The following is a 229,975-nucleotide window of genomic DNA, read 5'->3' as shown; positions in this document are numbered from 1 at the left end:
CACCACCATCATGGTCATGCCGCTCTTCGCCAGTTCCTTCATCACGGCAAGAACCTCGCCGACGAGCTCGGGATCGAGCGCGCTGGTCGGTTCATCAAAGAGCATTAGCATCGGCTTCATCGCCAGCGCACGCGCGATGGCGACGCGCTGCTGCTGGCCGCCGGAGAGTTGTGCGGGATACCAGTCCGCCTTCGCGGTCAATCCGACGCGGCGCAGCAGTTCGAGCGCTTCCCTGCGCACCTCATCGGGTTTGCGTCCCTGCACCTGGACCGGGCCTTCGGTGATGTTCTCCAGCGCCGTCTTGTGCGGAAACAAACTGAAGCGCTGGAACACCATACCGGTCTTCAGCCTCTGCCGCCCGATCTCGCGCTCGCTGAGACGGTGCAGCCGTCCGCTTTGCTCGCGCACCCCGAGCAATTCGCCGTCGAGCCAGATGCCGCCGGCATCGATCGTGGCCAGCTGATTGATGCAGCGGAGCAGCGTGGTCTTGCCGGAGCCGGAGGCGCCGATCAGGCACATCACCTCGCCGGGCCAGACGTCGAGCGAGACGCTTCTGAGAGCCTGGAATTCGCCAAAATTCTTGGCGACGGAGCGGATCGCGACGAGGGGCTTTGTCATCGCGCAAGCCGCAATGTGCCGCGCGCAAAACGGCGTTCGAGCAGCATCTGGAGCGGGGTCAGGATCGAGACCACGAGCAGGTACCAGAGCCCGGCGACGATCAAGAGCTCGATCACGCGGGAATTGGCGTAGTAGATGTTTTCGGCGTTGTGCAGCAGTTCCGGATACTGGATGACGCTCGCGAGCGAGGTCGCCTTCACCATGCCGATGAACTCGTTGCCGAGCGGCGGGATCACCACGCGCATCGCCTGCGGCAGCACGATCCGGCGCAACGCGCGCAACCGTCCCATGCCGATCGCCTGCGCCGCTTCATACTGCCCGATGTCGACCGACAACATGCCGGCGCGCATCACCTCGGAGGTATAGGCGCCCTGGTTGATGCCGAGCCCGAGCAGAGCGGCAAGGAACGGCGTCATGACGTCGACGGCGCGCGCGCTCCACAAGCCGGGAATGCCGATGATCGGGAACACAAGCGCGAGGTTGAACCAGAGCAGCAGCTGCAGGATCAGCGGCGTGCCGCGGAACAGCCAGGTGTAGCCGGCGGCGACCGTCTTCAGCACCGGATTGGGCGACAGCCGCATGATCGCGACGATGATGCCAAGGACGATGCCGAGCGTCATCGCCAGCACCGCCATCACCATGGTGTTGACGATGCCTTCGAGAATGACTTTTGCGGTCAGGAAGCGGCTGACATAGGACCATTCGATCTGGCCGTTCGCAAACGCGCGCGCAATGGCCGCGAGCACGAGAATGATGAGCGCGGCGCTGAGCCAGCGAAACCAGTGCGGCTCGCGCGCGATCCTCATCCCCGACAGATCAGGGAAACCTTCCGCGAGTGCCGGCGCCGGCTTCATTGCGGCGCCGCGTTGAGCATGGGCTGGGCCACAGCGTTCGCACCTAAGCCCCATTTGTCGAGAACCGCCTTGTAGGAGCCATCGGCGATCATGGCGGTGAGCTTCTCGGTCACGACCTCGCGCAGGGCGGCATCGTCCTTGCGGAACATGATGCCTTGATAGCCTTTGGCGAAGGGCTCGCCGACGACGCGGTATTTGCCGGGCTCCTGCGTTTGCGCGTAAGGCAGCGTCTCGCTGCCCTGCACGGCGGCATCGATGCGGCCTTGCTTGAGCTGGTTGCGGACGTCGATCGAGTTCTCGCCGGGGACATACTGGATGGCAGGCTTGCCGGCCGGCTCGCAATTCTGCTTGCTCCACTTCTCGATCTCGACCGGGAAGCTGGTGCTGCGCGTGGTGCCGACCTTCTTGCCGCAGAGATCGGTCGCGTCTTTGGCTCCATTGTCCGCCACGACGAAGAATTGCGGGCCGGTCTGGAGGTAATCGACGAAATCGGCGGTCTCGCGCCGCGAGGCCCGATCCGAGATGCCGGAGATGATGAAATCGGCGCGCTTGGTCTGCAGCGAAGGGATCAGCTCGGCGAACGGCGTCTCGCTCCAGACGATCTTGAGGCCGCCGAGCCGCTTGGCGAGCTCGTTGGCAAGATCGATGTCGAGCCCGACCAGCTCATTGGTCGCGGGATCGCGATACTCCATCGGCGCATAGGTGGAGTTGACCGTGAGCTTCAGCGTGCCCGCCTGCTTGATCTCCGCGGGAAGCTCGGCCGCCTGTGCCGACGTCGCGGCAGCCAGGGTTGCAAGGGCGAGGAAATGCGAAAGGCGTGTCATGTCAGCTCCTTTGCCAACGCCGCAACCGGCCGTTTGAAATCAATCCGCATCGAGAACGGCCGGCTCGATGACGCCTGCACGTTCAGTGATCACCCTGTATTGCTCCGGCCGCCGGTGGGCGGCGAAGTTGAACATCTTGTCCTTGCCCTGGCGACACAGGTCGAGATCGATGTCGGCGACGATCACTTCATCTGCGAGCGTCTGCGCCTGCGCGACGATGCGCCCATTCGGATCGACGATGCAGGAGCCGCCGATCAGTCCGGAGCCGTCCTCCTCGCCCGCCTTCGCCACCGAGATCGCCCAGGTCGCGTTCATGTAGGCGTTGGCCTGCGTCACCAATGTCGAGTGGAAGGTGCGCAGGGCGCCGTCTTCGGTGGTGCCGCCATTGGGATCGTAGGCAGCCGAATTGTAGCCGATACAGACAAGCTCGACGCCTTGCAGGCCGAGCACGCGCCAGGATTCCGGCCAGCGGCGATCGTTGCAGATCATCATGCCCATGATGGCGTGGGCCCAGGCCGAGCCGGCGCGGAAGGCGGGAAAGCCGAGATCGCCATATTCGAAATAGCGTTTCTCGAGTTGCTGGTAACGTGCGCCCGGCCGCGGCTCCACCGAACCCGGCAGGTGAACCTTGCGATAGCGGCCCAAGATCTCACCGTCGCGATCGACCAGGATGGCGCAATTGTAGCGGCGGCCGTCAGCGGTCTGCTCGGCATAACCGACATAGAAGCCGACGCGCAGCGCCCGCGCACGATCGAACAGTTTAGCCACCGCAGGGTTCGGCATTCCGCGCTCGAAATAACGGTCGAGCGCCTCACCCTCGAGCAGCCAACGCGGGAAGAAGGTGGTGAAGGCAAGCTCGGGGAACACCACGAGGCTGGCGCCGCGGCCGGCCGCCTCCTCCAGCAGTGCAAGCATCCGCGACAACGTATGCTCGCGCGTATCGGCTTTTTGCGTCGGCCCCATTTGAGCGGCGGCGGCGCGAAGGACACGAACCAAGTTTGCCTCCAATCTGTGCGCAATGCTGCCTCAATGGGCGAATGAACCCTTTGATGCGACGTGCAAATCCGCTGCCATTACGGGCGAGCGGGGCTGCAAAATCAATTCGTTCTGCTATGATGTTTTGGCCCTGAGTATAATCGGCAGTGATATGAACCTGCGTCAGCTCGAAATCCTGCGCGCCGTCATCCGCCATCGCACGACGGTCGCGGCGGCGGACGAACTGGCCCTCTCGCAGCCCGCGGTCAGCAATGCGCTGAAGACGATGGAGGCGCAGGCGGGCTTCGCGCTGTTCGAGCGGGTCAACAACCGGCTGTTTCCGACCGCGGAAGCGATGGCGCTGTACAAGGAGAGCGAGGCGATCTTCGCGCTGCACGCAAAACTCGAGAACCGCGTGCGCGATCTGCGCGAGAACCGCTCCGGACACCTTGCCATCGTGGCGACGCCGCCGCTGGCCTACAGCATCATCCCCTCCGCGCTGTCGGGCTTCCTGCGGCGTCGCCCGGAGACGCGCGTGTTCTTCGACGTGCGCCGCTACGAGGGCATCATCGAGGGCGTGCTCAGCCGTGTCGCCGAGCTCGGCTTCGCGCTCGGGCTGACGCATCATCCCGGCATCGCGCACGAGGTGGTGCATACCGGCGAGATGGTGTGCGTATTGCCGCCGCAGCACCCGCTCGCCGAAAGGCCCGTGATCTCGGCTTCGGATCTGTCCGGCCTGCCTTTCATCGGGCTCGAACGCGGCACGCGGCTGGGTGAGGCCGTGCGCGACAGTTTTGCCCGCGCCGGCGCGCCGTTTCAGCCGACCGTCGAGGTGCGCTACTGCAACACGGCCTGCGTGTTAGCTGCCGCCGGCGTCGGCGCCGCGGTGGTCGATCCCTACTCGCCGCGACAGAACGGCGGCAGCGGCCTCGTTGTCCGCCCGTTCACGCCGACGACGCACGCGGTCGCCTATATGCTATGGTCGGAGGCCGAGCCGCTGTCGCGCCTGGCCAAGGCCTTTCTCAACGAGGTCCGCAAGGAAAGTGCACTGCTGGAGCGTACAGCGTCACACCAGCAATATAGGGCAGAAGGCGGCTGAGCATGATCCGGAAAAGTGTGAAGCGGTTTTCCGGAAAGATCATGCTTGAACAACAAACAAAGCGCGATGACGATTCATTCTGATCTCATCGCGCTTTGGCTTCGCAACCTTCCGGGGGGCACATGGCACGCATCACCATCATCGAGACCGGACAGGTCCCGCAAAAATATCGGGAGCAGCACGGCTCGTTCCCGGACATGTTCGAACGCATGGTCCGCACCGAGGACCCGACGGCCACGGTGGACGTCGTCAGCATCCCGAATGGCGACGCGCTTCCCGATCCGGGCAAGCTCGAGGCCGTGCTGATCACCGGCGCGGCAGCAGGCGTCTATGACGGGCTCGACTGGATCGCGCCACTGGAGCATTTCGTCCGTACCGCTTACGCCAACAAGACGCCGATGGTCGGAATCTGCTTCGGCCATCAGTTGATCGCGCAGGCGCTCGGCGGCACCGTGCGCAAGTCGGAGAAAGGCTGGGGCATCGGCCGGCACGTCTATCAGGTGCTGCCGGAGAACGGCGTCATTGCCTGCGAGGAGGTCGCAATCGCCGCCTCACATCAGGATCAGGTGATCGAGCCGCCCAACGACGCGCTGACGATCCTGTCGTCGGAGTTCACCCCGCATGCCGGCCTGCTCTACGCCAATGGCACGACGCTGACCGTGCAGCCGCACCCGGAGTTCGACGTGGCGTTTGCGCAAGTGTGCTGCGATCTGCGCGACGGCAAGGCTCCGGATGACGTGGTGGCGACGGCGCGCGCATCGCTGGCCGAGCCGATGGACAATGCGAAGCTCGGTGGGGCGATTACGCGGTTTCTGGCAAGGCGGTGAGACTTCACCTCGCCCCGCTTGCGGGGAGAGGTCGGATTGCATCGAAGATGCAATCCGGGTGAGGGGGACTCTCCGCGAGTCCGTCTGCCATCGAATTTGCTGAAGCAGCCCCTCACCCCAACCCTCTCCCCGTAAGAACGGGGAGAGGGAGAGGAAGCGCCTCAGAACGGACTCTCCCCCAATCCCGGCACATCGGCCGGCCGCGGCCCCGGCGCGGCCCAATGAAAGCGGCGGTCCTTCTCCGCAATGGCGATGTCGTTGATCGACGCTTCGCGGCGCTTCATCAGCCCGTCCTCGTCGAACTCCCACTGCTCATTGCCGTAGGAGCGATACCACTGGCCGCTCGCGTCGTGCCATTCGTACTGGAAGCGCACGGCGATGCGGTTCTCGTCGAAGGCCCAGAGGTCCTTGATCAGGCGGTAGTCCTGCTCCTTCTCCCATTTGCGGGTGAGGAACGCGACGATGGCCTCGCGGCCCTGCAAGACCTCTGAGCGATTGCGCCAGCGGCTGTCCTCGGTATAGGCGAGCGAGACCCGCACCGGGTCGCGTGAATTCCAGGCGTCCTCGGCCATGCGGGCCTTTTGCGCGGCGGTCTCACGGGTGAAGGGCGGAAGCGGCGGGCGCGACATGATGGCCTCATCGGTTGGTCGAGGCCGCAATCTATCGCCGCGACTGGTGGAGTCGATAGGCGATCACAAATCGGGCGATCACTTATCGGGCGATCAGGAAATCAGATCGGCCTTCATCAACGCGCGGATCGATTTCGGGATCGGCTGGGCGCGGCCGCCGCTGATGAAGGCGACGCGCACCTCGGCCTTCACCAGAACCTCCTCGCCGCGACGCACTTCCTGCGCCAGCATGATCGAGGCGCCCTTCACCGCAACAGGCCAGGTCACGACGTCGAGCACGTCGTCCATCCGAGCGGGTTTCAGGAAATCCAGATGCATCGAGCGCACCACGAAGGCAAAGCCCGCACCTTCGGTCTCCACCTGGTCGAACAGCGCCTGCTGCTCGGCGCCCATCAGCCGGAGGTGATTGGTGCGGCCGCGCTCCATGTAGCGCAGATAATTGGCGTGATAGACGATGCCGGAGAAATCCGTTTTGCCGGTATCGGCACTACGCCGAAGAAGTTATGGTCTGATATTCTTTGGCCGATGGCGCGCAGCTGCCTAGAACCCGGTGTTTGCGACAATGAGTGAATCGAAACGTGACTTGAAGCTAAAGGAACTGCTCTGCCGTGCAGACCTTATGGAGACCGAATTAAAGATCGCCCGCTTTATGGTGCTCGATTGGATTCTCGGGTTCAGTGCTCCCACAGAGGACGAACTGAAACAGCTTGCGAAAGTACTAGACTATCACAGCACGCTAACGGACGAAGTGCTCGCCCTGCCGCCGACTGACGGAGAGGATTTCAAAAGCGCGCAGGCTACATTGGCGAATGAGTACAACCGCAAATTCGATCGAAGATAATTTTTCTAAGGTCGAATTTTCGTAGAGCGGTCTCTGGTAATTGCATGCTTTCCCTTACGGGAGCGGATCGCCGAATGTAGCGCCACCTTGTAATCCTCATCGGCCATTGTCCGACCGATTGCGCCCGCTAAACCAAGCCACGCCTCGCGAAAGTGAGCCTGCGTGAAAATGTTGCGCGGGTCATTTTCGGGGATGGGTCGCATCCTCGCTTGCAATGGCTTTCTTGGATATTTGCCAGTTGGCACAAGCTGCACTCCTTAACCTGAGTCAACGATAAATGATGACCTACATGCTTTCAAATGATATCATCTATTATAGACTATTTTGACGAAATATCAAGGTGTTAGTACAAATCGCGCATGTCGCCAGAACAGTGCCGAGCAGCGCGAGGTTGGTTGAATTGGTCCCAAGAGAAATTGGCGGCCAAAGCTCAGGTATCGAGCAGCACGCTTCGCGACTTTGAAGCTGGGCGACGCATTCCGATCGCCAATAATCTTTCGGCCATTCGGCGAGCGCTGGAGAAAGGCGGCATTCAATTCCTTTTCTTCGAGGGCAAACCGTTCGGCGTCGCGACGAATCAAACGCCGCAAAACGGAGTTGGGAGTAACGGGCACCCCCTTGCTAAGGATTAGTTGCACCACAGGCCGGGAGATGATCAAAGATTGAGCACGATTCCGAATTGCGTGGGGATGGGCTCTTTGCGGTACAAGTCGTTTCGAATCCAAAATTTCAAAGGTATCAAAGACACTACGGTCGAACTGAGCGCACTTGCAGGCGCTTCCGTCTTTGCCTTCGTCGGCCTCAACGAGAGTGGCAAGACGACCATCCTTGAAGCCATCCATAGTTTTTCACCCGATAGCGCGACGAGTGAGCTCTTGGGTGGAGATCACGAAACAGGCGTTCCCTTCAAGGAGCGCGTCCCCCGTCATGTAATTTCGACTTTCACGGGTTACGTGTCGGTGGCAGCCACTATTCTACTATCGGCAGAAGACAAGACATCAATTGCAGACACACTGCTCGAAAAGAACGACCTAGTCCTAGACGTCGATAGCTTTCCGGACACGGTCGTTATGGTACGGCAACAGCGCTTTGAGAACGGCGACTTCAAGCAGTCGTTCTTCACGCTCGTCGCAAAATATAGCGTGAGGAACAAGAAGCAAAAGCGATGGAGAGAGGCTACTGAACAAGAGACGGTTCTGGTCCGCAATGCCGTTTATAGCGAGACTCCAGACATCGCATATTTTCCGACATTCGTGTTTGATTTTCCAGAAAGCATTTTCTTGACGGAACGCGGCAACGCAATCGATGCGTTCTATCGCTCGGTTTTTCAGGACATATTGGATTTCGATAACAGGGGCCACACGATCGAAAAGGACATCGTCGGCCGCATTCGCAGCCATGACATGGTCATCCCATGGCTAACCTTTCTTACGACGTGGGGCGCGCACGACAGCAAAGACAAGATACAGCACGTCATGGATCGAGCGAGTGCTGCGGTGAGCCGTCTCGTATTCGGAAAGTGGAACAAGATCTTTGGCGAAGACACTCGCGGAAAGGAAGTTGTTATATCCTTCGACGTGGTCGAGGGCGAAACGGACGACGGCAAAGGCACTAAAGCGAAGACTCAAGAACACGATGTGAAAATCAAATTTCAGATTCGGGATGGAACGCGACGCTTCAACGTTAACGACCGCTCGCTAGGCTTCCGCTGGTTCTTCGCCTTTATGCTTTTCACCCAATTCCGGGTAGCCCGCTCATCTTCGCGTCCTATGCTATTTTTGTTTGATGAGCCTGCCTCCAATCTTCATTCCGCAGCTCAAGAGAAACTTATTGAATGCTTCCCTGAAATAGCGACAGCCGATCATACGCTAGCCTATACCACGCACAGTCACTATATGATCGAGCCGAAGTGGCTCGAACAAACATTCATCGTGACAAATCGAGCGGACGCTCCGCGAAGCTCTATTCTTGATGAGATATCGCTTGATGATGAATCGCTCGACGTAAAGGTCGCGACATACAGATCGTTTGTTAACGAACATCCAAGTCAGACGAGCTACTTCCAGCCAATCCTCGATCGCCTTGAAGTGGTCCCATCGCGATTTGATCTACAGAAGACCTCGATCGTCGTTGAAGGGCGATCTGATTATTACATTCTTAGGTATGCAGCCAATTTGTTGAACCGTAGCGATTTACCGATCCTGCCGGGACTTGGCGCAGGCACGTTTGGCGCGCTCGTCTCCTTGCACATTGGGTGGAATTTAAGATTCTTCTTTCTCCTTGACGGAGATCGACAAGGCAAAGATGAGAAGACTCGGTACGTCACGGAATACGGCATACCCGTGAATCGCATCGGAACGATCGACGAGCTAGTTCCTGGAATTGCGCAGATTGAAGACCTACTCGACGACGAGGCGTCAGATCGGATTCGGGATGAGTTAAAATTGGCTAATCGCCCCTCAAAAGGACAGATAAAGCGCTTCTTCCAAGAGCGGCTGGCCATGTCAAAAGTCAGCGACTTGGGATCGACATTCCATACACGCGCAAAAACATTGTTGGATGCTTTAGCAGCCAAACTTACCTAGCTGACTAACCATCTGTTCACTCCGCATTCATCGCGACCCGCAACGCTTTGGGAATTCTCTGAGCCCTTCCCGCAGCGACGAAGGCCACGCGCACGCGCGCCTCGACTATCAATTCGTCGCGGCGCGTGCACCGTTGCAGCAGCGTAATCGATGCGCCTTTGACTTGATCTGGCTGAGTGACGACTTCCAGGACGTCGTCCATGAATGCTGGCCTGAAAAAATCGATTTGCATGGAACGCACTACAAATGCAAATCCGGAAGCGTCGCCATCTGTCTCTTCGAAGAGGGCGCGCTGATCAGTCCCAAGAAGTCGCAAGAAATTCGTCCTGCCCCTCTCCATAAAGCGAAGATAGCTGGCGTGATAAACCGCTCCGCTAAAATCCGTATCTTCGTAAAAGACACGAACCTGCATGTGGTGCACACCGTTGCGAAGTTCGCCATCAAGAAAAGTCGTCACAATCGTTCGCCCGTATCAGAGCAGCACTGAAAGCTTCGGAAGGTCGTGATTGACTTTTCTATACGATGTCGGAACGGAGGCAAAACATTGAAATCCGTGTCCTCGTAATAGACGCGGACCTGCATGTGGTGGCGGCCGTCGCGGATCTCGCCGTCGAGATGAGCTGTCACGTCGCGAGCCTCTTCGCTTGTCGCTAACCGCCCCGTTTTGCGCAAAAACGGCCGGACGCGCAAGCGCAGCTAGGACACGGCGAGCCCTGTCCTTCCCAGCGTCACCTCGACGATCTCGGGCGGCACGCCGACGCGGATCGGCATGATGCTGCAACCGAGGCCACCGGAGACAATGAGGTCGCATTTCAGCCGGAAGTGGCCATAGGCGAGGCGCAGGCCGTTCTTGGGCGAAACCGCCGGCGACCAGCCAAGCAGGCGAACCTGGCCGCCATGGGTATGACCGGACAGTTGCAGCGCGACGCGCCCGGGTACGAGCGGCGCGATGTTGGGCTCGTGCGCGAGCAGGATGACCGGCGCATCGTCGGTGACCTTCGCCAGCGTGGCGTTAAGATCGTCGGCGCCGAAGCGGCCGATGCTGCGGAAGCGCCGCGCCGGCAGGAAGGCCAGCTGATCGCCGAGCCCCGCAAGCCAGAACGGGCGGCCGTCCTTGGTGAGGCGCACCACGTCATTCTCGTAGACGGGGATGCCGGCCGTCTCCAGCGCGCGATGGGCGATCGTCGGCCCATACCCTGCCTGCTGCACCGTCCCGTCGTCCCAATAATCGTGGTTGCCCATCACGGCATGGACGCCGAGCGGCGCCTTCAGGCGGGCCAGCACCCTCGCCCATTCGCTCGCCGGAATCATGCGCGTGACCTGATGAAGGCCGGCGACATAGTCGCCGAGCAGCACGACGAGATCGGCCTTCAGCGCGTTGGTGCGGTCGACGATCGACTCGATCCGCTCCAGCGACATCCAGGGATCGCAGGCATGAATGTCGGCGATGGCGGCGATCTTCAGCGGAAGATCCGCCGGCCATTGCCGCGGCGTCGGATGATAGCGGGTGACGCGGAGCCGCAGCACCGGCTCGATGCCGACGCCATAGGCGGCGGTCGAGACGCCGAGGGCGGACAGACCGCCGATGGAACGGATGAGATGACGGCGCGTGATCATGAGGACCCGATCGTAATGCGCCTTGTTGATGCGGTCCGATTGGAGCGGAATTGGGGTGCGTTCGTGCAGAACGTCTGCACGAGATTACCGGAAGTTCATGACAGGCGGAGGGCTTCGCACTTGCGGAAGACCAGTCGTCGCTCACGTGGGCGCCAAGCGAGCCGGCTTGTGCCGAGTCAACGCGGCAGAGCGCGCGCAGAGGAGGAGCCACAGCACCACCCACAGGAGCGGCACAATCATCGTCGGACCTTCCAGGATCGCACCAACCAAAATCAGTCCGACTGGCACGAACAGCAAAGCAGTCACGCCGGTCCAGACGGCGTTGACCAGCGGCCGACCGGAAGCATTGGAGAAGACCTTGGCCGGCAACCTCGAGCCCACCACAAAAACAAGCCATATCGCAAGGTAAGGCACGAACAGCCAAAGCAGAATGTCCTGAACCTGGGACATCGGGATCACGACTGAATCGGACCAGGGCGGATAATATCCGCGCGCCAACTCGGTCATGAAAAACAGATCGTAGGCAGGGATTTGCAGCAGCCAGGCCGCGCTCGCCAGACCGACGATCCAAATGCTCTTAGGCGTCGACAGCTCTCTCCAGGCCTTCTTGCGGCTCCACAACATGAAGCCAAGCATCGTCACCCCGGACGCAGCCAGCCCTGCGCCAGCATCGAAGAGGCCCCACTTGCTGGTACGCAAATTATTCATAGACCTGTACCAGTCCTCATCGCTACATCGCCGATCCGGGCTGGCGTTCGGAACGCCGGGCACACACTCCTGCCCGGTCCTGATCCGCTCCACAGCGGCAACGTCGGTGTATGCAGGTGTCGCGATGCCGATGGCGACCAGCAGGAAGCCGACCGTAGTTATGGAGAGAACGAGACATGCGAGCCGATAGCGTCTCGATCCGAAGCAATCTTCAACCACGCTATCCCTCTGGCTCGCAATCGACGGCAATACAGCTCAAGCGGTGGGACACCCTACGAAGGGATATCATCACCCTTCATTCTAGCAAAAATCGGATGATATCGTGCAGATATTGCGCAGATCAGTCGTCGCTGTCGTCCGCGCCGAACAGGCCAAACTGCGCCGCCGCATCCCGCGAGGGCTCGGCGATGCCGAGATGTCGGAAGGCGTGCGAGGTGAGCAGACGGCCGCGCGGAGTACGCTGCAGATAGCCGCACTGGATCAGGTAGGGCTCGATGATGTCCTCGATCGCATCGCGCGGCTCGGACAGCGCAGCGGCCATGGTCTCGACGCCGACCGGGCCGCCGCCATAGTTCATCGCGATGGTCGTGAGATAGCGGCGGTCCATCGCGTCGAGGCCCGCAGCGTCGACCTCGAGCGCGCTCAGCGCGTGGTCGGCAATCTTGCGATCGATCCTGTCGGCATCGGCCGCCGAAGCGAAATCGCGCACGCGCCGCAACAGACGGCCGGCGATGCGCGGCGTGCCGCGCGCGCGGCGCGCGATCTCGTTGGCACCGTCCGCGCTCATGCCGACATTGAGCACGCGCGCGCCGCGGGTGACGATGCTTTCGAGTTCCTCGATGGTGTAGAAGTTGAGACGGACCGGAATGCCGAAACGATCGCGCAAGGGATTGGTCAGGAGACCCGCGCGCGTGGTGGCGCCGACGAGGGTGAATTTCGACAGCTCGATCTTGACTGAGCGCGCCGCCGGGCCCTCGCCGATGATGAGGTCGAGCTGAAAATCCTCCATCGCGGGATAGAGCACCTCTTCCACCGCCGGACTGAGGCGATGGATCTCGTCGATGAAGAGCACGTCGCGCTCCTCGAGATTGGTCAGCAGCGCGGCGAGATCGCCGGCCTTGGCGATGACGGGACCCGACGTGGCGCGAAAGCCGACACCGAGCTCCTTCGCCACGATCTGCGCCAGCGTGGTCTTGCCGAGGCCCGGGGGACCTACGAACAGCACGTGATCCAGCGCCTCGCCGCGCTTGCGGGCCGCCTCGATGAAGATCGAGAGGTTCTTGCGCGCCTGCTGCTGGCCGACGAAATCGGATAGCGATTGCGGGCGCAGCGCCGTGTCGCCGACATCGTCACTGCGGCGCTCGGGCGACACCATGCGGTTGGCCTTGGGATCGCTCACTCAGCGAACTCCACGTAGGGTGGGCAAAGGCGCGCTTCGCGCCGTGCCCACCATGACTTCGATCGATTGAAAGATGGTGGGCACGCTGCGCTTTGCCCACCCTACCAGACCGACCATTGTCGCGCTCACTTCGCCAGTTCCTTCAGGCCGAGCCGGATGAGCTGCGCCGTCTCGGCGCCCTCACCCGCACTGCGCGAGGCCGACGCAATCGCGGCGGCGGCCTGCGGCTGGCCGTAGCCGAGATTGACCAGTGCCGAGATCGCGTCGGCGACGGGCCGCGGTGCGCGCTGGTCGTCGACGGCGCCGGCAAGATGCACCACCGCCGGATCGACATTGGCGAAGGCCGGCGCCTTGTCCTTCAATTCTGTGACGATGCGCTCGGCGACCTTGGGGCCGACCCCGGGCGTACGCGCCACCGCCGCCTTGTCGCGCAGCGCAATCGCATTGGCGAGGTCGGAAGGCGCCAGCGTGCCGAGCACGGCGAGTGCGACCTTGGCGCCGACGCCCTGCACGGTCTGGAGCAGGCGAAACCATTCCCGCTCCTGGTCGGTGCGAAAGCCGAACAGCTTGATCTGGTCCTCACGGACATAGGTCTCGATCGACAGCACGGCGGCCTCGCCCGGCGAGGGCAGATGCTGCAGCGTGCGCGAGGAGCAATGCACCTGATAGCCGACGCCGCCGACGTCGAGGATCACGAAATCCTCGCCGTAGGAATCGATCAGGCCCTTGAGCTTGCCGATCATAACCCCGCCACCTTCAGCCTCAGCGCGGTGCTCTGGCGGTGATGGGCGTGGGTGATGGCGATGGCGAGCGCGTCGGCGGCATCCGCTGACGGCGGCTCGGCCTTGGGCAGCAAGATCTTCAGCATCATCGCGATCTGTTGCTTGTCGGCATGGCCGGCGCCGACCACCGTCTTCTTGACCTGGTTCGGCGCGTATTCGGCGACAGAGATGCCGAACATCGCGGGCGCCAGCATGGCGACGCCGCGGGCCTGGCCGAGCTTCAGCGTCGCAACGCCGTCCTTGTTGACGAAGGTCTGCTCGACCGCGGCTTCCATCGGCCTGTGGCCGGACAGCACGGACGCGAGCCCCTCATGGATCGCGAGCAGCCGGCTCGCCAGCGGCAAATCGTCCGGTGGTTCCACCGAGCCGCAGGCGACGTAGATCAGACGGTTGCCCTCAGCCTCGATCACGCCCCAGCCGGTGCGGCGCAGGCCGGGGTCGATGCCGATGATGCGAACGGGGCCACGAATCGGGAGCACGGTCATGGGCCAGTGATAGCGGCTGGCCGTCGTGGGGGAAACAGAAACAGAACGGAAGTAACAGGGGAAGTGGGATATCGTCAGTGAGGCGGGAATTGTTGCCCGCCACGACGCGCGCCGTCATCCCCGCGAAAGCGGGGAATCCAGTACGCCGCGGCTTCTCCGTATCTCGCCGGCTTCGCTGGAATACTGGGTCGCCCGGTCAAGCCGGGCGACGACAGCGGAGGGTGAGGTCCTACCCGCCCATCTTCGCGACCAGCGCGTCCGACACCTCGAAATTGGCGTAGACGTGCTGGACGTCGTCGTGCTCGTTCAGCAGATCCATCAGCTTGAGCAGCTTCTCGCCGGTCTCGTCGTCGACCGCGACCGTGTTCTGCGGCTTCCAGATCAGCGCGGCCTTGCGCGGCTCGCCGAACTTGGCCTCCAGCGCCTTGGCGACGTCGCGATAGCCCTCGGTCGAGGCATAGATCTCGTGACCGGCTTCGCCGGAGACGACGTCGTCGGCGCCGGCCTCGATCGCCGCATCGAGCATGGCGTCGTCGGAGGCCACGCTGCGGTCGTATTCGATGATTCCGGTGCGATCGAACATGAAGGACACCGAGCCGGTTTCGCCGAGATTGCCGCCCGACTTGGTGAAGAAGGAGCGGATGTCGGAGGCGGCGCGGTTGCGGTTGTCGGTCAGCGCCTCGACGATGACGGCGACGCCGCCGGGGCCATAGCCCTCGTAGCGGATCTCGTCATAGTTCTCGCCCTCATTGCCGAGCGCTTTCTTGACGGCGCGCTCGATATTGTCCTTCGGCATGTTCTCCTGGCGCGCCGCGATGATGGCGGCGCGCAGGCGGGGGTTCATGTTGGGGTCGGGCGTGCCCAGCTTGGCCGCGACGGTGATTTCCCGCGCCAGCTTGCCGAACAGCTTCGACTTCTGGGCATCCTGCCGCCCCTTGCGGTGCATGATGTTCTTGAATTGGGAATGTCCGGCCATGCGTGGTCTCTCGGGGGTCTCTTGGAAGCGTACGCCAATGAGGGTGGGAAACGCGGCCTTATAGGCCGCCAACCCACCGGAATGAAAGGGTCTCGGATACTTTAAGGTAACACCGTACAGGCCCCTGCCTAGAGGTGAGGCATCGTTAACCCTGACTTCATTCCAGCCTGCGAAAATAACCTCCGAGCGTCCCCGACAAGAGAGACCTGATGGCATTCGGACTATTTCGGAAGCGTCTGCCGGATATGGCCGCGCCGGTGGCAGCCGCAGAGGCCGCGCCGCCGGTGACCCAGTCCGAGCCCGCCCCAGCCGAAGGTGATTCGGCGCGGGAGATCCTGGAATTACTGGAACTCGAGCTCGGCGCGATGATCCGCCAGCTCGAGCGCGCCGCCAATTCGGTGGCGGGCGGCGCCGAAGCGACCGCATCGACGCTTGCCGCCATCCGCGACCGCACCGACGCCCTGACCGGCCGGACCAATGCCGCGCAATCGACCGCCTCGACCTTCGCCCATGCCGCCGACAAGTTCACCCAGTCCGCGCTGGGGATCGGAGCGCAGGTTCGCGAGGCCGGCAAGCTCGCCGACGAGGCCAGCGCCGCGGCGCAGGAAGCCCGCGCCAATGTCGATCGCTTGCGCGAATCCTCCGCCGCCATCGGCAATGTCGTCAACCTGATCGCGCAGATCGCGCGGCAGACGACGCTGCTGGCGCTCAACTCGACGATCGAGGCCGCACGCGCAGGCGCTGCGGGAAAGGGCTTTGCGGTCGTCGCCACCGAGGTCAAGGCCCTCGCGGTGCAGACGCAAGGGGCGACGGAAGAGATTACGAAGAAGATCGACGCGCTGCAGCGCGACGCCGCCGGCTCTGCCGATGCCGTGCACCGCATTTCGCAGGCGATCGAGGCGATCCGACCGGTCTTCGAGACCGTCAACGGCGCGGTCGCCGAACAGAACGCCACCACCAGCGAAGTCTCCGGCAACGCCGCGAGCGCCTCGGAATTCATCGTCTCGGTCGGCGAGAGCGCAGCCGAGATCGATGCCGCGACCAAGGCCGCCGAGAGCCACGGCGAGAACGTCGCCAGTGCCGGCAAAGCCGTCACCACCTTCGCACAGAAGCTGAAATCGCGCTGCGCCGTGCTGCTCCGCCAGAGCGAGCACGACGACCGCCGCAAGACCGAACGGCTGCCCTGCCATCTCAAGTTCGAGAGCCCGCGCGGCGTGATGCCGGTCTATGAAATCTCGATGGACGGCGTGCTGATCGGCGGTGCGGATGCAGGCCGGCTTGCACCGCAAGCGATGATCGAAGGCACCCTCGAAGCCGTCGGCGCCTGCCGCCTGCGCGTGGTCGAGCAATCCAAGGCCGGTGCCCGCGCGCAATTCGCCAGCCCCAATGCCGAGCTCCGCGAAAAAATCGAGGACAGGCTCTGGGCGATCCACGAAGAGAACACGGAGTTCGTCACCCGCGCCATGGAAGCGGGCAACGCGCTGACCCAGATCTTCGAGCAGGCCGTTGCCCGCGGCGAAGTCAGAATCGACGACCTGTTCGACACCGACTACGCCGAAATCGCCGGGACCAATCCGCAGCAATACCGCACGAAATATCTCGACTGGGCCGACCGCGCGCTGCCGCCGTTCCAGGAGGTCTTTCTGGCCAAGGACCAGCGCTTGGCGTTCTGCGCCATGGTCGACCGCAACGGCTTCCTGCCGGTGCACAACAAGATCTATTCGCACCCGCAGCGGCCGGGCGACGTCGCCTGGAACACAGCCAATAGTCGCAACCGCAGGATATTCAACGACCCGGCGGGGTTGGCGGCCGCACGCAACCTGCGCTCGTACCTGGTGCAGAGCTATGCGCGCGACATGGGCAATGGGAATACGGTGATGATGCGCGAGATCGACGTTCCGATCCGCGTGCAGGGCCGGCACTGGGGTGGATTCCGCACGGCCTACAAGCTCTAGAGCCTGGTCCGAAAAAAATGTCCCGCAATTTTTCGAGCGGAATAGAGAAATAAGGCGCGAATTGCGCCTGAGTGCACGCTCAGGCAAGACGCCGACCGCGAATCATCCTTTTAAGCTGAATTGGAATGGGAATGCCGCCGTGAGCCGGGGTGCGGCTCTGACTGGAGGACTCATCGAACATGTCCGTCGTACAACTTGCAGTCATGGACACCGGCTCCAATCGCACGCTGGCCGAGCGGCTGATCGATCAGCTTGCCGACCGCATCGGCGGCCTCGGCGTGGAACTCGCCGATATCGCCGGCAACGTCCAGGAAGTCGCAAATCGCGTCGCAAACCAGTCGGAACGGTTCCACCATCTCCAGGAGACCGCGGAGACGATGGTCTCGGCCAACCACGATATCGCCAATGCATCGCAGGCCGTGCAAACCACCACGTCCGCGGCGGTTGGCGAGATCGCGCAATCGCGCAGCGCCGTCGACACCGCGGTCAACCACATCTCCGAGCTCGTCGCGGCGGTGGAGCGCATCGAGGCGCGCCTCAGCGCCGTCGGCTCGGCGCTGGCGCAGGTCGCGAAAGTCTCCGGCTCGATCGAGGCGATCGCGAAGCAGACCAATCTGCTGGCGCTGAACGCAACCATCGAAGCCGCCCGCGCCGGCAATGCCGGTCGCGGTTTTGCCGTGGTGGCAAGCGAGGTGAAGAACCTCGCGGAAGCCACCCGCCAAGCCACGCACCAGATCTCCGACACCGTGCGCGATCTCGACGGCCAGATCGAAGGCCTGATCGGCGAGAGCAGCGACGCCTCGCAGCGCGCCAAGACCGCCGGCGAAGGCGCCCAGCAGATCTCCGGCATCATCTCGCGGGTTCAGCAGGGCTTCGCCTCCGTGGAGGCGGAGATCGGCAGCGTCACGCGCGCGGCGACCTCCAATCTCGGACATTGCGACACCGTCATCAGCGAGCTGAACGAACTCGCCAAGGGCGTCGACCTCTCCTCGCGCGATCTCAAGAGCGCCGATCAGCGCGTGACAAAGCTGCTCGACACCTCCGAAGGCCTGATCGCGCTGATCGCCGACAGCGGCGTCGAGACATCGGACGCACCGCTGATCCGAATCGTCGTCGAGACCGCGAAGCGGATCTCGACCGAATTCGAGGCCGCGATCGATCGCGGCGACATCACGCTCGACCAGCTCATGGACGAGACGTATCGCGAAATTCCCGGCACCGATCCAAAGCAGTACCTCACCAGCTACGTCGACTTCACCGACCGCGTGCTGCCCGCGATCCAGGATCCGATCCAGAAATCCGATCCCCGCATCGTGTTCTGTGTCGCCTGGGCCAAGGGCGGCTATCTGCCGACCCACAACCCCAACTACCGCCTGCCGCAGGGCAAGGACCCGGTCTGGAACAACGCCAATTGCCGCAACCGCCGCCTGTTCAACGATCGGGCAGTGCAGAAGGTCGCGGCGAACACCAAGCCGTTCCTGCTCCAGACCTACCGGCGCGACATGGGCGGCGGGCAGTTCGTGCTGATGAAGGACCTGTCCTCGCCGATCGTGATCCGCGGCAAGCGTTGGGGCGCCTTCCGGATGGGTTTCCGGCAGAGCTGAGGGCCGCTCAGTCAAAAATCTGAAAAACAACCCCATGCACAGTAGCCGGGGCGTCCGAAATCAATGGCTTACGCCGGCAGCCTCCGGCCCGTTTTGACTCGTCGGGCAAAACAAGGGCACAATGCTATTATTCCGAAGTTCGGCATCTGAGCTTGGCAAGGCCGGAGCAAGCGCCTCGTCCTTCGAGACGCCCGCTCACGCGGGCTCCTCAGGATGAGGCTTCACTGCACCGGTGTCCGGTTGAAACTGCTGCTGCGGACTCCGTCCTCATCCTGAGGGCCCGCCGGAGGCGGGCGTCTCGAAGGATGGGCCGCAGGCGAGGTTCGCCGTCGCGCGGCTCTCCGGTCACGAAACTTTCCCAATCGCACGACTTTCGTCATCGCATGATTTTGCGCATCCGCACGACAATCTGCGGTGATCGACGACGCGCGCGCCGAAAAAGCATCAAAACATGACGATTATCATATCAATTAGCCCAAAACGCTGGCAGCGAGCGCCGCACGAATTCGTGAACGTCATGGGCTGACGCGTCAGCAGCGCAAATATGCATTGCCGGAGATTGCGACGCTTCATTGTCGCGCGCGAATTGGCTGACTAGATCGACGTAAGCGATCGAGCGAGCAAGGGGATGCATATGGCAACTGTTCTCACCATCAACGGCGAAACGAAATCGTTCGATGCGCCGCCTGAAATGCCGCTGCTGTGGGTGCTGCGCGACATCCTCGGAATGACCGGCACCAAGTTCGGCTGCGGCATCGCGCAATGCGGCGCCTGCACGGTGCATGTCGACGGCAAGGCCGTGCGCTCCTGCGTCCTGCCGGTCAGCGCGGTCGAGAACCGCGCCATCACCACGATCGAACATGTCGGCAGCACGCCTGCGGGCGCGAAAGTGCAGAAGGCCTGGCTCGACCTCGAAGTGATCCAGTGCGGCTATTGCCAGTCCGGCCAGATCATGTCGGCCGCCGCATTGCTGGCCGCTACGCCCAATCCTGACGATTCCGACATCGACGCTGCGATGGCCGGCAACATCTGCCGCTGCGGCACCTATGTCCGCATCCGCGAGGCCGTCAAGCAGGCCGCCAACGGCCGTCAGTCCTGAGGTCCACCATGAATGCACATAACAGCGTCTCCCGCCGCGCGCTGCTGACCGGCGGTCTCGCCACCGGTTTCCTGCTCGCCTTCCATCTGCCGCTGCGCGCGGCCGTCAACGAACCGGTGCAGCCGCCCGATGCAACCGAGGGCAAGTTCGCGCCCAACGCCTTCATCCGCATCGACGAGACCGGCCGCACCGTGCTGATGATGCCGCAGGTCGAGATGGGCCAGGGCACCTATACCTCGATCTCCGCCGTGCTCGCCGAAGAGTTGGATGCCGACTGGAGCAAGGTCGAGGTGCAGCACGCCCCGCCGAACGACAAGCTCTACGGCAATCCGACCTTCGGCCTGCAGGTCACCGGCAACTCCAACTCGATCCGGGCCTGGTGGACGCCGCTGCGCAAGGCCGGCGCCACCGCGCGCGCGATGCTGGTGCAGGCCGCGGCCGCCCAATGGGGCGTCGAGCCCGCGAGCTGCACGGCGTCGAAGGGCGAGGTCGCGCATGAAGCCAGCGGCCGCAAGCTCGCTTACGGCGCGCTGGCGCTCGCTGCCCAGGGACAGACCCCGCCGAAGGATGTCGCGCTGAAGGACCCCAAGGACTTCGTCATCATCGGCCAGCCGCTGAAGCGGCTCGACACGCCCGACAAGGTCAACGGCAAGGCCGTCTACGGCATCGACGCGATCCTGCCCGGCATGAAGTTCGCGACCGTCGCCGCCTGCCCCGTGTTCGGCGGCAAGGTCGGCAAGGTCGACGACAGCGCCGCGGTGAAGCTCCCCGGCGTACGCAAGGTCGTGGTGCTCGACGACATGGTCGCCGTGATCGGCGATCACATGTGGGCGGCCAAGAAGGGCCTCGAAGCCCTCAAGATCGAGTGGAACGAGGGACCCAACGCTGCGATCACCACGAAGGATGTCTGGGACGATCTGCGCAAGGCCAGCCAGAAGGACGGCGCGGTCGCCAAATCCGACGGCGACATCGCCAAGGCGCTGGCGAGCGGCGACAAGTTCGAGGCGGCTTACGAGCTGCCGTTCCTGGCGCATGCATCGATGGAGCCCATCAACGCCACCGTCCATGTCAAATCCGATTCCTGCGAGATCTGGACCGGCACGCAGATCATGACGCGCGTGCAGTCGGAGGCGGCGAAGGCCGCTGGGCTTGCGGTCGACAAGGTCATCGTCAACAACCATCTGCTCGGCGGCGGTTTCGGCCGCAAGCTCGAACCCGACATGGTGATCGCGGCGGTGAAGATCGCAAAACAGGTCGACTACCCCGTGAAGGTGGTGTGGACCCGCGAGGAGGACATCCAGCACGACGTCTACCGTCCGGTCTATCGCGACCAGATCACGGCGTCGCTGGTCGACGGCAAGGTCGCGGGGTGGAAGTACAAGGTTGCCGGCTCCGCCGTGCTGGCGCGCTGGCTGCCGCCGGCGTTCCAGAAGGGCATCGACATCGACGCGATCGATGCCGCGGTCGATGCACCCTACGACTTCGCCAATTTCCACGTCGAATATGTCCGCGCCGAGCCGCTGTCGGTGCCGACCGGCTTCTGGCGCGGCGTCGGCCCGAACAACAACGTGTTCGCGGTCGAATGCGCGATGGACGAGCTCGCGCGCAAGGCGGGCAAGGACCCGATCGAGTTCCGAAAGTCCATGCTGACCAAGAACCCGCGCATGCTCGCGGTGCTCAACCAGGTCGCGGAGAAATCCGGCTGGGGTCAACCGCTGCCTCCGCGCGTCGGCCGCGGCGTCTGCGTGCAGCCGTCATTCGCGAGCTTCATCGCGACCGTGGTGGAGGCCGAGATCGACGACATCGGCGAGATCGTGCTCCGCCGCATCACCTCGGTGGTCGACACCGGCATTGCCGTCAACCCCGACACGGTGAAGGCGCAGATCGAGGGCGGGCTGATCTTCGGCCTCACCGCCGCGCTCTATGGCGAGATCACGATCGACAAGGGCCGCGTGCAGCAGTCGAACTTCCACGACTATCGCATGATGCGCATCAACGAGACGCCGAAGATCGAGGTGATCGTCGTCAAGAGCGGCGAGGCGCCCGGCGGCATCGGCGAGGCCGGCGTCAACGCCGGACCGCCGGCGCTGCGCAACGCGATTCTTGCCGCAACCGGCGTGGCGCTGCGGCGCCTGCCCATTGACCGAAAACTGCTGGCTGCGGGGAAGAAGGCATGAGCGGGAAGATGCGTATCCTCACAAGCGTCGCTGCGATCGCCATCCTCGCAGCAGGGCTCGGCGTCTGGATCATCCGCGGGCCCGGCCCGTTCGATTTCTCCGGCGGCACGAAGGTGGCGCTGGCGGATTACCGCGCCGGCAAGCCGACCGGCGTGCCGGCCAAGCTGGAGAAAGCGAGCCTGGTCGAACGCGGTGAATATCTCGCCAAGGCGGCCGACTGCATGGTCTGCCACACCAAGCCCGGCGAGAAGGATTATGCGGGCGGGCTCGCCTTCAAGCTGCCGTTCGGCACGCTCTATTCCACCAACATCACGCCGGACAAGGACACCGGCATCGGCAATTACAGCGACCAGGATTTCCTGAACGCGGTCCAGCACGGCCAGCGCCGTGACGGCGCCCGGCTCTATCCGGCGATGCCGTACACGTCCTACACATTCATGACCGACGCGGACGTGCTGGCGGTGAAGGCCTATCTGTTCAGCCTGCCGGCGGTGCGCGCGAAGGCGCCGGAGAATACGCTGTCGTTCCCGTTCAACCAGCGCTGGGCCATGATTGCCTGGTCGGCCGTGTTCAATCCGGACACGCGCTTTGCGCCTGACACGTCGAAGAGCCCGGAATGGAACAGAGGCGCGTATCTTGTCGAAGCGCTGGCGCATTGCGGCGAATGCCACACCCCGCGCAATCTCGGTTTTGCGCTGGATAACCGCAAGAAGTTCGCCGGCGCGATCACGGCGGGCTGGCGCGCCTTCAACATCTCCTCCGACAAGGCGACGGGTCTCGGCAACTGGAGCGACCAGGATCTGATCTCCTATCTGTCGCTCGGCCATGCGCCGGGCCACGGCTCGGCCTCGGGCCCGATGGGTGAAGCCGTCGACCACAGCTTTAGCCAGTTCGCGCCGGAGGACATCAGCAGCATCGTTGCTTATCTGCGCAGCGTGCCGCCGGTGCCCTCGCCCGACCTGCCCGCCACCACGGCACCCGTCGCCCCCGCCTCGCACAAGGACGGCATCACGGCGGACGCACGCGGCAAGAAGGTGTTCGCCAGCGCCTGCGCCAGCTGCCACGGCTGGAGCGGCGAGAGCCCGGTCTCGCCGATGGCAACGCTGACCGGCACCTGGGCCGTCAACGACCCCGCCGCCACCAACGTCGCGCAGATCGTGCTGTCAGGCACCAAGCGCCACACGCCCGATGGCGCGCTGTCGATGCCGGCGTTCGGCAACGCCTACACCGACGACGAGATCGCGGCGGTGGCGAACTACGTCACGGCGCGGTTCGGGACGAAGGGCTCGAAGCTGACGGCGAAGGATGTCGCGGAGCTGCGGGGACAGACGGCGGAGTAGCACGGTGGCGGTACTTGCAGCGAGATTGATGCGCAATCGCGCGTGTCAATCTCCGCTGTCGTCCCGGACAAGCGAAGCGCAGATCCGGGACCCATACCCACAGGGAGTGGTTTGGCGAGAATTCGGAGTGGGAGCTTTGCCTCACACTTCTCCCTGTGGGTATGGGTCCCCGCGTGCGCGGGGACGACACTGAGTTTGACGCGCCGCTACTCAGCTCAACCAGAACTTCGGCGTCGCCGGCTCCAGCCTTCCGCCGACGCGCACTGGCGCGATCTTCAGCGCGAGGCCGGTGACATCATCCGTCTCCACGGCGACGCCGCTCAGCGTCGCCGCGCCCGCCGCCGGCTCGAATCGTCCCGACGGAATCCCCGACGTGAACCTGCGCAGCGGCTCTTCCTTCTGCATGCCGATGATGGAATCGTAGTCGCCGGTCATGCCGGCATCGGTCATGTAGGCGGTACCGCCCGCGAGGATCTGGTGGTCGGCGGTCGGCACGTGGGTGTGCGTGCCGACGACGAGGCTGGCGCGGCCGTCGCAAAAGAAGCCGATGCCCTGCTTCTCGCTGCTTGCCTCGCAATGGAAGTCGACGACGATGGCGTCCGCAGCGACGCCGAGCGGACAGGCGCCGAGCTCACGCTCCAGCGCCGCGAAGGGATCGTCGAACGGGGTCATGAAGACGCGGCCCAAGGCGTTGACGACGAGCGCATGCTTGCCGTTCTTGGTTTCGACCAGGGCTGCGCCGCGGCCGGGCGTGCCGCGCGGATAGTTCGCGGGCCGGATCAGGCGCTCGGCACGCTCGATGAACACCAGGGCTTCACGCTGGTCCCAGGAATGGTTGCCGAGCGTGACCGCGTCGGCACCGGCGTCGAGAAACTCCTGATAGATCGCTTCCGTGATGCCGAAGCCGCCCGCGGAATTCTCGCCGTTGACGACGACGAAATCGAGCGACCAATCCTTGACCATGCCGGGCAGATATTCGGCGATTGCCGTGCGTCCTGCACGGCCGACGACGTCACCCACGAAGAGAATGCGCAACTTCAGAACTCCGGAAATCGAACACGTCCGATTCCGTTAGCACATAATCCAGCGCGACGTCGTGGGATAGTGCCGGAACCGCCTTGATCTCCTGCGCTGCAAAAGCGAGCCCGATGCCGACGATATTCTTGGCCTTGCGCAAATGCGCGAAGGTGAAGTCGTAATGCCCCGCGCCATAGCCGATGCGATGGCCAAGACGATCGAACGCCGCCAGCGGCGTCAGCATGATATCCGGGATGACTTCGCTTGCGGCCGGCGACGGCTCGGGAATGCCGAGCGGACCGAGCATCAGGCGATCGTTCGGATGGAAGATGCGGAAGATCAGCGACTGGCCGCGCGCGGTGACGCAAGGCAGCGCCAGCTTTGCGCCCTGCTCGGCGAGCTTCTGCAGCAGCGGCATCGGATCGATCTCGCTGCGGATCGGCGAATAGCCGGAGACGATGCTGCCGGGCAAGAGATCGAACGGCAGTCCGCGCTTGGCGAGCTTTGCGGCGGCAGCGCTGCGCTTCTTCTCGCTGAGCGCATCGCGCGCCGCGAGGGCTTTGGCGCGGAGCTCGGCTTTGGAGTTGGGCATGCGCTTTGGTCCCCCACGTCGTCACCCGCGAATGCGGTGATCCAGTATTCCAGAGGCGGCAGTGATTCACACAAAGGCCGCGGCGTACTGGATGCCCCGCCAAGCCGGGGCATGACACCTGTTGACTGGCCGCAGTCGTTTCAACAGGCACAAACCAAGCAAACAAAAGTGCGAAGCCGCGTACGCCGTTGAAGCACTCGATCCCGGAGTTCCCTACGAAAGTAGGTGGGCACCATATGTCCGGGCCCACGGGCCCGGCCAGGGACAGTTCCCTAAAGGATCGATAAGGCCCCGGGGATATATGGCTCCTGACGCGCGTCGCAGCCTCGCCCGCGCAATGTAACAACGATACTGACGAATCGCCAGCCCGGCGAGCGGGTCGCTTTCGCGGCCCTCGCTCGCAATGCCACCCTCCCCTGGAGGGGGAGGGTCGCTACGCATGCAGCGAAGCGAAATGCGTAGCGGGGTGGGGTGACGGTCTCTCCACCTCCAACAGTGTTCGTGTGGAGAGATCACCCCACCCCGCTCGCGCTACGCGCGATCGACCCTCCCCCTCCAGGGGAGGGTGAACGTCAGCCGATCGCGATGCCGTTGCCGACGGTCCGGTTCAGGACCTGGGTCGACTTCTCGATGCGTTCGGCCGCCGCGTTCAGGGCATTCACCACGGCGGTCTGCGTCATCCTGGCGCGCTCGACCGCGGCGTTGCGGAAGTCCCTGAGCTCGGTCAGCTCCTGCTCCATGGTGCGGACACGGTTGCCGGCATCGACCAGCTCGTCGCAGACGGTCAGCGCCGCCATCACGGTGAGGCGCGCATCGCCGATCTCGCCGAATTTTCCGCGCAGCGATTGGATCCGCGTCTCCAGGCTTTCCGCGAGCTTGAGCAGCCGCACCTCCTGGCCCTCCTCGCAGGCCATGCGGTATTGCCGGCCATTGATGGTGACGTTGATGTGGCTCATCCGTCCTCTCCGGTATCGAGCACCGAGCGTATCGTGACGATCGCGGAATCCAGCCGATCGGAAATCTCGCGATTGGTGCGCTCGAGCTTGCGCGCCTTCACCAGCGCGCCGTCGAGCTCGTCGGCGAGCCGCGAGCGATCCGCGCCCAGTGCCTGGATTCGTGCCGCAAGCTCGTTCTCGTCGCGATCGGCGTCGCGCCGCCGCTCGACCGCGCTTTCGAGCGCGTCGAGCGCCGACATCAGCCTGCGGGTCGCGATCTCGATCTCGACCGCGGAGGACTCCGTCATGGCGGAACTGTTGGACACGCGATCGTTCATGTAGTCAGCGGCGGAACCTATGGCCCTTGCCCAGTGGCCTTTTCCTGGGGCGTGCCGTCCGGCAAAAGACTCGGTTCGGCAAGCGGTTAGAAGCAGAAATTTACGTGGCAAGCTAGCCGAGCGCAACGCCGCCGCGAAACTATGCACTGCTAGATCAGGCGCGGATCATCCCGACCCATGGGTTCCTGCCCGCGCGATGGCATCGAAACGGAGCCGCCACTTTCGCAGCGTGCCGCAGGCAACTTTTACGGCCGAATCGGCGTTTGACTGCCTTGGACTCCCGGAACCGAGATGCTATCCCAGCCCCGACCTTCAGTGGCCGCCAGGCTCCTCCCGCGCGGGCGTACACCGCCTCCAAGCGCCTCATTTCAGACGGATTTCAGACATGACGCAGGTCGATCACACCCGTATGGCCAACGCGATCCGCGGCCTTTCGATGGACGCCGTCGAGAAGGCGAAATCGGGTCATCCCGGCCTGCCGATGGGTGCCGCCGACATCGCCACGGTGCTGTTCACGCAATTCCTGAAATTCGACGCCGCCGCGCCCGCCTGGCCCGACCGCGACCGCTTCGTGCTCTCGGCCGGCCACGGCTCGATGCTGCTCTATTCGCTGCTGTATTTGACCGGCAATTCCGAGATGACGCTGGACCAGATCAAGCAGTTCCGCCAGGTGGACTCGCTGACCCCGGGGCACCCCGAGAATTTCCGCACCAGGGGTATCGAAACCACGACCGGCCCGCTCGGCCAGGGCATCTCGACCGCGGTCGGCATGGCGCTCGCCGAGAAGATGCTCGCTGCCGAGTTCGGCAAGAAGATCGTCGATCACCACACCTATGTGCTCGCCTCCGACGGCGACCTGATGGAAGGCGTGTCGCAGGAAGCGATCGCGATGGCCGGGCACTGGAAGCTCAACAAGATGATCGTGCTCTACGACGACAACGGCATCTCGATCGACGGCCCGACCTCGATCTCCGATTCCGTCGACCAGGTGAAGCGCTTCAAGTCGGCGGGCTGGGCCGCCGAGAGAATCGACGGTCACGATCAGGCGGCGATCGCCGACGCCATCACGCGCGCGAAGAAATCCGGCAAGCCGACGCTGATCGCCTGCCGCACCACCATCGGTTTCGGCGCGCCGCACAAGCAGGGCACCTCGAAGGTGCATGGCGAGGCGTTAGGGGCCGAGGAGCTCAAGGCCGCCAAGGAAAATCTCGGCATCTCGCTCGAGCCGTTCGCGGTCGCCGACGACGTGCTGAAGGCGTGGCGTGACGCCGGCAGCCGCGGCGCCGCGGCGCGCCAGGAATGGGAGGGCCGGCTCGGCGAGCTCGGCAGCCGCAAGCGCGCAGAATTCGAGCGGCGCCTGCGCCATGAACGTCCCGCCTCGCTCGCAAAGGCCGTGCGCGCATACAAGAAGGAATTGCTGGAAAAGCCGATGACCGCGGCGACCCGCAAATCCTCGGAAGCCGTGATCGAGGTCATCGCCGGCGCGATGCCGATGGAATTCCTCGCCGGCTCGGCCGACCTCACCGGCTCCAACAACAACAAGGCGAAATCGGCGACCGCGTTCTCGGCCAAGACGCCGAAGGGCCGCTTCATCCATTACGGGATTCGCGAGCACGGCATGGCCGCGGCGATGAACGGCATTTTCCTGCATGGCGGCTTCGCGCCGAACGGCGCGACCTTCCTGGTGTTCACCGACTATGCACGTCCTGCGATGCGCCTTGCCGCGCTGATGGGCTCGGGCGTCGTCTACGTGATGACGCACGATTCCATCGGCCTCGGCGAAGACGGCCCGACCCACCAGCCGGTCGAGCATCTCGCCGCGCTTCGCGCCATTCCCAACATGCGCGTGTTCCGTCCCTGCGATTCCATTGAGGTCGCCGAGTGCTGGGAGCTTGCGCTCAACCGCATCGACGGCCCGACCGTGCTGGCGCTGACGCGCCAGAACCTGCCGCAGCTGCGCTCCACCGTGCCGAACGACAACCCTTGCGCACAGGGCGCCTACGAGCTGGTCGCAGCCCAGGGCGAAGCCAAGGCGACGCTGTTCGCCTCCGGCTCCGAGGTCGAAATCGCGGTCGCCGCCCAGAAGCAGCTCGCGGAACGCGGCATCGCGTCGCGCGTTGTCTCCGTTCCCTCGCTCGAGCTGTTGTTAGCGCAACCAGAGGCCAAGCGCGCCGCCATCATCGGCAACGCGCCGGTCAAGGTCGCGATCGAGGCCGCCGTGCGTTGGGGCTGGGATGCCGTGATCGGCCAGGATGGCGAATTCATCGGCATGCATTCCTTCGGCGAAAGCGGCCCTGCAAAGGAGCTTTACAAGCATTTCGGCATTACCGCCGAGGCCGCGGTTAACGCTGTGCTGAAGCGCGTTTCCTGAGAGTTGAGCTTGCCGCAAAAAAGGACTACGTAGTCTCTCATATGATCAAGCACCGCCCGGCCGAACCGGGCGCCCGCCCCTAAAAAACCCTCGCAGGCGCGCATAGCGCGTTGTGCGGGATGACAACGGTCATTGAAGGAGACGAAACATGGCAGTCCGCGTCGGAATTAACGGTTTTGGCCGCATCGGCCGCAACATCCTGCGGGCCATCGCCGAGTCCGGCCGCAAGGACATCGAGGTCGTCGGCATCAACGATCTCGGTCCGGTGGAGACCAACGCCCATCTGCTTCGTTTCGACAGCGTCCATGGCCGCTTCCCCGGCACCGTGACCGTCGACGGCGACTCGATCAATCTCGGTGGCGGCAAGATCAAGGTGACCGCCGAGCGCGATCCCTCGAAGCTGCCGTGGAAGGATCTCGGCGTCGACATCGCGATGGAATGCACCGGCATCTTCACCTCGAAGGACAAGGCGTCCGCGCATCTGACCGCCGGCGCCAAGCGCGTGCTGGTCTCCGCGCCCGCCGACGGCGCCGACGCCACCATCGTCTACGGCGTCAACCACGAGACGCTGACCAAGGAGCACCTGGTCATCTCGAACGGCTCCTGCACAACCAACTGCCTGGCGCCGGTCGCCAAGGTGCTGAACGATCTCGTCGGCATCGAGACCGGCTTCATGACCACGATCCACGCCTATACCGGCGACCAGCCGACGCTCGATACGATGCACAAGGATCTCTATCGCGGCCGCGCGGCGGCGATGTCGATGATCCCGACATCGACGGGTGCTGCGAAGGCGATCGGCCTCGTGCTGCCGGAGCTCAAGGGCAAGCTCGACGGCGTCGCGATCCGCGTGCCGACCCCGAACGTCTCGGTCGTCGACCTCAAGATCATCGCCAAGCGCGCCACCGACGCCAAGGAGATCAACGCGGCGATGAAGCGCGCCAGCGAGCAGCAGCTCAAGGGCATCCTCGGCTACACCACCGCGCCGAACGTCTCGATCGACTTCAACCACGACCCGCACTCCTCGACCTTCCACGAGGACCAGACCAAGGTGCAGAACGGCACGCTGGTGCGCGTGATGTCCTGGTACGACAACGAGTGGGGCTTCTCGAACCGCATGGCGGACACCGCCGTCGCGATCGCGAAGGTGATCTAAGCAAGGTCTCGTGTCCCGGACGCGGCGCAGCGCTAAGCGCTGCTCCGCAGAGCCGGGACCCATTCAATTGCGGGACTCGCTGTCATGTGGGTCCCGGTTCTGCAGCGCATCGCTCCGCGCTGCGCTGCGCCCGGGACAAGAGAGATGACCAACAAATTCCGCACCCTCGACGACGTCGATGTGAAGGGCAAGCGCGTGCTGCTGCGCGTCGACCTCAACGTGCCCATGGACAATGGCCGCGTCAGCGACACGACCCGGCTCGAGCGCGTCGCGCCGACCATCACCGAGATCTCGGACAAGGGCGGCAAGGTCATCCTGCTCGCCCATTTCGGCCGGCCGAAGGGGCGCGATGCCAAGGACTCGCTCAAGCCTGTCGCTGAAGCGCTGTCGAAGGTGGTGAAGAAGCCGGTTGCTTTCGCCGACGACTGCATCGGCGAGCCCGCGGCCAAGGCCGTTGCTGGCCTGAACGACGGCGACATCCTGTGTCTGGAAAATACCCGCTTCCACAAGGAAGAGGAAAAGAACGATCCGGCCTTCGTCGCGGAGCTGGCAAAGCTCGGCGACATCTGGGTCAATGACGCGTTCTCGGCGGCGCACCGCGCCCACGCCACGACCGAAGGCCTCGGCCACAAGCTGCCGGCCTATGCCGGCCGCACCATGCAGGCCGAGTTAGATGCGCTGGAGAAGGCGCTGGGCTCGCCGACCAAGCCTGTCATCGCCATCATCGGCGGCGCAAAAGTCTCGACCAAGATCGACCTGCTTGAGAATCTCGTGAGCAAGGTCGATGCGCTGGTGATCGGCGGCGGCATGGCCAACACCTTCCTGCACGCCCAGGGCGTCGGCGTCGGCAAGTCGCTGGCCGAGAAGGATCTCGCGCCGACCGCGCTGCGCATCATGGAGAAGGCGGAAGCCGCCAACTGCGCCATCATCCTCCCGGTCGACGCCACCGTCGCCTATCATTTCGCGGCCAACGCGCCGTCGCACGCCTATGGGCTCGATGCGATCCCGGCCGACGGCATGATCCTCGACGTCGGTCCGCAATCGATCGCCCGCGTCCACGCCGCGATCGACGACGCGGCGACCTTGGTCTGGAACGGACCGCTCGGCGCCTTCGAGATGCAGCCGTTCGATCGCGGCACGGTCGCGGCCGCCCGGCACGCCGCCGAGCGCACCAAGGCCAGGAAGCTGATCTCGATCGCGGGCGGCGGCGACACCGTCGCGGCGCTCAACCAGGCCCATGTGGCCGGTGACTTCACCTATGTCTCGACCGCCGGTGGCGCGTTCCTCGAATGGATGGAAGGCAAGCCTCTGCCCGGCGTCGAGGTTTTGCGCGTCAAGTAAGCCAGATCGGCGAGTAATCAGCGGGCCCGCAAGGCCCCAACGGGAGAAAAAGACAGATGGCTCGGATCACGTTACGTCAATTGCTCGACCACGCGGCAGAGAACGATTACGGCGTACCGGCCTTCAACATCAACAATATGGAGCAGGCGCTGGCGATCATGGACGCGGCCAACCAGGTCGATGCGCCCGTCATCATCCAGGCCTCGCGCGGTGCGCGCTCCTACGCCAACGACATCATGCTCAAGCACATGATGGACGCGGTCACCGAAATCTATCCGCACATCCCGGTCTGCGTGCATCTCGACCACGGCAACGAGGCGGCGACCTGCATGACCGCGATCCAGGCCGGCTTCACCTCGGTGATGATGGACGGCTCGCTCAAGGCCGACGGCAAGACCCCCGGCGATTGGGGCTACAATGTCGGCGTCACCAAGACCGTGACCGACATGGCCCATCTCGGCGGCATTTCGGTGGAAGGCGAGCTCGGCGTGCTCGGCTCGCTCGAGACCGGCATGGGCGACAAGGAAGACGGCCACGGCGCCGAGGGCAAGCTCAGCCACGACCAGCTCCTGACCAATCCGGACGAGGCCGTGAAGTTCGTCCAGGAGACCAGGGTCGACGCGCTCGCGATCGCGATGGGGACCTCGCACGGCGCCTACAAGTTCACCCGCAAGCCGGACGGCGACATCCTCGCCATGAACGTGATCGAGGAGATCCACCGCAAGCTGCCGAACACGCATCTGGTGATGCACGGCTCCTCCTCGGTGCCGCAGGACCTGCAGGAGATCATCAACGCCAATGGCGGCAAGATGAAGCCGACCTGGGGCGTGCCGGTGGCCGAGATCCAGCGCGGCATCAAGAACGGCGTGCGCAAGATCAACATCGACACCGACAACCGCATGGCCATGACCGGCCAGATCCGGAAAGTGCTCAAGGACAATCCGGAAGAGTTCGATCCGCGCAAATATCTGAAGCCGGCGATGGAAGCCATGACCAAGCTGTGCAAGCAGCGGCTCCAGGAGTTCAACACCGCGGGCCAGGCCTCCAAGATCAAGAAGGTCCTGACCACCGCCGAGATGGCCAAGCGCTACGCCAAGGGCGAGCTGGATCCGAAGGTCGCGTAATCCCCTCGAGCCCATTCCCGGGTCATTCCGGGACACGCCAACGGGTCCGCGCGAATGCGCGGCACGATGACAGGCTCCGCGTGGGCCCGGAATCCATAACCACAGCCTGGGGTTATGGATTCCGGGCCTGCGCCTTTCGGCGCATCCCGGAATGACGGAAAGCCCCTTACCCCTGCGACGAACGTTAACTCGGCAATTGCCCGAGAACGGTCTATTTTCACGGGCAAGGGCAGAATCGTTTTGGGAGGACCTCTCGATGAATCTGACTGAGCTCAACAGAATCGCGACCGCCATGGTCGTATCAGGCAAGGGAATCCTCGCCGCCGACGAATCCTCGGGCACCATCAAGAAGCGTTTTGACGCGATCGGCGTGGACTCGACCGAAGACAACCGCCGCGACTATCGCGAGATGCTGTTCCGCTCCACGGAGGCCATGAGCCAGTATATTTCCGGCGTGATCCTCTATGACGAGACGATCTGGCAGGATGCCAAGGACGGCACGCCGCTGGTGAAGCTGATCGAACAGAGCGGCGCCATTCCCGGCATCAAGGTGGACGAAGGCACGCAGGCCCTGCCGATGTGCCCGGGCGAGCTCGTGACGGTCGGGCTCGACAGGCTCGCCGAACGGCTGAAGAAGTACTATGAGCGCGGCGCGCGCTTCGCAAAATGGCGCGCGGTGATCGACATCGGCAGCGGCATCCCCTCGATGACCGCGATCAGCGTCAACGCCCATGCGCTGGCGCGCTATGCCGCGCTGTGCCAGGCCGCACAGATCGTGCCGATCGTCGAGCCCGAGGTGTTGATGGACGGTGATCACGACATCGACCGCTGCTATGAGGTGACCACCCGCGTGCTCAACAAGACGTTTCAGGAATTGCGCGTGCAGCGCGTCGCGCTCGAAGGCATGGTGCTCAAGCCCAACATGGCGATATCCGGCAAGAAGTCCCCGAAGCAGGCCTCCGTCGAGGAGGTCGCGGAAAAGACGGTCCGGCTGCTCAAGGCCTGCGTGCCCGCGGCGGTGCCCGGCATCGCCTTCCTCTCCGGCGGCCAATCGGATGAAGAGGCGACCGCGCATCTCAACGCCATGCACAAGCTCGGTCCGCTGCCCTGGGGCCTGACCTTCTCCTACGGCCGCGCCCTGCAGGCCGCACCGCAGAAGGCCTGGTCCGGCAAGGCCGAGAACGTCGCGGCCGGCCAGCGCGCCTTCAGCCATCGCGCGCGCATGAACGGCCTCGCCTCCAAGGGCGAATGGCAAAGTAGCCTGGAAAAGAAGGCAGCCTAGATCTTGTCGAACAAACCGCCTCCGCCGCGCCCGGCGCCGCGCCTCTATCTCGCGACGCCCGTCGTCGATGATCCCGTTGCGCTCGTCGCCGAGCTGCCGGGCCTGCTCGCCGCCGCCGACGTCGCAGCCGTGCTGCTGCGGCTCAAGGAGACCGACCAGCGCACCATGATCTCGCGCATCAAGGCGCTCGCGCCGCCGGTGCAGAAAGCGGGCGCCGCCCTGCTCGTCGAGGACCATGCCGAGCTGGTCGCGCGCGGCGGCGCCGACGGCGCGCACCTCCCCGGCATCGCCGCGCTGAAAGAGGCACTGCCATCGCTCAAGCCAGATCGCATCGCCGGTGTTGGCGGGCTGACGACGCGGCACCATTCCATGGATGCGGGCGAGATGGGAGCGGATTACGTGCTGTTCGGCGAGCCCGATGCGAAAGGCCAGCGCCCCTCGGCGCAAGCGATCGCGGAACGGCTCGACTGGTGGGCCGAGCTGTTCGAGCCACCCTGCGTCGGCTTTGCCATGTCGCTGCAGGAAGCCCACGACTTTGCTGCCAGTGGCGCCGATTTCGTCCTGGTCGGCGAGTTCATCTGGGCCGATCCGCGCGGGCCCAAGGCCGCGCTGATCGAGGTCGACGCTGCGATCAAGAATGCCCATGCGACGGCGACGGCCAGCCAAAATCCTGCGAGCCAGGAGCACGGCTAGCGCCCAACATGAAGCTTCCCTGCATCACCATGCTGGCCACGCTGCTGCTCACAGTGCCCGCAGCCGCGCAGCTCCAGATCACCCCGCCGGCTGCGACGCCGAGCGCGCCTGGCGAGAAGCAAAAGCCCAAGCCGCACACGATCACCAAGAAGAAGGAGGCCGCGCCGGCGCCGAAGCCGTCAGCTTCGCCCAAGCCGACCTCCTCGCCCAAGCCGGCGACCGTGATCCCCGCGCCTTCCAGCGACAATTCCAATGTCGATCTGGTGTTCGGCGCCTATCAGCGCGGCCAGTACAAGACCGCGTTCGACCTCGCCACCGCCCGCGCGCAAGCCGGTGATCCCAAGGCGATGACCATGCTCGGCGAGCTCTATTCCAATGCCATGGGCATGCGGCGCGACTACGCCAAGGCAGCCGAATGGTACAAGCGCGCGGCCGATGCCGGCGACCGCGAGGCGATGTTCGCGCTATCCATGCTGCGCATTTCGGGCCGCGGCGGCCCGATCGACAAGAGCGAGGCGGTCAAGCTGATGGCGTCCGCCGCCAAGCTCGGCGAGCCCAGGGCGGCCTATAACCTCGCTCTGCTCTATCTCGACGGCCAGACCCTGCCGCAGGACGTGAAGCGCTCGGCCGAGCTGCTACGCCAGGCCGCCGATGCAGGCCTGCCCGAGGCGCAATACGCGCTGGCGACCTTCTACAAGGAGGGCACCGGCGTGCCGAAGGACCCGGAACGCTCGGTGCGGCTCCTCCAGGCCGCTTCGCTCGCCGACAATGTCGACGCCGAGGTCGAATATGCCATCGCCATGTTCAACGGCACCGGCACCCCGAAGAACCAGCCGGCTGCCGTCGCCCTGCTCCGCAAGGCATCCCGCCAGGGCAGCGCGATCGCGCAGAACCGGCTGGCGTGGGTGCTGATCAACGGCGTGGGCACGTCCGTGGACAAGGTCGAGGGCTTCAAATGGCACCTGGTGGCCAAAACCGCCGGCAAGGGCGACCCGGAGCTCGACAAGCAATTGTCCGACCTGCCCGCCGAGGACCGGACCAAGGCGGAGGCCGCCGCCAAGAAATGGCTCGGGACCAAATGACTTGACGCAATGACTTGACCTGAGGGCCCTTGCAGGGCACCCAATCCCCAAACAGGCGCGATTTCCCGCCCTTTCCCCCGATCAAGACCAGAGCTCATGCTGTATTCCGCCACTATCAACGTCATGGTCAAAGCCGCGCGGCGCGCCGGCCGCAGCCTCAAGCGCGATCTCGGCGAGATCGAGCATCTGCAGGTCTCGCTGAAGGGGCCGGCCAATTTCGTCTCGCTCGCCGACAAGCGTGCCGAGGAGATTCTCTACCAGGACCTCGCCAAGGCGCGGCCCGGCTACGGCTTCATCGGCGAGGAGGGTGGCACCCGCGAGGGCTCCGACAAGAGCCACACCTGGATCGTCGATCCGCTCGACGGCACCACCAACTTCCTGCACGGCATCCCGCAATTCGCGATCTCGATCGGCCTCGTGCGCGAGGGTACGATCATTGCGGGCGTGATCTACAATCCCGCCAATGACGAGCTCTACATCGCCGAGCGCGGCAAGGGCGCCTTCCTCAACGACCAGCGCCTGCGCGTCGCCGGCCGCCGCCAGCTCAACGAATGCGTGGTGGCCTGCGGCCTGCCCCATATCGGCCGCGGCGATCACGAGGAATTCCGCCGCGAGATGACCGCGATCCAGGACCGCGTCGCAGGCCTCCGCCGCTTCGGCGCCGCCTCGCTCGACCTCGCCTTCGTCGCCGCCGGTCGCCTCGACGGCTATTGGGAGCGCAATTTGCAATCCTGGGACATCGCCGCCGGCATGCTGATGGTGCGCGAAGCGGGGGGAACGGTGAGCGATATCGCGACGCCCGGCGATGCGCTCGTCACCGGGCACGTGGTGTGCGGGAATGAGTACGTGCACGGGGAGCTGGTGAAGATTTTGCGGAAGCCGGCGTAGCAGTAGACGCGCGAGCCAATCACTCCGCTGAGACGCTAGTGGGATCCGGAGAAGCCGCCGCGTACTGGATGCCCCGCCCCCGTGCGCAGTTGCGCACCAGGCTGGGCATGACAGTTTGCCTTATGACTTGACCGGCGCCGGCGGGCCGTACGGCTCGCCTTGCTTCGCCGCCTTCGGCTCCCTGTCCCCCGCCAGCACGCGCTGCACCGAGACGAAGAACACCGGCACCATCAAGAGCGCCAGGATCACCACGGCGATCATGCCGCCCATCACGATGCTGCCGAGCGCCTGCTGGCTGGCGCCGCCGGCGCCGTGGGCGATGGCCATCGGCAGCACGCCGCAGATGAAGGCGAGGCCCGTCATCAGGATCGGGCGGAAGCGCAGGCGGCAGGCCTCGATGGTGGCTTCCACCAGCGGCTTGCCTTCTTTGCGCAGATCCTTGGCGAATTCGATGATCAGGATCGCGTCCTTTGCCGCAAGGCCGATGATGGTGATCAGGCCGACGGTGAAATAGACGTCGTTGGGCAGGCCGCGCAGCATGGCCGCGATCACCGCGCCGACGATGCCGAGCGGCACGGTGAGCAGCACCGCGAGCGGAATGGTCCAGCTCTCGTAGAGCGCGGCCAGGCACAGGAACACCACGAACACCGACAGACCGAGCAGGAACGGCGCCTGCGAGCCCGACAGCTTCTCCTGGAGCGACTGCCCGGTCCATTCGTAACCGAAGCCGCGCGGCAGCCGGCCGGCAAGGCGCTCCATCTCGGCGATCGCATCACCCGAGGTAAAGCCGGGCTTGGCCTCGCCGGAGATGCGCACCGCCGGATAATAGTTGAAGCCTGCGATCTGGGTCGGGCCTCGCGCCCATTCCACCGTGGCGAAGGACGAGAACGGCACCAACTGGCCGCGGCTGTTCTTGACGTTGTAGTTGAGAATGTCCTCGGTCCGCATGCGGTCGCGGGCGTCGGCCTGCACCACGACGCGCTGCATGCGGCCGCGGTTCGGGAAGTCGTTGATGTAGTTCGAGCCAAGATTGGTCGAGATCGTGTTGTTGATGTCCTCGAAGGTGACGCCGAAGGCGCCGGCCTTCTCGCGGTCGATCATGAGATTGACCACTCCGGCCTCCGGCAGGCCCTCGACATAGACCTTCTGAAGCACGGAACTGGCGTTGGCTTCCGCGATCAACTGATCGGCGGCGCGCATCAAGGCCGGATAGCCCTTCTGTCCGCGGTCCTGGAGGCGGAACGAGAAGCCCGACGAATTGCCGAGATTGTCGATCGGCGGCGGCTGCAGCGCGGAGATTTTGGCATCGCGGATCGACGCCCCCAGATCGCGATTGATGTCGTTGACGATCGCCGCGGCGGAATCCTTCGGTCCACGCTCCGACCAGTCCTTCAGCGTGATGAAGGCCTGCGCGGTGTTCATGCCCTGGCCGGAGAAGCTGAAGCCGGTGAGGAAGGTGACATCTTTCACGCCCGGCCGTTCGGCGAGATATTTCTCGACCTTCTCGATCACGGCCTCGGTGCGGGGATAGGACGAATCCGACGGCGTCTGCACGTCGGTGGTGACGAAGCCCTGGTCGTCGATCGGCAGGAAGCCGCCCGGCAGGCTGACGAAGGCCCAGGACAGGCCGACGAGCAGCGCGACATAGACCAGCATCAGCCGGCCGGTCCGCTTCAGCGAGAAGCCGACGGTGCGCGCGTAGCGCAACCGGCAGGCCTCGAGCATATGATTGAACCGGCTGAACACGAAGTTGGTCGAATGGCCATGCCCCTTGGCAATGGGCTTGAGCAGCGTCGCGCACAGCGCCGGCGTCAGCGAGAGCGCGAGGAAGGCGGAGAAGCCGATCGCCGCGACCATGGTGACCGAGAACTGGCGGTAGATGATGCCGACCGATCCCGGGAAGAACGCCATCGGCACGAACACCGCCATCAGCACCAGCGTGATGCCGATGATGGCGCCCGTGATCTGCGACATCGCCTTGCGTGTCGCTTCCTTCGGCGACAGGCCTTCCTCGGCCATGATGCGCTCGACGTTCTCGACCACGACGATGGCGTCGTCGACGAGGATGCCGACCGCGAGCACCATGCCGAACATCGAGAGCATGTTGATGGAATAGCCGGCGAGCAGCAGCGTGGTGCAGGCGCCGAGAAGCGCCACCGGCACCACGATGGTCGGGATGATGGTGTAGCGAATGTTCTGCAGAAACAGGAACATCACCACGAACACCAGCACCACGGCTTCGACCAGCGTCATCAGCACCTTCTTGATCGAGGCCTCGACCACGGGCGTGATGTTGTAGGGAATCTCGTAGGAGATGTTGGCCGGGAAGAACCGCGACAGCTCCTTCATCTTCTCTTCGACCGCGCTCGCGGTCGCCAGCGCATTGCCGGTCGGCGACATCAGCACCGAGAGACCGGCGGTCGGCTTGCCGTTCAGGCGCGTGTTGAACTGGTAGCTGAGGCCGCCGACCTCGATACGTGCGACGTCGCGCAGGCGCACGGTCGAGCCGTCGGCATTGGCGCGCAGGATGATGGCGCCGAATTCATCCGGGGAAGAGAGCTGGCCCTTGACCAGCACCAGCGAGGAAGTGCGCTGGCTCGACGTCGAGGGCTCGGCGCCGATGCTGCCCGAGGCGACCTGCGCGTTCTGCGCGGCAATCGCCTTGTTGACGTCGTCGGCGGTGAGCCCGTAGCCGACGAGCTTGGCCGGATCGACCCAGACGCGAAGCGAGCGCTCGGTCGAATAGAGCGTGGCGCGGCCGACGCCGGGGATGCGGCGGACTTCGCCGAGCACGTTGCGGATCATGAAGTCGCCGAGCCCGACCTCGTCGAGGCTGCCGTCGGTCGAATTCAGCGTGATGATCTGGAGCACCGCGCTCGAGGCTTCCTCGATCAGGATACCCTGCTGAATCACCGCGCGCGGCAGGCGCGCCTCGACCCGCTTGATGCGGTTCTGCACCTCGACCGAGGCCGCGCTGGTATCGGTGCCGGGCACGAAATTGGCGATGATCTCGACCTGGCCGAGCGAGTCGCTGGTCGATTCGAAATTGAGAATGCCAGAGGCGCCGTTGAGCTCCTCCTCGATCAGGCGCGTGACGCTGTTGTAGAGGTTTTCGGGCGAAGCGCCGGGATAGCTGGTCGAGATCGAGATCGAGGGCGGCGCGATGATCGGATATTGCGCGATCGGCAGCAGCGGCACGGCAATCGCGCCGATCAAGCAGATGAACAGCGCGACCACCCAGGCAAAGATTGGCCTGTCGATGAAGAAACTCGCCATGGCGCGTTACCGCGTGAGCTTCTGGGCGTGCCGGTTGTCCGCGGTCGCGTCCGCCTCCGACCAGGATTGCGGCTTGACCTTGTCGCCGGCGGCGAACTTCTGGAAGCCTTCGACCACGACCTTGTCGCCGGCCTTCAGGCCTTCGGTGACGAACCAGATTCCGTCCTGCACCGAACCCGTGCGCACCGGCTGCACCGCGATGTGGTTGTCGTCCTTGACGACGAACACCTCACTGCCGCCGCCGCCATTGCGCTGGATCGCCTGCTGCGGCACCGCGATCGCGTCGCTATCGAGACCCTGGTCGATGCGGACACGGACATACATGCCCGGCAGCAGTTCGCGCTTGGGATTGGGGAACTCGCCGCGCAACGTCACCTGCCCGGTGTGGGCATCGACCTTGGCATCGGAGAACAGCAGCTTGCCGTCGAGCGAATAAAGCGTGTTGTCGTCGAGCACCAGATGCACCTTGGCGGCATCGGAGGCGATGCGCTCGAGGTCGCCGGTCTCGAAGGCGCGGCGGAGCTGGTTGAGCTCGTTCACCGACTGGGTGAAGTCGGCATAGATCGGATCGAGCTGCTGGATGGTGGCGAGATTGGTCTCGTTCTGCACGGCGAGCGCACCCTCGCTGACGAGAGCCGCACCGACGACGCCGTCGATCGGCGCGCGCACGGTGGCATAGTCGAGATTGAGCTTGGCACGCGAGAGCTCCGCCTTGCGTCCCTCGACCTCGGCATGGGCCTGACGCTCGGCCGCGATCGCCTTTTCGTTCTCGGCTTCCGGGGCGGCGCGGTCCTTGGTGAGCGCAGCGACGCGGCGTGCCTGCTGGTGCGCCTGCATCGCAGCGGCCTCGGCCTTGGCGAGCGCCGCCTCGTTCGCCAGCACCTCGACCTCGAACGGGCGCGGATCGATGCGGTAGAGCGGATCGCCTGCCTTCACCTCACTGCCCTGGCGGAACAGGCGCTCGACCACGATGCCCGACACGCGCGGCCGCACGTCGGAGACGCGCGTCGGCGCGATGCGGCCCGGCAGTTCCCGGACCACGGCGCGCGGCTGCGGCTTGACGATGACGATGCTGACGTCCGGATAGGCGGGCGGAGCTGCAGACACGGCGGAGCTGGATTCGTCGCAAGCACCAAGCAGCGGCGCCAGGGCCGCGAGCATCATTGCAACGCATGCCGATCGCGCGCGAAGTCCTGACATGAAGTTAAGTGCCCCGATGTTGTTGAAACTGATCACGCTCCGCGCGCGGCCCGTTCTGGGCGATTCCGTGCGGCTGATACCGTCAAAATAGAATGCACCTGCTGCGATGCAACGCATGCTGCGGGCGGCTCATTGTCACACAATGTATCCTGTTGAACTTATGCAGCTTTTATGGACTCACCTGATTGTGAGACAGGTTCCATCGCGGCGTGCTGCGGCGGAACATCGCAACGAAACGTTACGGACTGCAGTGTGCACCCAAAGCACACGGTTCCTCGGACTACCCAAATTCCCTGCGACATCGCATGAATCACCAGGTGACGCGAAAACCTCCGCTACCCCTGTAATGGCGGTTGTCCGCGCTGTTGTTGAGGCTCGTATTGTAAGTGCCCTCGCCGAAGATGGTGTAGCGCCCGTTGGCCCAGCTGTAGCTGCCGCCACCGCCGATGCTGCCCCACAGCCGATCTTGCGCATTTGCAAATCCGGTACCTGCCACGTCCACATTGGTGCCGCCGAGGAACTCGTAACGCAGATTGGCAATGCCGTAGACATCGGAACGCACGATACCCGTGCCATCGTTCCAGGTCCTCTGATGGTTGAGGGCAAGGCCGGCGCGGCCGAGCAGGCTGTCAGCATCGCGCAACGACACCGGCGCGCCGAACCGATCGGCAAAGCTGTCGAAAGCGACCTTCGAATAGGAGAGCTGCGCCTGAGGCGTCAGTGACCAGCCACGGCCAATGCCGATCCGCTTGCCGGTTTCGGCGCTGAAGGCATAGCCGAACCCTTCATTGCCGTGGATCAGGCTGCCGGCCAGCACGGACGACAGATCGCTGCGGTAGAACATCGACTGCGCCTGACCGTCGACATAGAAGCCGTTGTCGCCATACCAGGTGAGCGTGCTGCCCACCCCCGTTCCCTCGACGCGGATACGACCATTGCCGAAGAACGAGGCGACATCGGCGGTGGTCAGGCCATATTGCGCGGTGAGGCCGACGAACAACTGGCCCCGCTCGTTCTCGAGCACGAGGCCATCGAGTCCCGTCTGCACCTTCAAATGATCGGCCTTATAGGTCGAGCCGGTGGTGTTGGAGGGCTGCAAGTCGGAATGCCCGCCTTCGATGCGGCCCCAGAACGCCGTGGGCGCCGGCGAAGCCACGCCCGGCACCGGCGCGGCGCCGGCGCGCGCCATCGCATCGCTGCCGCCCCAATAGCGGTTGCCGACGCGCTGCTGCAGCGTCGGCAGATCGTTGATGCCGAGCAGCACCTGCGCGTAGTTCTCGTAAAGCGGAACGCCCGGCTGATAGAGCGGACCGGGCGGCGTCGCCACCGGCGGATTGAGCAGGCTCGAGCGCAGGTACCAATCGCCGTCGCCGGGAGTGGCGATGCCGTTCTTCTGCAATGTATAGGCATAGGCGCCGCCGACCACGGCCTGTTCGCCGTGAAAGACGTAGCTGCCCAGAAGCGAAAAACTGCCGTTGGACGCTCCGACCACGTCGATCACCTTGATGCCTTCGGTGGTCTGCGCACCGGCGCCGCCGACATTGGTGACACGCAGCGACGACGCGCCCGACGTGCTTCCGTGCACCCGCAGCAGGTCGGTCGGCGAGCTGTCGCCGCCGAGCCGGCTGTTGAGCTCCACGATTCCGCCATTGCCGAGATAATTGCCGGTCACTGTCAGCGTCGTTCCCGGCGCACCACCGAGGGTGACCGTGCCGGCATTGCCGAGCGAGGCGAGCGTCTGATTGAAGCCGGCAAGGTCGAGTGTGCCGCCGGCGGCGACCGTGATGGCCGAGGCCGCGCTGAATGTGTTTGTGGCTCCGGCGCGGAGAGTACCGCCGTTCACAGTCGTCGCGCCGTTGTAAGTATTGGCTCCCGCCAGCGTCTGGATGCCGCCGGTGAGCGTCAGACCGCCGGTGCCACCGATCACACCGGCGAACTGATCGTTCGCGTTGGTGATGGTGAGGTTCTTCGCGCCAAGCGCGACGGCGCCAGTTCCGGCCAGGCTTTGAATGCTCGTGCCGGCGGCCGTGATGCCCGAGACGCTGAAGGTTCCGTTTGCGACGACCCGGCTTGACGCGGCAACCGAGCCACTACTGGCGAGCGCAAGCGTGCCGGCCTGGATCACCGTAGCACCGGTATAGGTATTGGCGGCGCGGAGATTGAAGGTGCCCGCGCCAGTCTTGGTCATTCCGCCAACGCCGGAAAAGCCGCTGTTCGCGCTTACAGTGAAGGCCTGCGTGTCGACAGTCAGACCGCCCGCGGCGATATTGAGGCTTCCCGGCACGAATGCGGAGATGAAGCCGACGCTGTTTATTCGGGCGCGCAGGATGGCATTATTGAAATTGACCTGGCCAGTTCCTCCCCCACCGGGGCGAGACAGGATGGTCGTCTCGAGCGTGCTGCCGCCGTCGATATTGAGCGTGCCCGTGCCGGCGGCGAAGCTTCCGAGCAACACTCCTGCTTGGGCGACAACTCTGGCGCCGTTCTGAATGTTGAGTGTACCATTGCCACTGGCGCCGATTTCGATCTGAGCGCCGGATGTAGTCCATTGTGATCCGGCCCCGCTGACGGTGACGGTGCCGTTGCTTCCGCCTGCGACTCCAATCGCAATCGTCGCGCCACTGGTCGTCAGCGTGCTGCCGTTCTGAATTGTCAGGTTGCCGAATGATCCGGTCGTATTGCCGACGGTCAGTCGACCTGTCGCGCCGGCAGCAGCACCGCCTACGCCGAGGATCGTCGGGTTTGGCGACGTCGTATTGATGTTGACGAGGTTGCCCGCGATTGGGACCGCGCCACCGGACCAGTTGCTCCCGACCGTCCAGTCGCTGCTTGTCGTTCCGGTCCAGCTTTGGGCCGAAGCAGACCGGGGGGACAGCGCTATCAGCGCCGCCGCTGCCGCGCTCGCCAGCTGCAAGCGAAGCATTCGGGTCCGGAGGTTACTGGATGGAGAGCGCTGCGTCCGATTCGGACTCCTGTGCAGCGAATCATCGTGGTGTGGTCGGGTTGAGGCAGCCCCGATGCATTCGCGCATGCTCATTCCAATTGCGTCCGCGCCGTTCGAGGGTGCGGATTTCTTGTCGTGTCGTCCACGAGGGACAACCACGACGATAGGCGAGCGGAAACGTTCAGACAACAATTGCCACATGTTCCTACAAAGAAAGCACGCGGCGTGTGCCGTTTGGGCAACGAAAGACACTTAACAAATCTTTCGAGTGGCCGCGCGCTACGCCGCCTTCATCCGGTAGCGGCTGATGCCCCATTCGCTGCCGGCGGCGTAGCCGAACAGGCCCGCTGTCGCGAGCAAGAACCAGCGCCAGCGCCGCATCCACAGGTGCGTCTCCGCGCCGTAGACGTTGCGCAAGGCCGCCTCGATCGCATCCCGGTGCGCGTCGAAATTGGCGAGCCAGTCGTTGGCGGTGCGCTGATAATGCGCGCCGCTCCAGCACCATTCCTTCTCGACCGTGAAGATGTCGTGGAATTGCCTGACGAGGTGATGGCTCGGCATCAGCCCGCCGGTGAAGACGTGCTGGGCGATCCAGTCCTCGCGGTCGAGCCGGTCGAACAGCTGGGAGCCGGAGCGATGGGTGACGATCTGCATGAAGAAGCGCCCGTCGGGGGCGAGCCATGACCGCAGGCGCGTCATCAGCTTGCGCCAGTTCATCATCTGCTCGAACATCTCGACCGAGACGATGCGGTCGAACTGGCCGTCGGGCGCGAACACGTTCATGTCCGCCGTGACCACGCGCAGGTTCAGCAAGCCGCGCCGCCGCGCCTCCTCCTCGACATGAGCGCGCTGCGCCTGCGAGGTCGACACCGCCGTCACCCTGGCGTGCGGAAACTGCCGCGCCATCCACAGCGACAGCGAGCCCCAGCCGCAGCCGAGCTCGAGGATGGTCTGGCCGTCGGCGAGGCCGGCATGCTCGACCGTCTGGCGTAGCGCCTCCTCCTCCGCCTCCTGCAAGGTGGTCGCATCGGTCTTGTAGAAGCAGCAGGAATATTTGCGGCTGGGGCCGAGCATTTCGGCGAAGAACGCCGCGGGCACGTCCTCACGCCCGGCCTCCGCGTTTTCGGCGATCGGCCGCAGCATCATCCGGCCTGCGAAAGCGGCATCGGCGGGCGCATCATGCGCGGCGAGGCGGGTTGCGCTGCGGGAGCACAGGCGCTGGATCGCGGCGCGGATCACGACGTCCGGCAGCGGCACGCGTTCGGCAGTCCCGATGATCGCGGAAACGACGCTCATGCGCCCCCCGAATGGCGAATCTCTGCAGACACCAGCTTATCAAAGCGCCGCTTCCGGTGCGGGTTCCCCCAGCTGTCCCCGAAATCGGCGCATCCGGCGCTTTTTTTGGGCCGGCGCTGTGCCATAGTGCGCGCCGCAAGCAAGCTTTTGGAATGGATGATACCGGCCATGCCGTCAGGCGCCTCGCCCCGCTCCACCATGGATATTGAGTATACAAAGCTGTCCTCACCCAGCGTCTTCCTGGTGCGGATGCTGGTCTTCCTGGTGCTGTGCACGCTGGTCAGCGTGGTGCTCTACAAGCAGATCATCCAGGCCTTCTTCGCCAATCCCGGCCTCAATGCCCTGATCGGCGGCGTGCTGTTCATCGGCATCATCCTGGCCTTCCGCCAGGTCATCCGGCTCTACCCCGAGGTCTCCTGGGTCAACAATTTCCGCATCGCCGATCCCGGCCTGGCGCCGGCCCGGCACCCGAAACTGCTGGCGCCGATGGCTGCGATCCTCGGCGGCGAGCGCTCCGGGCGAATGTCGATCACCCAGACCACCATGCGGCATTTGCTCGATTCGATCGCGACGCGCCTGGATGAAGCCCGTGACATCTCGCGCTACATGACCGGCCTTCTGGTCTTCCTCGGCCTGCTCGGCACCTTCTGGGGCCTGATCGAGACGGTCGGCTCGGTCGGCAAGGTGATCGACGGGCTCAAGGTCGGCGGCGATTCCGGCGCACTGTTCGACACGCTGAAGGAGGGCCTCGCCGCCCCGCTCGGCGGCATGGGCATCTCGTTCTCCAGCTCGCTGTTCGGCCTTGCGGGATCGCTGATCCTCGGCTTCCTCGATTTGCAATCGAGCCAGGCGCAGAACCGCTTTTACACCGACCTCGAAGACTGGCTCGCCACCACCGTGCGCGAATATGGCAGCGGCGAGGTCGCGGTCGCTTCCGGCGGCGGCGGGGTCGCCAGCGGCGAGCTCCAGGCCGCGGTCGAACGCTTACGCTCCGTGCTCGAGGAAGGCAGCGCCAGCCGCGGCACCACGGCGGCGATGGCGAGCCTTGCCGAAGCCATCCAGGCGCTGGTCTCGCATATGCGCACCGAGCAGCAGATGATCCGCGAATGGGCCGACGGCCAGGGCGAGCAGAACCGCGAGATCCGGCGTCTGCTGGAGCGCATCGCCCGCCAGCCGGAAAAGAGCTAGCGGCTCGCTTGCCCCGGACGCTGCGCAGCACGAAGTGATGCGCTGCAGAGCCGGGGCCCAGCGTCAGGGACAACATGGGTCCCGGCTCTGCGAAGCAGCGTTGCACGCTGCATCGCGTCCGGGACACGAAAGTGGAGACGGACAACATGGCTCTAGCGCGCGGCCGCCGCAGCGAAGGCGCCTTCAACTACTGGCCCGGCTTCGTCGACGCGCTGTCGACGCTGGTGCTGTCGATCGTGTTCCTGCTGTCGGTGTTCCTGGTGGTGCAGTTCTTCCTGTCGCAGGAGGTCACCGGCAAGGACAAGGCGCTGGAGCAGCTCAACGCCAAGATCGCCCAGCTCAACGAGCTTCTGTCGCTGGAGAAGCTCGGAAAGCTCACGCTCGACGACCAGGTCTCGCAATTGAAGGCCGGCCTCGCCTCGGCCGAGACCGAGCGCGACCGCATCAAGGGCCTCTACGATGGCCTCGCTGCCGCCGGCAACGACGCGCAGGGCAAGTCCTCCGAGCTCGGCAAGGCGCTGGATTCGGAGAAGGCGGTCTCGGCGCGGGCGCTGGCCCAGATCGAGGTGCTGAACCAGCAGATCAGCGCGCTCCGGCGGCAACTGGCGGCGCTGGAAGAGGCGCTCGATGCGAGCGAGAAGCGCGACAAGGAATCGCAAAATCGAATTGCCGATCTGGGCTCGCGCCTCAACGTGGCGCTGGCGCAGCGCGTGCAGGAATTATCGCGCTACCGCTCGGAATTCTTCGGCCGCCTGCGCGCCATCCTCGGCAACCGCCCGGACATCCGCATCGTCGGCGACCGCTTCGTGTTCCAGTCCGAGGTGTTCTTCGACACTGGCCAGGCGGTGCTGCTGCCCGAGGGCCGCGCCGAGCTCGACACGTTGGCAGCCGCGCTGATCGAGCTCGACAAGAAGATCCCGAGCGACATCCCCTGGGTGCTGCGCGTCGATGGCCACACCGATGTGCGTCCGGTCAACGGTCCGAACTTCAAGTCGAACTGGGACCTGTCCGCGGCCCGCTCGATCTCGGTGGTGCAATATCTGGTCTCGCTCGGCGTGCCCGCCCAGCGCCTCGTCGCCGCCGGCTTCGGCGAATTCCAGCCGCTCGATCCCGGCAACACGGAAGAGGCCTACAAGCGCAATCGCCGCATCGAGCTGAAGCTGACGGAGCGGTAGTGAGCGCGATCCACCTCCGCCCCTACGCGGCCTCCGACGAAGCCGCCGCGATCGATCTCTGGCATCGCACCTGGCAGCGGGCCTATCCGCAGATCGACTTCGCGGCACGGCTGGAATGGTGGCGCGAGCGTTGGCTGAGGGATCTGGTACCGAAGGCGTCCATTGTCGTCGCCGAGCAGAATGGTGCCCTCACCGGCTTCGTCACCATCGACGGCGACGGCTATCTCGACCAGCTCGTGGTCGACCCTGATCATTGGGGTTCGGACGCCGCCCGGCTGCTGGTTGACGAAGCGAAACGCCTGTCACCATCGGGCATCACGCTGCTCGTCAACAAGGACAATTCCCGCGCCATCCGCTTCTACGAGCGCAACGGCTTTGCGCATGCCGGCGACGATGTGAACCCGACCTCGGGCCGGCCGGTGCTGAAGATGGCGTGGCGGGCGTAATTCTGGCGGGCGTGAGGCCTGTCACGCAGGGATCCTGCGAGGTCGGTTATTCGTTGTGTCAGCGATGACAAGCGAATGGAGGCGATCGATGCGGCTGCGCGATCTTGCCAAGGGTTCCTCGGTGTTTCTGGCCGTCATCGTCGCCGGATATTTATCGACGACCTATGTCGACCAGCGTTTTGCTGCGCCCGAGGTCTCCAAATCAACAGAGACGGCATCAGTCTCAGCCTGCGTCGGAGAGGACGGCAGCTGGAAGAACTGGCCGTGGCCAAACGTGCCTGCGCTGTCGCCGAAGTGCCGGTAGCTGACCGAGTGGCGCAAAGCACCTGCCCCAAGCTCCGCTGTCATCACCCGCGAAATGTTTAGCCCGGACAGATCACTGACAGGTGTTCGGAGACATAGCTGACACATCAAACTGGGCTGGATTGGTCGATTCGGGAGGCCGTCCATGCCCTGGAACGAGGTGTCGGTAATGGATCAGCGGCGCGAGTTTGTGCGACTTGCCTTGCAGGACGGAACGAACCGGCGGGAGCTGTGCCGCTAACGCCCTCACGCCCCCTCGAACTGCAGCCTCGCCAGCCGCGCATAGAGCCCGTTCGCGGCCACCAGTTCGGCATGGGTGCCCTGCTCGACGATCTTGCCCTGGTCCATCACCAGGATGCGGTCGCAGGACAGCACGGTGGCGAGGCGGTGGGCGATCACCAGCGTGGTGCGGTGGCGCATCAGCTCTTCCAGCGCGGTCTGCACCAGCGTCTCGCTTTCGGCATCGAGCGCGGAGGTGGCTTCGTCGAGCAGCAAGAGCGGCGCATCGCGCAGGATGGCACGGGCGATCGCGATGCGCTGGCGCTGGCCGCCGGACAGCGTCACGCCGCGCTCGCCGAGCGGGGTGTCGAAACCTTCGGGCAGGCGGCGGATGAATTCGGCGGCATGCGCGAGCTCGGCGGCGCGCTCGACCTCGGCATCGGTCGCATCGGGCCGGCCGAAGCGGATGTTCTCGCGAGCGCTGGCGGCGAACACGTTCGATTCCTGCGGCACCAGCGCGATGCGCGCGCGGAAATCGCGGGGATCTGCGGATTTGACCGGCACGCCGTCGAGCGAGATCGCGCCGCTGCGCGGGTCGTAGAAGCGCAGCAACAGGTGAAAGATGGTGCTCTTGCCGGCGCCGGACGGACCGACGATCGCGACCTTCTCGCCGGGGCGCACCGTGAACGACACGGCATCGAGCACATTGACGTCGCGCCGCACCGGATAGGCGAAGCTGACCCGATCGAAGCCGACCTCGCCGCGTGCCGGCACCGGCAGCGCGCGGGGAGACGCGGGCGCCTTGATGTCGGGCTGCACATGCAGGATCTCGAACAGCCGCTCGGCCGCGCCTGATGCCGCCGAGACCTCACCCCAGACCTCGCTGAGCTGGCCGAGGCCAGCTGCGGCGAACACCGCGTAAAGCACGAACTGGCCGAGCCGGCCCGGCGAAATCGCGCCGGTGAGGACGTCATGCGAGCCGATCCAGAGGATCGCGACCACGCTTGCAAACACGATGAAGATGATGATGGCGGTGAGCACGGCGCGCGCCTGGGTCGAGGTGCGCGCGGCCTCATAGGCCTGCTCGACCTCGCCGCCGAAACGCTTCTCGGCGAATTGCTCGCTGGTATAGGCCTGCACGGTGCGGATCGCGCCGACCAGCTCGCCCGCATAAGCCGACGCCTCGGCAAGCGTGTCCTGCGCATTGCGCGACAGACGCCGCACCCAGCGCCCGAAGGCAACCAGCGGCAGCACGATCAAGGGGATGGCCAGCAGCACGAAGCCCGACAGTTTTGGGCTCGTGATCACCATCATCGCCGCGGCGCCGAGGAACATCATCAGATTGCGCAGCGCGATCGACACGGATGCGCCGACGGCCGATTTGAGCTGGGTGGTGTCGGCGGTGAGCCGCGAGATCAGCTCGCCGCTGCGTGCGGAATCGAAGAAGGCGGGGGACAGCGACAGCAGATGGGCGAACACGTCGCGCCTGAGGTCGGCGACGATGCGCTCGCCGATCGTCATCACGAGGTAGTAGCGCGCCGCGCTGGCGAGCGCGAGCACGCCGACCACCGCGAGCATCACCGAGAAGTAGCTGTTGATCAGCTCGATGCCCTCGGGCGTCAGGCCGAAATCGATCATCCGGCGCACCGCGACCGGCACCAGCAGCGTGGTCAGGGCCGCGACCGTGAGTGCGACGAAGGCCAGCGCCGCCCGACCGCGATAGCGGTTCACATAGGGCGCGAGCGCGAGCAGAGGCCGCAGCTTGGCGCGACCCTTGGCCGGCCCTTCGATCAGCTCGGCCTCGATCGAGGGGGTGTCCGCGGCGTTCATTCCGGGCTGATCGACATACTGGTCATCAAGCCGTTCCACTGCGCTCATGAGATCCAACCCATTGCATTCGTTTGCTCCCAATAGGCCGGTGCAAGGGTAGTGGCAAATCCGGGAAGTCCCTTAGGGGCAAACCCGGTTCACCGCCCGGGATGGCTTGTTTTAGCGGGTTTCGTGAGGTATAGACCCGCCCAAATCCGTCATTCGATAGCCACCCAAGAAGGCGCCGGGGCGCCGAGGAATTGCCATGAAAGCCGAAATTCACCCGAACTATCATACGATTAAGGTCGTGATGACCGACGGAACCGAGTACCTGACCCGCTCGACCTGGGGCAAGGAAGGCGACACGCTGAACCTCGACATCGACCCGAAGTCGCACCCGGCCTGGACCGGCGGCAACGCCCAGCTGATGGATCGCGGCGGCCGCGTCTCGCGCTTCCAGAAGAAGTTTTCGGGCTTTCTCAAAAAGGATTGATCCCGCCCGCAGGGTTGGACACGAAAAACGCCCCCGGGAGACCGGGGGCGTTTTTGTTTTTTCCGGCTGTCATTCCGGGGCGCGACGAAGTCGCGAGCCCGGAATCCATAACCACGATCGGGAGTATGGATTCCGGGCCCGCGCCAAGAGGCGCGTCCCGGAATGACGACCGAGATTGTCGATGGAGCTTACCGCTCGAACGCCGCCTTCAGCGCGTTGAGGTGCGGCACCAGCGGATTGCCGATCGCGATGTGTTCGGCCGGCGGGGTGTGGATGGTGGTGTCGAGGCGGCGGACGCGGGTCTGCAGGCTCATCGAACGATGGATCAGATCCTGAAGCTGCGAGGGCAGCTTCTCGATGGTGTCGGTGGGGCCGGGATCGGCAGCGCTGAGCTTGACCTTGGTCTTCTCGCGATTGGCCTGGCTCAGCGTCATCTCGCCTTCCTTCACCGCGCGGTGCAGCAGCAGCCACGAGGCGAGCTGCATCAGGCGGGTGGTGAGACGCATGCTCTCGGTTGCGTAGGTGAGGCTGACGGCACGGTCGAGCGCCTTGGCCTCGGTGCGGCCGGCGCCGTCGAGATAGGCAGCGGTCTCTTCGACGAGGTCCATGCCCTCACGGAACAGGACGCCGAACGCCGCAGAATTGGTGAACCGCTCGCTGAGTTGAACGAGAGCGCCGTCGGCCTGCAAACGTTCCATGGTTAACGCCTCTTACGCAACTGTTTGACTGCCCGGCTTTGGCGCCGGCTTATGATGAACAAATCATTGCGCGGGCGGGACGCGGAGTCCAGTGACAAGCGCGGATATGGTTTCCGCGGGTCATTCCCAGGAATTCAACCGGGACGAGACGCCAAATAGCGGGAGTAAACGCAAAAAAAGAGCCGCCGGAGACCGGCGGCTTTGAAAGTTGATAACAGGGAGGCGTCAAACAGAGTGGACAGGAGCCACTCGGTGTCCAAACGAGGACAGTTCCAGTCATAAACCCGAAAGCTTAATCGACCGTAAACGAGCGAATTTTTTGAGGGTTCGTTAGCCATGTCGGCCAGTGACCGAGCGGGGGGTGGAACATAATCGGCAGTCCCCCGGTGCAACGACACATTCAGCTGTCGTCCCGGACAAGCGTCAGCGCAGATCCGGGACCCATAGCCACTGGCGGACGTGGTGACGGGGACTCGGAGTGGCCGACCTCGCGACAAACTTCATCCTTTGGGTATGGGTCCCGGATCTGCGCGCGCCTATGGCGCGCTTGTCCAGGACGACAGCCGATATGCGCCCCTACTTCTTGAAAAAACTGTTCGCCGCGTCGCGCGAGGCGCGCTTCTTCGTGGCGGCTTCTTCCAGCCTTGCGATCTCGGTCTTGAGCAGCGTGACGCGCTCGGCCAGTTCCTCGACCGACAAGAGCGAGAGGTCCTGCCCGATGTCATGGCTGATCTTCTTGCGCGGGCGGTCGTCGTCTTCCGTCGCCATCCTGGTTCCTCCTGCGTTCGCGCACACAATGCTGAGGCGGTTGCCAGCTTGGATCACGCTGGCTAAGCAAGGGCCTCGTTCATCCCGCACCTTCACCCAAGGACACATCATGGACAAGCTGCCCGCGCAAATGACCGTGGTCGCCATCTCCAAGCCCGGCGGACCGGAAGTGCTGGTGCCAGAACAACGGGCGCTGCCGCAGCCCGGTCCTGACGAGATCCTGGTCAAGGTGCAGGCCGCCGGCGTCAACCGGCCCGACGTTGCGCAGCGCTCGGGGGCCTATCCGCCGCCGCCCGGCGCCAGCGACCTGCCCGGTCTCGAGATCGCGGGCGAAGTGGTTGCCGTCGGCAGCAATGCCAAGCGGCACAAGATCGGCGACAAGGTGATGTCGCTGGTCGCCGGCGGCGGCTATGCGCAGTACTGCATCGCCCAGGATGCCCAGGCGATGAGCGTACCGCCCGCGCTGTCCATGAAGGAGGCCGGCGCGCTGCCGGAAACCCTGATGACGGTCTGGCACAATGTGTTCGAGCGGGGAGGCCTGAAGGAAGGCGAGACGCTGCTGATCCATGGCGGCTCCTCCGGCATCGGCACCATGGCGATCCAGCTGGCGAAAGCGTTCGGTGCGAAAGTGTTCGTCACCGTCGGATCGCAGGACAAGATCGATGCCTGCCTCAAGCTCGGCGCCGACCGCGCCATCAACTACAAGACCGAGGACTTCGTCGCCGTGGTCAAGGAAGCGACCAACAAGGAAGGCGTCAACCTGATCCTCGACATGGTCGCCGGCGAGTATGTCGACCGCAATTATGATGCCGCCGCGCTCGATGGCCGCATCGTGCAGATCGCGACCCTCAACGGGCCCAAGGTCAACGTCAACATCGCCAAGGTGATGGTGAAGCGCCTGACCCATACCGGCTCGACACTGCGTCCCCGTAGTAATGCGGACAAGGCGGCGATGGTGGCCGCGATCGAGGCGAAAGTGATGCCGCTTTTGCGCGAAGGCCGCGTCAAACCGCTGATGGACAGCACTTTCCCGCTGGAAAAGGCAGCCGATGCGCACCGCCGCATGGAAACGAGCGCACATATTGGCAAAATTGTGTTGGAGGTCTAGGCCTCCGGCCCACAGGCGGCGGCGGAAACCCTTTGATTTTCCTTGCTTTCGTGGCATCTATCGCGACGCACCGAACGGTTTCCGTCCGGTCTGAAATCGTCTTCACCTGAAGAGTTTGCGTCGAACGCGGAGAACTGGCCTTGCGTCTGATCAGGTGCCTCGCGCCCATCGCGCTGGGCCTCATGATTCTTGTCGCCGCGCATCCCGCGCGCGCGCTCGACGCCGTCAGCGTCCGCAGTGACGCGCCCGCGATCGACCTCACCGGCGTGCTCGAGCATCAGCGCAGCGATGCCGATCGCATCCAGGTCTCCACCGCGCCGGGCACCGACGGCATCGTCCGCCGCATCGAGGTGCGCGCCCGCGAGGGAGGCCAGAACTGGGTGGTGTTCGCGCTCGCCAACAACACCGACGACCAGCTCGACCGCCTGATCGTCGCCCCGCACTACCGTATCGTCTCCTCGGGGCTCTTGTGGCCCGACCTCGGCCTGTCGCGCATCGCGACCATCACGCCCTCGACCGGCGACCGGCCGGAGCGGCAGGAAAGCCCGACCGCCGACGTGTTCCGCGTCACGCTCGACCCCGGCGCCGTCATCACCTTCGTCGCGGAGCTGCGCACCGACAAGCTGCCGCAGCTCTATCTGTGGGAGCCTGAAGCCTACAAGGACAAGGTCAACTCGTTCACGCTGTACCAGGGCATCGTGATCGGCATCTCGGGCCTGCTGGCCTTGGTGCTCACCATTCTGTTCGTGGTGAAGGGCAGCATCATGTTCCCGGCCGCCGCGGCGCTGGCCTGGGCGGTGCTGGTCTATATCGGCGTCGATTTCGGCTTCTGGGGCAAGGTGCTCGACATGTCGAACAACGCCGAGCGCATCTGGCGCGCGGCGGGTGAAGCGATTTTGGCGGCCACGCTGCTGGTGTTCCTGTTCGCCTATCTCAACCTCAGCCGCTGGCATGTGCGCTATTCGCACATCACGGTGGGCTGGCTCGCGTTCCTGGGGTCGCTGGTGGCGCTGGCCCTGTTCGATCCGGCGGTGGCCTCCGGCATCGCGCGCATTTCGCTGGTGCTGATCGCCTTCGCGGGTTTCGCGCTGATCGTCTATCTCTCCACCCACGGCTTCGACCGCGCAGTGCTCTTGATCCCGACCTGGTTCCTCCTCGTGGTCTGGGTGGTCGCGGCCGGCATGACGGTCGCGGGTTCCGTGACCAACGACATCGTCGGTCCCGCCCTGCTCGGCGGCCTCGTGCTGATCGTGATGCTGATCGGGTTCACGGTGATGCAGCACGCTTTTGCCGGCGGCGGCGCCACCACCGGCGTGGTCTCCGACATCGAGCGGCGCGCACTGGCGCTGGCCGGCTCCGGCGATCTGATCTGGGACTGGGACGTCTCCGCCGACAAGGTCTTCACCAGCCCCGAAACCGAAGCCCTGCTTGGCCTCAAGCGCGGCACGCTCGAAGGGCCCGCGGCCTCCTGGCTAGAGGTGCTGCATCCGCTCGACCAGGATCGTTTCCGCGCCGCGCTCGACAGCGTGCTCGACCAGCGCCGCGGCCGCCTGGTGCAGGATTTCCGCCTGCGCACGCCGGACGGCCATTTCATGTGGTTCGCGCTGAAGGCGCGGCCGGTGGTCGGCTCCGACGGCGAGGTCTCGCGCGTGGTCGGTACGCTCACCGACGTCACCGAGCTGCGCAACGCCGAGGAACGCCTGCTGCACGATTCCGTGCATGACAACCTCACCGGCCTGCCCAACCGCAAACTGTTCATGGACCGGCTGGGTGCGGTGGCGCATTTCGCCAAGACCATGCCGACGCTGCGACCGACGCTGATGGTGATCGACCTCGACCGCTTCAAGCAGGTCAACGATTCCGTCGGCATCGCGGTCGGCGATTCCATCCTGTTGACGCTGGCCCGCCGCCTCACCCGCATCCTGAAGCCGCAGGACACGCTGGCGCGGCTTGCCGGCGACCAGTTCGGCCTGATCCTGCTCTCGGAGCAGGACCCGGCCCGCATCACCGCCTTCGCCGAGACCATCCGCAAGACCATCCGGGCGCCGATCGCCTTCAACGATCGCGAGATTTTTCTCACGGCCTCGATCGGTCTCGCCCTTTCTGATCCGCAGGTTCAGCTCACGGACGAGATCATCAAGGATGCCGAGCTTGCGATGTATCACTCCAAGCGCATCGGCGGCGACCGCATCGACGTCTACAAGCCCGCCATGCGCGCGCGGAAGACCGATCGCCTGACGCTGGAGAGCGAGCTGCGCCGCGCCATCGAGCGGCAGGAGCTCACGATCCTGTACCAGCCGATCGTGCGGCTGGAAGATCGTTCGGTCGCCGGCTTCGAGGCGCTGGTGCGCTGGGATCACCCGAAGCTCGGCCGCATGGCACCCTCGGAGTTCATCACCATCGCCGAAGAGACCGGCCTGATCGTCGACCTCGGCATGTTCGTGCTCGACCAGACCGCCAAGCAGCTCTCGATCTGGCAGCGCGCGATGCGCTCACGCGAGCCGATCTTCGCCTCGGTCAACGTCTCCTCGCGGCAATTGCTGCGGCACGATCTGATCCACGACATCCGCACCGTGCTGTCCCGCTCCTCGGTGGCGCGCGGCACGCTCAAGCTGGAATTGACGGAATCGCTGGTGATGGAGAATCCAGAGCACGCAGCGCAGATGCTGACGCGGATCCGCGAGCTCGGCACCGGGCTCTCGCTCGACGATTTCGGCACCGGTCATTCGTCACTGGCCTATCTCCAGCGCTTCCCGTTCGACACCATCAAGATCGACCAGTCGTTCGTGCGCACCACCAATCGCGGCACGCGCCCGGTGATCCTGAAGTCGATCATCGCGCTCGCGCATGATCTCGGCATGGATGTGGTCGCCGAAGGCGCCGAGACCGATTCCGACGCGGTCGAGCTCTACCAGATGGGCTGCGAATACGCGCAAGGCTTTGCCTTCGGCGAGCCGATGGACGCGGACGCCGCGATGCGGCTATTGACCGAAGTGCGGCTCGAAGCGGCGAGCTGAACTCGCCGCGCGTCCGGTATCGTAGGGTGGGCAAAGGCGCGAAGCGTCGTGCCCACCATAGATCCAGCACCGCAAAGAAGTGGTGGGCACGCTTACGCTTTGCCCACCCTACGATACTTTCCCCCTGGTGAAGGACGAACGCACGCCGCTACCGCCGCCCGTCCTTCTTCATCTTCGTGAACCGCACGCTCTGGCCGTCCGGCATCCGCACTGCCTTGAACCCGGCAGCAAGGCAGGCTTCGCGTTGCGGCATCTGGATGTCGGGGCTGCGCAGGCTGTCCCACCATGAGGCCCGATTGGCCGCGCGCGGCAGGGCCGCGCCGATGATCTCTTCGATCTGTTCGAAGCTCAGGACGAATTCGGCCTGCTTCTGCCGCAGCAGATAGTCGCGCAACGCGTCGTAGTCGTTCACAATTGTCCTCTCGTCCGAACCCCAACCTGCTCAAATGAGCCCGCTCACATGCGGGCTGCCCAAAACCGTGAGCGGCGTAAACCGATTCTTAACTCACTACGGCAGCGCTGTTCCACCTTAAACACTACTCAAGATTTCGGGCGCATCCACTATGGGGATCGGGAGCAAGCGATGCTGTCTGGATGGCGCGAAGTCATGGCCCGCCGGCCGTGGCGGATTTCGGCGAAGCTGCTGATCATCTCGTCCGTGGTGACGGTGATCGGCTTTTCCGCCATTTGCGTCAACGTCATGCTCGACATGCGCCGGGGCGAGGAGGCGCTTGCCCGCCAGACGCTGGAGAACCTCGCGACCACCATCCAGTCCGACGTCAGCCGCAACGTCGAGATCTACGACCTGGCGCTGAAGGCGGTCGCCAGCAACATGCTGCTGCCCGAGCTCGCGACCGTGTCGAAGCCGATCCGTCACCTGATCCTGTTCGATCATGCGACGACGGCGAGGCATTTCGGCGCCATCCAGGTGTTCGACGCCGAGGGCAGGCTGGCCATCGACGCTTCCACGCTCGATCCCCTCCCCGAGAACCGGAGCGAGGAGGAGTATTTCAGGGTTCACCGCGACAATCCGGACGTCGGGCTGTTCATCAGCCGCCCGATGCTGTTCCGCGGCGCCTACGCGATCGTGCTGAGCCGTCGCATCAGCGATACCGACGGCGGCTTCCTCGGCGTCGTCGCCGGCTCGATCCGCTTCAGCTATTTCCACGAATTGTTCGAGCGGCTGAATCTCGATCCTGAAGACACCATCACCGTGCTCAGGCGTGACCGCACCATCATGATGCGGCGGCCGTTCGATCTCGACATCATCGGCACCAATTTGAACGACCGCCGGACGTGGAAGGCCGACAATCTCCCGGTCGGCACCGCCTATTCGGGAAAGGGCCCGGTCGATCCGACGCCGCGGCTCTATGTCCGCAGCGCCGACAACGGGCCGCTGTTCGTGGTGGCGGGCAAGCCGCTGACCGCGGTTTTCGCGCTCTGGCAGAAGGAGGCGTATCGCATCGGCGCCGTGGTGCTGGCGCTCGCGCTGTTCGTGCTGGGATCGACGCTGGTGCTCGCGCGCGAGATCGGCCGCCGCGCCGAGGCCGAGCGCAAGCTCGAGGAGATGGCGACGACCGACGCGCTCACCGGCCTGAAGAACCGCCGCAAGTTCGATACCGTCATCGACGTCGAATGGCGGCGCGCAATGCGGCAGAAGGCGCCGGTCGCGCTGTTGATGATCGATGCCGATCACTTCAAGGCCTACAACGACACGTTCGGCCATCAGGCCGGCGACCAGGTGCTGGTCGGCATCGCCATCTGCATTTCCGATTCGGTGAGCCGGGCCGGCGACTGCGCCGCGCGCTATGGCGGCGAGGAATTCGCGGTGCTGCTCCCCAACACCTCTGCGACCGACGCCTTCAAGGTCGCCGAGACGATCCGCCTCAAGGTGCAGGGCTGGTCTGACGACGAGGTGATGTTGACGGTCTCATGCGGCGTCGCCAGCCTCGTTCCCACCGCCGGCATGGACTGGGCGATCCTGGTCGCCGCCGCCGACAAGGCGCTCTATGCGGCGAAGGCGGGCGGACGTAATCAGTCCGTGGTCGCGAGCCTGCCGAAGCTGTCGCTGGTGGCGTGAGTGTTGTAAGCGGAGCCGCGCGCCACATCCCCGGTGTCGTCCCGGCGAAGGCCGGGACCCATAGCCACAGGGAAGAGTTGGGCGAAGACTCGCAGTTCGGTACTGCTACCGACTGCAATCGATGAACCACGCGGTATGGGTTCCTGCGTTCGCAGGGACGACAGCGAGGATGTGGCAGCTACTGCCCCAGATACTTCTTCATCTCCGCGATCAGCCCGTCCCGCAGCTCCGGGCGCTTCAGGCCGTAGGCGATGTTGGCGCGGAGGAAGCCGGGCTTGGAGCCGCAATCATGGCGCTCGCCCTCGAACTCGACGCCGTAGAACTTCTGCGACTTGGCAAGGCCGATCATGGCGTCGGTGAGCTGGATCTCGCCGCCGGCGCCGCGCTCCTGTGTCTCGAGGATCTTGAAGATCTCAGGCTGCAGGATGTAGCGGCCGGTGATCGAGAGATTGGAGGGCGCGGTGCCCTTGGCCGGCTTCTCGACCATGCCGTCGACCTCGAACATCTTCCCGTTGCGCTTGCCGACGCCGCAGATGCCGTATTGATGGGTGAGATGGTCGGGCACCGCCTCGACCGCGACCAGGTTGGATTTCTCGCCGAGCGTCGACGCCGTCTCGATCATTTGCTTGAGGCAGCCGGGCGAGTTGAGCACGAGCTCGTCGGGCAGCACGACGGCGAACGGCTCGTTGCCGACGATGTCGCGCGCGCACCAGACCGCGTGACCGAGGCCGAGCGGCGCCTGCTGGCGGGTGAAGCTGACGGCGCCGGCTTCAGGCTGGTTCTGCGCCAAAATCTCCTGCTCGGCCTTCTTGCCGCGCTGGCTGAGCGTCGCATCGAGCTCGAACATCCGGTCGAAGTGATCTTCGATGACATTCTTGTTGCGGCCGGTGACGAAGATGAAGTGCTCGATGCCGGCCTCCCTCGCCTCGTCATAGACGTACTGGATCAGCGGCTTGTCGACGATGGTCAGCATTTCCTTCGGCATCGCCTTGGTGGCGGGCAGGACACGGGTGCCGAGGCCGGCGACGGGGAATACGGCTTTGCGAATTTTCATGTGATTGATCGAATACCTGGGGGCACATGGGAACGGCGGAACGGAGCAATGGCATCTTGCTAGCCTGTTTGCAGCCGCCAACAAAGGCGGATGTGGGGCCTCACCCGCGCAGAGTTAAGAAAAAGGCCGCCACCAAAATTTCACCTTTGTTAAGCTATTGGCAACCGTAACCGGGCCTCCTGATGGCAGATTTTTGGAAGGCCGATGGGTGGGACATGATGCAATTGGTGGCAGGGCAGGCAAGACGGGCGGGATCCGTGACCGGCGCGGCGATGATCGCGGCCGCTCTGCTGCTGCCCGTCAGCGCGCACGCCCAGGCGCAGAACGGCCTGTCCAATCTGTTCGGCGGCATCTTCTCGGGCCCCAACGCTGCGCCCTCGCAACCTGCGCCCGGTCCCGGCGGCGCTCTCCCCTGGAGCGGTGAGGACGGGGCTTCCGGCCATCCGCTGATGACGGCCGCGGCGATCCGCGAGGCCGCCGGCAATTTCAGCAATTGCGTTGCCGCGATGTGGCCCGATGCCGCACGGCGCAACATCACCCAGGAAAACTTCCAGCGCTTCACGGCCGGGCTCTCACCCGATCTGCGCATCATGGACCTGATGGACTCGCAGCCGGAGTTCACAAAATCGATCTGGGACTATCTCGACATCCTCGTGAACGACAACCGCCTCGCCAAGGGCCGCGAGATCCTCGCCAAGTACAAGGCGCAGTTCGACGCCACCGAAAAGGCCACTGGCGTCGACCGCTACATCATCGCCTCGATCTGGGGCATCGAGTCCAATTACTCGACGCAGATGGGCGATCGCAGCGTGCTGCAATCGACCGCGACGCTCGCCTGCATCGGCCGCCGCCAGGCCTATTTCAAGGACGAGTTCCTCTCCGCGCTGGAGATCCTCAACCGCGGCGACCTCAGGCCGGAGCAGATGCGCGGCTCCTGGGCCGGCGCGTTCGGCCCGACCCAGTTCATGCCGACCGCGTTCAAGCGCTTTGCTGTCGACGGCGATGGCGACGGGCGGCGCGACGTCGTCGACAATCCGACCGACCTGATCGCATCGACCGCCAACAACCTGAAGAAGGACGGCTGGCAGGCCAGTCAGACCTGGGGCTTTGAGGTCGTGGTGCCCCAGGGGTTCAACTACATGCTGGCCGACCGCGCCAAGGCGATGACGATCGCGCAATGGGAGAAGCTCGGGCTGAAGCGGGCGACGGGCCAGCCGTTCCCGCATCCGGCGGAGAAAGCCTATCTGCTGGCCCCCGCCGGCGCGCAGGGGCCCGGCTTCCTGATGCTGCAGAATTACGGCGTCATCATGAAATACAACCCGGCCGAGGCCTATGCGCTGGCGATCGGCCATTTCGCCGACCGCCTGCGCGGAGGGCAGCCCTTCGTGCAGCCCTGGCCGCGGCAGGAGCGCGAGCTGTCGCGCACCGAGCGGCTGGAGCTGCAGCAGCTGCTGGCCCAGCGCGGCTTCTACAAGGGCACCCCGGACGGCCAGTTCGGCGGCCAGACCCGGGAAGCCCTGCGCAATTTCCAGGCCTCGATCGGAGTGCCCGCGGACGGTTTTGCCTCCTCGGACGCACTGGAACGGCTGCGCGGACGGTAAAATCGCGCCGAAAGTAACCCTGAACGGGGATTTTGGCAGGCAGCCTTGACGTAGGCGGCTGTTCCCCGGTGTATGGGTTCAAGAATCTGCAACGGAATTTGCCCGTTTGGCGCCTGATTCCGTTATTATATTGAGCTACCTCCGATCCCCATTGCGTTGGCCCGAGATCGCATGTCGAAGCCGAAGTCCCTGTTCAAGGCGCTGACCGAGACCGGCCCGTTGATCGCGCTGGGGACGGCGCTTGCGATTCTGGTCTCGGTCGCAGGGCCTGCCTCGGCGCAGTTCTTCAACTTCCCCGGCTTCGGCGGCCCGCCGCAGCGTTCGGCTCCGCCACCACAACGGGGCGGTGGCGGTGGCGGCGGCTGGTTCGGCGGCGACTTCTTCGCGCCGTTCCAGCAGCAACAGCCGCAGGCGCCACGCCAGGATTTTTCGCGCGCGCCGGCGCCAGCCAAGCGCGACACCATCCCTGAGAAGAACGTGCTGGTGATCGGCGACGCCATGGCCGACTGGCTCGCCTATGGCCTGGAAGACGCCTACACCGAGCAGCCCGACATGGGCGTGATCCGCAAGCACAAGACCACGTCAGGCCTGATCAAGTACCAGCCGCGCGGCGAGCCCGCGGATTGGACGACTGCCGCAAGGGGCATCCTCGAGACCGAAAAGCCCGACGTGATCGTCGTCATGCTGGGCCTCAACGACCGCAGCGCGATCCGCGAGCCCGTCGCCGACAAGACGGACAAGGCCGCCGCAGACAAGGACAAGAAGAACGACAAGGGCGCGCGCGCCAAACAGCCAGCGAAGCCGGGGGACGCCAAGCCCGGCAACGACACCGCCGCCAAGCCCGACGACAAGCCTGCCGATGCCGATCTACCGCAGGACGACGCCGACAATGCCGACGCGCCGGCGGCCGCGCCCGAAAAGACGACCCGCAATCCGAACGGCCTCTACGAATTCCGCGACGACCGCTGGGTCGAGCTCTACGGCAAGAAGATCGAGGAGCTCGCTAACGTCCTCAAGACGAAGGGCGTGCCGGTGCTGTGGGTCGGCCTTCCCGCCATCCGCGGGCAGAAGGGCACGGCGGACATGCTGTTCCTGGATTCGCTCTATCGCGAAGGCGCGGCCAAGGCCGGCATTACCTATGTCGACGTCTGGGACGGGTTTGTCGACGAGGCCGGCCGCTTCCTTCAGAAGGGTCCTGACTTCGAGGGCCAGATCCGTCAGCTCCGCAGCTCTGACGGCGTCTTCTTCACAAAGCCCGGCGCGCGCAAGCTCGCGCACTATGTCGAGCGCGAGATCACGCGCCTGCTGGCAGGACGCTCCGGCCCGATCGCGCTGCCGAGCGAGCCGGCGACGCCCGACACCAGCGCCGAGCCCGGCAAACCCGCACCGCGGCCGCTGGCGGGGCCGATCGTGCCGCTGGTTGCGGCCTCGATCTCGACCGATCAATTGCTGGGCGGCCCGGGCTCGCGTCCCGCCGCCGTCGATGCGCTGGCTGCGAAGACGATGGTGAAGGGCGAGCCGCTGGCCGCTCCAGCCGGCCGGGCCGACGATTATGCCTGGCCGCGCCGCGAAGTCGGCCGCGAGCAGGCCAAGGGCGATACGCCGATGGCCGCGACGACGCCCGACGGCGGCGCGCCTTCCGCATCGCCGGGCGCAGCCGCGGCGATCGCGCCGCCAAGGCTCGCGCCGAAGAAGCCGCCGGTGGTGCAGCAGCCGGCACAGGCCCAGCCGTCGTTCCGCGATTTCTTCGGCTTCGGCTCTCCGCAGCCGGCGCCAGCACCGCGTCAACTGGCGCCTGCGCCGCGCAACCCAAATCCGGCCAATCCAGGGATTCCTCGTCCGCCCGGCAGCGTCGGGCGCTCGGCGGAGATGTTCCGGTAGTTCCCGGAGTTGCTCTTCCCGGAGTTGCTCGCGTGTCCCGGACGGGCAGCAGCGTGTAATGCTGCTGCTCAGAGCCGGGACCCAGCTTGAGCGGCGCTTACAAAAGAACGAGCCCCGGCTCAGCAATGCGGCTTTGCCGGACGATGCTACGTATCGCCTGGGCCGCATTGCGTCCGGGGCACGAGAGTTCGGGCGTTAGTTACGGGACTTGGTCACAAATCCTAATAGCGCCAGCGCGTCGGCGGACGGCGTGCAGGTCGCGACATCAGAAGCGCGAGCGCGAAACCGATGCCGCCGGCAACCAGCAGCGCGCCGAGCGGATTGTCCTGCACCTTCTTCGACAATGCCTGCGTACCATCGCGAAGAGTCTCGCCGCTGTTGTCGTAGGCGTCCTTGGCGTAGTCTGCCGCAGTCTCGCCGGCCTCGCGTACGGCATCCTTGGCCTGGCCGTAGAGATTCTGCACCGTGCCCGCGGCTTCCCGCGCCTTGCCCGATGCCTGCGTCTTCGCATCGCCTGCCATGTCTCCGACCGCGCCTTCCGCGCGTCCGGCATATTCCTTGGCCGATCCAACAATCCGATCCGTGTCCATGATGATCCTCCTCGGTGGTCAGCCGAAGTAACCGATCAGGCGCGGCGCAGTTCCAAATCATGACGAAAGTGTAGAAGGCGTAGTGCGCAGCCCGGATAAGCCAACGGATCGGCGCGAAGCGCCGTCCCGATGACAGGCTCCGCGACATCCGGGACTTTGCTTACACCGTTCCCGGGTATCGCTGCGCTCACCCCATCTACAGGATCAGCCCGCCATCGACGACCAGCGTCTGTCCGACGATGTAGGACGACAGCGGCGAGGCCAGGAACAGGGCCGCGCCGGCCATGTCGGCCGGCGTTCCCAGGCGCCGCAGCGGAATGCGTGATAGTGCGCCTTCGAGCCGCTTGGGATCGTCGGTCGTCACCTTCGTCATCTTGGTGTCGACGAGTCCCGGCGCGATGCCGTTGACACGGATGCCATCCTCGGCCCAGGCCTCGCCCAACGTCCGCGTCAATCCGACCGCACCGGTCTTCGAGGCGTTATAGGCGGGATTGCCCATGGTGGAATGATAGGCCGCGGTCGAGGACACCATGATCAGCGACCCCCTCGCATCCCGCAGCATGGAATGGAATCGCGTGGCGCAGGCCATCAGGCTCATCAAATTGACCTCGACCACCTTGCGAAAGCCGATCATCTCGAATTCGCCGCGGCGATAGAGCACGGCGCCCTGCGCCAGCACGAGCACGTCGAGCCGTTCGAAGGACGGCTTGAATGCCTCGATCGCACTGGGGTTGCTGACGTCGAGCTGCGCGTAAGACAGACCCGTGAGATCAGAACCTTCCTCGATCGAATAATCCTTTGGCTGCGCACGCGTGCCGCAAACCGCGACATGCGCGCCCCTCGTGCGAAACGCTTGCGCGATGCCGTTGCCGATCCCGCTGGAACCGCCGACCACCAGCACCTGCCTGCCTGAGAAATCGAGCTCGTTCGCCATCGCGGCCTCCCCTCTTGTCTTGCTTGTTTGACCTGTCTGCGGATCGATGCCAGCCTTGTCAATCATAACAAGAACAAGCAGGGCGCGAGGAAACAGCATGTCCGAGTTCAAACGGCTCAGCCGGTCCGTAAAGGGCCTGACCGTTCTCGTCACCGGCGCAGCCAGCGGCATGGGGCGCGCCACCGCCTACGTGTTCGCCGCGGAGGGCGCGAACGTTGCCGTCACCGACTATGATGAGCAAGGCGCGCTCGCCGTCGCGAAGGAGATCGCCGCGAGCGGCGGTTCGGCAAAAGCCTGGAAGCTCGACGTCGCCGATGGCACCGAGATCAAGCGCGTGGTGAATGATGTCGCGGCACATTTCGGCGGGCTCGATATCGTCGTCAACAATGCCGGCATCTCCGTGCGCGTCGCGATCGACGACGAGGCCTATGAGGACGCCTGGGCAAAGGGCATCGCCGTGATGCTGACGGCGCATCCGCGCATCATCCGCGCGGCACTGCCTTACCTGCGCAAATCGAAGAGCCCGCGCATCGTCAACATCGCCTCGACCGAGGCCCTCGGCGCCACCGCATTGCATAGCCCCTATTCGGCGGCGAAGGGCGGCGTGGCGAGCCTCACGCGCTCGCTTGCCGTCGAGCTCGGCCGCGAGGGCATCACCGTCAACTGCATCTGCCCGGGTCCGATCCGCACCGCAATCACCGACCGCATCTCGGAGGAGCACAAGACGATCTACGCCAAGCGCCGCACCGCACTCGGCCGCTACGGCGATCCCGAGGAGGTCGCGCATATGACGCTGAGCCTGTGCCTGCCGGCGGCGTCCTTCCTCACCGGCGCGGTGATCCCGGTCGACGGCGGTCTGATGGCGCGCAACGCGTGAGAGCCATGCGCGCCGAGCGTTGACAACGGCGAGTGCGAGAGTAGCTTTTTCGCCGACAGAGCGGGGCCAACCGCTCGCACATGCGGGAGAAAACGCCATGACGATCGCCATCCGGCAGCTTCAGAAGCATTTTGTCGGCGAGGTTTCCGGCCTCGATTTGCGAAAGCCTCTGACCGAGGTCGAGGCGCGCGAGGTCGAGGCCGCCATGGACAAATACGCGGTGCTGGTTTTCCACGACCAGGACATCACCGACGAGCAGCAGATGGCCTTTGCGCTGAACTTTGGTCAGCGTGAGGATGCGCGTGGCGGCAACATTACCAAGGCCAGCGAACACCGCCTCAACTCGGGCCTGAACGACGTCTCCAACCTCGGCAAGGACGGCAAGCCGCTGCCGAAAGACAGCCGCGCCAATCTGTTCAACCTCGGCAATTGCCTGTGGCACTCCGACAGCTCGTTCCGGCCCATCCCTGCAAAATTCTCGCTGCTGTCGGCGCGGGTCGTGAACCCGAAGGGCGGCAACACCGAATTCGCCGACATGCGCGCCGCCTATGACGCGCTCGACGACGACACCAAGGCGGAGATCGACGATCTCATCTGCGAGCACTCGCTGATGTATTCGCGGGGATCGCTCGGCTTCACCGAATACACCGAGGATGAGAAGGAGATGTTCAAGCCGGTGCTGCAAAGGCTGGTGCGGACGCATCCCGTGCATCGCCGCAAGTCGCTGTATCTGTCATCGCATGCCGGCAAGATCGTCGGCATGAGCGTGCCCGAGGGCCGCCTGTTGCTGCGCGATCTCAACGAGCACGCAACGCAAGGAGAGTACGTCTACGTCCACAAATGGAAGCTGCACGACCTCGTGATGTGGGACAACCGCCAGACCATGCACCGCGTTCGCCGCTACGACCAGTCGCAACCTCGCGACATGCGCCGCGCGACGGTGGCGGGGACGGAGCCGACGGTGCAGCAGCAGGCGGCGGAGTGAGTGGCATTGGAGTAGCCACAAATTCGGCCGTCGTCCCGGACAAGCGTAGCAAAGCGAAGCGCAGATCCGGGACCCATAACCACAGGCAGTGGTTTGACGAAGACTCGGAGTTAAGTTCCCACGCTCTAATTCCGGCCTGGGGTTATGGGTCCCGGATCTGCGCTTCGCTCTGGACAACGCTACGCGTTGCCAGAAGCTCCGCTTGTCCGGGACGACACGGGAGGTTGTTGCAACAGCTACTAGCCAGCTACGCGTGCCCGGCCTCGTTCGAGAGCATGCCGGGGTCGATGCCGATCTTGCGCAGGGCGCGTCCGTACTTGTCGTCGACGTCGTCTCCGAAGATCAGATCCGCATCCGCATCGCAATGCAGCCAGCCGTTGCTCTGGATCTCGGTCTCGAGCTGGCCCGGCGCCCAGCCGGCATAGCCGAGCGCGAGGATGGCGTGCTTGGGGCCGGAGCCGTTGGCGATCGCGCGCAGGATGTCGACGGTCGCCGTGAGGCAGACGCCGTCGTCGATCCGCAACGTCGCGTTTTCGATATAGAAGTCGCTGGAATGCAGCACGAAGCCGCGCCCCGTGTCGACCGGGCCGCCGCGCAGCACCTTCATGCTTTCGGCGTTCTCCGGCAGCTTGATGTGCTCGCCCTTCTTGATGATGCCGAGCTGCTGCAAGAGTTCGGGGAAGTCGATGCTGCCAGCCGGGTGGTTCACGATGATGCCCATCGCTCCCTCCGCCGAATGGGCGCAGAGATAGATCACCGAGCGTTCGAAGCGGGAATCGCCCATCACCGGCATCGCGATCAAGAGCCGGCCGTCGAGATAACCGGCCGAATTAGGGAGCACGGGTCCCGCGCTGCGGGTGCTTTCGCCCGTCCTCTTGCCTGTGGGAGCCATCGGTTAAGCACTCCGGTTTCAATTCCTATCCTGATGTCGGGCCGGGCCGCTGTCAAATCAAGGCTTGCAGAGACTTGATTCAAGTGCATCCATCACAAGCAATTCAATGGTTTGCCTCAGGGCGACCCTGTAAAGACGTGCCATGCTCACAAGAGTTCCCCTACGTGCGGCGATTGGCGTCGCGACAACCCTGTTTGCGTCGTCGCTGGCCATCGTAGCCCGGGCCGATGACGCCTCGCCGTGGCAGCGCGACGGACATTCCGCGGTGCGGCTATTGGCGGGATCGCGCAGCGGCGCCGTCCTGCTCGGCGGTATCGCCATCCAGCTCCAGCAGGGGTGGAAGACCTATTGGCGCTCCCCCGGCGATTCCGGTGTCCCGCCGCGGTTCGATTTTTCCAAGTCGGACAATGTCGAGGCGGTGACGGTGATGTGGCCTGCGCCGCTGAAATTCAACGACGGCGCCGGCGGCCATTCGATCGGCTATCACAACCAGATCGTGCTGCCCCTGCGCATCGTCGCCAAGGCGGCCGACAAGCCCGTGACCCTGCGCGCAGAGATCAATTACGCGGTGTGCGAAAAACTCTGCATTCCGGTCGAGGCCAGTGCCGAGCTCGGCTTCAACAGCGTGGCCTCGACCGAGGATGCCAATCTGCGTGCAGCACTCGATACCGTGCCCAAGCCCGCCAATATCGGCGATCCCAATCCCCTCACCATCCGCGACGTCAAGCGCGACGGCGCCACCAAGGTGACGGTCGACGTGGTCACGCCGGATGCGCGCGACGTCAATCTGTTCGTGGAAGGTCCGACGCCCGACTGGGCGCTGCCGATTCCGGCTCCGGTCAAAGACAACCCGGCTGGCGTGAAGCGCTTTTCGTTCGAGCTCGACGGCCTGCCGCCGGGCGCCAAGCCGGACGGCGCGGCGTTGAAATTCACGCTGGTCGGGCCGGACAAGGCGTACGAGTTCAATACGAATTTGGAGTGAGTACCGGTTAGCGCGAGGAAGTTGCACGGCTCGCGCCCCACTTTCAGCTGTCGTCCCGGACAAGCGCGCCTCAGCGCGCGCCGATCCGGGACCCATGGCCACAGGCGTGGTTTGGCGAAGACTCGGAGTGACAGCTCGCCCACAACTTCTTCTCGGGGTTATGGGTCCCGGATCTTCGCTTCGCTCGTCCGGGACGACACCGAGTATGGAACGCCACCCAACCGAATCTTAACGAATGGTTGCTAAGCCCCAGGGCCACCGCAGCAAGCCTGCGTCATGCGGTAGCCTGGGGACTTTAATTGGCCGTGATGGATGCAGACCCTGCAACGACCGGACCGGCCGGGCTGATCGCGCGGCTGCGGGCCAGGCTGACGGGCGGCCCGAGCGAGGCATCGCTGACGCGGCGGCTGGCCGGCACCATCTTCATCATCCGGGTCATCAGCGCGGGCCTTGCCTATTTTTCGCAGGTCCTGCTCGCGCGCTGGATGGGCACCTCCGACTACGGCATCTACGTGTATGTCTGGACCTGGGTGCTGCTGCTCGGCAGCATGATGGATTTCGGCATCTCGGCCTCGGCGCAGAAAATCATTCCGGAGTATCGCACCAGCGGCGAGCAGGCGCTGCTGCGCGGCTTTCTCTCCGGCAGCCGCTGGCTGACCTTCGCGGTGTCCACGCTGGTCTCGCTCGCTCTTGCCGGCATCGTCAGGCTGCTGTCGCCCTGGATCGACCCGGCCGAGGAGCTGCCACTCTATATCGGCTGCATGACGCTGCCCGCCTTCGTCGTCGCCAACACCCAGGACGGCATCGCGCGCTCGCATGACTGGATGCAACTCGGCCTGATGCCGCAATTCATCATCCGCCAGGGGCTGATCATCGGCATCACGGCCATCGCCTTCCTGCTCGGCTACCATCTCGGCGCCGTCGCCGCGATGATTGCGAGCGCCGGCGCAGTGTGGATCGCGATGACCGGGCAGATGGTGGTGCTGAACCGCAAGCTCGCCGGCCATATCGCGCCCGGCCCCAAGACCTATGACATCGGCGGCTGGCTCGCCGTCTCGCTGCCGATCCTGCTGGTCGAGAGCTTCTACCTGCTGCTGTCCTACACCGACGTGCTGGTGCTGCAGCAGTTCCGCCCCTCCGACGAGGTCGGGGTCTATTTCGCGGTGGTGAAGACGCTGGCGCTGGTCTCGTTCATCCACTACGCGATGTCGGCAACGACGGCGCACCGCTTCGCCGAATACAACGCAAGCGGCGACAAGGCACGCCTATCGGCCTATGTCGCGCATGCCATCAACTGGACGTTCTGGCCGTCGCTGGCGGCGACCATCGTGTTGCTCGCGCTCGGCAAGCCGCTGCTCTGGCTGTTCGGGCCGCAATTCGTGGTCGGCTACGACATCATGTTCGTCGCCGCGATCGGGCTCGTGGTGCGCTCCGCGATCGGACCGGTCGAGCGGCTGCTCAACATGCTCGGCCAGCAGAAGATCTGTGCGCTCGCTTATGCATTGGCCTTCGTGATGAACCTCATGCTCTGCATCGCACTCGTGCCGCGCTACGGCGGCCACGGCGCCGCGGCCGCGACCTCGATCTCGCTCACCTTCGAGACGGTGCTGCTGTTCTGGATCGTGCGACAGCGGTTGGGGCTGCACGTGCTGGCGTTTGGTAAATAGGTACTACGGCGCCGCCCTTGCTCACTCCCCGTGGGGAACGACTGTTTCGCAGTGCGCATGGGAACAACCGGAAACACCTCTCCATTTCCGACACGCAGCACAATTTTTCTTATTCCGCCCAAGCGGTTGCGCCCCAGGGAAAGTTTATTCTACGTCGTATTGCTCAACCGACGAGATCAACCTAAGATTCTCCAGACATGATCGATCCACTCTACGTCGCCTCCGGTTTCGGCGTCGGCCTGCTCGTCGGGATGACCGGCGTGGGCGGCGGTTCCCTGATGACGCCGCTGCTGATCCTGCTGTTCGGTGTTCATCCCTCCACCGCGGTCGGCACCGATCTGCTCTATGCCGCCGCCACCAAAACCGGCGGCAGCGTGGTGCATGGCTGGTCGCGCAGCGTGCACTGGCCCGCGGTGCTGCGGCTCGCCTGCGGCAGCATTCCCGCGAGCGCAGTGACGCTGCTGGTGCTGTGGAAGCTCGACCTCAGAAGCGATTCCGAGCGCAGCCTGGTTAATCTGGTGCTGTGCTTTGCGTTGCTGCTGACCGCGACCTCGCTGATCTTCCGCAAATCGATCATGGAGCGTTATCGCGGCCGGCTCGAACAGGTCGACGAGCGCACCACCGCGATTGCCACCGTCGTCACCGGAATCGTGCTCGGCGTGTTGGTGTCGATTTCGTCGGTGGGCGCCGGTGCGGTCGGCGTGACCGTGCTGCTGCTGCTCTACCCCCGCCTGCCCATGGCGACCATCGTCGGCTCCGACATCGCCCATGCGGTGCCGCTGACGCTGGTCGCCGGCATCGGGCACTGGGCGCTCGGCGACGTGGATTGGGCCCTGATGGGCGTGCTGCTGATGGGCTCGCTGCCCGGCATCATCATCGGCAGCTACAGCGCGACGCGGGTGCCGGAGACGGTGCTGCGGCTGACGCTTGCCAGCGTGCTGTTCGTGGTCGCAGGCAAGATCATGTTTGCGGAGCTGAACCTGTCGTCGGCGTTCGTGACGGCGCTGGCCTGGACGCATTGAGCGGCAGCGGACGCCTCCTTCTCGGTTTCGTAGGGTGGGTTAGCCGAAGGCGTAACCCACCTCTTTTGTTTCCTCGGGTAACAGAAGTGGTGGGTTACGCCGAGCAGATACGCTTCGCGTATCTGCAGGGCTAACCCACCCTACGGCATCGAGCCGTTACTCCGCCGTCCAGCCGCCATCGATCGAGAGATTGGTGCCGGTGATCTGGGCGGCATCATCGCCGCACAGGAACAGCGCCAATGCGGCGACCTGCTCGGACGTCACGAACTCCTTGGTCGGCTGCGCGTCGAGCAGAACGTCGTTGATGACCTGCTCGCGCGTCAGATTGCGCGCCTTCATCGTGTCGGGGATCTGCCGCTCCACCAGCGGGGTCCAGACGTAGCCGGGACTGATGCAGTTGCAGGTGATCTTGTGGGTCGCGACCTCCAGCGCCACGGTCTTGGTCAGGCCTGCGATGCCGTGCTTGGCCGAGACGTAGGCCGACTTGAAGGGCGAGGCGACCAGCGAATGCGCCGATGCCGTGTTGATGATGCGGCCCCAGCCTTTCTTCTTCATGCCGGGCACGGCGGCACGGATGGCGTGGAAGGCCGAGGACAGGTTGATGGCGATGATCTGGTCCCACTTCTCGAGCGGAAACTCCTCGATCGGCGAGACGAACTGGATGCCGGCATTGTTGACGAGGATGTCGACTGAACCAAAGGTCTTCTCGCCGAGCGCGATCATGCCGGCGATCTCGGCCGGCTTGGTCATGTCGGCGGGCGAATAGATCGCCTTCACCTTGAAGTCCGCCTCGATCTTCGCGCGCTCCTTCTCAATGTCCTCCGGCGTGCCGAAGCCGTTGATGACGACATTGGCGCCGGCGGCGGCGAAGGCGCGTGCATAGGCGAGCCCGATGCCGCTAGTGGACCCGGTCACGACGGCATTCTTGCCTGACAGACTACCCATTCTATTCGCTCCTTTTTGCCGGGGGCGCGGTGACGTCCCCCGTGAGATCGTAGGTCACCATGGTCTCACCGGACTGCGGCCGCTCGAGCCAGTCCTTGTGGCGCATCGACAGATGCACGTCGCGCACGCCGGCCTCCCAATGCTCGACCATGGCGACGTGCGAGAAGTCGTAATCCTTGGACGAGGATTCGTAGTTCTTGCTGCGGTAGATCAGATGCACGACGGTGACGGTGCTTTCGCGCGACACCTTCGCCAGGAATTCGACGGAAGGATCGTTCTTGAGATAATCCGGCAATTTGCCGATCAGGTCGCGCACCGCCCTGCGGGCGTTGTGGATCTGCTTGTTCTTGTCGGTGTTCATCCGCGTGCGGCTGGAATAGCGGATGTCCTTCTCGCGCTCGGCGGCCTCCAGCAGCGAGGTCGGCAGATCGCCGCGCGCGGAAAACAGGTCGACCTGGAAGATCAGCATGTCGCGATCGACCTCGGCGTCGAGCACGTAGTCGAGCGGCGTGTTGGAGGCGATGCCGCCGTCCCAATAATGCTCGCCCTCGATCATCACGGATGGAAAGCCGGGCGGCAGCGCGCCGGAGGCCATGATGTGCTCGGGGCCGATGGTCTTGCCGAGCTTCTTGAACTCGTAATTGTCGAAATATTTGAAGTTGCCGGAGGTGACGCCGACCGCGCCGACCGACAGGCGCGTCTTCAAATCGTTGATGCGGTCGAAATCGACCAGACGCTCCAGCGTCTTCTTCAGCGGTGCGGTGTCGTAATAGCTCTCGGCCTGCGGGCTGCCGGGCGGCCAGAGCGGCGCCGGCGGAATCCGCGGCGTGAAGAAGCCGGGCACGCCGAAGGTCGCGATCAGCGCGGCACTGGTCGAATTGAACAGCTCGCGGCTGTGGTCGCTCTTGCCGATCGGTTTCCACGGCACCGGCGCGGAGACCATCTCCCAGAATTCCTTGAGCCGCTTGACGCGCGTCGGGCCCTCGTTGCCGGCGATGATGGCGGCGTTGACCGCGCCGATCGAGATGCCGGCGACCCATTCCGGCTCGAAACCGTGGCCGCACAGCGCCTGATAGGCGCCGGCCTGATAGGAGCCAAGCGCGCCGCCGCCCTGAAGGACCAGGACGCGTTGCGCATTCGCGGGGATGCTGGCGGATTCCGGGCTATGATCGATCATGCAGGAACAATAGCAAAAGGCGAGCCACCGTGGCGACCCTCCGCCGCGGCGTCAATGCATCCCGGATCAAGTCTGGCTTATCGGGGCTCGGTCGAGGCCAGGATCATGGTCCAGAACACCTTGTATTTGGTGCCGGGAGCATAGCTCGCCGCGATGCCCAATTTTGTGACACCGCCCTTGAGCATGTTGGCGCGGTGGGGCGGCGAATCGCGCCAGCCGGAAAACGCTTCCGCCAGCGTATGATAGCCGGCCGAGACGTTCTCGACGGCAACGGTGGCGGGATAGCCGCCGGTGGCAAGGCGCTTGGCCAGCGGCGCGCGGACGTCGTGATCCATCTTGTTGGCCGCAGCCATAGCCTGGGACTGGGATTCGGCGAGCCGCATCAGGTCAGGGTCGATGACGACGGTGCCGAGGGCGTTGTTCTGGCGGTATTGCGAGATCATGATGGCTGCCGCCTGCGCATCGAGCTTGGAGCCCGGGACCGCCATATCGGCATACATGGACGGCTGCTGGACCGGTGCCTCGTTGCCGGCACAGCCGGCAAGCAGCAAAGTGATGAGAATTGCGGCCCCAGCGCGCATGTAAAGCCCCCGAATGAGGGGCCGTTGTTGCATACCAACCGTGGCTGAAAGGTGAATTTTGAAGAAAATCGTTCCTGTCATTCCGGGGCAGCGCGTAGCGCTGAACTGTGGTGCGCAATCGCGCACCTGAGACTCTCGCGCCATAACCTCGAGATTCCGGGTTCGATGCTTCGCATCGCCACGGAATGACAGAGCGTTAGCCCGCAAATATCCGGTAACGGCGCGGCTCGAGGCCGATGGTGTCGCCGGCGCGCAGTTCCTTGTCGCGGGGGGCGTCGATCTCGATGGTCTCGCCGCCCGACAATGCGACCTCGGCGCGCTGCACGGGACCGAAATTGCGGACGTGCTGGACCGCGCCCTCGAAGGCGCCGCTGCCGGGGGGCCCGACCAGCATGTCATGTCGCCGCACGAACAGTTTTGACGCGCCAGGCGCAAGCCCGTCCGCCGCGAGGGTGAGCGGCCGGTCACCCAGCCTGATCACGCCGCCTTCGACCTGAACCGGCAGTTCGATGGACTCGCCGATAAAGCCGTGCACGAAGGCCGTCGCCGGGGTCTCGTAGACGTCGTCGGGCGAGCCGATCTGCTCGATCCTGCCCTTGTCCATGACGACGACGCGGTTGGCGACTTCGAGCGCCTCCTCCTGGTCGTGGGTGACGAAGATGGAGGTGACGTTGATCTCGTGATGCAGCGAGCGCAGCCATCGGCGCAGTTCTTTCCGCACCTTGGCATCGAGCGCGCCGAAGGGCTCGTCGAGCAAGAGGATGCGCGGCTCGATCGCGAGCGCGCGGGCGAGCGCAATGCGCTGGCGCTGGCCGCCGGAGAGCTGGCTCGGATAGCGGTCGGCGAGCCAGTCGAGCTGAACGAGGTCGAGCAGTTCCTTGACCCGCGCCCGGATCGCGGCTTCGTCCTTGCGTACCGCGCGCGGCTGCACGCGCAGGCCGAAGGCGACGTTCTCGAACACGGTCATGTGGCGGAACAGCGCGTAATGCTGGAACACGAAGCCGACATGCCGCTCGCGCGCGCCCTGCGCCAGCGCGTCCTCGCCATTGAAGGAGACCTCGCCGGAATCAGGCCAGTCGAGGCCGGCGATGATCCGCAGCAGCGTGGTCTTGCCGGAGCCTGACGGACCGAGCAGCGCCAGCAATTCACCATTGTCGACCTTGAGGTCGACGCCGTCGAGGGCGGCAAAACTGCCGAACTTCTTGACGAGATTCTTGACTTCAATGGTCACTTGCGTCGTCTCCTTCGTCGAGGTGACGTTCGAGAACGGTCTTTGCGATCAGCGTGATCAGCGCCAGCATCGCCAGCAGCGAGGCGATCGCGAAGGCGGCGACGAACTGGTATTCGTTGTAGAGGATCTCGACCAGCAGCGGCATCGTGTTGGTCTCACCGCGGATATGGCCTGAGACGACGGAGACCGCGCCGAACTCGCCCATCGCACGCGCATTGCAGAGCAGGACGCCATAGAGCACGCCCCATTTGATGTTGGGCAGGGTGACGCGGAAGAAGGTCTGCAAGCCCGAAGCGCCGAGCGAAACCGCGGCCTCCTCCTCCTGCGTGCCCTGCTCCTGCATCAGCGGGATCAGCGCGCGCGCGACGAACGGGAAGGTCACGAAGGTGGTGGCGAGCGCAATGCCGGGCACGGCGAACAGGATCTGGATGTCGTGATCCCTGAGCCAGCCGCCGAAATAACCCTGCGCGCCGAACAGCAGCACGAAGACGAGACCGGAGATCACCGGGCTGACCGAAAACGGCAGGTCGATCAGCGTGATCAGGAAGGTCTTGCCCGGGAAATCGAATTTTGCAATCGCCCAGGCGGCGACGAGGCCGAAGACAAGGTTGAGGCCGACCGAGATCGCCGCGACGATCAACGTCAGCTTGATCGCGGCCAGCGCCTCCGGCTCGGCGAGCGCGGAGAGATAGGCGAGGATCCCCTTCGAAAAGGCCTGCGCGAACACGACCACCAGCGGCAGCACGACGAAGACGGAAAGAAAGGTCATCGCCAGCGCGATGATGGTGATGCGCACCGCGCGCGGCTCGGTGCGCAAATTGTCTTGCGCCGCCGCCGCATGTGCCCGGGCCTTCGCACGTGCCGTGGCGTCGGGAGCCGAGAGCGACACGGAGTCTGCGATCTGCATCGTCATCGCATCCTCCTCAGCGCGCCGGGATCCGGCTCCGCGCCCAGCGCTGGAGCCGGTTGACGGCGAAAATGATGACGAAGGAGACGACGAGCATGACCACCGCGATGGCGGTCGCGTCGGCGTAGCGAAATTCGGACAGCCGGATCACGATCAAGAGCGGCGCGATCTCGGAGACATTAGGCAGATTGCCGGCAATGAAGATCACCGAGCCGTATTCACCGACCGCGCGGGCAAAGGCGAGCGCGAGCCCGGTGAGCAGCGCCGGCGCGAGCGAGGGCAGGATCACGCGGACGATGGTCTGCCAGCGGCTGGCGCCCAGGCTGCCCGCGGCCTCCTCGATCTCGGGGTCGAGATCCTGCAGCACCGGCTGCACCGTGCGCACCACGAAGGGAATGCCGATGAAGATCATGGCGACGAAGATGCCGACCGGCGTGAACGCCACCTTGATGCCGAGCGCCGCGAGCGGCGCCCCGAGCCAGCCTTTCTCGGCGAACAGCGCGGTCAGCGCGACCCCGGCGACCGCCGTCGGCAGCGCGAAGGGCACGTCGACGATGGCGTCGAACAGCCGCCGGCCGGAGAAGCGGTAGCGCACCAGCGCCCAGACGATGATGCTGCCCATGACGAGGTTGACGCAGGCCGCCGCGAACGCGAGGCCGAAGGAAACCCGCAGGGCATTCAGGGTGCGCCGGCTGGAGAGGATGTTCCAGAACTGCTCGGGGCTGAGCTCGAGCGATTTCAGGAACAGCCCGGCGAGCGGAATCAGGATGATGATCGACAGCCAGGAAAGCGTCAGTCCCATGGTGAGACCGAAGCCCGGCAATGTCCGGCGTCGTGCTGCGCGTGCGCTCACCAGGCCCCCTGCTAAAGCCCATTAAGACAGCGCCAGATCAATTCTTATAGATCTGGTCAAAGATGCCGCCATCGGCGAAATGTTCCTTCTGCGCCTTGGTCCAACCACCGAAAACGTCGTCGATCGTGAATAGTTCGACCTTTGCGAAGGCGTTTTCGTATTTTTTGGCAATCTCGGCATCGCGCGGGCGGTAGAAGTTGCGCGCGGCGATCTCCTGCCCCTCCTTGGTGTACCAATACTGGAGGTAGGCATCGGCGGCGTTGCGGGTGCCCTTCTTGTCGGCAACCTTGTCGACGATCGCGACCGGCGGCTCGGCGAGGATGGATTGCGGCGGCGCCACGATCTCGAATTTCTCCCGGCCGAATTCCTTCAGGGCGAGAAACGCCTCGTTCTCCCAGGCGAGCAGCACGTCGCCGACGCCACGCTCGACGAAGGTCACGGTGGCGCCGCGCGCGCCGGTATCGAGCACCGGCACCTGCTGGTAGAGCTTTCCGATGAAGTCCTTGGCCTTGTCGGCGGCGCCGTATTTCTTCTGCGCAAAGCCCCAGGCCGCCAGATAATTCCAGCGCGCGCCGCCCGATGTCTTCGGGTTCGGCGTGATCACGGCAACGCCCGGCTTGATCAGATCGTCCCAGTCCTTGATCGCCTTGGGGTTGCCCTTGCGCACCAGGAACACGATGGTTGACGTGTAGGGCGACGCATTCTGCGGTAACCGCTTCTGCCAGTCCGTCGCCGTGAGGCCCTTGCCGGCGATCGCGTCGACGTCGTAGGCGAGCGCGAGCGTCACCACGTCGGCCTGCAATCCGTCGATCACCGCCCGCGCCTGCGAACCGCTGCCGCCATGCGACTGCTTGATCTCGACGCTCTTGCCGGTTTCCTTCTGGTAGGCATTCGCGAACGCCTTGTTGAATTCGGCATAGAGCTCGCGCGTCGGATCATACGACACGTTGAGCAGATTGATGTCAGCAGCGAGAGCCGCGCTTGCCAAGAAACCCGTCGCGAGAAGTCCTGCAGCGAGCGGAACGATACGGCGGATCATGTCCATCTCCATTCACTTCGACGACGTCAGTGTCAGCGAAGGCAGGCGAAACTCGCGGCGAAATGCGCTTAAGTCAACGAAACCGGATTTTCTTGTTCGCAGCGTGGCAGCGTGACTGTGCTACGAAGTCTTCATCGTGTGGATGCCGCATTCTGTCTTGGCCCGGCCGCGCCAGCGACCGGCACGTTCATCCTCACCCTCGGCCGTTCTGCTCGTGCAAGGCATACACCCAACCGACAGGAAACCGGAGGCGGCCAGTGGATGACGCGGCAATTTGGCGCGGACGAAGATGGCCTCGAGTTCCTCGCGCGAGACGTTGGCGAAGGGGTTGAACTTCAACCGCGCGCCATCGTCTTCGACCACCGGAATGTCGGCGCGCGCATTGCCCTGGAAGCGCTTGCGGCCGTTGAGCCAGGCCGAGAACGGCTTCAGTGCCCGCGCCAGCGGCTCGACTTTACGAATGCGGCAGCAGGCGTCGGGATCGGAGAACCAGAGTTCGCGATCGGGATCGTCACGCGACAATGTTTCTTCCGCAGGCTTGATCGAACGGACGTCCTTCAGGCCAAGCGTCGCGATCAGCGTGTCGCGATAGGCCAGCGTCTCCTCGAACAGCCAGCCGGTATCGAGGAAGATCACGGGGATCGCGGGGTCGACGTCCGCCATGACCTTCAGCAGCGTCGCCGATTCCGTGCCGAACGACGACACCAGCGCAAGCTTTTCGCGCCCGACCGTCTTCAGCGCCGCGGCGACGATCTCCGCGGGCGAGGCATCGCGCAGCGCGCGATCGAGTTCGTCCGCCGACGGCAGCGCAGAGGCGGACGTCGGCGAAACCTGAGGCGCGATCGCGTTCACGTGCCGACACCTTCGGAATGACGCAGCTGCATGCGCCGGTGCAAGGCCGTGATGCGGCCGTCGCCGGTCGGCTGGTAGAACACCGAATAGCGCTTGGCGGTCTGCATGAAGGCTTCCGCGTCGGCCTGCTTCTTGACGTCGAAGGCATCGAAGCCGGCGCGCAGCATGAACACGAACTGGTCGCGCAGCACCTGGCCGGTGGCGCGCAATTCGCCGCGGTAATTGTAACGCTCGCGCAGCAGCCGGGCCTGACTGTAGGCACGGCCGTCGCGGAAGGTCGGGAACACCAGCGCAACGACGGCGATCTTGCCGAGATAGGGGACCAGTTCGGCGATGTCGCGGTTGTTCGGCCAGATCACGCCGACCTTGCCGGCACGCTCGAGCAGCGCATCGGCCTCGCCGATGAAGCGCTCGGCCGGCACCAGGATGTCGCCGCCCTCGGGCAGCGGCGTGTCGACGGCCAGCTTGACGAAGCTGTCGTCGGCGATCTTTCCGCCGTTAACGAGTGGCATAAACGCGCTCCTTGAAGGGTTCGACGCCGAGGCGTTTCACTGTGTCCATGAACAGCTCGTCGGGCCGCTCGCGCAGCGCCAGATAGGCTTCCACGATGTCCTCGACGACGTCGGCGACCTCGTCGAACTTGACGCCCGGCCCGATCAGGTTCCCGAGCGCGGCGTTTTCGTCTGCACGGCCGCCGATGGTGATCTGGTAAACTTCCTCGCCGTTCTTCTCGACGCCGAGAATGCCGATATGGCCGACATGGTGATGACCGCAGGCGTTGATGCAGCCTGAGATGTTGATGTGGAGCCGGCCGATCAGGTTGGCGAGCTCGTGGTTGGCGAAGCGCCGCGTCAGTTCCTGCGCGATCGGGATCGAGCGCGCATTCGCCAGCGAGCAATAGTCGAGACCCGGGCAGGCGATGATGTCGGTGATCAGATTGACGTTCGGCGTCGCGAGGCCAAGCTTGTCGAGTGCCTTCCACAGCGCCGGCAGATCGCGCTTGGCGACATGCGGCAGTGCCAGGTTCTGTTCGTGACCAACGCGGATCTCACCGAAGGAATATTTGTCGGCGAGATCGGCCAGCGCATCCATCTGCTCCGCCGTGGCATCGCCCGGGGGCGCGCCAATCGGCTTCAGCGAGATCGTGACGATGGCATAGCCCTGGTTCTTGTGCGAGGCCACCGAGTTCTTGCGCCACGCTTCGAAATCGGGATCGGCCGCGGCCTGCCGAAGTTCGTCCGGCATGTGCGGGAGCTTTTCGTAAGGAGGATAGGTGAAGCGCGAGCGGATGTCCTCGATCACCTCGTCGTCGATCTGGAGCGAGGAGTTGCGGATGTGCTGCCACTCCTCCTCGACCTCGCGGGAGAACTTCTCGATGCCGAGCTCGTGCACCAGGATCTTGATGCGCGCCTTGTAGATGTTGTCGCGGCGACCGTACTGATTGTAGACGCGCAGGATCGCCTCGATATAGCTGAGGATATCGCGGCCGTGCACGAAGTGCTTGATGGTCTTGGCGATGAACGGCGTGCGGCCAAGACCGCCGCCGACCAGCACCTCGAAGCCGGTCTCGCCCTTTTCGTTCTTGATCAGGCGAAGGCCGATGTCGTGGATCTTGATCGCGGCACGGTCGTGGTCCGACGCGGTGATCGCGATCTTGAACTTGCGCGGCAGGAACGAGAATTCCGGATGCAGCGTGGTGTGCTGGCGGATCAGCTCCGACCAGATGCGGGGATCCTCGATCTCGCCCGGCGCGACGCCGGCCCACTGGTCCGAGGTGACGTTGCGCATGTTGTTGCCGGAGGTCTGCATCGCATGGATGCCAACCTTGGCGAGATCTTCCAGCGCGTCCGGCAATTCGGCGAGCTTGATCCAGTTGAACTGGATGTTCTGCCGCGTGGTGAAATGGCCGTAGCCGCGGTCGTATTTGCGCGCGACATGGGCGAGCGCCCGCAGCTGGTTCGTCGCCAGCGTGCCATAAGGGATCGCAACGCGGAACATGTAGGCGTGCAGTTGCAGATAGACGCCGTTCTGCAGGCGCAAGATCTTGAACTCGTCCTCGGTGAGCTCGCCGGAGAGGCGCCGCTTCACCTGGTCGCGGAACTCCGAGACGCGCTCATTGACGAGCGTGCGGTCGATTTCGTCGTAAGCATACATAAGAAAGCGCCTTAAACCTGGGCCGACTGTCCGATGGTCACACCGGTGCGGCGGATCTGTTCGCGCAGATTGCCGGGTTCGATCTTGCCGTCCGCGCCGACCTGCACCGGGGCGATATAGGGACCGATCGCGCCGACGTCATCGGCGACGGACTCCGCAAGCAACGCCTTGGCCTCGTCGGAGTTGCGCACGATCGCAGCTTCCGACAGGTCCGGGGACCAGCTCCTGGCGGCGGTGCGATAAACCACGATGCCGTCCCAAGTACGGTTGGCGGTCACGATCGAGGGGCCGGCGATCTTGATCTTCTTCTGTTCAAGCGGAGAGGTCATTCGGCTGCATCCAATAGGTCAGAGATGATTTGCTTTGGGGTTTCGCGGCGAAGGGAACCGGCATGCCGGACCACCTCGCCGATGATGAGAATGGCGGGACCGCCGCTGACCCGCCGCACCAGCTCGGGAAGGTCGCGCAGCGTGCCGATCGCGCCCTGCGCATCGGGACGGGTGACGCGCGCGAACACGCCGACCGGCGTCTCCGGCGAACGGCCAGCGGCGAACAGGCCGGCGCGCACTGCGGGCGCGGCAGTCATGCCCATGTAGACCACGACGGTCATTCTGGTGTCGGTCAGGGTCGACCAGTCCACCGCTTCCGCGTCGCGCGCCTTGTGCGCGGTGAGGAAGGTGATGCGGGTCGCTTCGTGACGGAAGGTGAGCGGCACCTCGAAATCGGCGGCGCCGCCGAGCCCCGCGGTGATGCCGGGGATGATCGAATAGGCGACGCCTGCCGCGCGCAGGGCTTCGACCTCTTCGCCACCACGGCCGAACACGAAGGGATCGCCGCCCTTCAGCCGCACCACGCGCTGACCGGATTGCGCGGCCTCGATCATGCGCTTGTTGATGGCGTCCTGGCCGATGCCGGGCTTGCCGACGCGGCGGCCGACGGCAACGCGCGTGGTGTCGCGGCGGATGCGGTCGAGAATTTCGCCCGAGACCAGCTCGTCATGGAAGACGATGTCGGCGTCCTGCAATGCGCGCAGCGCCTTGATGGTGAGAAGATCGGGATCGCCGGGACCGGCGCCGACCAGCGCGACCGAGCCTTCCGGCTTATCGGCGCACGCGAATTCGGAGGGATCGGCAATCGCCTTGAGCGCGGCCTCCGCCTCGCTCCTGCGGCCGCCGAGCACGGCAGCGCCGATCGGGCCGTCGATGACGCGCTCCCAGAACCGGCGGCGCAGCGGAAACTCAGTGATGCGCTCGTTGATGGACTTGCGAAAGCCGCCGATGAACTCGGCGAGCTCGCCGATACGGGCCGGCAGCAGCGCCTCGATCTTCTCGCGCACGCGCCGTGCCACGACGGGCGAAGTGCCGCCGGTGCCGACTGCGACCACGACATCGCCGCGATCGACGATCGCCGGGAAGATGAAGCTGGAATGTTCGAGATCGTCCATGACGTTGACGGGCAGACCGAGAGCCTTGGCGCGAACCGACATCGCCACGCCGACATCACCCGCACCAGCGCAGACGATGGCGATGACGCCGGCGAGACCGGCGGTCAGTGGATCGCCGGCAGCGATCTCGATCCGCACCGCGTCCTCCGAGTTGAGACCCAGATCCTGATTGCCGTCGATCGCATGCACGCGGATGCGGGCACCGGCCGCAGCGAGCACGCGCAGCTTGGCACGCAAAAGCTCACCCGCGCCGATGAGGACCACCGGACCGGCCTTGAGATCGAGAAACACCGGCAAGAACCGCATGCGATACTCGCTTCCCCCACATCCGGGGTTGACTGGAATTATTTTCTATATATGTGTCGTTTCGAGCGCGCAAAGAGAAAATTTTTTCTTCTCTTCCGCACCGCAACTATAGAATTTTCGCCTCCAAACGCAAAGTGGCAGAGATGCATCTTCTCAAGGACGATTCCGCAGCGAGCGGACTGAGCAGCGCGGCCCCGGCCGAGCGCGCACGCACGCAAGAATTTTCTGCTGACCTTGCCCCCAGCATGGACCATCTCGACCAGCTCGAGGCGCAGAGCATCTACATCTTCCGCGAGGCCTTCGCCCGGCTGAAGAAGATCGCGCTGCTGTGGTCGCTCGGGAAGGACTCCAACGTCATGATCTGGCTGGCGCGGAAAGCGTTCTTCGGCCGCGTGCCGTTCCCGGCTTTGCATGTCGACACCGGCAAGAAGTTTCCGGAGATGTACCGCTTTCGGGATCACTACGGCAAAGAATGGGATCTCGATCTGCGCGTCGAGCCCTGCCCGCCCATCGATGCCGTCGATCCGACGCTGCCGCCGGCCGCGCGCTCCGCTGCGCGCAAGACCGAAGGCCTCAAGATGGCGCTCGGCAAATTCGGCTTTGACGGCCTGATCGCCGGCATCCGCCGCGACGAGGAGGCAACGCGCGCCAAGGAGCGTGTGTTCTCGCCGCGCGGGCTCGAAGGCAATTGGGACGTGCGCGACCAGCCGCCGGAGTTCTGGGACCATTTCAACGCCTCGCCGCCGCAGGGCGCGCATCTGCGCATCCATCCGATCCTGCATTGGACCGAGGCCGACATCTGGGCCTACACCAAGCGCGAGAACATCCCGATCATCCCGCTATATCTCGCCAGGGACGGCAAGCGCTATCGCTCGCTGGGGGATCACGACATCACCAATCCGGTCGCGTCGACCGCGTCCAACATCGACGAGATCCTGATCGAGCTCGAGCAGACCAAGGTGCCGGAGCGCGCCGGCCGCGCACTCGACCACGAGACCGAGGACGCCTTCGAGCGCCTGCGCGTCGCCGGCTATCTCTGATCAAGAACGCGAGCGCGATATGAACATGATCGTCACCCCCGCTTCGCCGGCCACCCCGAACGGCACCACCCGTCCGCAGGTCCGCATCGTCATCGTCGGCCACGTCGACCACGGCAAATCGACGCTGGTCGGCCGCCTCTTGCACGAGACCGGCAGCCTGCCCGACGGCAAGCTCGACATGCTGAAAGCCGTCAGCGCGCGACGCGGCATGCCGTTCGAATGGTCGTTCCTGCTCGATGCGCTGCAGACCGAGCGGGACCAGGGCATCACCATCGACACCACGCAGATCCGCTTCCGCACCAATTCGCGCGACATCGTTCTGATCGACGCGCCCGGCCACGCCGAATTCCTGCGCAACATGATCACCGGCGCCTCGCAGGCCGACGGCGCGGTGCTGATCATCGACGCGCTCGAAGGCGTGCGCGACCAGACACGGCGGCACGGCTATCTCCTGCATCTGCTCGGCGTGAAGCAGGTCGCTGTTGTCGTCAACAAGATGGACCGCGTTGATTTCTCCGCCGACCGCTTCAAGGAGATCAGCGACGAGATTTCGGCGCATCTGAACGGCCTCGGCGTGAAGCCTACGGCCGTGATCCCGATTTCCGCCCGCGACGGCGACGGCGTCGCCGAGCGCACCGACCGGATCGGCTGGTACAAGGGCCCGACCGTGGTCGAGGCGCTGGACCGGCTGGAGCCGGCGCGGCCGCTCGAAGCGCTGGCGCTGCGGCTGCCGGTGCAGGCGATCTACAAGTTCGACGACCGCCGCATCGTCGCGGGCCGCATCGAATCCGGCAGCCTTATTGCCGGCGACGAGATCGTGATCATGCCGGCTGGCAAGATCGCGAAGATCAAGACCGTCGAGAGCTGGCCGGTGACGCCGGTTGCGGGACGGCAGGGCGCGGGCCGCTCGGTCGGCATTACGCTCGACCGCGAACTATTCGTCGAGCGCGGCGATATCATCGCGCACGCGAGCGCCGCCCCGCGCGAGACGCGGCGGCTGCGCGCGCGGATCTTCTGGCTGCACGACAAGCCGCTCGCCAAGGGCGACCAGCTCCTGGTCCGCTGCGGGCCGAAGGAAAGCCGCGCCACGGTCGTCGCGATCGAGAAGGCGGTCGATCCGGGCGAGCTCTCGAGCAGCGAGAACAAGGCGATCGGCCGCAACCATGTCGGCGAGATCGACATCTCGCTGTCGAATCCGATTGCCACCGATCCCTACACCGAGAATCCGCGCACCGGCCGTCTCGTGATCGAAGTCTCCGGGCGCATCGCCGGCGGAGGTCTGGTGCTGTCGGTCGATGCCGGCCAGCGCGCCTTGCCGGTGGACATCGTGCCGGTGGAATCCGCACTTCGTCCCGACGAGCGCTCCGCGCGCTATCAGCACAACGGCGCGGTGGTCTGGCTCACCGGCCTGCCGGCCTCGGGCAAGTCGACGCTCGCCAAGGCGCTGGAACGGCGGCTGTTCACCAATGGCGGCTCGCCGATCCTGCTCGACGGCGACACGCTGCGCGCCGGGCTCAACAGCGATCTCGGCTTCTCCACGGCTGATCGCAGCGAGAACATCCGCCGCCTTGCCGAAGTCGCAACGCATCTCGCACGTAACGGCCATATCGCCATCGTCGCCGCGGTCTCGCCCGCGCGCGAGGACCGCGCCACGGCGCGCCGCATCGCCGACACCGCGTTCCGCGAGATCCATGTCGCGACGCCGGCAGAGGTCTGCGAGGATCGCGATCCCAAGGGGCACTACAAGAAGGCCCGCGCCGGCGCGCTGGCGTCGTTCACCGGCATCGGTAACGACTACGAAGCGCCGCAGGCGGCCGAGCTCGTGATCGACACCTCGACGCGGACCGTCGCCGAGGCAGCCGATGAGATCGAGCAGATGCTGAAGACGACGGGCGTGCTGTTCGACGAAACCGTGGACCTCGCCGCGAATATTTGAGGCAGGCTCCATCCGCTTGCGCAGCTGCGTTCCCTCCCCCCTTTTGGGGGGGAGGGCTAGGGAGAGGGGTCCACACGGGGACTCTCCCAATCAATCAGAGCACTCCGCTCCCGTCGAATCCCGACACACCTTTTCCTGAGCCACCCCTCTCCCCAGCCCTCCCCCACAAGGGGGAGGGAGCGCAGTTGTGTCCGTGGCGCGAAGTTGGGATCAAATTTGTAAAGCCAGCTGCCCGCCACACCTGCTCTTGACATTTTGACAAACCCCTGGGGGTCTTCTCACCGCCCCGATTTTGGGGCTAATAGGCCCCGAAAGCCGCTCCCTCGTGGGCGCATTTTGCTGCTATCGGGTCAAAAGCAGCCAAAAACAGCCATTTCCAACAAGAAAGCCCATCATGAAACGCGTCGACGCCCACGGATTGAAGATCGCTCCCGTCCTGTTTGATTTCATCGCCAAGGAAGCGGCCCCGAAAACGGGGATCGCGCCGGATGCGTTCTGGGCCGGGCTTGCCGCCATCATCAAGGATCTGGGGCCGAAGAACCGCGCATTGCTGGCGGTGCGCGACACGTTGCAGGCCAAGATCGACGACTGGCACCGCGCCAGCAAAGGCAAGGCGTTCGACCTCAACGCCTATACCGCCTTCCTCAAGGAGATCGGCTATCTCGTTCCGGAGCCGGCGACCCAGAAGGTCGAGACCGCCAATGTCGACGAGGAGATCGGCAAGATCTGCGGCCCGCAGCTCGTCGTGCCCCTCACCAACGCGCGCTATGCGCTGAACGCGGCGAATGCGCGCTGGGGTTCGCTCTATGACGCCTTCTACGGCACCGATGCGATCCCGCATGATCCGTCCGAGGGCGGCAAGGGCTACAACAAGGCGCGCGGCGACAAGGTGATCGCCAAGGCCAAGGCGTTCCTCGATGCCGCTGTGCCGCTTGCCACCGGCAGCCACACCGACGTCACCGCCTACAGTGTCGTCGCGGGCCAGCTCGCGGTGAAGCTGAAGAGCGGCAATGCCACCGCGCTGAAGAACGCGGCGCAGTTCGCCGGCTTCCAGGGCGATGCGGCCGCGCCTTCGGCCGTGCTGCTCGCCAACAATGGCCTGCATGTCGAGGTGAAGATCGACCGCAGCAGCGCGATCGGCAAGGACGATCCGGCCGGCGTCGCCGACATGATCATGGAATCCGCGGTTTCCACCATCCTCGACATGGAGGACTCGGTCGCAGCCGTCGATGCCGAGGACAAGGTGCTGGTCTACCGCAACACGCTCGGCCTGATGAACGGCACGCTGTCGGCCGATTTCGAGAAGGGCGGCAAGACGCTGACGCGCTCGCTCAACGCCGACCGCAGCTACAAGACCCCGGACGGCAAGGGCGAGGTCAAGCTGCACGGCCGCAGCCTGCTCTTGATGCGCAATTGCGGTCACCACATGTTCACCGACGCGGTGCTGGACGAGAAGGGCGAGGAGATTCCGGAAGGCCTTCTGGACGCCGCCGTCTCCGGCCTGCTCGCGATCCACGACCTCAAGGGCAATTCGAAGGTCAAGAACAGCCGCACGGGATCTGCCTATATCGTCAAGCCGAAGATGCACGGCCCGGACGAGGTGTCGCTCACCTGCGAGATCTTCGACCGCGTCGAGAAGATGCTGTCGCTGCCGGAGAACACGCTCAAGGTCGGCATCATGGACGAGGAGCGGCGCACCACCGTCAACCTCAAGGCCTGCATCCAGCGCGCCTCCAAGCGCATCATGTTCATCAACACCGGCTTCCTCGACCGCACCGGCGACGAGATCCACACCTCGATGGAAGCCGGCCCAATGATCCGCAAGAACGAGATGAAGGCGCAGGCCTGGATCAAGGCCTATGAGGACTGGAACGTCGACATGGGCCTGACCTGTGGCCTGCCCGGGCACGCCCAGATCGGCAAGGGCATGTGGGCCGCCCCCGACAAGATGGCGGACATGCTGGCGCAGAAGCTTGGCCATCCGCAGGCCGGCGCCACCACCGCCTGGGTGCCCTCGCCGACTGCAGCGACGCTGCACGCGCTGCATTACCACCAGGTCAACGTGATCGCTCGCCAGGAAGAGCTCACCAAAGGCGGACCGCGCGCAAAGCTTTCGGACATCCTCACCATTCCGGTGTCGAAGTCGAACTGGGCGCCCGATGACGTCAAGCAGGAGATCGACAACAACTGCCAGGGCATCCTCGGCTATGTCGTGCGCTGGATCGACCAGGGCGTCGGCTGCTCCAAGGTGCCCGACATCCACGACGTCGGCCTGATGGAAGACCGCGCCACCTTGCGGATCTCCAGCCAGCATCTCGCCAACTGGCTGCACCAGGGCGTGATTACCGAGGCGCAGGTGATGGAATCGCTCAAGCGCATGGCGGTCGTTGTCGACAAGCAGAACGCCGGCGATGCCATCTACAAGCCGATGGCGCCCGCCTTCGACGGCGTCGCCTTCAAGGCCGCCTGCGACCTCATCTTCAAAGGCCGCGAGCAGCCGAACGGCTACACCGAATACATCCTCACCGCGCGCCGCCGCGAGGCCAAGGCGAACGGCTGATAGTCAGCCGGCTCGAAACACCGAAAGCCCCGGCTCACGCCGGGGCTTTTTTGTTGAGCGCAGCGGGCGAAACGTCGCGCCGCGCAGCGGAACGGCCGCGCGGCGGTCGCGTTGTACGGCCATCAACCCATGGGAGATGGTCATGGACTGGAATCGCATCGAAGGAAACTGGAAGCAGTTCAAGGGTTCGGCCAAGGAGAAGTGGGGCAAGCTCACCGACGACGACCTCCAATTGATCGAGGGACGCCGCGAACAGCTCGAGGGCCGGCTCCAGGAACGCTACGGCAAGGCCAAGGACCAGGTTCGTCAGGACGTCGACGACTGGCTGAAATCGCTGCACTGAAGCAGCGCAAACGAAGCCCCGGCGAAGGCCGGGGCTTCTTGTTTGGCGAGTGGCCCGGATGTGCCAACGGGTCGGCGCGAAGCGCCGCCCGATGACAGGCTCCGCGACATCCGGGACCTTTGTTGCGGCACCCCGGATATCGCTGCGCTCATCCGGGCTTTGATCCCTTGCTAGAACACCGCGAGATATTTCAGCAGCGAGACGATGCCGATGATGATGACGACCACGCGCGCGATCTGCTTGGCGCGGCCGTCCATCGGCAGCATGTTGATGAGATAAAGGACGAGAATAACGACGAGAAAAGTGACGAGTACGCCCACCAGCATCGCGAAACCCCCTTCAGGCAAATTGCGACCACCGCTCTAACGCCTGTCTCCCGCGCTGGTTCCATCGCGGCAACCCATTGCAACTTCTAGTAAATACGTACTTCTACGATCGGACGGCCTGCCTAAAATTTTACCCTTTTTCATTCAGATGCGGAAATAACGCCGGGGCCGTGGGCCGCAAACGGCGTGCGATTGCCGTTCTGCCGCGCTAGGCTTGTCGATGTTGCCGGGCGTTTTCAAGAGCTTTGCAATGGGAGTTGGGGGGACTTCGATGCTGAATCGTCTGACCGTATCCACGCTGCTGAAGGCGGTGATCGCGATCACGTCGGCCTGCGTGGTGCTCGCGCTCTCGCTCACCGCCTTCGAGTCCTGGGATCGCCTCAAGACCGCCAATCGCATCTCGCAGACCGCCGACGCATCCGCCGATTTGTTCAAGGCGATGCACAGCCTGCGCACCGACCGATCGACCACGACGCGGCTCCTCAACTCGGCCGAACCGATGGATGCCGAGATCGAGAAATATCTGCGCGCGAGCCGGGACACCGAGATGCCGGCAATGGCACGCGCGCTGGAGCTGCTGCCGGTCATGGACTTCCCGCAATCGGGCACGCTGGTGCCGGAGCTTGCGCGCCTCCACAAGTTGCTGACCGAAGAGCAGAAACAGTTCTGGGCAGATATGGCCAAGCCCAGGGATCAGCGCCGCGCCGGCCTGGCGAAGGAATATATGGAGACGACGGGCGGCCTGCTCGAAACGCTCGACAAGCTGTCGAACGTCCTGGCCGCCACCGTCAACCACCAGGACGCCGTGATCGACCAGCTGCTGTCGATCAAGCAGAACGCCTGGCTGCTCCGCAACACCGCGGGCGAAGCTTCGCTGGTCGTCTCGACCGGTCTTGCCGCCGGCAAGATCACACCGGAAGCCCGCAACAACTACACCCAGCATGTCGGCGGCACGTCGGCGATGTGGAAGGCGCTCGAATTGTCAGCCTCGGGCATGCAGTTGCCGCCCGCGCTCGTCTCCGCCATGGCCGCGGCCAAGACCGCCTATTTCGAGCCGCAATATCTGACCCTGCGGGACCGCCTCGCTGACACTTTGGTCAAGGGCGAGAAGGCCGAGATGACCGCCAACCAGTGGAGCCCGCTCACGGTCGGCCGCCTTTCCAGCGCTGTCACCGTGGCGGAAGCCGCCCTTGACGCCGCCAAGGTCCATACGCTGGAGCAGCGCGGCGCCGCGCAGCGCGCGCTAATCGTGCAGCTTGGATTGCTGGGGCTCGCCATCGGCCTTGCCGTCGGCGCGGTCATGCTCGTGAGCCGCCGCGTGATCCATCCGCTCAACACCATCCGCGACGCCATGCTGAAGGTCGCCGGCGGCGACCTTGCCGTCGACAGCGGCTATCTCGATCGTCAGGACGAGATCGGCGCACTGGCCGGCGCGCTGGAGACCTTCAAGCAGCAGGCCACCGACAAGCTCAAGATCGAAGAGCAGGAGCGCGAGCGCAATGCGGGCGCTTCCGCACGCCAGCGCGCCGTTGAAGCCTATGTCGGCGAGTTCGAGGGCGCGGTGCGCAAGACGCTGGGCGAATTGGGCGAGGCGTCCGGCGAGATGCGCAAGACCTCGGGCGACCTCTCCGCCGTGTCGCGCCAGACCAACGATCGCGTCCAGGTCGCCGGCAAGGCCTCCAACGACGCCTCCATGAGCGTCGACAGCGTCGCCGCCGCCGCCGAGGAGCTCTCGGCCTCGATCAACGACATCAGCCAGCAGGCCGCGCATGCCGCAGGCATCGCCGGTCGCGCCGTCACGCAGGCGCGCGAAACCGACGGCACCGTGCAGGGCCTGGCGAAGTCGGCGGGGCGCATCGGCGAGGTCGTCGGTCTCATCAACACCATCGCGGCGCAGACCAATCTGCTCCCGCTCAACGCCACCATCGAAGCGGCGCGCGCCGGCGAAGCCGGCCGCGGCTTTGCCGTGGTCGCCTCCGAGGTGAAGTCGCTGGCAAGCCAGACCGCGAAGGCGACCGAGGAGATCTCCGAGCAGATCGCCGACATCCAGAAAGTCGCGGGCGACGCCATCAACGCGATCCAGACCATCGGCGGCATCATCGGCGGAGTGAACGAAGTGGCGACCGCCATTGCCGCCGCCGTGCAGGAGCAGGGTGCGGCGACGCAGGAGATCACCCGCAGCACGCAATTCGCGGCGCAGGGCACCAAGAACGTCTCGGACAACATCACCGGCGTCAAAGCCGATGCGGACGCTGCCGCCGCAGCCGCCGACAATGTGAAGCAGGCCTCCGAGATGCTGGAGAGCCAGAGCCGCCAGCTCGGCCATGAGGTCAGCGACTTCCTCGGCAAGATCCGCGCGGCGTAGGCGCGGATCGGGAGAGGGCGCCGCGCCCGTAATTTTACGGCAGGAACGCTGCCTAAGTTTTTACCCTTTTCGGGCCAAATGCGCCTCACGCGCTCGCCGCTGGCGGGCGCATCTGTTGCGTGCATCCCTTGGTCTCTTCGAAATTCGTGGGGCTGCCGTTCAGGGCCACGAACTCGAAACGCGCACCCGGGGTGTCCGATGCTCAATCGCTTGACCGTATCCACGCTGTTGAAGGCGGTAATCCTCTCCACCGCATTCATCGTCGTCATCGGCTTCTCGATCAGCGCATGGAGCTCATGGGGCCGTCTTCAACAGGCCAACCGGATCGTCGCGGTTTCGGCCGCCTCGGCCGAAGTGTTCAAGGCGATGGCCAACATTCGGGCCGACCGCTCGACCAGCAGCCGCCAGCTCACTTCCGATGTCGCGATGGACAAGGACATCGAGAAGTACATCCGCGAGCTGCGCGCGGCGCTGATGCCGGCGCTGGCCCTCACGCTTGAGCTCCTGCCCACGACCGACATCGTCCAGCGCGAGGCGTTCCTCGCCGATCTCGGCAAGCTGAACAAGACGCTGCTGGCCGCACAGGCCGAGTTCTGGACCGAGGTCGTCAAGCCCAAGGCCGAGCGCCGCGCAGGCCTCGCCAAGGAATATGTCGCGACCGAGGACGCGCTGATGGCGCAGCTCGAAAAACTCTCGGGCGCGCTCGCGGCGAGCGTCAACCACCAGGACGCGACCATCGACCAGCTCCTGTCCATCAAGCAGATGGCCTGGCTGCTCCGCAACACGGCCGGCGAGTCCTCGCAGATCGTCGGCAATGCACTCAACGCCGGCAAGATCGCGCCCGAGGTGCAGCTCGCCTACACCAAATTGGTGGGCGGCACCGACACCGCCTGGACCGCGATCGAGCTCGCCGCATCCGGCATGCCATTGCCGCCGGCGCTGGCGGCGGCGATGACCGAGACCAAGTCGACCTATTTCGATCCGCAATACGCCGCCACGCGCGACGGCGTCATCACGACGGTCGCCAAGGGCGAGAAGCCGTCGATGACCGCCAACCAGTGGAGTCCCTATTCGGTGCCCCGCATGATGACCGCGGTGAGGCTCGCCGACGCCGCGCTGCAGGCCGCCAAGGATCACTCCGCCGCGCAGCGGGCGGCCGCAGTGCAGTTGCTGATCGTCAACACCGCCCTGCTCGTCGCCGCGATCGTCCTGACCGGCGCCGCCATGCTGGCCGTCAGCCGCCGCGTGATCACGCCGCTGCACCGGATTCGCGATGCCATGCTGAGGGTCGCCGGCGGCAACCTCACCGTCGACAGCGGCTATCTCGACCGACGCGACGAGATCGGCTCGCTCGCCGGCGCACTGGAGACCTTCAAGCAGCAGGCCATCGACAAGCAGAAGATCGAAGAGCAGGAACGCGAGCGCAACGCCGGTGCCGCCGCGCGACAGCGCGCGATGGAAGCCTATGTCGGCGAGTTCGAAGGCGTGGTGCACAAGTCGCTGGGCGAGCTGAGCGAGGCGTCCGGCGAAATGCGCAAGACCTCGGGCGACCTCTCCGCGGTGTCACGCCAGACCAATGAACGCGCCGAGATCGCAGGCAAGGCCTCGAACGACGCATCGACCAGCGTCGAGAGCGTCGCGGCAGCCGCCGAGGAGCTCAGCGCATCCATCAACGACATCAGCCAGCAGGCCGCGCATGCCGCAGGCATCGCCAGCCGCGCCGTCAACCAGGCACGCGAGACCGACAGCACCGTCCAGGGGCTCGCGCAGTCGGCGGGGCGCATCGGCGAGGTCGTCGGTCTCATCAACACCATCGCGGCACAGACCAACCTGCTGGCCCTGAACGCCACGATCGAGGCGGCACGCGCCGGGGAAGCCGGCCGCGGGTTTGCGGTCGTGGCCTCCGAGGTGAAGTCGTTGGCGAGCCAGACCGCCAAGGCGACCGAAGAGATCTCCGAGCAGATCGCCGACATCCAGAAGGTCGCGGGCGATGCCATCAATGCGATCCAGGCGATCGGCGGCATCATCGGCGAAGTCAACGAGGTCGCGACCGCGATCGCCGCCGCCGTCCAGGAGCAGGGCGCGGCCACTCAGGAGATCACCCGCAGCACGCAATATGCGGCGCAGGGCACCAAGAACGTCTCGGACAACATCACCGGCGTGAAAGCCGACGCCGACACCGCAGCCGGTGCCGCGGAGAACGTCAAGCAGGCCTCCGAGATGCTGGAAACCCAGAGCCGCCAGCTCGGCCATCAGGTCAGCGACTTCCTCGGCAAGATCCGCGCGGCGTAACGTTGTAAGTTGGATAGCAAACTGCCTCTACACCTTCGGTGGCATCCCCGCGAACGCGGGAATCCATAGCCACGGGGAGGAGTTCGGCGAAGACTCGTGGTTATCGGCTCGTGCCGTAACGCCTCCCTGTGGTTATGGATCCCGGATCTGCGCTTCGCCTGTCCGGGATGACAGCGGAGATTGAGGCGGTAGCGCTAGGCCCACGTGAAGCCGCCGCCCTACTCCTTCGCCACCACAGGCACCTGGCGGAATTTGGCGCGCACCGATGCCGGCAGCGGCGAAAAATTCATCGCGACGCCGCGGCGGTCGTTGGCGTTGCGGCTGGCGACCACCAGGCCGTCAGCGCCGGCGACGATATCGCCCTTGCGCAGCGTGGGATCGTCCTCGACCTTGACCGATGCGAGCCCGGCCGGATCCTTGCCGTTGCAGGTGCAGCCCGCGACGATCTCGTTGCGGTAGCGGAACGCGTTCGGCAGGTCGGAATAGGGCTTTCCATTCTCAGCCGTGGCGTCGTCGATATTGCTGCCATAGACCAGCGACGTCTCGGAAGCCGGGCAGAAGCTCTTGCAGGATTGTGCCTTGCTCTCGGCATCATTGCCTTGCGCCGGGAAGTAGCGGCCGTCGCAGCCGCGCACGCAATAGGCCGTGCCGCCGCCATAGGCCGCGCGTTGGCGAGGGGCGTCGTAGCGTGGCATGTCATCGCCAGGGAACGGCGTCCGGATCTGTGGAGGCCGCGCTCCGAACGCACCGAACAGCGCCGAGAAGAAATCTTCCGCATGCGCCGACGGTGCGAATGCGAGACCGGCGGAGACAACGACCATGATCGCCGTACCGCCAGCCACTTTGCCAATCAGGCGTCTGCTCATATGACTCACTCTTACTCCTAGTTCACGGCCGACGTCGCGATGTTCAGCGCCTGCCGGCCCGACGGCATCGCCGTCACGGCTGGACGCTTGCGCGCGGGGTCGCCGCCCTTGGCCATCAGCGGCGCGTTCTTCGGCAGCACCACGACCTTGGCGCCGACATTAACGCGGCCGAACAGGTCGGTGACGTCCTCGTTGGTCATGCGGATGCAGCCGGAGGAGACGAACTTGCCGATCGTGGAGGGATCGTTGGTGCCGTGGATGCGGTATTCGCTGGAGCCGAGATACATCGCACGCGCCCCGAGCGGGTTGCCGGGACCGCCGGCGACGAAGCGCGGCAGATAGGGCTGGCGCGCAATCATCTCGGCCGGCGGATGCCAGTCCGGCCATTCCGCCTTGCGGCTGACGCTCTGCACGCCGGACCAGGTGAAGCCTTCGCGGCCGACGCCGACGCCGTAACGGATCGCACGACCATTGCCGAGCACGTAATAGAGATAGGTGTTGTTGGTATCGATGACGATGGTGCCGGCCGGCTCGCTGCGGTCGAAGCCGACGATCTGCTTGCGCAGGCGATCGGGCAGCTGGGCATCCTCGTCCGCCGCCTGCCGCTGCGGCGCTTCGTTCACATAGCCCTGCGCGTAACCCTGGTCCTGCGGATACGCCTGCGGCTGCATCGGCGCATAGCCGTAGGTCTGCGCGCTCGCGCCAGCGAACGGCACCGCCAGCAGAGCGGTCGCGAAGGCGAAGGCGGTGACGACGCGCGGCGAGAAGCTGCGACGGACTGCAGAGAACTTTGTCATGTGCTGCCCCGTTGGATGCGTGCATCAGGGTGATGCGCTTGCGAACAAACGCCGCGGGGGCGATTCAGGTTCCGGCCCTGCGCGCGGCATCCTTGTCACAGTCAAGCGAGCGCGTGTTCACGAAGCCGCGATGGAACCGCCGCACCGCTCGCGCATTGTCAGGTCGCCAATGGGCGCGCGGATCGAGGCTTCCGTGCCGGAGAGAGATTGTGCGCGTCCTTCCCAGTGAACGTCTGACTCCCGGCAACAGCGAAGGCAGTCCGCTTCCCGACAGCCATATCGAGCTGCCGCCGGTGATCCGTCGCACCGAGTTCGTTGCCTTCGCGCTTGCCGGCCTCTTGCTGATCGCCATCGTCACCGTGCTCTATGTCGGCAAGGCGTTCTTCCTGCCGGTCGTGATGGCCTTCGTCACCGGCACCATGCTGTCGCCGGCCGCCAGCTTCCTCGAACGGAGCAAGGTCCCGCGCGGGCTCGGCGCCGTCCTGATCGTGGTCGCGGTGACCACGGTGGTGGCCTTCGTGGTGGCGCTGATCGCCTCCCCCGCGATGGAATGGAGCACGCGCCTACCGGAGCTCGGCGCGCAATTGAAGGACAAGCTGCACGTGTTCGACCGACCGCTCGCGCTGTGGCGCGAGCTGCAGGCCATGGTCGGCGGCTCGGAAGGACTGCCGAACTTCCAGATGCCGAAATTCGATTGGGTGCAGCCGACGCTGGAATTCCTGTCACCGACCTTTACCGAATTCCTGCTGTTCTTCGTCACCCTGATCCTGTTCATCGCAAGCTGGCGCGACCTGCGTCGGGCGCTGATCATGACCTTCAGCGACCGCGACGCCCGGCTGCGCACGCTTCGGATCCTCAACGAGATCGAGGTCCATCTCGGCAACTACCTCTTGACCGTCACGCTCATCAATATTGGGGTCGGCGTCGCCACCGGCCTCGTCTGTGCGCTCACCGGCATGCCCAATCCGGCCGGGCTCGGCGCGCTCGCCGCAACCCTCAACTTCATCCCGATCATCGGGCCGATCGCGATGTTCGCCGTTCTGATCGTGGTGGGGCTGGTCGCCTTCCCGACCATCAGCGGCGGCCTGATGGCGGCGCTCGCCTTCGGCGGCCTCACCTTCCTGGAGGGGCACTTCGTCACGCCCATGATCATCGGGCGGCGGCTGGCGCTGAACGCGCTCGCCGTGCTGCTGGCGCTCGCGTTCTGGACCTGGCTGTGGGGGCCGATGGGCGCCTTCCTGTCGTCGCCGCTCCTGATCGTCGCGCTGATCCTGAAGGAGCATCTGTTGCCGGCGGATGCGCCGCAGCTGCCGCAGGATTGACCGGTTTCCGCGAACGGAACTTCCCCGACGACGAAACGTTTTCCGGCTATCTCAGCCGTCAACAGTTTGGAGCTCCCGATGTCCACGACCAATGCCGAAGCCGGGATGAAGGACTGGACCGACAAAGCCACCAGAGAACGCCTCGAGAAGGATGTAGCAGCCGTGAAAAGCGATATCGCCGCCCTCACCGACCAGATCACCGACGCGCTCAACACCTTTGCCAATTCCACCAGCAAGCAGGCTCGCCGCGGCTATCGCCAGGCGCGCGAAAACATGGATACCGCGCTCGACGACGTGTCGGAGCGCGGCAGTGCAATGATGGGCGCGGCCCAGGAAGCCTACGGCTCGATCGAGGAGACGCTCGAAGACGCGATCACACAGCGGCCGCTTGCGACCGTCGGACTCGCGCTCGGGATCGGCTTCCTGATCGGTGCCGCCTGGCGCCGGTAAGATTTGCGGAGGCGTGTTGAGGTGTCGGCACCGGCGCGTTGCCGGTGTCGGCACGTGACGGTTTGGCTTGCGGGGAATTGAGGAGCGAGGGCCATGTTTCAGCGCATCATCGATGGGATCAGTGCATCCACCGGCACGACGGTGCGACTGACCTCGCTTGCCGCAGCCGCGGCCTTCGCGCTGTTCGTGACGACGTGCTTCCTTTGCGCCGCCGCCTTCATCTCGGTGCTGGAGAAATATGGCCCGGTGCAGGCCTGTCTTGCCGGCGCTGGCATCTTCTTCCTGCTGACGCTGGCTGCGGCAGGTTCTTATTGGGGCTACAAGCGGGAGGTGCAGAAGCGCGCCCAGATCGCGGCCGAGCGCGCCGCGAAGTCGGCGGCGCAGAGCATGCTCGCGGATCCCATGCTGCTCGCCACCGGGCTGCAGATCGTCCGTGCCATCGGCGTCAAGCGGCTGCTGCCGATCCTGGCGATCGGCGGCGTCGCCCTCGGCATCATGGCGAGCCGCGCGGGCGTTCCCGACGAGGCGTCGGCTGAACCGGCCGAATAGAGATCCGAGCGGGTCAGAAAATTTCGTTGTAAGTCCTCCGAGGGCATCTAACAGAATTCGTCCATAAGACGCCGCGCAATTTCGCGCCATCACGGCGCGGCTGCCCCCAGCCATCACGCAAACGCTACTCGGATGGGCAGGCGGTTGCCGTTAAAAGTACCACCCTGATTCCCAAAGCTATTTTAATCAATGAAACCGTCCGTTAAGGCGAACCTCGCCGCATTCCATCACGACGCCAGGCTGTATCTGACGCTCGGTATCGCCAACTGGTCGGTTTTCGTCGACCATATCCCAAACAACGTCGTCAACCTGCTGACGCTGCGCAATTTCGGCTTCAGCGGCGCGGCTGACCTGTTCGTGTTCGTCGTCGGCTATGGCGTCGCCATCATCCACGGCCGGATGGCGCTTGAACGGGGCTACCTCGTGGCGGCGACGCGCATCTTCCGCCGCGTCTGGCGGCTCTACGCCGCCTATGTCGTGCTGTTCGTGATCTACATCGACACCATCGCCTATGTCGCCTCGCAGTCGATGGCGCCGGAGATCATCCACGAATACAATATCTCGGGCATTCTCGAGCACCCGCTGCGGATCCTGGTCCGCGGCCTCGTGCTCCAGGAGGAGCCGCTGAACCTCGATCTCCTGCAATTGATGATCCCGCTGATGGCCTTTTTTCCGTTCGCGCTGTGGGGTCTGTTGCGGTGGCCGAACCTGACCCTGGCGGCATCGGTCGCGCTGTATCTTGCCGCACGCTGGTTCGACTGGAATTTTCGGGTCTATCCGGACCAGGAATGGACCTTCAATCCGCTCTGCTGGCAGATGCTGATGGTGCTCGGGGGCTGGTTCGCCGTGACAGGCGCGCCCGGGCGCGCGCTACGCGACATGCCCTGGCTGCGGATTCTCGCCGGCACCTATCTCGTATTCGCGATGGCCATCACCTTGCTGCGCCATTCGCCGGCAGTGTCGGCTTACCTGCCGGACCTGCTCCTCGACAGCATCGCGCCGACCGAAAAGGAAAACCTGGCGCCCTATCGCGTGATTCACTTCCTCGCGCTCGCCTTGCTGGCGACCCATCTCATTCCGGCCAATCATCCCGGCCTGCAATTGAAGCCGCTGCAGGCGGTCATCCGATGTGGCGAGGAATGGCTCGCCGTGTTCTGCGTCGGGGTGTTCCTGTCGTTTGCGGGCCATCTCATCCTGATCACCAGCGCCAATCTGGTGGCGATGCAGATCGTGGTGAGCCTCGCCGGCTTCGCCGCGATGACCGCGGTGGCCTACTACGTCGCCTGGTCGAGGTGGCAGGATCTCCCCACGGCCTTGCGGCAGCAGGCCTAGCCAGAGAACCGTGCGATTCTGCTAGGCCGAAAGCGGCGGCTGCGCTATGCGGAGAAGCTCTGCGTGAGGAGACCGGGCGTGGCGATGGCGAAAAGCGGGGGGGAAGAGACCGGGAGCACGCCCCGGCGCGGCCGGCCTCGGTCGATCGAGACCAGCAACGCCATTCTCGAAAGCGCCTATGCGCTGATGGCTTCCACCGGCCTTGCCGCCACCACCATCGACGCGGTCGCCCGCCACTCCAGCGTCTCCAAGATGACGATCTACAAATGGTGGCCGTCCCGCGAGGCGCTCTTGATCGACGCCTTTCTTCAACATGCCGCGCAGATGCTGCCGCTGCCTCCGGAGGGCTCCGGCAACCCCGCGGCGCGCGCCCGCCGCCATGCCGCAGCCTACGCCGAGGCGCTCCAGGGCGAGTTCGGCAAGGTCCAGCTCGCGGTGATCTCCGAATGCATTTCCAAAACCGGCTCGGCCGAGCTGTTCTATGCCCGCTATCTGCAATTCCGTCGCGACGCGCTGGTCGAGATGATTGCCGCGGGCCAGAACGACGGCAGCATCCTGGCCGAAGGGCCGGCTGAGGATCTTTACGACGCGATCTATGGCGGCCTGTTCTATCGCTACGTCTTCGGCATCGCGCCAATCACGCCGGCCTATGCCCGCAATCTGGTCGACCTGGTGTTGAGGCCCAAGGGCTAAGCCCAAGGAGTTAAGCCCAAGGGGTTAAGCCCAAGGGGTTAGTCCGAGGCTTAAGCCGGCGGCTTCTATCGCGCAGACCTCACCGGTGCGGAGATCTTGTCCGTGCGGTCGCGCTCGGTCATGTCGACCACCGTCTCCATCGGCGCGGTCAGCTCGTAGACATAGGAGGCGTCGGTGAAATAGCGCTTGGCGGTGCCGCCGAGAGCCTCGGGGGCGACACGGTCGAGCAGGATCAGGCCGAAATCGGAATCGGGGCGGCGGGTCGCCTCGCTGGTGTTGAGCTCCTCCCAGCGGAAATGGAAGACCTCGCCCGCCCCCTCGCCCGTCACGGTCCAGCTAGCGGTGATGTGCGGATGCTTTCCGACCAGCGACAGGCCCTCGTCGGAATGCGAGGCAAGTTCGAAGAACAGCAGCGAGAGGCTCTGCGCCGCGCGCGCGCTGACCGCGATATCAGGACCCGTGACGGCAATGCGGTCGGCATGCGGGATGGCGCGCGCCTCGAACAGGCCCTTCAGCTTGACGCCCTGCCACTGGCTCTCGCTGAGCAGCGAGACCACGTTGGACATGGCGTGGATGCGCCCGATCAGGAGCTCGCGGGCGACGTCGATGTCCGAGCCGTGACGCAAGGTGCGCGTCACGATAGACTGGATCACCGCGAGGATATTCTTGACCCGGTGGTTGAGCTCGTCGATCACCGCGGTCAGCCGGCGCTCGAAGCCGATTCTGACCTGGATTTCCCGGCTGAGCCTTAAGTTGTTGTAGGCGACATAGCCAAACAGGCCGCACACCATCGCAGTGATCGCAAAGCCGATCGCCGCCACGATGATCGCGGTCTGCTCGGCGCGACGCGCCGAGTTGGTCTTCGCGTAATAACCCAGCTGCCAGTCACGGCCGCCGAAGCTCACCGTGCGCGTCGCCGATGGCGTCGGCCCGTCCGTCGTCGTCATGCGGGTGGAGACGATTCCCTGATCGTTGGCGACGAGCTCGCCACCTTCCTTGCGCGGGTCCCTGAGCGCGACCGAGAACAACGACATGTCGTCATTGGTCAGCATCAGCGAGGCGAGTTCGTAGGAAAACGTGACGAACCCGGCCGGCTCGGTCGCACCCTCGGGGATGACGGGAGCTGCCACGATGATCCCGACCGGCCCGTTGCCGCGCAACAGCGGAATCGGGTCCGAGGCCACCGACCGCTTCTCGAGCCGGGCCCGTGTCAACATGGCGCTGCGAACCTGATCCTGGTCGTAACTACGGCCAGGCAGAGCCTTGGTCTCGTCGCTGCGCGGCTCGAGATCCAACAGCACGTCGATCGGCTGGGTGATCTCGGCCGGATTGATCGGCTTGTCGTCAAAGGTGCGGATCTTTGGATTGGGGAAGCCGGCGCCTCCAATGGCAGCCTGCGCCGCCGTAAGCTCGTTCGGCTTCAGCCGGGCGATCCAGCCGGCCACCACGAAATCGGTCTTGAAGGCGTAAATGGCCGAGCGCAGCGGCTCCAGCATGTTCGGCTTGATCACTGATGGTGTGCGGAACAGGCCTGAGGCGACACGTGCGAGCAGTTCGCGCTCAGTGAGCCGGTCCTGCACCAGGCTGGCATGAACGTCGATCGCGCGCGCGAGCGCGATACGATCCAGCGCCAGCTCCTGGTCGTGGACGCGATAGGCCGCAAGCCCGGAGAGCAAGGCTCCGAGCAGAGCGATGAAACCGATGATGAAACCCAGCCGGACCACGCGACTACTCAGGCGAAAGCAGGAGGTCGGCAATAAACAAGGAGCATATGTACGCCGCTCGAACGGCCATGTGCCGAAACAGGGTGAACCCCGGTGGCAGAGATAATGAAGGAGGAGGCATCAGTACGCAACTTGGGTCGCCTGGAAAGCTTAATCCGCCCGGCCAATGGTCTGGCCGGGATGAATTGCCCGGGCACCGGAGGTAGTTAATCGCCGTGTCCGAAATTTGTTCCGTGGTTGCGGCCCGGCCCCAGGGTTAACGGCGAAAAAAGCATGCGCCAAGTCGTCGCGCGCTGTCAGCCCGCCCGTTTCAGGCCGCCTTTGGCCTCGATGAAGCCGACAATGCGGTCAAGGCCCTCGCTCTTCTTCAGATTGGTCATGACGAAGGGGCGCTCGCCGCGCATGCGCCTGGCGTCCGTGTCCATCTTCTCCAGGGAGGCGCCGACATGGGGGGCGAGGTCGATCTTGTTGATGACCAGCAGGTCGGACCGGGTGATGCCGGGGCCGCCCTTGGACGGGATCTTGTCGCCGGCGGCCACGTCGATGACGTAGATGGTCAGGTCGGCCAGCTCCGGGGAAAAAGTGGCAGCGAGATTGTCACCGCCGGACTCGATCAGAACGAGATCGAGCCCGGGAAACTTGGCGCGCATGTCCGCCACCGCGGCGAGATTCATCGAGGCATCCTCGCGGATCGCGGTGTGCGGGCAGCCGCCGGTCTCGACGCCGGCAATGCGGTCCGGCGTCAGCGATCCCGAACGCACCAGGAACTCGGCATCCCATTTGGTGTAGATGTCGTTGGTGATCGCGGCAATGTCATAGCGCTCGCGCATGGTCTTGCAGAGCAGGTCCATCAGCGCGGTCTTGCCCGATCCGACGGGACCGCCGACGCCGACACGCAAGGGGCCGTGAGATTTCGACATGTCATTGGCTCTTTCTCGATGGGTCAAAGGTCGCACCGCTCACGACCGGAACAGCCGGGTATATTGCGTCTCGTGCCGCAGGCTGGCGAGATCGGCGCGGAAGGTCGCGCTGCCAAGATCGTCCAATGCTGCGTTCAACGCACGATTGGCGGTGGCGGCAACGGCGGCTTCCAGCCTCACCAGCACGCGCTGGCAGTCGGTCTGGCCGAGCGGAATGAGCCTACTGGCGGCCGAAATCCAGTTGGACACCAGCGCATGCAGGAACGCGTGCAACGTCGGCGCCAGCGCCACGCCGTGCTTAGCTGCAACCACGCCGACCGCGACGGGATAGACCAGTGGCGTGCGGCATGCCGCAACCATGGCATCAAGGCCGTCTGCATCCCAGGCAGCGCGAGCGATGTCGATGAAGGCGCGGCCCTGCGAGATCGTCTCCAGCTGCCGCTCGCGCGACGGCACTATGGCCGCGGCGAGCTCTGCGATGTCGCTCAAGGTCGCATCCTCGCCCATCTCTGCAGCACGATAGGCATGCACCAGAAGCGTCGCGTCGCAAAAGCCGGAGCCGTCGCCGAGCATCGCGTCGAGCCAGTCGGCCAGCGTGGCCGTATCGACGATGTCGCCCGCCTCGACCGCCCATTCGATGCCGCTGGAATAGGAGAAGCCGCCGACCGGGAATGCCGGCGACAGCCAGGTCATCAGCCGGTACAGCGCCGCCGCCTCGCCCTCGGCGAGGTCGCCGGCGCCGACCGACTCACTTGTGGTCATGAGCATGCTTGTGGCCGTGGTGATGGTCGGGATGGTCGCAATGCTCGTCGTGGTGATGGTGATGATCGTGCCCATGATCATGCGCGGCATGATCATGGGGGTGGTGGTCATGCGCGTGATGATCATGGCCATGGTGATCGTGACCATGGTCATGATGATGCCCGTGATCATGATGCGCATGATCGTCGTGGCCATGCGCGTGGCCGGCATCGGCATAGGCGCCGCCTTCGGGATCGAACGGCGCCTCGATCTCGATCACGCGCGCGCCGAGACCCTTCACCATGGCTTCGATGACGTGATCGCGGCGGATGCGCAAGGCCTTGGCCATGATCTGCGTCGGCAGATGGCGGTTGCCGAGGTGCCAGCCGACGCGAATGAGGTGATGCGGATCGCGGCCGCGGATTTCCAGCAGCGGCTCGGGCGCCGCGACCACTTCGACGAGCCGGCCGTCCTCCAGCACCAGCGCATCGCCGCCGCGCAGCGCGACGGCCTGCTCCAGGTCGAGCAGGAATTCGAGCCCCCGCGTTCCCGTCATCGCCATGCGGCGGCGGTGCCGATCGTCGAAATCGAGCACCACCGTATCCGCCGGCGCTTCCGTGAAGCGGTGCTGTCCCCTGACCTGCGTCGCCCGGATCATGCGCTTTTACCCCGTTACCTTGTCTCGACCTTCTCGGGCGTGATCACTTCGATCTTCGGCGGTGCCGTGAAGCACTTGACCGCCACGCGCCCGAACGTCTTCATGTGCTCCATGCCACGATGCGGCACCAGCGCCTCGGCGTTCTCCCACTGCTCGACGAACACCATCTTGGCAGGATCGGTGACGCTTTCATGCAGATCATAGGCGATATTGCCGGGCTCCTTCCGCGTCTCCTTGATGCAGGCGGTGGCGGCTGCAATGAATTCGGCGCGCGTCTCTGGCTTGATGGTCAAGGTGGCAACGACGTAGATCACGAGAAATCCTCCCGGCTTTTCTTCTAAGGTTGGATACCGGGCGGGACATTAGACCAGGCAGGATCGAACGCAAAACCGTAAAAGCCATCCCGGGACATGCCCTCTGGACATAATCCCGGGGACATGCGTTGAGGCGCTATTTTCAGTACATGAAATATCGCTGCGCCATGGGCAGCACCTCGGCGGGTGCGCAAGTGAGCAATTCGCCGTCGGCGCGGACCTCATAGGTCTCCGGATCGACCTCGATATTGGGCGTGGCGTCGTTGTGGATCATGCTCTTTTTCGAGATCTTGCCGCGGGTGTTCTGCACGGCATAGAGCTTCTTGTCGATGCCGAGTTTTCGCGCGAGGCCGCCGGTGATCGCTGCCTTCGAGGTGAACACCACGGACGACGCGGTGCGCGCCTTGCCGAAGGCGCCGAACATCGGCTGGTAATGCACCGGCTGCGGCGTCGGGATCGAGGCGTTGGGATCCCCCATGGGCGCTGCGACGATGGTGCCGCCCTTGACGATGCAATCCGGCTTGACGCCGAAGAAGGCCGGCGACCACAGCACGAGATCGGCGAGCTTGCCCTTCTCGACCGAGCCGATCAGTTTCGACACGCCGTGCGCGATCGCGGGATTGATGGTGTATTTGGCGATGTAGCGCTTGACGCGAAAATTGTCGTTGTCCTTGCCCTTGTCCTGCGGCAGTGACCCGCGCTGCTTCTTCATCTTGTCCGCGGTCTGCCAGGTCCGGATGATGACCTCGCCGAGGCGGCCCATGGCCTGCGAGTCCGACGACATCATCGAGAGCGCGCCGAGATCGTGCAGGATGTCTTCGGCCGCGATGGTCTCCTTGCGGATACGACTCTCGGCGAATGCCAGATCCTCCGCGATCGAGGGATCGAGGTGGTGGCACACCATCAGCATGTCCAGATGCTCGTCGATGGTGTTGCGCGTGAAGGGCCGCGTCGGGTTGGTCGAGGACGGCAGCACGTTCTTGAGCCCTGCGACCTTGATGATATCCGGGGCGTGACCGCCGCCGGCGCCCTCGGTGTGGAAGGCATGGATGGTGCGGCCCTTGAACGCCTTGATCGTGTCTTCGACGAAGCCGGATTCGTTCAGCGTATCGGTATGGATCATCACCTGGATGTCGTGAGCATCGGCGACCGACAGGCAATTGTCGATCGCCGCCGGCGTCGTGCCCCAGTCTTCGTGCAGCTTCAGCGCGCAGGCGCCGGCCTTGATCATCTCGACCAGGGCAGCGGGCCGCGATGCGTTGCCCTTGCCGGAGATGCCGAGATTGACCGGGAAGGCGTCGAACGACTGAATCATCCGCCCCATATGCCACGGGCCCGGCGTGCAGGTCGTCGCGAAGGTACCGTGCGATGGGCCGGTGCCGCCGCCCAGCATCGAGGTGACGCCAGACATCAGCGCGTGCTCGATCTGCTGCGGGCAGATGAAATGGATGTGACTGTCGAAGCCGCCGGCAGTGAGGATTTTTCCTTCGCCGGCGATCACGTCGGTGCCGGGACCGACGATGATGGTGACGCCAGGCTGGATGTCGGGATTGCCGGCCTTGCCGATGCCGGCGATCATGCCGTCCTTGATCGCGACGTCGGCCTTGACGATGCCCCAGTGGTCGACGATCAGCGCATTGGTGATGACGGTGTCGGCCGCGCCCTGCTTGTTCGTCACCTGCGACTGCCCCATGCCGTCGCGGATCACCTTGCCGCCGCCGAACTTCACCTCCTCGCCGTAGGTGGTGAAATCCTTCTCGACCTCGATGATGAGGTCGGTGTCGGCCAGCCGCACCCTGTCGCCGGTGGTCGGGCCGAACATGTCGGCATAGACGGAACGTTTTATCTTGACGGACATCACAAGCCCCGTTTGCGTTTGAATGTTTGGTGCCTCACAGCAAGGCCCTCGCTGCTTTCACGGCGTCGTCGAATTTCTCATCGAGCCAGGGATTGCCGCCGCGGCAGCCCGCAACGACCTTCGTGGCCCAGCCGGCGTAGTCGGCAAGATCGTCGCGCTCCTCTGCACTCGGATCGGTCTGAATGCGCGCGCCGATGTTGCTGATCTTGTCGGCGATCTTGATCAGCTTCGCGCCAGCAGATTTCTTCGGCGCATCGACAATCTGCAGACGCCGCCGCTCTGCCTTGGGAAGGCTCATGTCGTCGGTGCATTCGACGACGAGGGAGGCAGCACGCTCCGAGAATTTCTGCGCCAGCTCCTCGCGCGTGGTGGCGGTGTCCTCGATGGTGTCATGCAGCCAGCCGGCCGCGACCAGTTCGGCATCGGCGCCGTCGGTCGCGGTCGCCAGCAGGTTCGCGACCTCGGCGAGATGATTGATGTAGGGCTCGTTGCCGCGCCCCTTGCGCGCCATGCCATTGTGACGGTGCGCAGCGAGTTCGGCGGCTTCTGAGACGAGGCGGACGGGCGACAGCATGGCAAAGACCTCCGTTTCCGCCTCAACCGTTCCGCACCGCGCTCGTTCCTGTGGGGTTCACAGCTTCCCCATCACGTCGCCACGAAAACCGTAAATCGTCTTCTTGCCCGCCATGGCCACAAGCTGGACGTCGCGGGTCTGGCCGGGCTCGAAGCGGACGGCGGTGCCGGCGGCGATGTCGAGGCGCATGCCGCGGGACTTCTTGCGGTCGAATTTCAGCGCCGGGTTGGTCTCGAAGAAATGGTAGTGCGAGCCGACCTGGATCGGCCGATCACCGGTATTGGACACCGTCAGCGTCACGGTCTTGCGGCCGGCATTGAGTTCGATCTCGCCGTCCTGGATGAAGAGTTCGCCGGGGATCATTCTATCCTCCTCGTCATTCCGGGGCTCGCGCAGCGAGAAGGCCGGAATCTCGAAACCAAAACATCTGGATTCCGGGTTCGCCCTGCGGGCGCCCCGGAATGACGAATTCGAATTACCTGATCGGCTCGTGGACGGTGACAAGCTTGGTCCCGTCCGGAAAGGTCGCCTCGACCTGGATGTCGTGGATCATCTCGGGAATGCCCGGCATCACCTGGTCGCGGGTGAGGACCTCAGCGCCGGATTGCATCAGCTCGGCGACCGTGCGGCCGTCGCGCGCGCCTTCGAGGATGAAATCGGAAATGATCGCGATCGCCTCGGGATGGTTGAGCTTGACGCCGCGATCCAGCCTTCGGCGGGCCACGATGGCCGCCATCGAGATCAGAAGCTTGTCCTTTTCGCGGGGAGACAGGTTCATGCAGAATCTCTTCCGTTCAACACGTCAATTCGGCCAATCAGTTCAGCCAGAGTCGCGGCAGGGCCGTTCCAGTGCGCGCCAGCACCGTCATCATGTCGACCCGCAACCGCGCCGCATCTTGGGCACAGAACCGGGCCATTGCAAAGCCATTCCACGCCGAGATTCCAACCTCGCCGGAGAATGAGTCCGACGCCTCGCGGATGCGCTCGACCAGGGCCTCGTCGCCGGGCACGATCAGCGCCGTGCCGATCGCGGCACCGCCTTTGGCGACGGCGGATCGCCCAAGTTTTGCGCCGATATTGCCGTCGAGCCTGATGGTCTCGGCGAACACCAGCCTGCCACCACGCCGTAGCCGCCAGCGGTCGACAAACTCACCCTGCTCCATCCGCTCGCCCATGGCAGTGCGGCCGAACACCACGATCTCGCAGAGCAGGAGCGAGGCGGCATCATCAAGCTCGATATCGAAACGGCGGTGGACCCGGGCGCGGTCAAACAGGATGGTCTCTTGCGGCAACCAGGACAGATGCGCACCTGCATCGACCTTCAAGGCAATGCTGAGCTGCGCCGCGGCCCCGGGCGCCCGATAGACCTTTTCAGCGGCGGCGGTCGTCAGCGTCAGGCGCGAGCCTTGGCCCGCCGTGATGTTGATATCGAAACTGTCGCCACCGGCAACGCCGCCTGCCGTGTTGACGAACACGCCGGAGAGCCCCTCGCCTTCCGGCGAGGGAAAGCGCACGCGCAGCGAGCCGGATTCATGCAAGACGCCGCGCCGCGTCACGCCGTCACGCGCATGGACGTCGAAACGCACCGCGCCGCGGGCACGGTTTGCCTCGAAAACCCCTGACGTGACCGAAACGTCGCTGCGCATCCGCCTCCCCCAGCCGGTCGCGACAGAACTTCTTACAGCGCCATCTGGCGGCTGATCTCGCTCGCGTCCAAATTGGCGCGATCGCAGGTGAATTTCACCGCGCCGCGATCCATCACGGCAAAACTGTCGCCGAGTTCGCAGGCAAAGTCGAGATATTGTTCGACCAGCACGATGGCGATGTTGCCGAGGTTGCGCAAATAGGAGATGGCGCGGCCGATGTCCTTGATGATCGAAGGCTGGATGCCCTCGGTCGGCTCGTCGAGGAGCAGCAATTTCGGCCGCATCACCAGCGCGCGACCGATCGCGAGCTGCTGCTGCTGGCCGCCGGAGAGATCGCCACCGCGCCGGCCGAGCATGGATTGCAGCACCGGAAACAGCGAGAACACGTCGTCCGGAATATGCTTGTCCTCGCGCTTGAGCGGGCCGAAGCCGGTCTTGAGGTTCTCCTCGACCGTCAGCAGCGGGAAGATCTCGCGGCCCTGCGGCACGAAGCCGATGCCCTTGCGCGCCCGCTCATAGGGCTTCAGGCCGGTGATGTCGCTGCCGTCGAGCACGATCGCGCCCGACGAAATCGGATATTGCCCGACCATGGCGCGCAAGAGCGAGGTCTTGCCGACGCCGTTGCGCCCGAGCACGCAGGTCACCTTGCCCGGCTCGGCCGAGATCGAGACGCCGCGCAGCGCCTGCGCCGCGCCGTAGAACAGATTGATATCCTTGACCTCAAGCATCGCTCAGCGTCCCAGATAGACTTCGATGACCCGCTCGTTGGACGAGACCTGGTCGATGGTTCCTTCGGCCAGCACGGTGCCTTCGTGCAGACAGGTGACCTTGACGCCGAGCTCGCGCACGAAGGTCATGTCGTGCTCGACCACCATCACGGTGTGGGTCTTGTTGATCTCTTTCAGCAGCTCGGCAGTCAGATGCGTCTCGACGTCGGTCATCCCCGCGACGGGCTCGTCGACGAGGAGCAGTTTTGGGTCCTGCGCCAGCAGCATGCCGATCTCGAGCCACTGCTTCTGGCCGTGGCTGAGGCTGCCGGCGAAGCGGTTGCGGGCCTCGGTGAGACGGATCGTCTCCAGCACCTTGTCGATGCGCTCGGACTCGGCCTTGCTGCCGCGCCAGAACAGCGTGCCCTTGACGCTGTGGTCGACATTGAGCGCGAGCAGGAGGTTGTCCTGCACGGTTTGGCTCTCGAACACGGTCGGTTTCTGGAACTTGCGGCCGATGCCGAGCTCGGCGATGCGGGTCTCGTCCAGCCGCGTCAGATCGGTGACGCCGTCGAACAGCACCGTACCCTCGTCGGGCTTGGTCTTGCCGGTGATGATGTCCATCATCGTGGTCTTGCCGGCGCCGTTCGGGCCGATGATGGCGCGCATCTCGCCGGGCTCGAGCGTCAGCGACAGATTGTTGATGGCGTGGAAACCGTCGAAGGAGACGTGCACGCCGTCGAGATAGAGCATCGCGGAGGTTGCGCGGTTGTCCATGACGTTCATTTGCGCCTACTCCGCCATCTTGGGTTCGGTGACGCCGTCCTCGGCCGCAGCGCTCACGGTGGTCGCGGCGTTGCGTTTTTCTTTCGACTGGTCCCACCAGGCGTTGAAGGTGCCGACAATGCCCTTCGGCAGCAGCAGCGTCACCAGGATGAACAATGCGCCCAGCATGAACAGCCAGTACGGCGCGAGCACGCCCGAGGTGAAAAACGTCTTGGCGTAGTTGACGACGACGGCCCCGAGCGCGGCGCCGACCAGCGTGCCGCGGCCGCCGACCGCGACCCAGATCACCGCCTCGATCGAATTGCCGGGCGCGAATTCGCTAGGATTGATGATGCCGACCTGCGGCACGTAGAGCGCGCCGGCGACGCCGGCCATGCAGGCCGACACCGTGAACACGAACAGCTTGTAGGATTCGACGCGGTAGCCGAGGAAGCGCGTGCGCGACTCCGCATCACGCACCGCGATCAGCACCTTGCCGAGCTTGGAGGAGACGATCGCGCGGCAGATCAGGAAGCCTGCGATCAGTGCCAGACAGCTCAGCGCAAACAGCGCGGCGCGGGTGCCCTCCGCCTGCACGTTGAAGCCCAGGATGTCCTTGAAGTCGGTCAGGCCGTTGTTGCCCCCGAAGCCGAAGTCGTTGCGGAAGAAGGCAAGCAGCAGCGCATAGGTCATCGCCTGGGTGATGATCGACAGATACACGCCGGTGACGCGGGAGCGGAACGCGAGCCACCCGAAGCAGAAGGCGAGCAGGCCGGGCACGAGCAGCACCATCAGCGCCGCGAACCAGAACATGTCGAAGCCGTACCAGGTCCAGGGCAGCTTCGAATAGTTCAGGAACACCATGAAGTCGGGCAGGATCGGATTGCCGTAGACGCCGCGGGTGCCGATTTGCCGCATCAGATACATCCCCATGGCGTAGCCGCCGAGCGCGAAGAAGGCGCCGTGGCCGAGCGAGAGAATGCCGCAATAGCCCCAGATCAAATCGATCGAAAGCGCGAGGATCGCGTAGCAGACATATTTGCCCCAGAGCGCGACCAGATAGGTCGGCACCTGCAGGAACGAGCCCGCGGGCAGCAGCAAATTGGAGAGCGGGATGAGGATGCCGCAGGCCGCGACGACGGCAAGGAAGATCGTCGCGCTGCGGTCCAGCGATCGCGTCAGCATGTGAGGGGTCATGCTTCCACCGCACGGCCCTTGAGCGCGAACAGGCCGCGCGGGCGCTTTTGAATGAACAGGATGATGAGAACCAGGATGGCGATCTTGCCGAGCACGGCGCCGGCGACCGGCTCCAGGAACTTGTTGGCGATGCCGAGCGTGAAGGCGCCGACCAGCGTGCCCCAGAGATTGCCGACGCCGCCGAACACAACGACCATGAAGCTGTCGATGATGTAGCTCTGGCCGAGATTGGGGCTGACATTGTCGATCTGCGACAGCGCCACGCCGGCGATGCCGGCAATGCCGGAGCCGAGCCCGAAGGTCAGCGCGTCGACGCGCGAGGTGGCGATGCCCATCGAGGCCGCCATGCGGCGGTTCTGCGTCACCGCGCGCATCTCGAGGCCGAGCGCCGTGTAGCGCAGCATCGCGAGCAGGATCGCGAACACGGCGAGCGTGAACACGAGGATCCAGAGCCGGTTATAGGTGATGGTGATCTGGCCGAGCTCGAAGGCGCCGCTCATCCAGGAGGGATTGCCGACCTCGCGGTTGGTCGGGCCGAACATGGTGCGCACGGCCTGCTGCAGCACCAGCGACAGGCCCCAGGTCGCGAGCAGCGTCTCCAGCGGACGACCGTAGAGGAAACGGATGATGCTGCGCTCGATCAGCACGCCGATCGCGCCGGCGACGACAAAGGCCAGCGGCACCGCGATCAGCAGCGAATAGTCGAACAGGCCGGGATAGCGGGTGCGGATCACCTCCTGCACCGCGAAGGTGGTGTAGGCCCCGATCATCACCATCTCGCCATGCGCCATGTTGATCACGCCCATCACACCGAAGGTGATGGCGAGCCCGATCGCGGCGAGCAGCAGCACCGAGCCGAGCGAGAGGCCGTACCAGGCGTTCTGCACCATGGACCAGACCGCGAGCGAGTTCTGGATCGAGCCGATCGCGCTCGCGGCAGCCTTGGTCACCGACGCCGGCTGGTCGCCCATGCCTGTGAGCAGGGCCAGTGCCTCCTGGTCGCCGCGCCCCTTGAGGGTGGCCACCGCCTCCAGCTTCTCGACCTCGGTGGCATCAGGCTTGAACAGCAGGATGGCCGCGCGGGCGTCGCCGAGCGCAGCCTTGACGGATCTGTTGGTTTCCTTGGCGAGCGCGGCATCGACCGGCTCGAGCGCGGTCTCCTCATGCGACTTGAAGACGGATTGCGCGGCCTGCAGCCGTGTTCCGACGTCCGGCGACTGGAGCGTCAGGCTGCCGAGAGCTGCGTCGACGCTGCGGCGCAGGCGGTTGTTGAGGCGAACTGCGCTCGCGCTGTCGGGAACGCTGGCCACCGCCTGGCCGGTCGCGGCGTCGATCGACTTGCCGTCGGTACCGGTGACGTAAACCTTCTTGCTGTCAGGGTCGGCCATCAGGCGGCCGTCCTGAAGCGCACTGATGATGGGGAAAGCCAGCGGATTGCCGCTGCTTGCGACCACGCCGATCGCCTCGTCCGTATCGGAATAATCATCGTTGGCGAATTTGGCGACCGCATCCTCGAACGGACCGGCGAGGGCCGGCAGCGCGAACGCGATCAGGAACAACGAGAGCGCAAGCGAGCAGAGGCGCGCGGACAAATGGGCTGGCACTGTGAATGACCCCGGCAGAAATGAGTGGAGAAGGCGGCGGGATCGCCGCCTTCTCCGGGCGTGCTATGGCGTGTCAGATCAGGATCAGGAGCCCGAACCGAGGCACTTGTTGGTCTTGGTGTTGAAGTTGCCGCACTTCTTGCCGACCCAGTCGCCGACCAGGTCCTTGGAGCCGTCCAGTTCCTTCGACCAGGCATCGCCCGCGACGAGACCCGGGGTCTTCCAGACCACGTCGAACTGGCCGTTGCCCTTGATCTCGCCGATGAACACCGGCTTGGTGATGTGGTGGTTCGGCAGCATCTTCGACACGCCGCCGGTCAGGTTCTTGGCTTCGATGCCCGGGAGAGCGTCGATCACCTTGTCCGGATCAGTCGACTTCACCTTCTCGACCGCCTTGACCCACATGTCGAAGCCGATCACGTGCGCTTCCATCGGATCGTTGGTCACGCGCTTCGGGTTCTTGGTGTAGGCCTGCCATGCCTTGATGAACTTCTCGTTCTCCGGCGACTTGATCGACTGGAAGTAGTTCCAGGCGGCAAGATGGCCGACCAGCGGCTTGGTGTCGATGCCGGCGAGCTCTTCTTCACCCACCGAGAACGCGACGACCGGGATGTCCTTCGCCTTGATGCCCTGGTTGCCGAGCTCCTTGTAGAAGGGAACGTTGGCGTCGCCGTTGATGGTCGAGACCACCGCGGTCTTCTTGCCGGCCGAGCCGAACTTTTTGATGTCGGCCACGATCGTCTGCCAGTCGGAGTGACCGAACGGCGTGTAGTTGATCATGATGTCTTCCTGGGCGACACCCTTCGACTTCAGATAGGCTTCCAGGATCTTGTTGGTGGTGCGCGGATAGACGTAGTCGGTGCCCGCGAGCACCCAGCGCTTCACCTTCTCGTCCTTCATCAGGTAATCGACGGCGGGGATCGCCTGCTGGTTCGGCGCCGCACCCGTGTAGAACACGTTGCGCTCGCTCTCCTCACCCTCGTACTGCACGGGGTAGAACAGGATGTTGTTCAGCTCCTTGAAGACGGGCAGCACCGACTTGCGCGACACCGAGGTCCAGCAGCCGAACACGACCGAGACCTTGTCCTTGGTGATCAGCTCGCGCGCCTTTTCGGCGAACAGCGGCCAGTTCGACGCGGGGTCGACGACGACGGCCTCGAGCTTCTTGCCGAGAACGCCGCCCTTCTTGTTCTGCTCGTCGATCAGGAAAAGGATGGTGTCCTTCAGCGTGGTTTCGCTGATGGCCATGGTGCCGGAAAGGGAGTGCAGCACGCCGACCTTGATGGTGTCATCCGCGGCCTTGGCGCCAGTCAATGAAGCCAGACCGAGCACCAGTCCGGCGGTCGCGGCGAGCACGCCGCGGCGGCTAAATGACGCCGCTATATCGTGAGTGGATTTGCTAAACATGAGTGTCTCATCTCCCTGACGCAGACGTGAAAAACGCTGCGAAACGGCCCCACGGCCGCCTGCGATTAACGGATTCGCAAGAACCATGCCATGGCCTGGGCACCTTCCAACCAATTGGTTTTGCTGACAAAACTAGCCGAAATCAAAGTATCCCGACCTCGAGACAGCCTAAAAATTGAGCCATCCAAATGTATGCCAAAGCGGCAGGCTGGTCATTTTCTGAGCAAAATGCCCGTTCTGGCTAAATTTCCGGCATAACTATTTCTGCACCGCAATCGCCATTTTGAGCGAGCTTGCCTTGAAAGCGCCCCCTCGATGTTCCATATAAGCGGCCGAGACCTCTTGCGAATCAAGGGGTCGTTGCGAGCCGCGTGTTCTTAAGCCCTTACGGGCCTCTGGCTTGCCCCATATCTCCCAAGCCATCGACACCCCAAACACGCAGGTGTCTTCTCGACACCCTTTTGCGTGCGCCGCGCTGAATGCGCCGGGCGCCCGCTTTTGACATGGAAAGAACCCCTCTTTTGACTTCGTTTCAGGACTTCGGCCTCGCCGAACCCATCGCGCGCGCTCTTCAAGAAGAGAATTACGTCACCCCCACCCCCATCCAGGCCCAGACCATTCCCACGGCGCTGACCGGCCGCGACGTCGTCGGTATCGCCCAGACCGGTACCGGCAAGACCGCGTCCTTCGCACTGCCGATCCTGCACCGCCTGCTCGAGCACCGTATCAAGCCGCAGCCCAAGACGACCCGCGTCCTGGTGTTGTCGCCGACCCGCGAGCTGTCCGGCCAGATCCTCGACAGCTTCAACGCCTATGGCCGTCACATCCGCCTGTCCTCGACGCTCGCCATCGGCGGCGTTCCGATGGGCCGTCAGGTCCGCTCGCTAATGCAGGGCGTCGAAGTGCTGGTCGCCACCCCCGGCCGCCTGCTCGACCTCGTGCAGAGCAACGGGCTGAAACTGTCGAGCGTCGAGTTCCTCGTGCTCGACGAGGCCGACCGCATGCTCGACATGGGCTTCATTAACGACATCCGCAAAATCGTCTCCAAGCTGCCGATCAAGCGGCAGACGCTGTTCTTCTCGGCCACCATGCCGAAGGACATCGCCGAGCTGGCGAACGCGATGCTGCGGGACCCCGCCCGCGTCGCGGTGACCCCGGTCTCCTCGACCGCCGAGCGCATCAATCAACGCATCGTCCAGGTCGATTTCTCCGCCAAGCCCGCCTTCCTGACCAAGCTTCTGAAGGACGAGCCGGTCAACCGCGCCCTGGTCTTCACCCGCACCAAGCACGGCGCGGACAAGGTGGTGAAGTCACTCGAGAAGGCCGGCATCCCCGCCAGCGCCATCCACGGTAACAAGTCGCAGAACCATCGCGAACGGACGCTGGCCCAGTTCCGCTCGGGCGAGATCCGCACCCTGGTCGCCACCGACATCGCCGCCCGCGGCATCGACGTCGACGGCATCAGCCACGTCATCAATTTCGACCTGCCCAACGTGCCGGAAACCTACGTCCACCGCATCGGCCGCACCGCGCGCGCCGGCGCCGACGGCACCGCGATCTCGCTGGTCGCGGGCGGCGAGGAACTCAGCTATCTCCGTGACATCGAACGGCTGATCAAGGTGGCATTGCCGCGCGAAGATCTCCGCACCGACGCCGGCCGCCGCGATGCGGGTCCTCCCGCGCCGCAGCAACGACAGGGCCGCGGAGGCCGCCCGGGCCAACGTCCGCAAGGCGCAAGGCACGGCGAGGGACGCCACGGTGACGGGCGCCGTAGCGACGAACGACATTCCGACGGACGCCACCATAGCGCCGGCAAGCACGGCGATGGACGCCCCGGTGAAGGCCGACATGGCGGCGAAGCGCGACATGCTGACGGGCGGCCCGGCAATGGCCCGAAGGGCTCAAAGGGGTCTCGTCGTCCACGCTCTGGCGGGAAGCCGCATTCTTCTGCAGGCAGTCGTCCAGAACAGCGTTCCGCGCATAGCGCCGGGGCAGCTGATGGGATACAAGGCGTTGCCTTTTTGCGCCGTGAGAGTCGGCCGAACGGCCAACCGAACCGCAAACCCTATTCGCACTAGCCGTCCACGACCTGGAGAAATTCATGGCTAAGGAAGAGCTGATCCAGTTCGAAGGACTGGTCACCGAAATCCTCCCCGACGCACGCTACCGCGTGCAGCTCGACGCCGGACACGAGATCGTCGCCTATACCGCCGGCAAGATGAAGAAGAACCGCATCAAGACGCTGGCCGGCGACCGCGTGACGGTGGAGATGTCGCCCTATGACCTCGAGAAGGGCCGGCTGATTTTCCGCCACAAGGACGAGCGTCCCAGCGGGGTGGGTGGACCGCCTCGCCCGGGCCAGCGCGGCGGCCAGTTCCGCCGTCGCTAGGCGCTTGAGCGCGGAAGTAAGATTCCGACCTTTATGTGGATCCGCCGCGGACATCGCGGCGGATCAAAAAATCGTGCATGTCCGGATTGTTTTGAGGCCTCAATTCCGATAAAATGAATTTATCGATTTTCGGCCGGACGACATTAGCATCCACCGGTACAGCCGGTTCAGACACGCTGACGACCCTTCCAAAATTCGATCTAACCGGCCTGCGCAAGCAGGCTCTAACATTGTGTTATCTGAGAAGGGACTATCCCCGTGAGCATGGGAACCGTGAAGTGGTTTAACGCGACCAAGGGCTTCGGCTTCATTCAGCCCGACGACGGCGGCCAGGACGTGTTCGTCCACATCAGCGCTGTGGAGCGTGCGGGCCTCGGCACGCTGCGTGAAGGCCAGAAGCTTTCCTACGAGATCGTGGCCGACCGCCGTTCCGGCAAGTCGGCAGCGGACAACCTCCGCTCCGAAGGCTGAGTCCGCCGGGCGCTTGGCCCGATCGGCTCGCGCAAGCCAAAGAAAGCAAGAAGGCCGTGCGCAACGCACGGCCTTTTTCATTTTGGCGCCTGCTCGCCGATGTCAGCACGTCGTTTGGTTGTTGTTATCTGGGTAGGGATAGGGAACGCAGGCGACCTGACGCGGCCGGGTGTAGGACACATCGCTCAAGGGTAAGCTCGACTTCAACACATAGCCTACGGAAGGCGTGTAAGTGTAGCTTGCCTCGCTGAGTATGAGGTAGGTCGACGGAATCAACAGCGACGCAGGAATCATGCTGGTGACCTTGTCGCCGGGCTTGCGGGCCGAGGTCGCCAGCGTCGCTTGCGTCGCACCGCTCGCAATGGTGCCGGCCCTGCTCCACTGGATCGTGGCGATGCTGTTGGCATCGATCTGGATCTGGGAGACCGTGCCCTTCACCAGGGTAGCGTCGTAGGGCATGATGACCGAGATGCTCGCCGTGAACGTATCCTTCATGTCGGCATCGGTGAGCTTGACCGACTGCGATGCCAAATCGGACAGAGCCCGCGCGATCAACGTGACCTTGCGATCTATCGCCACGGCCGACGAAAACTCGACGGTGCCGAAGAACATCACCAGCATCAGCGGAACGATGACCGCAAATTCGGTCGCCGCGAGCGCGCGCTTGTCGGCGACGAAGTCGCGCACGGAACAACATCCATTCCGCCAGATATTCGCAATCGCCTGCATCGGTCCGCTCGGATCCATCTGTCTCAGAAGGGTTCGTTCTTGAAGGCCGTGGTCGCCACCATCAGCCGTTTGTTGCTGCACCCGATATTGTAACCGAGGCCGGTGACGATGAGCGGCCACTGATAGAACAGCCGCACCACGACCACCTGGCCGGAGGTCCCGGCACTGTACTGCATGCCGGTCGGGTTGAAATTGCAGGAATCGCCGTAGTTCGTCAGGCTTAGCGCCCCGAAGGAGCTGGTGCTCACGACGTCGACGTAGAGTTTGCTGCAATCAAACAGTGCCGGGATCTGCGTGCACACATAGGCCTTGAACGTCGTCTGGTCGCACGCCATGACAACGTTGGGCGTGGTCTGACAAGCCGCCACCGAACCGCCCTGCGCTTGCGCCTGGCCGGTCAGAATCGCGCGCGCGGAATTTTGCGAGATGGTCTCGAGCACCTGGCTCGCGAAGAACATGAGCGCCGTTTCGATGATGGCGAACAGCAGCCCGAAGAACATCGGCGCGACCAGGGCGAACTCGACGGCCGCGGAACCGCGGCGGTTGCCGCAAAACCGGCCCAGCGCTTTCTGGAGTGTGAACCTCGTAGGTGCAGGCGATGGCATCGCGTCAAATTCCCCAGCAACGGGCGATCAACTGTCCCGTTCAATAGCGGAAACTGATTGTTTAAGTGTTTCAGGCGATCCGCAGCCGGCGGACCGCGCCGTTAAGAATGCGCTAACCAGCAGCGCCCCGAGCCCACGGAAAGCGCGGCGGGCGCGCAGAGCCCTCTGGCTCGCATCTGCAAAGCGGTCTGGCAGGATACTGTCCGGGCAAACCCGCCGATCGGTGCCGCTAGTTGGACTTGGACGGACCGCCACCACCACCGCTGGCGCTGGCGCTCAGCGAGCCGGCCTGGCTCATCGTGTTGTTGAAGTAGGTGTCGCTGTCGCCGAGCGTCACGCGACGCTGGCAAAGCGGCACGCAGCTGTAGGACTCGCGCTCGATCCCGCGATAGACGGTGACGAGCCGGTCGCTCGGACCTTCGACCTGGATCTGGCGATCGACCAGAATCTCGCCGGCCCGGTCGAGCGCGATGAAATTGGTGGCACCATAGCCCTTGCCGGTCACGACGATCATGCCGCCGGGCTGGAGCGTGACGTCGGCGATCAGGGGATTGCCGACCACGATGGTCGCCACCTTGCCGGGCAGCCGCACCAGCTTGGCCTGGTCGACATTGACAGCGATGGTGTCGGCGGTGGGGTCGGCAAGGCCGGCAGCCGGCGATGCCAGCACCGCGGCCGCAACCAGAAGACAAACGCGCGCCCGACGGCGCAGCAATTCTTTACGCATACTCTTACCCCCGGGACGTCACAAACCGGCAGAAGCGACTCGATAGAGCAGAGCCAGTGCCCGACCCGGCTAACCTGCCCTTAATTCGTGAACGTTCCGCAAACTCGCCGACTATTGTTTGAACAGACTGGCGTTTTACCGCCTTCGAGGCTAGCGGCGGAATGGATAGGCGAACTGGCCCGCGATCTCCTTAGGCATGGTCGCTTCGTCCTTGCCGTAATCCTGCGGCAGTTTACCCTCGGGCATACGGAAGGTGCCGAACAGAACGTCCCAGATCGGGAACGTGCCGGCAAAATTGGTGTCGCCGCCCTCCTCGAGCGAGGTGTGGTGCCAGCGGTGGAACACCGGCGTCGCCAACAAATATCTGAACGGCCCGAAGCTCCAGTTCAGGTTGGCGTGCACGAAGGCCGAATGGAAGGTCGTGAACGGGGCGAGCCAGACCATCGCGTTCGGGGAAATGCCGGCCATCAGCAGCACGACGTCGACGCCGATGGTGCCGAGCACGAGATTGACGGGATGGAAGCGGGCCGCCGAAATCCAGCTTATCTCCTCCGAGGAGTGATGGATCGCGTGGTACTTCCAGAACCCGCCGCCGTGGAACAGCCGGTGCAGCCAGTACAGCATGAAGTCGGACAGGACCAGGAACAATACGGCCTGGACCCAGAGCGGCATCAACGACAGCGGGCCGTGGCCATTGTCGTAGAAGGCGATGAGTTCGTCGGCGTCGTGGATGTTGAAGACGAGGCTCGCGCCGACGATCAGAAGTCCGATCCGCATCGTGCGGGCGAACACCGGAACGAAGAACCAGTAGCAGATGTCGGTGACGATCTCGCGCTTGCGCCACCACGGCGCGCCGGCATTGCAGGCCCAGAAATGCTCGAGCACGGTGAAGACCGCCGCGAGTGCGAAGGTGACGGGGATCACCTTGACGATGGTCTCGCCGAGCATCAGGGCGACTTGCATGGGCAGGCTCGACATCGTCGCCTCTCTTGCGAATTCCAGCTCAGTTACGCCTACGCCGCTAAATTTAAGGGAGCGTGAAGCCGGTGCTGCGCCGACGGTACATCTGGAACCGGAACGAATTACAGGCGCCGCCTTAAGACGAAATTCACTCTGGGCCAAAGCATCGCGCCGCAAGCGGGTTTGCCCGATCGAATTAACTCTACCGAAAGAGCTCGGCTCTCATGGTCATCGGGTCAAAGACGGCGCCGAACGAGGCGATCCCCACCCCAGATGGAGTTATGTTCATGAAGAACTTGATTGCACGTTTCGCGAAGGATGAATCCGGCGCCACCGCCATCGAATACGGTCTGATCGCCGCCGGCATCGCGCTGGCCATCATCACCGTCGTCAACAACCTCGGCACCACGCTGAACGCCAAGTTCACCTCGATCAGCAGCTCGCTGAAGTAAGCGACCGACGAACGACGGCAAAAGCCCCGGATCTCCGGGGCCTTTGTTTTTCCGAAGACGGCGAGTTTCCAGTGGCGTTGCGTAAGTACAGAACCGATGCCGCGATCGCGGCAAACGAGACGGCGGCGGCTCAGGCCGGCTCGCCGGTCTATTGGGTCTGCCTTGCGCTGCTGCTTGCGACGGCCGCGCTCGCCGTGCGCATTGCCAGCCTCTGGTAACGACGCGTTCCGCGGTTTCAGCCGCGTGGGTCGCTTGCTGCCGTTGTCGGTTTGTTTAGCACTGCCGGCTAGCATCGCCCGACGCCCAATTCCCGCGGCAAACCCAGGCCTCAAGACGCAGCCATGATCCTCGACCTTGCGCGCCTTCTGCTCTTTCCGGCCCTGATGGCGTTTGCAGCCGCGAGCGATCTCTTCACGATGACGATCTCGAACCGCGTGTCGCTGGCGCTGGTCGCTGGCTTCTTCGCACTTGCCCTCGCCGGTGGCATGGCACCTTACGAGATGCTCAGTCATGTCGGCGCCGGCGCGCTTCTTTTGGTCATCGCCTTCACCTGTTTTGCGATGGGCTGGGTCGGCGGCGGCGACGCCAAGGTCGCGGCCTCCGTCGCACTCTGGTTCGGCTTCGCACAACTGATAAACTTCCTGCTCTACGCCTCGCTGTTCGGCGGGGCGCTGACGCTGCTCCTGCTCCAGTTCCGGCAATGGCCGCTGCCCTACGGGCTGGCGGGCCAGGCCTGGCTCGCCCGGCTGCATGCCAAGGAGAGCGGCATCCCCTACGGCATCGCGCTCGCACTGAGTGCGCTGATGGTCTACCCGGAGACCGAATGGGTGAAGGCGATTGATCTCGCTCACCTCGCGCTGCGCTGAACGCACCGGGTAAACCCGGCGTTAAGGCGATTTAGATACGCCTCATTAACCATGCTTTGACGAATAGCTGGTCAACTGCCGATTACGGCGGCGTCAGCGTCGCGGCGTTTTGTTGGAAAGTGAAGCGTATGAATAGGGCACGCATTGTCGTCCTGGCGGTCGCCATCTGCGCCGGCGGTGTCGCCGCGTACCTGGCGAGCGGCTCGGACAATTCTGCGCCGCCTCCGGCGCCGGTCGCGCAGCTTCCGACCGTCGACGTCCTCGTGGCCAAGAACGACATCGGCCTCGGCCAGACCGTGAAGCCGGAAGATCTGCAATGGCAGACCTGGCCGGCCGCGACCGCCAGCGCCACCTTCATCCGCCGCAACGAGCGTCCCGAGGGCGTGACCCAGGTGACCGGTTCGATCGCGCGCGCCCCCTTCATTCAGGGTGAGCCGATCCGCGACCAGAAGCTGGTCAAGGCCGAGGGCTCCGGATTCATGGCGGCCATCCTGCCCAGCGGCATGCGGGCCATCTCGACCGAAATCTCGCCGGAGACCGGCGCAGGCGGCTTCATCCTGCCCAATGACCGCGTCGACGTCCTGCTCACGCGCCGCCTCAAGAACCCGGACCAGGCCTCCGGGGGCCAGGACGTCGTCACGTCCGAGATCATCCTGGTCAATGTGCGCGTCCTCGCCATCGACCAGGCCCCGAAGGAGAAGGACGGCCAGAACGCCGTGGTCGGCAAGACCGTGACCCTGGAACTCACTTCCGCACAGACCCAGGCGCTTTCTTCGGCCCGTCAGGCCGGAACGCTCTCGCTGGCGCTGCGCAGCATTGCCGACGTCAAGATGAGCGAGATCACGCTCGACGAATCCGCCCAGAAGCGCGACGGCGTCTCGATCATTCGCTACGGCATTCCGAGCTCGACGGCGAAAGCACGATGAGGACAGGCGACATGAAATGCAGGGCAGATATAGCGACGATGCGAACCTCATTGGTCCGCGCCCTGTCGTTCTCGGCCGCCTTCGCGCTGGCATTCAACCCGGTGCTGACCCCCGTGGTCGCCGCCGACTATCGCCCCGGCGCGCCGGCCGCTGCCGACGGTCAGATGAACGCCCGCTTCCTCTCGCTCGGCATCGGCAAGTCCGTGGTGATCGACCTTCCGCGCGACATCAAGGACGTGCTGGTCGCTGACCCCAAGATCGCCAATGCGGTGGTCCGCTCGGCGCAGCGCGCCTACATCATCGGCGCCGCGCTCGGCCAGACCAACATCGTGTTCTTCGATTCTGCAGGCCAGCAGATCGCGGCCTATGACATCGCCGTCAAGCGCGACCTCAACGGTGTGCGGGCGGCGCTGAAGCAGGTCCTGCCGCATTCAGACATCCAGATCGACGGACTCGGCGACGGCATCGTCCTGACCGGCACGGCGGCGAACCCGATGGAAGCGCAGCAGGCCAACGACCTCGCCGCGCGCCTGGCCGGCGGCGCCGACAAGGTGGTGAACTCGATCGTGGTCCGCGGCCGCGACCAGGTCATGCTCAAGGTGACGGTGGCCGAAGTCCAGCGCAACATCGTCAAGCAGCTCGGCATCGACCTGACCGCGAACCTCAACTACGGCACGTCGGTGGTGAGCTTCTCCAACTCGAATCCGTTCACCGCTCTCGGCCACAACCTCGTGGACGGCAACAATCTGACCACGAAGTTCGGCGCGGCGCCGTCGGTGCAGGCCACCCTGCGCGCGATGGAAACCGCTGGCGTGATCCGCACGCTGGCCGAACCGAACCTGACCGCGATCTCCGGTGAATCGGCAACGTTCATCGCCGGCGGCGAATTCCCGGTGCCGGCGGGCTATGCGTGCGATCCCACCACGCATGTCTGTACCACCCAGATCAGCTTCAAGAAGTTCGGCATCTCGCTCAACTTCACCCCCGTGGTGCTGAGCGAAGGCAAGATCAGCCTGCGGGTGATGACCGAGGTCTCGGAGCTGTCGAACGAGAATGCGATCACGCTGTCGCAGGCCGTGACCTCGACGTCGGTGAACTCGGTGACGGTGCCCTCGATCAGGACCCGCCGTGCCGAGACCTCGCTGGAAATTCCCTCCGGCGGCGCGATGGCGATGGCCGGCCTGATCCAGCAGCAGACCAAGCAGGCAGTCAGCGGATTGCCGGGACTGATGCAGCTCCCGGTCCTCGGCACGCTGTTCCGCAGCCGCGACTTCGTCAACAACGCGACCGAGCTGGTCGTGATCGTGACGCCCTACGTCGTTCGCGCGGTGGCGCCAAAGGACCTGTCGCGGCCGGATGACGGCTTCGCCCCGCCTGCGGATCCACAGGCCCAGCTGCTCGGCAATATCAACCGCATCTACGGCGTGCCCGGCCGGACCGAGCCGGCCAAGAACTACCGCGGCACCTACGGCTTCATCACCGACTGAGGCGGAACGGGGACTTCACGATGATCACAAGACCACCCCAGCTTCGCAAACGCGCCATCCGTCTCGGTGGCGCGCTCATCGGCATGGCGCTCGCGCTCGGCGGGTGCCAGCATGACGAAGCCGTCACGGCCTCCATTCCCGACGACTACAAGCAGCGCCATCCGATCGCGATCGAGGAGCAAAATCGTTCGATCGTCGTCTTCGTCGGCCATGCCCGCGGCGGATTGACCGCCGCCCAGCGCGCGGACGTGATGGGTGTCGCATCGGCATGGTTGCACGAAGGCACGGGCGCCATCCGTATCGACGTGCCGTCCGGCACGCCCAATGCGCGTCCGGTCGCGGACACGATGCGTGAAATCCAGGCGATGCTGGCGGGAGCAGGCGTTCCGCCGCGCGGCGTCAATGTTCGGCCCTACCAGCCGGAAGACAAGCGCTTCCTGCCGCCGATCCGGCTCACTTATTCCAAGATCGCCGCGGTCGCGGGTCCCTGCGGCCTGTGGCCGGAAGACGTCGGCCCTTCGATGAAGAACAAGAGGTGGTTCGAGAACAAGGACTACTACAATTACGGCTGCGCCTATCAGCGCAACCTCGCGGCGATGGTCGACAATCCGTCGGACCTCGAGCAGCCGCGGCCTGAAACTCCGTCCTACACGCCGCGGCGCATCACCGCTCTCGAGAAGTATCGCAAGGGTGTCACGACGACGACCACCTATCCCGAGGCCGACAAGGCCAAACTCAGCGACACCGGCAAATGATCAGCTACGCTCGCCAGATACACGAAGAGCAGCCGGACGCAGCTCCTCCGCCAGTCGAGGAGCATATTGCGCCCGCGCCGCGCGTCTCGGTCCAGGCCTTCTGCGAGACCGTGGAGACTGCTGCTGCGGTCCAGTCGGCCGGCGAAGACCGCCGTCTCGGCAAGGCCCATCTGAAGATCCAGATGGGGGGCATGGCCGCTGCAACCGAGGCCTACCGCTCGGCCCCGACGCCGAACGTCATCGTGCTCGAAAGCGACGGACGCAACGACCTGCTGGGCGGGCTCGACCAGCTCGCCACCGTCTGCGACGCCGGCACCCGCGTGGTCGTGATCGGCCGCATCAACGACGTCACACTCTACCGTGAGCTGGTGCGACGCGGTGTCAGCGACTACGTGCTCGCGCCGGTCGGCGCGATCGATGTCGTGCGCTCGATCTGCAACCTGTTTTCCGCACCGGAAGCCAAGGCGGTCGGCCGCATCATCGCCGTGGTCGGCGCCAAGGGCGGCGTCGGGGCTTCGACCATCTCCCATAATGTCGCCTGGGCGATCGCGCGCGACCTCGCCATGGACGCCGTCGTCGCCGATCTCGACCTCGCCTTCGGCACCGCCGGGCTCGACTACAACCAGGACCCGCCGCAGGGCATTGCCGACGCCGTGTTCTCGCCCGATCGCGTCGACACCGCCTTCATCGACCGCCTGCTGTCGAAATGCACCGACCATCTCAGCCTGCTGGCGGCGCCGGCGACGCTCGACCGGGTCTATGATTTCGGCACCGACGCCTTCGACGCCGTGTTCGACACCCTGCGGTCCACCATGCCCTGCATCGTGCTCGACATACCGCATCAATGGTCGGGCTGGACCAAGCGCGCCCTGATCGGAGCGGACGACATCCTGATCGTGGCCGCGCCCGACCTCGCCAATTTGCGCAATACCAAGAACCTGTTCGATCTGTTGAAGGCCGCGCGCCCCAACGACCGGCCACCGCTCTACTGCCTGAACCAGGTCGGCGTGCCGAAACGCCCCGAAATCGCCGCCGCGGAGTTCGCCAAGGCGATCGAGAGCCAGCCGATCGTCTCGATCCCGTTCGAGCCGCAGATCTTCGGCTCGGCCGCCAACAACGGCCAGATGATCGCGGAGATCTCCGCCAACCACAAGTCGATCGAGATGTTTCTTCAGATCGCCCAGCGCCTGACCGGCCGCAGCGAGACCAAGAAACAAAAGTCGTCCCTGCTTTCACCCCTGATTGACAAGTTGCGGGGAAAATAAGCCGCCGCATGGAGTTGTTAAGTGTTCGGTAAGCGTAGCGGAACAGACACCGACCTTCGGGCGCCCAAGCCCGGCGCCGTGTCGCCCGAGCCTGCCCAGGCTCCGGCGCCGACGGTGTCGCGCGCCCCGCCTCCGCCGGCCGTCGCCTCGCCGCCGCTTGCGCCTGCCAAGGCGCCGCCGCCTCCGGCCATGGAGAGCCGGCGGTCGGACAATTATTACGAGGTCAAGGCGACCATCTTCGGCGCGCTGATCGAGGCGATCGACCTCGCCCAGCTCGCCAAGCTCGATTCGGAGTCCGCGCGCGAGGAAATCCGCGACATCGTCAACGAGATCATCGCGATCAAGAACATCGTGATGTCGATCGCCGAGCAGGAGGAACTGCTCGACGACATCTGCAACGACGTTCTCGGCTACGGCCCGCTCGAGCCGCTGCTGTCGCGCGACGACATCGCCGACATCATGGTCAACGGCGCCAACACCGTCTACATCGAAGTCGCCGGCAAGATCCAGCGCACGGGAATTCGCTTCCGCGACAACCAGCAGCTCCTCAACATCTGCCAGCGCATCGTCAGCCAGGTCGGCCGGCGCGTCGACGAATCCTCGCCGATCTGCGACGCGCGCCTCGCCGACGGCTCCCGCGTCAACGCCATCGTGCCGCCGCTGTCGATCGACGGCCCCACGCTCACCATCCGCAAATTCAAGAAGGACAAGCTGACGCTCGATCAGCTGGTCAAGTTCGGCGCGATCTCGCCGGAAGGCGCCGAAATCCTCCAGATCATCGGTCGCGTCCGCTGCAACGTGCTGATCTCCGGCGGCACCGGCTCCGGCAAGACCACGCTGCTCAACTGCCTGACCAACTATATCGAGCATGACGAGCGCGTCATCACCTGCGAGGACGCCGCCGAGCTCCAGCTCCAGCAGCCTCACGTGGTGCGGCTGGAAACCCGACCGCCCAACATCGAAGGCGAAGGCCAGATCACCATGCGCGAGCTGGTGCGCAACTGCCTGCGTATGCGCCCCGAGCGCATCATCGTCGGCGAGGTTCGCGGACCCGAGGCATTCGACCTGCTCCAGGCCATGAACACCGGCCATGACGGATCGATGGGCACGCTGCACGCCAACAACCCGCGCGAAGCCCTGTCGCGCTGCGAATCCATGATCACGATGGGAGGCTTCTCGCTTCCCTCACGCACCATCCGCGAGATGATCTGCGCCTCCATCGACGTTATCGTCCAGGCTGCGCGCCTGCGCGACGGCTCGCGCCGCATCACCCACATCACCGAGGTGATGGGCATGGAAGGCGACACCATCATCACCCAGGACATCTTCCTCTACGACATGATCGGCGAGGACGCCAACGGCAAGATCATCGGCCGGCACCGCTCGACCGGCATCGGCCGTCCGAAATTCTGGGAACGCGCCCGCTATTACGGCGACGAGAAGCGCCTTGCCGCTGCGCTGGACGCGGCGGAAGTCGCGCCGAAGACGTGAGCAGTTCAGCATGAACATGCAGGTCCTCGCCCTCGCATTCCTTGCCACCGCAGCGGTCGGCGGCATCGCCTGGGTCTTCCTCTATCCGCTGCTGTCCGGGGAACGAAAGGCCGAAAGCCGCCGCGCTTCGATCTCCCGCGCCGAGGCGCCCACGGCCCGCCAGGCCGAGAAGACCCAGCGCTCGCGCCGCGAGCAGGTCGAGACCACGCTGAAGGATCTCGAGGCGCGACGCCTGCAGGAGAAGAGCGCTCCGCTCCCCGTCCGCCTGTCGCAGGCGGGGCTCGATTGGACGCCGCAGAAGTTCTGGATCGTCTCCGCCGCCGTGGCGGGCGCGTTCTTCGCAGCCGCTCTGTTCGCCGGCGGCGGCCTGATCGGTGCTGCCGGCCTCGCCTTTGCCGGCGGCTTCGGCCTGCCGCGCTGGGCACTGGGCTTCCTGAAAAAGCGCCGCGAGGCCAAGTTCCTGGCGGCACTGCCCGATGCGGTCGACGTGATCGTCCGCGGCATCAAGGCAGGCCTGCCCTTGTTCGAATCGATCAAGGTCGTCGCGGCCGACGCGCCCGAGCCGCTGCGCAGCGAGTTTCTGGCGATCATCGAGACCCAGGCGATCGGCATGCCGCTCGGCGAGGCCTGCTCGCGGCTCTATGATCGCATGCCGTTGCCGGAGGCCAACTTCTTCGGCATCGTCATCTCGATCCAACAGAAATCCGGCGGCAACCTCTCCGAAGCGCTCGGCAACCTTTCCAAGGTGCTGCGCGACCGCAAGAAGATGAGGGAAAAGATCCAGGCCATGTCGATGGAAGCCAAGGCCTCGGCCGGCATCATCGGCTCGCTGCCGCCGATCGTGATGTTCCTCGTCTATCTCACGACGCCACATTACATCTCGGTGCTGTGGACCCATCCCACCGGCCAGCTCATGCTGGTCGGCTGCGTCGTCTGGATGGCGGTCGGCATCATGGTGATGAAGAAGATGATCAATTTCGATTTCTGACGGTGCAGTATGGTCCAGTTTCTCGTCGCGAAACTACATGACGTCCACTTCATGACCATGATGCTGGCGGCCATTGCCGCCAGCGCCACCGTCTATACGCTGGTGATGCCCCTGTTCGCCGGCGAGGGCCTCTCCAAGCGCATGAAGGCGGTGGCAAGCGAGCGCGAGCGCATCCGGCAGCGCGAGCGTGAGCGCCTTCACAAGAATGAAAAGGTCACGCTGCGCCAGACGCCGAAGCAGCTCGTCTCCAAGGTCGTCGAGGACTTCAACCTCACCAAATGGCTCGCGCAGGAAGCTGCGCGCGACAAGCTGATCATGGCGGGTTACCGCGGTCAGGCGCCCTACATCACCTTCCTGTTTGCCCGCATGGTCGCGCCGATGGTGCTCTTCATCGGCTCGGTCGTCTACGTCTTCTTGATCGCGCATCTGCAGCAGGCCATGCCGATCAAGATCGGCATCTGCATCGGCGCCGCCTATCTCGGCCTCCAGGCGCCGATGCTGTTCCTCAGGAATGCGATCTCCAAGCGCCAGCTCTCGATCAAGCGCGCCTTTCCCGACGCGCTCGACCTGCTTCTGATCTGCATCGAATCCGGCATGTCAGTCGAGATGGCGTTCCGGAAGGTCGCCACCGAGATCGTGGGGCAGTCGATCGCGCTGTCGGAGGAGTTCACGCTGACCACGGCCGAATTATCCTATCTGCAGGATCGCAAGGTCGCTTACGAGAACTTGGCGCGGCGCACCGGACTCGAGGGGGTCAAATCGGTCTGTCTCGCGCTTCAGCAGGCGGAGCGTTACGGCACCCCGCTCGGACATTCCCTGCGCGTCATGGCGCAGGAAAATCGCGACATGCGCATGAACGAGGCTGAAAAGAAGGCTGCCGCCCTGCCGCCGAAGCTGACCGTGCCGATGATCCTGTTCTTCCTGCCCGTGCTGTTCGTGGTCATTCTCGGACCGACCGGCATCAAGATCTCCGAGATGCAATGACGCGGGACCCGGGCCGCGCATGCGGCTCGCGGGCAGCTTTCAGGATGAGACGATAGAAGAGACGATCAGCTCTGATCAGTCGGGTTGGCTGAGCGAGGCCACCGGCGTCCGCTTCGGTGCGCCGCGGGGAGCGTCGCTGCGGCTGAGCATCTCCTTGAGATAGGCGACGTTGGCCGCGGCCTGATCCGGTGGCAGATCTGCCTTTACGATGGTCTCGGCTTCGGCGAAGCGGCCCTGCAGACCGACGACAAGGCCGAGATTCTGCCGCACCCGGATGCTCGCACGCGGCGAGGCGTAGGCCTGCCGCAGCGCCTCTTCGGCCTTCGGAAGGTCTCTCGACAACATGTAGGACAGGCCGAGATTGGAGAGCACACCGGGATCACCCGGTGCGATCTTGAGCGCGCTCGCGTAGTAGGAACGCGCTTCCTCGTGGCGGCCCATCTGGTCCAGTGCGGTGCCCTGCACCGAGAGCAGGCGCCAGTCCGGATTGTCAGGCGAATGCGCTTTCGACAGCACATCGTAGGCCTGCTGGAAATTGCCGTTGTCGGCGAGGGCGCGGCCATATTGGGCGAGCAGCGCCTTGTTGCCGGGATTGGCGATGGTCGCCTGCTCGAGCACCGCAGCGGCCTGGGCACGCTGACCGTTGGCGCGCAGCGCCTGACCGTAGGCGAGCGCGGCATCGGCGTCCTTGGGATTGGCGCGGTAGCGCTCGCCATAGACCTCGACGGCGCGCACCGGATCTGCGGTCGCGCGATCGGTGGGAGCCGCTTCCGCCCGTGGCCCGACCGAGCCCGTCACGTCGGAGAGTTTCGACATGGCCGTGCAGCCGCCGAGGCCCATGGCCACCGCCGCGACCAGCGAGGTGGACGCAAGAAGCCGGGCAAGACTGAACCGTAGACGCATGACGCTTTGACTCTCGAGCCGATTGATCGAGCCGAACGCGCCAGCAATAGACTGTTAACCCTAACGGCCGGTTAACACGGCCCCCGGGCCGTGCTCTCGTCGATACTCCCGCTCGCAAGCGTCGTCAGGCTTGAGCGGTTGCAATCCAGCAGCAGGTCGAGGCCGCGCTCTCGGGAACGGCAGCCCTCAACACGAGATACGAGATCCGTGCGACGACGTTTTCGTCTTGCCCGATCAATATTCGATGGCAAGCCGTTTGCGGATTTCGTCGACGCGCCTGTCGAGCGCATCGAACCGCGCGTGGACGGAGCGGTCGTGGAGATAGAAGACGTAACCGCCGGCAAGGAACGCGAAGATCCAATGGTGGTGCTCGACATAGCCGAAAATCGCCTCGATGGCCTCGCCAATGAATGTGACCACGCTCCACACAAATTCCATTGCATTTCCTCCCGGCGCGCTTTGTCGTCGGTCGCCTGATCTCCAACTCTGGCGACCGTTGCCGGAACCTAGCATGCCCCCCTCGCCGCGAGTAGCGGCTCGCTGAACGGTGACAGCAAAGCCGATTGCAGCCGCGGCGAAACTCTGCGAAGTCTCATCCATTCGCATGACCCGTTTGATCTGACGATCCGGACCCGCCAATGCCTTCTGTCTTCGAGACGTCACCCGCCGCCATCCCGATCACCTTCGTCACCAAATCGAGCTGGGATCAGGTCGCCGAGGCGCTGCCGCCGCAGCAACGCGCGTTCGCCGCGGCATGCGCCTTTGCCGCCAAGCCGGGTGCCTATCTGGCGCTGCCTGCGCCCGACGGCGCAATCGCACAGGTGCTGTTCGGCCTCGAGGACGAGGGGGCGAGATCGCGCGACCTGTTCCGGCCCGGCGCCCTGCCCGGCCTGCTGCCGCCGGGGATCTATCGCTTTGCCAATGCACCCCACGATGCACGGCTGGCGGCGCTCGCCTTTGCGATCGGGCGCTACCGCTTCGCGCGGTACCGCAAGGCTGACAGGCCCGACGTCCGGCTGGTGCCGCCCGATGGCGTCGATGCGGCCGAGATCGAGCGGATCGCTGATGCGGCGATGCTCGCGCGCGACCTCATCAACACGCCCTCCAACGACATGGGGCCGGCGGAGCTGGCTGCCGCCGCGCAAGACCTCGCCGCAGAGTTCGGCGCAAGCTTCGCCTGCACCGTCGGCGATGATCTGGAGAAGAACTTCCCGCTGATCCACGCCGTCGGCATGGCCTCGAACCGCGCGCCGCGGCTGATCGACATCGGCTGGGGCGATCCCGATCATCCCAAGGTGACGCTGGTCGGCAAGGGCGTCTGCTTCGACACCGGCGGGCTCGATTTGAAGCCGTCGAGCGGCATGCTGATCATGAAGAAGGACATGGGCGGCGCGGCCAACGTCCTCGCGCTGGCGCGCATGGTGATGGATGCGAAGCTGAAGGTGCGGCTGCGCGTGCTGATTCCGGCGGTGGAGAACGCGGTCGCCGGCAACGCCTTCCGCCCGCTCGACATCTTTACTTCGCGCAAGGGCATCACGGTGGAGATCGGCAATACGGATGCGGAGGGCCGGCTGGTGCTCGCCGACGCGCTGGCGCTGGCTGATGAGGAAAAGCCCGATCTGCTGATCGATCTGGGCACGCTGACCGGTGCCGCGCGTGTCGCGCTGGGACCGGATTTGCCGCCCTTTTACACCAATGATGAGAGCCTTGCCGCCGACCTATCGCGCTGCGCGATGCAGGAGAACGATCCGTTGTGGCGCATGCCGTTGTGGCCGCCTTACGATTCCTGGCTGGACTCCAAGACCGCTACCATCACCAACGCACCATCAGGCGGCTTTGCCGGCTCGATCACCTGCGCGCTGTTCCTGCAGCGCTTCGTCGATCAGGCGAAGAGCTGGCTGCATGTCGACATCTACGGCTGGACGCCGTCGGCAAAGCCGGCACGTCCCGAAGGCGGCGAGTGCCAGGCCGCACGCGCCATCTACACCTTGCTGAGCGAGCGCTATGCATGATCCGCGAATAACCCCGGCGCGGGGCGACCTCGCCGCGAAATATCTCGAAGGCAAGGTCGAGGCTGATCGCTTCGTCACCGGCGAGGAATTCGAGGTGGTCGATCCGGTCGCGCCGGTGCGCGAGCAGCCGTCGTCGGGCGCGATGCTGATGACGGAGGCGCTGCGCGGCGAACGCGTCACGGTCTACGACCGCAACGGCGAGGGCTGGGCGTGGGGCCAGCTCAATGGCGATGGCTATGTCGGCTGGCTGCCGGATGCAGCGCTCATGAAACCCTCGGCGACGCCGACCCATGTGGTCAGCGCGCTGCGGACGTTCGCCTTCCCCGGTCCCTCGATCAAGCTGCCGCCGGCCGATACGCTCGTGATGGGATCCAGGCTGGCTGTGGCGCGCGAGGACGGCAGCTTCGCCGTGACGCGCGATGGACAATATTTGCCCAAGGCCCATCTCGCCCCGCTCGATCATCGCGAGCCGGATTTCGTGACGGTCGCCGAACGCTTCGCCGGCACGCCCTATCTCTGGGGCGGCAAAAGCAGTTTCGGCATCGATTGCTCCGGCCTCGTCCAGGTGTCGCTGACATCAGCGGGCATCGGCTGCCCACGCGACAGCGACATGCAGCAGGCGGGGCTCGGCCGCGCGCTGGAGCCGCATGAGCGCAGCAGCTTGCTGCGCGGCGATCTCATTTTCTGGAAGGGCCATGTCGCCATCGTCCGCGATGGCAGCACGATGGTTCACGCCAACGCGCATCACATGGCGACGGTGATCGAGGCGATCGAGCCTGCGATTGCGCGGATCAGGCAGGCCGGCAGCGAGGTCGTCGCGATCAAGCGGCTTTAGGGCCGTGGATCGCGGGGATCATACCCGATCTTTGTTCTCGGCATCCGAACAGGTTTCGGACGCGGTTGCTGACGGAACCTGCGCATTGGCACCGGAAGTATGGTTTACCTTGCGGCGCAGCTACGGAACAACGTTACATCTGAGGAGATTTGCGGAACGAAACGCGGCGCCAGTCTTTCTCTGGCTTTAGGAGGTGCCCATGAGTTCTCAAGCCAGAGAAGGCGCGTGTGCGTTCGCTTGGCGAAACTATTTGCTGCTCCACAGCGGCATCAGCGAGAACGACGACAGGCGTTCCGCCCTCTACAGCTACATCTCCAATCTTCGCGGTACCGGCGAGGATGATTTCGATCTCCTGCAGATAGCCGCGGTCGCCTACTTGAAAAAGCTCGATGAATTGCATGACGACCAATGCGCGCGCCGCGCGGCAGATGAACTTCTGGCCGAGCGTTTGGAAGCAAGCAGTTCGCAACAGGACAGATAGCTTAGGTCATAACACCAGAGCGAAGGAGCGAACAGCATGGCAGACGACACCAATGCAAACCGTTTCGTGCGCGACCCTCAACGGCGCATCGCCGCAGCGACAGCAATCGGCATGAATGCCTTGAAGCCGATGATGCACTTCCAGGTCTCAATGCTGAGGATGTGGGCCGATAGTATCGAGAGGCTCGAGGCCAATTACGACAAGAAGCTGGAAGACACTGCGGCCACACTCGAGGAAGCGCCAGACAAGGAACGCGCCGCGTAACATCAAGGCGGGCTGCCCCGTGCAGCCTGCTCCGGCGAAACGCTCAGGGCGCCGCAATGTCGCGCGTCTGGAATGACGCGCTACGTCGCCACCGACCCGTTGCCCGCCGTCTCCAGCCGGAACGCCGCCGCGAACAGCGCGCGCGTGTATTCGGTCTTCGGGTTCTTGAACAGCTGGGCGGCCTGCCCCTCCTCGACGACCTTGCCGCCGCGCATCACGATCAGATGGCTCGCAAGCGAAGCGACGACGCGCAGATCGTGCGAGATGAACATGTAGGTGAGCTCGCGCTTGCGCTGGAGCTCGCGCAACAGATCGACCATCTGCGCCTGGAACAGCATGTCGAGCGCGCTGGTCGGCTCGTCCAGCACGACGAAATCCGGCTCCAGCACGACCGCCCGCGCGATACTGATGCGCTGGCGCTGGCCGCCGGAGAATTCATGGGGATAGCGGTGGCGGGTGTCAGGCTTCAGCCCGACGTCCTCCAGCGCCTTGACGACGCGCGCCTCGCGCTCTTCGTGCGACAGCTTCGGCTGATGCACCGAGAGACCTTCGGCGATGATGTCGGCGACCGACATGCGCGGTGAGAGCGAGCCGAACGGGTCCTGGAACACGATCTGCATGTCGCGCCGGAACGGCCGCATCTCCTTGAAGCGCAGGCCCTGGATGTCGTTCCCCAAGAACACGATACGCCCGTTTGAGGAGATCAGCCGCAGCAGCGCCAGCCCCAGCGTGGTCTTGCCCGAGCCTGACTCGCCGACCACACCGAGCGTCTCGCCCTTGCGCACGGCGATGCTGACGCCGTCGACCGCCTTGATGTGGCCGACGGTCTTGCGCATCAAGCCGCGCTTGATCGGAAACCAGACCTTCAGGTCGTTGGCGGACATCACCAACGGCGCATCCGGCTGCGGCGGCGCCGGATCGGGCTTCGGCTCCGCCGCGAGCAGGTCGCGCGTGTAGGGATGCTTCGGGCCCTTGAAGACTTGCTCGACCGGCCCCTGCTCGACGATCTCGCCGCTCTTCATGACACAGACGGTGTCGGCGATGCGGCGCACGATGCCGAGATCGTGGGTGATGAAGAGCAGGCTCATGCCGAGCCGCGATCGGATCTCGGCGAGCAGCGCCAGGATCTGCGCCTGCACCGTGACGTCGAGCGCCGTCGTCGGCTCGTCCGCGATCAACAGATCCGGCTCGTTGGCGAGCGCCATCGCGATCATCACACGCTGGCGCTGACCGCCGGAGAGCTGATGCGGATAGCTCTTCAGCCGCGTCTCGGGTTCGGGAATGCCGACCTGCGTCAGCAATTCCAGCGTTCGCCGGCGCGCCTCGGCATTGCTGGTCGGATTGTGCAGCTGGATGATCTCGCCGATCTGCGCCTCGATCGTGTGCAGCGGATTGAGCGAGGTCATCGGCTCCTGGAAGATGATGGAGATGTCGCTGCCGCGAATCTCCCGCATCTGCTGCTCGGAGCGGTCGATCAGTTCCTGCCCCTTGAAGCGGATGCTGCCCGAGGGATGCGAGGCGTTCGGATAGGGCAACAGCTTGAGGATCGAGAGCGCACTGACGGACTTGCCGGAGCCGGATTCGCCGACCAGCGCCAGGCATTCGCCGCGCTTGATCTGGAACGAGACCTTGTCGACCGCGAGCGTGGTGGTGCCGCCCTGGTGGAAGGCCACCGAGAGGTCGCGAACGGCAAGCAGGGGCTGGTTGATCGCGTCCATCGGCTTACCTGAACGTCTTGCGCGGATCGAAGGCGTCGCGCACGGCTTCGCCGATGAAGATCAGGAGCGACAGCATGCTCGCGACCGAGAAGAAGCCGGAAAAGCCGAGCCAGGGGGCCTGCACATTGGCCTTGGCCTGCGACAGCAATTCGCCGAGCGAAGGCGATCCCGGCGGCAGGCCGAAGCCCAGGAAGTCGAGCGCCGTCAGCGTCATCACCGAACTCGACACGATGAAGGGCAGGAACGTCATGGTCGCGACCATCGCGTTCGGCAGCAGGTGGCGGAACATGATGACGGGGTTGGAGACGCCGAGCGCCCGCGCCGCCTGGATGTATTCGAAGTTGCGTCCGCGCAGGAACTCGGCCCGCACCAGACCGACCAGCGAGACCCAGGAGAACAGCAGGAGGATGCCGAGCAGCACGAAGAAGCCGGGCACGAGCACCGAGGACAGGATCAGGAGAAGATAGAGCGAGGGAATCGCCGTCCAGATCTCGATGAAGCGCTGGAAGATGAGATCGACCCGCCCGCCGAAATATCCCTGCACCGCTCCTGCTGCGATGCCGATGACGGACGAGACGATGGTGAGGCAAAGGCCGAACAGCACCGAGATGCGGAAGCCGTAAATCAGCCGCGCGACCACGTCGCGCCCCTGATCGTCCGTCCCCAGCCAGTTGTATTCGAGGTCGCGGCAGCTCTTCAGCCCCTTCTTCTCCACCACCGGCTTGCATTGCGCTTCCGTCAGCATCCAGGTCGGCTTCGACGGCGCCGGCGTCGGCAGGTCGAGATTGTGGGTGTCGTAGGAATAGCGGATCAGGGGCCAGACGATGGTGCCGTTCTTGTCCTTGATCAGCTTCTGCAAATAGGGATCGCGATAGTCGGCCGCGGTTTCGAAGTCGCCGCCGAAGGTGGTTTCCGAATAGGTCACGAAAGCGGGCCAATAGAGCCGGCCGTCGAACTTGATCAGGAAAGGCCGATCGTTGGCGATCAGCTCCGCAAACAGCGAGACCACGAACAGGATGATGAAGATCCAGAACGACCAGTAGCCGCGGCGGTTGGCCTTGAAGTTCTGCCAACGCCGCCTGTTGAGCGGCGAAGGCGCGAAGGGCTTGCGCGTGATCGGAACGACCTCGCCCAGCGGGGACTGGGTCGTGGTCTCGATCGGCGTCGGCGCGGTAATCGTCATCAGACCTCCCGCGCCTCGAAATCGATCCGTGGGTCGATCCACATATAGGTCAGGTCGGAGACCAGATTGATCACGAGGCCGACCAACGAAAAGATGTAGAGCGTGCCGAACACCACGGGATAGTCGCGATTGAGCACGCTCTCGAAGCTGAGCAGCCCAAGCCCGTCCAGCGAGAAGATGGTCTCGATCAGAAGCGAGCCTGAAAAGAAGGCGTGGATGAACGTCCCTGGGAAGCCCGCGATCACGATCAGCATCGCATTGCGGAAGACATGGCCGTAAAGCACCCGGCCCTCGCCGCAGCCCTTGGCGCGCGCAGTCATGACGTATTGCTTGCGGATCTCGTCCAGGAACGAGTTCTTGGTCAGGAACGTCATGGTCGTAAAGGCACCGAGCCCCATGGCGATCAGCGGCAGCGTCAGATGCCAGAAATAATCGATGATCTTCCAGTACCAGGGAAACTGCGACCAACCGTCCGAGGTCAGTCCGCGCAGCGGAAACCAGTTGAAGAAGGAGCCGCCGGCAAACAGGATGATGAGGAGGATTGCGAACAGAAAGCCTGGAATGGCATAGCCCAGGACGAGAACGGTCGATGTCCAGGTGTCGAAGCGCGTGCCGTCCTTCACCGCCTTGCGGATGCCGAGCGGGATCGAGATCAGATAGGTGATCAGCGTCAGCCAGAGACCGAGCGAGATCGAGACCGGCAGCTTCTCCTTGATCAGTTGCAGAACGCTGACGTCGCGGAAATAGCTCTTGCCGAAATCGAAGCGGGCAAAGTTCCAAACCATCAGCGCGAAGCGTTCCGGCGCCGGCTTGTCGAAGCCGAACTGTGCCTCGAGCTTCTTGATGAAGTCGGGATCAAGGCCCTGCGCGCCGCGATATTTCGAGTTGATGGCATCGCCGCCAGCCCCGACCTGCCCGGGCGCGCGCTGCGCAAAATCGCTGCCGCCCGAAATGCGCGAGGTGCCGCCGGTGTCGGCCCCCGAGAGCTGCGCGATCACGCGCTCGACCGGGCCGCCGGGCGCGAACTGCACGACGACGAAGGAGACGAACAGGATTCCGAGCAATGTCGGGATCATCAGGAGGATGCGGCGGGCGATATAGGCACTCATGGCTATTTCGCCTGCTCGAGCTTGGCCGCCTTGGCGCGGTCGGACCACCAGATGTCGGGAGCGCCGACGCCATTGGCGTAGCGCGGCAGCTTCTGGGAATGGCTGAACTGATCCCAGTACGCGAGCCGGTGCGTCTTGTTATACCATTGCGGCACCCAATAGCGGCCGGCGCGGAACAAGCGGTCAAAGGCACGGCAGGCGACAGTCAATTCCTCGCGGCTCTCGGCTGCCATGATCTTCTCGATCATGGCGTCGATCGCCGGGCTGGCGACGCCCGCGAGATTGTACGAGCCCTTGGTTGCCGCGACTTGCGACGAGAAGAACGCCCGCATGGCATCGCCGGGCGTTGCCGACATACTGAAGCGCTGGATCGTCATGTCGAAGTCGAAATCTTCCACGCGCGCGCGATATTGCACGGCATCGACGAGGCGGAGGCTCGCCTCGATGCCGAGCGTCCCCAAATTCTTGATATACGGCGCGTGATGCGGCTGGAGCGAGGGCTCCTCCGCCAGGAATTCAATCTTGAACACCTCTCCGCTCGGCAGCATTCGCTTGCCATCCTTGATCGGAAAGCCGGCTTCGTTGAGCAGCTGCTGCGACTTGCGCAAGAGAGCTCGGTCCTGCCCCGATCCATCGGAAACCGGAGGCGCGAAGGGCGCAGCGAACACCTCGTCGGGAACCTGACCACGGAATGGCTCGAGCAGCTTCAGCTCTTCCGGCGACGGAGGTCCGTTGCCCGCCATGAGATCGGAGTTCTGGAACGGCGACACCGTACGGGCATAGGCACCGTACATGATGGTCTTGTTGGTCCATTCGAAGTCGAAAGCGTCGATCAGGGCCTCGCGCACGCGGGGATCCCTGAATTTCTCGCGCCGCGTGTTGATGAACCAGCCCTGCGCACCGGACGGCGTGTCGTCGGGCACGATCTCGAGCTTGACGCGACCGTCCTTCACGGCCGCGAAGTCGTATCGCGTCGCCCAGATGCGTGAGGTGAACTCTTCCCGGTAGAGATAGTTCTTGCCGGTAAATCCTTCGAAAGCGACGTCGCGGTCGCGATAGAACTCATAGCGCACGACATCGAAATTATAGGTACCGCGGCAGGGCGGCAGATCGGCGGCCCACCAGTCCTTCACCCGCTCATACTCGATATAGCGATTGACCTCGAACTTGCCGACCTTGTACGGACCCGAGCCCAGCGGGATCTCCAGAGACGATTCATCGAACGGGCGAGACGCATAGTACGCCTTCGAGAAGATCGGCAGGCTGGCGGCATAGAGCGGCACGTCGCGCGCCCGCCCCTTGGCAAAGGTGACGACGAGCGTTGCATCGTCGGCCGCCTCTGCGCTGACCATGTCGCGCAGCTGCACCAGGATCAGGGGATGTCCCTTGGTCTTCAGCGTCATCAGCGAAAACGCCGCATCCTGCGCGGTGAGCTTCGTGCCGTCGTGGAATTTCGCCTCCGGACGCATCGTGAAGCGGTAGACCAGCTTGTCCGGCGATATTTGAACGGATTTGGCGGCAAGCCCGTACATCGCATCAGGCTCGTCGCTTGCGCGCACCATCAGCGGCGCGAAGGTCATGTCCATGCCTTGCGCGCCGTCCCCCTTCAGGATGAAGGCGTTGAGCGAGTTGAAGGTCTGGTAGGATTGGTTGTAGGCGCGCACCGACGGAATGAGCGAGAACGTGCCGCCCTTCGGCGCATCGACGTTGACGTAGTCGAAATGGTGGAAGTCGGCGGGATATTTGAGATCGCCGAACGCCGAGATGCCGTGAGCTTCGATCCCCGCTTCCGATGCATGCGCTCCGCGCCACGGCTGCGCGCCCAGCGACATCCCGAGGGTGCCGCCGACACCGAGGGCCAGCACGTGGCGGCGTGACATCTGCGTCATGCGGGGAATGTCCTTCACGACTTCTTTGCGATCCGCGCCGCCTTCTCTGCGTCGTACCACCAGATGAACGGGAAGCCGGATTGGCCGTATTTGGGCATTTCCGTCGGCCGGCCGAAGCGATCCCAGCGTGCCGTACGCACCTTGTTATAAGTCCATTGCGGCACGACATAATGATTCCACAGCAGCACGCGGTCGAGTGCCTTGGTGGCCGCGACGAGATCGTCGCGATCGGCGGCGTAGATCACCCGCTCGATCAGCTTGTCGATTGCGGGATTCTTGATGCCCGCAATGTTGCGCGAGCCGGCGATGTCAGCCGTCTTGGACGACCAGAACTCGCGCTGCTCATTGCCTGGCGACTGCGACTCGCCCCACGAGTTTGTGACGATGTCGAAATCCCACTCGCGCGTCCTGTTCTCGTACTGGGTCGGGTCGACCGTCCGCACGTTGACGGCAATGCCGAGCCGCTCCAGGGACGGCTTGTAGAACAGCGTGATCCGCTCGAAGCTCGGATCCGAGTTCAGCAGTTCGAGCGTGAACTGGACGCCGGTCTTGACGTCGGTCAGCTTGCGGTCGCGCACCTCGTAGCCGGCCTCCTTGAACAGGCGGAGCGCCTCGCGCAGATTATCGCGCACGGCTTCCGGATTGCCGCCGACCGGATTGGTGTAGGCCGTGGTGAAGACTTCGGGCGGCACCTGGGTGCGGACGGTCTCGAGGATCTCAAACTCCTTGCCCTGCGGCAAGCCGGTCGCCATGAGTTCGTCGATGCCGTCGAAATAGCTGTTGATGCGCTTGTACTGGCCGTAGAAGATCTGCTTGTTCATCTCCTCGAAGTCGAACGCGTAGTTGAGCGCGCGCCGCACGCGCGGGTCGCTGAACTTGCCGCGGCGCAGGTTCGGCACGAACGCCTGCATCACGCCCGAGCTGCGATTGGCGAACTCCTCGAGGATCACGCGCTTTTCGCTCACGGCCGGGAAGTCGTAGGCGGTCGCCCAGTTCTTCGCGCTGTTCTCGGTGCGCCAATCGACCTGGTCGGCCTTGAAGGCCTCGATCGCGACGGTGGCGTCGCGGAAATATTCGTAGCGCAGCTCGTCGAAATTGTTGCGGCCGACATTGGAGGCGAGGTCGCGGCCCCAATAGTCCTTGACGCGCTCCAGCGCGATCGACCGTCCCGCAACGAAGTCCTTGACCCTGTAGGGGCCAGAACCGAGCGGGACTTCAAGCGTGGTGGCGGACACGTCGCGCTTGCGGCCCTGCGCGTCGGTCCCTTCCCACCAATGCTTCGGCAGGACTGTGAGTTGCCCGACGATCTGCGGCAGTTCGCGGTTGCCCGGCGCGTCGAATACGAATTTCACCTCGCGCTCGCCGAGCTTCTCGGCCTTCACCACATGGCTGTAATAGGCCGAGTACATCGGGTGGTGCTTCTTGAAGGAATCGAGCGAGAAGATCACGTCATCCGCGGTAACGGGCTTGCCGTCGTGCCATTTGGCCTCCGGCCGCAAACGATAGGTGACGAAGGAAAAATCGTCCGGATGGCTGACGGCCTCGGCGAGCGCGCCGTACTCGGTCGAGACTTCGTCGAGCGAGGGCGTCGTGAGGGATTCGTAGATGAATGCGACGGCGCCGGCGACCTGCCCCTTCACGCCCGACACGACGATATTGAAATTGTCGAAGGTGCCGACCGCGATCTGGCGCGCGACGCCGCCTTTGGGCGCTTCAGGATTGACGTAGTCGAAGCGCGTGAAGTCGGCGGGGTACTTGACCTTTCCGAACAGCGACAAAGCATGGCGCCAAGGAAGCTCATTCGCCGATTGCGCCTCGGCACGGCCGACGACGGAAAGGCCCGCTACGGAACCGAGGGCGGGGAGCGCTGCGGCCGCAGTGCCGGTGAGCAGGAGATCGCGTCGGGTTATGGCCAAATCAATAGTCCTGTCTTGAAGGAGGCTACTCCTTTAAGGTCCCAATATAGGCGAGGTTTCGACCGAATATGTTGCTTTTTCCTCATCTTGGAAGGCCGGGCGGCCTGTCTGATGCGGCCAAACGCCCCGATAAACTCGCCGCGAGGCCCGGATAAGCAAACGGCCAGGCTTTTCAGCCTGGCCGCATATTCCAAGATCGGGTTCTTGAGGCCTTACTTCGACGCGGTCGGCAGCGGCTGAGGATGCTCCGACAGCGAGTTCAGATAGGCAATGACGTCGGCGCGCTCGGAATCCTTGGCAATGCCGGCGAAGCCCATCGCGGTGCCCGGGATGAAGCCCTTCGGATTGGCGATGAACTTGTTGAGGTCGTCGAACGTCCAGGTACCGCCCTTGCCCTTCATGGCAGCGGAGAAGTTGAAGCCGCCGCGGCCCTCACCCCTCTTCTCGCCGACGACGCCATAGAGATTCGGACCGACGCGATTCGGGCCACCCTTCTCGAAGGTGTGGCAGGCGCCGCACTTCTTGGCGGCGGAGGCGCCCTTTTCGACGGAGGCGGTCTGGAGCAACTTTTCGATCGGCTCGGAGGCCGCGGCGGCAGCGCCGCCTTCCTTGCCGTGGCCGGCATCTTCCTTCACGGCGATCTCGAAACCCGGCTTCTCGAGCGGCTTCGGCGTGAACAGCGCGTTGGCGGTGAAGCTCGTCACCAGCAGAAGGAGACAGGTGCCGAGCACTGCACCGAGAATCTTGTTGAGTTCGAAAGAGTCCATTTCCGGCCAGGCCCCACACCGCAAGAAGAATCGAGCGGCCGGGCGGCCGCCAGGACGAGCCTCGGGAGAATCAAGCGTTCCCTATCGTTTCCCCGAGTTTTGCCATTGAGATATCGGTTTGCCCGGGGTCTGGCAACCCGTATAAGCGACCCGGCTTTCGGGCCGTCCCCACCCTATTTCCCGGCGCGGAAAACGCCCCGTTTCCAGGCCCTTGACCCCAGACCTTTGAACCCGATGATCGATCCCCGCATCCTGGTGCTGATCCCGGCCCGTATGGCCGCCACCCGCCTGCCCGGCAAGCCACTCGCCGATATCGCGGGATTGCCGATGATCGTGCACGTGCTGCGCCGCGCCGAGGCCGCCGGGATAGGCAGGGTCGCGGTCGCGACCGATACGCCCGAGATCGCTTCGGTCGTGACGGCCCATGGCGGCGAGGCCGTGATGACCAGCCCCACACACCCCTCCGGCTCCGACCGCATCCACGAGGCCATGCAGAAGCTCGATCCGGACGGCAAGGCCGAGATCGTGGTCAATCTGCAGGGGGATTTTCCGACGATCACGATCGACAACATCCGCGAGGTGCTGCCGCCGCTGCAGGACCCGGCCGTGGACATCGCGACACTGGCCTCGCAGATCCACACCGAGGAGGAGGATCTCGCCCCGAGCGTCGTGAAGGCGATCGGAACCTCGCTCGGCGGCAAGCGCATGCGTGCACTTTATTTCACCCGCGCGACCGCGCCGACCGGCGACGGACCGCGTTACCACCATATCGGCCTCTATGCCTATCGCCGCGCCGCGCTGGAGCGTTACGTTTCGCTGCCGCCCTCGCCGCTGGAATTGCAGGAGAAGCTCGAACAGCTCCGGGCGCTCGAGGCCGGAATGCGCATCGACTTCACCATCGTCGACACCGTACCGCGTGGGGTCGACACGCCGGCGGACCTGGAAACCGCCCGCAGCATCCTTTCCAAATCCTGAGCCGCTGTTACAAGGCCGACCCAGGAGCACTTTTAAGACATGAGCAAGATGAAGATCGCATTCCAGGGCGAGCCCGGGGCCAATTCCCACATCGCCATCGTCGAGGCCTATCCCGACGCCGAGCCGATGCCCTGCGCCACCTTCGAGGACGCGCTGTCGGCGATCTCCTCCGGCGAGGCCGATCTCGGCATGATCCCGATCGAGAATTCGGTCGCGGGCCGTGTTGCCGATATCCATCACCTCTTGCCGGCCTCCGGCCTTTTCATCATCGGTGAATGGTTCTTGCCGGTCCGGCATCAGCTGATGGCGGTGAAGGGCACCAAGCTCGACGACATCAAGAGCGTTGAGAGCCATGTGCATGCGCTCGGCCAATGCCGGCGCATCATCCGCAAGCTCGGCGTCAAGCCGATCGTGCATGCCGACACTGCCGGCAGCGCTCGCGACATCTCCGAGCGCAAGGACAAGACGGTGGCCGCGATCGCCTCCCGCCTCGCCGCCAAGATCTACGGCCTCGACATCCTCGCGGAGGACATCGAGGACGAGGCGCACAACACCACCCGCTTCGTGGTGCTGGCGCGCGAGCCGAAATGGGCCGCCCAAGGCTCCGGCCCGCTGGTCACGACTTTTGTGTTCCGGGTGCGCAATTTGCCGGCCGCGCTCTACAAGGCGCTCGGCGGCTTTGCCACCAACGGCGTCAACATGACCAAGCTCGAAAGCTACATGGTCGACGGCAATTTCTTCGCCACGCAGTTTTATGCCGACGTCGACGGCCACCCCGAGGACAAGGGCCTCGCCTTCGCGATCGAGGAGCTGAAATTCTTCTCGCGCGAATTCCGCATCGTCGGCGTGTATCCCGGCCACCCCTTCCGCGCCACGTTCAGCGAAGCGCAGCAGGATTAGTCGCGTGTCCCGGACGCGCGAAGCGCGAGCCGGACCCAGAAAGTTGCGATCTCCGGAGGCGCGATGGGCCCCGGCTCTGCAGCGCATCGCTGAAGGAGCGCTGCGCTGCGTCCGGGGCACGATATTCTTACGCGGTCGCTTTAAGCCCGAACGCCTCGGCGAGCAGCGAATACGACTTCTTCCGCGCCTCGTGATCGTACACCGCTGTGATCGCCATCAACTCGTCCGGCTTGCTCGCGTCGATCAGCGGCTGCAGTTTCTTCCGTACCGTCGCGGGGCTGCCGACGAACAGGCGGGAACGGTTGCGGAGGATCGAGGTGCGCTCGGAGTCGGAGTAAGGATAGGCCTGGGCCTCCTCGACGCTCGGCAGCGGCAGATATTGACCGCGGTCGCGGCGCAGCCGGTTGAGGTCGAACGAGCTGGCAAGCCGTTCGGCCTCCTCATCGGTAAGGGCGGTGATGACGGCGACCGCGAGGATCGCTTGCGGGCTCGCACGCCAGGCCGAGGGCTGGAAGCGGTTGCGGTAATGCACCATCGCGTCGACCGCGTCGTGGGACGCGAAATGATGCGCGAAGGCGAAGCCCATGCCGACCTGTGCCGCCAACTCCGAGGAATAATCGCTGGAGCCGAGCAGCCAGATCGGCGGCAGTCTGGTGTCGTCGGGCATGGCGACGACGTTATGGTAGGGGTGCCCTGCGGGGAATTCACGGGTCTCCCACAGAATCAGCTCGTGCAGCCGCTCCAGGAAATCATCGCCCTCGCGGCGGTCGAGCCGGCTCCGGAGCGCATAGGCGGTGGCGCCATCGGTGCCGGGCGCCCGGCCAAGGCCGAGGTCGATACGGCCGGGAAACAGCGCCTCCAGCATCTTGAATCGCTCGGCGACGACCAGCGGGGCGTGGTTGGGCAGCATCACCCCGCCGGAGCCGACTCGGATATGCTTCGTCACCGCCGCGATCTGGCCGATCATGACGTCAGGCGCGGGACTCGCGACCGAGGCGAGGTTGTGATGCTCGGCAAGCCAGTAGCGGACATAGCCGAGCCCATCGACATGGCGCGCCAGGTCGATGCTGTTGCGCAGCGCCGCGGCGGGCCTGGTGCCTGTGGTGACGACGGAGAGGTCGAGGACTGAGAGCGGGATCATGGCGCGCTAACCTAGTGGAGGGCCGCGCGGCGACAATGGGGCGGCTGCGCAGATCTGACGTGTGCAGACCGCGAGCCCACGCAGTCGACCGAAGCGAGGCGGTGGGCCAAGAGCAGTCCAAACAACACTTCTTTCATATTGCCCACCTACCGTGCCCGCCCCGGTCGGTCCTCAGTTTTCTGCCAACTAATTGAAATAGCTAGATTATTGTTGGTTCATCGACATCCCACTCAAATCGATATACGCTCAATAATTCATCTATTGTTGACAGAAGTGGGCCATTTCCCATCCCTGATGGGCTGTCGATCGGACCGCCTTTGCCCTATCTTGGGCTCTCCCAAGCTAGACCTGACCGTCGGCCGCCAGGATCTGGCGACACATCTGGAGCGAGTGGTGCCATGACCGATCTGACGATTCCTGCCCGAGCAGACGGGCAAGACGGGCACCTGAAGCGGCCTGCGATCTCCTTCGAGTTCTTTCCGCCCAAGACGGAAGATATGGAGCGCAATCTCTGGGAGACCATCAACCGGCTCGCTCCGCTCGACCCGAAATTCGTCTCGGTGACCTACGGCGCCGGCGGCTCGACCCGCGAGCGCACCCATTCGACCATTGCCCGCATCCTGAAGGAGACCGCGCTGCTGCCGGCGGCGCACCTGACCTGCGTCGGTGCCTCGCGCGGCGAGATCGACGAGATCGTCGACCGCTATCACGAGGTCGGCGTCCGCCATATCGTGGGCCTGCGCGGCGATCCCGCCGGCGGCATCGGCACGCCCTATGCCAGCCATCCCGACGGCTATCAGAGCTCGGCCGAGCTCGTCGCGGGGATCAAGAAGCGGCATGCCGACATCGAAGTGTCCGTGTCCGCCTATCCCGAGAAGCACCCCGAAGCGCGCGACTTCGATGATGATATCGACACGCTGCAGGCCAAGGTCGATGCCGGCGCGACGCGCGCGATCACCCAGGTGTTCTTCGACAACGACCTCTACTTCCGCTATCTCGACCGCGTGCGGGCGCGCGGCATCGACATCCCGATCGTGCCGGGCATCATGCCCATGCACAATTTCAAGCAGGCCCGCAATTTCGTGACGCGCGCCGGCACCACCGTGCCGGACTGGTTCGCCGCGAAATTCGAAGGCCTCGACGAGGACGCCGAGACCCGCAAGCTGGTGGCCGCAACCGTCGCGGCCGGCCAGGTGCAGAAGCTCGCCAAGCACGGCGTCGACACTTTCCATTTCTACACCATGAACCGCGCCGATCTCGTGTTCGCGATCAGCCATCTGCTCGGCATTCGCGCCAAGAGCGCCCAGAAAGCGGCCTGAGACAACATGACCGTACCTGTTTCCGCGAAACGTACTGCCCTGCTGAACGCCGCGCGCGAGCGCATTCTCGTGCTCGACGGCGCCATGGGCACGATGATCCAGAACCTGCAGTTCGACGAGGCCGCCTTCCGCGGCGAGCGCTTCAAGGACTTTCATCGTGACCTGCGCGGCAACAACGATCTGTTGATTCTGACCCAGCCGCAGGCAATCGAGGACATCCACGCGGCGTATTTGCGCGCCGGCGCCGACATCGTCGCGACCAACACCTTCTCCACGACGTCGATCGCGCAGGCCGATTACGACCTCACCGACATCGTCTACGAGATGGCGCGCGAAGGCGCCCGCCTCGCCGGCAATGCCGCGCGGCGCGTCGAGGCCGAGGACGGCAAGCCGCGCTTCGTCGCGGGCGCCATCGGCCCGACCAACCGCACCGCCTCGATCTCCCCCGACGTCTCCAATCCCGGCTACCGCGCCGTCACCTTCGACGATCTGCGCAAGTCCTATGGCGAGCAGATCAACGGCATGCTCGACGGCGGCGTCGACCTCTTGCTGGTCGAGACCATCTTCGACACGCTGAACGCCAAGGCGGCGCTCTATGCGATCGCCGAGATCACCGAAGCGCGCGGCATCGACATGCCCGTGATGGTGTCGGGCACCATCACCGACAAATCCGGCCGCCTGCTCTCGGGCCAGATGCCCGAGGCGTTCTGGAATTCGGTGCGGCACGCAAAACCCGTCACCATCGGCTTCAACTGCGCGCTCGGCGCCGAAGATCTGCGCGCCCATATCGCCGATATCGGCCGCGTCGCCGACACGCTGGTCTGCGCTTACCCGAACGCCGGCCTGCCCAACGAATTCGGCCAGTATGACGAGACGCCGGAATATATGGCGCGCCTGGTCGGCGAGTTCGCTGCGTCCGGCCTCGTCAACATCGTCGGCGGCTGCTGCGGCACCACGCCGGAGCATATCGCCGCGATCGCCGCCGCTGTTGCCCCGCACAAGCCGCGCATCGTGCCGGAGATCGAACCGCGCCTGCGGCTGTCCGGCCTTGAGCCGTTCGTGCTGACGGACGCGATTCCCTTCGTCAACGTCGGCGAGCGCACCAACGTCACGGGCTCCGCCCGCTTCCGCAAGCTGATCACCGCCGGCGACTACACCGCGGCGCTGCAGGTCGCGCGCGACCAGGTCGAGAACGGCGCGCAGATCATCGACGTCAACATGGACGAAGGCCTGCTCGACTCTGAAGCCGCGATGGTGACGTTCCTCAATCTCGTCGCCGCCGAGCCCGACATCGCCCGCGTCCCCGTGATGGTGGACTCCTCCAAGTTCTCGGTGATCGAAGCCGGCCTGAAATGCGTGCAGGGCAAGCCGGTCGTCAACTCGATCTCGATGAAGGAAGGCGAGGAGAAGTTCATCTTTGAGGCCAAGATCGCCCGCCGTCATGGTGCGGCTGTGGTCGTGATGGCGTTCGACGAGGTCGGCCAGGCCGACACGTTCGCGCGCAAGACCGAGATCTGCAAGCGCGCCTACGACATCCTGGTGAACAAGGTCGGCTTCCCGCCCGAGGACATCATCTTCGATCCGAACATCTTCGCGATCGCGACCGGCATCGAGGAGCACAACAATTACGGCGTCGACTTCATCGAGGCGACGCGCTGGATCCGCCAGAACCTGCCCGGCGCCCACATCTCGGGCGGCGTCTCCAATTTGTCGTTCTCGTTCCGCGGCAACGAGCCGGTGCGCGAGGCCATGCACTCGGTGTTCCTGTATCACGCCATCAAGGCGGGCATGGACATGGGCATCGTCAATGCCGGGCAGATGATCGTCTATGACGACATCGATGCCGAGTTGCGCCAAACTTGCGAGGACGTCGTGCTCAACCGCGACCCGGGCGCGTCCGAGCGTCTCTTGGCCCTCGCCGAGAAATTCCGCGGCAACAAGACCCAGACCAAGGAAGCCGATCTCGCCTGGCGCGAATGGCCGGTGGCGAAGCGGCTGTCGCATTCGCTGGTGCATGGGATCACCGAGTTCATCGAGCAGGACACCGAGGAAGCCCGCAAGGCGTCGTCGCGGCCGCTCGACGTGATCGAGGGCCCGCTGATGGCCGGCATGAACGTGGTCGGCGACCTCTTCGGCGACGGCAAGATGTTCCTGCCGCAGGTGGTGAAGTCCGCGCGCGTGATGAAGCAGGCGGTGGCCTGGCTGATGCCGTTCATGGAAGAAGAGAAGGCGCGCAACCTCGCCAACGGCATCGGCACCGAGGGCTCCTCGTCCGCCGGCAAGATCGTGCTCGCGACCGTCAAGGGCGACGTCCACGACATCGGCAAGAACATCGTCGGCATCGTGCTCCAGTGCAACAATTTCGAGGTCATCGACCTCGGCGTGATGGTGCCCGCCGCAAAGATCGTCGAGACCGTGAAGGCGGAGAAGGCCGACATCGTGGGTCTCTCCGGCCTGATCACGCCCTCGCTCGACGAGATGGCGTTCTTCGCCGGCGAATTGCAGCGCGAGGGCCTCAAGCTGCCGCTCCTGATCGGCGGCGCCACCACGAGCCGCGTGCACACCGCAGTCAAGATCGACCCGAGCTATCGGGCCGGCCCCGTCGTGCATGTCAACGACGCCAGCCGCGCCGTCGGCGTTGCGTCCTCGCTGCTCTCGCCCGAGAAGCGCGAAGCCTATGCCGCCGAGGTGCGCGCCGAATACGCCAAGATCTCGGACGCGCATCTGCGCGCGCAGGCTGACAAGAAGCGCCTGAAGCTCGCGGCAGCGCGCGCCAACCGCGTGCCGGTCGACTTTGCCAAAAGCAAGCCGGTGAAGCCGACTTTCCTCGGCATCCGCAGCTTTGACGACTACGATCTCGCCGAACTGGTCGACTGCATCGACTGGACCCCGTTCTTCCAGACCTGGGAGCTCGCGGGGCGCTTCCCCGCCATCCTCGACGATGCCAAGGTCGGCGAGGTCGCGCGCTCGCTCTATGACGACGCGCGAAAAATGCTCGACACTATCGTCAAGGAAAAGTGGTTCCGGGCGCGCGCGACGATCGGCTTCTGGCCGGCGAACGCGGACGGCGACGATATCGCTGTTTACGCCGACGAGAGCCGGACCAAGAAGATCGCGACGCTGCACACGCTGCGCCAGCAGCTCGAGAAGCGCGAAGGTCGGTTTAATGCCGCGCTCGCCGACTTCGTCGCGCCCGCGGGCGTGCCCGACTATGTCGGTGGCTTCGTCGTCACGGCCGGCATCGGCGAGGATGCGGTCGCCGACCGCTTCAAGATGGCGAATGACGACTACTCCTCGATCCTGTGCAAGGCGCTGGCCGACCGTCTCGCCGAGGCCTTCGCCGAGCGCATGCATTCCCGCGTGCGCCGCGAATTCTGGGCCTACGCGCCGGACGAGACGCTCTCCAACGACGAGCTGATCCTCGAGAAGTATCAGGGCATCCGCCCCGCGCCCGGCTATCCCGCGCAGCCCGACCACACCGAGAAGGCGACGCTGTTCGAGCTGCTCGATGCGGAAGCAACCTGCGGGGTGAAGCTGACCGAGAGCTTTGCGATGTGGCCGGGCTCCTCTGTGTCCGGGCTCTATTTCGCCAGCCCCGAGAGCTATTATTTCGGCGTCGGCAAGATCGAGCGCGACCAGGTCGAGGACTATGCCGCACGCAAGGGCATGAGCGTCGCGGAAACCGAGCGCTGGCTCGCGCCGGTGCTGAACTACATCCCGTCGCGAGAGGACAGCGACAAGGGCTTTGCGGCAACGGCGGCGAATGACGAGACGTCGAAGGATCTCGCCTCGCATCCGCCGGGCTGCACCTGCGCGGTGCACCTGGTCTGGCAGAAGAAGCGCGCTGGCGCGGGTTAGGCGCGCGCTCTCTCCCCTTCCTGGCGAAGGCCTCCGTGTCCCGGACGGCGCTGCATCGCGCAAGCGATGTGGCACGGCACGCGGCAAGATGGGCCCCGGCTCTGCAGCGCACCACCCCGGACGATGCTGCGCATCGCCGGGCCGCTGCGCTGCGTCCGGGGCACGAGTCCTTTGTTCAATAGACACACCTTTGCATCCTCGCGGCGTTTCCGCCCGAGCTTTGCGCTTCGCGTCACGCCCTAATGGAAAGGGCGCAGGGAAGGCCGGGCGCCGGCTGGCACCCACGGTCCGTCGTGCGATGAGATGCACACGCAATGCACAACGGATCAACAGGTGAAGCCGAAACGTCCGGCCTTCCCTGCGCGATGGTCTGACGGCGTATGGCGCGCTCTCCCCGGAGACGAGTTCCTGCTTGCCTCTGTCACCTCGCGGATTGGCGATGCGCTTCGCCCGGTCGGGCTTGGCGCACCTCCGCAAGGCTTGGCTGTAGCAACGACAGCCAGGACCACGCGATTTGGCCGTACGCATCAGCGTCGCTCGTCCGCACGAAGCCTGGATCTCACGGGGTTCATCCCGCCCTGCTCCCGCCTCTCGTGCACGACGCTGCCGCGTCCACCGCTCCCCGATCCGCGGCTCGTGACGACGTACGACCGCCCCTTTCGCCGGATCAGGGTGGGCGACACATACGCCGAAACCGAATTTCGGTAAAGTGGAATATTTCGATCGACGCTGATTGACCCAGCGCTGGCGTGTTTTGCCCGTCAGGCAACCCACGATCTGGTAGCTTGGGGCCGAGCACCGGGGCCTCACCCCTTCGGCGGGGCCAGTGGCTGCACGATCTCCTGGAACGGCGCCAATGCCTCGCAGCGCTCGCCATGTGCCGCGAGCGCCGGATAGCGCGACGCCTCGAACAGCTGCGGATGCGCCTCGCGGGTGAAGCGGACGACGCAGGCAACCGCAACGTCGGCATGGCCGATCCGACCGCCCAGCCAGTACGGCGTCGTCACCTTGGCGCGCTCGGCCTCGAGCACGGCGAGCACGTCCGCAATCTGCGCCTGGCAGCGCGCGACCCACAACGCGAGCTGCTCCTTCCGCAGCACGCGCTCGTAGAGCAGGCTCACCGCCTTGTCACCGAGACCGGAAGCGAGCGCGCAGATGCGCAAATGCTTGCGCCGATCAGTGCCGCTGCGCGGCAGCATCGCCTTGTCCTCGCCGACGAGCTCGTCGAGATAGTCCAGGATCACCGTGCTCTCGATCAGCCCCTCACCGTCGTCGAGCACCAGCGTCGGCACGCGGCGCAGCGGATTGTACGGCGCGATCTTGTCGGCGTCGCCGAAGGTCGACCACGGCCTGTGCTCGAAAGGAAGGCCGTAAAGCCGCAGCGCGATCGCGACGCGGCGGACGAAGGGGGAATCATATTGGCCGATCAGGAACATGGTTCTCGCTCTTCCAGCGGTTGGACGTGGCAGGGCCGTCCAGTTCACCGCCAATGCACGCTGCCTGCAACAACTATCTTGGAACCGGAGCATTGCGCGTGACGCAACAACGAGAGATCAATAGACAACGTACCAGCCGGAGCTCCTCTCATGAATCTGCGATCTCTCCTCTCGCTCGTCCTGCTCGCAAGAGCGCGCACCTCAGGATGACGGCGGAGCGTGTAGCAGCGGACGATCTTGGCCAACATGTGCTAGAGGGAGATGCGGCGACGGACCAGCCGCTCATCTGAGCTACATTGCTCACGCGCTACCCGATAACAGGCACATGCTTCGCCGCGTCGCGCGGCGCGGTGCCGTCGAGGCGCGGATCGTCGGCGATCTCGATCTGGCGGCGGAACGGGCGGAAGCCGGAGCGCTGGTAGAAGGCGACGGCGGATGGGTGATCGAGCGTGCAGGTGTGGACCCAGAGGCGGCGGACGTCGCGCGACCAAAGCGAGGTCCAGCGCGCGGTTCATCAGGAAGCTGGCCGCTCCCGTGCCGATCAGAGGCGCGGTGACGCCGAAATAGGCCAGCTCGCACTGACCGGCCTCGCGAAAATCCAGCTCCAGCAGGCCTTCATCGCGGCCGTCCACGGCGAGTGCATACACCTCGACGCCCGCTGCGTGGATGATCGCGGCGAGCTCTGTGTCGTTCATCCGCACCCGGGAGAACCACAGCCATTCCTCGCCGACGCGGCGGTGGAGATCGCGGTACCAGTCGAGCGCGGGCGCATCGACCTTGCGCAGGACCCACACACCGGGAGGATCGTCACGGCGTGCGGGAGGCGCGGTCATCTCAAGGTGGGTGACGACGGCGGCGATCTTGCCGGTGGGGACGTCGGAATAGCCGTCGGGGAGGATCATTGCGGCTTCCTGTGGAGCCGAGTGCGAGCTACATATCCGATGTCGTCCCGGCGAAGGCCGGGACCCATAACCACGAATGTGGATTACTTTGCGAGGCTGGAACGACGGGTCCCGTTCACAACATCTGCTGCGGAGTATGGGTCCCGGCCTTCGCCGGGACGACTCGGAGAAAGAGAGGCGTACTACCCCTCCCCCTCGTCGCTCGCCAGCACGCCCTTCACCGCGCGCGCCCACCCCGCGAGCTTTCGCTCGCGCGTGGCCTGGCTCATGTTCGGCTTGAAGCGGTGCTCCAATCGCCAATTGTCGGCGAACTTTGTGGGCTCGGGATAGACGCCGGCCTGGAGGCCGGCGAGGTAGGCGGCGCCGAGGGCCGTGGTCTCCTGGATCACGGGGCGGTCGACCGGCGCGTCCAGCAAATCCGCGAGGCGCTGCATGGTCCAGTCCGATGCGGTCATGCCGCCGTCGACGCGGAGCACGACGCTGGCGGTTTCCGAGCTTGGCCAGTCGGCGCGCATCGCGGCCCAGAGGTCAAAGGTCTGGTAGCAGACGCTTTCAAGTGCGGCGTGGGCGAGTTCGGCGGGGCCGGTGTTGCGGGTGAGGCCGAACAGCGCGCCGCGGACGCGCGGATTCCAATAGGGCGCGCCCATGCCGACGAAGGCGGGGACGAGATAGACGCTCTGCATGGAGTCCGACTGATCGGCAAGCGGGCCGGTCTCGGCGGCGTGCTTGATGATGCCGAGGCCGTCGCGCAGCCATTGCACCGCACTGCCTGCGACGAAGATCGAGCCTTCGAGCGCGTAAGTGCGCTTGCCATCGAGTTGGTAGGCGACAGTGGTGAGCAGCTTGTTCTTCGACACCACAGGCGTGGTGCCGGTGTTGAGCAAGGCAAAACAGCCGGTGCCGTAGGTCGACTTCATCATGCCGGGACGGAAGCAGGCCTGGCCGATGGTCGCCGCCTGCTGATCGCCGGCGATGCCGGAGATGGCGATCGCGCCACCGAACAGATCCGGCGTGCTCTCGCCGAAGCGGGCCGAGGAGTCCTTCACCTCGGGCAGCATCGAGCGCGGCACGCCGATGATTTCCAGCAGCTCGTCGTCCCACTGTCCGGTGTGGATGTTGAACAGCAGCGTGCGCGAGGCGTTGGTGGCGTCGGTGGCATGCACCTTGCCGCCGGTGAGGCGCCAGAGCAGATAGCAGTCGACGGTGCCGAACATCAATTCGCCGCGCGCGGCGCGGGCGCGGGCACCGGGGACGTGGTCGAGGATCCAGGCCACCTTTGTGCCGGAGAAATAGGGGTCGATGATCAGGCCGGTCTTCTGCGAGATCACGGGCTCGCGGCCGTCGGCCTTGAGCTTGGCGCAGATGTCGGCGGTGCGGCGGTCCTGCCAGACGATGGCGCGGTGCACGGCCTGCCCCGTGGCGCGGTCCCACACCACGGTGGTCTCGCGCTGGTTGGTGATGCCGATCGCCGCGATGTCCTTCGCGGCGATGCCGGCCTGCTCGATCGCCTCGCGGCAGACCATCACCGTCGAGGTCCAGATGTCCTCGGGCTCGTGCTCGACCCAGCCCGAGGCCGGGAAATGCTGCGGAAACTCCTGCTGCGCCTTCGCCGCGATGGAAATATCGCCGCGAAACACGATCGCGCGCGAGGAGGTGGTGCCCTGGTCGATGGCGAGGACGAAAGACATGGCGGCTTACCCTTGGCGTTTTCCCTGAGGGGGTCATTGTGTCGCGGCAAAGGGAGCGGATTGGAGACGGAAGGTCAAGGTTGGTCTCGTGCCCCGGACGCAGCGCAGCGCCTTGGCGGTGCGCTGCTGAGCCGGGGCCTACAGCCAAACGAACGGAGACATGGGTCCCGGCTCTGCGTCGCGTCATTTCATGCCGCGACGCGTCCGGGACACGAGACCGCCTACACCGCCGCCGTGGTCACGCCGCCGTCGATGACGATCGTCTGTCCGGTCATGAAGCTCGACGCATCCGAGGCGAGATAGGCGACCGCGCCGGCGATTTCGTCGGGTTCGCCGATGCGGCGCAGCGGCGTGGTGGCGGTGCGGCGCTTCAGCACGGCTTCGTCTTCCCACAGCGCGCGGGCGAAATCGGTCTTGACGAGGCCGGGCGCGATGCAGTTGACGCGGACGCCTTTCGGGCCCCACTCGCCGGCGAGCGAGCGGCACAGCGCGAAGTCGGCCGCTTTCGAGATACCGTAGGCGCCGATCACGGTGGAGCCGCGCAGGCCGCCGATCGAGGAGATGATGACGACGGAGCCGCTGCCGCGTTCCGCCATTTGCGGGATCGCGAGCGCGGAGAGCCAGATGTTGCTCTTGACGTTGCTCCCCATGATCTTGTCGAAGGCCTCGTCGGTGATGTCGAGCAGCGGGCCGTAATAGGGATTCACCGCGGCGTTGCAGACGAGGATGTCGATCTTGCCGTAATGCTTCGTGGCGCCCGCGATCAGCGCCTCGACCTCGGCCTTGCGCGCGATGTTACAGGGGATGACGGTGGCGTCACCGCCGGCCGCCTTGATGCCGTCGACGACCTCCTGGCAGGCGTCGGCCTTGCGCGAGGACACCACGACCTTGGCGCCGAGCTTGGCGAGGAGTTCCGCGGAGGAGCGGCCGATGCCGCGGCTGGAGCCGGTGACGACCGCGACCTTGCCGGTGAGATCGAACGGGGTGTTCTTCATTGTCGGCTCCTTCTTCCTGGTCATTCCGGGGCGCGCATAGCGCGAACCCGGAATCCATTTCACCGCGCGTATTGCCGCCCGATGGATCCCGGGTTCGCGCTACGCGCGCCCCGGGATGACAGCGAGGCTAGATCAACCCGCCACCATCAGCGACGCGGCGCTGGTGGTAGTCGGTGTCACCAAAACTGTTCTCGATCATGGTGAGGCGCTTGAAGTAGTGGCCGATCTTCGCCTCCATGGTCATGCCGATGCCGCCGTGCAGCTGGATCGCCTGCTGTCCGACGAATTTCAGCGATTTGCCGATCTGCACCTTGGCCGCGGCGATGGCGTTGGAGCGCTCCTTGGCGTTCTCGAAATCGCTCGCCATGGTCGCGAACATCGACATCGATCTCGCCTGCTCGGCCGCCACGAACATGTCGGATGCCCGGTGCTGCAGCGACTGGAACGAGCCGATCGCGACGCCGAACTGCTTTCGCGTCTTGATATACTCGACGGTGGTCTTGAGCGACTCGTCCATCAGGCCGACCGCCTCGGCGCAGAGCGCGACGCGGGCTTCGTCGACGACACGCTCGATCAGCGCCAGCGAATCCTCGGGATTGCCGAGCACGGCATCGAGGCCGATCTCGACACCGGTGAGGGTGATGTCGGCGGCGTGCAGGCCGTCCTGGGTCGGGTAGGACTTCCTGGTCACGCCCTTGGCATTTGCCGGCACCAGGAACACGCCGATGCCGGTCTTGTCGCGACGCTCGCCCTTGGTGCGGGCGGTGACAACGAGCGTGTCGGCGTTCTCGCCGTTGAGCACGACGAACTTCTCGCCGTCGATGACCCAGCCGTCGCCTTTCTTTTTCGCCGTCGTGGTGACGTCGAACAGATCGTAGCGCGAGTTCTTCTCGAGCTGGGCAAACGCCAGCGTCTTGCTGCCGTCGATGATGCCGGGCACGTGCGCGGCCTTCTGCGCGTCGGTGCCGGCATGGCGCAGGAAGCCACCGCCGATCACGACCGTTGCCAGATACGGCTCGAGCACCAGCGCCTTGCCGAGCGCTTCCATCACGATCATGGTCTCGACGCCGCCGCCGCCGAAGCCGCCATCGGCCTCGCTGAAGGGCAGGCCGAGCAGGCCCTGCTCGGCGAGCTTGAGCCAGACCGCTTTGCTCCAGCCGCCCTTCTCCTTCATGTACTTCTTGCGGCTCTCGAAATCGTAGGAATCGGTCAGCAGGCCGTCGATGCTGTCCTTGAGAAGCCGCTGCTCCTCGTTCAGATCAAAATCCATGTCTTTGGTTCCTCGTACCCGGAATTTTTGCTTCGTCATCCCGGGGCGCGCGTCGCGCGAGCCCGGGATCCATACTCCCGATCGTGGTTATGGATTCCGGGCTCGCGCTGCGCGCGCCCCGGAATGACGCCTAGAGCCCCAGCACCGCCTTGGCGATGATGTTGCGCTGGATCTCATTGGAGCCGCCGTAGATCGAGACCTTGCGGTTGTTGAAGTAGCTCGGCGCGATCTGGGCGGTCCAGTCCATGGCTTCGTTCGAGCCGTCGTCGCCGTGCACGTCGTAGGGCGCGGCGAACGGTCCGATCACTTCCATCAAGAGCTCGGTGGTGGTCTGCTGGATCTCGGAGCCCTTGATCTTCAGCACCGAGGAGGCCGGATTGGGCTTGCCCTTGCCGTGCTTGCCTTCATCCGCCACGACGCGCAGCTGGGTGAGCTCGAGCGCCTTCAGCTCGATCTCGCAGGCGGCGAGCTTCTCGCGGAAAGCGGCGTCCTGGATGATCGGCTTGCCGCCGGATTCCACCTTGCCGGCGAGATCGCGGATGCGGCGCAGCCGCTCCTTGGAGACGCCGACACGGGCGATGCCGGTACGCTCATTGCCGAGCAGGAATTTTGCGTAGTCCCAGCCCTTGTTCTCCTCGCCGATCAAATTCTCGTAGGGCACCTCGACGTCGTCGAAGAACACTTCGTTGACCTCGACGCCGCCGTCGATGGTCTGGATCGGGCGCACCGTGACGCCCTTCGACTTCATCGAGAACACGATGAAGGAGATGCCCATCTGCTTCTTGGCGCCGGGATCGGTGCGGCACAGGCAGAAGATCATGTCGGCGTGCTGGGCCAGCGTGGTCCAGGTCTTCTGGCCGTTGATGATCCACTTGTCGCCCTTGCGCTCGGCCTTGGTCTTGAGCGAGGCGAGGTCGGAGCCCGAACCCGGCTCGGAGAAGCCCTGGCACCACCAGTCGTCGACATTGGCGATGCGCGGCAGGTACTGCTTCTTCTGCTCCTCGTTCCCGAAGGTGTAGATGACCGGGCCGACCATGCTGACGCCGAAGGCGAGTGGCTGCGGCGCCGGATAGGACTGCAGTTCCTCGTTGAAGATGTAGTGCTGCACGCTGGTCCAGCCGGTGCCGCCATATTGCTTGGGCCAATGGCTGACGCCCCAGCCCTTCTTGTTGAGGATGCGCCACCAATTCACCATCTCGTCCTTGCTGAGGTGACGCCCCTCGACCATCTTGCGCCGCGTATCCGGCGGCACGTTGTCGCGGAAGAACTGCCGCACTTCCTCGCGAAACGCCTGCTCTTCTTTCGTGAATGCGAGATCCATCGGATCCTCCTGTGAACAGTTTTGTTCTTACCAAATCCGCCGTCATTCCGGGATGCGCCGTAAGGCGCAGGCCCGGAATCCATATCCCCGATTGGTGGTTACGGATTCCGGGCTCGCCGCTTTGCGGCGCCCCGGAATGACAGAAACGTTTTACTGCAGCACCTCGAACAGCCCTGCCGCGCCCATACCGCCGCCGACGCACATGGTGACAACCGCGTACTTTGCCTTGCGGCGGCGGCCTTCGATCAAAGCGTGGCCGGTGAGGCGCGCGCCGGACATGCCGTAGGGATGGCCGACCGCGATCGCACCGCCGTCGACGTTGATCTTCTCGGGGTCGATGCCGAGCTTGTCGCGGCAATACAGCACCTGCACCGCGAAGGCTTCGTTCAGCTCCCAGAGACCGATGTCGTCGACGGTGAGGCCGTGGCGCTTGAGCAGGCGCGGCACGGCGAAGACCGGGCCGATGCCCATCTCGTCCGGCTCGCAGCCGGCCGAGACGAAGCCGCGGAAGATGCCGAGCGGCTTGAGGCCACGCTTGGAGGCTTCCTTGTCGCTCATGATGACGGAGGCGCTGGCGCCGTCGGAGAGCTGACTGGCATTGCCGGCGGTAACGGTGAATCCCTCGCCGCGCACGGGCTTGAGGCCGGCGAGGCCTTCGATCGTCGTCTCGGGACGCGGGCCCTCGTCCTGCGACAGCGTGACGTCCTTCATCGACACGGCGCCGGTGGCCTTGTCGGTGACCGCCATCTGCGTCGTGATCGGCGCGATCTCCTCCTTGAACTTGCCGCCCTGCTGGGCGGCCGCAGTGCGGCGCTGGCTCTCCAGCGAATATTCGTCCTGCTTCTCGCGCGAGATGCCGTAGCGCTTGGCAACGACTTCCGCCGTGTCGATCATGGGCATGTAGACCTCGCTCTTGATCTTGAGCAGCGCAGGGTCCTGGGCGTGGAAGCCGTTCATCTTGTCGTTCTGCACGAGACTGATCGACTCGCCACCGCCGCCGACCGCGATCTCGACGCCGTCAAAAATCACCGAGCGCGCGGCGAGCGCGATCGCCTGCAGGCCCGAGGCGCATTGCCGGTCGATCGTGGTGCCGGCGACGGTGACGGGAAGGCCGGCGCGCAGCAGCGCCTTGCGCGCGATGTTGCCGCCAGTCGAACCCTGCTGCAGCGCCGCGCCCATCACGACGTCCTCGATCTCCTTCGGATCGACCTTGGCGCGCGCGACGGCTTCGCCGATGGCGTGGCCGAGCAGGGTTGCGCCCTCGGTGGCGTTGAGCGCGCCGCGATAGGCCTTGCCGATCGGGGTGCGGGCGGTGGAAACGATGACGGCGTCGGTCAAGAACGAGCTCCTGATGCGGGTTTAGTGGATTGTGACGGTTTCTGCTGCTGGCGCAATTCGTGGCGCGACAATTTTCCGACAGGCGTTCGCGGCAGATCGTCGACGAATTCGACCTCGGCCGGCAATTCGTGCTTGCCGAGCTTGCCGGCGAGCTGCGCGCGCAGCTCGTCGAGCGAGAACGGCTTTGCCTCCGGCTTCAGCTTGATGAAGGCCTTGGCGGCCTCGCCGCGGTACTGGTCGGGAATGCCGAGCACGATCACCTCGTGCACACCAGCAATGGTGTAGATCGCCTGCTCGATCATCTGCGGATAGACGTTGAAGCCGCCGGAGATGATCATGTCCTTCTTGCGGTCGACCAGGAAGAAATAGCCGTCGGTATCGACATAGCCGATGTCGCCGGTGAGGAAGCGGCCGTCGACGAAGGCGTCCGTGGATCCCTCCGGCTTGTTCCAGTACCCCTTGGTGACGTTCGGGCCCTTGATGCGGATCTCTCCGACCTCGCCCGGCGCAAGCACGCGCTTGGGATCGTCGAGCGCGACGACGTCGAGCTCGATGCCGGGCAGCATCAGGCCGATCGAGCCGGGCTTGTCGGGGCCGGTGGGCGGATGGCCGGTGCCGGGCGAGCAGGTCTCGGTCATGCCCCAGCCGCTGCGCAGCTTCTTGCCGACCTTGCGCTCGAAGAAATTCGCGATCTCCACCGGCAGCGGCGCGCCGCCGGAGCCGATGGTGGCGAGCGAGGAGAAGTCGCGCTTGTCGAGATCCGGCAGCGCGGCGATCGCGATCCACATCGTCGGCACGCCCGGAAAATAGGTCGCGCGCTTGACCTCGATGTCGCGCATCACGGCTTCGACGTCGAAACGCTGATGCAGCGAGATCAGATTGCCGCGGCTGAGCGACGACAGCAGCACCACGGTCAGCGCGTAGATGTGGAACAGCGGCAGCACGCAGATCACGCGCTCGATCGTCTCGCCCCGCGCGGCGCGCGATGGCTTGCCCCAGACGTCGTAGATCGACACCGCCGAGGTGAGATTGCCATGGGTCAGCATCGCGCCCTTGGGCAGACCGGTGGTGCCACCGGTATATTGCAGCAGCGCGACGTCGTCGGCCGTGACGACGGGCCACGCCGCCGGCGCGGTCGCGCCCTCGGTGAAGGCCTTGAAGGTGACGATGCGGGGATCATCCGGGATCGCCGCCTGCGGCGTGCCGACCTTGCCCCAATGATCGTCCTCACAGACGACGAGGCGGTCGATCAGCCCCTTTTCAAGGAACTTCAGCGCGGTCGGCAGCAGGGCGGCGAGGTTGGAGGTGACGAGCAGGCGCGAGCCGGAATCGGAGATCTTGTGGGTCAGCGCGATCTCGCCGTCGAGCGGGGAGAGATGCGCGAGGCGGGCGCCTGCCTTCAGCGCGCCGAAAAAATTGACGGGATGGTCCGGCGAGTTGCCGAGGAACAGCGCAACGGACGTGCCCTTGCCGCAGCCGGCGCGCAGGAACGCCGCCGCCGCACGCTCGGCCTGAGCTGCGAGCTCGGTGTAGGTGATCGGGCGATCGCGGAATTCCAGCGCGGTGCGCGTGCCGTATTCGGCGACGGCCTTCGACAAGAGGTCAGGCAGCGAGCCCTGGACGATGGTGTCGTCCCACCGCACGCCCTCGGGATAAAACTGTTCGCCGGGATGGGTCATTGGCGATCGATACTCTGCAAAACGGTAATCGCCGGGTCGTGTGAGGTGGACACCGGCGGACGGGCTCCCTTCCCCCTTGTGGGGAAGGGTTGGGGAAGGGGGCAGCCACGAACACTGACCTCGCCCGGGGCCACCCCCCTCGCTGCCCCTCCCCCACAAGGGGGGAGGGAACGGAGAGAGCTTTGCCCGGAGCGCGACATTGCAGCAGCTACCAAACCGATCAAGCCGCCTTCGACGCCGCCGCCAGCGAGGCGAACGTCTTCCCTTCGGCCGCGAGCTTCTTCAGCAGCGGTGCGGGCTCGAGGCTGGGGTCGTTGGTCTCCTTGGCGTAGAAGGCCAGGCGATCGGCGATGTGCTTGAGGCCGACGCTGTCGGCCCAGAACATCGGGCCGCCGCGGTAGATCGGCCAGCCATAGCCATAGAGCCAGACCACGTCGATGTCGGAGGGACGTGCGGCGATGCCCTCTTCGAGGATCTTCGCGCCCTCGTTGATCATCGGATACATCATGCGCTCGAGGATCTCGTCATCGCTGACGATGCGCTTCTTTCGGCCGAGACGGGCAAGCGTCTCGTCGATCAGCTTCTCGACCTCCGGATCGGGCAGCGCCGAGCGGCTGCCCGCTTCGTACTTGTAGTAGCCCTTGCCGGTCTTCTGGCCGAAGCGGCCGGCTTCGCACAGCGCGTCCGCGATCTCCGACTTGATGCCGCGATCCTTGCGCGAGCGCCAGCCGATGTCGAGGCCGGCGAGGTCGCCCATCGCGAACGGTCCCATCGGCATGCCGAATTTCGTCACCACAGCGTCGACCTGCTGCGGCAGCGCGCCTTCGAACAAGAGCTTCTCCGACTGCTTGCCGCGCTGGGCCAGCATGCGGTTGCCCACAAAGCCGTCGCAGACGCCGACCACGGCCGGCACTTTCGCGATCTTGCGCGCAATGTTCACCGCGGTGACCAGCGCGTCCGGCGCGGTCTTGTCGGCGCGCACGATCTCGCACAGCTTCATCACGTTGGCCGGCGAGAAGAAGTGCATGCCGAGCACGTCCTGCGGACGCTTGGTCGACTTCGCGATCTCGTCGATGTTGAGATACGAGGTGTTGGAGGCGAGCACGGCGCCGGGCTTGACGTACTGGTCGAGCTTGCCGAACACTTCCTTCTTCACCGCCATGGTCTCGAACACCGCTTCGATGACGAGGTCGGCATCGCCGACATTCTCGATGCCGACGACGCCGTTGATCAGCGCCATGCGCTTGGCGGGCGCATCGGCCGGGATGCCGCCGCGCGCGGCGGTCGCTTCCCAGTTCTTCTGCATGATGCCCATGCCGCGCTTGAGCTGCTCCTCGCCGGTCTCGATCAGGGTGACGGGAACGCCGGCATTGGCAAAGGACATCGCGATGCCGCCGCCCATGGTGCCGGCGCCGAGGATGGCGACCCGGTTCACGGGACGCGACTTGGTGCCGTCGGGAACGCCCGCAATCTTGGCAGCCTCGCGCTCGGCGAAGAACGCATAACGCTGCGCCTTCGACTGATCGCTGGCGACGAGCTTCAGAAAACCCTCGCGCTCCTTCTTCAGGCCTTCGTCGAAAGGTAGGTCAATGGCGTAGCCCACGGCGTCGGCGGCAGCGAACGGCGCCTCCAGGCCGCGCGATTTCTTGGTCATGGCGGCGACTGCATTGGTGAAGATCGAGCGGTCGGCCTTGGCCGCCGCGATCTTGGAATCGTCGTCGCGCAGGCGCCGCAGCGGACGCTTCTCGGCCAGCAGCTTGCGCACGAAGGCCTCGCCGCCCGATGCCGGTCCCTCGATGATTTCCTCGATCAGGCCGTTCTGGAGCGCTTCCGCAGCACCGATGGGATCACCGCCGACGATCATCTTGACAGCGAGTTCGGGACCGACCGCGCGCGGCAGGCGCTGGGTGCCGCCGGCGCCCGGCAGCAGTCCGAGCTTCACCTCGGGCAGGCCGAGCCTGGCCTCTTTCACCGCGACGCGGAAATGGCAGGCGAGCGCGACCTCGAGGCCGCCGCCGAGCGCGGTGCCGTGGATCGCGGCAACCACGGGCTTGGGCGAATTCTCGATCTCGGACAGCACGTCGTTGAGGGCCGGCGCCTTCGGCGGCTTGCCGAATTCGGTGATGTCGGCGCCGGCGATGAAGGTGCGGCCGGCACAGGTCAGCACGATGCCCTTGATGGCGGGATCGGCAATTGCGGCCTTGATGCACTCGAGGATGCCGCCGCGGACCGCGGCACTCAGAGCATTGACCGGAGGGCTGTCGACCGTGACGATCCCGACCTCGTCATGACGCTCAAGCTTGACCACTTCGCTCACGGTGTTCCCTCCTTGGTGGGGATTTACTTTTGTTCGATTTCGCGGTGCGGAATTTAATTCCGCATCTTGACGGCAGGGTTATTTTGAAGCACGTGGCTTGTCAACGACTCCGCGCAAGAAGCAGATCAGGGATGAAGCGTACAGGAAAGAAGACTGCGACCGATCGGAATTTCGTCGTCGCGCTTTCCCGCGGACTGGACGTATTGCGCGCATTCCACCCCAATGACGGCCTTCTCGGCAATCAGGAGATTGCGGCTCGCACCAATCTGCCGAAGCCGACCGTGTCGCGGCTGACCTACACCTTGACCAAGCTGGGCTATCTTGCGCCGGTTCCCCGCTTCGAGAAGTACCAGCTCACACCCGCGGCGATGTCGCTCGGCTACGCCGCGCTCGCCAATCTCGGCGTTCGGCATTTGTCCGAGCCGTTCCGCGAGGACGTGATGCGCGCGACCGGCGGCGCCGTCGCCGTCGGCGGCCGCGACCGTCACAGCATGATCTATTTCGGGCAAAGCCGCGGCAGCGAGACCGTCGGGGTTCAACTTGACGTCGGCTCCCGCGTGCCGATTGCAACCAGCGCGATGGGCCGCGCCTATTTCTGGGCGCTCGACGACGCGGACCGCGCAGACCTGTCGCGCCTGTTGCGCGAACATTACGGCAGCCGCTGGCCCAAGATGCGCGACGGGCTGGAACGTTCCGGCGAAACCGTCGCGAAATACGGTTTTGCGATCTCCGTCGGCGACTGGCACGACGACATCGGCGCCGCCGGCGTCGCACTCAGGCTCAACGACGGAACCGGTCCCTACGCATTCAATTGCGGCGCGCCCGCATTCCGCTTCACGGAAGAGCGTTTGATCAACGACATTGGACCGCGTCTCTTAGCGATGGTAAGGAACATCGAAGCGGCGCTCGGGGGTCTAATGCCGCATTCCAAAAAAGACGTCAGCAAAAAGCTGAAATCAGGAGGAAAAGTTGCGCGTGTGGCCGAGGGATTCAGATAGCCTTTGTCATCATCGGGAGCGGTTCGCATCGCCCCTTCGCTCACTGAATGACGTGAGCGAGACGAGATGACGCAGGCACAGCTCGCGCAGGGGACATCGCCCCTGCTCGCGGTTCGCGACGTCAGCGTCGTGTTCGGCGGCATCATCGCGCTCAACGGCGTGTCCTTCGACATGCACAAGGGCCAGATCCTCGGCTTGATCGGCCCCAACGGCGCCGGCAAGACCACGCTCTTCAACTGCCTGTCCCGGCTCTACCAGCCGTCATCCGGCGACATCCTGATGGAGGGCGCGAGCATCCTGAGGCGGCCGCCGCACCGGATCGCCGAGATCGGCATCGGCCGCACCTTCCAGAACGTGGCACTGTTTCCGAATCTCTCGGTGATGGACAACGTCCGCGTCGGCGCGCATTCGAGGACCTCGAGCGACATCATCAGCGACTCCCTGAAGCTTGCCTGGGTTCGCCGCAGCGAAACCAGCGTCAACAAGAAGGTGCACGAGATCCTTGCCTATCTCGACCTCGAGGACGTCGCCCACACCGTGGTCTCCGGCCTGCCCTTCGGCACGCAGAAGCGCGTCGAGCTGGCGCGCGCACTGGCTGCCGATCCCAAAATCCTGCTGCTCGACGAGCCCGCCGGTGGCCTCAACCACGAAGAGGTCTACGTGCTCGGCGACCTCATTCGCCGCATTCGCGACGACCGGCACATGACCGTGCTGCTGGTCGAGCATCACATGGGCCTGGTGATGTCGATCGCCGACCATGTCGTTGCGCTGAATTTCGGCAAGAAGCTCGCGGAAGGCACGCCGGCCCAGGTGCAGGCGGACCCCGACGTCATCAAGGCCTATCTCGGGAGCAAGGACCAATGACGACATTGCTCAACGTCAAGGACCTGCGCGCCTATTACGGCCAGGTCCAGGCGCTCCATGGCCTGTCCTTCTCGCTCAACGAGGGCTCGCTGGTGACGCTGCTCGGGGCCAACGGCGCCGGCAAGACCACCACGCTGCGCGCGATCTGCAACATGGTGCGCTCCACCGGCGGCATCGAGTTCGACGGCAAGCCGCTGAACAACCGCTCCACCGAGAGCATCGTGCGGTTCGGCATCGCCCATGTGCCGCAGGGCCGCGGAACCTTCACCACCATGACGGTGGAGGAGAATCTCCAGCTCGGGGCCATCACCCGCAAGGACAGCGCCGGCATCGTCTCCGACATCGAGCGCATGTATGCGCATTTCCCGGTGCTGAAGCAGCGCCACACCCAGCAGGCCGGCACGCTCTCCGGCGGCGAGCAGCAGATGCTCGCGGTCGCCCGCGCCCTGATGCTGCGGCCGCGGCTGATGCTGCTGGACGAGCCCTCCTTCGGCCTCGCGCCGCTGGTGGTGCGCGACCTGTTCGGCATCCTTGGCAAGATCAACCGCGAGGACAAGGTGTCGATCCTGGTGGTCGAGCAGAACGCCCAGCTCGCGCTGGAGCTCGCCGACCAGGCCTATGTGATCGAGACCGGCCGCATCGTGATGTCGGGCAACGCCAAGGACATCGCGAACAACGAAGAAATCCGCAAATCCTATCTGGGTTACTGAGGGAGCCGGGACAATGGAGCTGTTCACCAACCAGGTCCTGGCCGGCATTGCCACGGGCGCGATCTACGCCTGCATGGCGCTCGCCGTGGTCATGATCTACCAGGCCATCGACCATCTCAACTTCGCGCAGGGCGAGATGGCGATGTTCTCGACCTTCATCTCCTGGCAGCTGATGCAATGGGGCGTGCCTTATTGGGCCGCCTTCGTGATCACGCTGGCCTTCTCCTTCGTCGCCGGCATCGCGATCGAGCGGATCCTGTTCAAGCCGCTGACAAAGGCACCGGTGCTGACCAACGTCGCCGGGTTCATCGCGCTGTTCGCGATCATCAACTCCTCGGCGGGCCTGATCTGGGACTTCACCATCAAGCAATATCCGACCCCGTTCGGCTCCGCGCCGTTCCTCGGCAGCCAGCTGATCTCGACCCACCAGGCCGGCATGATCGGCGTCACCATACTGCTGCTGCTCGGGCTCTATTTCTTCTTCCAGTACACGCGGATCGGTCTTGCCATGCGCGCGGCCGCCTCCGTGCCTGAATCGGCCCGCCTCGTCGGCATCAACACCTCCTGGATGATCGCGCTCGGCTGGGGCATGGCGACCGCGATCGGCTCGATCGCCGGCATGCTGATCGCGCCGGTCGTGTTCCTCGAGCCGAACATGATGGGCGGCGTGCTGATCTACGGCTTTGCCGCGGCCGTGCTCGGCGGACTGACCAGCCCGTTCGGCGCCGTGGTCGGCGGCTTCCTGGTCGGTGTCTTCGAGAACCTCGCCGGCACCTACATCCCCGGCGTCGGCAACGAGCTGAAACTCCCGATCGCGCTCGCGCTGATCATCTCCGTCCTGGTCGTCAAACCCGCCGGCCTGTTCGGTCGGCACATCGTCAAGCGAGTTTGATCATGAGCGCTGCAGAAGAAGTCGTTGCAGAAGGCCACCAGGCGGTCGAGGCCGTTCCGAAGCGGGCCATGACGCTGGGCACCGGCACCTCGCTGGTGGTGCTCGCGGCGCTCTTGATCGTGCCGATGTTCGTCAAGAACTTCGTCATCTTCCAGATGACGATGCTCCTGATCTACGGGCTCGCCGTGCTGGCGCTGAACATCCTGACCGGCGGCTCCGGCCAGTTCTCGCTCGGCCAGAGCGCGTTCTACGCCGTCGGCGCCTATACGTCGGCGGTGCTGATGGAGCACGCCAACATCAACTACGCGCTGACCATTCCGATCTCCGCCGTGGTCTGCTTCGGCTTCGGGTACCTGTTCGGCAAACCGGCGCTGCGGCTGTCGGGCGTCTATCTCGCGCTCGCGACCTTCGCACTCGCGACCGCGATGCCGCAACTGCTGAAGCTGAACTTCCTGGAACACTGGACCGGCGGCGTGCAGGGCCTCGTCGTCACCAAGCCGGATGCGCCGTTCGGCCTGCCGATGTCGCAGGACACGTGGCTGTACTACTTCACGCTCATCGTCACGATCGCGATCTACATGCTCTCGGTGAACCTGTTGCGCTCGAGGTCGGGCCGCGCCTTCATGGCGATCCGCGACAACGAGATCGCGGCGTCCTCGATGGGTGTCAACGTCGCACTCTACAAGACGCTGGCTTTCGGCGTGTCGGCGGCGATCACGGGCATTGCCGGGTCGCTCGGGGCCATCGCGGTGCAGTTCGTGGCCCCCGACAGCTACACCATCACGCTCGCGATCTCGCTGTTCCTCGGCATGGTGGTTGGCGGCGTCGGCTGGCTGCCCGGCTCGTTCGTCGGTGCGGCCTTCATCATCTTCGTGCCGAACATGGCGGAGAGCATCTCCAAGGGCCTCTCCGGCGCGGTGTTCGGTGTGCTGCTGTTCCTCGTCATCTACCTCGTGCCGCACGGCGCAAGGCAGATCGCGATCATTGGCCAGCAACTCGTCGGCAAGCTCAAAAAGAACTGAAGTCCCGTTAAATTAAGCAAGGAGACCGAATTGCATTTTGGAAGAACACTGCGAGCCGCCGCGCTGGTCACGGCAACGGCGGCCATCACTCTCACCTCCGGCGCGGCACTCGCCCAAAAGAAATACGACACCGGCGCAAGTGACACCGAGATCAAGGTCGGCAACATCATGCCGTACAGCGGTCCGGCGTCGGCCTATGGCATCATCGGCAAGACCGAAGAAGCCTATTTCAAGATGATCAACGACAAGGGCGGCATCAACGGCCGCAAGATCAACTTCGTCACCTATGACGACGGCTATTCGCCGCCGAAGGCAGTCGAGCAGGTCCGCAAGCTGGTCGAGAGCGACGAGGTGCTGGCCGTGTTCAATCCGCTCGGCACACCCTCGAACAGCGCGATCCAGAAGTATCTCAACGCCAAGAAAATCCCGCAGCTCTTCGTCGCCACCGGCGCCACCAAGTGGAACGATCCGAAGAACTTCCCCTGGACCATCGGCTGGCAGCCCTCCTACCAGAGCGAAGCCCAGATCTACGCGAAATGGCTGATGAAGGAGAAGCCCGACGCCAAGGTCGCGATCCTCTATCAGAACGACGATTTCGGCAAAGACTACCTCAAGGGCACCAAGGACGGTCTCGGCGCCAAGGGCGCATCCATGATCATCATGGAAGAGAGCTATGAGGTGTCCGAGCCGTCGATCGATGGCCATATCGTCAAGATCAAGGCCGCCAATCCCGACGTGCTGCTGATCTATGCGACGCCCAAATTCGCGGCGCAGACCATCAAGAAGACGGCCGAACTCAGCTGGAAGCCGCTCCAGATCCTCACCAACGTCTCGATCTCGGTCGGCAGCGTGATGAAGCCCGCCGGCTTCGAGAATGCACAGGGCGTGCTGTCGGCGGCCTATGCCAAGGACTCCACCGATCCGCAGTGGGCCAACGACCCCGGCATGAAGAAGTGGAACGAGTTCGTCGACAAGTACATGCCGGGTGCCGACAAGTCCGACACCAGCATGGTCTATGGCTACGGCGCGGCCTCGACCCTGGCCAAGGTCCTGGAGATGTGTGGTGACGATCTCACCCGCGCCAATCTCATGAAGCAGGCGGCTTCGCTGAAGGATTTTGCGCCGGATACGCTCCTGCCCGGCGTCAAGATCAACACCAGCGCTACCGACTTCGCCCCGATTGCGCAGCTGCAGATGCAGCGCTTCAAGGGTGAGAAGTGGGAACTGTTCGGCGAGATCATCAGCGGCGACGTCGCCTCCGAGTGACACGCTGACGCAATAGTCCGACCCTCGAGAAGCCCCCGCGAGCGATCGCGGGGGCTTTTTGTTGACGGCAGGCGCCAATCTTGTTCAATGCGGCGCCGATCCAACTCGGGGCAGGAGAACAATGTCCGCCGTTCGTTTTCAGGTTGCGGCCCTCTGGACCGGGCTCGCTTTGTGCACTGCGATGAGCAGCCCGGCACTGGCGCAGAAGAAGTACGACAGCGGCGCATCCGATACCGAGATCAGAATAGGCAACATCATGCCCTATAGCGGCCCGGCCTCGGCCTACGCCGCGATCGGCAAGGCCGAGGAAGCCTATTTCCGCAAGGTCAATGCCGAGGGCGGCATCAACGGGCGCAAGATCAAGTTCATCTCCTATGACGACGCCTATTCGCCGCCGAAGACGGTGGAGCAGGCGCGCAAGCTGGTCGAGAGCGACGGGGTGCTGCTGATCTTCGGCTCGCTCGGCACGTCCACCAACGGCGCCATTCGCAAATACATGAACGAGAAGAAGGTGCCGCAATTGTTCGTGGCGAGCGGCGCCTCGAAGTGGAACGATCCCAGGCAATATCCCTGGACCATGGGCTGGCAGCCCAGCTACGCGAGCGAGGCGCGGATCTACGCCAAATACATCATGAAGGAGAAGCCGGACGGAAAGATCGGCGTGCTCTACCAGAACGACGATTTCGGCAAGGATTATCTGAAGGGGCTAAAGGATGGCCTCGGGCCCAAGGCCTCGATGATCGTGCTGGAAGAGGCCTACGACACGTCGGAGCCCGCCATCGACGAGCACGTCGTGAAGCTGAAGGCCTCGGGCGCCGACGTGTTCATCAGCATCACCACGCCGAAATTCGCCGCGCAGGCGATCAAGAAGGCGGCGGAGATCAACTGGCATCCGGTCCATATCGTCTCCAACGTCTCGGCCTCCGTCGGCGGCGTGATCGAGCCGGCGGGCCTGGAGATCTCGCAAGGCCTGCTGTCGGCGAGCTACACCAAGGACGGCTCCGATCCGCAGTGGAATGCCGACGACGGCATGAAGAAATTCTATAACTTCCTCGCGCAATATGATCCCAAGGCCAACAAGCTCGATGCCGGCGTCGTGTTCGGCTATGCCGCCGCGCAGACCATGGTCAAAGTGCTGCAGATGTGCGGCGACGACCTCACCCGCGAGAACGTCATGAGGCAGGCAGCCTCCTTGAAGGATTTCGAGCCCGACACGCTGCTGCCCGGCATCAGGATCAACACCGCGCCGGACAATTTCGCCCCGATCGAGCAGTTGCAGATGATGCGTTTCAAGGGCCGGAAATGGGAGCTGTTCGGCGACATCATCTCGAGCGAGATGGGCCACTGAAGCGGCGCAACCCAAAATCGCTCCAGATTGGTTAAACAACTCAAGACAGCCGGACCTTCTCGCAGTCGCACACGAGAGCCGGCCGTCCCTGACTACTAAAGACGCAGCCCCCGCGACGCCGTCCCGGGGGCTTTCTGTTGAAGGCATCAGCCAAATCGTATTGAATTGCGGCAGCGTCGCCAAGAAAATCGAGACAAGAAAAGGGGCGCATACACACCAAGAAAATAGGGAGATAGGAATGCCCGCTGTCACCGGCAAACTTGCAGCCGCATCGCTGGCGCTTGCGCTCATTGCGGCCTCGGCCTCCACCGCATCGGCCCAGAAGAAATACGATACCGGCGCGACCGATACGGAGATCAAGATCGGCAACATCATGCCCTACAGCGGACCGGCCTCCGCCTACGGCATCATCGGGCGGACCGAAGCCGCCTATTTCAAGAAGATCAACGAAGAGGGCGGCATCAACGGCCGCAAGATCAATTTCGTCTCCTACGACGACGCCTATTCGCCGCCGAAGACGGTGGAGCAGGCACGCAAGCTGGTCGAGAGCGACGAGGTTCTGCTGATCTTCAATTCACTCGGCACGCCGCCGAACTCGGCCATTCAGAAATACATGAACTCGAAGAAGGTGCCGCAGCTGTTCGTCGCGACCGGCGCCACCAAATGGAATGATCCGCAGAACTTCCCCTGGACCATGGGCTGGCAGCCCAATTACCAGAGCGAGACGCAGATCTACGCGAAATACATCCTGAAGGAGATGCCGAATGCCAAGATCGGCGTGCTCTACCAGAACGACGATTACGGCAAGGACTACCTGAAGGGCCTGAAAGACGGGCTCGGCGCCAAGGCCGCGAGCATGATCGTGCTGGAGGAAAGCTACGAGACCTCCGAGCCGACGATCGACAATCACATCGTGAAGATGAAGGCGACCGGCGCCGACATCTTCATCAACATCACCACACCGAAGTTCGCGGCACAGGCGATCAAGAAGATCTCCGAAATCGGCTGGAAGCCGACCCACTTCCTCAACAACGTCTCGGCCTCGGTCGGCAGCGTAATCAAGCCCGCCGGCTTCGAGAATTCGCAGGACATCATTTCGGCTGCCTACCTGAAGGACGTGTCGGATCCTCAGTGGAAGGACGACGCCGGCATGAAGGGTTTCCTGGAGTTCATGACGAAATACTTCCCTGAAGGTGACAAGCTCGACGGCGGCACCATCGTCGGTTACGGCGTGGCGCAGACGCTGGTGGAAGTGCTGAAGAAGTGCGGCGACAATCTCACGCGCGAAAACGTCATGAAGCAGGCGGCGAGCCTGAAGGACTTCCGCACCGAGGTGCTGCTGCCCGGCATCAAGATCAACACCGGCGCGAACGACTTCGCACCGATCAGCTCGCTTCAGCTCATGAGGTTCAAGGGCGAGAAGTGGGATCTGTTCGGCGACGTCATCAGCGCTGACGCCGGCGGCTAGCCTCCAGCTGGATCGCAGTGTTCAAAAGGGCCCTCCGCGAAATCATCGCGGAGGGCTTCTTGCTACGCGGCGATTATGATCACGCGATTGCATATTCGAATGATGACACAGCCGGCTTACGCTTTGGCCGCCGATGCGCTAGGCAGGTGAACGGCGGCGTGTGTCGCCAGTTTGTTCCGTCTGCCGAAGGCCATCGTCATGACCGACCGCCGTCCCCTGCTCCGCGCGCTCTACGACGCCGCCGTTGCCGCTGCCCATCCCAATGTGGTGCTGGCGCCGCATTTGGGGCCCGCGCCAAGAGGACGCGTGATCTGCCTCGCCGCCGGCAAGGGCGCGGGCGCCATGGCCGCGGCAGCCGAACGGCATTATCTCGACACGCTCAAGCTGGCGCCGGAGCGGCTCGTCGGCATCGCCACCACGCGCCATGGCTACGGCGTGCCGACGCGCCGCATCCGCGTGGTCGAGGCCGGGCATCCCGTGCCGGATGAGGCTGGCCTCAAGGGCGCGGCCGACACGCTCGCGCTCGCAGGCGAGGCCGGGCCGGACGATCTGCTCCTGGTGCTGCTCACCGGCGGCGGCTCGGCGAACTGGATCGCGCCCAGCGACGGTATCAGCTTCGCGCAGAAACAGGCGGTCAACAAGGCGCTGCTACGCTCGGGCGCGCCGATCGGTGAGATGAACGTCGTGCGCAAACACCTGTCGCGGATCAAGGGCGGACGCCTTGCGCGTGCCGGCAAGAACGCCGCCCAGATCGTGACGCTCGCGATCTCCGACGTGCCGCATGACGACGCTTCCGCGATCGCCTCCGGCCCGACCGTGCCTGATCCGACCACGCTTGCCGATGCGCGCGCCATCGTCGCGAAATACAAGCTCGACATCGACGATGCCGTGCGCCGCGCGCTCGACGATCCCGCCAACGAAAGCTGCAAGCCCGGCGATGCCGCCTTTTCGCGCGCGCATTTCGAATTGATCGCGCGGCCCAAGCAGTCGCTCGACGCCGCGGTGAAGCTCGCGCGCGAATCCGGTTACGAGACCATCGACCTCGGCGCCGATCTCGAAGGCGAGGCGCGCGAGGTCGCCGCCGCTCACGCCAGTCTGGCGCTGCAAGCGCGCGCGCAAGGCAAGCGCCTCGCGATCCTCTCCGGCGGCGAGCTCACCGTCACGGTGCGCGGCAATGGACGTGGCGGGCCGAACCAGGAATACGCGTTGGCGCTCGCCGCTCTGCTCAAGGACACGCCTGACATCTCGGCGCTGGCCGGCGACACCGACGGCGCCGACGGCGGCGCCGGCAACCCCACCGACCCCGCCGGCGCGCTGATCGACGCGACGACCTTCGCAAAGATGAAGGCGCAGGGGCTTCAGCCGCAAGCGTACCTGGACAACAACGACGCCACGACGTTCTTCGAGGCGACCGGCGACCTGCTGCTGCCGGGCCCGACGCTGACCAACGTGAACGACATCAGGGTGATTTTGGTGGATTGAGGCTGAGATTTCTCGCCCGTCATGGCCGGGCTTGACCCGGCCATCCACGCCTTCCCTCGCTGCCCAAAAACGTGGACACCCGGGCCAAGCCTGGGCATGACGCGGACGTGGAGCGCCGCCTCAGAACTCGTTCGCGACCTTCGCCAGCATCGCGATCAGGGCTTCGCGGTTGGCCTGCCCGAGCAACTCGTTCAGCCGGGCCTCGTGCTTGGTGGCGACCAGCTTCTTGGCGCGGGCCAGCACCGCCTTGCCCTTGTCGGTCAGCACCAGGATGTGCGAGCGGCGGTCGTTGGTGGAGCGGATCCGCGCGCAAAGGTCGCGGCTCTCGAGATTGTCGAGCATGGCCACGAAGTTCGGCCTGAGGATGCCGAGGGTGGAGGCGATCTCGGTCTGGTTACGGCCGGGATTCTTCTCGACCAGCAGCAGCACGGAGAACTGCGCCGGCGTGAGCTGGAGCGAGGCCATGCAGCGCAGGAAGTTCTCGAACACCTTGAGCTGCGCCCGCTTCAGCACATAGCCGAGCTGTTCCGAGAGCTCGCCGAGCTGGAGCGCTTCGCCAGCAGCCCCCTGGCCTTGCACCTCGGCCGCGTCCTTGCGGCCCTTGGCCGAGTCGGCAGGCTTTTCGGAGGACTTTTCAGCGGCTTTGGAAACGGTCATCGCCTCGCGCTCGTAATCCCGCTAAATTCGGGAGGGATCGTTCCCGCCCTTGATGTTATATTTGATAATTGTTATGGACCATATCAAATATCGCATGCGTTTTTCAATGGCTGTGAGCGGACCGTCCACCGCGATCGAGGGGACCGGTCCGTAATCTTTAGGGGGAGCGTCCGGTCTTGAATACCACCATCATGCTGTTCCTGGTGCAGGACGGCATCACCAATGGCGCGATCTATGCGCTGCTCGGCCTGGCGCTGGTGCTGGTGTTCGCCGTCACCCGCGTCATCCTCATTCCCCAGGGCGAATTCGTCACCTACGGCGCACTGACCTACGCCTCGCTGGCCGCGGGCCAGATGCCGGGCACGGCAAAGCTCGCGCTGGCGCTCGGCATCGGCGCTTTCGCCTTCGACCTGTTCGTCGCGCGCAAGGCGCTGCACGGCCGCCTGATCGTGCGCAGCGCCCTCACCAATATCGTGCTGCCAGCCATCGTGCTGGCGCTGACGGTTTACTTCGCAGCCCAGAAGCCGCCGGTCGCGGTCTCGATCGCGCTGTCGCTGATGATCGTGGCAATGATCGGCCTCTATCTCTACCGCGTCGCATTCCAGCCGCTGGCACACACCTCCGTGCTGGTGCTGCTGATCGCATCCGTGGGTGTCCATCTGGCACTGCAGGGCCTCGGCCTGCTGTTCTTCGGCGCCGAAGGCCAGCGCGGACCTGCCGTGCTGTCCGGCGCGTTCACCGCGGGCTCGCTGCGCTTCACCGGCCAGAGCCTCACCGTCTACGGCATCACCATCGCCTTCATCGTCGCCCTCTGGCTGTTCTTCGGCCTGACACTCTACGGCAAGGCGCTGCGCGCAACCGCCGTGAACCGGTTAGGGGCGCGGCTCGTCGGCATCCGCACCACGCTGTCGGGGCAGATCGCCTTTCTGCTGGCATCCGTCATCGGCGCGTTGTCAGGCATCATGATCGTGCCGATCACGACGCTCTACTATGACAGCGGCTTCCTGATCGGCCTGAAGGGCTTCGTCGCCGCCATCATCGGCGGCCTCGTCAGCTACCCCTTAACCGCCGCCGCGGCGCTGGTCGTCGGCCTCGTCGAGGCGTTCTCGTCCTTCTATGCCTCCAACTACAAGGAGGTGATCGTTTTCATGCTGCTGATCCCCGTGTTGTTGCTGCGCTCGCTCGCCGCGCCCGCCGTCGAAGAAGAGAAGGACTGAGGCTGAAATGCAGAGCCGCCTTCCCATCATCGTCTTCGCAGCCGTCATGGCCGTGATCCCGTTCGTCCCCGGCATGCCGCCGTTCTGGATCGTGCTGCTCGACAATATCGGCCTCGCGGCCCTCGTCGCGATGGGCCTCGTGCTGCTGACCGGCGTCGGCGGCCTGACCTCGTTCGGACAGGCAGCCTTCGTCGGCTTCGGCGCCTACACCACCGCGGTGCTGTCGACGGCCTACGGCCTGTCGCCCTGGCTGACGCTGCCGCTGTCGCTATTGGTCAGCGGATCGCTGGCGGTGCTGCTCGGGCTGATCACCGTCCGTCTCTCCGGCCATTATCTTCCGCTGGGCACGCTCGCCTGGGGGCTCGGGCTGTTCTATCTCTTCAGCAAGCTGGAGTTTCTCGGCCGTAACGACGGCATCTCGGCGATCCCGCCACTGTCGGTCGGCACGTTCAAGATGCTCTCGCCCGGCTCGATCTATTACGCGATCTGGGTCGCCGTGATCGTCTCGGCGCTGCTGACGATGAACCTCTTGGATTCCCGCACCGGACGCGCCATCCGCGCGCTACGGCGCGGCCATGTCGCCGCCGAGGCGTTCGGCGTGCACACGCCGCGCGCCAAATTGCTGGTGTTCATCCATGCCGCCGTGCTCGCCGGCCTCTCCGGCTGGCTCTACGCGCATCTCCAGCGCGCGGTGAACCCGACGCCGTTCGGCGCGCAGGCCGGCATCGAATATCTCTTCATCGCGGTGGTCGGCGGCGCCGGCTATGTCTGGGGCGGCGTTTTGGGCGCGGCGATCGTCGTGGTCCTGAAAGAGGTGCTGCAGAGCTATCTGCCGCTGATCCTGCCCGGTTCCGGCCAGGTCGAGACCATCGTGTTCGGCATCATGCTGGTGGCGCTGTTGCAACTTGCGCCCGGCGGCCTCTGGCCGTGGCTGATGTCGTTCCTGCCGGAGCGGACCAGCGGCAAGAAGCCGGACACCTCTCTGAAGCTGGAGCAGCGTCCGCGCGCGCCCGGCGAGTCCAACATCCTGCTCCAGGTCGACAAGGCGCGAAAACAGTTCGGCGGCGTGGTCGCCGTCAACAACGTCTCCTTCGACGTCCAGGCTCGTGAGATCGTCGCGCTGATCGGCCCGAACGGCGCCGGCAAGAGCACGACCTTCAACCTGATCACCGGCGTGCTGTCGGCCACGTCAGGCTCGGTCTCGGTGCTCGGCAAGAAGGTCGACAAGGCGCCGCCGCAGGAGATCGTCAAGCTCGGCATCAGCAGGACCTTCCAGCATGTGAAGCTGGTCCCTGACATGACCGTGCTGGAGAACGTCGCGATCGGCGCGCATCTGCGCGGCCATTCCGGCCCGATCTCCTCGATGCTGCGGCTCGACCGCGCCGACGAAGCCAAACTGCTCGCGGAGGCCGCCCGCCAGATCGAGCGCGTCGGCCTTGCCGACCACATGCACCAGCTCGCAGGCAGCCTCTCGCTCGGCCAGCAGCGCATCGTCGAGATCGCCCGAGCGCTCTGCGTCGATCCGATGCTGCTGCTGCTCGACGAACCGGCCGCCGGCCTGCGCCACATGGAAAAGCAGCAGCTCGCCAAGCTGCTGCGCGACTTGCGCGACGGCGGCATGAGCGTCCTCCTGGTCGAGCACGACATGGGCTTCGTGATGAACCTCGCCGACCGCATCGTGGTGCTCGATTTCGGCACCAAGATCGCCGAAGGCACCCCCGCCACGATCAAGACCAATCCCGAAGTGATCAAGGCCTATCTCGGAGTGGCGGCATGAGCGCGCTGTTGTCCGTCACCGACGCCCATGTCGCCTACGGCAAGGTCGAGGCGGTGCGCTCGGTCTCGCTCGAGGTCGGCGCGAATGAGATCGTTACCATCGTCGGCGCCAATGGCGCCGGCAAGACCACGCTGCTCTCCGCCATCATGGGCATCCTGCCGCTGAAAGGCCGGGTCACTTTTGCCGGCCAGGATCTCGCCAGGCTCGACATCGAGGACCGCGTCGCGATGGGGCTTGGCCTCGTCCCGGAGCACCGCGAATTGTTCGTGACCATGAATGTCGAGGACAATCTCGAGCTCGGCGCCTTCCGCATCGAGCGAAGCAAGGCGAAAGCCTCGATGGAACGCGTCTACACGCTGTTTCCGCGGCTCAAGGAGCGCCGCAAGCAATTCGCCGGCACGCTCTCCGGCGGCGAGCAGCAAATGCTCGCGATGGGGCGCGCGCTGATGGGCGAGCCGAAGCTGCTGATGCTGGATGAGCCGAGCCTCGGCCTCGCCCCGATCATCGTCGCCGACATCTTCCGCATCGTCACCGAACTCCGCGCCAGCGGCGTCTCGGTGCTGCTGGTCGAGCAGAACGCGCAGGCCGCGCTGAAGATCGCGGACCAGGCCTATGTGATGGAGCTCGGCGAGTTCGTGCTCTCCGGCAAGGCCAGCGATATCGCCGCGAACGAGCGGGTTGCGGCCAGCTATCTCGGCTTCCAGCACGAAGGTGAGAGCGTGATCTGATTCTTACCCTCCCCTGGAGGGGGAGGGTCGCTTCGCAAAGAGCGCAGCGATGTGCGAAGCGGGGTGGGGTGACGGTCCCTCCGCGTAGAACACTGCCCGTGTTGAGAGATCACCCCACCCCGCTCGCGCTCCACGCGACCGACCCTCCCCCTCCAGGGGAGGGTAAGCGCGCGGCGTTACGTAGCTCCTGTCACCTTACCGCCCTTCAACGCCGCCACCTCGGCCTCCAACTCTGCAATCCTCGCGTCCCTCACCGCCAACGCCGCTGCCACATCGCCTGCGTCGAACTTCTGCGGAATGTGCTGCGGGCAGTTGGTGTCCCAGGCCGCGATCTTGAACAGGATCACCTGCTCCGGCCGGGCGCGGTAGCCCTTCGGCATTAGCGACGTCGTCAGCGCCTCGTCGTCCTCGACGACGCGCGCCTCGCCCCAGATCTTCACGCGGCGGCGATGGGCGTAGTCCATCACGAAGATGTAGGCCTTGGGATTCTCGGACAGGTTTCCCTGCGTGATGTATTGCCGGTTGCCGGCGTAGTCCGTGAAGGCCAGCGTCTGCTTGTCCAGCACTTTCAAGAACCCTTTGGGACCCCCGCGGTGCTGGATGTAGGGCTGGCCGTCGGCCGAGGCAGTGGCGAAATAGAAACTGTCGGCGTCAGCCAGGAACGACGCGAGATTCTCATCGACCTCGGTGCGCCAGCCACGCTGCTCGGCGTGAGCATAGCCTTCGCGTGATCCCTTTCGGGTCTGGATCGATTTCACCGCCGGCGTGAACGCCACGTCGCTGGCGTAGGTGTGAGTTGCCGTCATCGGAACATCTCCTGAAATCCCGGCGCATGTCTGCGTTTCTCCTCGATAAAATGTACCTCCCGGCGGCCAAAACAATCTACCGGCTTGACACTTCATCGTTGCGATATATGCAATAATGAGATGGACCGCCTCGAAGCCATGCACGTCTTCGTCACCGTTGCCGATCTGCGCGGCTTTGCGCCGGCGGCGCGCAAGCTGCACCTGTCGCCCTCGGCGGTAACGCGGCTGATCGCGGCGCTGGAGGAGCATCTCGGCGCCCGGCTGCTGCAGCGGACCACCCGGCAGGTGAGATTGACCGACGTCGGCACGCGCTATCTGGAGCGCGCGCGGCGCATCCTCGCCGATGTCGAGGAGGCCGACGGCTCGGCGCGGGAGGAGCGCCACCGGCCGAGCGGACGGTTGGTGGTATCGGCCCCGGTCGGCTTCGGCCGGCTGCATGTCGGGCCGGTCATGACCGACTATCTCAAGCGCTATCCCGAGGTCGGCGGGGAATTGCGCTTGTCCGACCATCTCGTCAATCTCGTGGAGGACGCCGTCGATGTCGCGGTGCGGATCGGTCATCTCGCCGATTCCTCGCTGGTGGCGCGCCAGGTCGGCGAGATGCGGCGGATCGTGGTGGCGACGCCGGGCTATCTGAAGCGCCACGGCGAGCCGAAGACGCCGGAGGCGTTGCTCGAACACCAGACCATTCAGTTCGGCCCGTCCGCCAGCTGGCACTTCGTGCACGACGGCCGCGACATCGAGGTCACGCCATCGCCCCGCTTCATCAGCAACAGCGCCGACGCCGCCCTGCAATATGCCGAAGCCGGCGGCGGGGTGACGCGCGTGCTGGCCTATCAGGCCGCCGAGGGGCTGAAGCGCGGACGGCTGAAAATCGTGCTGGCGAAGTACGAGCAGCCGGCGCTGCCGATCCACATCATCTACCCGACCTCGCGGCTGCTCTCGGCCAAGGTGCGCGCGTTCGTCGATCTCGTGGTGGAGACGGCGGAGTGGAGGTTTGGGTAGCTCTCGTGCCCCGGACGCATCGCAGCACGCAGTGATGCGATGCTGAGCCGGGGCCCAGAAGGCGGCGCGATATCATGCCGAGGCATGGGTCCCGGCTCTGCGGAGTGGCACTTCGCGCCGCACCGCGTCCGGGACACGGAGAGCGAGAGCGTCACCCCTTCTTCGGCACCACCCGAAACGTGCCGCTGGCGCGCGCGATCACGGCATCGTCGGCTTTGACCAGGCATTGTGCAAAACAGATCGTAGAGCCGGTCTTGATCGCCTCACCTTCGACCGAGAGCCATTGGCCGATCTCGGCGGCGCCGACATAGTCGACCGACAGCGAGATCGTCACGAACGACGTGGTCCAGCCCGTTGCCTGGGCACAGCTATAGCCCATGGCGGCATCGGCCAGCGCGGCGATCAGCCCTCCGTGAATCAGCCCGCGCGCGTTGGTGTGCGGCGTCGCCAGACGCAGCCCCACGGTGACGCCCTTGTCGGACTTCTTCGAATAGAGCGGCTCCCAGGGATCGGTGAGCGGCGCTTTGCGGAAATGCGGCTCGAAGCCGGTGGGGATGTCGGGAGAGGTCATGGCGGTCTCGCGTTGCTGGTCGCCGGCATTGAACGCGATAGACGTGACGGTTGCATCAATTACAAAGTTTCAAACGGAATTTGCGCGAGTGTTTGAAACGGAAGGCGCCACAATGACGGCGCCGTAGGGTGGGCAAAGCGAAGCGTGCCCACGCGCTTTCGCAATCATGGGAAGGTGGTGGGCACGGCGCAAGAGCGCCTTTGCCCACCCTACGGACTGTCTTAAAACGGCAACCCCACATAATTCTCCGACAGCGACGTCATCGCGGCCTGCGACTGCGTGACGTAGTCGAGCTCGGCGAGCTGGATGCGCGCGCCGATGGTGCCGGTGTCGGGGAATTTGTGCAGCATCGAGGTCATCCACCAGGAGAAGCGCACCGCCTTCCAGACCCGCGCCAGCGCCGTGGTGGAATAGGCGTCGATGCCGGCGCTGGATTTCTCGTCGTAGAATTCGCGCAGCGCGCCCGACAGATAATGTGCGTCGCTGGCGGCGAGGTTCAGTCCCTTGGCGCCCGTCGGGGGCACGATGTGGGCGGCGTCCCCGCACAGGAACAGCCGGCCGAAGCGCATCGGCTCGGCGACGAAGCTGCGCAAGGGCGCAATGCTCTTCTCGATCGAGGGGCCCGTGACGAGGCTGTCGGCCGCCTCCCGGTCGAGCCGGCGCTTCAATTCGTCCCAGAAGCGTTCGTCCGGCCATTGGTCGACATGGTCGTCGAGCGAACACTGCACATAGTAGCGGCTGCGTCTGGTCGAGCGCATGGTGCAAAGCGCAAAGCCGCGCGCGTGGTTGGAGTAGATCAGCTCATGGCTGACCGGCGGCGTCTCCGACAGGATGCCGAGCCAACCGAAGGGATAGACCCGCTCGAACTCCTCGATCGCCGAGGTCGGAACGCTGGCGCGGCTGACGCCGTGAAAGCCGTCGCAGCCGGCGATGAAGTCGCAATCGAGCGTGTGGGTGACGCCGTCCTTCTCCCAGGTTACGCGCGGGTGACTGCCGTCGAAATCATGCGGCTGAACGTCCTTGGCCTCATAAACCGAGATCAGACCGGCGGCCTTCCGCGCATTCATCAAATCGAGCGTGACCTCGGTCTGGCCGTAGATCATGACCGTCTTGCCGGTCGCACCCTTCATGTCGATGCGGTGACGGCGGCCGGAAAAGGCGAGCTCGATGCCTTCATGCACCAGGCCTTCGGCATGCGCCCGCGCCCCGGCGCCGATCTGATCGAGCAGCGCGACGGTTCCCTCCTCGAGCAGACCGGCGCGGATGCGACCGAGCACGTAATCCGGGCTCTGCCGCTCCAGAATGACATTGTCGATGCCGTAGGCGTGCAGCAGTTGCCCAAGCAACAATCCGGCCGGTCCGGCCCCGATGATTGCGACTTTTGTCCGCAATACTTGCTCCTTCCGATCCTGTAGGCTTTGCTCGCGGCTCGCTTGTCGCGTTGCTCCGCGCACGATAATTATATCATATAACGGTTGGGCAAAAGGGGAGGGCCGTCGCCGGGCAGCGACAAATCCATGCAGCATGGCTGACGCAGACGGCGCGGCGAAGTGCGCGCCAGTTCCGGCTTGAACGCGCCGGCCGATTAGATAACATGTTAATTAACGAGACCGGGCCATCGAAGCCCGCCATCGAAAACAGGGAGAGACGTGTGATGAGGAAAGCCTGTCTGGCGTTGCTGCTGGCCGCAAGCGTGACGCCTGCCTTCGCGCAGGACAAGACCTTCGATTTGAAGATCTCGCACTGGGTGCCGGCTTCGCATCCGCTGCAGAAGTCGCTGGAAGACTGGGCTGCCGCGGTCGAGAAGGATTCCGGCGGCACCATCAAGGGCAAGGTGTTTCCGGCCCAGCAGCTCGGCAAGGCGTTCGATCATTACGACATGGCGCGCGACGGCATCGCCGACGTCACCTATGTCAATCCCGGCTACCAGCCCGGCCGCTTCCCGATCGTCGGCGCCGGCGAGCTGCCGTTCCTGATCTCGGACGCCAAGGGCGGCTCGATGGGGCTGGACGCCTGGTATCGCAAATATGCCGAGAAGGAGATGAAGGACGTCAAATACTGTCTCGCCTTCGTCCACTCGCCCTCCTCCTTCCATTCCAAGACCAAGAAGATCGTGCTGCCTGAAGACGTAAAGGGCATGAAGATCCGCCCGGCGCATGCCACCATGGCGAACTTCGTGACCTCGCTCGGCGGCACCAATGTGCAGTCCTCGGCGCCTGAGGTCCGCGACATCATCGAGCGCGGCGTCGCCGACGGCGTCACCTTCCCCTGGGGTTCCCTGGTGCTGTTCGGCATCGACAAGGTGACCAAATACGACATGGAGGCGCCGCTCTACACCACGACTTTCGTGTTCGTGATCAACAAGGACAAGTACAACGCGATGTCCGACAAGCAGAAGGCCGCGATCGACAAGAACTGCTCGGTCGAAATGGCGGGCGTGGTCGGCGAGCATTGGGGCAAGTTCGAGGATGCGGGCATCGACAAGGTGAAGGCGGAATCCGGCCACGAGGTCTACAAGCTGGCGCCCGAGCAGACCGCCGTCTGGAAGAAGGCCGCCGAGCCGCTGGTGAAGACCTGGTCCGAGGGCGCCAAGAAGGCCGGCGCCGATCCGGACGCGGCGCTTAGCGAGCTGAAGGCGTCGCTGAAGAAGTACAACGCGTTGGCGGAGTGACGCCGCGACGCGATCGGTCCTTCCTCCCCCTCTCCCCGTCCTTACGGGGAGAGGGTTGGGGTGAGGGGCTGCGTCCGCGAAAAGAGTGACAGATGGACTCGCGGAGAGTCCCCCTCACCCGCATCGCATCTCCGATGCGATGCGGCCTCTCCCCGCACGCGGGGAGAGGCAAGAGCCGCCGCCGGAGTCGAGAGCGAGAATGACGACACTCGATAGGACACACCCATGAAGCGCTCCTGGATGGACCGCATCATCGACACGATCGAATGGATCGCGGCCGGCTTCGTCGGCATCGTCGCGCTCGACATCTTCCTGTCGGTGCTGCTCCGCAACACGCTGAATTATTCGATCCCTGATTCGTTCGACATCGGCCGCATGCTGCTCGGCATCCTCATCTTCTGGGGCATCGCCGCGACCTCCTATCGCGGCACCCACATCACGGTCGACCTCGTCTGGGGCAATGTCGGGCCGCGCCATCAGCGCTGGATCGACGTGTTCGCAACCCTGGTGCTGCTGTTCGTCGTGACCGTGCAGACCTGGACGCTGTTCGACAAGGTGCGCGGCACCTACAACGACAATGTCCTGACCTTCGACATGCACATGCCGACCTGGCCGTTCTTCGCGATCGCCTGGGTCGGCGACGTCTGCGCCGTGCTGCTGATCGCGATCCGCACCTACCGCCTGATCTTCCACCCCGAAGATATGCACGATCCCAAATTGAAGGCGACGGAGTAATCATGAGCACCGATGCCGTCGCCGTAATCGGCTTCGTTTCCCTGTTTGTCCTGATGCTGCTGCGCGTGCCCGTCGGCATGGCCATGGGCCTCGTCGGCGTGTCCGGTTTCGCCTATCTCGTCAACGGGACGGCCGCCCTGAAGCTGGTCGGCCAGACCTCGATGCGCACGGTCACCGACTACACCTTCGGCGTCATCCCGATGTTCCTGCTGATGGGTTCGTTCGTGTCCAATTCCGGCATGAGCCGCGAGCTGTTCCGCGCCGCCAACGGTTTCGTCGGACATTTGCGCGGCGGCCTCGGCATCGCCACCGTCGGCGCCTGCGGCGGCTTTGCCGCGATCTGCGGCTCGTCGGTTGCGACCGCCGCGACCTTCTCGGCCGTCGCCTATCCCGAGATGCGCCGTTTCGGCTATCCGCAATCGTTCGCCACCGGCGTGATCGCGGCGGGCGGCACGCTGGGCGCGATGCTGCCGCCCTCCACGGTGCTCGCCGTCTACGGCATCATCACCGAGCAGGACATCGGAAAGCTCTTCATCGCCGGCATCATCCCGGGCCTGCTGGCGATGAGCATGTACATGATCACGATCTTCCTGATCGGCTATTTCCGGCCCGACTTCCTGCCCAAGGGCAAGGTGACGCCGTGGCGCGAGCGCTTTGCCGGCCTGAAGGAGATCTGGGCGCCGGTGCTGCTGTTCATCTTCGTGATCGGCGGCCTCTACGGCCTGCCCTATTTGCCGCGCTTCACGCCGACGGAGGCGGGCGGCGTCGGCGCCGCCGGCGCATTCATCATCGGCGTGCTGACGGGCCGGCTCGACCGCGAGAAGATCCTGGCCTCGCTGCTCCAGGCGACGCGCACCGCCGCGGCGGTGTTCACGGTGCTGATCGGCGCGCTGATCTTCGGCTATTTCCTCACTGTGACGCAGACGCCGCAGAAAGTGACCGAATTCCTCACCGGCCTCGGTCTCGGCAGTTATGGCGTGCTGGCGCTGATCATGGTGATGTATCTCGTGCTCGGCTGCCTGATGGACGCCATGGCGATGATCATCCTCACCGTGCCGATCATCTTCCCGGTGATCACGCATCTCGGCTTCGACCCGATCTGGTTCGGCGTCATCATCGTCATGACCGTCGAGCTCGGCCTGATCCACCCGCCTGTGGGAATGAACGTCTTCGTCATCAAGAGCGTGGTGAAGGACGTCTCCTTCTCCACGATCTTCAAGGGCGTGATTCCGTTCGTGGTCACCGACCTGATCCGCCTCGTGATCCTGATCGCCTTCCCGCTGCTGGCGACCTGGCTGCCGACGCGGATGATGGCGAATTGACAGGGTGAAGCGATGACGACACCGACGCTCGAGACGAAATACGCTTTCACCATCACCGCGCGCATCGGCGAGGTCGTCACCGCCGGCGAGACCGGCATCGGCGTTCGCCGCATCATCCCGATCATCGGCGGCGAAGTGAAAGGCGCGATATCAGGCAAGGTGCTGCCGTTCGGCGCCGACTTCCAGACCATCCGCCCCAACGAGCTGATCGACCTGGAGGCGAAGTACGCCTTCGAGACCGACGACGGCGCCATTGTCTATGTCGAGAACAAGGGCATGCGCTTCGGACCGGTCGAGCTGCTGCAGAAGCTCAAGCGCGGCGAGCCGGTCGATCCCAAGCTGATCTATTTCCGCACCGTGCCGCGGTTCGAGACCGGGCACGAGAACTATCGCTGGCTGATGCAGCACATCTTCGTCGGCTCGGCCGCGCGCCATGCGGATCGCGTCGTGATCGACGTGCATCAGGTGATGTGAAGGGCGGCGGCCTTTCAACGCTCTCCGCTCGTCGTCCCGGCGAAAGCCGGGACCCATACCGCGTGATCTATCGGTTGCCGGCGGTCGGGGTACCAAACGACCAATCTTCGCCAAATTCCCCTCCGGGAGTATGGGTCCCGGCGTTCGCCGGGACGACACCGAATGTGAGGATCGCCGCCCGGCTCTATATTGACTCTCGCCAAATTCGTTATACAACATAACTATTCTTATAAGGACGCAAATGACACAGGGAAACGCCGAGACCGCTGACGCGGGCGCCTCCGGGCTACTCCGGATCGAGAGGGCGGACCGGGTTCTGACCGTGGGTCTGAACCGGCCGGCCAAGCGCAATGCGCTCAACGACGGCATCATCCTGGAAATCGGCGAGTGTTTTGCGTCCCTGCCCGAGGATATCGGCGCGGTCGTCATCCACGGCATCGGCGACCATTTCTCCAGCGGCCTCGACCTCTCCGAGCTGACCGAGCATGACGCGACCGGCGGGCTGCTGCATTCCCAGATGTGGCACCGGGTGTTCGACCGCATCCAGTACAGCCGCGTCCCCGTGATCGCGGCGCTGAAGGGCGCCGTGATCGGCGGCGGGCTGGAGCTTGCCTGCTCGGCGCATATCCGCGTCGCCGAGCCCTCGACCTATTTCGCGCTTCCGGAGGGACAGCGCGGCATCTTCGTCGGCGGCGGCGGCTCGGTGCGGCTGCCGCGATTGATCGGCGTCGCCCGGATGATGGACATGATGCTGACAGGCCGCGTCTACAGCGCGACCGAAGGCGCCTCCTACGGCTTCGCGCAATATGTCACGGAGGCCGGCAACGGGCTCGGCAAGGCGATGGAGCTTGCGACCAAGGTCGCCTCCAACGCGCCGCTGACGAATTTCGCCGTGCTCCAGGCGCTGCCGATGATCGCGGAGGCCAATCCGCAGACCGGCCTGCTGATGGAATCGCTGATGGCGACCGTCGCGCAGAGCGACAAAGAGGCAAAGCGCAGGATCCGCGAATTCCTCGAACACAAGACCGCAAAGGTAAAGCCCAAGTCATGAGCGCGCAGCCGTCCTCTTCCAGCATGGAGCGCGGCGCGAGCACTTTCCCGCTGCGGCCCATTTCATTCGGCGATCCCGTCGTCGACATCGAACGCCGCGACGACGGCACGATTTACCTGCGGCCGAAACAGGCGCTCGGCGACTATCCCGTTCGCCTCACCGACCGCCTGCATCACTGGGCCAGCACCACGCCGGACCGCGTCTTCATGGCCGAGCGCGAAGGCGGCCGCGGCTGGCGCAAGATCACTTACGCCGAGCTGCTGGTCGCGAGCCGTCACATTGCGTCCGCCCTGATTGCGCGCGGCCTGTCGGCGGAGCGGCCGGTCGTCATCCTCTCCGGCAATTCGATCGACCACGCATTGCTGGCGTTCGGCGCGTTCTATGCCGGTATTCCGTTCTGCCCGGTGTCGCCGGCCTACTCGCTGGTGTCGAAGGATTACGGCAAGCTTTCTTACCTGATGAAGCTGCTGACGCCCGGCCTTGCCTTCGCCGAGGATGCCGACAAGTTCGCCGATGCGCTTGCCGCCAACGTCTCGCTCGGGACCGAGATCGCCGCGTCCTACGGCGAGGTGCCAGGCCGCGAGGTCACCCTGCTCGCCGACCTCATGGCAACGCCGATCCGCAGCGATCTCGACGATGTCCACGGCAAGATCGGCCCCGACACGATCGCGAAATTCCTGCTGACCTCGGGCTCGACCGGCAATCCCAAGGCCGTCATCAACACCCAGCGCATGATCTGCGCCAACCAGGTAATGCTGCGCGAGACGCTCGCCTTCCTCAAGGACGAGCCGCCCGTCATCATCGACTGGCTGCCCTGGAATCACACCTTCGGCGGCAACCACAATATCGGCCTGACGCTCTATAACGGCGGCTCGATGTATCTGGACGCCGGCAAGCCGATGCCCGGCGGCATCGAGGAGACCGTGCGCAATCTCCAGGAGATTTCGCCGACGGTCTATTTCAACGTGCCCAAGGGCTATGAATCGCTGCTGCCTTATTTGCGCGACGACCAGGGCCTGCGCGCAAAGTTCTTCGACCGGCTGCACGCGATGTTCTTCTCCGGCGCCGCGCTGTCGCCATTCATCTGGAACAGCCTCGACGAGCTCGCGGTGAAGGAGAAAGGTTATCGGGTTCCGATGCTGACCGGGCTCGGTGCGACCGAGACCGCGCCGTTCTTCATGTCGGTCAATCCGCGCACCAGCCGCTCCGGCCATGTCGGCCTGCCTGTTTCGGGCAACGACGCGAAACTGGTGCCGAACAACGGCAAGCTGGAAGTGCGCGCCAAGGGGCCGAACGTCATGCCCGGCTACTGGCGCCAGCCCGACATCAGCGCAAAATCCTTCGACGAGGAAGGATTTTACATGATGGGTGATGCGCTCAAGCCCGCCGATCCCGATGATCTCAACGCAGGCTTCGATTTCGACGGCCGTGTCGGTGAAGACTTCAAGCTCGCCAGCGGCACTTGGGTCAGCGTCGGCCCGCTGCGCGCGCGCCTCACGGCGGCCTGCGCCCCGCTGGTGCGCGACGTCGTCATCGCCGGCATCAATCGTGACGAGGTCTCGGCGCTGGTCGTGCTCGACCTCGACGGCTGCCGGCTGATCAATCCGACGCTGCCGACCGACGATCTCGTCGTCGCAACGCGCGACCGGCTGGTGCGCGAGGCTTTTCGCGAGCGCCTGACCCGTTTCCTCAGCCAAGCCACGGGTTCCTCGACCCGGATCACGCGCGCGATCCTGATGGACACGCCGCTCTCGATCGACAAGGGCGAAGTCACCGACAAGGGTTCGATCAACCAGCGCGCCGTGCTCGAGCACCGCACCGAATTGATCGAGGAGCTCTACGCTGCCAATCCGTCGGACCGTGTGATATCGGTCGGCTAACCCGGACATAAGCCACAGGAGAACGCCATGTTGTTGAAAGATCAGGCAGCCATCGTCACCGGCGGCGCATCGGGGCTTGGCGCCGCCACCGCGCGAAAACTTGCGGCGCAGGGCGCCAAGGTCGCGGTCTGCGATCTCAATGCCAAGCTCGCCGAGACCGTTGCCGCCGAGATCAAGGGCGTGGCGATTACCTGCGACGTCTCCGACGCCGCTTCCGCTGAAGCTGCGATCGCGCAGGCGACCAAGGCTCTTGGCGCGCCGCGCGTGCTGGTCAATTGCGCCGGCATCGGCGTTGCCAAGCGCGTCGTCGGCCGCGACGGCCCGATGGCGCTCGCCGATTTCGACAAGGTGATCAAGGTCAATCTGATCGGCACCTTCAACATGCTGCGCCTGGCCGCCACCGAGATGTCCAAGCTGGAGCCGCAGGCGACCGGCGAGCGCGGCGTCATCATCAACACGGCCTCCGTTGCCGCTTATGACGGCCAGATCGGTCAGTCCGCCTATTCGGCTTCCAAGGGCGGCATCGTCGGCATGACGCTGCCGATCGCGCGCGAGCTGGCGCAGTTCGGCGTCCGCGTGCTGACCATCGCGCCCGGCCTGTTCCTGACCCCGCTGCTCGCGAACCTGCCGCAGGAAGCCCAGGACTCGCTCGCCGCCGCGATCCCCTTCCCGCGCCGGCTCGGCCATGCCGACGAGTTCGCCGCGCTCGCGCTGCACATGGTCGAGAACTCCTACCTGAACGGGGAAGTGGTGCGCCTCGACGGCTCGCTGCGCATGGCACCGAAATAAGGCGCGCGACACATGTTCGTGAACCGGCGCGACGTACAGATCCAGTGGGGCGATTGCGACCCCGCCAACATCGTCTACTACCCGCGCTATTTCGCGATGTTCGACGATTCGACCTCGACCCTGTTCGAGGTCGCCGGATTCTCCAAGCAGGATCTGGTCCGCAAATACGGCCTGGTGGGCATCCCGATGGTCGACACGCGGTCCAAGTTCTACATCCCCTCGACCTATGGCGACTGGATCACCATCGAAACGAAGATCGAGAGCATCAAGCGTTCGAGCTTCGAGGTGAAGCACAACGTCTACAAGGGTGACGCGCTGGCGATCGAGGGTTTCGAGACCCGCGTCCTGGTCGGTCGCGATCCCGTTAACCCCGACAAGCTGAAATCGGCACCGTTCCCGGCGGAAATGGTAGCCAAATTCACGGGGAGTTAAGTCCGGAGCTAATCGCCGCATCGCCAAAAGAGGGGGCTGAATTACCCCCCGATTTCTGCTTTCAAAGAAACACGTAAAGGGAGGAATAGATGAAACGCTTTTACTTGACCGCCGCCATCACCGCGGCGACGCTTGCCCTGCCGGCGCTGCCCGCGCTGGCCCAGACCAGCGAAATCACCATCGGCATCACCACCACCACGACCGGCCCCGGCGCCGCGCTCGGCATTCCCGAGCGCAACGCGCTGGAATTCGTGCCGAAGGAAATCGGCGGCGTGCCGCTGAAGGTGATCGTGCTCGACGACGGCGGCGATCCCACCACCGCGACCACCAACGCCCGCCGCTTCGTGACCGAATCCAAGGCCGACATCATCATGGGCTCGGCGCTGACGCCGCCGACGATCGCGGTCTCCAACGTCGCCAACGAAGCCGGCATTCCGCATTTCGGCCTGGCGCCCTTCCCGATCACGCCCGAGCGCATGAAGTGGTCGGTGGCGATGCCGCAGCCGATCCCGATCGTGGGCAAGGTGCTGTACGAGCACATGAAGAGCAAGGGCGTGAAGACGCTCGGCTATATCGGCTATTCCGACTCCTATGGCGACCTCTGGTTCAACGACCTTAAAGCCCAGGCCGTGCCGATGGGCATGACCATCGTCGACGAGGAGCGCTTCGCCCGTCCCGATACGTCGGTGACCGGACAGGTGCTGAAGCTGGTCGCCGCCAACCCGGATGCGATCCTGGTCGGCGCGTCGGGCACCGCGGCCGCGCTGCCGCAGACCGAGTTGCGCGAACGCGGCTATCAGGGCCTGATCTACCAGACCCACGGCGCCGCCAGCATGGACTTCATCCGCATCGCCGGCAAAGCGGCCGAAGGCGTGCTGATGGCGTCGGGTCCGGTGATGGACCCCGAGGACCAGCCGGACGAAGCCGCCACCAAGAAGCCGGGTCTCGCGCTCAACGCCGCGTATGAGGCAAAGTACGGCCCGAACAGCCGCAGCCAGTTCGCTGGCCATTCCTACGACGCCTTTGAGATCCTCAAGCGCATCATCCCGACCGCGCTGAAGACCGCAAAACCCGGTACGCCGGAATTCCGCGAAGCGATCCGCCAGGCCTTGCTGACGGAGAAGGAGCTGGCGGCGAGCCAGGGCGTCTACAACTTCACCGAAAAGGACCGCTACGGCCTCGACGACCGCTCGCGCATCCTGCTGACGGTGAAGAACGGCAAGTACTCGCTGGTGAAATAGACACGGCGAAAGTTGAGAGACAACGAGAGCCGGCCCGATGGGCCGGCTCTTTTGTTTTTCGGATTTGAGATCGAGCTGCGGGCCCCAGGCGCCGGTGCGCCCCTTCTCCCGCTTGCGGGAGAGGGGCACCGAGCCCGCGGATACGGCGGCCTCAAGCCGCCTGCCGCAGCGGGGTCCAGGCGAATTCGGGGTAGTAGTTGTCCATCATGCGATCGACATAGGCGGTGAGGTTCGGAAAGCCCTCGGCACGCTCACGCAGGGCCGATTCGAAGAACGGCGAGAGGATGCCGGCGAGCATACCGAAGGCGGTGGCGTCGACGCCGCAGGGCTTGTTGCCCATCAGATAGGATTTGTCGCCGAGCTGCACCGAGAGCGCGAACAGCGAGCGCACAGCGAGCTCGACATCGTCATCGGGCCCATGGCGGCCGAGGCCCGAGAGCAGATAGTTCTCGGCGACGCGGAATTGCGCATCCTCGCGCAGTTTCTCGCGGTTGTGCTCCGGTGCGCCGTCGAAGAAATGCGCAGGCCCCTTGGCGAAATTGACCGGATCGACCCAGCGCGCCCCGACCAGCCCCCAGTAGATGTGGTGCTCGATCATCCGTTCGAACGCCCAGGCCTGCGCGCGGTCGGTCAGCGACAGCCCGGCATCGAAATCAAAGCCGTATCGGCGCTCGATATGGGCGCGGATGAAGGTGGAATCGGCCACCGCCTCGCCGCCATCGTCGATGAAGGGCAGCTGCCCCTTGGGCGAGGCGGGCGGCATTGCCCGCTCCTTCCGGTAAGGCAGTCCCGCCATCTTGAGCTGCACCTCCGTCTTGGTGACGAAGGGGCTGATTTCCGGCAGGCCGAAGCCGGTGCCAAATCCGTAGAGCGTGATCATGAAAGCTTCTCCTGAACCACCGAAAAGTTGACGGAACCTAGTGCCGGGCTGCTGCCACCATGGTGGCAGCAGCCGTGATATCTTCTGCGAAACGGGCCCCCCGCCAGGCACGGCCCATCACATGGCGGACCAGCGCGTCCGCAGCCTGGATCAGCGGGCGTGCCACCACGCTCGCAAGGGCAAACCGGAGGTCGACGGCCATGAGATCGAGCGAAACGAGGCGGCCGAACGCCGATGCGGACCACGCCTGTGCCCGCAACATCGGAATAGCCGGGCCGAAATGGGTCGGAATGATCATGGACAAATCCTCTTCAGTCGATGTGTTGTCCCGGTATAGAACCCCCCTGCTGCCAACATCCTGTCAGCAGCCGCGCGCCACTTTCTGAAAAGATCACCGACAAGGGACCAGCATGAGACGCGCCGACCGGCTGTTTCAAATCATCCAGGTGCTGAGGCGCACGCGTAAGCCCCTGACGGCGGACGCCATCGCGGCCGAGCTCGAGACCTCGAAGCGCACGATCTATCGCGACATCGCGACGCTGATCGGCCAGCGCGTGCCGATTCGCGGTGAAGCCGGCATGGGCTACATCCTGGAAAAGGGATTTGATCTCCCGCCTTTGATGCTGACGCCCGACGAGATCGAGGCGGCGGTGCTGGGCGCCCAATGGGTCGCCGGCCATGCCGATTCGGCACTCGCGCGCGCGGCCGAAGATCTGATGGCCAAGATCGCCGACACCGTGCCCGAGCGCCTGCGTCCTTTCGTGCTGGAGCCGGCGAGCCGGGCTCGGCCGAGCTGGAACAGGGAGCCGGACCGCCTGGACATGGTACGTACGCGCACCCAGATCCACGAAGGCAAGAAGATCATGCTGCGCTATCGCGACGAGCAGGGCCGCGCCAGCGAGCGCATGATCTGGCCGATCTCGGTCGGCTATCTCGAAGCCGTGCGCCTGCTGGCAGCCTGGTGCGAGCTACGCGGCGACTTCCGCAGCTTCCGCACCGACCGCGTGGTCGACGCCAACTATCTCGACGAGAGATATCCGGAGCGGCGCGACGTGCTGCGCGCGAGATGGCGGCAGAGCCTGGTCTGGGGCCCGCCCAAAGACACCTGACAAGGACATGTGAGGACGATGGAAGAGAACTCCCCCGTCGATCTGTCGAGCTTTTGCCAGAGTTGCGGCGCCTGCTGCGGCTATTCGGCGAACTGGCCGCGCTTCTCGATCGAGAGCGACGAAGAGCTTGCCGCGATTCCGGAAGCGCTGGTCAACGACCGCCAATCCGGCATGCGTTGCGAGGGCGATCGCTGTTCGGCCTTGCAAGGGGATATCGGAAACGCGACCGCATGCGGCATCTATGCGATGCGGCCGGAGGTGTGCCGCACCTGCATGCCCGGCGACGCCGAATGCGCGATGGCGCGGCGGAAGTTCGGGCTTCCGGCTATCGAAGCAAGTTAGGCCGGAACGGCTTCGCCGATTTCGTCGTCGATTTCGTCGTCCAGCGGTGCGAGCACCGAGAGCGGCTTGGTCGACAGCGTGATCGGCTTGCGCCCGCCCGATAGCGACGGCGAGGATTTCGCCGTGCCTTCGCGCGACAGCGCATAGAGCGTCGAGCCGACGCGGCCGCCGTTTTCGATCAGGTCGCGCTCGTTGCAGCTCCCTGCGATCGCGACCGCCAGCGAGTGCAGATGGCTGCGGCGATAGCAGAACAGCGCCAGCCTGGCGCGCGCGTCAGGAGAAACACTCTCAACCAGCCTCGGCAGGCCACCCTCGCTGGCGCGATACATCTCGCCAAGGAGCTCGTCGCGAACCGGGCAGAAATCGCTCTCAAAAGTGTCGCGGCTTGAAAACATTGCAGTTCTCCCTCGTGTGCGGAAGATGCAGCGCAATTCTCTAATGAAAGGTTAACCACGCTGCCCGGTAGTCACCCGGGGTGCTTGCGCGTGGGCCGCGAATCGGAGGCGGCGGGGAGCTCTCCGCGGCCATCCTTCGAGACGCCCGCCTTCGGCGGGGCTCCTCAGGATGAGGTCTGGAACTGCTGACAGACTATCCCCTCTGGTGAGGAGGCGCGTAGCGCCGTCTCGAACCATACAGGCCCGACCGTCGCCCCGAGGCCACTACCCTCAGTTCGCCGCCATGAAGATGGAGAGGCCGAAGCCGGTGAGATGGTGCAGGGCCTGGTCGACGCCGATCAGGGTCCAGAACCAGGGATGCGCAAGGTCGACGCCGAAATTCGCCGAGACCAGTCCCTTGGCGCGGTCGATCGTGATGTGGATCACGAAGTCGATAAAGGCCACGAACCAGAATTTCGGCGCGACGATCAGGATCAAGGGCAGCGCAACCGCAAGGTGAATCAGGCAATGCACCAGAAGCGGCAGGGCCCAGCCGTGCTTCTGGTCCTTGCCGTGCGCCATCCAGGCCGTCTGGAGAACGAAATCGGCGATGATGTGCTTGAAGGTGAGCAGCAACATCCAGCCAATGAGCGCTTCGACCGGAATCGCCGATGACATGGGTGGAAACGACAAAGCCGACGCCCTCATTGACGTGACAAGAAAATTGGAGCGTTCAGCGCAACTTCTTCTTGGACCGGTCAAACCGCCGGGACCTTCGATTTATGACATCTCCCGCGGCGGAATGCAGCCGGGGGGAACCGGAAAATCGCCAAGTGTGGCTAACCGGTGATAGGATGACCTTTCGCCGCGTCCGCGTCGAGTAAGGTTACCCTCGGCTCGAAATTTGCATTCCGGTCCCGGCGCGCTATCATTGCCGGTACAGAATATCATTCTTTTTTCAGACGTTTAGGAATTGCAGGGCGCCCGCCGCGATCACGTCCGCGAGCCGTCCGTCACCGGAGAATAAGGCCAGAGTGCTGCCATGAGTACTGAAGGCCCCACCGCATCCCCGATCGAGCCGCCGCCGCGGCGCCCCAAGGTGATCAAGACCAATCAGCAACAGGTCTTCCTCTACGTCGTGCTGACCCTGCTGCTGTCGCTCGCCACCGTCTGGGGCGGCCGTGCCATGCTGCACAATTCGGAGACGCTGACCTTTGCCGTCGGCGCTCCCAACAGCGACGAGGCGCTGTTCGCGGCAAAGCTCGCCGCCCTGCTGAAGAGCAACGCCTCGCGCTTCCGGATCAAGGTCGTCAACAACGCCGACAACGCCAAGGCGCTCGCGCAGTTCGACCGCAAGCAGGCCGATCTTGCCGTGCTGCGTACCGACGCCAAGGTGCCGCTGCGGGCGCGCGCGCTCGCGATCCTCGAGCACGACCTCGTGCTTCTGCTCGGTCCCGGCAACAAGAAGATCAAGTCGATCGCCGAGCTGAAGAAAAAGAAGGTCGCGGTTCTCGCCGAGAACGAATCCTCCCTCGCCTTCGTCCGCGGCATCCTCGACATCCCCGACGGTCCGGACGCCGCCAGGATCCAGATGGCGCCGCAGGGCACGACGCTCGACAAGCTGTTTGCGCCGTCAAACGGCTTTGGCGCGGTGATCGCCATCGTTCATGCCTCCAGGGCGGTGCGCGACAAGGCCTATGAGCAGGTCGCCAAGCGCGGCGGCTTCACGCTCAACGCGATCGACGAGGCCAAGGCGCTGGCGCGCAAGCTCCCGGGCATTTCCAGCGAGACGCTGACGGCAGGCACGCTGTCGACCTCGCCGCAAATTCCCGACGACGACCTCGACACGGTCGGGCTCGAATGGCTGCTGGTCACGCAATCCAGGATGTCCCCATCCACGGCGGGCGAGCTGGCACGCACCATCTACGAGAACAAATCCGCGCTCGGGCTCGACAACGGCTTTGCCAGCAGAATTGAGCCGGCCTCGACCGAGAAGGACGCCTTCGTGATGGCGCACCAGGGGGCGGCCGACTACATCAACGACGACACCAAATCGTTCATGGATAAGTACAGCGACCTGATGTATCTGGGCGCCGCCGCGCTCAGCGTCATCGGCTCGATCTTCGCGGCGATCTACGCCAAGATCACCCGCATCGCGCCGGAGAAGGCCAGCGAGCTCTCCACCGCCATCCTCGACATCGGCGAGCGGATCGAGCACGCCCACTCTCTGGACCAGCTCGAATGTCTCCAGGACGAGCTGGAGGGCATCTTGCGCGGCGCCGTCATCGGTCTCAGGGACGGCACGATCAGTACCGACGGGCTCGACACCTTCAAGCTCGGTTACGAGTTCGTCCGCGACGAGATCGGCATGCGCCGCGACTATCTGAAACGCCATGCCGGCGAAACCGAGAAGACGGTGCAGGGCGGCGGCCCTGCCCAGCACGACGACAGCAATGTCGTGGTGGTGAAGACCGCCCAGAGCGCCTGACGGCCGCGCCGGTTGGCGCCGCCGCTGCAATGCCGAAGGCGTTGCGGCGCCGAGCCGGGACCCAGGAACCGCAGCTTGCGCTGCTGGATGAGCCCCGGCTCTGCAGCGCATCACTCCGTGCTGCGCTGCGCCCGGGGCACGAGAGAGAGATCGTGACGACCGCCCGTCTGGAACCCAGCCCATCTGCAACCGTTGGTTTCCGGTTGCAACCGGAGACCGCAGCATGCGTGCACTCCTCATCATGGTCCTTCTGGGAATGCTGGCGGCGGCCGGCTACTTCGCCTATTCCGCAATGGCGGTCGAAGGTGAGCCGATCCCGACGGAAGGCTATGTGGCGCTGGCACTGGGCGCGGGGTTTTCCGTCATTGTCGGCGTCGGGCTGATGGTGCTGCTGTTCTTCAGCAGCCGCCGTGGCTACGACGAGCCGCCGCATTTCAGGTAAGGCACCACGCCAGCGACGGCGGCACGGACCGGCAGGCGCAGCAGCGCCGTTCACCCAGCCTGCCCGTCGTTGACGGCCCCCGCCCGGGCGGGCACTTTGACACCGGCGTCCCCGCCGGGACCCGAAGACTTGTCTCAAGATCGAGCCGCCTTTCCGCATGTCCAAGCCGCTGATTTCCGCTCTGGCCCAGTTCGCGGCCGCCACGGCCGGCCGCAACATGACCAAGGCGGCCTATGTGGCTGTGACGGTCGGCGTGCTCAGCATGGTGTTGCTGTCGGACAAGCGCGCCCAGGAGGCGCACGGCTGGTTCAACGCCCTGCTCTGGACCTGCCTCGCCTATTTCGTGTTCGAATGGCTGGTGCGGCTGCGCCACATGACGCAGCAGGGGCGGCTCTCGCTGTACATGTCCTCCTCCGCCGGACTGGTCGATGCGATCGGGGCGCTGGCGGTGCCGGTCGCGCTTCTCTTCGGCGCCGAGCCGAAGACGGCCTGGCTGCTCAGCGTGCTCTGGGTGCTGAAGGTGGTGCCTGGCATCCCCGGCCTGCGGCAGCTTCGCCGCGTGCTGGTGCTGGAATCGGGCCCGCTGGTCAGCGTGCTCGTGATCTTCCTGATGGTGGTCTTCCTCGCCTCCGTCGCCGAATATTTCCTGGAGCGGGACGTGCAGCCGCAGACTTTTGGCAGCGTGCCCGCCGCGCTGTGGTGGGCCGTCGTCACACTCACGACCACCGGCTACGGCGACGTCGTGCCGGTCACGCCGCTCGGCCGCATCGTGGCGGCCGCGGTGATGATCTCCGGCCTCGGCGTGTTCGGCCTCTGGACCGGTATTTTGGCGACCGGATTTGCCGCCGAGACGCGGCGCGACAATTTCCTCAAGACCTGGGAATCCGTCAGCAAGGTGCCATTCTTCGCAGCGCTCGGGCCCGCTGCGATTGCCGACGTCACCCACATGCTGCGGACCATGGAGCTGCCGGCGCGCACCATGATCATTCGCAAGGGCGCGCAGGGCGATTGCATGTATTTCATCGCCGCGGGCGAGGTCGAGGTCGAACTGCCCGGCAAGAAGGTCCAGCTCGGCGAAGGCGCCTTCTTCGGCGAGATGGCGCTGCTCGGCAACAACAAGCGCGGCGCCAACGTCTCGACCACGAAAGTGTCGCGGCTTCTGGTGCTCGACCTCGTCGACTTCCGCGTGCTGATGGCACGGCATCCCGATCTCGCCGAGACCATCGACGCCGAGGCGAAACGCCGCGCGCTCGAAAACAGATAAAAGGAGACAAGAATGTCGGACATCACCGACGCAGCCACCGGCCCCGTGCTCGAACGTGACGGCGCCCGCGCCACCATCCGCCTCAACCGGCCCAAGCATCTCAATCGGCTGCAGGCCGAGGACCTCGACGACCTCGTCAGACTGTTCGATCTGATCGAGGCCGACCCAGCCATCCGCGTGCTGGTGCTGACCGGCACCGGACGCGCCTTCTCGGCCGGGTATGACCTCAATTCGGTCGCCGAGCGCGCCGTCAGCGCCAACGAGCAGCAGAGCGCGGGCTCTGCGTTCGAGGTAGTCGTCAACCGGCTGGAGGATCTGGGCGTGCCGACGATCTGCCGGCTCAACGGCGGCGTCTATGGCGGCTCGACCGACCTCGCGCTCGCCTGCGATTTCCGCATCGGCGTCGACACCGCCGAGATGTTCATGCCGGCGGCGCGGCTCGGGCTGCATTACTACAGGAGCGGCATCAAACGCTACGTCACCCGGCTCGGCGTCGACAATGCGAAGAAGCTGTTCCTGACGGCGCAGAAGATCAGCGCGCCGGAGATGCTGCGCATCGGCTATCTCACCGCGATGGTACCGGTGGAATTCCTCGACGAGGAGGTCGACAAGCTCGCCAACATCCTCGCCGGCAATGCCCCGCAGGCGATGCGCGGCATGAAGCGCGCGATCAACGAATTCGCCCGCGGCGAGCTCGATGACCGCGCCGCCGACCAGCGCCACCGCGACAGCATGCGCGGCGACGAGATCAAGGAAGGCATCAAGGCGTTCGCGGAGAAGAGAGCGCCGAGGTTTTGAAATTTCTCTCGCTGTCGTCCCGGACAAGCGCGCCCTAAGCGCGCCGATCCGGGACCCATAACCACAGGGAGTGGTTACCGCGCCGGGCTGCTAACTCCGAGTCTTCGCAAAACACCTTCCTGTGGTTATGGGTCCCGGGTCTGCGCTGACGCTTGCCCGGGACGACAGCGGAGAATGAGGCGCCTGCTCAGCCCCCAACCGCCTTCGCATGCAGCGCCGCCATCTCGTCGTCCGCCGCATTGATGCGCTGGAATGCAGGCCGCGCGGTCATGCGTTCGGCATAGCGGACGAACACGTCCTTCTTCGGTACGATGCCGAACATCATGGTCCAGCTGAACGCCACGCCCCACAGCACGTCGGCAGCCGTCATCCGCTCGCCGAGCAAATAGGGCCCTTTCGACAGCTGCGCTTCCAGCGCGCCGAGCATGGTGTCGTAGTCGGCATAGGGCGACTGCGTGATCGGCGCCGGCTCGCGCTGCATGAACTTGTCGATCAGCGCCGGCTCGAAGGATGAGCCGTAATAGGCGATCCAGCGCAGATAAGGACCGCGCAGCGGATCGTTCAGCGCGGGCGTCAGATCTGCCTGCGGGAAGAGATCGGCGAGATGGATGGTGATCGCGACCTGCTCGGTCACCAGGGCATCGCCGTGGCGGATCGCCGGGACCTTGCCGAGCGGATTGATGGCGAGATAGGCGGGCTGACGCTGCTCGCCGGCCTTCATGTTGAGGACGTGCAGATCGTAGGGCGCGCCCAGCTCCTCCAGCAGCACCCGCGTGCCGGTGGCGCGGCTTTGCGGCGAGTAATACAGCGTGATGCGGTTCGGATCGGTCATGGCAGGTCTCCATCGGGCCAGCGGGCGGTGGGGGCAGCTTGTAGCGGGCCATACCTGACATCCTGTGTCAGGTATGGTTTAAGCAATCCATGCGCGCGAGCCGAATGTTGTCGATCCTCACCACCCTCCAGGCCAGGGGGCAAGTCACCGCGCCCGAACTCGCGGAGGCCTGCGAGGTCTCGGTCCGCACGATCTATCGCGACATCGACGCGCTCGCCGCGTCCGGCGTTCCGGTTTACGCCGACCGTGGCGCGGAGGGCGGCTATCGGCTGCTCGACGGCTATCGCGTGCGGCTGAACGGCCTGTCGCAGAGCGAGGCCGAGACGCTGTTCCTGGCGGGCTTGCCGGGCCCGGCGGCGGCGCTCGGGCTGGATGCGGCAATGATCGCCGCGCAGAACAAGCTGATGGCGGCGCTGCCCGTCCATCTGCGCCAGGACGCCAGCCGGATGCAGGAACGCTTTCATCTGGACGCGCCGGGCTGGTTCGGCGAGGCCGAAGAGCCGAAGCATCTGCGCACGATTGCCGGCGCGGTGCTGCGCGGGACACTGATCAAGATCCGCTACCAGAGCTGGCGCGCGGAGAAACAGCGTCGCCTCGCGCCGCTCGGCCTCGTGCTGAAGGGCGGGAGCTGGTATTTCGCCGGCCAGGTCGACGCCAGCGTGCGCACCTATCGCGTCGCGCGCGTGCTCGACTGCACGGCGCTCGACGAAGGCTTCGATCGTCCCGCCGATTTCGATCTCGCCGCCTATTGGCAGGCCGCGACGCTGCGTCTCGAGGCCGAGATGCATCCCAATGTCGCGATCGTCCGGTTGTCGCCGTTCGGCGTCAAGCTGCTCGACGCGCTGAGCCAGCCGTACATCAAGGCGCGCACGCAGCTCGAGGAGACCGCTGATGTGGACGGCTGGCGCATTGCGCGCGTGCCTGCTGGCAAGACGTCCTGGCACGCCGCGGCCGAATTGTTGCGGCTCGGCCCCGAGGCCGAGGTGCTGGAGCCCGCCGACCTCCGCGACAAGATGGCGGAACTGACGCAGGCGATGGCCGCGCGCTATCGCGCGGCGCGGAAAACATGAGGCCGGCATCTTTCGCCGCAGCCCACGAAACATTCCTGAAACACGATTCTCCTCCTCCCGGGTGAACGCATTCGCGTCTCGGCCCGACCGAGATGCAGGGACACAACAACGGCCTTAGCGCCACACTGGAGAATGAAGATGTTTCGTAAGCTTGCTCTCGGCCTGATCGCCGCCGGTTCGCTCGGCGTTGCCGCTCTCGCGCCCACCGCCGCCTCGGCTGGCGGTTTCCACCATCACCATTGGGGTCATGGCTGGGGTCCGGGCTGGGGCTTCGGCGGCGTCTACGTCAACACCGGCGTCAGCAACTGCTACCAGGAGCGCCTCGTTCGGACCCGCCATGGCATGCGCGTCCGCGTCGTGAATGTCTGCGCGTACGGAATCTACTGATATCTCGCCTTCCAAACAAAGCTCCGGTCGCGCTGCGGCCGGAGTTTTGCGTTTGGTTAACGGCTCCTCAGATTCCGGCGAAACCAGGCCCAGGTTTCGCGCGTCGTATGGATGTAGCCGCGGCCGCGATAAACGATCTCACCGTCGACGATCTCGTTCAGCTTCGGCAGCGCGTGAAACGGTATCGAGGGATAGGCGTGGTGCTCGACATGGTAGGGCATGTTCCACGCGAACCATTTGACCACCGCAGCGGTGTAGGTGGTGCGGGTGTTCTGAAAAGCACTGCGAGTGCGCTCGCAGCCGGTATGCTCGGCATAGAGATAGGGCCGCAGGAACAACTGCCCAATAACAAGCGGGACGAGCCAGACCCAGAGCAGCAGCGCTGACGAGAACCACAGCGAGAGCGCGAGCAGCAGGACATAGACCGCGACATAGATACGCGCCTCTCTCACGATGACGGCGCGCTTGTTTTCGGGGATCCAGGGCACGGTGACCTTTCCGGTGACCGCATGGCCGAGCATCAGCCGGAGACGGCCGGCGACCTGGAGCAGGCCGCTATAGGCGATCGCGAGCTGCGTGTCGGATGTCGGTTTCACCCCGACGATCAGCTCGGGATCCTTGTCCGGATCCTGGGTGTAGCGATGATGATCCCAGTGAAACAGGCAGTAATATTCGTAAGGCAATCCGATGAGGAAGGCCGAGAGATAACCGACGACGAGGTTGAGGCTGCGGCTTTTGAACGCGGTCTTGTGCGCGGTCTCGTGCACCGCCATGAACAGGAAGGCGACGACATAGCCCTGCACCGCCATCAGCGGCAGCGCCCAGAGCACGCCCCAGGTCGACGAAACCTTCCAGATCAGCGTGCCCACCAGCACGATCACGCCATAATGGCCGAGGCTCTGCGCTGCGCCTCTGACATCGGAGCGGGCCGACAATTCGCGCAGCATGGCGGGCGTTAGCGGCTTCAGGCGATGGCCGGACTCTGAAACGGCTGTGTCGGTCATGATCGGTTGCCTGCCTGCTTGCCAAGTAGGTCCGCGATTTCGGCCTTGATGAAGGCCTGGTCGCGCGGATTGCCAACGGGATTGCCGGCGCGATGGCCATGCAGTGACGGGATCGGACGCAGCACCGCGGATTTCGCGTTGACCAGTCGGCCGAGCTCGTCCTCGTTGTCGCGGACATCGAAATAACGGTCGGTCGCGCCCGGCATCAGCAGCATGTGCGCCTTGATCGCCGCCAGCGCCCGATCGAAATCGCCAGCGAAGCTCGCACAGCGGCTGATGTCGCCGTTCTGCCAGATGCCGATCTGTACCAACAGATCATTGGCGTCGCGCCGGGCAAACGTCGCGTCCCAGACGCGGACGAGGTAATCTTCCAGCGAGGTGAAGCCGGCCTCGCGCCAGAGCTCGTCGCGATAGAAGCCGTGCGACATCGCCCAGCCGGCATAGACGCGCCCCATGGCGCGGTAGCCGGCGACGGGTTTCTCGGCGAAGCGGCCGTGGCCGAAGGCAGGATCGGCGGTCAGCGCGGCCTTCACGCTTTCCAGGAAGACATGGTTATAGGGTGCGCAGCGGGCGCTGCCGCAGACCACGGCTGCACGCTCGACCATGTCGGGGTGCAGCGCCGCCCAGTGATACGCCTGCATGCCGCCCATCGACCAGCCATAGACGAGGGCCAGCTTTGAAATGCCGAAACGCTCGGTGAGGAGCCGATGCTGGACCGTAATCGCATCGTGATAGGTCACCTCGGGAAACGGCGCCGCGGTATTCGACGGCGAGGACGACAGGCCGTTGCCAAACAGGTTCGGGATGACGATGAAGTAGCGCGTGGGATCGAGCACGCCGTCCGGGCCGATCAGCCACTCGGTGTCAAAATGCTGCGCGCTGAACGAGGTCGGATAGAGGATGACGTTGTCCTTTGCAGCGCTCAGCGTGCCGTAGGTCTTGTAGGCAAGCTTCAGCGAAGGGAAAACGCTCCCGGACTGGAGGACAACGTCGCCAGCCTCGAATATCTCGTAATGCGCCGTCATGAACCGAACTCCGCTTACGCAGCCGCAGAGCGCCGCAGCTTCCACGATGCATCGATCATGCCGGGCTCGCAGCTGCGTCATTGCAGCAGATTTTGTAACTGTACTTATAGTACAGTTATTCGAGACCGGCAAGATAAATCAGATCCGCTCGCCGACTCAGGCGATGGCGGCGATGTAGCGCTCCACCGACGCCGCGAAGGCGGCCTTGGCGCCGCTGGCGATGTTGCGGCCCCACCAGGCGCCATAGATGCGATCGAAGGCGAGCGGCTCGACGGCGGCCGCAATCCGCCGCACCGCAGCTGCATTGAGCGGCATGTAGTTGGGATAGGAATACATGAAGCTGACGAAGCGGCGGTCCATCGTCACCTGGGCGATGTCGCCGGTGAGCAGCGCGCCGCTGCCCTCGGCACCGCGTTGCCAATGCAGCATGGTGGCGCCGGCGAAATGACCGCCGGTGCGTAGCAGCAGCACATCGTCTGAGATGCGGTGGCTCTCGCCGGCCCAGTGCACGATCGAGGGATGCGGCCGCGTGACGAAAGCGCGATCGTCGGCATGCAGATAGACCGGCACGCCGCCAAAGGTATCGCTCCAGTCTGCGACCGCGCCGTAGTAATGCGGATGCGAGATCGCGATCGCCTTCAGCCCGCCGAGCGCCGCCACGTACTGGATGGCTTCATCGGTCGCGAGCGGAATGCAATCCCACATCACGCAGCCGTCGCCCTGAGGCACCAGCAGCGCGCGCTGTCCGATCGCGAAGCTCGGCTCCAGACCGATCCCGGTGAGGCCGAGATCGTCGCGTCCCACCAGTCGATGGCCCCGCGCGAGCTCCTCGCGCGTGAGAAAGGTCTGCCCCTTCCAGTTCACGAACTGCCGTTCATCCTCGCAGATCACGCAGGAGGCGGGCGGATTTCCGACGTTCGGGAATTGCGCGCCGCAGATTTCGCAGGTCCAGAGAGGCATGACCAGAACTCCGTGGGAAGATCGCAGGATGACATTGCGACCGCGCTTTCGGCAAGATCGGAACCAACGCGCCCAGCGCTCGTTACGTTCAGGTCCACGCCGGAAGGATGGTCAAGAGGATCGCGACACACGAAGAGCATGTTTAGGTATCGATGACATCGCGGCCTCCCTCCTCGTCCCGTATCTGGCCTCTGTTCGCGCTCAACTTCTTCATGGCCGACATGCAGTCGGGCATTGGGCCGTTCGTCGGGGTCTTCCTCCAGGAGCGCGGCTGGGCGACCGGGTTGATCGGCACCGCGATGACGATCGGCAATGTCGCGGGCATGCTGGTCACGACCCCGATCGGCGGCTTCATCGATTCCAGCCGCAACAAACGGCTATGGGTCGTCATTCCCGGCATCTGCGTCGTTCTCGCCTCCGCCATCATCCTGATCTCGCAAAACTTCTGGGCGGTGACGTTCTCGCAAGTGGCGCAATCGCTGGCGAGCGCCGCCATCGTGCCGGCGGTAACAGGCATCACGCTCGGCATCGCCAAGCAGAAGGGGTTCAACGCGCTCAACGGCCGTAATCAGGCCTTCAACCACGCCGGCAACATGGTCGGCGCGGCATTGTCCGGCTATCTCGGCTACAGGTTCGGCTATGTCGCCGTGTTCGTGCTGGCGGCCGTGTTCGGCGCCATCGCGATCGCCTGCGTGATGATGATCCCCGCCAAAGCGATCGACGACCGTGCCGCACGCGGCAGCAAGGAAGACGACTCCAAGGCTCCGCCGGATGCGATGACGATGCTGCTCAAGCACAAGGCTCTGCTCGTGCTGGCACTCGCGCTCGCGGTCTTCCACCTCGGCAATGCCGCCATTGTACCGCTCTACGGGCTTGCGGCCGTGGCCGAGGGACAGGCCAACGGCCCGAGCTTCGTCGCGACCACCGTGGTGATCGCGCAAGGCGTCATGATCGTGACCTCGCTGATCGCGATGAAGGCCGCGAGCAAGCGCAACTATTGGCCGGTGATCCTGGTGTCCTTCATGTTCCTGCCCGTCCGCGGCGTGATGGCCTTCTTCGTGACGGGATGGTGGGGCGTCATACCGATGCAGGTGCTCGACGGTATCGGCACCGGCCTGCAGACGGTCGCCGTTCCCGGTATGGTGGCGCGCGCGCTGAACGGCAGCGGCCGCATCAATCTCGGCCAGGGCGCCGTGATTACGTTGCAGGGCATCGGCGCCAGCCTCAGTCCCGCGCTCGGCGGCTGGATCGCGCAATGGATCGGCTACGGGCCGACCTTCCTGCTGCTCGGCGGCTTCGGCCTCGCCTCAATGGTGCTGTGGCTGGCATTCGGGGCGGCAGTGAAGAAATACTGAGGCTCGCCGCCACCCGAACGCCACGACGCAAAGTGCTTTTGCAGTCCACGCACATGGGGACTGCGGCACCTGGTCGCGGTCTCTGGGCGCCGTTGCGAGTGGCTTATCACGCAATCCGCCGCTTTTGCCGTTGCGGCGCACCGTCCTGGCGATACAACCTGCCGTAAACCGTCAACATCTGCGCTTCCGACCGATGATCCAGCCACAACTCTCATTCGATGGCGACCCGAATGGCCCGGCCTATGAAAGATGGCGCGAGCAGTTTTGCCGTCAGGTGGCCAACGTCGATTTCGTGCCGGTCGGAGAAGGGCGCGTTCACCGAACCATTGCGCCGGCGATTCTTCCCCGCATCAGGCTCTCGGCCTCGTTCGGCTCGCCGATGTCTTTCGTGTCGTTGGGGACCAACGACGAATTGGTGATTACGATGTCGCCCAATTCGGCGCTCAGCGGGGCCATGGGAAAACGCCCGCTGGAGATCGCCGCGGGCGACGTTACGATCGGCGATCCCTCGATCAAGGGCGCGCACATCACTCAGACAGGGTTTGGCAATTTCCAGACTGCGCTGTTGCCGCGCAAGGCGCTGCTGCGCGCGTGCCCGAATGCAGAGGATTTGATTGCAAGCTCAATCCCCGGCGCCAATCCGATCACATCGATGTTCCTGCGCTATTATGATCTCGCGCATGAGTATGCCGACAAGCTCGGCCCCGCGGAGCTGGACGCGGTCTCGCAGCACCTGTTCGACCTTTCGGTGCTGATGATCGGAGCGCGCGGCGATGTCGCCGAGCAGGCTCGAATGCGAGGCCTGGCGGCAGCGCGTCTCGAAACCCTCAAGTCCGACATCCTGGCGCAGCTTGACAGCCCCGCGCTGTCGCTCACCGTCCTTTCAGCCGCGCACCGGATCAGCCCGCGCACGATCCAGCTATTGTTCGAACAGGCCGGCATCACCTATAGCGGCTTCGTGCTGGAGCAGCGCCTGCTGCGTGCCGAACGCCTGCTGCGAAATCCCGCCATGCGCATGCGCAAGATCATCGAAATCGCGCATCTCGCGGGCTTTCACGACGTATCCTACTTCCATCGCGCATTCCGCCGCCGCTTCGGACAGACGCCCGACGACGTCAGGAAGCTGGCCGGCGACGCCGGCTAGCGAACTCGATCACGACGCAGCCAAAGGCCGCCCGGCCTTACGCGCCAAAATTCTTCTGGATCGCCTTGTCGAGCGTCTCGCCGCCGACGAAGCGCTGGCGCAGTTCGCGCTTGAGCAGCTTGCCGCTCGGATTCTTCGGCAAGGCATCCACGAAGATGACGCGCTTGGGCACCTTGAAATGCGCCATCTGGCCGGCGCAGTGCTTGATGACGGCGTCCTCGTCCAGCTTTTCGCCGCTCTTGACCACGACGATGGCGGTGACCGCCTCGATCCAGCGCGGATCGGGCAGGCCGACGACGGCGACCTCGGAAACCGCCGGGATACGATATACCATCTCCTCGACCTCGCGGCTGGCAACGTTCTCCCCGCCGGTCTTGATCATGTCCTTGACGCGATCGACCACGGTGATGTGGCCCTCTTCGTCGACGGTGGCGAGATCGCCGGAGTGAAACCAGCCGCCGGTGAATGCTGCCGCGGTCTTCACGGGATCGTTGTAATATCCGGACAATAGATGCGGCGAGCGGTGCACGATCTCGCCGACCTCGCCGACCTCAACGTTTTCCATTGACGTGTTGACGACGCGCGTCTCGACATTGAGCACCGGCTTGCCTGCCGAGCCTGCCTTTCGGAGCTGGTCCTCCGGACGCAGCACGGTCGCGAGCGGCGCGATCTCGGTCTGGCCGTAGAAGTTCCAGAATTTTACGGCGGGCAAGCGGCGCTGCAGCTCGAGCAAAACTTCCACCGGCATGATCGAGGCGCCGTAATAGCCCTTCTGCAGGGACGACAGGTCGGACTTGTCGAAATTCGGCGAGCGCAGCATCGCGATCCAGATCGTCGGCGGCGCGAAGAACGAAGTGATCTTGTGGGCCTGGATCAGCGCCAGGATGTTGTCGGCGGTCGGCTTGCCCGTGATCACCCCGGAGGCGCCGAGATACACTTGCGGCCCCAGAAAGACGTCGAGCTGAGCGCAGTGATAGAGCGGCAGCGCGTGCAGGAACTTGTCATCCACGCTCATGCCGCCATCGATGATGCAGCTGACATACTGCCACATCACCGCTTCATGGGTCAGCATCGCACCCTTGGGCAGCGATTCGGTGCCCGAGGTGTAGACGATCTGCGCGAGATCGCGGCTGTCGACCGAGGCTTCCAGGAATGAGCCGTCGGAATGAAGTAGATCGTCGAAGGTGGTGAGGCCCGCCGGCGCCGACGCGGGATCCTCGCCCGGCAGCCAGATCATCTTCTCGACGGCGCAATCCCTGGCGCTGGCCGCGCGCGCGGGCTCGACGAAGTCCGGCCCCGCCGCGAGCAACTTTGCGCCGGAGCTTTTCAGGATGAAATTGATCTCGTCCGGATTGAGCATGAAGTTGATCGGCACCAGCACCGCGCCGATCCGCGCCACCGCGAAGCGCAGCGCGGCGAAGGCGTGCGAATTGCGCGACAGCACCGCGAGGCGATCGCCCTTCTTCACGCCGAGCCCGAGCAGACCGCGGCCGAGCCGGTTGCAGATCGCATCCATCTCGGCAAAGGTCCAGCTCACATCACCGCAGCTCACCGCAAGCTTGTTCGGCTCACGGCCCGCCGAGCGGCGCAGGAGATCGCCGATGGAATGTTCGCGCGCTTTCGAGATGGTGGCTGCGGTGTCGCCGGTCATGTGTCCCTCCGTGTGATGTCTGATTTGTTGAATTTCTTAACTGAAATCTTGCGTCTTGTTTTTCGCTACCGGCGCCGGGCCGCCTGCGCGTGCTCCATGTACATGTGCTCGACCGAGCGATCGAGCGAAGCAATCTTCTCGAAGCCGCGGCGCCAGTCCTGCAAATGCCGGCGAGTCCAAAGCACGCCGGCCTCGCGGTCGCGGTCGCGGATCGCGTCAATGAGATGGCGGTGCGCCGCGACGAGACGCGGGCCGCCTTCGGCGACACCGGTCACGATCATCTCGGTGGTCGGGTAGAACAATTGCGCCGCGGGCTCGCGCGCGAGCTGGAGCACGCGGTTTTGCGAGGCTTTTGCGACCAGCACGTGGAATTCGGCATCGCATTCGGCCAGCCGCGCGGGATCGCCGACCACGGCCTCGCTGCGCGCGAGATTGCCGGCGAGCTCGGCGAGATTCTCCTCGCTCGCACGCTCCACCGCGCCCTCGATGCTGGCCACCTCCAGCGTCATCGAGGCCTCATAGAGCTCGCGGAACGTTACCTCGTGCAGGACCAGCGCGCGGCTGAGACGGCTTGCGAGTTTGCTGTAGCGCGGCAGGCAGGCGTGCAGGCGGCGGGAGGAATCGCGCCGGATCAGCCCGCCCTCCTCCAGCACACGGATGCCCTCGCGGATGGTCGAGCGATTGACGCCGAACTGGCGGACCAGATCGTGCTCGGTGCCGATGGGATCGCCGGGCTTGATGCGGCCATTGACGATCTCGCGCTCGATGGCGTCGGCCACCTTCTGATAGGCCGGCGCGACATCAATCGGTCGGAACAGCGGCGCGACAGGCAAATCGGCCTCCAATGGTGATTGTCGGACAAAGTATAAGCGTCGCTGCGGGATGCGTCAAACTGCGCCGTTCCTGCGACAGAGGCAACAAATTGACTCTGCCGGAACCGAGTTCTAACTTTGTCGGACAAAGGGACAGAATAGTCCCGCTCAAGAGGAAACGTATCCATGAGATCTATCGCAGCACTCGTGTCTGCGGCCGGCTTGCTGTCGGCTGCCCTGATCACCCCCGCCTCGGCCCAGCAGGCGCCGCTCAAGATCGGCGTGCTCTCCGACTTCTCCTCCGTCTATTCCGACATTGGCGGCATGGGGAATGTCGAGGCGACCAAAATGGCGATCGAGGATTTCGGCGGGCAGATGTTCGGCAAGCCGATCGACATGGTCTCGGCCGACGTGCTCAACAAGCCCGACGTCGCCTCGACCATCGCCCGCAAATGGTGGGAGACCGAGGGCGTCGACATGATCATCGACCTGCCGACGTCGGCGACCGCGCTTGCGGTGATGGAACTGTCGAAGCAGTACGAGAAGATCATGATCGTGACGGATGCGGCCAGCTCCGACATCACGGGAAAATCCTGCTCGCCCTACACCGCGCACTGGACCTACGACACCTACGCCAACGCGCACACCGTCGGCAGCGCCATCGTCAAGAACGGCGGCGACACCTGGTTCTTCCTCACCGCCGACTACGTGTTCGGCCATTCGGTCGAGCGCGATACCGGCGATGTCGTGAAGGCTGCGGGCGGCAAGGTGCTCGGCAGCGTCAAGCATCCGCTCAATACCGCCGACTTCTCCTCGTTCCTGCTTCAGGCCCAGGCCTCCAAGGCCAAGATCATCGGCCTCGCCAACGGCGGCGGCGACACCATCAACGCGATCAAGCAGGCTGGCGAGTTCGGCATCGTCGCCGGCGGCCAAAACCTGGCCGCGATCGTGATGTTCATCTCCGACGTGCACAGCCTCGGCTTGAAGCTCGCGCAAGGCCTGATCATCACCGAGGCCTATTACTGGGATCTCAACGACAAGACCCGCGCCTTCGGCAAGCGCTTCCTCGAGCGAGTCAAGCGCATGCCGACGATGAACCAGGCCGCCACCTACAGCGCGACGCTGCATTACCTCAAGGCCGTGCAGGCCGCCGGCACCAGGGACACCAAGACGGTGATGGCGAAGATGCGCGAGCTGCCGGTGCGCGACGCCTTCACCGACAACGGCGTGCTGCGCGAGGACGGCCGCATGGTGCACAGCATGTACCTGTTCCAGGTGAAGAAGCCCGAGGAATCCAAAGGGCCGTGGGATTACTACAAGCTGCTCGCCGAGGTGCCCGCCGACCAGGCGTTCCGGCCGCTGAAGGATGGCGGCTGCCCGCTGGTGAAATAGGGCGGCCCGGATCGAGCCGATAGCAATCCGTTCAGCAATCCTCGCTCGTCCGCTTGCAATCACGGCGGACGAGCGGCGACGCAGAGCCCAAATTTGAGGCAGATACGCCTCGCGCCTCCGTCTGATCTGCATCAAGTTGCGATGCAAAATTCGCTGCAATGTTGAGCCTGCCTTTCCGCACCATCAGCGGCCGGGTTCGTGTCTCAACAGTGGGCGCCGCCTCACGGCGTTTTGATCAAATGAACTTCACTCCGGGTCGCGTCATCGCCGCGATCGCCGTCCTCTTTGCTGGCGGCGGCTATTACTATTGGCAGCACCGCGATACCAACACGCTGCCTGCAGGCTTCGCCCGCGGCAACGGCCGCATCGAGGCAGTCGAGATCGACATCGCGACCAAGACGCCCGGCCGGATTCGCGAGATCCTGGTCAACGAGGGCGACTTCGTGCGCGCGGGCCAGATTCTGGCGCGCATGGACACCGAGCAATTGCAGGCCCAGCGCCGCCAGGCCGAAGCACAGCTGCAGCGCGCGTCCATCAACGTCGAGACCGCCAAGAGCCTGGTGAACCAGCGCGAAGCCGAACGCAAGGCCGCCGAGGCCGTGGTCGACCAGCGCATCGCGCAGCTCGACAGCACCAGCCGCAAGCTCGATCGTTCCGAACAATTGATCAGAACCAGTGCGGTATCGCAGCAGGTGCTGGACGACGACCGCTCTGCCAACGCCACGGCCAAGGCGGCGCTTGCCGCGTCCCACGCTCAGGTCGCGGCATCCGAGGCCGCGATCAGCTCCTCCCGCGCCATGGTGATCGACGCGGGCGCTTCGGTCGACGCCGCGAAGGCCGCGATCGAAAGCATCAATGCCGACCTCAATGACAGCGTGCTGAAGGCGCCGCGCGACGGCCGCGTGCAGTATCGCGTGTCGCAGCCCGGCGAGGTGCTCGCCGCCGGCGGCCGCGTCCTCAACATGGTCGATCTCGGCGACGTCTACATGACGTTCTTCCTGCCGACGGCCGAGGCTGGCCGCGTCGCGATGGGCGCCGAGGTTCGCCTCGTGCTCGACGCCATCCCGCAATATGTGATCCCCGCCAAGGCCACCTTCGTCGCCGACGTCGCGCAATTCACGCCCAAGACCGTCGAGACCGAGGAGGAGCGTCAGAAGCTGATGTTCCGCATCAAGGCACATATCGCGCCCGAGCTGCTGCGCCAGCACATCGAGCATGTGAAGACCGGCCTGCCCGGCATGGCCTATGTGCAGCTCGATCCGGCCGCACAATGGCCCGACAATCTCAAGATCAAGCTGACGAGATGAGCGCGACTGCCACAGCCGATGCATCGGCTGCCGCCGGCAGCGTGGTGCATCTGGAAGGCGTGGGCCTGAGCTATGGCAAGGCCCGGGCGCTCGATGCCATCACGCTCGACCTGCCGTCCGGCTGCATGGTCGGACTGATCGGCCCCGACGGCGTCGGCAAATCGAGCCTGCTGTCGCTGATCGCCGGAGCCCGCGCGATCCAGGACGGACGCATCCACGTGCTCGGCGGCGATATGGCAAGCTCGCGCCATCGCCGCAACGTGTGCCCCGACATCGCCTATATGCCGCAGGGGCTCGGCAAGAATCTGTATCCGACACTGTCGGTGTTCGAGAACATCGACTTCTTCGGCCGCCTGTTCGGACACGACAAGGCCGAGCGGCACAGGCGGATCGCCGGCCTGCTGCGCGACACCGGGCTCACGCCCTTCGCCGACCGGCCGGCGGCAAAACTCTCCGGCGGCATGAAGCAGAAGGTCGGCCTGTGCTGCGCCCTGATCCACGATCCCGAACTCTTGATCCTGGACGAGCCGACCACCGGCGTTGATCCGCTGTCGCGCCGCCAGTTCTGGGAATTGATCACCTCGATCCGCGATAGCCGGCCCGGCATGAGCGTGATCGTCTCGACCGCCTACATGGAAGAGGCCGCGCAGTTCGACTTCCTGATCGCGATGAATGCCGGCCGCGTGCTGGCGACCGGAACGCCTGCCGAGCTCAAGCGGCAGACCGGCGCGGATACGCTCGACGAGGCCTTCATTCGTCTCTTGCCCGACGCGGATCGCAGCAACTACACCAATGTCGTCATCCCGCCGCGCGCCGAGGACCATGACGAGATCGCGATCGAGGCCGACCACCTGACCCGACGGTTCAACGGCTTCGTGGCCGTCGACGACGTCAGCTTCCGCATCAGGAAGGGTGAGATCTTCGGCTTCCTCGGCTCGAACGGGTGCGGCAAGACCACGACCATGAAGATGCTCACGGGCCTCCTGCCGGTGAGCGAAGGCACCGCGCGGCTGTTCGGCAAGACCATCGATGCCGGCGACATGTCGGTGCGGCGGCGCATCGGCTACATGTCGCAGGGCTTCTCGCTCTATTCGGAGCTCACGGTCGCGCAAAATCTCGATCTGCATGCGCGGCTGTTCGAGCTGCCGGCGGAGACCATCGCCCCGCGCATCAGCGAGATGATCAGCCGGTTCGACCTCGCCGACGTTACCGAGGCCCTGCCCGATGCGTTGCCGCTCGGGCTGCGGCAGCGATTGTCGCTGGCGGTCGCCATGATCCATGCGCCCGACATCCTCATCCTCGACGAGCCGACCTCCGGCGTGGATCCGGTCGCCCGCGACCGCTTCTGGCAGATCCTCGCCGAGCTCTCCCGCAAGGACAACGTCACCATCTTCGTCTCGACCCATTTCATGAACGAGGCCGAGCGCTGCGACCGGGTCTCGCTGATGCATGCGGGCAAGGTGCTGACGTCGGACACACCCGCGGCGATCGTGGCCGCACGCGGCACCGCGACGCTGGAGCAGGCCTTCATCGCCTGCCTGGAAGAGGCGATCGCGGATAAGGCGGAGCCGGCCGGCCAGCCTGCGATCGCATCGCCCCTACCGGCCGCGACAGCGCAGCCGCCACGCAAGCGCGGCGCGACGTTCAATCCGACCCGCATGCTCGCCTATTCCCGGCGCGAGGCACTCGAACTGCGGCGCGATCCGATCCGCGCCACGCTCGCAATCCTCGGCAGCGTGCTGCTGCTGTTCGTGCTCGGCTATGGCATCAGCATGGACGTCGAGAACCTGACTTTCGCCGTGCTCGACCGCGACGACAGCGCGATCAGCCGCGATTACAGCCTCCAGATCGCGGGCTCGCGCTACTTTACCGAAAAATCCCCCATCACCGACTATGCCGATCTCGACCGTCGCATGCGCGCCGGCGAGATCGGGCTTGCCATCGAGCTGCCGCCGGGCTTCGGTCGTGACGTCAGCCGCGGCCGCCATGTCGAGATCGGCGCCTGGGTCGACGGCGCCAATCCGACGCGGGCCGAAACGCTGCGCTCCTACGCCCAGGCGATCCACGCCACCTGGCTCGCGCAAAAGGGCCGCGAGCTCTACGGCGAGGCGGCGATCGCCGGCGCCTACCAGCTCCAGCTGCGCTACCGCTACAATCCCGATGTCATCAGCGTCGTCGCCATGGCGCCGGGCATCATTCCGCTGCTGCTGATCATGATTCCGGCCGTGCTCGCCGCGCTCGCGGTCGTGCGCGAGAAGGAGCTCGGCTCGATCGTCAATTTCTACGTGACGCCGGTGACGCGGCTGGAATTCCTGCTCGGCACGCAGCTGCCCTATGTCGTGCTGGCGTTCGGAAACTTTCTCCTTCTCGTCGGCTTTGCCCTCGTCGTCTTCCGCGTCCCCTTCACCGGGAGCTTTCCGACCTACGCGCTCGCCGCGCTGCTCTACGTCACGGCGACGACCGGCATGGGGCTGGTGATCTCGGCCTTCATGAACAGCCAGATCGCGGCCCTGTTCGGCACCGTTCTGGTCACGCTGATACCGGCCATTCAGTACTCCGGGCTGATCGATCCGGTTTCCTCGCTGCAGAGACTTGGTGCCCTGGTCGGGCGGCTCTATCCCACCACCTATTTCGTCACGATCTCGCGCGGCACCTTCTCCAAGGGCCTGGCGTTCGACACCCTCCACAACGACCTGCTGGCGCTCGCGATCATGGTCCCCGTCCTGGTGATTGCCGGCGCGACGCTGCTGAAGAAACAGGCCCGCTGACCATGCGCTTCGACAATTTGTTTCAGCTCGGCATCAAGGAATTGCGCGGCCTGGTGCGTGACCCCATGCTGCTCGTGCTCATCGTCTATTCCTTCACGCTGGCGGTCTATGCCGGCGCGAAGGCGCTGCCGGAAACGCTGAACCGCGCCGCGATCGCGGTCGTCGACGAAGACCATTCGCCGATCTCGACCCGCATCGAGATGGCATTCACGGCGCCCTACTTCTCCGTACCGCGCATGATCTCGCAATACGACATGGACCGGCGGATGGACGCCGGCCTCGATACCTTCGCGCTCGACATCCCGCCTGACTTCCAGCGCGACCTGCTGGCGCGCAAATCGCCCACGATCCAGCTCAACGTCGATGCGACCCGCATCTCACAGGCGTTCAACGGCGGCGGCTATATCGAGCAGATCGTCAGCGGGGAAGTCGCGGAGTTCCTGGCGCACACGCGCAATGCCCAGACCGCGCCGATCGAGCTGACGCTGCGGGCGCGATTCAATCCGGAGCTGAAGAAATCCTGGTTCGGCGCCATCGACCACGTGATCACCTCGATTACGATGCTCTCGATCATCCTGACCGGCGCGGCGCTGATCCGCGAGCGTGAGCACGGCACCATCGAGCATCTGCTGGTGATGCCGGTCACGCCATTGGAGATCATGGTGAGCAAGGTCTGGTCGATGGGAGCCGTGGTGCTGGTCGCCTCCGCGCTGTCGATCGCCTTCGTCGTCAAGGGCTGGCTGGAGGTGACGATCGACGGCTCGCTGGCGCTGTTCCTCGTCGGCGCCGCGCTGCAACTGTTTGCCACCACCAGCATGGGCATCTTTCTCGCCACCGTCGCCGGCTCGATGCCGCAGTTCGGGCTGCTGCTGATCATGATCCTGCTGCCGCTGCAGACCCTGTCGGGCAGCATGACACCGCGCGAGAGCATGCCGCAATTCGTCCAGGACATCATGCTCGCGGCGCCCAACACGCATTTCGTGATGCTCGCCCAGGCGATCCTGTTCCGCGGCGCGGGCCTGGAGGCCGTGTGGCCGCAGCTGGTCGCGCTCGCCGTGATCGGCGGCGTCTTCTTCGTGATCGCACTGCGGCGCTTCCGCGCGTTCCTGGCTTAGCCCGCGGCTCAGAGCTTGTGCCCCTTCTGGCGCAGCGCCTCGATCAGGCGCTGCTTCAATTCGTCGGCGGCCTTCTGGCTGACATCCTGGCCGATCTGCGCACTCGCCTGCGCCAGCGCATCCGACTTCTCCAAGAACTTCTTCCCGGCCGGCTGGGCATAGAACGCCTCGATCTGGCGCAGCTCGTCCACGCTGAAGCTTTGGGCATAGAACGCCGCGATCTGCTCGACCATGGACGCAACGAACGGAGCATAGATCTCGGAGCCGGGTGCCGTCACCGCATCGTAGTCGCGCTCGATCTCCGGCCTGTCCTGCGCGACCACGGGCCGGAGCTTGAGCAGGAGTTGCGGCAGCAATGCGCGGTACTGATCGGCGATCTTCAAGGTGACGACGAGCTTGCGCGCCGCGCTCATCGTCTCCGGCGACGGCGCCTGCGCGGATGCACCGCAGGCGAGAAACAGGAGAGCGCCGGCGATCGTCATCAAACGTTTGGACATTGGGCTCTCCAGGACATGCGGACGATGCTTCAGCGGCTCGCGGGAGCCGCGCCGGCGGTCGCGGCCTGCGCGCTCTCGACCATCTCCGGCTCCTCGGCCTCCGTCACCTTCACGAACAGGTTCGGCACACGCTCGGCGCGGTCGAGCAGCCAGGCCGCGCCGACCATGATGACGATGCCGACGATGGAGACGGCGAGTTGCTCCCAGATGCCCCTGGTGTACTGCGTCAGGATCCAGTGCGCCGAGAACGACAGGAACACGCCGAGGCAGAAGATCGGCAGCGAATGCTGGCCGCAGAGGATCACGGGGCGCAGCCAGACCCCATGCAGCGCCCGCCATTTGCGCGAGAGGAAGTGGGTGACCCAGATTGCCAATGCCAGGAAATGCGTGAAGCGCAGCATGTCGAGATCGGTCTTGTCGATCGGGTAGATCGTCTTGATCATCCATTTCGGGATCAGCGCCTCGAGCGCTGGGACGTGCCAGGTCATCACGATCAGCAGCGCGAACACCAGCCAGGCCGCGGCCAGACCCATCGCCGCCCTCGACCACACCCACCTCGCGATCTTGTCGATCTGCCCGACGCCGCACCAGGCCGCAAACACGAACATCAATTGCCAGCAGAACGGGTTGAAGTACCAGGTCGTGCCGGGCGGGTAGGAAGCGACGTTCCAGTTGAACCAGCGCGACAGCACATAGAGCACGACCGAGGCGGCGAGCGTCAGGTTGGGCCGGCGCACCAGGCACCAGACGATGAAGGGCGAGGCGAGCACCAGCGTGATGTAGAGCGGCAGCACGTCGAGATTGACCGGTTTGTATTTCAGCACGATCGCCTGCCCGATCAGCTCGTCCGGATGCGCCAGGAAGTTGAACACGTTGAACTCGTGCTGGTACATCGGATTGTCGAAGCGGCGCGCGGTGCGGGCGATCTGCGCGGTGAACAGCAGAAACAGCATGATGTGCGCGACATACAACTCGGCCGCACGCCGCCACAGCCGCTTCATCGCGGCGAGAAACCAGCCGCCGGCGACGATCGGGCCGTAGATCCAGCCGACCAGATAGCCGGAGATGAAGACGAAGAACTCGGCGGCGTCGCTGAAGCCGTAATTGCGCAGCGTCAGCCAGGCCACGACGTCGTGCGGGATGTGGTCGAGGAAGATCATCCACAGGCCGATGCCGCGGAAGAGATCGAGCCTGAGGTCGCGCTCGACCGGCGCCAACAACGCTGACTGGTCCCGTGTGATCATGGCCCCGCCTCATCCGGTAGGCGTCGCGCCATGGCGGCGCCGGCAAAATGCGATGCTAAGAAATCGAGATCAAAAGTCACCTGGCCCTGCGGCTAGTCACCGACGGTAGCCCACCTTGGCGTCGGTGCAAGGGGCTTCGTCACCGCGGTGAGCGGGGCTGCCTCTCGCAGCCGCCTGGAGGCGGCGCCCGATCAATTATGCGAAAACAACCCCATGCACAGTAGCTAACCCCTTGTGCTACCTACAAGATTCATTCGGCATTTTGGGCCGACGGTTCGGTCCCGCGGCGACAAGGTGCAGACCCGGCGGAACGCGGCGTCAGATGAGCTCGCTGCCCTGGGCGAGCACCTCGGTCAGCATCGCCTCGGCCTTGCGCTGGAGCGGCAGCGCGCCGCTTTCGGAGGCGATCGCGATGGCCGCGCGCAGCGCGGTAAGGATGGCCGCCCTGCTCTCCGTACTGGAGATGGGCGTCACAACGGCTTCGCCGAACAGGGCCTCGGCCTCGAGGCCCGAAAACCCCTGCTGGCGGGCGGTGTTGCGCGCCTCGCGCAGCATGTTCTGCGCAGCCCTGACATCGCCGAGGCGGCAGGTCGCGAGCGCAAGGTAGATCGAGCTGCGCAGCACCGCCGAGGTGTAGCCGACCGCCTTGGCCTCCTCGCGCGCCTCGGTCAGCATGCCGCGCGCCCGGTCGAACAGGCCCTGCTCCAGATAGGCCATGCCGAGGTGGCAGGCGAGCACCGGCACGAACAGGCGGATGCCGTGCTTCTGCGCCAGGACAAACCCGTCTTCGAGAATGGCGGCAGCCGCCGCCGGGTCGCCTCGACCGAGCATCAGCCAGCCGCCGCTATAGGCGGCGGCGACACGGTCGTAGGGGCGGCCGGTCTCCTCCGCGATCGCCGCGGCCTGTTGCTGGAGCTGCTCGGCGGCGTCGAGCTCACCCATGACGGTGTGGGTGATGCCGTTCATCATGCAGCAGAGGAGGAGCAAGGATCGTGGAGTCGTGCCGATCGGGGCACTCGATGCCGAGCCCACGAGACCGGCACGTGCCGCGGCCAGCATCTTCTCGGCGCTTTGATAGCGGCCGCAGAGAAAATAGGCCTGCCCAAGACCATATTGCGCGAGATTACGCCAGCCGGGATTGCCTGAGCTTTCCGCCAGACGCACGACCTCTTCCCCGATCGCGACAGCTTCGACCGGCGTTCCGTAGAAGTTCTGCGCGCCCGCTCTCACGGTCATGGCCGCGATCTTGCGCCCGATGTCGTCGATTGCATCGGCGCGCCGTTCGGCTTCGCGTCCCAGATCCAGGGCTTCGGCGACGCGCCCCGATCCGGCAAAGGCCAAGCGCGCCTCCATCCGGAGATCGATGGCGTCCGCTTCTCGCGCTTGCGTCACCGGGGTCTTGTCGAGAGACCCCATTGCGATCTCGAAATAGTCGACCGCGTCGGCATAGGCTGAGCGCACCAGACATTTTCGAGCGGCGCTTCTGCCATGGTGAAACGCCTTCTGCCAATCCTTCGCCCTCGTCGCGTGATAGCAGAGCGCGTCCGGCCCGTCGTTCGATGCCTCGTCGTCCTCGAGCGCTGCGAGGATGCTGGCATGGATGCTCTCGCGCACCTTTTCGACCATGGAATCGTAGGTCACCTGCCGGACCATCTCGTGCCGAAATTCGAGCGAGTCCTCCAACTCGCTATCGATCCTGACGAGCAGTTCGGCCCGGTCGAGCGCGGTGAGGCAATCCTGCAGCACGCCTTCCGGCAAGGCCGCGATCTTCCGGAGCAGGGCCTGGTTTGTCCGGGGACCAAACGCCGCGGCGATCTGCAGGAGCGATCGTTCCTGTCGTGACACGCGATCGAGCCGCGCCGCGATCACACCTTGGATGCTGGTGGGAATGCCGAGCTCTTCCACGGGACGCGCAAGAGACAGGTCGCCCCATTGACCGAGGAGCATGCCGCTATCCTTCAGACTGCGGCAGACTTCCTCGATGAACAGCGGAACGTTGGCGGTATGGGAGATGATCCGGTTCTTCAGATCCGCGTTGGTGGTGGCGGGGCCGAGCATTTCGGCGAGCATGGCCAAGCCCGAATCGTCGTCGAGGGGCCGCATGGCCACGATCTCTGCGTGACAGCGCGCAATCCACACCGGCATCCCGTTGGGCCGCGTGGTCAGCAGCACGAGCAAATCGGGACATTGCAGCGCGGAGAGCGTGGCCATGACCGCATCGCTGGCCCGATCGATCCAGTGCAGGTCCTCGATCAGAAGGATCGTGCGCTGACGACGGGCGATGCTCTCGACGATCGCGCAGCTAGCATCTGAAATCGCGCGCCCGCGCGCGTGCGGCTCCAGTTCGTCCCATTGCGGATCGGAGATCGGCAGGTCCAGGACCGCGTCGATGGCTCGCTGCTGCACGGCCGGCAACGCCCCTCTGGGATCATCCGCCCTGGCCTGATCCCTTGCGGCCGACTCGAAGATCGACAGCAACAATCGCTTGAGGGCGCTGTACGGCGCGCCCTGGAGATTCGGACTGCACTCGGCATCGATCAGCCGCCAGCCGCTGGCGCGAAGGTCCTGCGCGAACTCGTGCGCAAGCCGCGACTTTCCGATGCCGGCGTCACCCATGAGCAGAACGGTCTGGCGGCTGGCGCTGACCCTTTCGGCCGCACGCCACAGCAAGGCCCGCTCCGTCGTGCGGTCGACAAATCGGGAAACACTGCGCGCACGCCGGACCCGCCAGCTCGAAAGATCGCTCGCGCCCATGACCCGGTACACAGGCATCGGCTCGCCGAAACCGCGGAGCGTCTTGCGGCCCAGGAATTCGAAGCGGACGTGTCCATCCGCGAGCTTTTGACAGGCCTCAGAGACGTAGACCTGGTTCGCCTCGGCCGCCGCTTCCAGCCGCGCGGCCAGATGCTGGGCCGCCCCGCCGATCTCATAGACCTTGGAGAATTCGCTGGCGACCATGTAGGCGACCACATGGCCCGAGTGGAGCCCGACCCGGACCTGAAGACCGGGATCGCCCAGGCTGCCAACACGCCGGACGAGCTCGATGGCCGCGTGGCAAGCGAGCGGCGCGTGGTTGTCGTCGGCGATCGGGGCACCGAACACGGCGGCCAGCCCGTCTCCCAGCTCCTTGCTGACAATGCCACCGAACTGGCGCACCGCTCCTCTCATCGCCGCGAGAGCCGGCTCGAGGCGCGACACCGCGGCCTCCGGCTCCAGCTCGGCGACAAGTCCTGTGGAATCGACGACGTCGGCGCGCAAAATGGTCACGAACCGCCGTTCGCTGTCGGGCTCAACGCGCTCGCGGACCGCCGCTCCGCATTTGGAGCACCAGCTATCGCCCGGACCGATCGCCGACTGACACGCGAAGCAATGCATTCCAGCGCCTTCAAACGACTGCCTCAGCAGTCTTCGCTACCCGCGCCCGCGAGACATTCGGCTTACATTACCAATAGGGGACTGCATGGCAATTAGGCTTGCGGGATACGCGACCTTACCGGATGGTAGCTCGCTGGACGAAGTACAGTCGTGGGTGGTAGCGTGCCTGCACACAACAAATTGTGTGATCGGCCGCCGCATCGCGCGTATTTGCGGCCACACGCTACGGTTTTTGACAAACAGACATATCGAGGAAAGAGGCGATGGCCGGACTGGTATATAGCGGCAAGGCATTTCGAGACTTGATGAACGCCAATTACTATCCCCTGGCGAACATGAAAAAGAGCGTCGCCAAGCTCAAGGCATCCGACGACATCGACCTGCCGACCCTGGAATACGGCCAGTACCATTTGATCTTGAACCCGCCGTCGAGGTGGCCGCAGGGCAGCGCCAAGTACTGGCACAAGGAGAAGGGCCGCGCCCGCGTCGACCTCAGCACCCAGCCAAACACGGCCCCGCTCTCCAAGGACGAGCCCGGCGTCATCCCCCTGACACGATGTGACCTGCTCGATGCCTGTGTGCGGAAATGCTTCAACTCCGAGCCGCCAATCCCGATGAAGACGAAGATCATCACCCACGCGGCAAGCGATGCCTATGCCCACCGACACGAGATCCGGTTGGAGTGGGAATACAAGAAAGGCTCGGACAAGCCGACGCTGCTGAACCTGACGATGGTCTGTCCGTACAGATCTTGAACATGACCCGAGCTCGCAGAAACGGATGCTAGCAATGCTAGGCGTCCGCTTCGAGGCGCTGGCAGCGAGGCCTCGGTCTGCGCGCTAACACCCCGGCGCCGACGCGGGCTGGCATTGCTGCTACCGTCTGCCGAAAAACCGGTTCAATTCGTCTGCAGTCTGCTGCGAAAGCTCCTCCGGAAAGAAGTGTCCTCCATCGAGCGGCTTCCCTTGCACGTCATCGGCCCAGCTCCGCCAAAGTCCCAAGGGACCGCCCTCGCTCGCGTACCACGCGTTCAACGGGCCGCGACCACTCCAGAGAACCAGGACAGGGCAATCAATCCGCCGGCCGGAATTGCGATCCGCCAGATCGTGCTCGTGATCGATCGTTGCCGCCGCGCGATATTCCTCGCAGATCGCGTGAACATGCGCCTCATCGCGCAACGCCTCGACATAGGCTGCCCGGACCGCCGGACTGAAGCTGCCTGCTGCCGAACCCCAGCCATGGAGGGCATTGTCGACGACGGCGTCGGGAGCTGCGGACAAGAGCCGCTCAGGAAGAGGCTCTGGCTGCGCAAGCAACGACCATGGCCAATAGCCGACCGCCAATTTCTTGTCGGCGCGCTCCCAGGCATCGGCGATCGGAACGACGTCGAGGACGGCGAGCCGCTCCACGCGTTCGCCGTGGTCGAGTGCGAGCCGGTAAGCGACACGGCCACCGCGATCATGGCCGGCGACCGAGAAACGGTCGAAGCCAAGGCGCGTCATGACGGACACCATGTCCTTTGCCATCGCACGTTTGGAATATGGCGCGTGGTCGGGGCCTGAGGGCGGACAAGCGCTGCGCCCATACCCGCGAAGGTCGGCGCAGACCACGGTGAAGTCTTGCGCGAGCAATGGCGCAACGTCTCGCCACATCAGATGCGTCTGGGGAAATCCGTGCAGCAGGAGAATGGCCGGTCCCGACCCGGCCCGACGTATGAAGATCCGCGCTTCCTCCGCCTGAATATCGGCGGCCTCGAAATCCTCGAACTTCATTGGACCAGCCCTTCCGAATGACAGACGCCCGGAAAGCAAGTGCCGGATGGGCCCGGCGACAAAGATGACGCGCGGATCGAGACCGTGTTCCTTCAATCATGAGTGCTGTTGCGCGCGGCATGCACGCCCATGGAGCGGCGGCCCGTCATGTCCTATCCGAACCAGCACCAAAAGAATCGCAGCTCCGCGCGATCGCCCTCAAAACAAAAATGGCCCGCGTGATGCGGGCCATTTTCGTCTCGGATCCGGTGAAATCCGAATTTGGTTGCGGGGAGGCGCAACCACCGATACCGACATTCGGTTCAAGTTGCGATCTGACCGAGCCCCCCGCCTCTCCAACGCGGTGGCCATCCTCTAAGCTATTGATTTCACTGATAGCAATAGGCGTTTCCGTCACGCTTTGTTCACGGTCGTTTCACCAATTCGTTGCGACGTTCTTGAGACCGCGACCCGTTGGGGCGGGATGGCACCTGCAACCGGGCATTCCTATGGAGCACAAGATAAAACTGTCAACCTCGACAGGGAAAAAGAAACATATCTCTTAAAAAAGGCGACCCAACGCATCAAAACATCCAATGGTCGCGTGATCATCACGTAAGAACTTCCCACCCAACGCCATGTGAAAGGCGGAGTTGCCTCGCGTTGGGCGCGGAGGTCTCAAGTGCCCACGAGCGATGCGCCGCTGGCAGGAACGTCCGGTCAGGCGGCTCGCATTTTGGTCAGAAATTGGTCTACCGCCGTACGCAGCATATCCGACTGATTCTCCAACCCGCGCGCGTTAGTGAGAACGTCGCCGGCTGCTGTACCGGTGGCGGCCGCAGCGGTGCTGACGCTGCCTATATGGCCTCTGATTTCGCTGGAACCCGCGGCAACGGACTGGATGTTGCGCGCAATTTCGCTTGTCGCAGCACTCTGCTCCTCGACCGCGGAGGAAATGCTCAGCGTGATGTCACTCATCCTGGCGATCGTTTGCGTAATTCCGTTAATGGCGAGAACTGCGTCGTTTGTAGTTGCCTGCATGGTCTCGATCTGCGCGGAGATCTCCTCCGTTGCCTTTGCCGTCTGATTGGCAAGCGCTTTAACCTCGGCTGCCACGACAGCAAATCCGCGTCCGGCGTCGCCGGCACGCGCCGCTTCGATCGTCGCGTTGAGGGCCAGGAGATTGGTCTGCGTGGCGATACTATGGATGAGCTGGACGACTTCGCCGATCTTTTCGGCTCCGCTTGCCAAGACCTGCACCGTAGCGTCTGTGCGCTCAGCGTCACCAACAGCTTGGCGCGCGACCTCAGTCGACTGCAACACCTGTTGCGATATCTCCCTTACCGACGCAGATAATTCTTCGGCGGCGGCGGCTACCATTTCGACGTTCCCGGACGCTTTTTCTGACGCAGCGTCGACGGTGGACGCGCGCAGACTAGCATCGCTGGCGGTCGTGGTCATAATATCCGCTGTGCCCTGCATATCGGCGGCTGAAGCGGCGACCGCACGAACGATGCCATCGACGCTTTGCTCAAAATCATTCGCAATGCTCTCCAAGGTGGCACGGCGCTCGGCAGCCGTGCGTCGTTGAGCTTCGGCCTCGACCTGCTCCAGCCCCCGAATGCGAATCGCGTTGTCCTTGAACTCGGCGCGTCCCGTAACCTTTTCGATCAGGTCGGACCGAACGGAACTCATGTTGTCAATCGCCGACATACGCAAATCCGATAGTACTTTGGCGCGCCGGTCCGTAAGGCGTGTAGCCAAGGCCCCGGGGGAGCAATCTCAAGACACTACGACATTTATCACTTGTATGCAAGTGCTGCACTCGCTTGCAAGTTATGAGATGCCCTCTTCCCGTGATCGGAGGCAAGCCAGGAGCGAATCGGTCTAGCCCAGCGCGTGCGAGAATGGGTTTGCCTCTTAGGCGGAGCGGATTTCGATATGCGAACGACGGACGCATCGAAGCGAGCCACTGCCGGGGCTCTCAACGAAGCAAATCGCATTAAACAGAATGAAGTCGAACAAAGATGGATTTCCTAGGTCGGGAAATGTAGACAATCGGCCGGCACCGAAGACCTTCGGAGCTAGAAGCCTGTATTTCTTGAACTGAGGCAACCTACGGCAAGGAAGCAAAAAGTGGTGCAACCCAAGACAAAGCCGCGCGCGGCCGGGAAAGTGAAAGAAGCTATAGATTCGTACCGGCTGGATGACGCACCGGGCTTTTTGTTGCGAGTCGCGCTCCGTACTCACACGTCCATCTTTGCCGCTAAGATGATTGAAGAATTAACGGGGCCCCAATTCTCGACGCTAGCGAAATTGAAGGAGGTAGGTCCTTGCTCGCAAAACCACTTAGGACGGCTAATTCATTATGATTCGGCGACCATCACCGGCGTTATCAATCGCCTGAAATCTCGCGGCCTCATCAAGAGCTCCAAAGACCCTCTGGATCCGCGGCGACGCGAGATAGATTTGACCGAGAAGGGAAGACGGATAGCGGACGCAGCGATTGAAACTATTGGCGAGATTTCCGGCGAGACATTCGCTCCGCTGACCCAAGATGAATTTCGAGCGCTCACCGAAATCTTGAAGAAGATCATACGACGCTGATCAACCGGCTTCGAGCGGCACTAGATATCGTCAGCAGCCGAGAAAAAGGGCCCGGCGATCGCGCCGGGCCGAGTAGAGGGAGGAAAACGAAAGATCGCAAATCTTTCGCAGACGCCGAATGCGGAATTCGATCGCAGAAACCCAACGAACGACCTCCAGCAGCAATACTATCGTACATGTCAGACCGCATTTTGTGCTGAAGTCGGCACCTCTCCGCACCGTTTCCGGCATTTGACGGGTCGTACGATTTCGACAGCACGACAAAGAGCGCGCGCGAGACTTGGAAGGTCCCGATCACCAGGCTCCGCGCGTCCGGTAGTTCATTTCATCGCCCGGCTCCGATCTCGCAATGCCCGCACCGCCGTACCCGCCTCTGCAATTCAGAGATCCGAATCTCCTGCCAAGGGATGACTGCCGGTCCTCGTTGCGTCGATGAGTATCTATTCCTCTAATCTGCGCGTTGAATGAATCGTGCTAGTAACCCGAGGGGCTGTCCTCAATCGTCCCTACCTAGCGCGCGGAGTATCTTCCTTCTATAGCTCGCCAGGTCGAACAGGAGTCTTGGCACTCTTTTGAGCGCAATCGCCTTGCCCTCGATTGCGAGATGTAGAACTCGTACCAATCTGGCAAGACCAAGTTCTACAAACGCGAGCCGAACATGCGGATCGTTCACAATCCTGAGCTGGTTGTGTACAATGACGATGGATGCCGCGAGATCAGGTTTCCTCTCCAGAACGAAGTCTCGACATGCCGCGGCAAATTCCTCCTCTTGAACGCTCAAAGGTACCTTTACTTCCCTGCGAGAACTTCCCGCCATATTCGGGTCCCCTATGAACAATCGGCAGCGAGGCACCTGAGCCGGCTCAGGTTTTTGGATTTCTAGTGGCTCGCCCGCTTGGTCGATCTCTTCGGACCCGGCAACACATCCGTGCAAACACCTTCATACACTTCGCCAGCCAGGCCTATTGTCTCTCCGAACGTCGGATGCGGATGGATGGTCTTGCTGAGATCAATTGCATCGGCGCCCATCTCGATCGCCGGGCAGATTTCTCCAATCATGTCGCCAGCGTGCGGGCCAACGATCACACCGCCGATGATGCGGTGCGTCTCTTGGTCGATGATCAGCTTGGTCATGCCATAAGACGCGCCCGAGGCGATCGCTCTGCCCGAGGCAGCCCACGGAAACTTCGCGGATCTAACGTGCCTGCCTGAGGAGGCCGCTTCTTGTTCCATGATGCCAACCCAGGCCACCTCAGGATCAGTGTAGCCGACGTTCGGGACGATCTTCGCGTCAAATAAGCTCTTGAGCCCGGCAGCCGCTTCTGCCGCGACATGCCCCTCGTGAACCGCCTTATGGGCGAGCATCGGGTTACCCGCGACATCGCCGATCGCGAAAATATGAGGCAAATTCGTCCGCATTTGCCTATTGACTGCAACGAAACCTTTGCGTCGCATCTTACACCAATCTTCTCCAAGCCCAGATATGCGCTGTTCGGCACTCTGCCTGCGGACTGCAGGATCAATTCGTAAGTTCGACGCCCCGGCTTTGAGCTTTCAATCTGGACCGATACGCCGTTACTATCTGCCGTGGCGCTTACTATTTGCCGCCTCACTGTGCCCGAGCCGAGCATTGAGCTTCTGGATCAGCTGATCCGCGGCATCGGCGATCACCGTCCCGGGCGGGAAGATCGCCTCGGCACCGGCCGCGTAGAGCGCATCGTAATCCTGCGGCGGCACCACGCCACCGACAATGATCATGATGTCGTCGCGGCCCTGCTTCTTCAGCGCGGCTTTCAGCTCCGGCACGGCGGTCAGATGCGCGGCGGCGAGCGAGGAGACGCCGAGAATGTGCACGTCGTTCTCGACGGCCTGCCGCGCCGCTTCGTCGGCGGTGGCGAACAGCGGCCCGATGTCGACGTCGAAGCCGATGTCGGCGAAGGCGGACGCGATCACCTTCTGGCCGCGGTCGTGGCCGTCCTGGCCGATCTTGGCGACCAGGATGCGCGGACGGCGCCCTTCCGCTTCCTCGAAGGCATCGATCATCGCCTGAACCTTCTCGACCCGGTTGCCCATGCTGGAGGCCTCACGCTTGTAGACGCCGGTGATGGACTTGATCTCGGCGCGGTGCCGGCCGAACACCTTCTCCATCGCGTCCGAGATTTCGCCGACGGTCGCCTTCGCCCGTGCGGCGTCGATCGCGAGCGCGAGCAGATTGCCATTGCCTTCACCGGCAGAGCGCGTGATCGCGGCCAGCGCGGCATCGACGTCCTTCTGGTTCCGCTCGGATTTCAGCCGCTTCAGCTTGTCGATCTGAAGCCGCCGGACATTGGTATTGTCGACCTTGAGGATGTCGATGGGGGTCTCATCCGTCGGCTTGTACTTGTTGACGCCGATCACCGCCTGCTTGCCGGCATCGATGCGGGCTTGGGTCTTGGCAGAGGCTTCCTCGATGCGCAGCTTGGGCACGCCGGCCTCGATCGCCTTGGCCATCCCGCCGAGATCCTCGATCTCCTGGATGTGGCCCCACGCCTTGGCCGCGAGGTCGCGGGTGAGGCGCTCGACGTAATAAGAGCCGCCCCAGGGATCGATGATGCGGGTGGTGCCGCTCTCCTGCTGGAGGAACAGCTGGGTGTTGCGTGCGATGCGCGCCGAGAAGTCGGTCGGCAGCGCCAGGGCCTCGTCGAGCGCGTTGGTGTGCAGCGACTGGGTATGGCCTTGCGTCGCCGCCATCGCCTCCACCGTCGTGCGCATCACGTTGTTGAAGACGTCCTGCGCGGTGAGCGACCAGCCGGAGGTCTGGGAATGCGTGCGCAGGGACAGCGAGCGCGGGTCCTTCGGATTGAAGGGCTTCAAGAGCTTGGCCCAGAGCAGGCGCGCGGCGCGCAGCTTGGCGACCTCCATGAAGAAGTTCATGCCGATCGCCCAGAAGAACGACAGCCGCGGCGCGAAGCGGTCGACGTCGAGACCTGCGGCGATGCCGGCCCTTAAGTATTCGACACCGTCGGCGAGCGTATAGGCGAGCTCGAGGTCCTGCGTCGCGCCGGCTTCCTGCATGTGATAGCCGGAGATGGAGATCGAGTTGTACTTCGGAATCTTCTGCGAGGTGTAGGCGAAGATGTCGGAGATGATCCGCATCGAGGGCGCAGGCGGATAGATGTAGGTATTGCGCACCATGAACTCTTTCAGAATGTCGTTCTGAATCGTCCCTGAAAGCTTCTCCGGCGGCACGCCCTGTTCCTCGGCGGCGGCGACGTAGAGCGCGAGGATCGGCAGCACAGCGCCGTTCATAGTCATGGATACGCTCATCTGGTCGAGCGGGATCCCCGCGAACAGCGTGCGCATGTCGTAGATGGAATCGATCGCAACGCCGGCCATGCCGACATCGCCGCCGACCCGCGGATGATCTGAGTCATAGCCGCGATGGGTGGCGAGGTCGAAGGCGACCGAGAGACCCTTCTGCCCGGCGGCGAGGTTGCGGCGGTAGAACGCGTTGGAATCCTCCGCCGTGGAGAAGCCGGCATATTGCCGGACCGTCCAGGGCTGGTTGACATACATGGTCGGGTAGGGACCGCGCAGGAACGGCGCGATGCCTGGCCAGGTCTCAAGGAAATCGAGCCCGGCGATATCTGCTTCTCCGTATGCTGACTTGACCGGAATGCCCTCCGGAGTCACCCACGGATCGACGGAAACAGAAGAAGCGGCGACCGAGCACCTTTCGAAAGCAATACTTGCAAAATTCGGGATAACGCTGATGGATGACATCTGAGTGTTCGCGTTCGATTGTCGATTATCCGGAACCCTTCGGGTTTTGGATCCGGTTGTAAGCGGCATTTAGCGTTGCCAAGGCGTCGCAACTGACGTGAATAAAGCTGCAGATGCCAGCCCGCCGAAACGCGGCCTCGGATTGAGAGGGAAGTCCCGCCAAATAGATGTGCCTAGCTCCGACTTGCTGAAGCGCGTGGGCGGAGATTTCGGCGCGCTCCGCATAGATCTTATCGCTGGAGCAAAGGCAGGCAAGTTCGGCACCAGATCCCGTGAATGCGAGGGCAAGCTCGGCTGGGTCGGCGAAGCCGGCGCCGTCGATAGCCTCAATTCCTCCCGCTTCGAAGAAGCTCTTGGCGAATGTCGCGCGGGCCGTAAAGTCGGTCGGTGTGCCGAGATTAGCAAGAAACACTCGCGGCCGCGCGCCGAGTAGCTTCAATATCGCATCGGACTTATCGCGGAGCGATTCGAAGGGTTCCGCAAGCCGGATCGGCGGCAGTGCGTCGAATACGAATTTCTGATCAAAGCTAGGCGGAAGAGCCATCGGTCTTACGCTTAGTACCGCCGCTGCGCCTTCGCCAAGGTTTGCGAACTCGCTCACTCCGGTCAGCGGGTCGCTGCGTTTCGCGAGATTTGCACGGCGCGCTGTGCGTGTAGCTGTGATCTTCGCCTGAAGCGTTCCTTGCTGTAGAGCGGCAAAAATGCCGCCCGCATTTTCAGTCTCTTGAAAACTCCTCCAGGCCGCGTCGCAAAGCTCCGTTGTTAGCGCCTCAATGCCGCCAGCACCTGCGGCAGGATCGCTAACCTTGGCAAGATTGCTTTCCTCCAGCAGCAGAAGCTGCGTGTTGCGGGCCACGCGCCGGGCAAACGAGTCTGGAAGGCCGAGCGCCAACGTGTGCGGCAGAACTGTGATCGCATTGGCACCGGCGATTCCCGCAGAGAATGTCGCCAAGGTAGCGCGCAACATGTTTACGTAGGGATCGCGCCGGGTCAACATGCGCCAGGACGTGTCAGCCGCAATGAACAGCGGCCTCGGCGCCACACCGCACGCCGATTCGATGCGCGCCCAGAGGAGCCGCAACGCGCGGAATTTAGCCATAGTCAAAAACTGGTCGGCGTCAGCAGTGAGTCGCGCATAGATCATACTTCGCGCTTGATCCAGCGGAATGCGCGCCGCCTCCATAGCGTGCAGATATGCCACGCCGCAGGCGAGCACAAAGGCAAGCTCCTGCACTTCTGAGCCGCCGGCGTCATGAACGATACGCCCGTCGCTCGCGGCAAACGGCCCCTTGAACCCCAGCGTTACAAGCCCTTTGATCGTGCTGGCAACGTTCCGTGCGATTTCTTCCCAAGTGTATGGACTGCGTCCGCTTAGGGCGCACGCGCCCAGCGGATCGAGCCCAAATCGAATGTCGCAGACGGCAGGATCGAGACCGACCGACTTCACATATTCCGCAACATGGATCGCGGTCTTACGCCCGTCTGTACCAATTTGAAGTTCAATCCCGATGCCGGCATCAAGGTGGACGTCCTTTAAAGCTTTGGCGACGGCACCTGCCGTTTGATCGAGACCGAACCCGCGGCTGCAGTTGGCGCCGGCAAAGACGAGCGCCAGGCCCGTCGCCCCATTCTCCAGATCGTGAAGGGCCTGCCTATTGGCCGTCACCGCGTCTGGATGATCGATGCGCTGTATGATCTGCCAAGGCGCCGCGGGTGCCCGCCCGTCGACTAGTGCAATGTCTTTCGCGCGGAGATAAATCGGCTCGATTCTCAAGTCGTCGTACGTCCTACCAATCAGCTTTTCGAACGGCGCTCCCTTTAGCACGCCATCAACCAGCTTGTGCCAGTCCTGGCGTGAAGCAGGCGCAAAGCCCGATGCCAATGCCAACCGTTCGGTTTTCATCAAGTCCACCTAATCCCAAGTGACGCCGAGCTGCCCAACATGACTTCTGCCTGGAAGTAACCGGAATTCCTGCAGACAGGCTGCCCATCTCAGGTCGCCTCTTGCGGTGTTCAGGAAAACTCCAAAATCAGCGCGTCGACCGCAAGCGTCGCACCGGCACTGGCGTGGATCTTCTTCACGGCGCCGTCTTGCTCGGCGCGCAGCACGTTCTGCATCTTCATGGCTTCGACGACCGCGAGCGTCTCGCCGGCCTTGACCTCCTGCCCCTCCGTTACCGCGATCGAGACGATCAGCCCGGGCATCGGACACAGCAGCTTCTTGCCGGTATCGGCGGCCGTCGTCACCGGCATCAGCCGCGCCGAGGTCGCTTCCGTCTCGGTCCAGACATAGACGGGGACCTCGACGCC

At 64.4% G+C, this 229,975-nt stretch carries 204 protein-coding genes, 1 other RNA gene and 3 pseudogenes (1 of these 208 cut by a window edge); 103 read left to right on the top strand and 105 right to left on the bottom strand.

Annotated elements, in window-relative coordinates; translation table 11 throughout:
- The 4 genes in view from XH81_RS18800 to XH81_RS18785 are tightly spaced (at most 39 nt apart) and all read right to left on the bottom strand, a layout consistent with a single transcriptional unit that may run on beyond the window.
- Positions 1–618, bottom strand: the 5' portion of a protein-coding gene (locus XH81_RS18800) for an amino acid ABC transporter ATP-binding protein (protein WP_028140368.1). The gene continues 147 nt to the left of window position 1, outside the view; the window shows 618 of its 765 coding nt (coding positions 1–618); its start codon is at positions 616–618; the stop codon falls past the left edge of the window.
- Positions 615–1,472, bottom strand: coding sequence for an amino acid ABC transporter permease (locus tag XH81_RS18795; RefSeq protein WP_028140369.1), 858 nt, complete (start codon positions 1,470–1,472; stop codon positions 615–617). Before XH81_RS18795 ends, XH81_RS18800 begins: the two co-directional genes overlap by 4 nt.
- Positions 1,469–2,296, bottom strand: a complete 828-nt coding sequence (locus XH81_RS18790; RefSeq protein ID WP_028140370.1) for an ABC transporter substrate-binding protein — start codon at positions 2,294–2,296, stop codon at positions 1,469–1,471. Before XH81_RS18790 ends, XH81_RS18795 begins: the two co-directional genes overlap by 4 nt.
- 39 nt (positions 2,297–2,335) lie before the next feature.
- Positions 2,336–3,292 carry an N-carbamoyl-D-amino-acid hydrolase gene (locus XH81_RS18785; RefSeq protein ID WP_080670082.1) on the bottom strand — a complete coding sequence of 319 codons (957 nt, stop codon included), beginning with the start codon at positions 3,290–3,292 and terminating at the stop codon, positions 2,336–2,338.
- Between the two features lie 151 nt (positions 3,293–3,443).
- Between XH81_RS18785 and XH81_RS18780 the strand changes: the two genes are divergently transcribed.
- Positions 3,444–4,370, top strand: a complete 927-nt coding sequence (locus tag XH81_RS18780) for a LysR family transcriptional regulator (RefSeq protein ID WP_028140371.1) — start codon at positions 3,444–3,446, stop codon at positions 4,368–4,370.
- 122 nt (positions 4,371–4,492) lie between these two features.
- Entirely contained in the window at positions 4,493–5,197 is a 705-nt protein-coding gene (locus tag XH81_RS18775) for a type 1 glutamine amidotransferase (protein WP_028140372.1), read from the top strand.
- 161 nt (positions 5,198–5,358) lie between these two features.
- Here the strand turns inward: XH81_RS18775 and XH81_RS18770 are convergent, their stop codons facing one another.
- The gene (locus tag XH81_RS18770) at positions 5,359–5,826 is read right to left on the bottom strand and encodes a nuclear transport factor 2 family protein (protein WP_028140373.1); all 468 of its coding nucleotides are present in this window, start codon (positions 5,824–5,826) and stop codon (positions 5,359–5,361) included.
- Between the two features lie 93 nt (positions 5,827–5,919).
- A pseudogene (locus XH81_RS18765) lies at positions 5,920–6,297 on the bottom strand (YbgC/FadM family acyl-CoA thioesterase); the annotation flags it as partial.
- A 91-nt stretch (positions 6,298–6,388) separates the two neighbouring features.
- Between XH81_RS18765 and XH81_RS18760 the strand changes: the two are divergent.
- From XH81_RS18760 to XH81_RS18750, 3 genes are all read left to right on the top strand, one after another.
- Positions 6,389–6,667, top strand: coding sequence for a hypothetical protein (locus XH81_RS18760; protein WP_271596321.1), 279 nt, complete (start codon positions 6,389–6,391; stop codon positions 6,665–6,667).
- Between the two features lie 359 nt (positions 6,668–7,026).
- Positions 7,027–7,299 carry a helix-turn-helix domain-containing protein gene (locus XH81_RS18755; protein WP_271596320.1) on the top strand — a complete coding sequence of 91 codons (273 nt, stop codon included), beginning with the start codon at positions 7,027–7,029 and terminating at the stop codon, positions 7,297–7,299.
- Positions 7,300–7,329: 30 nt separating this feature from the next.
- Positions 7,330–9,252: an ATP-dependent nuclease gene (locus XH81_RS18750; protein WP_271596319.1), complete on the top strand. Its 1,923-nt coding sequence runs from the start codon at positions 7,330–7,332 to the stop codon at positions 9,250–9,252.
- Positions 9,253–9,268: 16 nt separating this feature from the next.
- Here XH81_RS18750 and ybgC read toward each other — a convergent pair whose 3' ends face one another.
- The 7 genes from ybgC to XH81_RS18710 all read right to left on the bottom strand — a co-directional run bounded on the left by ybgC (position 9,269) and on the right by XH81_RS18710 (position 15,219).
- The gene (gene ybgC, locus XH81_RS18745; protein WP_244625873.1) at positions 9,269–9,709 is read right to left on the bottom strand and encodes a tol-pal system-associated acyl-CoA thioesterase; all 441 of its coding nucleotides are present in this window, start codon (positions 9,707–9,709) and stop codon (positions 9,269–9,271) included.
- Positions 9,710–9,948: 239 nt separating this feature from the next.
- Positions 9,949–10,869 carry a metallophosphoesterase gene (locus tag XH81_RS18735; protein ID WP_028142012.1) on the bottom strand — a complete coding sequence of 307 codons (921 nt, stop codon included), beginning with the start codon at positions 10,867–10,869 and terminating at the stop codon, positions 9,949–9,951.
- A gap of 141 nt (positions 10,870–11,010) precedes the next feature.
- On the bottom strand, positions 11,011–11,796 hold the full coding sequence (locus XH81_RS18730; protein ID WP_028142013.1) for a hypothetical protein: 786 nt from the start codon (positions 11,794–11,796) through the stop codon (positions 11,011–11,013).
- Between the two features lie 121 nt (positions 11,797–11,917).
- Positions 11,918–12,952 (bottom strand): Holliday junction branch migration DNA helicase RuvB, encoded by a 1,035-nt coding sequence (ruvB, locus tag XH81_RS18725; RefSeq protein ID WP_173019843.1) that lies wholly within the window; start codon positions 12,950–12,952, stop codon positions 11,918–11,920.
- Positions 12,953–13,101: 149 nt separating this feature from the next.
- Complete coding sequence (ruvA, locus tag XH81_RS18720) at positions 13,102–13,719, bottom strand: Holliday junction branch migration protein RuvA (RefSeq protein WP_028142015.1); 618 nt, start codon at positions 13,717–13,719, stop codon at positions 13,102–13,104.
- Positions 13,716–14,243 carry a crossover junction endodeoxyribonuclease RuvC gene (ruvC, locus tag XH81_RS18715; protein WP_028142016.1) on the bottom strand — a complete coding sequence of 176 codons (528 nt, stop codon included), beginning with the start codon at positions 14,241–14,243 and terminating at the stop codon, positions 13,716–13,718. Before ruvC ends, ruvA begins: the two co-directional genes overlap by 4 nt.
- Positions 14,244–14,472: 229 nt before the next feature.
- A complete protein-coding gene (locus XH81_RS18710; RefSeq protein ID WP_028142017.1) occupies positions 14,473–15,219 on the bottom strand; it encodes a YebC/PmpR family DNA-binding transcriptional regulator in 747 nt (248 codons plus the stop codon).
- Between the two features lie 209 nt (positions 15,220–15,428).
- Between XH81_RS18710 and XH81_RS18705 the strand changes: the two genes are divergently transcribed.
- The 5 genes from XH81_RS18705 (at position 15,429) to XH81_RS18685 (ending at position 23,394) form a co-directional block, all read left to right on the top strand.
- Positions 15,429–17,174, top strand: a complete 1,746-nt coding sequence (locus tag XH81_RS18705; protein WP_028142018.1) for a methyl-accepting chemotaxis protein — start codon at positions 15,429–15,431, stop codon at positions 17,172–17,174.
- Between the two features lie 179 nt (positions 17,175–17,353).
- Positions 17,354–18,778: a methyl-accepting chemotaxis protein gene (locus XH81_RS18700; RefSeq protein WP_028142019.1), complete on the top strand. Its 1,425-nt coding sequence runs from the start codon at positions 17,354–17,356 to the stop codon at positions 18,776–18,778.
- A gap of 634 nt (positions 18,779–19,412) precedes the next feature.
- A complete protein-coding gene (locus XH81_RS18695) occupies positions 19,413–19,877 on the top strand; it encodes a (2Fe-2S)-binding protein (RefSeq protein ID WP_028142020.1) in 465 nt (154 codons plus the stop codon).
- Positions 19,878–19,885: 8 nt separating this feature from the next.
- Positions 19,886–22,054 (top strand): xanthine dehydrogenase family protein molybdopterin-binding subunit, encoded by a 2,169-nt coding sequence (locus XH81_RS18690; protein WP_028142021.1) that lies wholly within the window; start codon positions 19,886–19,888, stop codon positions 22,052–22,054.
- Positions 22,051–23,394, top strand: a complete 1,344-nt coding sequence (locus XH81_RS18685; protein ID WP_028142022.1) for a c-type cytochrome — start codon at positions 22,051–22,053, stop codon at positions 23,392–23,394. The genes XH81_RS18690 and XH81_RS18685 overlap by 4 nt, the downstream gene beginning before the upstream one ends.
- A 210-nt stretch (positions 23,395–23,604) precedes the next feature.
- On the opposite strand, the gene XH81_RS18680 is transcribed toward XH81_RS18685, so the two are convergent.
- The 5 genes from XH81_RS18680 to XH81_RS18660 all read right to left on the bottom strand — a co-directional run bounded on the left by XH81_RS18680 (position 23,605) and on the right by XH81_RS18660 (position 26,276).
- Positions 23,605–24,429, bottom strand: coding sequence for a TIGR00282 family metallophosphoesterase (locus XH81_RS18680; protein WP_028142023.1), 825 nt, complete (start codon positions 24,427–24,429; stop codon positions 23,605–23,607).
- Positions 24,407–25,003 carry a 5-formyltetrahydrofolate cyclo-ligase gene (locus XH81_RS18675; protein ID WP_028142024.1) on the bottom strand — a complete coding sequence of 199 codons (597 nt, stop codon included), beginning with the start codon at positions 25,001–25,003 and terminating at the stop codon, positions 24,407–24,409. Before XH81_RS18675 ends, XH81_RS18680 begins: the two co-directional genes overlap by 23 nt.
- Positions 25,004–25,172: 169 nt before the next feature.
- Positions 25,173–25,333: non-coding RNA, 6S RNA (gene ssrS, locus XH81_RS18670), on the bottom strand.
- A gap of 242 nt (positions 25,334–25,575) precedes the next feature.
- Positions 25,576–25,959, bottom strand: a complete 384-nt coding sequence (locus XH81_RS18665) for a cell division protein ZapA (RefSeq protein WP_018318702.1) — start codon at positions 25,957–25,959, stop codon at positions 25,576–25,578.
- A complete protein-coding gene (locus XH81_RS18660; RefSeq protein WP_028142025.1) occupies positions 25,956–26,276 on the bottom strand; it encodes a DUF4164 domain-containing protein in 321 nt (106 codons plus the stop codon). The genes XH81_RS18665 and XH81_RS18660 overlap by 4 nt, the downstream gene beginning before the upstream one ends.
- A 385-nt stretch (positions 26,277–26,661) precedes the next feature.
- On the opposite strand from XH81_RS18660, the gene tkt reads away from it, so the two are divergent.
- The 8 genes from tkt to XH81_RS18620 all read left to right on the top strand — a co-directional run bounded on the left by tkt (position 26,662) and on the right by XH81_RS18620 (position 36,213).
- On the top strand, positions 26,662–28,647 hold the full coding sequence (tkt, locus tag XH81_RS18655; protein ID WP_028142026.1) for a transketolase: 1,986 nt from the start codon (positions 26,662–26,664) through the stop codon (positions 28,645–28,647).
- Between the two features lie 148 nt (positions 28,648–28,795).
- Entirely contained in the window at positions 28,796–29,803 is a 1,008-nt protein-coding gene (gene gap / locus XH81_RS18650) for a type I glyceraldehyde-3-phosphate dehydrogenase (RefSeq protein WP_028142027.1), read from the top strand.
- Between the two features lie 144 nt (positions 29,804–29,947).
- Complete coding sequence (locus tag XH81_RS18645; protein WP_028142028.1) at positions 29,948–31,144, top strand: phosphoglycerate kinase; 1,197 nt, start codon at positions 29,948–29,950, stop codon at positions 31,142–31,144.
- 56 nt (positions 31,145–31,200) lie between these two features.
- Positions 31,201–32,268 carry a class II fructose-bisphosphate aldolase gene (fba, locus tag XH81_RS18640; RefSeq protein ID WP_028142029.1) on the top strand — a complete coding sequence of 356 codons (1,068 nt, stop codon included), beginning with the start codon at positions 31,201–31,203 and terminating at the stop codon, positions 32,266–32,268.
- 256 nt (positions 32,269–32,524) lie between these two features.
- The gene (locus tag XH81_RS18635; protein WP_028142030.1) at positions 32,525–33,550 is read left to right on the top strand and encodes a class I fructose-bisphosphate aldolase; all 1,026 of its coding nucleotides are present in this window, start codon (positions 32,525–32,527) and stop codon (positions 33,548–33,550) included.
- A gap of 3 nt (positions 33,551–33,553) precedes the next feature.
- The gene (locus tag XH81_RS18630) at positions 33,554–34,243 is read left to right on the top strand and encodes a thiamine phosphate synthase (RefSeq protein ID WP_028142031.1); all 690 of its coding nucleotides are present in this window, start codon (positions 33,554–33,556) and stop codon (positions 34,241–34,243) included.
- A gap of 8 nt (positions 34,244–34,251) precedes the next feature.
- Complete coding sequence (locus tag XH81_RS18625) at positions 34,252–35,325, top strand: tetratricopeptide repeat protein (protein ID WP_028142032.1); 1,074 nt, start codon at positions 34,252–34,254, stop codon at positions 35,323–35,325.
- A gap of 96 nt (positions 35,326–35,421) precedes the next feature.
- Positions 35,422–36,213, top strand: coding sequence for an inositol monophosphatase family protein (locus XH81_RS18620; RefSeq protein ID WP_038971383.1), 792 nt, complete (start codon positions 35,422–35,424; stop codon positions 36,211–36,213).
- 120 nt (positions 36,214–36,333) lie between these two features.
- Here XH81_RS18620 and XH81_RS18615 read toward each other — a convergent pair whose 3' ends face one another.
- The 4 genes from XH81_RS18615 to XH81_RS18600 all read right to left on the bottom strand — a co-directional run bounded on the left by XH81_RS18615 (position 36,334) and on the right by XH81_RS18600 (position 44,929).
- On the bottom strand, positions 36,334–39,489 hold the full coding sequence (locus XH81_RS18615) for a multidrug efflux RND transporter permease subunit (protein WP_028142034.1): 3,156 nt from the start codon (positions 39,487–39,489) through the stop codon (positions 36,334–36,336).
- A gap of 6 nt (positions 39,490–39,495) precedes the next feature.
- Entirely contained in the window at positions 39,496–40,689 is a 1,194-nt protein-coding gene (locus tag XH81_RS18610) for an efflux RND transporter periplasmic adaptor subunit (protein ID WP_085968065.1), read from the bottom strand.
- A gap of 310 nt (positions 40,690–40,999) precedes the next feature.
- Complete coding sequence (locus tag XH81_RS18605) at positions 41,000–43,726, bottom strand: autotransporter family protein (RefSeq protein ID WP_249162614.1); 2,727 nt, start codon at positions 43,724–43,726, stop codon at positions 41,000–41,002.
- Between the two features lie 186 nt (positions 43,727–43,912).
- Positions 43,913–44,929 (bottom strand): SAM-dependent methyltransferase, encoded by a 1,017-nt coding sequence (locus XH81_RS18600; protein ID WP_028142036.1) that lies wholly within the window; start codon positions 44,927–44,929, stop codon positions 43,913–43,915.
- A gap of 168 nt (positions 44,930–45,097) precedes the next feature.
- Between XH81_RS18600 and XH81_RS18595 the strand changes: the two genes are divergently transcribed.
- From XH81_RS18595 to XH81_RS18580, 4 genes are all read left to right on the top strand, one after another.
- The gene (locus XH81_RS18595) at positions 45,098–46,117 is read left to right on the top strand and encodes a flagellar motor protein MotA (RefSeq protein WP_028142037.1); all 1,020 of its coding nucleotides are present in this window, start codon (positions 45,098–45,100) and stop codon (positions 46,115–46,117) included.
- A 146-nt stretch (positions 46,118–46,263) separates the two neighbouring features.
- Positions 46,264–47,292, top strand: coding sequence for a peptidoglycan -binding protein (locus XH81_RS18590; RefSeq protein WP_028142038.1), 1,029 nt, complete (start codon positions 46,264–46,266; stop codon positions 47,290–47,292).
- On the top strand, positions 47,292–47,738 hold the full coding sequence (locus tag XH81_RS18585) for a GNAT family N-acetyltransferase (protein WP_028142039.1): 447 nt from the start codon (positions 47,292–47,294) through the stop codon (positions 47,736–47,738). Before XH81_RS18590 ends, XH81_RS18585 begins: the two co-directional genes overlap by 1 nt.
- A gap of 88 nt (positions 47,739–47,826) precedes the next feature.
- Entirely contained in the window at positions 47,827–48,042 is a 216-nt protein-coding gene (locus tag XH81_RS18580; RefSeq protein WP_028142040.1) for a hypothetical protein, read from the top strand.
- A 245-nt stretch (positions 48,043–48,287) separates the two neighbouring features.
- Here the strand turns inward: XH81_RS18580 and XH81_RS18575 are convergent, their stop codons facing one another.
- Positions 48,288–50,138, bottom strand: coding sequence for an ABC transporter ATP-binding protein/permease (locus XH81_RS18575; RefSeq protein WP_028142041.1), 1,851 nt, complete (start codon positions 50,136–50,138; stop codon positions 48,288–48,290).
- Between the two features lie 196 nt (positions 50,139–50,334).
- Here XH81_RS18575 and rpmE point away from each other — a divergent pair, with 196 nt between their 5' ends.
- A complete protein-coding gene (rpmE, locus tag XH81_RS18570; RefSeq protein WP_007599895.1) occupies positions 50,335–50,562 on the top strand; it encodes a 50S ribosomal protein L31 in 228 nt (75 codons plus the stop codon).
- A 188-nt stretch (positions 50,563–50,750) separates the two neighbouring features.
- Here rpmE and rcdA read toward each other — a convergent pair whose 3' ends face one another.
- Positions 50,751–51,260: a protease adaptor protein RcdA gene (gene rcdA / locus XH81_RS18565; protein WP_018318720.1), complete on the bottom strand. Its 510-nt coding sequence runs from the start codon at positions 51,258–51,260 to the stop codon at positions 50,751–50,753.
- 576 nt (positions 51,261–51,836) lie between these two features.
- Complete coding sequence (locus tag XH81_RS18560; RefSeq protein WP_028142042.1) at positions 51,837–52,028, bottom strand: DUF1192 domain-containing protein; 192 nt, start codon at positions 52,026–52,028, stop codon at positions 51,837–51,839.
- 109 nt (positions 52,029–52,137) lie between these two features.
- Between XH81_RS18560 and XH81_RS18555 the strand changes: the two genes are divergently transcribed.
- Positions 52,138–53,136: an NAD(P)H-quinone oxidoreductase gene (locus XH81_RS18555; RefSeq protein WP_028142043.1), complete on the top strand. Its 999-nt coding sequence runs from the start codon at positions 52,138–52,140 to the stop codon at positions 53,134–53,136.
- Positions 53,137–53,276: 140 nt separating this feature from the next.
- Complete coding sequence (locus XH81_RS18550; RefSeq protein ID WP_038974849.1) at positions 53,277–56,153, top strand: EAL domain-containing protein; 2,877 nt, start codon at positions 53,277–53,279, stop codon at positions 56,151–56,153.
- A gap of 148 nt (positions 56,154–56,301) precedes the next feature.
- Here XH81_RS18550 and XH81_RS18545 read toward each other — a convergent pair whose 3' ends face one another.
- Positions 56,302–56,565: a DUF7662 domain-containing protein gene (locus XH81_RS18545; RefSeq protein WP_026202061.1), complete on the bottom strand. Its 264-nt coding sequence runs from the start codon at positions 56,563–56,565 to the stop codon at positions 56,302–56,304.
- A gap of 171 nt (positions 56,566–56,736) precedes the next feature.
- Here XH81_RS18545 and XH81_RS18540 point away from each other — a divergent pair, with 171 nt between their 5' ends.
- On the top strand, positions 56,737–58,233 hold the full coding sequence (locus XH81_RS18540) for a sensor domain-containing diguanylate cyclase (protein WP_028142045.1): 1,497 nt from the start codon (positions 56,737–56,739) through the stop codon (positions 58,231–58,233).
- Between the two features lie 178 nt (positions 58,234–58,411).
- Here the strand turns inward: XH81_RS18540 and galU are convergent, their stop codons facing one another.
- A complete protein-coding gene (galU, locus tag XH81_RS18535; protein WP_028142046.1) occupies positions 58,412–59,287 on the bottom strand; it encodes a UTP--glucose-1-phosphate uridylyltransferase GalU in 876 nt (291 codons plus the stop codon).
- A gap of 215 nt (positions 59,288–59,502) precedes the next feature.
- On the opposite strand from galU, the gene XH81_RS18530 reads away from it, so the two are divergent.
- Positions 59,503–60,888, top strand: a complete 1,386-nt coding sequence (locus XH81_RS18530; RefSeq protein WP_173019844.1) for a lytic murein transglycosylase — start codon at positions 59,503–59,505, stop codon at positions 60,886–60,888.
- A 171-nt stretch (positions 60,889–61,059) separates the two neighbouring features.
- Positions 61,060–62,769: an SGNH/GDSL hydrolase family protein gene (locus tag XH81_RS18525; protein ID WP_028142048.1), complete on the top strand. Its 1,710-nt coding sequence runs from the start codon at positions 61,060–61,062 to the stop codon at positions 62,767–62,769.
- Positions 62,770–62,990: 221 nt separating this feature from the next.
- Here XH81_RS18525 and XH81_RS18520 read toward each other — a convergent pair whose 3' ends face one another.
- Positions 62,991–63,359: a CsbD family protein gene (locus XH81_RS18520; RefSeq protein ID WP_028142049.1), complete on the bottom strand. Its 369-nt coding sequence runs from the start codon at positions 63,357–63,359 to the stop codon at positions 62,991–62,993.
- A 196-nt stretch (positions 63,360–63,555) separates the two neighbouring features.
- Positions 63,556–64,293, bottom strand: a complete 738-nt coding sequence (locus XH81_RS18515; RefSeq protein ID WP_028142050.1) for an SDR family NAD(P)-dependent oxidoreductase — start codon at positions 64,291–64,293, stop codon at positions 63,556–63,558.
- Positions 64,294–64,390: 97 nt separating this feature from the next.
- Here XH81_RS18515 and XH81_RS18510 point away from each other — a divergent pair, with 97 nt between their 5' ends.
- Positions 64,391–65,170 carry an SDR family NAD(P)-dependent oxidoreductase gene (locus tag XH81_RS18510; protein ID WP_028142051.1) on the top strand — a complete coding sequence of 260 codons (780 nt, stop codon included), beginning with the start codon at positions 64,391–64,393 and terminating at the stop codon, positions 65,168–65,170.
- Positions 65,171–65,267: 97 nt separating this feature from the next.
- Positions 65,268–66,155: a TauD/TfdA dioxygenase family protein gene (locus XH81_RS18505; protein WP_028142052.1), complete on the top strand. Its 888-nt coding sequence runs from the start codon at positions 65,268–65,270 to the stop codon at positions 66,153–66,155.
- Positions 66,156–66,402: 247 nt separating this feature from the next.
- Here the strand turns inward: XH81_RS18505 and XH81_RS18500 are convergent, their stop codons facing one another.
- A complete protein-coding gene (locus tag XH81_RS18500; protein WP_028142053.1) occupies positions 66,403–67,047 on the bottom strand; it encodes a YqgE/AlgH family protein in 645 nt (214 codons plus the stop codon).
- Between the two features lie 142 nt (positions 67,048–67,189).
- Between XH81_RS18500 and XH81_RS18495 the strand changes: the two genes are divergently transcribed.
- The 3 genes from XH81_RS18495 (at position 67,190) to XH81_RS18485 (ending at position 70,718) form a co-directional block, all read left to right on the top strand.
- Complete coding sequence (locus XH81_RS18495; RefSeq protein ID WP_028142054.1) at positions 67,190–68,029, top strand: protein-disulfide reductase DsbD domain-containing protein; 840 nt, start codon at positions 67,190–67,192, stop codon at positions 68,027–68,029.
- Between the two features lie 299 nt (positions 68,030–68,328).
- Positions 68,329–69,696, top strand: a complete 1,368-nt coding sequence (locus XH81_RS18490; protein WP_028142055.1) for a flippase — start codon at positions 68,329–68,331, stop codon at positions 69,694–69,696.
- 197 nt (positions 69,697–69,893) lie between these two features.
- Complete coding sequence (locus XH81_RS18485; protein WP_028142056.1) at positions 69,894–70,718, top strand: sulfite exporter TauE/SafE family protein; 825 nt, start codon at positions 69,894–69,896, stop codon at positions 70,716–70,718.
- 156 nt (positions 70,719–70,874) lie between these two features.
- Here XH81_RS18485 and XH81_RS18480 read toward each other — a convergent pair whose 3' ends face one another.
- The 12 genes from XH81_RS18480 to cysG all read right to left on the bottom strand — a co-directional run bounded on the left by XH81_RS18480 (position 70,875) and on the right by cysG (position 82,207).
- Entirely contained in the window at positions 70,875–71,663 is a 789-nt protein-coding gene (locus XH81_RS18480) for a 3-hydroxybutyrate dehydrogenase (RefSeq protein WP_028142057.1), read from the bottom strand.
- A 1-nt stretch (position 71,664) separates the two neighbouring features.
- Positions 71,665–72,840: a DUF3734 domain-containing protein gene (locus XH81_RS18475; protein WP_028142058.1), complete on the bottom strand. Its 1,176-nt coding sequence runs from the start codon at positions 72,838–72,840 to the stop codon at positions 71,665–71,667.
- A 77-nt stretch (positions 72,841–72,917) separates the two neighbouring features.
- Complete coding sequence (locus tag XH81_RS18470) at positions 72,918–73,421, bottom strand: CAP domain-containing protein (RefSeq protein WP_028142059.1); 504 nt, start codon at positions 73,419–73,421, stop codon at positions 72,918–72,920.
- 196 nt (positions 73,422–73,617) lie between these two features.
- Positions 73,618–74,652: a sulfate/molybdate ABC transporter ATP-binding protein gene (locus XH81_RS18465; protein WP_028142060.1), complete on the bottom strand. Its 1,035-nt coding sequence runs from the start codon at positions 74,650–74,652 to the stop codon at positions 73,618–73,620.
- Positions 74,642–75,565, bottom strand: a complete 924-nt coding sequence (cysW, locus tag XH81_RS18460; RefSeq protein ID WP_028142061.1) for a sulfate ABC transporter permease subunit CysW — start codon at positions 75,563–75,565, stop codon at positions 74,642–74,644. Before cysW ends, XH81_RS18465 begins: the two co-directional genes overlap by 11 nt.
- Before the next feature lie 10 nt (positions 75,566–75,575).
- The gene (gene cysT / locus XH81_RS18455) at positions 75,576–76,412 is read right to left on the bottom strand and encodes a sulfate ABC transporter permease subunit CysT (protein ID WP_080670165.1); all 837 of its coding nucleotides are present in this window, start codon (positions 76,410–76,412) and stop codon (positions 75,576–75,578) included.
- 37 nt (positions 76,413–76,449) lie between these two features.
- On the bottom strand, positions 76,450–77,463 hold the full coding sequence (locus tag XH81_RS18450) for a sulfate ABC transporter substrate-binding protein (protein ID WP_085968055.1): 1,014 nt from the start codon (positions 77,461–77,463) through the stop codon (positions 76,450–76,452).
- Between the two features lie 108 nt (positions 77,464–77,571).
- On the bottom strand, positions 77,572–78,303 hold the full coding sequence (locus XH81_RS18445) for a phosphoadenylyl-sulfate reductase (protein ID WP_028142064.1): 732 nt from the start codon (positions 78,301–78,303) through the stop codon (positions 77,572–77,574).
- The gene (locus XH81_RS18440; RefSeq protein ID WP_028142065.1) at positions 78,300–78,815 is read right to left on the bottom strand and encodes a DUF934 domain-containing protein; all 516 of its coding nucleotides are present in this window, start codon (positions 78,813–78,815) and stop codon (positions 78,300–78,302) included. Before XH81_RS18440 ends, XH81_RS18445 begins: the two co-directional genes overlap by 4 nt.
- Complete coding sequence (locus XH81_RS18435; protein ID WP_028142066.1) at positions 78,802–80,457, bottom strand: nitrite/sulfite reductase; 1,656 nt, start codon at positions 80,455–80,457, stop codon at positions 78,802–78,804. Before XH81_RS18435 ends, XH81_RS18440 begins: the two co-directional genes overlap by 14 nt.
- An 11-nt stretch (positions 80,458–80,468) precedes the next feature.
- Positions 80,469–80,786: a DUF2849 domain-containing protein gene (locus XH81_RS18430; protein ID WP_028142067.1), complete on the bottom strand. Its 318-nt coding sequence runs from the start codon at positions 80,784–80,786 to the stop codon at positions 80,469–80,471.
- Entirely contained in the window at positions 80,783–82,207 is a 1,425-nt protein-coding gene (gene cysG / locus XH81_RS18425) for a siroheme synthase CysG (protein WP_028142068.1), read from the bottom strand. The genes XH81_RS18430 and cysG overlap by 4 nt, the downstream gene beginning before the upstream one ends.
- A 245-nt stretch (positions 82,208–82,452) precedes the next feature.
- Here cysG and cysD point away from each other — a divergent pair, with 245 nt between their 5' ends.
- The 4 genes from cysD (at position 82,453) to XH81_RS18405 (ending at position 88,086) form a co-directional block, all read left to right on the top strand.
- The gene (gene cysD, locus XH81_RS18420; protein WP_028142069.1) at positions 82,453–83,247 is read left to right on the top strand and encodes a sulfate adenylyltransferase subunit CysD; all 795 of its coding nucleotides are present in this window, start codon (positions 82,453–82,455) and stop codon (positions 83,245–83,247) included.
- Positions 83,248–83,266: 19 nt separating this feature from the next.
- A complete protein-coding gene (cysC, locus tag XH81_RS18415; RefSeq protein ID WP_028142070.1) occupies positions 83,267–85,183 on the top strand; it encodes an adenylyl-sulfate kinase in 1,917 nt (638 codons plus the stop codon).
- A gap of 394 nt (positions 85,184–85,577) precedes the next feature.
- Positions 85,578–87,743, top strand: coding sequence for a malate synthase G (locus XH81_RS18410; RefSeq protein ID WP_028142071.1), 2,166 nt, complete (start codon positions 85,578–85,580; stop codon positions 87,741–87,743).
- A gap of 142 nt (positions 87,744–87,885) precedes the next feature.
- Positions 87,886–88,086 (top strand): CsbD family protein, encoded by a 201-nt coding sequence (locus tag XH81_RS18405; protein ID WP_008546815.1) that lies wholly within the window; start codon positions 87,886–87,888, stop codon positions 88,084–88,086.
- A 170-nt stretch (positions 88,087–88,256) separates the two neighbouring features.
- Here XH81_RS18405 and XH81_RS18400 read toward each other — a convergent pair whose 3' ends face one another.
- The gene (locus tag XH81_RS18400) at positions 88,257–88,412 is read right to left on the bottom strand and encodes a Thivi_2564 family membrane protein (RefSeq protein ID WP_007599832.1); all 156 of its coding nucleotides are present in this window, start codon (positions 88,410–88,412) and stop codon (positions 88,257–88,259) included.
- Positions 88,413–88,683: 271 nt separating this feature from the next.
- Here XH81_RS18400 and XH81_RS18395 point away from each other — a divergent pair, with 271 nt between their 5' ends.
- Both XH81_RS18395 and XH81_RS18390 read left to right on the top strand, forming a co-directional pair.
- Positions 88,684–90,777 carry a methyl-accepting chemotaxis protein gene (locus tag XH81_RS18395; protein WP_271596318.1) on the top strand — a complete coding sequence of 698 codons (2,094 nt, stop codon included), beginning with the start codon at positions 88,684–88,686 and terminating at the stop codon, positions 90,775–90,777.
- A 198-nt stretch (positions 90,778–90,975) separates the two neighbouring features.
- A complete protein-coding gene (locus XH81_RS18390) occupies positions 90,976–93,069 on the top strand; it encodes a methyl-accepting chemotaxis protein (RefSeq protein WP_028142073.1) in 2,094 nt (697 codons plus the stop codon).
- 218 nt (positions 93,070–93,287) lie between these two features.
- On the opposite strand, the gene XH81_RS18385 is transcribed toward XH81_RS18390, so the two are convergent.
- The gene (locus XH81_RS18385; protein ID WP_028142074.1) at positions 93,288–93,935 is read right to left on the bottom strand and encodes a DUF2865 domain-containing protein; all 648 of its coding nucleotides are present in this window, start codon (positions 93,933–93,935) and stop codon (positions 93,288–93,290) included.
- A 17-nt stretch (positions 93,936–93,952) separates the two neighbouring features.
- Positions 93,953–94,732 (bottom strand): L,D-transpeptidase, encoded by a 780-nt coding sequence (locus XH81_RS18380; protein WP_028142075.1) that lies wholly within the window; start codon positions 94,730–94,732, stop codon positions 93,953–93,955.
- A gap of 209 nt (positions 94,733–94,941) precedes the next feature.
- On the opposite strand from XH81_RS18380, the gene XH81_RS18375 reads away from it, so the two are divergent.
- The 5 genes from XH81_RS18375 to XH81_RS18355 all read left to right on the top strand — a co-directional run bounded on the left by XH81_RS18375 (position 94,942) and on the right by XH81_RS18355 (position 99,078).
- Positions 94,942–96,054, top strand: a complete 1,113-nt coding sequence (locus XH81_RS18375; protein WP_028142076.1) for an AI-2E family transporter — start codon at positions 94,942–94,944, stop codon at positions 96,052–96,054.
- Positions 96,055–96,132: 78 nt separating this feature from the next.
- Positions 96,133–96,504 carry a DUF883 family protein gene (locus XH81_RS18370; RefSeq protein WP_028142077.1) on the top strand — a complete coding sequence of 124 codons (372 nt, stop codon included), beginning with the start codon at positions 96,133–96,135 and terminating at the stop codon, positions 96,502–96,504.
- A gap of 93 nt (positions 96,505–96,597) precedes the next feature.
- Positions 96,598–97,053, top strand: a complete 456-nt coding sequence (locus tag XH81_RS18365; protein ID WP_028142078.1) for a hypothetical protein — start codon at positions 96,598–96,600, stop codon at positions 97,051–97,053.
- Between the two features lie 189 nt (positions 97,054–97,242).
- Positions 97,243–98,385: an OpgC domain-containing protein gene (locus tag XH81_RS18360; protein ID WP_028142079.1), complete on the top strand. Its 1,143-nt coding sequence runs from the start codon at positions 97,243–97,245 to the stop codon at positions 98,383–98,385.
- Between the two features lie 84 nt (positions 98,386–98,469).
- Complete coding sequence (locus tag XH81_RS18355) at positions 98,470–99,078, top strand: TetR/AcrR family transcriptional regulator (RefSeq protein WP_038971346.1); 609 nt, start codon at positions 98,470–98,472, stop codon at positions 99,076–99,078.
- 65 nt (positions 99,079–99,143) lie between these two features.
- On the opposite strand, the gene XH81_RS18350 is transcribed toward XH81_RS18355, so the two are convergent.
- The 15 genes from XH81_RS18350 to urtA form a co-directional block, all read right to left on the bottom strand.
- A complete protein-coding gene (locus XH81_RS18350) occupies positions 99,144–100,802 on the bottom strand; it encodes a CHASE domain-containing protein (RefSeq protein ID WP_028142081.1) in 1,659 nt (552 codons plus the stop codon).
- A gap of 296 nt (positions 100,803–101,098) precedes the next feature.
- Positions 101,099–101,722 carry an urease accessory protein UreG gene (gene ureG, locus XH81_RS18345; RefSeq protein WP_008131868.1) on the bottom strand — a complete coding sequence of 208 codons (624 nt, stop codon included), beginning with the start codon at positions 101,720–101,722 and terminating at the stop codon, positions 101,099–101,101.
- 39 nt (positions 101,723–101,761) lie between these two features.
- Positions 101,762–102,490 (bottom strand): urease accessory protein UreF, encoded by a 729-nt coding sequence (locus XH81_RS18340; RefSeq protein WP_080670166.1) that lies wholly within the window; start codon positions 102,488–102,490, stop codon positions 101,762–101,764.
- On the bottom strand, positions 102,471–103,121 hold the full coding sequence (locus XH81_RS18335) for an urease accessory protein UreE (RefSeq protein ID WP_028142083.1): 651 nt from the start codon (positions 103,119–103,121) through the stop codon (positions 102,471–102,473). Before XH81_RS18335 ends, XH81_RS18340 begins: the two co-directional genes overlap by 20 nt.
- A 14-nt stretch (positions 103,122–103,135) precedes the next feature.
- Positions 103,136–103,435: a putative quinol monooxygenase gene (locus tag XH81_RS18330; protein WP_018318764.1), complete on the bottom strand. Its 300-nt coding sequence runs from the start codon at positions 103,433–103,435 to the stop codon at positions 103,136–103,138.
- A gap of 142 nt (positions 103,436–103,577) precedes the next feature.
- Positions 103,578–105,293 carry an urease subunit alpha gene (ureC, locus tag XH81_RS18325; protein ID WP_028142084.1) on the bottom strand — a complete coding sequence of 572 codons (1,716 nt, stop codon included), beginning with the start codon at positions 105,291–105,293 and terminating at the stop codon, positions 103,578–103,580.
- Positions 105,294–105,327: 34 nt separating this feature from the next.
- A complete protein-coding gene (locus tag XH81_RS18320) occupies positions 105,328–105,867 on the bottom strand; it encodes an HD domain-containing protein (RefSeq protein WP_028142085.1) in 540 nt (179 codons plus the stop codon).
- A gap of 57 nt (positions 105,868–105,924) precedes the next feature.
- Positions 105,925–106,230 (bottom strand): urease subunit beta, encoded by a 306-nt coding sequence (locus XH81_RS18315; RefSeq protein WP_028142086.1) that lies wholly within the window; start codon positions 106,228–106,230, stop codon positions 105,925–105,927.
- Positions 106,231–106,342: 112 nt separating this feature from the next.
- Positions 106,343–106,645, bottom strand: coding sequence for an urease subunit gamma (locus XH81_RS18310; protein WP_028142087.1), 303 nt, complete (start codon positions 106,643–106,645; stop codon positions 106,343–106,345).
- A gap of 37 nt (positions 106,646–106,682) precedes the next feature.
- Positions 106,683–107,513 carry an urease accessory protein UreD gene (locus tag XH81_RS18305; RefSeq protein ID WP_028142088.1) on the bottom strand — a complete coding sequence of 277 codons (831 nt, stop codon included), beginning with the start codon at positions 107,511–107,513 and terminating at the stop codon, positions 106,683–106,685.
- A gap of 32 nt (positions 107,514–107,545) precedes the next feature.
- Positions 107,546–108,241, bottom strand: a complete 696-nt coding sequence (gene urtE, locus XH81_RS18300; RefSeq protein WP_018318770.1) for an urea ABC transporter ATP-binding subunit UrtE — start codon at positions 108,239–108,241, stop codon at positions 107,546–107,548.
- A gap of 3 nt (positions 108,242–108,244) precedes the next feature.
- Positions 108,245–109,006, bottom strand: coding sequence for an urea ABC transporter ATP-binding protein UrtD (gene urtD / locus XH81_RS18295; protein WP_028142089.1), 762 nt, complete (start codon positions 109,004–109,006; stop codon positions 108,245–108,247).
- Positions 109,007–109,012: 6 nt separating this feature from the next.
- Positions 109,013–110,182 (bottom strand): urea ABC transporter permease subunit UrtC, encoded by a 1,170-nt coding sequence (urtC, locus tag XH81_RS18290; RefSeq protein WP_028142090.1) that lies wholly within the window; start codon positions 110,180–110,182, stop codon positions 109,013–109,015.
- Entirely contained in the window at positions 110,179–111,786 is a 1,608-nt protein-coding gene (gene urtB / locus XH81_RS18285; RefSeq protein WP_028142091.1) for an urea ABC transporter permease subunit UrtB, read from the bottom strand. The genes urtC and urtB overlap by 4 nt, the downstream gene beginning before the upstream one ends.
- Positions 111,787–111,870: 84 nt before the next feature.
- Positions 111,871–113,193: an urea ABC transporter substrate-binding protein gene (gene urtA / locus XH81_RS18280; RefSeq protein ID WP_026202068.1), complete on the bottom strand. Its 1,323-nt coding sequence runs from the start codon at positions 113,191–113,193 to the stop codon at positions 111,871–111,873.
- 479 nt (positions 113,194–113,672) lie between these two features.
- Between urtA and XH81_RS18275 the strand changes: the two genes are divergently transcribed.
- The 3 genes from XH81_RS18275 to XH81_RS18265 all read left to right on the top strand — a co-directional run bounded on the left by XH81_RS18275 (position 113,673) and on the right by XH81_RS18265 (position 116,053).
- The gene (locus XH81_RS18275; RefSeq protein ID WP_038974843.1) at positions 113,673–115,271 is read left to right on the top strand and encodes a DEAD/DEAH box helicase; all 1,599 of its coding nucleotides are present in this window, start codon (positions 113,673–113,675) and stop codon (positions 115,269–115,271) included.
- A gap of 23 nt (positions 115,272–115,294) precedes the next feature.
- Positions 115,295–115,582, top strand: a complete 288-nt coding sequence (gene infA / locus XH81_RS18270) for a translation initiation factor IF-1 (RefSeq protein WP_008131890.1) — start codon at positions 115,295–115,297, stop codon at positions 115,580–115,582.
- A gap of 258 nt (positions 115,583–115,840) precedes the next feature.
- Complete coding sequence (locus tag XH81_RS18265; RefSeq protein WP_028142093.1) at positions 115,841–116,053, top strand: cold-shock protein; 213 nt, start codon at positions 115,841–115,843, stop codon at positions 116,051–116,053.
- Positions 116,054–116,155: 102 nt separating this feature from the next.
- Here XH81_RS18265 and XH81_RS18260 read toward each other — a convergent pair whose 3' ends face one another.
- The 4 genes from XH81_RS18260 to XH81_RS18245 all read right to left on the bottom strand — a co-directional run bounded on the left by XH81_RS18260 (position 116,156) and on the right by XH81_RS18245 (position 119,092).
- Positions 116,156–116,782, bottom strand: coding sequence for a TadE/TadG family type IV pilus assembly protein (locus XH81_RS18260; protein ID WP_028142094.1), 627 nt, complete (start codon positions 116,780–116,782; stop codon positions 116,156–116,158).
- 23 nt (positions 116,783–116,805) lie between these two features.
- A complete protein-coding gene (locus XH81_RS18255; RefSeq protein WP_028142095.1) occupies positions 116,806–117,387 on the bottom strand; it encodes a TadE/TadG family type IV pilus assembly protein in 582 nt (193 codons plus the stop codon).
- A gap of 229 nt (positions 117,388–117,616) precedes the next feature.
- Positions 117,617–118,114 (bottom strand): pilus assembly protein N-terminal domain-containing protein, encoded by a 498-nt coding sequence (locus XH81_RS18250; protein WP_028142096.1) that lies wholly within the window; start codon positions 118,112–118,114, stop codon positions 117,617–117,619.
- 150 nt (positions 118,115–118,264) lie between these two features.
- On the bottom strand, positions 118,265–119,092 hold the full coding sequence (locus XH81_RS18245) for a sterol desaturase family protein (RefSeq protein WP_028142097.1): 828 nt from the start codon (positions 119,090–119,092) through the stop codon (positions 118,265–118,267).
- A gap of 269 nt (positions 119,093–119,361) precedes the next feature.
- Here XH81_RS18245 and XH81_RS18240 point away from each other — a divergent pair, with 269 nt between their 5' ends.
- The 10 genes from XH81_RS18240 to XH81_RS18195 all read left to right on the top strand — a co-directional run bounded on the left by XH81_RS18240 (position 119,362) and on the right by XH81_RS18195 (position 128,288).
- Positions 119,362–119,526, top strand: coding sequence for a Flp family type IVb pilin (locus tag XH81_RS18240; RefSeq protein ID WP_007599783.1), 165 nt, complete (start codon positions 119,362–119,364; stop codon positions 119,524–119,526).
- 71 nt (positions 119,527–119,597) lie between these two features.
- Positions 119,598–119,744 carry a hypothetical protein gene (locus tag XH81_RS18235; RefSeq protein WP_162832269.1) on the top strand — a complete coding sequence of 49 codons (147 nt, stop codon included), beginning with the start codon at positions 119,598–119,600 and terminating at the stop codon, positions 119,742–119,744.
- A 123-nt stretch (positions 119,745–119,867) separates the two neighbouring features.
- Entirely contained in the window at positions 119,868–120,392 is a 525-nt protein-coding gene (locus XH81_RS18230) for an A24 family peptidase (protein ID WP_271596317.1), read from the top strand.
- Positions 120,393–120,520: 128 nt separating this feature from the next.
- The gene (gene cpaB, locus XH81_RS18225; RefSeq protein ID WP_028142099.1) at positions 120,521–121,318 is read left to right on the top strand and encodes a Flp pilus assembly protein CpaB; all 798 of its coding nucleotides are present in this window, start codon (positions 120,521–120,523) and stop codon (positions 121,316–121,318) included.
- An 11-nt stretch (positions 121,319–121,329) separates the two neighbouring features.
- Complete coding sequence (locus XH81_RS18220) at positions 121,330–122,805, top strand: type II and III secretion system protein family protein (RefSeq protein WP_028142100.1); 1,476 nt, start codon at positions 121,330–121,332, stop codon at positions 122,803–122,805.
- Between the two features lie 20 nt (positions 122,806–122,825).
- On the top strand, positions 122,826–123,560 hold the full coding sequence (locus XH81_RS18215; RefSeq protein ID WP_028142101.1) for a CpaD family pilus assembly protein: 735 nt from the start codon (positions 122,826–122,828) through the stop codon (positions 123,558–123,560).
- Positions 123,557–124,825 carry an AAA family ATPase gene (locus XH81_RS18210; RefSeq protein ID WP_028142102.1) on the top strand — a complete coding sequence of 423 codons (1,269 nt, stop codon included), beginning with the start codon at positions 123,557–123,559 and terminating at the stop codon, positions 124,823–124,825. Before XH81_RS18215 ends, XH81_RS18210 begins: the two co-directional genes overlap by 4 nt.
- 21 nt (positions 124,826–124,846) lie before the next feature.
- Positions 124,847–126,316: a CpaF family protein gene (locus XH81_RS18205; protein ID WP_028142103.1), complete on the top strand. Its 1,470-nt coding sequence runs from the start codon at positions 124,847–124,849 to the stop codon at positions 126,314–126,316.
- Positions 126,317–126,326: 10 nt separating this feature from the next.
- A complete protein-coding gene (locus tag XH81_RS18200; RefSeq protein ID WP_028142104.1) occupies positions 126,327–127,304 on the top strand; it encodes a type II secretion system F family protein in 978 nt (325 codons plus the stop codon).
- Positions 127,305–127,313: 9 nt separating this feature from the next.
- Positions 127,314–128,288: a type II secretion system F family protein gene (locus tag XH81_RS18195; RefSeq protein WP_028142105.1), complete on the top strand. Its 975-nt coding sequence runs from the start codon at positions 127,314–127,316 to the stop codon at positions 128,286–128,288.
- A gap of 75 nt (positions 128,289–128,363) precedes the next feature.
- On the opposite strand, the gene XH81_RS18190 is transcribed toward XH81_RS18195, so the two are convergent.
- Positions 128,364–129,191, bottom strand: coding sequence for a tetratricopeptide repeat protein (locus XH81_RS18190; protein ID WP_028142106.1), 828 nt, complete (start codon positions 129,189–129,191; stop codon positions 128,364–128,366).
- Between the two features lie 234 nt (positions 129,192–129,425).
- On the bottom strand, positions 129,426–129,629 hold the full coding sequence (locus XH81_RS18185; protein WP_018318792.1) for a hypothetical protein: 204 nt from the start codon (positions 129,627–129,629) through the stop codon (positions 129,426–129,428).
- A gap of 200 nt (positions 129,630–129,829) precedes the next feature.
- Here XH81_RS18185 and XH81_RS18180 point away from each other — a divergent pair, with 200 nt between their 5' ends.
- The 4 genes from XH81_RS18180 (at position 129,830) to XH81_RS18165 (ending at position 132,783) form a co-directional block, all read left to right on the top strand.
- The gene (locus XH81_RS18180; RefSeq protein ID WP_028142107.1) at positions 129,830–131,203 is read left to right on the top strand and encodes a leucyl aminopeptidase family protein; all 1,374 of its coding nucleotides are present in this window, start codon (positions 129,830–129,832) and stop codon (positions 131,201–131,203) included.
- Complete coding sequence (locus XH81_RS18175; RefSeq protein WP_028142108.1) at positions 131,196–132,038, top strand: C40 family peptidase; 843 nt, start codon at positions 131,196–131,198, stop codon at positions 132,036–132,038. Before XH81_RS18180 ends, XH81_RS18175 begins: the two co-directional genes overlap by 8 nt.
- Before the next feature lie 199 nt (positions 132,039–132,237).
- Positions 132,238–132,519, top strand: a complete 282-nt coding sequence (locus XH81_RS18170; protein WP_028142109.1) for a hypothetical protein — start codon at positions 132,238–132,240, stop codon at positions 132,517–132,519.
- 36 nt (positions 132,520–132,555) lie between these two features.
- Positions 132,556–132,783: a hypothetical protein gene (locus XH81_RS18165; protein ID WP_028142110.1), complete on the top strand. Its 228-nt coding sequence runs from the start codon at positions 132,556–132,558 to the stop codon at positions 132,781–132,783.
- Between the two features lie 80 nt (positions 132,784–132,863).
- On the opposite strand, the gene XH81_RS18160 is transcribed toward XH81_RS18165, so the two are convergent.
- The 6 genes from XH81_RS18160 to XH81_RS18135 all read right to left on the bottom strand — a co-directional run bounded on the left by XH81_RS18160 (position 132,864) and on the right by XH81_RS18135 (position 141,365).
- Positions 132,864–134,501, bottom strand: a complete 1,638-nt coding sequence (locus XH81_RS18160) for an ABC transporter ATP-binding protein (protein WP_028142111.1) — start codon at positions 134,499–134,501, stop codon at positions 132,864–132,866.
- A gap of 4 nt (positions 134,502–134,505) precedes the next feature.
- Entirely contained in the window at positions 134,506–135,684 is a 1,179-nt protein-coding gene (locus tag XH81_RS18155; RefSeq protein WP_028142112.1) for an ABC transporter permease, read from the bottom strand.
- A complete protein-coding gene (locus XH81_RS18150; protein ID WP_028142113.1) occupies positions 135,684–136,793 on the bottom strand; it encodes a microcin C ABC transporter permease YejB in 1,110 nt (369 codons plus the stop codon). The genes XH81_RS18155 and XH81_RS18150 overlap by 1 nt, the downstream gene beginning before the upstream one ends.
- 2 nt (positions 136,794–136,795) lie before the next feature.
- Entirely contained in the window at positions 136,796–138,682 is a 1,887-nt protein-coding gene (locus XH81_RS18145; RefSeq protein WP_028142114.1) for an extracellular solute-binding protein, read from the bottom strand.
- Between the two features lie 14 nt (positions 138,683–138,696).
- Positions 138,697–140,598 (bottom strand): extracellular solute-binding protein, encoded by a 1,902-nt coding sequence (locus XH81_RS18140; protein WP_028142115.1) that lies wholly within the window; start codon positions 140,596–140,598, stop codon positions 138,697–138,699.
- Positions 140,599–140,810: 212 nt separating this feature from the next.
- Positions 140,811–141,365: a c-type cytochrome gene (locus XH81_RS18135; protein WP_028142116.1), complete on the bottom strand. Its 555-nt coding sequence runs from the start codon at positions 141,363–141,365 to the stop codon at positions 140,811–140,813.
- Positions 141,366–141,599: 234 nt separating this feature from the next.
- On the opposite strand from XH81_RS18135, the gene XH81_RS18130 reads away from it, so the two are divergent.
- Complete coding sequence (locus XH81_RS18130) at positions 141,600–142,340, top strand: 3-deoxy-manno-octulosonate cytidylyltransferase (RefSeq protein ID WP_028142117.1); 741 nt, start codon at positions 141,600–141,602, stop codon at positions 142,338–142,340.
- A 39-nt stretch (positions 142,341–142,379) separates the two neighbouring features.
- Positions 142,380–143,240 (top strand): prephenate dehydratase, encoded by an 861-nt coding sequence (locus tag XH81_RS18125; RefSeq protein ID WP_028142118.1) that lies wholly within the window; start codon positions 142,380–142,382, stop codon positions 143,238–143,240.
- Positions 143,241–143,367: 127 nt separating this feature from the next.
- On the opposite strand, the gene XH81_RS18120 is transcribed toward XH81_RS18125, so the two are convergent.
- On the bottom strand, positions 143,368–144,381 hold the full coding sequence (locus XH81_RS18120; RefSeq protein ID WP_028142119.1) for an LLM class flavin-dependent oxidoreductase: 1,014 nt from the start codon (positions 144,379–144,381) through the stop codon (positions 143,368–143,370).
- 398 nt (positions 144,382–144,779) lie between these two features.
- Here XH81_RS18120 and metF point away from each other — a divergent pair, with 398 nt between their 5' ends.
- Positions 144,780–145,700 carry a methylenetetrahydrofolate reductase [NAD(P)H] gene (metF, locus tag XH81_RS18115; RefSeq protein WP_028142120.1) on the top strand — a complete coding sequence of 307 codons (921 nt, stop codon included), beginning with the start codon at positions 144,780–144,782 and terminating at the stop codon, positions 145,698–145,700.
- Positions 145,701–145,706: 6 nt separating this feature from the next.
- Entirely contained in the window at positions 145,707–149,558 is a 3,852-nt protein-coding gene (gene metH / locus XH81_RS18110; RefSeq protein ID WP_028142121.1) for a methionine synthase, read from the top strand.
- Between the two features lie 806 nt (positions 149,559–150,364).
- Here metH and XH81_RS18105 read toward each other — a convergent pair.
- The 9 genes and pseudogenes from XH81_RS18105 to XH81_RS18065 form a co-directional block, all read right to left on the bottom strand.
- Positions 150,365–150,994 (bottom strand): glutathione S-transferase family protein, encoded by a 630-nt coding sequence (locus tag XH81_RS18105; RefSeq protein ID WP_028142122.1) that lies wholly within the window; start codon positions 150,992–150,994, stop codon positions 150,365–150,367.
- 307 nt (positions 150,995–151,301) lie between these two features.
- Positions 151,302–151,896 (bottom strand): annotated as a pseudogene (locus XH81_RS18100) (GNAT family N-acetyltransferase).
- 182 nt (positions 151,897–152,078) lie between these two features.
- Complete coding sequence (glpK, locus tag XH81_RS18095; RefSeq protein ID WP_028142123.1) at positions 152,079–153,584, bottom strand: glycerol kinase GlpK; 1,506 nt, start codon at positions 153,582–153,584, stop codon at positions 152,079–152,081.
- Positions 153,585–153,805: 221 nt separating this feature from the next.
- On the bottom strand, positions 153,806–154,579 hold the full coding sequence (locus XH81_RS18090; protein WP_028142124.1) for an SDR family NAD(P)-dependent oxidoreductase: 774 nt from the start codon (positions 154,577–154,579) through the stop codon (positions 153,806–153,808).
- Between the two features lie 127 nt (positions 154,580–154,706).
- Positions 154,707–155,849 (bottom strand): pimeloyl-CoA dehydrogenase small subunit, encoded by a 1,143-nt coding sequence (pimD, locus tag XH81_RS18085; RefSeq protein ID WP_028142125.1) that lies wholly within the window; start codon positions 155,847–155,849, stop codon positions 154,707–154,709.
- A gap of 130 nt (positions 155,850–155,979) precedes the next feature.
- On the bottom strand, positions 155,980–157,170 hold the full coding sequence (pimC, locus tag XH81_RS18080; RefSeq protein WP_028142126.1) for a pimeloyl-CoA dehydrogenase large subunit: 1,191 nt from the start codon (positions 157,168–157,170) through the stop codon (positions 155,980–155,982).
- Positions 157,171–157,320: 150 nt separating this feature from the next.
- Positions 157,321–158,508 (bottom strand): acetyl-CoA C-acyltransferase, encoded by a 1,188-nt coding sequence (locus XH81_RS18075; RefSeq protein WP_028142127.1) that lies wholly within the window; start codon positions 158,506–158,508, stop codon positions 157,321–157,323.
- The gene (gene pimA, locus XH81_RS18070; RefSeq protein WP_028142128.1) at positions 158,505–160,187 is read right to left on the bottom strand and encodes a dicarboxylate--CoA ligase PimA; all 1,683 of its coding nucleotides are present in this window, start codon (positions 160,185–160,187) and stop codon (positions 158,505–158,507) included. Before pimA ends, XH81_RS18075 begins: the two co-directional genes overlap by 4 nt.
- A 220-nt stretch (positions 160,188–160,407) precedes the next feature.
- Positions 160,408–162,504: a 3-hydroxyacyl-CoA dehydrogenase NAD-binding domain-containing protein gene (locus tag XH81_RS18065; RefSeq protein WP_028142129.1), complete on the bottom strand. Its 2,097-nt coding sequence runs from the start codon at positions 162,502–162,504 to the stop codon at positions 160,408–160,410.
- Positions 162,505–162,635: 131 nt separating this feature from the next.
- Here XH81_RS18065 and XH81_RS18060 point away from each other — a divergent pair, with 131 nt between their 5' ends.
- The 9 genes from XH81_RS18060 to XH81_RS18020 all read left to right on the top strand — a co-directional run bounded on the left by XH81_RS18060 (position 162,636) and on the right by XH81_RS18020 (position 172,554).
- The gene (locus XH81_RS18060) at positions 162,636–163,502 is read left to right on the top strand and encodes an IclR family transcriptional regulator (protein ID WP_028142130.1); all 867 of its coding nucleotides are present in this window, start codon (positions 162,636–162,638) and stop codon (positions 163,500–163,502) included.
- Positions 163,503–163,568: 66 nt separating this feature from the next.
- Positions 163,569–164,366, top strand: coding sequence for an ABC transporter ATP-binding protein (locus XH81_RS18055; protein ID WP_028142131.1), 798 nt, complete (start codon positions 163,569–163,571; stop codon positions 164,364–164,366).
- Positions 164,363–165,076: an ABC transporter ATP-binding protein gene (locus XH81_RS18050; protein WP_018318824.1), complete on the top strand. Its 714-nt coding sequence runs from the start codon at positions 164,363–164,365 to the stop codon at positions 165,074–165,076. Before XH81_RS18055 ends, XH81_RS18050 begins: the two co-directional genes overlap by 4 nt.
- A 13-nt stretch (positions 165,077–165,089) precedes the next feature.
- Entirely contained in the window at positions 165,090–165,968 is an 879-nt protein-coding gene (locus XH81_RS18045; RefSeq protein WP_028142132.1) for a branched-chain amino acid ABC transporter permease, read from the top strand.
- A 2-nt stretch (positions 165,969–165,970) separates the two neighbouring features.
- Positions 165,971–166,990, top strand: coding sequence for a branched-chain amino acid ABC transporter permease (locus XH81_RS18040; RefSeq protein ID WP_028142133.1), 1,020 nt, complete (start codon positions 165,971–165,973; stop codon positions 166,988–166,990).
- A gap of 30 nt (positions 166,991–167,020) precedes the next feature.
- A complete protein-coding gene (locus XH81_RS18035) occupies positions 167,021–168,256 on the top strand; it encodes an ABC transporter substrate-binding protein (RefSeq protein ID WP_028142134.1) in 1,236 nt (411 codons plus the stop codon).
- A 121-nt stretch (positions 168,257–168,377) separates the two neighbouring features.
- Positions 168,378–169,604 carry an ABC transporter substrate-binding protein gene (locus tag XH81_RS18030; RefSeq protein WP_028142135.1) on the top strand — a complete coding sequence of 409 codons (1,227 nt, stop codon included), beginning with the start codon at positions 168,378–168,380 and terminating at the stop codon, positions 169,602–169,604.
- A gap of 238 nt (positions 169,605–169,842) precedes the next feature.
- On the top strand, positions 169,843–171,072 hold the full coding sequence (locus XH81_RS18025; RefSeq protein ID WP_028142136.1) for an ABC transporter substrate-binding protein: 1,230 nt from the start codon (positions 169,843–169,845) through the stop codon (positions 171,070–171,072).
- A 198-nt stretch (positions 171,073–171,270) separates the two neighbouring features.
- Complete coding sequence (locus tag XH81_RS18020) at positions 171,271–172,554, top strand: glycerate kinase type-2 family protein (RefSeq protein WP_028142137.1); 1,284 nt, start codon at positions 171,271–171,273, stop codon at positions 172,552–172,554.
- Positions 172,555–172,674: 120 nt separating this feature from the next.
- Here the strand turns inward: XH81_RS18020 and XH81_RS18015 are convergent, their stop codons facing one another.
- Positions 172,675–173,211, bottom strand: a complete 537-nt coding sequence (locus XH81_RS18015) for a MarR family winged helix-turn-helix transcriptional regulator (RefSeq protein WP_028142138.1) — start codon at positions 173,209–173,211, stop codon at positions 172,675–172,677.
- A gap of 176 nt (positions 173,212–173,387) precedes the next feature.
- On the opposite strand from XH81_RS18015, the gene XH81_RS18010 reads away from it, so the two are divergent.
- Genes XH81_RS18010 through XH81_RS18000 form a run of 3 tightly spaced genes read left to right on the top strand, consistent with a single transcriptional unit; the run spans position 173,388 to position 176,933 of the window.
- Positions 173,388–174,428 carry a branched-chain amino acid ABC transporter permease gene (locus XH81_RS18010; protein WP_028142139.1) on the top strand — a complete coding sequence of 347 codons (1,041 nt, stop codon included), beginning with the start codon at positions 173,388–173,390 and terminating at the stop codon, positions 174,426–174,428.
- Between the two features lie 7 nt (positions 174,429–174,435).
- On the top strand, positions 174,436–176,205 hold the full coding sequence (locus XH81_RS18005) for a branched-chain amino acid ABC transporter ATP-binding protein/permease (protein WP_049801961.1): 1,770 nt from the start codon (positions 174,436–174,438) through the stop codon (positions 176,203–176,205).
- Positions 176,202–176,933, top strand: coding sequence for an ABC transporter ATP-binding protein (locus tag XH81_RS18000; protein ID WP_028142140.1), 732 nt, complete (start codon positions 176,202–176,204; stop codon positions 176,931–176,933). Before XH81_RS18005 ends, XH81_RS18000 begins: the two co-directional genes overlap by 4 nt.
- Before the next feature lie 176 nt (positions 176,934–177,109).
- On the opposite strand, the gene XH81_RS17995 is transcribed toward XH81_RS18000, so the two are convergent.
- Entirely contained in the window at positions 177,110–177,739 is a 630-nt protein-coding gene (locus tag XH81_RS17995) for a pyridoxamine 5'-phosphate oxidase family protein (protein WP_028142141.1), read from the bottom strand.
- 120 nt (positions 177,740–177,859) lie between these two features.
- Between XH81_RS17995 and XH81_RS17990 the strand changes: the two genes are divergently transcribed.
- Positions 177,860–178,744: a LysR family transcriptional regulator gene (locus XH81_RS17990; RefSeq protein WP_028142142.1), complete on the top strand. Its 885-nt coding sequence runs from the start codon at positions 177,860–177,862 to the stop codon at positions 178,742–178,744.
- A gap of 151 nt (positions 178,745–178,895) precedes the next feature.
- On the opposite strand, the gene XH81_RS17985 is transcribed toward XH81_RS17990, so the two are convergent.
- Positions 178,896–179,315, bottom strand: a complete 420-nt coding sequence (locus XH81_RS17985; protein WP_028142143.1) for a PaaI family thioesterase — start codon at positions 179,313–179,315, stop codon at positions 178,896–178,898.
- A 221-nt stretch (positions 179,316–179,536) separates the two neighbouring features.
- A complete protein-coding gene (gene pobA, locus XH81_RS17980; protein WP_028142144.1) occupies positions 179,537–180,706 on the bottom strand; it encodes a 4-hydroxybenzoate 3-monooxygenase in 1,170 nt (389 codons plus the stop codon).
- 263 nt (positions 180,707–180,969) lie between these two features.
- Between pobA and XH81_RS17975 the strand changes: the two genes are divergently transcribed.
- From XH81_RS17975 to XH81_RS17935, 9 genes are all read left to right on the top strand, one after another.
- Positions 180,970–181,986 carry a TRAP transporter substrate-binding protein gene (locus XH81_RS17975; protein ID WP_028142145.1) on the top strand — a complete coding sequence of 339 codons (1,017 nt, stop codon included), beginning with the start codon at positions 180,970–180,972 and terminating at the stop codon, positions 181,984–181,986.
- Between the two features lie 225 nt (positions 181,987–182,211).
- Positions 182,212–182,721: a TRAP transporter small permease gene (locus tag XH81_RS17970; RefSeq protein ID WP_018321429.1), complete on the top strand. Its 510-nt coding sequence runs from the start codon at positions 182,212–182,214 to the stop codon at positions 182,719–182,721.
- A gap of 2 nt (positions 182,722–182,723) precedes the next feature.
- A complete protein-coding gene (locus XH81_RS17965) occupies positions 182,724–184,043 on the top strand; it encodes a TRAP transporter large permease (protein ID WP_038950089.1) in 1,320 nt (439 codons plus the stop codon).
- Between the two features lie 12 nt (positions 184,044–184,055).
- Complete coding sequence (locus tag XH81_RS17960; RefSeq protein WP_038950090.1) at positions 184,056–184,517, top strand: DUF3237 domain-containing protein; 462 nt, start codon at positions 184,056–184,058, stop codon at positions 184,515–184,517.
- 241 nt (positions 184,518–184,758) lie between these two features.
- The gene (locus XH81_RS17955) at positions 184,759–185,568 is read left to right on the top strand and encodes a crotonase/enoyl-CoA hydratase family protein (RefSeq protein ID WP_028142148.1); all 810 of its coding nucleotides are present in this window, start codon (positions 184,759–184,761) and stop codon (positions 185,566–185,568) included.
- A complete protein-coding gene (locus XH81_RS17950) occupies positions 185,565–187,448 on the top strand; it encodes a feruloyl-CoA synthase (protein ID WP_271596316.1) in 1,884 nt (627 codons plus the stop codon). Before XH81_RS17955 ends, XH81_RS17950 begins: the two co-directional genes overlap by 4 nt.
- A 27-nt stretch (positions 187,449–187,475) precedes the next feature.
- On the top strand, positions 187,476–188,237 hold the full coding sequence (locus tag XH81_RS17945) for an SDR family NAD(P)-dependent oxidoreductase (RefSeq protein ID WP_028142150.1): 762 nt from the start codon (positions 187,476–187,478) through the stop codon (positions 188,235–188,237).
- Positions 188,238–188,249: 12 nt separating this feature from the next.
- Entirely contained in the window at positions 188,250–188,669 is a 420-nt protein-coding gene (locus XH81_RS17940; protein ID WP_028142151.1) for an acyl-CoA thioesterase, read from the top strand.
- An 89-nt stretch (positions 188,670–188,758) separates the two neighbouring features.
- On the top strand, positions 188,759–189,910 hold the full coding sequence (locus XH81_RS17935) for an ABC transporter substrate-binding protein (RefSeq protein ID WP_038950093.1): 1,152 nt from the start codon (positions 188,759–188,761) through the stop codon (positions 189,908–189,910).
- A 151-nt stretch (positions 189,911–190,061) separates the two neighbouring features.
- Here the strand turns inward: XH81_RS17935 and XH81_RS17930 are convergent, their stop codons facing one another.
- Both XH81_RS17930 and XH81_RS17925 read right to left on the bottom strand, forming a co-directional pair.
- The gene (locus XH81_RS17930; protein ID WP_028142153.1) at positions 190,062–190,790 is read right to left on the bottom strand and encodes a glutathione S-transferase family protein; all 729 of its coding nucleotides are present in this window, start codon (positions 190,788–190,790) and stop codon (positions 190,062–190,064) included.
- Between the two features lie 37 nt (positions 190,791–190,827).
- The gene (locus XH81_RS17925; RefSeq protein ID WP_018321420.1) at positions 190,828–191,088 is read right to left on the bottom strand and encodes a hypothetical protein; all 261 of its coding nucleotides are present in this window, start codon (positions 191,086–191,088) and stop codon (positions 190,828–190,830) included.
- Between the two features lie 112 nt (positions 191,089–191,200).
- Between XH81_RS17925 and XH81_RS17920 the strand changes: the two genes are divergently transcribed.
- Both XH81_RS17920 and XH81_RS17915 read left to right on the top strand, forming a co-directional pair.
- Entirely contained in the window at positions 191,201–191,899 is a 699-nt protein-coding gene (locus XH81_RS17920) for a helix-turn-helix transcriptional regulator (protein ID WP_026202551.1), read from the top strand.
- Positions 191,900–191,917: 18 nt separating this feature from the next.
- A complete protein-coding gene (locus XH81_RS17915) occupies positions 191,918–192,241 on the top strand; it encodes a YkgJ family cysteine cluster protein (protein ID WP_028142154.1) in 324 nt (107 codons plus the stop codon).
- Here XH81_RS17915 and XH81_RS17910 read toward each other — a convergent pair.
- Together XH81_RS17910 and XH81_RS17905 are read right to left on the bottom strand one after the other, a co-directional pair.
- Positions 192,238–192,636 (bottom strand): hypothetical protein, encoded by a 399-nt coding sequence (locus XH81_RS17910; protein ID WP_028142155.1) that lies wholly within the window; start codon positions 192,634–192,636, stop codon positions 192,238–192,240. The genes XH81_RS17915 and XH81_RS17910 overlap by 4 nt on opposite strands.
- Positions 192,637–192,906: 270 nt before the next feature.
- Positions 192,907–193,254 carry a DUF3307 domain-containing protein gene (locus tag XH81_RS17905; protein ID WP_049801962.1) on the bottom strand — a complete coding sequence of 116 codons (348 nt, stop codon included), beginning with the start codon at positions 193,252–193,254 and terminating at the stop codon, positions 192,907–192,909.
- Positions 193,255–193,657: 403 nt separating this feature from the next.
- On the opposite strand from XH81_RS17905, the gene XH81_RS17900 reads away from it, so the two are divergent.
- From XH81_RS17900 to XH81_RS17885, 4 genes are all read left to right on the top strand, one after another.
- Positions 193,658–195,103 carry a TAXI family TRAP transporter solute-binding subunit gene (locus XH81_RS17900; RefSeq protein WP_271596315.1) on the top strand — a complete coding sequence of 482 codons (1,446 nt, stop codon included), beginning with the start codon at positions 193,658–193,660 and terminating at the stop codon, positions 195,101–195,103.
- A gap of 223 nt (positions 195,104–195,326) precedes the next feature.
- A complete protein-coding gene (locus XH81_RS17895; protein WP_028142158.1) occupies positions 195,327–195,545 on the top strand; it encodes a hypothetical protein in 219 nt (72 codons plus the stop codon).
- Positions 195,546–195,702: 157 nt separating this feature from the next.
- Positions 195,703–196,809 (top strand): cyclic nucleotide-gated ion channel, encoded by a 1,107-nt coding sequence (locus XH81_RS17890; RefSeq protein ID WP_028142159.1) that lies wholly within the window; start codon positions 195,703–195,705, stop codon positions 196,807–196,809.
- Between the two features lie 12 nt (positions 196,810–196,821).
- Positions 196,822–197,607, top strand: a complete 786-nt coding sequence (locus XH81_RS17885) for an enoyl-CoA hydratase/isomerase family protein (RefSeq protein WP_028142160.1) — start codon at positions 196,822–196,824, stop codon at positions 197,605–197,607.
- A 187-nt stretch (positions 197,608–197,794) separates the two neighbouring features.
- Here XH81_RS17885 and XH81_RS17880 read toward each other — a convergent pair whose 3' ends face one another.
- A complete protein-coding gene (locus XH81_RS17880) occupies positions 197,795–198,439 on the bottom strand; it encodes a glutathione S-transferase family protein (RefSeq protein ID WP_097668313.1) in 645 nt (214 codons plus the stop codon).
- 89 nt (positions 198,440–198,528) lie between these two features.
- Between XH81_RS17880 and XH81_RS17875 the strand changes: the two genes are divergently transcribed.
- Entirely contained in the window at positions 198,529–199,509 is a 981-nt protein-coding gene (locus XH81_RS17875; RefSeq protein WP_097668312.1) for a helix-turn-helix transcriptional regulator, read from the top strand.
- 138 nt (positions 199,510–199,647) lie between these two features.
- Positions 199,648–199,896: a hypothetical protein gene (locus XH81_RS17870; protein WP_028142163.1), complete on the top strand. Its 249-nt coding sequence runs from the start codon at positions 199,648–199,650 to the stop codon at positions 199,894–199,896.
- Positions 199,897–199,952: 56 nt separating this feature from the next.
- Here the strand turns inward: XH81_RS17870 and XH81_RS17865 are convergent, their stop codons facing one another.
- The 3 genes from XH81_RS17865 to XH81_RS17855 form a co-directional block, all read right to left on the bottom strand.
- Positions 199,953–200,900 carry a fatty acid desaturase gene (locus tag XH81_RS17865; protein ID WP_152102347.1) on the bottom strand — a complete coding sequence of 316 codons (948 nt, stop codon included), beginning with the start codon at positions 200,898–200,900 and terminating at the stop codon, positions 199,953–199,955.
- Positions 200,897–201,925: an alpha/beta fold hydrolase gene (locus XH81_RS17860; RefSeq protein ID WP_271596314.1), complete on the bottom strand. Its 1,029-nt coding sequence runs from the start codon at positions 201,923–201,925 to the stop codon at positions 200,897–200,899. The genes XH81_RS17865 and XH81_RS17860 overlap by 4 nt, the downstream gene beginning before the upstream one ends.
- A gap of 156 nt (positions 201,926–202,081) precedes the next feature.
- Positions 202,082–202,885, bottom strand: a complete 804-nt coding sequence (locus XH81_RS17855) for an MBL fold metallo-hydrolase (protein WP_271596313.1) — start codon at positions 202,883–202,885, stop codon at positions 202,082–202,084.
- Between the two features lie 152 nt (positions 202,886–203,037).
- On the opposite strand from XH81_RS17855, the gene XH81_RS17850 reads away from it, so the two are divergent.
- Both XH81_RS17850 and XH81_RS17845 read left to right on the top strand, forming a co-directional pair.
- Positions 203,038–204,240, top strand: coding sequence for an MFS transporter (locus XH81_RS17850; RefSeq protein WP_028142167.1), 1,203 nt, complete (start codon positions 203,038–203,040; stop codon positions 204,238–204,240).
- A 274-nt stretch (positions 204,241–204,514) separates the two neighbouring features.
- Positions 204,515–205,384: an AraC family transcriptional regulator gene (locus XH81_RS17845; RefSeq protein WP_244439217.1), complete on the top strand. Its 870-nt coding sequence runs from the start codon at positions 204,515–204,517 to the stop codon at positions 205,382–205,384.
- 37 nt (positions 205,385–205,421) lie between these two features.
- Here XH81_RS17845 and XH81_RS17840 read toward each other — a convergent pair whose 3' ends face one another.
- Both XH81_RS17840 and XH81_RS17835 read right to left on the bottom strand, forming a co-directional pair.
- Positions 205,422–207,035: an acyl-CoA synthetase gene (locus XH81_RS17840; RefSeq protein ID WP_028142169.1), complete on the bottom strand. Its 1,614-nt coding sequence runs from the start codon at positions 207,033–207,035 to the stop codon at positions 205,422–205,424.
- 65 nt (positions 207,036–207,100) lie between these two features.
- Positions 207,101–207,868: a FadR/GntR family transcriptional regulator gene (locus XH81_RS17835; protein WP_049801960.1), complete on the bottom strand. Its 768-nt coding sequence runs from the start codon at positions 207,866–207,868 to the stop codon at positions 207,101–207,103.
- A 165-nt stretch (positions 207,869–208,033) separates the two neighbouring features.
- Here XH81_RS17835 and XH81_RS17830 point away from each other — a divergent pair, with 165 nt between their 5' ends.
- The 4 genes from XH81_RS17830 to XH81_RS17815 all read left to right on the top strand — a co-directional run bounded on the left by XH81_RS17830 (position 208,034) and on the right by XH81_RS17815 (position 214,429).
- Positions 208,034–209,239, top strand: a complete 1,206-nt coding sequence (locus XH81_RS17830; RefSeq protein ID WP_028142171.1) for an ABC transporter substrate-binding protein — start codon at positions 208,034–208,036, stop codon at positions 209,237–209,239.
- 239 nt (positions 209,240–209,478) lie between these two features.
- Positions 209,479–210,546, top strand: coding sequence for an HlyD family secretion protein (locus XH81_RS17825; RefSeq protein ID WP_028142172.1), 1,068 nt, complete (start codon positions 209,479–209,481; stop codon positions 210,544–210,546).
- On the top strand, positions 210,543–213,314 hold the full coding sequence (gene rbbA, locus XH81_RS17820; RefSeq protein WP_028142173.1) for a ribosome-associated ATPase/putative transporter RbbA: 2,772 nt from the start codon (positions 210,543–210,545) through the stop codon (positions 213,312–213,314). The genes XH81_RS17825 and rbbA overlap by 4 nt, the downstream gene beginning before the upstream one ends.
- 2 nt (positions 213,315–213,316) lie before the next feature.
- Positions 213,317–214,429 carry an ABC transporter permease gene (locus XH81_RS17815; RefSeq protein WP_028142174.1) on the top strand — a complete coding sequence of 371 codons (1,113 nt, stop codon included), beginning with the start codon at positions 213,317–213,319 and terminating at the stop codon, positions 214,427–214,429.
- Between the two features lie 8 nt (positions 214,430–214,437).
- Here the strand turns inward: XH81_RS17815 and XH81_RS17810 are convergent, their stop codons facing one another.
- From XH81_RS17810 to XH81_RS17800, 3 genes are all read right to left on the bottom strand, one after another.
- Positions 214,438–214,926 carry a DUF2059 domain-containing protein gene (locus XH81_RS17810; protein ID WP_028142175.1) on the bottom strand — a complete coding sequence of 163 codons (489 nt, stop codon included), beginning with the start codon at positions 214,924–214,926 and terminating at the stop codon, positions 214,438–214,440.
- A gap of 29 nt (positions 214,927–214,955) precedes the next feature.
- Positions 214,956–216,170 carry an OpgC domain-containing protein gene (locus XH81_RS17805; RefSeq protein ID WP_028142176.1) on the bottom strand — a complete coding sequence of 405 codons (1,215 nt, stop codon included), beginning with the start codon at positions 216,168–216,170 and terminating at the stop codon, positions 214,956–214,958.
- A gap of 318 nt (positions 216,171–216,488) precedes the next feature.
- A complete protein-coding gene (locus XH81_RS17800; RefSeq protein WP_028142177.1) occupies positions 216,489–219,545 on the bottom strand; it encodes an ATP-binding protein in 3,057 nt (1,018 codons plus the stop codon).
- Between the two features lie 263 nt (positions 219,546–219,808).
- Between XH81_RS17800 and XH81_RS17795 the strand changes: the two genes are divergently transcribed.
- On the top strand, positions 219,809–220,300 hold the full coding sequence (locus XH81_RS17795; RefSeq protein WP_028142178.1) for a hypothetical protein: 492 nt from the start codon (positions 219,809–219,811) through the stop codon (positions 220,298–220,300).
- Between the two features lie 120 nt (positions 220,301–220,420).
- Here XH81_RS17795 and XH81_RS17790 read toward each other — a convergent pair whose 3' ends face one another.
- Positions 220,421–221,317, bottom strand: coding sequence for an alpha/beta fold hydrolase (locus XH81_RS17790; RefSeq protein ID WP_028142179.1), 897 nt, complete (start codon positions 221,315–221,317; stop codon positions 220,421–220,423).
- 699 nt (positions 221,318–222,016) lie between these two features.
- Positions 222,017–222,940, bottom strand: a pseudogene (locus XH81_RS17785) (methyl-accepting chemotaxis protein); the annotation flags it as partial.
- A 492-nt stretch (positions 222,941–223,432) separates the two neighbouring features.
- On the opposite strand from XH81_RS17785, the gene XH81_RS17780 reads away from it, so the two are divergent.
- On the top strand, positions 223,433–223,903 hold the full coding sequence (locus XH81_RS17780; protein ID WP_038944656.1) for a MarR family winged helix-turn-helix transcriptional regulator: 471 nt from the start codon (positions 223,433–223,435) through the stop codon (positions 223,901–223,903).
- Positions 223,904–224,782: 879 nt separating this feature from the next.
- Here the strand turns inward: XH81_RS17780 and XH81_RS17775 are convergent.
- From XH81_RS17775 to XH81_RS17760, 4 genes are all read right to left on the bottom strand, one after another.
- Entirely contained in the window at positions 224,783–225,322 is a 540-nt protein-coding gene (locus XH81_RS17775) for an FAD-dependent oxidoreductase (RefSeq protein ID WP_028148929.1), read from the bottom strand.
- Positions 225,323–225,481: 159 nt separating this feature from the next.
- Positions 225,482–227,656 (bottom strand): methylmalonyl-CoA mutase, encoded by a 2,175-nt coding sequence (scpA, locus tag XH81_RS17770; protein ID WP_271596335.1) that lies wholly within the window; start codon positions 227,654–227,656, stop codon positions 225,482–225,484.
- A 34-nt stretch (positions 227,657–227,690) separates the two neighbouring features.
- Entirely contained in the window at positions 227,691–229,568 is a 1,878-nt protein-coding gene (locus tag XH81_RS17765; RefSeq protein WP_028144460.1) for a methylmalonyl-CoA mutase family protein, read from the bottom strand.
- Between the two features lie 110 nt (positions 229,569–229,678).
- Positions 229,679–229,975: biotin/lipoyl-containing protein (locus XH81_RS17760; protein WP_212436807.1), on the bottom strand; the 297-nt coding region annotated here is incomplete at its 5' end.

This window comes from Bradyrhizobium sp. CCBAU 25360 (assembly GCF_028128695.1).
GTDB classification, from domain to species: domain Bacteria; phylum Pseudomonadota; class Alphaproteobacteria; order Rhizobiales; family Xanthobacteraceae; genus Bradyrhizobium; species Bradyrhizobium ottawaense.
The sequence above is the reverse complement of the archived record's forward strand: the minus strand, read 5'-3'. Positions and strand labels throughout refer to the sequence as shown.

Bases quoted from the DNA above. Each gene is read 5' to 3' on its own strand.
- XH81_RS18790 (WP_028140370.1), bottom strand. From the start codon at position 2,296: ATGACACGCCTTTCGCATTTCCTCGCCCTTGCAACCCTGGCTGCCGCG.
- XH81_RS18400 (WP_007599832.1), bottom strand. From the start codon at position 88,412: ATGCTGGTGGGCGTACTCGTCACTTTTCTCGTCGTTATTCTCGTCCTT.
- XH81_RS18245 (WP_028142097.1), bottom strand. From the start codon at position 119,092: ATGTCGAGCCTGCCCATGCAAGTCGCCCTGATGCTCGGCGAGACCATC.
- XH81_RS18700 (WP_028142019.1), top strand. From the start codon at position 17,354: ATGTCCGTCGTACAACTTGCAGTCATGGACACCGGCTCCAATCGCACG.
- XH81_RS17990 (WP_028142142.1), top strand. From the start codon at position 177,860: ATGGACCGCCTCGAAGCCATGCACGTCTTCGTCACCGTTGCCGATCTG.
- XH81_RS18690 (WP_028142021.1), top strand. From the start codon at position 19,886: ATGAATGCACATAACAGCGTCTCCCGCCGCGCGCTGCTGACCGGCGGT.
- XH81_RS17870 (WP_028142163.1), top strand. From the start codon at position 199,648: ATGTTTCGTAAGCTTGCTCTCGGCCTGATCGCCGCCGGTTCGCTCGGC.
- XH81_RS18185 (WP_018318792.1), bottom strand. From the start codon at position 129,629: ATGGAATTTGTGTGGAGCGTGGTCACATTCATTGGCGAGGCCATCGAG.
- XH81_RS18220 (WP_028142100.1), top strand. From the start codon at position 121,330: ATGAAATGCAGGGCAGATATAGCGACGATGCGAACCTCATTGGTCCGC.
- XH81_RS18435 (WP_028142066.1), bottom strand. From the start codon at position 80,457: ATGTATGCTTACGACGAAATCGACCGCACGCTCGTCAATGAGCGCGTC.
- XH81_RS18520 (WP_028142049.1), bottom strand. From the start codon at position 63,359: ATGGACACGGATCGGATTGTTGGATCGGCCAAGGAATATGCCGGACGC.
- ureG (WP_008131868.1), bottom strand. From the start codon at position 101,722: ATGTCGAAATCTCACGGCCCCTTGCGTGTCGGCGTCGGCGGTCCCGTC.
- XH81_RS18665 (WP_018318702.1), bottom strand. From the start codon at position 25,959: ATGAGCCACATCAACGTCACCATCAATGGCCGGCAATACCGCATGGCC.
- XH81_RS18170 (WP_028142109.1), top strand. From the start codon at position 132,238: ATGAGTTCTCAAGCCAGAGAAGGCGCGTGTGCGTTCGCTTGGCGAAAC.
- XH81_RS18615 (WP_028142034.1), bottom strand. From the start codon at position 39,489: ATGGCGAGTTTCTTCATCGACAGGCCAATCTTTGCCTGGGTGGTCGCG.
- XH81_RS18735 (WP_028142012.1), bottom strand. From the start codon at position 10,869: ATGATCACGCGCCGTCATCTCATCCGTTCCATCGGCGGTCTGTCCGCC.
- XH81_RS18605 (WP_249162614.1), bottom strand. From the start codon at position 43,726: ATGAGCATGCGCGAATGCATCGGGGCTGCCTCAACCCGACCACACCAC.
- XH81_RS18635 (WP_028142030.1), top strand. From the start codon at position 32,525: ATGAATCTGACTGAGCTCAACAGAATCGCGACCGCCATGGTCGTATCA.
- pimD (WP_028142125.1), bottom strand. From the start codon at position 155,849: ATGGATTTTGATCTGAACGAGGAGCAGCGGCTTCTCAAGGACAGCATC.
- XH81_RS17935 (WP_038950093.1), top strand. From the start codon at position 188,759: ATGAAACGCTTTTACTTGACCGCCGCCATCACCGCGGCGACGCTTGCC.
- XH81_RS17965 (WP_038950089.1), top strand. From the start codon at position 182,724: ATGAGCACCGATGCCGTCGCCGTAATCGGCTTCGTTTCCCTGTTTGTC.
- ureC (WP_028142084.1), bottom strand. From the start codon at position 105,293: ATGTCCGTCAAGATAAAACGTTCCGTCTATGCCGACATGTTCGGCCCG.
- XH81_RS18150 (WP_028142113.1), bottom strand. From the start codon at position 136,793: ATGAGTGCCTATATCGCCCGCCGCATCCTCCTGATGATCCCGACATTG.
- XH81_RS18610 (WP_085968065.1), bottom strand. From the start codon at position 40,689: ATGTCAGGACTTCGCGCGCGATCGGCATGCGTTGCAATGATGCTCGCG.
- XH81_RS17855 (WP_271596313.1), bottom strand. From the start codon at position 202,885: ATGCCTCTCTGGACCTGCGAAATCTGCGGCGCGCAATTCCCGAACGTC.
- rbbA (WP_028142173.1), top strand. From the start codon at position 210,543: ATGAGCGCGACTGCCACAGCCGATGCATCGGCTGCCGCCGGCAGCGTG.
- XH81_RS18530 (WP_173019844.1), top strand. From the start codon at position 59,503: ATGATGCAATTGGTGGCAGGGCAGGCAAGACGGGCGGGATCCGTGACC.
- XH81_RS18160 (WP_028142111.1), bottom strand. From the start codon at position 134,501: ATGGACGCGATCAACCAGCCCCTGCTTGCCGTTCGCGACCTCTCGGTG.
- ruvA (WP_028142015.1), bottom strand. From the start codon at position 13,719: ATGATCGGCAAGCTCAAGGGCCTGATCGATTCCTACGGCGAGGATTTC.
- urtA (WP_026202068.1), bottom strand. From the start codon at position 113,193: ATGTTTAGCAAATCCACTCACGATATAGCGGCGTCATTTAGCCGCCGC.
- XH81_RS18600 (WP_028142036.1), bottom strand. From the start codon at position 44,929: ATGAGCGTCGTTTCCGCGATCATCGGGACTGCCGAACGCGTGCCGCTG.
- XH81_RS18190 (WP_028142106.1), bottom strand. From the start codon at position 129,191: ATGCGTCTACGGTTCAGTCTTGCCCGGCTTCTTGCGTCCACCTCGCTG.
- XH81_RS18310 (WP_028142087.1), bottom strand. From the start codon at position 106,645: ATGAACCTGTCTCCCCGCGAAAAGGACAAGCTTCTGATCTCGATGGCG.
- ruvC (WP_028142016.1), bottom strand. From the start codon at position 14,243: ATGACCGTGCTCCCGATTCGTGGCCCCGTTCGCATCATCGGCATCGAC.
- XH81_RS17830 (WP_028142171.1), top strand. From the start codon at position 208,034: ATGAGATCTATCGCAGCACTCGTGTCTGCGGCCGGCTTGCTGTCGGCT.
- ruvB (WP_173019843.1), bottom strand. From the start codon at position 12,952: ATGGTGTCGCCCGAGCGCCGCAGTGACGATGTCGGCGACACGGCGCTG.
- XH81_RS18380 (WP_028142075.1), bottom strand. From the start codon at position 94,732: ATGACAAAGTTCTCTGCAGTCCGTCGCAGCTTCTCGCCGCGCGTCGTC.
- XH81_RS18675 (WP_028142024.1), bottom strand. From the start codon at position 25,003: ATGCCCAACTCCAAAGCCGAGCTCCGCGCCAAAGCCCTCGCGGCGCGC.
- cysW (WP_028142061.1), bottom strand. From the start codon at position 75,565: ATGACGATGCAGATCGCAGACTCCGTGTCGCTCTCGGCTCCCGACGCC.
- XH81_RS17975 (WP_028142145.1), top strand. From the start codon at position 180,970: ATGAGGAAAGCCTGTCTGGCGTTGCTGCTGGCCGCAAGCGTGACGCCT.
- XH81_RS18470 (WP_028142059.1), bottom strand. From the start codon at position 73,421: ATGCGCGCTGGGGCCGCAATTCTCATCACTTTGCTGCTTGCCGGCTGT.
- XH81_RS18440 (WP_028142065.1), bottom strand. From the start codon at position 78,815: ATGCCACTCGTTAACGGCGGAAAGATCGCCGACGACAGCTTCGTCAAG.
- XH81_RS17800 (WP_028142177.1), bottom strand. From the start codon at position 219,545: ATGCATTGCTTCGCGTGTCAGTCGGCGATCGGTCCGGGCGATAGCTGG.
- XH81_RS18050 (WP_018318824.1), top strand. From the start codon at position 164,363: ATGACGACATTGCTCAACGTCAAGGACCTGCGCGCCTATTACGGCCAG.
- XH81_RS17955 (WP_028142148.1), top strand. From the start codon at position 184,759: ATGACACAGGGAAACGCCGAGACCGCTGACGCGGGCGCCTCCGGGCTA.
- XH81_RS17925 (WP_018321420.1), bottom strand. From the start codon at position 191,088: ATGATCATTCCGACCCATTTCGGCCCGGCTATTCCGATGTTGCGGGCA.
- XH81_RS18015 (WP_028142138.1), bottom strand. From the start codon at position 173,211: ATGACCGTTTCCAAAGCCGCTGAAAAGTCCTCCGAAAAGCCTGCCGAC.
- XH81_RS18105 (WP_028142122.1), bottom strand. From the start codon at position 150,994: ATGTTCCTGATCGGCCAATATGATTCCCCCTTCGTCCGCCGCGTCGCG.
- XH81_RS17775 (WP_028148929.1), bottom strand. From the start codon at position 225,322: ATGCGGACGAATTTGCCTCATATTTTCGCGATCGGCGATGTCGCGGGT.
- pimA (WP_028142128.1), bottom strand. From the start codon at position 160,187: ATGACCCATCCCGGCGAACAGTTTTATCCCGAGGGCGTGCGGTGGGAC.
- XH81_RS18395 (WP_271596318.1), top strand. From the start codon at position 88,684: ATGCTGAATCGTCTGACCGTATCCACGCTGCTGAAGGCGGTGATCGCG.
- XH81_RS17940 (WP_028142151.1), top strand. From the start codon at position 188,250: ATGTTCGTGAACCGGCGCGACGTACAGATCCAGTGGGGCGATTGCGAC.
- XH81_RS18480 (WP_028142057.1), bottom strand. From the start codon at position 71,663: ATGGGTAGTCTGTCAGGCAAGAATGCCGTCGTGACCGGGTCCACTAGC.
- XH81_RS18370 (WP_028142077.1), top strand. From the start codon at position 96,133: ATGTCCACGACCAATGCCGAAGCCGGGATGAAGGACTGGACCGACAAA.
- metH (WP_028142121.1), top strand. From the start codon at position 145,707: ATGACCGTACCTGTTTCCGCGAAACGTACTGCCCTGCTGAACGCCGCG.
- cysC (WP_028142070.1), top strand. From the start codon at position 83,267: ATGAACATGATCGTCACCCCCGCTTCGCCGGCCACCCCGAACGGCACC.
- XH81_RS18250 (WP_028142096.1), bottom strand. From the start codon at position 118,114: ATGCGTAAAGAATTGCTGCGCCGTCGGGCGCGCGTTTGTCTTCTGGTT.
- XH81_RS18060 (WP_028142130.1), top strand. From the start codon at position 162,636: ATGAAGCGTACAGGAAAGAAGACTGCGACCGATCGGAATTTCGTCGTC.
- XH81_RS18575 (WP_028142041.1), bottom strand. From the start codon at position 50,138: ATGAGCGCAGTGGAACGGCTTGATGACCAGTATGTCGATCAGCCCGGA.
- XH81_RS17790 (WP_028142179.1), bottom strand. From the start codon at position 221,317: ATGAAGTTCGAGGATTTCGAGGCCGCCGATATTCAGGCGGAGGAAGCG.
- XH81_RS17905 (WP_049801962.1), bottom strand. From the start codon at position 193,254: ATGTTGCTGCTCACCTTCAAGCACATCATCGCCGATTTCGTTCTCCAG.
- XH81_RS18030 (WP_028142135.1), top strand. From the start codon at position 168,378: ATGTCCGCCGTTCGTTTTCAGGTTGCGGCCCTCTGGACCGGGCTCGCT.
- infA (WP_008131890.1), top strand. From the start codon at position 115,295: ATGGCTAAGGAAGAGCTGATCCAGTTCGAAGGACTGGTCACCGAAATC.
- XH81_RS18580 (WP_028142040.1), top strand. From the start codon at position 47,827: ATGCGGCTGCGCGATCTTGCCAAGGGTTCCTCGGTGTTTCTGGCCGTC.
- XH81_RS18510 (WP_028142051.1), top strand. From the start codon at position 64,391: ATGTCCGAGTTCAAACGGCTCAGCCGGTCCGTAAAGGGCCTGACCGTT.
- XH81_RS17920 (WP_026202551.1), top strand. From the start codon at position 191,201: ATGAGACGCGCCGACCGGCTGTTTCAAATCATCCAGGTGCTGAGGCGC.
- XH81_RS18590 (WP_028142038.1), top strand. From the start codon at position 46,264: ATGGCTCTAGCGCGCGGCCGCCGCAGCGAAGGCGCCTTCAACTACTGG.
- XH81_RS18090 (WP_028142124.1), bottom strand. From the start codon at position 154,579: ATGAAGAACACCCCGTTCGATCTCACCGGCAAGGTCGCGGTCGTCACC.
- XH81_RS18485 (WP_028142056.1), top strand. From the start codon at position 69,894: ATGATCGATCCACTCTACGTCGCCTCCGGTTTCGGCGTCGGCCTGCTC.
- XH81_RS17815 (WP_028142174.1), top strand. From the start codon at position 213,317: ATGCGCTTCGACAATTTGTTTCAGCTCGGCATCAAGGAATTGCGCGGC.
- XH81_RS18175 (WP_028142108.1), top strand. From the start codon at position 131,196: ATGCATGATCCGCGAATAACCCCGGCGCGGGGCGACCTCGCCGCGAAA.
- XH81_RS18005 (WP_049801961.1), top strand. From the start codon at position 174,436: ATGCAGAGCCGCCTTCCCATCATCGTCTTCGCAGCCGTCATGGCCGTG.
- XH81_RS18040 (WP_028142133.1), top strand. From the start codon at position 165,971: ATGAGCGCTGCAGAAGAAGTCGTTGCAGAAGGCCACCAGGCGGTCGAG.
- XH81_RS18775 (WP_028140372.1), top strand. From the start codon at position 4,493: ATGGCACGCATCACCATCATCGAGACCGGACAGGTCCCGCAAAAATAT.
- XH81_RS18515 (WP_028142050.1), bottom strand. From the start codon at position 64,293: ATGGCGAACGAGCTCGATTTCTCAGGCAGGCAGGTGCTGGTGGTCGGC.
- XH81_RS17900 (WP_271596315.1), top strand. From the start codon at position 193,658: ATGAGTACTGAAGGCCCCACCGCATCCCCGATCGAGCCGCCGCCGCGG.
- XH81_RS17895 (WP_028142158.1), top strand. From the start codon at position 195,327: ATGCGTGCACTCCTCATCATGGTCCTTCTGGGAATGCTGGCGGCGGCC.
- rcdA (WP_018318720.1), bottom strand. From the start codon at position 51,260: ATGGAACGTTTGCAGGCCGACGGCGCTCTCGTTCAACTCAGCGAGCGG.
- XH81_RS18145 (WP_028142114.1), bottom strand. From the start codon at position 138,682: ATGACGCAGATGTCACGCCGCCACGTGCTGGCCCTCGGTGTCGGCGGC.
- XH81_RS18430 (WP_028142067.1), bottom strand. From the start codon at position 80,786: ATGACCTCTCCGCTTGAACAGAAGAAGATCAAGATCGCCGGCCCCTCG.
- XH81_RS17810 (WP_028142175.1), bottom strand. From the start codon at position 214,926: ATGTCCAAACGTTTGATGACGATCGCCGGCGCTCTCCTGTTTCTCGCC.
- XH81_RS18365 (WP_028142078.1), top strand. From the start codon at position 96,598: ATGTTTCAGCGCATCATCGATGGGATCAGTGCATCCACCGGCACGACG.
- XH81_RS17915 (WP_028142154.1), top strand. From the start codon at position 191,918: ATGGAAGAGAACTCCCCCGTCGATCTGTCGAGCTTTTGCCAGAGTTGC.
- XH81_RS18755 (WP_271596320.1), top strand. From the start codon at position 7,027: ATGTCGCCAGAACAGTGCCGAGCAGCGCGAGGTTGGTTGAATTGGTCC.
- XH81_RS18135 (WP_028142116.1), bottom strand. From the start codon at position 141,365: ATGGACTCTTTCGAACTCAACAAGATTCTCGGTGCAGTGCTCGGCACC.
- XH81_RS18705 (WP_028142018.1), top strand. From the start codon at position 15,429: ATGGCATTCGGACTATTTCGGAAGCGTCTGCCGGATATGGCCGCGCCG.
- urtD (WP_028142089.1), bottom strand. From the start codon at position 109,006: ATGAACGTCATGGACAACCGCGCAACCTCCGCGATGCTCTATCTCGAC.
- XH81_RS18505 (WP_028142052.1), top strand. From the start codon at position 65,268: ATGACGATCGCCATCCGGCAGCTTCAGAAGCATTTTGTCGGCGAGGTT.
- XH81_RS18200 (WP_028142104.1), top strand. From the start codon at position 126,327: ATGAACATGCAGGTCCTCGCCCTCGCATTCCTTGCCACCGCAGCGGTC.
- XH81_RS18320 (WP_028142085.1), bottom strand. From the start codon at position 105,867: ATGCTGTCGCCCGTCCGCCTCGTCTCAGAAGCCGCCGAACTCGCTGCG.
- XH81_RS18355 (WP_038971346.1), top strand. From the start codon at position 98,470: ATGGCGAAAAGCGGGGGGGAAGAGACCGGGAGCACGCCCCGGCGCGGC.
- XH81_RS17970 (WP_018321429.1), top strand. From the start codon at position 182,212: ATGAAGCGCTCCTGGATGGACCGCATCATCGACACGATCGAATGGATC.
- XH81_RS17890 (WP_028142159.1), top strand. From the start codon at position 195,703: ATGTCCAAGCCGCTGATTTCCGCTCTGGCCCAGTTCGCGGCCGCCACG.
- pimC (WP_028142126.1), bottom strand. From the start codon at position 157,170: ATGGATCTCGCATTCACGAAAGAAGAGCAGGCGTTTCGCGAGGAAGTG.
- XH81_RS17865 (WP_152102347.1), bottom strand. From the start codon at position 200,900: ATGACCGACACAGCCGTTTCAGAGTCCGGCCATCGCCTGAAGCCGCTA.
- XH81_RS18120 (WP_028142119.1), bottom strand. From the start codon at position 144,381: ATGATCCCGCTCTCAGTCCTCGACCTCTCCGTCGTCACCACAGGCACC.
- XH81_RS18760 (WP_271596321.1), top strand. From the start codon at position 6,389: ATGAGTGAATCGAAACGTGACTTGAAGCTAAAGGAACTGCTCTGCCGT.
- XH81_RS18240 (WP_007599783.1), top strand. From the start codon at position 119,362: ATGAAGAACTTGATTGCACGTTTCGCGAAGGATGAATCCGGCGCCACC.
- XH81_RS18260 (WP_028142094.1), bottom strand. From the start codon at position 116,782: ATGCAGGCGATTGCGAATATCTGGCGGAATGGATGTTGTTCCGTGCGC.
- cpaB (WP_028142099.1), top strand. From the start codon at position 120,521: ATGAATAGGGCACGCATTGTCGTCCTGGCGGTCGCCATCTGCGCCGGC.
- XH81_RS18500 (WP_028142053.1), bottom strand. From the start codon at position 67,047: ATGGCTCCCACAGGCAAGAGGACGGGCGAAAGCACCCGCAGCGCGGGA.
- XH81_RS17795 (WP_028142178.1), top strand. From the start codon at position 219,809: ATGGCCGGACTGGTATATAGCGGCAAGGCATTTCGAGACTTGATGAAC.
- XH81_RS18780 (WP_028140371.1), top strand. From the start codon at position 3,444: ATGAACCTGCGTCAGCTCGAAATCCTGCGCGCCGTCATCCGCCATCGC.
- XH81_RS18125 (WP_028142118.1), top strand. From the start codon at position 142,380: ATGAGCAAGATGAAGATCGCATTCCAGGGCGAGCCCGGGGCCAATTCC.
- XH81_RS18215 (WP_028142101.1), top strand. From the start codon at position 122,826: ATGATCACAAGACCACCCCAGCTTCGCAAACGCGCCATCCGTCTCGGT.
- XH81_RS17930 (WP_028142153.1), bottom strand. From the start codon at position 190,790: ATGATCACGCTCTACGGATTTGGCACCGGCTTCGGCCTGCCGGAAATC.
- XH81_RS18495 (WP_028142054.1), top strand. From the start codon at position 67,190: ATGCTCACAAGAGTTCCCCTACGTGCGGCGATTGGCGTCGCGACAACC.
- XH81_RS17860 (WP_271596314.1), bottom strand. From the start codon at position 201,925: ATGACGGCGCATTACGAGATATTCGAGGCTGGCGACGTTGTCCTCCAG.
- XH81_RS18315 (WP_028142086.1), bottom strand. From the start codon at position 106,230: ATGATCCCCGGCGAACTCTTCATCCAGGACGGCGAGATCGAACTCAAT.
- XH81_RS17950 (WP_271596316.1), top strand. From the start codon at position 185,565: ATGAGCGCGCAGCCGTCCTCTTCCAGCATGGAGCGCGGCGCGAGCACT.
- XH81_RS18685 (WP_028142022.1), top strand. From the start codon at position 22,051: ATGAGCGGGAAGATGCGTATCCTCACAAGCGTCGCTGCGATCGCCATC.
- XH81_RS18000 (WP_028142140.1), top strand. From the start codon at position 176,202: ATGAGCGCGCTGTTGTCCGTCACCGACGCCCATGTCGCCTACGGCAAG.
- XH81_RS17875 (WP_097668312.1), top strand. From the start codon at position 198,529: ATGCGCGCGAGCCGAATGTTGTCGATCCTCACCACCCTCCAGGCCAGG.
- XH81_RS18385 (WP_028142074.1), bottom strand. From the start codon at position 93,935: ATGAGCAGACGCCTGATTGGCAAAGTGGCTGGCGGTACGGCGATCATG.
- galU (WP_028142046.1), bottom strand. From the start codon at position 59,287: ATGAAAATTCGCAAAGCCGTATTCCCCGTCGCCGGCCTCGGCACCCGT.
- XH81_RS18625 (WP_028142032.1), top strand. From the start codon at position 34,252: ATGAAGCTTCCCTGCATCACCATGCTGGCCACGCTGCTGCTCACAGTG.
- urtC (WP_028142090.1), bottom strand. From the start codon at position 110,182: ATGACCCCTCACATGCTGACGCGATCGCTGGACCGCAGCGCGACGATC.
- XH81_RS17995 (WP_028142141.1), bottom strand. From the start codon at position 177,739: ATGACGGCAACTCACACCTACGCCAGCGACGTGGCGTTCACGCCGGCG.
- XH81_RS18645 (WP_028142028.1), top strand. From the start codon at position 29,948: ATGACCAACAAATTCCGCACCCTCGACGACGTCGATGTGAAGGGCAAG.
- XH81_RS18540 (WP_028142045.1), top strand. From the start codon at position 56,737: ATGCTGTCTGGATGGCGCGAAGTCATGGCCCGCCGGCCGTGGCGGATT.
- XH81_RS18595 (WP_028142037.1), top strand. From the start codon at position 45,098: ATGCCGTCAGGCGCCTCGCCCCGCTCCACCATGGATATTGAGTATACA.
- XH81_RS18695 (WP_028142020.1), top strand. From the start codon at position 19,413: ATGGCAACTGTTCTCACCATCAACGGCGAAACGAAATCGTTCGATGCG.
- XH81_RS18130 (WP_028142117.1), top strand. From the start codon at position 141,600: ATGATCGATCCCCGCATCCTGGTGCTGATCCCGGCCCGTATGGCCGCC.
- XH81_RS17850 (WP_028142167.1), top strand. From the start codon at position 203,038: ATGACATCGCGGCCTCCCTCCTCGTCCCGTATCTGGCCTCTGTTCGCG.
- XH81_RS17880 (WP_097668313.1), bottom strand. From the start codon at position 198,439: ATGACCGATCCGAACCGCATCACGCTGTATTACTCGCCGCAAAGCCGC.
- XH81_RS18155 (WP_028142112.1), bottom strand. From the start codon at position 135,684: ATGACGATTACCGCGCCGACGCCGATCGAGACCACGACCCAGTCCCCG.
- XH81_RS17885 (WP_028142160.1), top strand. From the start codon at position 196,822: ATGTCGGACATCACCGACGCAGCCACCGGCCCCGTGCTCGAACGTGAC.
- XH81_RS18255 (WP_028142095.1), bottom strand. From the start codon at position 117,387: ATGCCATCGCCTGCACCTACGAGGTTCACACTCCAGAAAGCGCTGGGC.
- XH81_RS18055 (WP_028142131.1), top strand. From the start codon at position 163,569: ATGACGCAGGCACAGCTCGCGCAGGGGACATCGCCCCTGCTCGCGGTT.
- metF (WP_028142120.1), top strand. From the start codon at position 144,780: ATGACCGATCTGACGATTCCTGCCCGAGCAGACGGGCAAGACGGGCAC.
- XH81_RS18795 (WP_028140369.1), bottom strand. From the start codon at position 1,472: ATGAAGCCGGCGCCGGCACTCGCGGAAGGTTTCCCTGATCTGTCGGGG.
- XH81_RS18770 (WP_028140373.1), bottom strand. From the start codon at position 5,826: ATGTCGCGCCCGCCGCTTCCGCCCTTCACCCGTGAGACCGCCGCGCAA.
- XH81_RS18165 (WP_028142110.1), top strand. From the start codon at position 132,556: ATGGCAGACGACACCAATGCAAACCGTTTCGTGCGCGACCCTCAACGG.
- XH81_RS18405 (WP_008546815.1), top strand. From the start codon at position 87,886: ATGGACTGGAATCGCATCGAAGGAAACTGGAAGCAGTTCAAGGGTTCG.
- cysG (WP_028142068.1), bottom strand. From the start codon at position 82,207: ATGCGGTTCTTGCCGGTGTTTCTCGATCTCAAGGCCGGTCCGGTGGTC.
- XH81_RS18360 (WP_028142079.1), top strand. From the start codon at position 97,243: ATGAAACCGTCCGTTAAGGCGAACCTCGCCGCATTCCATCACGACGCC.
- cysD (WP_028142069.1), top strand. From the start codon at position 82,453: ATGGACCATCTCGACCAGCTCGAGGCGCAGAGCATCTACATCTTCCGC.
- XH81_RS18390 (WP_028142073.1), top strand. From the start codon at position 90,976: ATGCTCAATCGCTTGACCGTATCCACGCTGTTGAAGGCGGTAATCCTC.
- XH81_RS17825 (WP_028142172.1), top strand. From the start codon at position 209,479: ATGAACTTCACTCCGGGTCGCGTCATCGCCGCGATCGCCGTCCTCTTT.
- XH81_RS17985 (WP_028142143.1), bottom strand. From the start codon at position 179,315: ATGACCTCTCCCGACATCCCCACCGGCTTCGAGCCGCATTTCCGCAAA.
- XH81_RS17960 (WP_038950090.1), top strand. From the start codon at position 184,056: ATGACGACACCGACGCTCGAGACGAAATACGCTTTCACCATCACCGCG.
- XH81_RS18410 (WP_028142071.1), top strand. From the start codon at position 85,578: ATGAAACGCGTCGACGCCCACGGATTGAAGATCGCTCCCGTCCTGTTT.
- XH81_RS18620 (WP_038971383.1), top strand. From the start codon at position 35,422: ATGCTGTATTCCGCCACTATCAACGTCATGGTCAAAGCCGCGCGGCGC.
- fba (WP_028142029.1), top strand. From the start codon at position 31,201: ATGGCTCGGATCACGTTACGTCAATTGCTCGACCACGCGGCAGAGAAC.
- XH81_RS18020 (WP_028142137.1), top strand. From the start codon at position 171,271: ATGACCGACCGCCGTCCCCTGCTCCGCGCGCTCTACGACGCCGCCGTT.
- XH81_RS18475 (WP_028142058.1), bottom strand. From the start codon at position 72,840: ATGATCGATCATAGCCCGGAATCCGCCAGCATCCCCGCGAATGCGCAA.
- XH81_RS18230 (WP_271596317.1), top strand. From the start codon at position 119,868: ATGATCCTCGACCTTGCGCGCCTTCTGCTCTTTCCGGCCCTGATGGCG.
- glpK (WP_028142123.1), bottom strand. From the start codon at position 153,584: ATGTCTTTCGTCCTCGCCATCGACCAGGGCACCACCTCCTCGCGCGCG.
- gap (WP_028142027.1), top strand. From the start codon at position 28,796: ATGGCAGTCCGCGTCGGAATTAACGGTTTTGGCCGCATCGGCCGCAAC.
- XH81_RS18560 (WP_028142042.1), bottom strand. From the start codon at position 52,028: ATGGCGACGGAAGACGACGACCGCCCGCGCAAGAAGATCAGCCATGAC.
- rpmE (WP_007599895.1), top strand. From the start codon at position 50,335: ATGAAAGCCGAAATTCACCCGAACTATCATACGATTAAGGTCGTGATG.
- XH81_RS18180 (WP_028142107.1), top strand. From the start codon at position 129,830: ATGCCTTCTGTCTTCGAGACGTCACCCGCCGCCATCCCGATCACCTTC.
- tkt (WP_028142026.1), top strand. From the start codon at position 26,662: ATGACGCAGGTCGATCACACCCGTATGGCCAACGCGATCCGCGGCCTT.
- XH81_RS17840 (WP_028142169.1), bottom strand. From the start codon at position 207,035: ATGACCGGCGACACCGCAGCCACCATCTCGAAAGCGCGCGAACATTCC.
- XH81_RS18275 (WP_038974843.1), top strand. From the start codon at position 113,673: ATGCGCCGGGCGCCCGCTTTTGACATGGAAAGAACCCCTCTTTTGACT.
- XH81_RS18025 (WP_028142136.1), top strand. From the start codon at position 169,843: ATGCCCGCTGTCACCGGCAAACTTGCAGCCGCATCGCTGGCGCTTGCG.
- XH81_RS18305 (WP_028142088.1), bottom strand. From the start codon at position 107,513: ATGCGCAGCGACGTTTCGGTCACGTCAGGGGTTTTCGAGGCAAACCGT.
- XH81_RS17765 (WP_028144460.1), bottom strand. From the start codon at position 229,568: ATGAAAACCGAACGGTTGGCATTGGCATCGGGCTTTGCGCCTGCTTCA.
- XH81_RS18045 (WP_028142132.1), top strand. From the start codon at position 165,090: ATGGAGCTGTTCACCAACCAGGTCCTGGCCGGCATTGCCACGGGCGCG.
- urtE (WP_018318770.1), bottom strand. From the start codon at position 108,241: ATGCTTGAGGTCAAGGATATCAATCTGTTCTACGGCGCGGCGCAGGCG.
- XH81_RS18710 (WP_028142017.1), bottom strand. From the start codon at position 15,219: ATGGCCGGACATTCCCAATTCAAGAACATCATGCACCGCAAGGGGCGG.
- XH81_RS18335 (WP_028142083.1), bottom strand. From the start codon at position 103,121: ATGATCCGGGCGACGCAGGTCAGGGGACAGCACCGCTTCACGGAAGCG.
- XH81_RS17910 (WP_028142155.1), bottom strand. From the start codon at position 192,636: ATGTTTTCAAGCCGCGACACTTTTGAGAGCGATTTCTGCCCGGTTCGC.
- XH81_RS18555 (WP_028142043.1), top strand. From the start codon at position 52,138: ATGGACAAGCTGCCCGCGCAAATGACCGTGGTCGCCATCTCCAAGCCC.
- XH81_RS18660 (WP_028142025.1), bottom strand. From the start codon at position 26,276: ATGAACGATCGCGTGTCCAACAGTTCCGCCATGACGGAGTCCTCCGCG.
- XH81_RS18340 (WP_080670166.1), bottom strand. From the start codon at position 102,490: ATGCTCATGACCACAAGTGAGTCGGTCGGCGCCGGCGACCTCGCCGAG.
- XH81_RS17945 (WP_028142150.1), top strand. From the start codon at position 187,476: ATGTTGTTGAAAGATCAGGCAGCCATCGTCACCGGCGGCGCATCGGGG.
- XH81_RS18450 (WP_085968055.1), bottom strand. From the start codon at position 77,463: ATGGAGATGGACATGATCCGCCGTATCGTTCCGCTCGCTGCAGGACTT.
- XH81_RS18210 (WP_028142102.1), top strand. From the start codon at position 123,557: ATGATCAGCTACGCTCGCCAGATACACGAAGAGCAGCCGGACGCAGCT.
- XH81_RS17805 (WP_028142176.1), bottom strand. From the start codon at position 216,170: ATGATCACACGGGACCAGTCAGCGTTGTTGGCGCCGGTCGAGCGCGAC.
- XH81_RS18525 (WP_028142048.1), top strand. From the start codon at position 61,060: ATGTCGAAGCCGAAGTCCCTGTTCAAGGCGCTGACCGAGACCGGCCCG.
- XH81_RS18195 (WP_028142105.1), top strand. From the start codon at position 127,314: ATGGTCCAGTTTCTCGTCGCGAAACTACATGACGTCCACTTCATGACC.